Origin of the sequence: Nocardioides sp. NBC_00163, from assembly GCF_045206295.1 — a bacterium.
Taxonomy (GTDB): Bacteria; Actinomycetota; Actinomycetes; order Propionibacteriales; family Nocardioidaceae; genus Nocardioides.
Genome location: NZ_CP108155.1, coordinates 4,472,541 through 4,695,197, shown reverse-complemented (window position 1 = coordinate 4,695,197; position 222,657 = coordinate 4,472,541). Strand labels below are relative to the sequence as shown.

The 222,657-nt window shown below is 69.4% G+C and carries 232 protein-coding genes and 2 riboswitches (2 of these 234 running past the window's edge); of the genes, 112 read left to right on the top strand and 120 right to left on the bottom strand.

Annotation, left to right across the window (positions count from 1 at the left end):
- From prfB to OG801_RS22485, 5 genes are all read right to left on the bottom strand, one after another.
- Positions 1–647, bottom strand: the 5' portion of a protein-coding gene (gene prfB / locus OG801_RS22505) for a peptide chain release factor 2 (RefSeq protein WP_355018644.1). Its footprint begins 472 nt before the window's first position; only the first 647 of its 1,119 coding nucleotides appear in the window; it begins with the start codon at positions 645–647; the stop codon falls past the left edge of the window.
- Positions 648–781: 134 nt separating this feature from the next.
- Entirely contained in the window at positions 782–1,621 is an 840-nt protein-coding gene (locus OG801_RS22500; protein ID WP_355018643.1) for a C40 family peptidase, read from the bottom strand.
- A gap of 5 nt (positions 1,622–1,626) precedes the next feature.
- A riboswitch (cyclic di-AMP (ydaO/yuaA leader) is annotated at positions 1,627–1,798 on the bottom strand.
- A 213-nt stretch (positions 1,799–2,011) separates the two neighbouring features.
- Positions 2,012–2,692, bottom strand: coding sequence for a response regulator transcription factor (locus OG801_RS22495; RefSeq protein WP_355018642.1), 681 nt, complete (start codon positions 2,690–2,692; stop codon positions 2,012–2,014).
- A gap of 14 nt (positions 2,693–2,706) precedes the next feature.
- On the bottom strand, positions 2,707–3,624 hold the full coding sequence (gene ligD, locus OG801_RS22490; protein WP_355018641.1) for a non-homologous end-joining DNA ligase: 918 nt from the start codon (positions 3,622–3,624) through the stop codon (positions 2,707–2,709).
- Complete coding sequence (locus tag OG801_RS22485; RefSeq protein WP_406031485.1) at positions 3,624–4,592, bottom strand: DNA ligase; 969 nt, start codon at positions 4,590–4,592, stop codon at positions 3,624–3,626. Before OG801_RS22485 ends, ligD begins: the two co-directional genes overlap by 1 nt.
- A 244-nt stretch (positions 4,593–4,836) precedes the next feature.
- Between OG801_RS22485 and OG801_RS22480 the strand changes: the two genes are divergently transcribed.
- From OG801_RS22480 to kynA, 8 genes are all read left to right on the top strand, one after another.
- A complete protein-coding gene (locus tag OG801_RS22480; protein ID WP_406031484.1) occupies positions 4,837–5,085 on the top strand; it encodes a hypothetical protein in 249 nt (82 codons plus the stop codon).
- A gap of 142 nt (positions 5,086–5,227) precedes the next feature.
- Complete coding sequence (locus OG801_RS22475; protein ID WP_355018638.1) at positions 5,228–6,061, top strand: Ku protein; 834 nt, start codon at positions 5,228–5,230, stop codon at positions 6,059–6,061.
- A gap of 120 nt (positions 6,062–6,181) precedes the next feature.
- On the top strand, positions 6,182–6,541 hold the full coding sequence (locus tag OG801_RS22470; RefSeq protein ID WP_355018637.1) for a YciI family protein: 360 nt from the start codon (positions 6,182–6,184) through the stop codon (positions 6,539–6,541).
- The gene (locus OG801_RS22465; protein ID WP_406031483.1) at positions 6,538–7,812 is read left to right on the top strand and encodes an RNA polymerase sigma factor; all 1,275 of its coding nucleotides are present in this window, start codon (positions 6,538–6,540) and stop codon (positions 7,810–7,812) included. The genes OG801_RS22470 and OG801_RS22465 overlap by 4 nt, the downstream gene beginning before the upstream one ends.
- A gap of 41 nt (positions 7,813–7,853) precedes the next feature.
- Entirely contained in the window at positions 7,854–8,669 is an 816-nt protein-coding gene (locus OG801_RS22460; protein ID WP_355018635.1) for an alpha/beta hydrolase, read from the top strand.
- A 34-nt stretch (positions 8,670–8,703) separates the two neighbouring features.
- Entirely contained in the window at positions 8,704–9,336 is a 633-nt protein-coding gene (gene kynB / locus OG801_RS22455) for an arylformamidase (RefSeq protein WP_406031482.1), read from the top strand.
- Positions 9,333–10,586 (top strand): kynureninase, encoded by a 1,254-nt coding sequence (gene kynU / locus OG801_RS22450; protein WP_406031481.1) that lies wholly within the window; start codon positions 9,333–9,335, stop codon positions 10,584–10,586. The genes kynB and kynU overlap by 4 nt, the downstream gene beginning before the upstream one ends.
- Positions 10,583–11,383: a tryptophan 2,3-dioxygenase gene (gene kynA, locus OG801_RS22445; protein ID WP_406031480.1), complete on the top strand. Its 801-nt coding sequence runs from the start codon at positions 10,583–10,585 to the stop codon at positions 11,381–11,383. Before kynU ends, kynA begins: the two co-directional genes overlap by 4 nt.
- A gap of 1 nt (position 11,384) precedes the next feature.
- Here the strand turns inward: kynA and OG801_RS22440 are convergent, their stop codons facing one another.
- The 3 genes from OG801_RS22440 to OG801_RS22430 form a co-directional block, all read right to left on the bottom strand.
- A complete protein-coding gene (locus OG801_RS22440) occupies positions 11,385–12,305 on the bottom strand; it encodes a methylenetetrahydrofolate reductase (protein WP_355018631.1) in 921 nt (306 codons plus the stop codon).
- A 71-nt stretch (positions 12,306–12,376) separates the two neighbouring features.
- Positions 12,377–13,285, bottom strand: coding sequence for a CoA ester lyase (locus OG801_RS22435; RefSeq protein ID WP_355018630.1), 909 nt, complete (start codon positions 13,283–13,285; stop codon positions 12,377–12,379).
- A 112-nt stretch (positions 13,286–13,397) separates the two neighbouring features.
- Positions 13,398–13,988 (bottom strand): ArsR/SmtB family transcription factor, encoded by a 591-nt coding sequence (locus OG801_RS22430; RefSeq protein ID WP_406031479.1) that lies wholly within the window; start codon positions 13,986–13,988, stop codon positions 13,398–13,400.
- Positions 13,989–14,055: 67 nt separating this feature from the next.
- Here OG801_RS22430 and OG801_RS22425 point away from each other — a divergent pair, with 67 nt between their 5' ends.
- Both OG801_RS22425 and OG801_RS22420 read left to right on the top strand, forming a co-directional pair.
- Positions 14,056–15,357, top strand: coding sequence for an MFS transporter (locus tag OG801_RS22425; protein ID WP_406031478.1), 1,302 nt, complete (start codon positions 14,056–14,058; stop codon positions 15,355–15,357).
- Between the two features lie 57 nt (positions 15,358–15,414).
- Positions 15,415–17,472, top strand: a complete 2,058-nt coding sequence (locus tag OG801_RS22420; RefSeq protein WP_406031477.1) for a collagen binding domain-containing protein — start codon at positions 15,415–15,417, stop codon at positions 17,470–17,472.
- Here the strand turns inward: OG801_RS22420 and OG801_RS22415 are convergent.
- On the bottom strand, positions 17,432–21,382 hold the full coding sequence (locus OG801_RS22415; RefSeq protein ID WP_406031476.1) for an NAD-glutamate dehydrogenase: 3,951 nt from the start codon (positions 21,380–21,382) through the stop codon (positions 17,432–17,434). The two genes, OG801_RS22420 and OG801_RS22415, sit on opposite strands and share 41 nt — an antisense overlap.
- A 184-nt stretch (positions 21,383–21,566) precedes the next feature.
- Between OG801_RS22415 and OG801_RS22410 the strand changes: the two genes are divergently transcribed.
- The 4 genes from OG801_RS22410 (at position 21,567) to OG801_RS22395 (ending at position 25,315) form a co-directional block, all read left to right on the top strand.
- Positions 21,567–22,040 (top strand): DUF2505 domain-containing protein, encoded by a 474-nt coding sequence (locus tag OG801_RS22410; RefSeq protein WP_355018625.1) that lies wholly within the window; start codon positions 21,567–21,569, stop codon positions 22,038–22,040.
- A 48-nt stretch (positions 22,041–22,088) separates the two neighbouring features.
- A complete protein-coding gene (locus tag OG801_RS22405; RefSeq protein ID WP_355018624.1) occupies positions 22,089–22,565 on the top strand; it encodes a DUF2505 domain-containing protein in 477 nt (158 codons plus the stop codon).
- A 122-nt stretch (positions 22,566–22,687) separates the two neighbouring features.
- Positions 22,688–24,283, top strand: coding sequence for a lysyl oxidase family protein (locus tag OG801_RS22400; protein ID WP_406031475.1), 1,596 nt, complete (start codon positions 22,688–22,690; stop codon positions 24,281–24,283).
- Positions 24,284–24,502: 219 nt separating this feature from the next.
- A complete protein-coding gene (locus tag OG801_RS22395) occupies positions 24,503–25,315 on the top strand; it encodes a DUF4440 domain-containing protein (protein WP_406031474.1) in 813 nt (270 codons plus the stop codon).
- Positions 25,316–25,611: 296 nt separating this feature from the next.
- On the opposite strand, the gene OG801_RS22390 is transcribed toward OG801_RS22395, so the two are convergent.
- Together OG801_RS22390 and OG801_RS22385 are read right to left on the bottom strand one after the other, a co-directional pair.
- Entirely contained in the window at positions 25,612–25,956 is a 345-nt protein-coding gene (locus OG801_RS22390) for a DUF6912 family protein (RefSeq protein WP_355018621.1), read from the bottom strand.
- Positions 25,957–25,971: 15 nt separating this feature from the next.
- Entirely contained in the window at positions 25,972–27,426 is a 1,455-nt protein-coding gene (locus tag OG801_RS22385) for a wax ester/triacylglycerol synthase family O-acyltransferase (protein WP_406031473.1), read from the bottom strand.
- Positions 27,427–27,535: 109 nt separating this feature from the next.
- Between OG801_RS22385 and OG801_RS22380 the strand changes: the two genes are divergently transcribed.
- The 3 genes from OG801_RS22380 (at position 27,536) to OG801_RS22370 (ending at position 29,589) form a co-directional block, all read left to right on the top strand.
- Positions 27,536–27,880, top strand: a complete 345-nt coding sequence (locus OG801_RS22380) for a hypothetical protein (RefSeq protein WP_406031472.1) — start codon at positions 27,536–27,538, stop codon at positions 27,878–27,880.
- Positions 27,877–29,205, top strand: a complete 1,329-nt coding sequence (locus tag OG801_RS22375) for a hypothetical protein (RefSeq protein ID WP_406031471.1) — start codon at positions 27,877–27,879, stop codon at positions 29,203–29,205. The genes OG801_RS22380 and OG801_RS22375 overlap by 4 nt, the downstream gene beginning before the upstream one ends.
- 123 nt (positions 29,206–29,328) lie before the next feature.
- Positions 29,329–29,589 carry a helix-turn-helix domain-containing protein gene (locus OG801_RS22370; protein ID WP_355018617.1) on the top strand — a complete coding sequence of 87 codons (261 nt, stop codon included), beginning with the start codon at positions 29,329–29,331 and terminating at the stop codon, positions 29,587–29,589.
- Positions 29,590–29,683: 94 nt separating this feature from the next.
- On the opposite strand, the gene OG801_RS22365 is transcribed toward OG801_RS22370, so the two are convergent.
- From OG801_RS22365 to sigE, 3 genes are all read right to left on the bottom strand, one after another.
- Complete coding sequence (locus OG801_RS22365; RefSeq protein ID WP_406031470.1) at positions 29,684–31,078, bottom strand: S1C family serine protease; 1,395 nt, start codon at positions 31,076–31,078, stop codon at positions 29,684–29,686.
- Positions 31,079–31,148: 70 nt separating this feature from the next.
- Positions 31,149–31,616 carry a hypothetical protein gene (locus OG801_RS22360; protein ID WP_355018615.1) on the bottom strand — a complete coding sequence of 156 codons (468 nt, stop codon included), beginning with the start codon at positions 31,614–31,616 and terminating at the stop codon, positions 31,149–31,151.
- On the bottom strand, positions 31,613–32,209 hold the full coding sequence (gene sigE, locus OG801_RS22355; RefSeq protein WP_406031469.1) for an RNA polymerase sigma factor SigE: 597 nt from the start codon (positions 32,207–32,209) through the stop codon (positions 31,613–31,615). Before sigE ends, OG801_RS22360 begins: the two co-directional genes overlap by 4 nt.
- A gap of 178 nt (positions 32,210–32,387) precedes the next feature.
- Here sigE and OG801_RS22350 point away from each other — a divergent pair, with 178 nt between their 5' ends.
- Complete coding sequence (locus OG801_RS22350) at positions 32,388–33,023, top strand: O-methyltransferase (RefSeq protein ID WP_406031468.1); 636 nt, start codon at positions 32,388–32,390, stop codon at positions 33,021–33,023.
- 90 nt (positions 33,024–33,113) lie between these two features.
- Here the strand turns inward: OG801_RS22350 and OG801_RS22345 are convergent, their stop codons facing one another.
- The 7 genes from OG801_RS22345 to OG801_RS22315 form a co-directional block, all read right to left on the bottom strand.
- Entirely contained in the window at positions 33,114–34,652 is a 1,539-nt protein-coding gene (locus OG801_RS22345; protein WP_406031467.1) for a leucyl aminopeptidase family protein, read from the bottom strand.
- Positions 34,653–34,826, bottom strand: a complete 174-nt coding sequence (locus OG801_RS22340; RefSeq protein WP_008358749.1) for a DUF3117 domain-containing protein — start codon at positions 34,824–34,826, stop codon at positions 34,653–34,655.
- Positions 34,827–34,972: 146 nt separating this feature from the next.
- Positions 34,973–36,727 (bottom strand): hypothetical protein, encoded by a 1,755-nt coding sequence (locus tag OG801_RS22335; protein WP_406031466.1) that lies wholly within the window; start codon positions 36,725–36,727, stop codon positions 34,973–34,975.
- 15 nt (positions 36,728–36,742) lie between these two features.
- On the bottom strand, positions 36,743–37,081 hold the full coding sequence (locus OG801_RS22330; RefSeq protein ID WP_355018611.1) for a DivIVA domain-containing protein: 339 nt from the start codon (positions 37,079–37,081) through the stop codon (positions 36,743–36,745).
- Positions 37,082–37,084: 3 nt separating this feature from the next.
- Complete coding sequence (locus OG801_RS22325) at positions 37,085–37,804, bottom strand: TIGR00730 family Rossman fold protein (protein WP_355018610.1); 720 nt, start codon at positions 37,802–37,804, stop codon at positions 37,085–37,087.
- Positions 37,801–38,886 carry a succinyl-diaminopimelate desuccinylase gene (dapE, locus tag OG801_RS22320; RefSeq protein WP_406031465.1) on the bottom strand — a complete coding sequence of 362 codons (1,086 nt, stop codon included), beginning with the start codon at positions 38,884–38,886 and terminating at the stop codon, positions 37,801–37,803. The genes OG801_RS22325 and dapE overlap by 4 nt, the downstream gene beginning before the upstream one ends.
- Before the next feature lie 21 nt (positions 38,887–38,907).
- Positions 38,908–39,708, bottom strand: a complete 801-nt coding sequence (locus OG801_RS22315) for a TetR/AcrR family transcriptional regulator (protein WP_406031464.1) — start codon at positions 39,706–39,708, stop codon at positions 38,908–38,910.
- Positions 39,709–39,807: 99 nt separating this feature from the next.
- On the opposite strand from OG801_RS22315, the gene OG801_RS22310 reads away from it, so the two are divergent.
- Genes OG801_RS22310 through OG801_RS22300 form a run of 3 tightly spaced genes read left to right on the top strand, consistent with a single transcriptional unit; the run spans position 39,808 to position 42,019 of the window.
- On the top strand, positions 39,808–40,263 hold the full coding sequence (locus tag OG801_RS22310; protein ID WP_406031463.1) for a nitroreductase/quinone reductase family protein: 456 nt from the start codon (positions 39,808–39,810) through the stop codon (positions 40,261–40,263).
- Positions 40,260–41,222 carry an ATP-binding cassette domain-containing protein gene (locus tag OG801_RS22305; protein WP_406031462.1) on the top strand — a complete coding sequence of 321 codons (963 nt, stop codon included), beginning with the start codon at positions 40,260–40,262 and terminating at the stop codon, positions 41,220–41,222. Before OG801_RS22310 ends, OG801_RS22305 begins: the two co-directional genes overlap by 4 nt.
- Positions 41,219–42,019, top strand: a complete 801-nt coding sequence (locus OG801_RS22300) for an ABC transporter permease (RefSeq protein WP_406031461.1) — start codon at positions 41,219–41,221, stop codon at positions 42,017–42,019. Before OG801_RS22305 ends, OG801_RS22300 begins: the two co-directional genes overlap by 4 nt.
- 62 nt (positions 42,020–42,081) lie before the next feature.
- Here the strand turns inward: OG801_RS22300 and OG801_RS22295 are convergent, their stop codons facing one another.
- Entirely contained in the window at positions 42,082–42,558 is a 477-nt protein-coding gene (locus OG801_RS22295; RefSeq protein WP_355018604.1) for an aromatic ring-opening dioxygenase LigA, read from the bottom strand.
- A 174-nt stretch (positions 42,559–42,732) separates the two neighbouring features.
- Here OG801_RS22295 and OG801_RS22290 point away from each other — a divergent pair, with 174 nt between their 5' ends.
- Entirely contained in the window at positions 42,733–43,203 is a 471-nt protein-coding gene (locus tag OG801_RS22290) for a DUF6069 family protein (RefSeq protein ID WP_406031460.1), read from the top strand.
- 14 nt (positions 43,204–43,217) lie between these two features.
- Here the strand turns inward: OG801_RS22290 and OG801_RS22285 are convergent, their stop codons facing one another.
- The 4 genes from OG801_RS22285 to OG801_RS22270 all read right to left on the bottom strand — a co-directional run bounded on the left by OG801_RS22285 (position 43,218) and on the right by OG801_RS22270 (position 49,036).
- A complete protein-coding gene (locus OG801_RS22285; protein WP_406031459.1) occupies positions 43,218–43,898 on the bottom strand; it encodes a class I SAM-dependent methyltransferase in 681 nt (226 codons plus the stop codon).
- An 88-nt stretch (positions 43,899–43,986) separates the two neighbouring features.
- Entirely contained in the window at positions 43,987–45,003 is a 1,017-nt protein-coding gene (locus OG801_RS22280) for a hypothetical protein (protein WP_406031458.1), read from the bottom strand.
- Positions 45,004–45,090: 87 nt separating this feature from the next.
- Positions 45,091–48,321, bottom strand: coding sequence for an isoleucine--tRNA ligase (gene ileS, locus OG801_RS22275; protein ID WP_406031457.1), 3,231 nt, complete (start codon positions 48,319–48,321; stop codon positions 45,091–45,093).
- A gap of 268 nt (positions 48,322–48,589) precedes the next feature.
- Positions 48,590–49,036: a GNAT family N-acetyltransferase gene (locus OG801_RS22270; protein ID WP_406031456.1), complete on the bottom strand. Its 447-nt coding sequence runs from the start codon at positions 49,034–49,036 to the stop codon at positions 48,590–48,592.
- 56 nt (positions 49,037–49,092) lie between these two features.
- On the opposite strand from OG801_RS22270, the gene OG801_RS22265 reads away from it, so the two are divergent.
- The 4 genes from OG801_RS22265 to OG801_RS22250 all read left to right on the top strand — a co-directional run bounded on the left by OG801_RS22265 (position 49,093) and on the right by OG801_RS22250 (position 52,963).
- Entirely contained in the window at positions 49,093–49,863 is a 771-nt protein-coding gene (locus OG801_RS22265; protein WP_406031455.1) for an enoyl-CoA hydratase/isomerase family protein, read from the top strand.
- A gap of 58 nt (positions 49,864–49,921) precedes the next feature.
- Positions 49,922–50,491 (top strand): DinB family protein, encoded by a 570-nt coding sequence (locus tag OG801_RS22260; protein WP_355018597.1) that lies wholly within the window; start codon positions 49,922–49,924, stop codon positions 50,489–50,491.
- A 142-nt stretch (positions 50,492–50,633) separates the two neighbouring features.
- Positions 50,634–52,769 carry a carbon starvation CstA family protein gene (locus OG801_RS22255; RefSeq protein WP_406031454.1) on the top strand — a complete coding sequence of 712 codons (2,136 nt, stop codon included), beginning with the start codon at positions 50,634–50,636 and terminating at the stop codon, positions 52,767–52,769.
- The gene (locus tag OG801_RS22250; RefSeq protein ID WP_355018595.1) at positions 52,766–52,963 is read left to right on the top strand and encodes a YbdD/YjiX family protein; all 198 of its coding nucleotides are present in this window, start codon (positions 52,766–52,768) and stop codon (positions 52,961–52,963) included. Before OG801_RS22255 ends, OG801_RS22250 begins: the two co-directional genes overlap by 4 nt.
- Before the next feature lie 4 nt (positions 52,964–52,967).
- Here the strand turns inward: OG801_RS22250 and OG801_RS22245 are convergent, their stop codons facing one another.
- Positions 52,968–53,258 (bottom strand): hypothetical protein, encoded by a 291-nt coding sequence (locus OG801_RS22245; RefSeq protein WP_406031453.1) that lies wholly within the window; start codon positions 53,256–53,258, stop codon positions 52,968–52,970.
- Positions 53,259–53,326: 68 nt separating this feature from the next.
- On the opposite strand from OG801_RS22245, the gene dapD reads away from it, so the two are divergent.
- Both dapD and OG801_RS22235 read left to right on the top strand, forming a co-directional pair.
- Entirely contained in the window at positions 53,327–54,256 is a 930-nt protein-coding gene (gene dapD, locus OG801_RS22240) for a 2,3,4,5-tetrahydropyridine-2,6-dicarboxylate N-succinyltransferase (RefSeq protein ID WP_406031452.1), read from the top strand.
- 35 nt (positions 54,257–54,291) lie between these two features.
- Positions 54,292–55,140 (top strand): hypothetical protein, encoded by an 849-nt coding sequence (locus OG801_RS22235; RefSeq protein ID WP_406031451.1) that lies wholly within the window; start codon positions 54,292–54,294, stop codon positions 55,138–55,140.
- A gap of 123 nt (positions 55,141–55,263) precedes the next feature.
- Here the strand turns inward: OG801_RS22235 and OG801_RS22230 are convergent, their stop codons facing one another.
- Genes OG801_RS22230 through fdxA form a run of 3 tightly spaced genes read right to left on the bottom strand, consistent with a single transcriptional unit; the run spans position 55,264 to position 57,776 of the window.
- Complete coding sequence (locus OG801_RS22230) at positions 55,264–56,295, bottom strand: hypothetical protein (RefSeq protein WP_406031450.1); 1,032 nt, start codon at positions 56,293–56,295, stop codon at positions 55,264–55,266.
- 36 nt (positions 56,296–56,331) lie between these two features.
- Positions 56,332–57,453, bottom strand: coding sequence for a succinyldiaminopimelate transaminase (gene dapC, locus OG801_RS22225; RefSeq protein ID WP_406031449.1), 1,122 nt, complete (start codon positions 57,451–57,453; stop codon positions 56,332–56,334).
- Positions 57,453–57,776 carry a ferredoxin gene (gene fdxA, locus OG801_RS22220; RefSeq protein ID WP_355018589.1) on the bottom strand — a complete coding sequence of 108 codons (324 nt, stop codon included), beginning with the start codon at positions 57,774–57,776 and terminating at the stop codon, positions 57,453–57,455. Before fdxA ends, dapC begins: the two co-directional genes overlap by 1 nt.
- Before the next feature lie 79 nt (positions 57,777–57,855).
- On the opposite strand from fdxA, the gene OG801_RS22215 reads away from it, so the two are divergent.
- Positions 57,856–58,743, top strand: coding sequence for a GNAT family N-acetyltransferase (locus OG801_RS22215; RefSeq protein ID WP_406031448.1), 888 nt, complete (start codon positions 57,856–57,858; stop codon positions 58,741–58,743).
- A 57-nt stretch (positions 58,744–58,800) separates the two neighbouring features.
- Entirely contained in the window at positions 58,801–58,959 is a 159-nt protein-coding gene (locus OG801_RS22210) for a hypothetical protein (RefSeq protein ID WP_406031447.1), read from the top strand.
- 115 nt (positions 58,960–59,074) lie between these two features.
- On the opposite strand, the gene OG801_RS22205 is transcribed toward OG801_RS22210, so the two are convergent.
- From OG801_RS22205 to OG801_RS22180, 6 genes are all read right to left on the bottom strand, one after another.
- On the bottom strand, positions 59,075–59,464 hold the full coding sequence (locus tag OG801_RS22205) for a VOC family protein (protein WP_406031445.1): 390 nt from the start codon (positions 59,462–59,464) through the stop codon (positions 59,075–59,077).
- 19 nt (positions 59,465–59,483) lie between these two features.
- Entirely contained in the window at positions 59,484–60,314 is an 831-nt protein-coding gene (locus OG801_RS22200; protein WP_406031443.1) for an esterase/lipase family protein, read from the bottom strand.
- A 109-nt stretch (positions 60,315–60,423) separates the two neighbouring features.
- The gene (locus tag OG801_RS22195; protein ID WP_406031441.1) at positions 60,424–62,799 is read right to left on the bottom strand and encodes a VanW family protein; all 2,376 of its coding nucleotides are present in this window, start codon (positions 62,797–62,799) and stop codon (positions 60,424–60,426) included.
- 62 nt (positions 62,800–62,861) lie between these two features.
- The gene (locus tag OG801_RS22190) at positions 62,862–63,218 is read right to left on the bottom strand and encodes a hypothetical protein (protein ID WP_406031439.1); all 357 of its coding nucleotides are present in this window, start codon (positions 63,216–63,218) and stop codon (positions 62,862–62,864) included.
- Positions 63,215–64,150, bottom strand: coding sequence for an N-acetyl-1-D-myo-inositol-2-amino-2-deoxy-alpha-D-glucopyranoside deacetylase (gene mshB / locus OG801_RS22185; RefSeq protein ID WP_406031437.1), 936 nt, complete (start codon positions 64,148–64,150; stop codon positions 63,215–63,217). Before mshB ends, OG801_RS22190 begins: the two co-directional genes overlap by 4 nt.
- A 10-nt stretch (positions 64,151–64,160) precedes the next feature.
- Positions 64,161–64,871: a (deoxy)nucleoside triphosphate pyrophosphohydrolase gene (locus tag OG801_RS22180; protein ID WP_406031435.1), complete on the bottom strand. Its 711-nt coding sequence runs from the start codon at positions 64,869–64,871 to the stop codon at positions 64,161–64,163.
- A gap of 112 nt (positions 64,872–64,983) precedes the next feature.
- On the opposite strand from OG801_RS22180, the gene OG801_RS22175 reads away from it, so the two are divergent.
- Positions 64,984–66,564, top strand: a complete 1,581-nt coding sequence (locus tag OG801_RS22175; protein WP_406031433.1) for a D-alanyl-D-alanine carboxypeptidase family protein — start codon at positions 64,984–64,986, stop codon at positions 66,562–66,564.
- 18 nt (positions 66,565–66,582) lie between these two features.
- Here the strand turns inward: OG801_RS22175 and OG801_RS22170 are convergent, their stop codons facing one another.
- On the bottom strand, positions 66,583–67,410 hold the full coding sequence (locus OG801_RS22170) for a thioesterase family protein (RefSeq protein WP_406031431.1): 828 nt from the start codon (positions 67,408–67,410) through the stop codon (positions 66,583–66,585).
- A 45-nt stretch (positions 67,411–67,455) separates the two neighbouring features.
- Between OG801_RS22170 and OG801_RS22165 the strand changes: the two genes are divergently transcribed.
- The 8 genes from OG801_RS22165 (at position 67,456) to OG801_RS22130 (ending at position 73,630) form a co-directional block, all read left to right on the top strand.
- Positions 67,456–67,833, top strand: a complete 378-nt coding sequence (locus tag OG801_RS22165) for a YidH family protein (RefSeq protein ID WP_406031429.1) — start codon at positions 67,456–67,458, stop codon at positions 67,831–67,833.
- 58 nt (positions 67,834–67,891) lie between these two features.
- Positions 67,892–68,947 carry an acetamidase/formamidase family protein gene (locus OG801_RS22160; RefSeq protein WP_355018578.1) on the top strand — a complete coding sequence of 352 codons (1,056 nt, stop codon included), beginning with the start codon at positions 67,892–67,894 and terminating at the stop codon, positions 68,945–68,947.
- Positions 68,944–70,494: an AtzH-like domain-containing protein gene (locus tag OG801_RS22155; protein WP_406031427.1), complete on the top strand. Its 1,551-nt coding sequence runs from the start codon at positions 68,944–68,946 to the stop codon at positions 70,492–70,494. The genes OG801_RS22160 and OG801_RS22155 overlap by 4 nt, the downstream gene beginning before the upstream one ends.
- A 75-nt stretch (positions 70,495–70,569) precedes the next feature.
- Positions 70,570–71,064 (top strand): 2-oxo-4-hydroxy-4-carboxy-5-ureidoimidazoline decarboxylase, encoded by a 495-nt coding sequence (uraD, locus tag OG801_RS22150; RefSeq protein WP_406036293.1) that lies wholly within the window; start codon positions 70,570–70,572, stop codon positions 71,062–71,064.
- An 11-nt stretch (positions 71,065–71,075) separates the two neighbouring features.
- Complete coding sequence (gene uraH, locus OG801_RS22145; protein ID WP_355018576.1) at positions 71,076–71,390, top strand: hydroxyisourate hydrolase; 315 nt, start codon at positions 71,076–71,078, stop codon at positions 71,388–71,390.
- A complete protein-coding gene (gene pucL, locus OG801_RS22140) occupies positions 71,390–72,265 on the top strand; it encodes a factor-independent urate hydroxylase (protein ID WP_406031425.1) in 876 nt (291 codons plus the stop codon). Before uraH ends, pucL begins: the two co-directional genes overlap by 1 nt.
- A gap of 5 nt (positions 72,266–72,270) precedes the next feature.
- Positions 72,271–73,104 carry a MurR/RpiR family transcriptional regulator gene (locus OG801_RS22135; protein WP_406031423.1) on the top strand — a complete coding sequence of 278 codons (834 nt, stop codon included), beginning with the start codon at positions 72,271–72,273 and terminating at the stop codon, positions 73,102–73,104.
- 46 nt (positions 73,105–73,150) lie between these two features.
- Positions 73,151–73,630 (top strand): nucleoside deaminase, encoded by a 480-nt coding sequence (locus OG801_RS22130; protein WP_406031421.1) that lies wholly within the window; start codon positions 73,151–73,153, stop codon positions 73,628–73,630.
- A 118-nt stretch (positions 73,631–73,748) separates the two neighbouring features.
- On the opposite strand, the gene OG801_RS22125 is transcribed toward OG801_RS22130, so the two are convergent.
- The 7 genes from OG801_RS22125 to OG801_RS22095 form a co-directional block, all read right to left on the bottom strand.
- Positions 73,749–74,567, bottom strand: a complete 819-nt coding sequence (locus OG801_RS22125) for an ABC transporter permease subunit (protein WP_355018572.1) — start codon at positions 74,565–74,567, stop codon at positions 73,749–73,751.
- Positions 74,564–75,367: an ABC transporter permease gene (locus OG801_RS22120; protein ID WP_406031418.1), complete on the bottom strand. Its 804-nt coding sequence runs from the start codon at positions 75,365–75,367 to the stop codon at positions 74,564–74,566. Before OG801_RS22120 ends, OG801_RS22125 begins: the two co-directional genes overlap by 4 nt.
- A 5-nt stretch (positions 75,368–75,372) precedes the next feature.
- Positions 75,373–76,206 (bottom strand): ABC transporter ATP-binding protein, encoded by an 834-nt coding sequence (locus tag OG801_RS22115; RefSeq protein ID WP_406031417.1) that lies wholly within the window; start codon positions 76,204–76,206, stop codon positions 75,373–75,375.
- Between the two features lie 2 nt (positions 76,207–76,208).
- On the bottom strand, positions 76,209–77,324 hold the full coding sequence (locus tag OG801_RS22110) for an ABC transporter substrate-binding protein (protein ID WP_355018569.1): 1,116 nt from the start codon (positions 77,322–77,324) through the stop codon (positions 76,209–76,211).
- Positions 77,325–77,607: 283 nt separating this feature from the next.
- Positions 77,608–78,294, bottom strand: coding sequence for an NUDIX domain-containing protein (locus OG801_RS22105; protein ID WP_355018568.1), 687 nt, complete (start codon positions 78,292–78,294; stop codon positions 77,608–77,610).
- A gap of 10 nt (positions 78,295–78,304) precedes the next feature.
- Positions 78,305–79,012 carry a YoaK family protein gene (locus tag OG801_RS22100; protein ID WP_406031414.1) on the bottom strand — a complete coding sequence of 236 codons (708 nt, stop codon included), beginning with the start codon at positions 79,010–79,012 and terminating at the stop codon, positions 78,305–78,307.
- A 24-nt stretch (positions 79,013–79,036) separates the two neighbouring features.
- Positions 79,037–79,588, bottom strand: coding sequence for a TetR/AcrR family transcriptional regulator (locus tag OG801_RS22095; protein ID WP_406031413.1), 552 nt, complete (start codon positions 79,586–79,588; stop codon positions 79,037–79,039).
- 84 nt (positions 79,589–79,672) lie between these two features.
- Here OG801_RS22095 and OG801_RS22090 point away from each other — a divergent pair, with 84 nt between their 5' ends.
- Positions 79,673–79,996: a DMT family transporter gene (locus OG801_RS22090; RefSeq protein WP_406031411.1), complete on the top strand. Its 324-nt coding sequence runs from the start codon at positions 79,673–79,675 to the stop codon at positions 79,994–79,996.
- 10 nt (positions 79,997–80,006) lie between these two features.
- Here OG801_RS22090 and OG801_RS22085 read toward each other — a convergent pair whose 3' ends face one another.
- Complete coding sequence (locus tag OG801_RS22085) at positions 80,007–81,668, bottom strand: FAD-binding dehydrogenase (RefSeq protein WP_406031409.1); 1,662 nt, start codon at positions 81,666–81,668, stop codon at positions 80,007–80,009.
- 137 nt (positions 81,669–81,805) lie between these two features.
- Between OG801_RS22085 and OG801_RS22080 the strand changes: the two genes are divergently transcribed.
- A complete protein-coding gene (locus OG801_RS22080) occupies positions 81,806–82,717 on the top strand; it encodes a hypothetical protein (protein WP_355018563.1) in 912 nt (303 codons plus the stop codon).
- Here the strand turns inward: OG801_RS22080 and OG801_RS22075 are convergent, their stop codons facing one another.
- Genes OG801_RS22075 through OG801_RS22065 form a run of 3 tightly spaced genes read right to left on the bottom strand, consistent with a single transcriptional unit; the run spans position 82,718 to position 84,140 of the window.
- Positions 82,718–83,014: a GNAT family N-acetyltransferase gene (locus OG801_RS22075; protein WP_355018562.1), complete on the bottom strand. Its 297-nt coding sequence runs from the start codon at positions 83,012–83,014 to the stop codon at positions 82,718–82,720.
- A 10-nt stretch (positions 83,015–83,024) separates the two neighbouring features.
- A complete protein-coding gene (locus tag OG801_RS22070; protein WP_406031407.1) occupies positions 83,025–83,501 on the bottom strand; it encodes a methyltransferase family protein in 477 nt (158 codons plus the stop codon).
- 60 nt (positions 83,502–83,561) lie between these two features.
- A complete protein-coding gene (locus OG801_RS22065; protein ID WP_406031405.1) occupies positions 83,562–84,140 on the bottom strand; it encodes a TetR/AcrR family transcriptional regulator in 579 nt (192 codons plus the stop codon).
- 137 nt (positions 84,141–84,277) lie between these two features.
- Here OG801_RS22065 and OG801_RS22060 point away from each other — a divergent pair, with 137 nt between their 5' ends.
- The 3 genes from OG801_RS22060 to OG801_RS22050 all read left to right on the top strand — a co-directional run bounded on the left by OG801_RS22060 (position 84,278) and on the right by OG801_RS22050 (position 89,287).
- On the top strand, positions 84,278–86,758 hold the full coding sequence (locus OG801_RS22060; protein WP_406031403.1) for an MMPL family transporter: 2,481 nt from the start codon (positions 84,278–84,280) through the stop codon (positions 86,756–86,758).
- Between the two features lie 86 nt (positions 86,759–86,844).
- Positions 86,845–88,662: a DNA helicase RecQ gene (recQ, locus tag OG801_RS22055; RefSeq protein WP_406031401.1), complete on the top strand. Its 1,818-nt coding sequence runs from the start codon at positions 86,845–86,847 to the stop codon at positions 88,660–88,662.
- Between the two features lie 43 nt (positions 88,663–88,705).
- Positions 88,706–89,287, top strand: coding sequence for a histone deacetylase (locus OG801_RS22050; RefSeq protein WP_355018557.1), 582 nt, complete (start codon positions 88,706–88,708; stop codon positions 89,285–89,287).
- Here OG801_RS22050 and OG801_RS22045 read toward each other — a convergent pair.
- A complete protein-coding gene (locus OG801_RS22045; RefSeq protein ID WP_406031399.1) occupies positions 89,271–89,465 on the bottom strand; it encodes a helix-hairpin-helix domain-containing protein in 195 nt (64 codons plus the stop codon). The two genes, OG801_RS22050 and OG801_RS22045, sit on opposite strands and share 17 nt — an antisense overlap.
- Positions 89,466–89,524: 59 nt before the next feature.
- Here OG801_RS22045 and OG801_RS22040 point away from each other — a divergent pair, with 59 nt between their 5' ends.
- A complete protein-coding gene (locus tag OG801_RS22040; RefSeq protein WP_406031397.1) occupies positions 89,525–89,995 on the top strand; it encodes a DinB family protein in 471 nt (156 codons plus the stop codon).
- Positions 89,996–90,022: 27 nt separating this feature from the next.
- Here OG801_RS22040 and OG801_RS22035 read toward each other — a convergent pair whose 3' ends face one another.
- From OG801_RS22035 to OG801_RS22025, 3 genes are read right to left on the bottom strand one after another with little or no spacing between them, the layout of a single operon-like run.
- Positions 90,023–91,135, bottom strand: a complete 1,113-nt coding sequence (locus OG801_RS22035; RefSeq protein WP_406031395.1) for a 2Fe-2S iron-sulfur cluster-binding protein — start codon at positions 91,133–91,135, stop codon at positions 90,023–90,025.
- On the bottom strand, positions 91,128–92,420 hold the full coding sequence (locus OG801_RS22030) for an aromatic ring-hydroxylating dioxygenase subunit alpha (RefSeq protein ID WP_406031393.1): 1,293 nt from the start codon (positions 92,418–92,420) through the stop codon (positions 91,128–91,130). Before OG801_RS22030 ends, OG801_RS22035 begins: the two co-directional genes overlap by 8 nt.
- A gap of 39 nt (positions 92,421–92,459) precedes the next feature.
- The gene (locus OG801_RS22025) at positions 92,460–94,517 is read right to left on the bottom strand and encodes an FAD-dependent oxidoreductase (RefSeq protein WP_406031391.1); all 2,058 of its coding nucleotides are present in this window, start codon (positions 94,515–94,517) and stop codon (positions 92,460–92,462) included.
- Positions 94,518–94,601: 84 nt separating this feature from the next.
- Between OG801_RS22025 and OG801_RS22020 the strand changes: the two genes are divergently transcribed.
- From OG801_RS22020 to OG801_RS22000, 5 genes are all read left to right on the top strand, one after another.
- Positions 94,602–95,522: a LysR family transcriptional regulator gene (locus tag OG801_RS22020; protein ID WP_406031389.1), complete on the top strand. Its 921-nt coding sequence runs from the start codon at positions 94,602–94,604 to the stop codon at positions 95,520–95,522.
- Between the two features lie 72 nt (positions 95,523–95,594).
- Positions 95,595–96,233, top strand: coding sequence for a LysE family translocator (locus OG801_RS22015; protein WP_355225799.1), 639 nt, complete (start codon positions 95,595–95,597; stop codon positions 96,231–96,233).
- A gap of 84 nt (positions 96,234–96,317) precedes the next feature.
- A complete protein-coding gene (locus OG801_RS22010; protein ID WP_406031387.1) occupies positions 96,318–97,310 on the top strand; it encodes a DUF5829 family protein in 993 nt (330 codons plus the stop codon).
- A gap of 52 nt (positions 97,311–97,362) precedes the next feature.
- Positions 97,363–98,073, top strand: coding sequence for an IclR family transcriptional regulator (locus OG801_RS22005; protein WP_355018548.1), 711 nt, complete (start codon positions 97,363–97,365; stop codon positions 98,071–98,073).
- A 91-nt stretch (positions 98,074–98,164) separates the two neighbouring features.
- Positions 98,165–99,394 (top strand): MFS transporter, encoded by a 1,230-nt coding sequence (locus tag OG801_RS22000; RefSeq protein WP_406031384.1) that lies wholly within the window; start codon positions 98,165–98,167, stop codon positions 99,392–99,394.
- 25 nt (positions 99,395–99,419) lie between these two features.
- Here the strand turns inward: OG801_RS22000 and OG801_RS21995 are convergent, their stop codons facing one another.
- On the bottom strand, positions 99,420–100,370 hold the full coding sequence (locus OG801_RS21995) for an SDR family NAD(P)-dependent oxidoreductase (protein WP_406031382.1): 951 nt from the start codon (positions 100,368–100,370) through the stop codon (positions 99,420–99,422).
- 83 nt (positions 100,371–100,453) lie between these two features.
- Here OG801_RS21995 and OG801_RS21990 point away from each other — a divergent pair, with 83 nt between their 5' ends.
- Positions 100,454–100,993, top strand: coding sequence for a TetR/AcrR family transcriptional regulator (locus OG801_RS21990; RefSeq protein ID WP_406031380.1), 540 nt, complete (start codon positions 100,454–100,456; stop codon positions 100,991–100,993).
- 15 nt (positions 100,994–101,008) lie between these two features.
- On the opposite strand, the gene OG801_RS21985 is transcribed toward OG801_RS21990, so the two are convergent.
- From OG801_RS21985 to OG801_RS21955, 7 genes are all read right to left on the bottom strand, one after another.
- Positions 101,009–101,863 (bottom strand): carbohydrate kinase family protein, encoded by an 855-nt coding sequence (locus tag OG801_RS21985; RefSeq protein WP_406031378.1) that lies wholly within the window; start codon positions 101,861–101,863, stop codon positions 101,009–101,011.
- Between the two features lie 47 nt (positions 101,864–101,910).
- A complete protein-coding gene (locus tag OG801_RS21980; RefSeq protein WP_406031376.1) occupies positions 101,911–103,098 on the bottom strand; it encodes a winged helix DNA-binding domain-containing protein in 1,188 nt (395 codons plus the stop codon).
- Positions 103,099–103,120: 22 nt separating this feature from the next.
- Positions 103,121–104,332, bottom strand: a complete 1,212-nt coding sequence (locus OG801_RS21975; protein WP_406031374.1) for a M20 family metallopeptidase — start codon at positions 104,330–104,332, stop codon at positions 103,121–103,123.
- 3 nt (positions 104,333–104,335) lie between these two features.
- Positions 104,336–105,802: an MFS transporter gene (locus OG801_RS21970; protein WP_406031372.1), complete on the bottom strand. Its 1,467-nt coding sequence runs from the start codon at positions 105,800–105,802 to the stop codon at positions 104,336–104,338.
- Positions 105,799–106,401, bottom strand: coding sequence for a TetR/AcrR family transcriptional regulator (locus OG801_RS21965; RefSeq protein WP_355018540.1), 603 nt, complete (start codon positions 106,399–106,401; stop codon positions 105,799–105,801). Before OG801_RS21965 ends, OG801_RS21970 begins: the two co-directional genes overlap by 4 nt.
- A 98-nt stretch (positions 106,402–106,499) precedes the next feature.
- The gene (locus OG801_RS21960; protein WP_406031370.1) at positions 106,500–106,916 is read right to left on the bottom strand and encodes a YkvA family protein; all 417 of its coding nucleotides are present in this window, start codon (positions 106,914–106,916) and stop codon (positions 106,500–106,502) included.
- An 81-nt stretch (positions 106,917–106,997) separates the two neighbouring features.
- On the bottom strand, positions 106,998–107,762 hold the full coding sequence (locus tag OG801_RS21955) for an SDR family NAD(P)-dependent oxidoreductase (RefSeq protein ID WP_406031368.1): 765 nt from the start codon (positions 107,760–107,762) through the stop codon (positions 106,998–107,000).
- Between the two features lie 187 nt (positions 107,763–107,949).
- On the opposite strand from OG801_RS21955, the gene OG801_RS21950 reads away from it, so the two are divergent.
- Entirely contained in the window at positions 107,950–108,588 is a 639-nt protein-coding gene (locus OG801_RS21950) for a dihydrofolate reductase family protein (protein WP_406031366.1), read from the top strand.
- Here OG801_RS21950 and OG801_RS21945 read toward each other — a convergent pair.
- The gene (locus tag OG801_RS21945) at positions 108,563–109,264 is read right to left on the bottom strand and encodes an NUDIX domain-containing protein (RefSeq protein ID WP_406031364.1); all 702 of its coding nucleotides are present in this window, start codon (positions 109,262–109,264) and stop codon (positions 108,563–108,565) included. The genes OG801_RS21950 and OG801_RS21945 overlap by 26 nt on opposite strands.
- 47 nt (positions 109,265–109,311) lie before the next feature.
- On the opposite strand from OG801_RS21945, the gene OG801_RS21940 reads away from it, so the two are divergent.
- Positions 109,312–110,079: a DeoR/GlpR family DNA-binding transcription regulator gene (locus tag OG801_RS21940; protein ID WP_406031362.1), complete on the top strand. Its 768-nt coding sequence runs from the start codon at positions 109,312–109,314 to the stop codon at positions 110,077–110,079.
- A gap of 142 nt (positions 110,080–110,221) precedes the next feature.
- Here the strand turns inward: OG801_RS21940 and OG801_RS21935 are convergent, their stop codons facing one another.
- Together OG801_RS21935 and OG801_RS21930 are read right to left on the bottom strand one after the other, a co-directional pair.
- Complete coding sequence (locus tag OG801_RS21935) at positions 110,222–110,677, bottom strand: GNAT family N-acetyltransferase (RefSeq protein ID WP_406031360.1); 456 nt, start codon at positions 110,675–110,677, stop codon at positions 110,222–110,224.
- Between the two features lie 30 nt (positions 110,678–110,707).
- Positions 110,708–111,853, bottom strand: a complete 1,146-nt coding sequence (locus tag OG801_RS21930) for a DUF222 domain-containing protein (RefSeq protein WP_406031358.1) — start codon at positions 111,851–111,853, stop codon at positions 110,708–110,710.
- A 516-nt stretch (positions 111,854–112,369) separates the two neighbouring features.
- Here OG801_RS21930 and arr point away from each other — a divergent pair.
- A complete protein-coding gene (gene arr / locus OG801_RS21925) occupies positions 112,370–112,780 on the top strand; it encodes an NAD(+)--rifampin ADP-ribosyltransferase (protein WP_406031357.1) in 411 nt (136 codons plus the stop codon).
- Positions 112,781–112,784: 4 nt separating this feature from the next.
- Here the strand turns inward: arr and OG801_RS21920 are convergent, their stop codons facing one another.
- The 5 genes from OG801_RS21920 to OG801_RS21900 are packed head-to-tail and all read right to left on the bottom strand — an operon-like array spanning position 112,785 to position 115,213.
- Positions 112,785–113,363, bottom strand: a complete 579-nt coding sequence (locus OG801_RS21920; RefSeq protein WP_406031355.1) for a DUF1349 domain-containing protein — start codon at positions 113,361–113,363, stop codon at positions 112,785–112,787.
- Positions 113,364–113,369: 6 nt separating this feature from the next.
- Positions 113,370–113,699 carry a nuclear transport factor 2 family protein gene (locus tag OG801_RS21915; RefSeq protein WP_406031353.1) on the bottom strand — a complete coding sequence of 110 codons (330 nt, stop codon included), beginning with the start codon at positions 113,697–113,699 and terminating at the stop codon, positions 113,370–113,372.
- 35 nt (positions 113,700–113,734) lie between these two features.
- The gene (locus OG801_RS21910) at positions 113,735–114,133 is read right to left on the bottom strand and encodes a low affinity iron permease family protein (protein ID WP_355018529.1); all 399 of its coding nucleotides are present in this window, start codon (positions 114,131–114,133) and stop codon (positions 113,735–113,737) included.
- 29 nt (positions 114,134–114,162) lie between these two features.
- Positions 114,163–114,492 carry an AzlD domain-containing protein gene (locus OG801_RS21905; protein WP_355018528.1) on the bottom strand — a complete coding sequence of 110 codons (330 nt, stop codon included), beginning with the start codon at positions 114,490–114,492 and terminating at the stop codon, positions 114,163–114,165.
- Positions 114,485–115,213, bottom strand: a complete 729-nt coding sequence (locus OG801_RS21900; protein WP_406031350.1) for an AzlC family ABC transporter permease — start codon at positions 115,211–115,213, stop codon at positions 114,485–114,487. Before OG801_RS21900 ends, OG801_RS21905 begins: the two co-directional genes overlap by 8 nt.
- Before the next feature lie 63 nt (positions 115,214–115,276).
- Between OG801_RS21900 and OG801_RS21895 the strand changes: the two genes are divergently transcribed.
- The gene (locus OG801_RS21895; RefSeq protein ID WP_350838185.1) at positions 115,277–115,729 is read left to right on the top strand and encodes an Lrp/AsnC family transcriptional regulator; all 453 of its coding nucleotides are present in this window, start codon (positions 115,277–115,279) and stop codon (positions 115,727–115,729) included.
- On the opposite strand, the gene OG801_RS21890 is transcribed toward OG801_RS21895, so the two are convergent.
- Positions 115,719–116,525, bottom strand: a complete 807-nt coding sequence (locus tag OG801_RS21890; RefSeq protein WP_406031348.1) for a helix-turn-helix domain-containing protein — start codon at positions 116,523–116,525, stop codon at positions 115,719–115,721. The two genes, OG801_RS21895 and OG801_RS21890, sit on opposite strands and share 11 nt — an antisense overlap.
- A 117-nt stretch (positions 116,526–116,642) precedes the next feature.
- Between OG801_RS21890 and OG801_RS21885 the strand changes: the two genes are divergently transcribed.
- The gene (locus OG801_RS21885) at positions 116,643–116,996 is read left to right on the top strand and encodes a nuclear transport factor 2 family protein (protein ID WP_406031346.1); all 354 of its coding nucleotides are present in this window, start codon (positions 116,643–116,645) and stop codon (positions 116,994–116,996) included.
- Between the two features lie 2 nt (positions 116,997–116,998).
- Here the strand turns inward: OG801_RS21885 and OG801_RS21880 are convergent, their stop codons facing one another.
- Positions 116,999–117,664 carry a TetR/AcrR family transcriptional regulator gene (locus OG801_RS21880; protein WP_406031344.1) on the bottom strand — a complete coding sequence of 222 codons (666 nt, stop codon included), beginning with the start codon at positions 117,662–117,664 and terminating at the stop codon, positions 116,999–117,001.
- A 99-nt stretch (positions 117,665–117,763) separates the two neighbouring features.
- On the opposite strand from OG801_RS21880, the gene OG801_RS21875 reads away from it, so the two are divergent.
- Entirely contained in the window at positions 117,764–118,669 is a 906-nt protein-coding gene (locus OG801_RS21875; RefSeq protein ID WP_406031342.1) for an SDR family NAD(P)-dependent oxidoreductase, read from the top strand.
- A gap of 8 nt (positions 118,670–118,677) precedes the next feature.
- Here OG801_RS21875 and OG801_RS21870 read toward each other — a convergent pair whose 3' ends face one another.
- Positions 118,678–119,130: an Lrp/AsnC family transcriptional regulator gene (locus OG801_RS21870; protein ID WP_406031340.1), complete on the bottom strand. Its 453-nt coding sequence runs from the start codon at positions 119,128–119,130 to the stop codon at positions 118,678–118,680.
- A gap of 104 nt (positions 119,131–119,234) precedes the next feature.
- Between OG801_RS21870 and OG801_RS21865 the strand changes: the two genes are divergently transcribed.
- On the top strand, positions 119,235–120,179 hold the full coding sequence (locus tag OG801_RS21865; protein WP_406031338.1) for an SMP-30/gluconolactonase/LRE family protein: 945 nt from the start codon (positions 119,235–119,237) through the stop codon (positions 120,177–120,179).
- 19 nt (positions 120,180–120,198) lie between these two features.
- Here the strand turns inward: OG801_RS21865 and OG801_RS21860 are convergent, their stop codons facing one another.
- On the bottom strand, positions 120,199–120,915 hold the full coding sequence (locus tag OG801_RS21860; RefSeq protein ID WP_406031337.1) for an NADPH-dependent F420 reductase: 717 nt from the start codon (positions 120,913–120,915) through the stop codon (positions 120,199–120,201).
- Between the two features lie 98 nt (positions 120,916–121,013).
- Here OG801_RS21860 and OG801_RS21855 point away from each other — a divergent pair, with 98 nt between their 5' ends.
- A complete protein-coding gene (locus tag OG801_RS21855; protein WP_406023450.1) occupies positions 121,014–121,334 on the top strand; it encodes an ArsR/SmtB family transcription factor in 321 nt (106 codons plus the stop codon).
- 111 nt (positions 121,335–121,445) lie between these two features.
- The gene (locus OG801_RS21850) at positions 121,446–123,770 is read left to right on the top strand and encodes an arylsulfatase (protein ID WP_406031335.1); all 2,325 of its coding nucleotides are present in this window, start codon (positions 121,446–121,448) and stop codon (positions 123,768–123,770) included.
- A gap of 89 nt (positions 123,771–123,859) precedes the next feature.
- Here the strand turns inward: OG801_RS21850 and OG801_RS21845 are convergent, their stop codons facing one another.
- The 5 genes from OG801_RS21845 to OG801_RS21825 form a co-directional block, all read right to left on the bottom strand.
- Positions 123,860–124,192 carry an ArsR/SmtB family transcription factor gene (locus tag OG801_RS21845; RefSeq protein ID WP_406031333.1) on the bottom strand — a complete coding sequence of 111 codons (333 nt, stop codon included), beginning with the start codon at positions 124,190–124,192 and terminating at the stop codon, positions 123,860–123,862.
- Complete coding sequence (locus tag OG801_RS21840) at positions 124,189–124,662, bottom strand: SRPBCC domain-containing protein (protein ID WP_406031331.1); 474 nt, start codon at positions 124,660–124,662, stop codon at positions 124,189–124,191. Before OG801_RS21840 ends, OG801_RS21845 begins: the two co-directional genes overlap by 4 nt.
- A gap of 26 nt (positions 124,663–124,688) precedes the next feature.
- On the bottom strand, positions 124,689–125,240 hold the full coding sequence (locus tag OG801_RS21835) for a hypothetical protein (protein ID WP_355018515.1): 552 nt from the start codon (positions 125,238–125,240) through the stop codon (positions 124,689–124,691).
- A 389-nt stretch (positions 125,241–125,629) separates the two neighbouring features.
- Positions 125,630–126,229 (bottom strand): hypothetical protein, encoded by a 600-nt coding sequence (locus OG801_RS21830; RefSeq protein ID WP_406031329.1) that lies wholly within the window; start codon positions 126,227–126,229, stop codon positions 125,630–125,632.
- 20 nt (positions 126,230–126,249) lie between these two features.
- Positions 126,250–126,939 (bottom strand): alpha/beta hydrolase, encoded by a 690-nt coding sequence (locus OG801_RS21825; RefSeq protein ID WP_406031327.1) that lies wholly within the window; start codon positions 126,937–126,939, stop codon positions 126,250–126,252.
- Positions 126,940–126,995: 56 nt separating this feature from the next.
- Here OG801_RS21825 and OG801_RS21820 point away from each other — a divergent pair, with 56 nt between their 5' ends.
- From OG801_RS21820 to OG801_RS21810, 3 genes are all read left to right on the top strand, one after another.
- Positions 126,996–127,373, top strand: coding sequence for an HTH domain-containing protein (locus OG801_RS21820; RefSeq protein WP_355018512.1), 378 nt, complete (start codon positions 126,996–126,998; stop codon positions 127,371–127,373).
- A gap of 102 nt (positions 127,374–127,475) precedes the next feature.
- A complete protein-coding gene (locus OG801_RS21815) occupies positions 127,476–128,684 on the top strand; it encodes a N(5)-(carboxyethyl)ornithine synthase (RefSeq protein ID WP_406031324.1) in 1,209 nt (402 codons plus the stop codon).
- Between the two features lie 71 nt (positions 128,685–128,755).
- Entirely contained in the window at positions 128,756–129,100 is a 345-nt protein-coding gene (locus OG801_RS21810) for a VOC family protein (RefSeq protein ID WP_350662469.1), read from the top strand.
- 125 nt (positions 129,101–129,225) lie between these two features.
- Here the strand turns inward: OG801_RS21810 and OG801_RS21805 are convergent, their stop codons facing one another.
- The 4 genes from OG801_RS21805 to ychF form a co-directional block, all read right to left on the bottom strand.
- Positions 129,226–129,891, bottom strand: a complete 666-nt coding sequence (locus OG801_RS21805) for a hypothetical protein (RefSeq protein WP_406031322.1) — start codon at positions 129,889–129,891, stop codon at positions 129,226–129,228.
- 31 nt (positions 129,892–129,922) lie between these two features.
- Positions 129,923–130,411: a hypothetical protein gene (locus OG801_RS21800; protein WP_406031321.1), complete on the bottom strand. Its 489-nt coding sequence runs from the start codon at positions 130,409–130,411 to the stop codon at positions 129,923–129,925.
- A 187-nt stretch (positions 130,412–130,598) separates the two neighbouring features.
- Complete coding sequence (locus OG801_RS21795) at positions 130,599–130,892, bottom strand: DUF1330 domain-containing protein (RefSeq protein ID WP_406031319.1); 294 nt, start codon at positions 130,890–130,892, stop codon at positions 130,599–130,601.
- Between the two features lie 80 nt (positions 130,893–130,972).
- Entirely contained in the window at positions 130,973–132,046 is a 1,074-nt protein-coding gene (gene ychF, locus OG801_RS21790; RefSeq protein ID WP_355018506.1) for a redox-regulated ATPase YchF, read from the bottom strand.
- Positions 132,047–132,179: 133 nt separating this feature from the next.
- Between ychF and OG801_RS21785 the strand changes: the two genes are divergently transcribed.
- The 3 genes from OG801_RS21785 to OG801_RS21775 are packed head-to-tail and all read left to right on the top strand — an operon-like array spanning position 132,180 to position 134,768.
- Entirely contained in the window at positions 132,180–132,698 is a 519-nt protein-coding gene (locus OG801_RS21785; RefSeq protein ID WP_406031317.1) for a PH domain-containing protein, read from the top strand.
- Positions 132,695–134,320 (top strand): PH domain-containing protein, encoded by a 1,626-nt coding sequence (locus tag OG801_RS21780; protein ID WP_406031315.1) that lies wholly within the window; start codon positions 132,695–132,697, stop codon positions 134,318–134,320. Before OG801_RS21785 ends, OG801_RS21780 begins: the two co-directional genes overlap by 4 nt.
- 40 nt (positions 134,321–134,360) lie before the next feature.
- Positions 134,361–134,768, top strand: coding sequence for a VOC family protein (locus tag OG801_RS21775; protein ID WP_355018503.1), 408 nt, complete (start codon positions 134,361–134,363; stop codon positions 134,766–134,768).
- Positions 134,769–134,770: 2 nt separating this feature from the next.
- On the opposite strand, the gene OG801_RS21770 is transcribed toward OG801_RS21775, so the two are convergent.
- Complete coding sequence (locus OG801_RS21770) at positions 134,771–135,832, bottom strand: WD40/YVTN/BNR-like repeat-containing protein (RefSeq protein ID WP_406031313.1); 1,062 nt, start codon at positions 135,830–135,832, stop codon at positions 134,771–134,773.
- Between the two features lie 243 nt (positions 135,833–136,075).
- Between OG801_RS21770 and OG801_RS21765 the strand changes: the two genes are divergently transcribed.
- Positions 136,076–137,923, top strand: coding sequence for a glycoside hydrolase family 3 protein (locus OG801_RS21765; RefSeq protein WP_406031311.1), 1,848 nt, complete (start codon positions 136,076–136,078; stop codon positions 137,921–137,923).
- A 61-nt stretch (positions 137,924–137,984) separates the two neighbouring features.
- Here OG801_RS21765 and OG801_RS21760 read toward each other — a convergent pair whose 3' ends face one another.
- The 4 genes from OG801_RS21760 to OG801_RS21745 all read right to left on the bottom strand — a co-directional run bounded on the left by OG801_RS21760 (position 137,985) and on the right by OG801_RS21745 (position 141,715).
- Complete coding sequence (locus OG801_RS21760) at positions 137,985–138,788, bottom strand: M57 family metalloprotease (protein WP_355018500.1); 804 nt, start codon at positions 138,786–138,788, stop codon at positions 137,985–137,987.
- Positions 138,789–138,950: 162 nt separating this feature from the next.
- On the bottom strand, positions 138,951–140,039 hold the full coding sequence (locus tag OG801_RS21755) for an ABC transporter substrate-binding protein (protein ID WP_406031308.1): 1,089 nt from the start codon (positions 140,037–140,039) through the stop codon (positions 138,951–138,953).
- Positions 140,040–140,060: 21 nt separating this feature from the next.
- Entirely contained in the window at positions 140,061–140,912 is an 852-nt protein-coding gene (locus tag OG801_RS21750) for an ABC transporter permease (protein ID WP_406031307.1), read from the bottom strand.
- On the bottom strand, positions 140,909–141,715 hold the full coding sequence (locus tag OG801_RS21745) for an ABC transporter ATP-binding protein (protein ID WP_406031305.1): 807 nt from the start codon (positions 141,713–141,715) through the stop codon (positions 140,909–140,911). The genes OG801_RS21750 and OG801_RS21745 overlap by 4 nt, the downstream gene beginning before the upstream one ends.
- 45 nt (positions 141,716–141,760) lie before the next feature.
- Here OG801_RS21745 and OG801_RS21740 point away from each other — a divergent pair, with 45 nt between their 5' ends.
- Entirely contained in the window at positions 141,761–142,543 is a 783-nt protein-coding gene (locus OG801_RS21740) for an exodeoxyribonuclease III (protein ID WP_355018496.1), read from the top strand.
- A gap of 10 nt (positions 142,544–142,553) precedes the next feature.
- Complete coding sequence (locus OG801_RS21735; RefSeq protein ID WP_355018495.1) at positions 142,554–143,501, top strand: endonuclease/exonuclease/phosphatase family protein; 948 nt, start codon at positions 142,554–142,556, stop codon at positions 143,499–143,501.
- Here OG801_RS21735 and OG801_RS21730 read toward each other — a convergent pair.
- Complete coding sequence (locus OG801_RS21730) at positions 143,484–143,801, bottom strand: TfoX/Sxy family protein (RefSeq protein WP_406031302.1); 318 nt, start codon at positions 143,799–143,801, stop codon at positions 143,484–143,486. The genes OG801_RS21735 and OG801_RS21730 overlap by 18 nt on opposite strands.
- A gap of 75 nt (positions 143,802–143,876) precedes the next feature.
- Between OG801_RS21730 and OG801_RS21725 the strand changes: the two genes are divergently transcribed.
- Both OG801_RS21725 and OG801_RS21720 read left to right on the top strand, forming a co-directional pair.
- Positions 143,877–144,968 carry a DNA recombination protein RmuC gene (locus OG801_RS21725; protein ID WP_406031300.1) on the top strand — a complete coding sequence of 364 codons (1,092 nt, stop codon included), beginning with the start codon at positions 143,877–143,879 and terminating at the stop codon, positions 144,966–144,968.
- Positions 144,969–145,052: 84 nt separating this feature from the next.
- Entirely contained in the window at positions 145,053–145,496 is a 444-nt protein-coding gene (locus tag OG801_RS21720) for a DUF6542 domain-containing protein (RefSeq protein ID WP_350720373.1), read from the top strand.
- Here the strand turns inward: OG801_RS21720 and OG801_RS21715 are convergent, their stop codons facing one another.
- Positions 145,497–146,126: an L-threonylcarbamoyladenylate synthase gene (locus tag OG801_RS21715; RefSeq protein ID WP_406031298.1), complete on the bottom strand. Its 630-nt coding sequence runs from the start codon at positions 146,124–146,126 to the stop codon at positions 145,497–145,499.
- Between the two features lie 33 nt (positions 146,127–146,159).
- Positions 146,160–147,158 (bottom strand): 4-hydroxy-3-methylbut-2-enyl diphosphate reductase, encoded by a 999-nt coding sequence (locus OG801_RS21710; protein WP_355018490.1) that lies wholly within the window; start codon positions 147,156–147,158, stop codon positions 146,160–146,162.
- 65 nt (positions 147,159–147,223) lie between these two features.
- Here OG801_RS21710 and xseA point away from each other — a divergent pair, with 65 nt between their 5' ends.
- Positions 147,224–148,471: an exodeoxyribonuclease VII large subunit gene (gene xseA, locus OG801_RS21705; protein ID WP_355018489.1), complete on the top strand. Its 1,248-nt coding sequence runs from the start codon at positions 147,224–147,226 to the stop codon at positions 148,469–148,471.
- On the top strand, positions 148,464–148,661 hold the full coding sequence (locus tag OG801_RS21700) for an exodeoxyribonuclease VII small subunit (RefSeq protein ID WP_406031295.1): 198 nt from the start codon (positions 148,464–148,466) through the stop codon (positions 148,659–148,661). Before xseA ends, OG801_RS21700 begins: the two co-directional genes overlap by 8 nt.
- Before the next feature lie 40 nt (positions 148,662–148,701).
- On the opposite strand, the gene OG801_RS21695 is transcribed toward OG801_RS21700, so the two are convergent.
- Positions 148,702–149,325 (bottom strand): DUF4245 family protein, encoded by a 624-nt coding sequence (locus tag OG801_RS21695; protein ID WP_406031293.1) that lies wholly within the window; start codon positions 149,323–149,325, stop codon positions 148,702–148,704.
- Positions 149,326–149,455: 130 nt separating this feature from the next.
- Between OG801_RS21695 and OG801_RS21690 the strand changes: the two genes are divergently transcribed.
- The 12 genes from OG801_RS21690 (at position 149,456) to OG801_RS21635 (ending at position 159,036) form a co-directional block, all read left to right on the top strand.
- A complete protein-coding gene (locus OG801_RS21690) occupies positions 149,456–149,845 on the top strand; it encodes a TOBE domain-containing protein (protein WP_355018486.1) in 390 nt (129 codons plus the stop codon).
- Positions 149,842–150,597 (top strand): molybdate ABC transporter substrate-binding protein, encoded by a 756-nt coding sequence (gene modA / locus OG801_RS21685; RefSeq protein WP_406031290.1) that lies wholly within the window; start codon positions 149,842–149,844, stop codon positions 150,595–150,597. Before OG801_RS21690 ends, modA begins: the two co-directional genes overlap by 4 nt.
- 58 nt (positions 150,598–150,655) lie before the next feature.
- Positions 150,656–151,417 (top strand): ABC transporter permease, encoded by a 762-nt coding sequence (locus OG801_RS21680; protein WP_355018484.1) that lies wholly within the window; start codon positions 150,656–150,658, stop codon positions 151,415–151,417.
- On the top strand, positions 151,414–152,112 hold the full coding sequence (locus OG801_RS21675; RefSeq protein ID WP_406031288.1) for an ATP-binding cassette domain-containing protein: 699 nt from the start codon (positions 151,414–151,416) through the stop codon (positions 152,110–152,112). Before OG801_RS21680 ends, OG801_RS21675 begins: the two co-directional genes overlap by 4 nt.
- 42 nt (positions 152,113–152,154) lie before the next feature.
- The gene (gene glpX / locus OG801_RS21670; RefSeq protein WP_355018482.1) at positions 152,155–153,174 is read left to right on the top strand and encodes a class II fructose-bisphosphatase; all 1,020 of its coding nucleotides are present in this window, start codon (positions 152,155–152,157) and stop codon (positions 153,172–153,174) included.
- A 181-nt stretch (positions 153,175–153,355) separates the two neighbouring features.
- Positions 153,356–153,823, top strand: a complete 468-nt coding sequence (locus OG801_RS21665; protein WP_355021918.1) for a hypothetical protein — start codon at positions 153,356–153,358, stop codon at positions 153,821–153,823.
- A complete protein-coding gene (locus OG801_RS21660; protein WP_406031286.1) occupies positions 153,820–154,125 on the top strand; it encodes a hypothetical protein in 306 nt (101 codons plus the stop codon). Before OG801_RS21665 ends, OG801_RS21660 begins: the two co-directional genes overlap by 4 nt.
- Positions 154,122–155,912, top strand: coding sequence for an alpha/beta hydrolase (locus tag OG801_RS21655; protein WP_406031284.1), 1,791 nt, complete (start codon positions 154,122–154,124; stop codon positions 155,910–155,912). Before OG801_RS21660 ends, OG801_RS21655 begins: the two co-directional genes overlap by 4 nt.
- Before the next feature lie 23 nt (positions 155,913–155,935).
- Positions 155,936–156,412: a hypothetical protein gene (locus OG801_RS21650; RefSeq protein ID WP_406031282.1), complete on the top strand. Its 477-nt coding sequence runs from the start codon at positions 155,936–155,938 to the stop codon at positions 156,410–156,412.
- 20 nt (positions 156,413–156,432) lie between these two features.
- Positions 156,433–157,356, top strand: coding sequence for an alpha/beta fold hydrolase (locus OG801_RS21645; RefSeq protein WP_406031280.1), 924 nt, complete (start codon positions 156,433–156,435; stop codon positions 157,354–157,356).
- 3 nt (positions 157,357–157,359) lie between these two features.
- Positions 157,360–158,025: a TetR/AcrR family transcriptional regulator gene (locus OG801_RS21640; protein WP_406031278.1), complete on the top strand. Its 666-nt coding sequence runs from the start codon at positions 157,360–157,362 to the stop codon at positions 158,023–158,025.
- A gap of 33 nt (positions 158,026–158,058) precedes the next feature.
- Positions 158,059–159,036, top strand: coding sequence for a cytochrome c oxidase assembly protein (locus OG801_RS21635; protein ID WP_355021912.1), 978 nt, complete (start codon positions 158,059–158,061; stop codon positions 159,034–159,036).
- Between the two features lies 1 nt (position 159,037).
- Here OG801_RS21635 and OG801_RS21630 read toward each other — a convergent pair whose 3' ends face one another.
- The 4 genes from OG801_RS21630 to OG801_RS21615 form a co-directional block, all read right to left on the bottom strand.
- Positions 159,038–160,111, bottom strand: coding sequence for a sn-glycerol-3-phosphate ABC transporter ATP-binding protein UgpC (locus tag OG801_RS21630; protein WP_355021911.1), 1,074 nt, complete (start codon positions 160,109–160,111; stop codon positions 159,038–159,040).
- A gap of 103 nt (positions 160,112–160,214) precedes the next feature.
- The gene (locus OG801_RS21625; protein ID WP_406031275.1) at positions 160,215–161,936 is read right to left on the bottom strand and encodes a sulfatase-like hydrolase/transferase; all 1,722 of its coding nucleotides are present in this window, start codon (positions 161,934–161,936) and stop codon (positions 160,215–160,217) included.
- A 135-nt stretch (positions 161,937–162,071) separates the two neighbouring features.
- Positions 162,072–162,752 carry a DUF1707 domain-containing protein gene (locus tag OG801_RS21620; protein WP_406031273.1) on the bottom strand — a complete coding sequence of 227 codons (681 nt, stop codon included), beginning with the start codon at positions 162,750–162,752 and terminating at the stop codon, positions 162,072–162,074.
- 56 nt (positions 162,753–162,808) lie between these two features.
- A complete protein-coding gene (locus OG801_RS21615; RefSeq protein ID WP_406031271.1) occupies positions 162,809–163,477 on the bottom strand; it encodes a DUF1707 domain-containing protein in 669 nt (222 codons plus the stop codon).
- Positions 163,478–163,643: 166 nt separating this feature from the next.
- Here OG801_RS21615 and OG801_RS21610 point away from each other — a divergent pair, with 166 nt between their 5' ends.
- On the top strand, positions 163,644–164,504 hold the full coding sequence (locus OG801_RS21610) for an NAD(P)-dependent oxidoreductase (RefSeq protein WP_406031270.1): 861 nt from the start codon (positions 163,644–163,646) through the stop codon (positions 164,502–164,504).
- 54 nt (positions 164,505–164,558) lie between these two features.
- Here the strand turns inward: OG801_RS21610 and thiC are convergent, their stop codons facing one another.
- Genes thiC through OG801_RS21575 form a run of 7 tightly spaced genes read right to left on the bottom strand, consistent with a single transcriptional unit; the run spans position 164,559 to position 170,172 of the window.
- Positions 164,559–166,247 (bottom strand): phosphomethylpyrimidine synthase ThiC, encoded by a 1,689-nt coding sequence (thiC, locus tag OG801_RS21605; protein ID WP_355021906.1) that lies wholly within the window; start codon positions 166,245–166,247, stop codon positions 164,559–164,561.
- A gap of 9 nt (positions 166,248–166,256) precedes the next feature.
- Entirely contained in the window at positions 166,257–167,030 is a 774-nt protein-coding gene (gene thiD / locus OG801_RS21600; RefSeq protein ID WP_406031267.1) for a bifunctional hydroxymethylpyrimidine kinase/phosphomethylpyrimidine kinase, read from the bottom strand.
- Positions 167,027–167,617 carry a thiamine phosphate synthase gene (locus tag OG801_RS21595; protein ID WP_406031265.1) on the bottom strand — a complete coding sequence of 197 codons (591 nt, stop codon included), beginning with the start codon at positions 167,615–167,617 and terminating at the stop codon, positions 167,027–167,029. The genes thiD and OG801_RS21595 overlap by 4 nt, the downstream gene beginning before the upstream one ends.
- Positions 167,614–168,381 (bottom strand): thiazole synthase, encoded by a 768-nt coding sequence (locus OG801_RS21590; protein WP_406031263.1) that lies wholly within the window; start codon positions 168,379–168,381, stop codon positions 167,614–167,616. The genes OG801_RS21595 and OG801_RS21590 overlap by 4 nt, the downstream gene beginning before the upstream one ends.
- The gene (thiS, locus tag OG801_RS21585; protein ID WP_355021902.1) at positions 168,378–168,578 is read right to left on the bottom strand and encodes a sulfur carrier protein ThiS; all 201 of its coding nucleotides are present in this window, start codon (positions 168,576–168,578) and stop codon (positions 168,378–168,380) included. Before thiS ends, OG801_RS21590 begins: the two co-directional genes overlap by 4 nt.
- Positions 168,575–169,600: a glycine oxidase ThiO gene (gene thiO / locus OG801_RS21580; RefSeq protein ID WP_406031261.1), complete on the bottom strand. Its 1,026-nt coding sequence runs from the start codon at positions 169,598–169,600 to the stop codon at positions 168,575–168,577. The genes thiS and thiO overlap by 4 nt, the downstream gene beginning before the upstream one ends.
- Positions 169,600–170,172, bottom strand: coding sequence for a thiamine phosphate synthase (locus tag OG801_RS21575; RefSeq protein WP_406031259.1), 573 nt, complete (start codon positions 170,170–170,172; stop codon positions 169,600–169,602). Before OG801_RS21575 ends, thiO begins: the two co-directional genes overlap by 1 nt.
- 26 nt (positions 170,173–170,198) lie before the next feature.
- Positions 170,199–170,308: riboswitch (TPP riboswitch) on the bottom strand.
- Between the two features lie 280 nt (positions 170,309–170,588).
- Here OG801_RS21575 and OG801_RS21570 point away from each other — a divergent pair.
- From OG801_RS21570 to OG801_RS21535, 8 genes are all read left to right on the top strand, one after another.
- A complete protein-coding gene (locus tag OG801_RS21570) occupies positions 170,589–172,022 on the top strand; it encodes a Gfo/Idh/MocA family oxidoreductase (protein ID WP_355021899.1) in 1,434 nt (477 codons plus the stop codon).
- A 35-nt stretch (positions 172,023–172,057) separates the two neighbouring features.
- A complete protein-coding gene (locus OG801_RS21565) occupies positions 172,058–173,059 on the top strand; it encodes an NEW3 domain-containing protein (protein WP_406031257.1) in 1,002 nt (333 codons plus the stop codon).
- 93 nt (positions 173,060–173,152) lie between these two features.
- Entirely contained in the window at positions 173,153–174,052 is a 900-nt protein-coding gene (locus OG801_RS21560) for a Gfo/Idh/MocA family oxidoreductase (protein ID WP_355021897.1), read from the top strand.
- Positions 174,053–174,207: 155 nt separating this feature from the next.
- The gene (locus OG801_RS21555) at positions 174,208–175,896 is read left to right on the top strand and encodes a fumarate hydratase (protein ID WP_406031255.1); all 1,689 of its coding nucleotides are present in this window, start codon (positions 174,208–174,210) and stop codon (positions 175,894–175,896) included.
- A gap of 59 nt (positions 175,897–175,955) precedes the next feature.
- Positions 175,956–176,900 carry an ABC transporter ATP-binding protein gene (locus OG801_RS21550; protein ID WP_406031253.1) on the top strand — a complete coding sequence of 315 codons (945 nt, stop codon included), beginning with the start codon at positions 175,956–175,958 and terminating at the stop codon, positions 176,898–176,900.
- Complete coding sequence (locus OG801_RS21545; RefSeq protein ID WP_355231951.1) at positions 176,897–177,763, top strand: ABC transporter permease; 867 nt, start codon at positions 176,897–176,899, stop codon at positions 177,761–177,763. The genes OG801_RS21550 and OG801_RS21545 overlap by 4 nt, the downstream gene beginning before the upstream one ends.
- A 3-nt stretch (positions 177,764–177,766) precedes the next feature.
- On the top strand, positions 177,767–178,000 hold the full coding sequence (locus OG801_RS21540; protein ID WP_292648302.1) for a helix-turn-helix transcriptional regulator: 234 nt from the start codon (positions 177,767–177,769) through the stop codon (positions 177,998–178,000).
- Between the two features lie 114 nt (positions 178,001–178,114).
- On the top strand, positions 178,115–178,426 hold the full coding sequence (locus tag OG801_RS21535) for a zf-TFIIB domain-containing protein (protein WP_406031251.1): 312 nt from the start codon (positions 178,115–178,117) through the stop codon (positions 178,424–178,426).
- An 81-nt stretch (positions 178,427–178,507) separates the two neighbouring features.
- On the opposite strand, the gene OG801_RS21530 is transcribed toward OG801_RS21535, so the two are convergent.
- The 5 genes from OG801_RS21530 to OG801_RS21510 form a co-directional block, all read right to left on the bottom strand.
- Positions 178,508–179,050, bottom strand: a complete 543-nt coding sequence (locus tag OG801_RS21530; RefSeq protein ID WP_406031249.1) for a GNAT family N-acetyltransferase — start codon at positions 179,048–179,050, stop codon at positions 178,508–178,510.
- A 60-nt stretch (positions 179,051–179,110) separates the two neighbouring features.
- Positions 179,111–180,139: an SPFH domain-containing protein gene (locus OG801_RS21525; RefSeq protein ID WP_406031247.1), complete on the bottom strand. Its 1,029-nt coding sequence runs from the start codon at positions 180,137–180,139 to the stop codon at positions 179,111–179,113.
- 15 nt (positions 180,140–180,154) lie between these two features.
- Positions 180,155–180,601 carry an NfeD family protein gene (locus tag OG801_RS21520; RefSeq protein ID WP_406031245.1) on the bottom strand — a complete coding sequence of 149 codons (447 nt, stop codon included), beginning with the start codon at positions 180,599–180,601 and terminating at the stop codon, positions 180,155–180,157.
- A gap of 61 nt (positions 180,602–180,662) precedes the next feature.
- A complete protein-coding gene (locus OG801_RS21515) occupies positions 180,663–181,163 on the bottom strand; it encodes a DUF6328 family protein (protein ID WP_406031243.1) in 501 nt (166 codons plus the stop codon).
- Positions 181,163–182,029 (bottom strand): glucose 1-dehydrogenase, encoded by an 867-nt coding sequence (locus tag OG801_RS21510; RefSeq protein WP_406031241.1) that lies wholly within the window; start codon positions 182,027–182,029, stop codon positions 181,163–181,165. The genes OG801_RS21515 and OG801_RS21510 overlap by 1 nt, the downstream gene beginning before the upstream one ends.
- Before the next feature lie 36 nt (positions 182,030–182,065).
- Between OG801_RS21510 and OG801_RS21505 the strand changes: the two genes are divergently transcribed.
- Together OG801_RS21505 and OG801_RS21500 are read left to right on the top strand one after the other, a co-directional pair.
- Complete coding sequence (locus tag OG801_RS21505) at positions 182,066–182,752, top strand: spermidine synthase (RefSeq protein ID WP_406031239.1); 687 nt, start codon at positions 182,066–182,068, stop codon at positions 182,750–182,752.
- A gap of 18 nt (positions 182,753–182,770) precedes the next feature.
- Positions 182,771–184,159, top strand: coding sequence for a class II fumarate hydratase (locus tag OG801_RS21500; protein ID WP_406031237.1), 1,389 nt, complete (start codon positions 182,771–182,773; stop codon positions 184,157–184,159).
- A gap of 105 nt (positions 184,160–184,264) precedes the next feature.
- Here the strand turns inward: OG801_RS21500 and OG801_RS21495 are convergent, their stop codons facing one another.
- The 3 genes from OG801_RS21495 to OG801_RS21485 all read right to left on the bottom strand — a co-directional run bounded on the left by OG801_RS21495 (position 184,265) and on the right by OG801_RS21485 (position 187,647).
- Positions 184,265–184,975 (bottom strand): lytic transglycosylase domain-containing protein, encoded by a 711-nt coding sequence (locus OG801_RS21495; protein ID WP_406031235.1) that lies wholly within the window; start codon positions 184,973–184,975, stop codon positions 184,265–184,267.
- A 188-nt stretch (positions 184,976–185,163) separates the two neighbouring features.
- Positions 185,164–186,558, bottom strand: coding sequence for a PhoH family protein (locus OG801_RS21490; protein ID WP_355018187.1), 1,395 nt, complete (start codon positions 186,556–186,558; stop codon positions 185,164–185,166).
- A gap of 312 nt (positions 186,559–186,870) precedes the next feature.
- Entirely contained in the window at positions 186,871–187,647 is a 777-nt protein-coding gene (locus OG801_RS21485) for an isoprenyl transferase (RefSeq protein WP_355018188.1), read from the bottom strand.
- An 88-nt stretch (positions 187,648–187,735) separates the two neighbouring features.
- Here OG801_RS21485 and OG801_RS21480 point away from each other — a divergent pair, with 88 nt between their 5' ends.
- On the top strand, positions 187,736–188,476 hold the full coding sequence (locus OG801_RS21480; RefSeq protein ID WP_355018189.1) for a hemolysin III family protein: 741 nt from the start codon (positions 187,736–187,738) through the stop codon (positions 188,474–188,476).
- Here OG801_RS21480 and OG801_RS21475 read toward each other — a convergent pair.
- Positions 188,437–189,702 carry an MFS transporter gene (locus OG801_RS21475; RefSeq protein ID WP_406031232.1) on the bottom strand — a complete coding sequence of 422 codons (1,266 nt, stop codon included), beginning with the start codon at positions 189,700–189,702 and terminating at the stop codon, positions 188,437–188,439. The two genes, OG801_RS21480 and OG801_RS21475, sit on opposite strands and share 40 nt — an antisense overlap.
- A gap of 56 nt (positions 189,703–189,758) precedes the next feature.
- Between OG801_RS21475 and OG801_RS21470 the strand changes: the two genes are divergently transcribed.
- Positions 189,759–190,721, top strand: a complete 963-nt coding sequence (locus tag OG801_RS21470) for a DUF5937 family protein (RefSeq protein ID WP_355018191.1) — start codon at positions 189,759–189,761, stop codon at positions 190,719–190,721.
- Positions 190,722–190,783: 62 nt separating this feature from the next.
- Here OG801_RS21470 and OG801_RS21465 read toward each other — a convergent pair whose 3' ends face one another.
- Together OG801_RS21465 and OG801_RS21460 are read right to left on the bottom strand one after the other, a co-directional pair.
- Positions 190,784–192,283: an amino acid permease gene (locus OG801_RS21465; protein WP_406031230.1), complete on the bottom strand. Its 1,500-nt coding sequence runs from the start codon at positions 192,281–192,283 to the stop codon at positions 190,784–190,786.
- Between the two features lie 54 nt (positions 192,284–192,337).
- Complete coding sequence (locus tag OG801_RS21460; protein ID WP_406031228.1) at positions 192,338–194,005, bottom strand: tannase/feruloyl esterase family alpha/beta hydrolase; 1,668 nt, start codon at positions 194,003–194,005, stop codon at positions 192,338–192,340.
- A 189-nt stretch (positions 194,006–194,194) separates the two neighbouring features.
- On the opposite strand from OG801_RS21460, the gene OG801_RS21455 reads away from it, so the two are divergent.
- Genes OG801_RS21455 through OG801_RS21435 form a run of 5 tightly spaced genes read left to right on the top strand, consistent with a single transcriptional unit; the run spans position 194,195 to position 198,842 of the window.
- Positions 194,195–194,968, top strand: a complete 774-nt coding sequence (locus OG801_RS21455) for an ABC transporter ATP-binding protein (protein WP_406031226.1) — start codon at positions 194,195–194,197, stop codon at positions 194,966–194,968.
- On the top strand, positions 194,961–195,653 hold the full coding sequence (locus tag OG801_RS21450) for an ABC transporter ATP-binding protein (protein ID WP_406031224.1): 693 nt from the start codon (positions 194,961–194,963) through the stop codon (positions 195,651–195,653). The genes OG801_RS21455 and OG801_RS21450 overlap by 8 nt, the downstream gene beginning before the upstream one ends.
- Positions 195,654–195,703: 50 nt before the next feature.
- Positions 195,704–196,951 (top strand): ABC transporter substrate-binding protein, encoded by a 1,248-nt coding sequence (locus OG801_RS21445; RefSeq protein ID WP_406031222.1) that lies wholly within the window; start codon positions 195,704–195,706, stop codon positions 196,949–196,951.
- Between the two features lie 23 nt (positions 196,952–196,974).
- Positions 196,975–197,847: a branched-chain amino acid ABC transporter permease gene (locus tag OG801_RS21440; RefSeq protein ID WP_355018197.1), complete on the top strand. Its 873-nt coding sequence runs from the start codon at positions 196,975–196,977 to the stop codon at positions 197,845–197,847.
- Entirely contained in the window at positions 197,844–198,842 is a 999-nt protein-coding gene (locus OG801_RS21435; protein WP_406031220.1) for a branched-chain amino acid ABC transporter permease, read from the top strand. Before OG801_RS21440 ends, OG801_RS21435 begins: the two co-directional genes overlap by 4 nt.
- A 6-nt stretch (positions 198,843–198,848) precedes the next feature.
- On the opposite strand, the gene OG801_RS21430 is transcribed toward OG801_RS21435, so the two are convergent.
- Both OG801_RS21430 and OG801_RS21425 read right to left on the bottom strand, forming a co-directional pair.
- On the bottom strand, positions 198,849–200,744 hold the full coding sequence (locus OG801_RS21430) for a helix-turn-helix domain-containing protein (RefSeq protein WP_406031218.1): 1,896 nt from the start codon (positions 200,742–200,744) through the stop codon (positions 198,849–198,851).
- A gap of 63 nt (positions 200,745–200,807) precedes the next feature.
- On the bottom strand, positions 200,808–202,877 hold the full coding sequence (locus tag OG801_RS21425) for a thioredoxin domain-containing protein (RefSeq protein WP_406031216.1): 2,070 nt from the start codon (positions 202,875–202,877) through the stop codon (positions 200,808–200,810).
- 401 nt (positions 202,878–203,278) lie between these two features.
- On the opposite strand from OG801_RS21425, the gene OG801_RS21420 reads away from it, so the two are divergent.
- Positions 203,279–203,878: a hypothetical protein gene (locus OG801_RS21420; RefSeq protein ID WP_406031214.1), complete on the top strand. Its 600-nt coding sequence runs from the start codon at positions 203,279–203,281 to the stop codon at positions 203,876–203,878.
- Positions 203,879–204,255: 377 nt separating this feature from the next.
- Here the strand turns inward: OG801_RS21420 and OG801_RS21415 are convergent, their stop codons facing one another.
- The 4 genes from OG801_RS21415 to OG801_RS21400 all read right to left on the bottom strand — a co-directional run bounded on the left by OG801_RS21415 (position 204,256) and on the right by OG801_RS21400 (position 209,247).
- Entirely contained in the window at positions 204,256–206,010 is a 1,755-nt protein-coding gene (locus tag OG801_RS21415; RefSeq protein WP_406031212.1) for a glycoside hydrolase family 35 protein, read from the bottom strand.
- A gap of 73 nt (positions 206,011–206,083) precedes the next feature.
- Complete coding sequence (locus OG801_RS21410) at positions 206,084–207,427, bottom strand: ABC transporter substrate-binding protein (protein ID WP_406031210.1); 1,344 nt, start codon at positions 207,425–207,427, stop codon at positions 206,084–206,086.
- Between the two features lie 15 nt (positions 207,428–207,442).
- Positions 207,443–208,315, bottom strand: coding sequence for a carbohydrate ABC transporter permease (locus OG801_RS21405; protein ID WP_355018204.1), 873 nt, complete (start codon positions 208,313–208,315; stop codon positions 207,443–207,445).
- On the bottom strand, positions 208,312–209,247 hold the full coding sequence (locus OG801_RS21400; protein ID WP_406031208.1) for a carbohydrate ABC transporter permease: 936 nt from the start codon (positions 209,245–209,247) through the stop codon (positions 208,312–208,314). The genes OG801_RS21405 and OG801_RS21400 overlap by 4 nt, the downstream gene beginning before the upstream one ends.
- Before the next feature lie 110 nt (positions 209,248–209,357).
- Here OG801_RS21400 and OG801_RS21395 point away from each other — a divergent pair, with 110 nt between their 5' ends.
- The 5 genes from OG801_RS21395 (at position 209,358) to OG801_RS21375 (ending at position 216,866) form a co-directional block, all read left to right on the top strand.
- The gene (locus OG801_RS21395; RefSeq protein WP_406031206.1) at positions 209,358–210,398 is read left to right on the top strand and encodes a LacI family DNA-binding transcriptional regulator; all 1,041 of its coding nucleotides are present in this window, start codon (positions 209,358–209,360) and stop codon (positions 210,396–210,398) included.
- Complete coding sequence (locus OG801_RS21390; protein ID WP_406031204.1) at positions 210,395–212,455, top strand: beta-galactosidase; 2,061 nt, start codon at positions 210,395–210,397, stop codon at positions 212,453–212,455. Before OG801_RS21395 ends, OG801_RS21390 begins: the two co-directional genes overlap by 4 nt.
- On the top strand, positions 212,452–214,605 hold the full coding sequence (locus OG801_RS21385; RefSeq protein WP_406031202.1) for an alpha-galactosidase: 2,154 nt from the start codon (positions 212,452–212,454) through the stop codon (positions 214,603–214,605). The genes OG801_RS21390 and OG801_RS21385 overlap by 4 nt, the downstream gene beginning before the upstream one ends.
- Before the next feature lie 159 nt (positions 214,606–214,764).
- A complete protein-coding gene (locus OG801_RS21380; RefSeq protein ID WP_406031200.1) occupies positions 214,765–215,583 on the top strand; it encodes a substrate-binding periplasmic protein in 819 nt (272 codons plus the stop codon).
- An 86-nt stretch (positions 215,584–215,669) separates the two neighbouring features.
- On the top strand, positions 215,670–216,866 hold the full coding sequence (locus OG801_RS21375; RefSeq protein WP_406031198.1) for a cation:proton antiporter: 1,197 nt from the start codon (positions 215,670–215,672) through the stop codon (positions 216,864–216,866).
- On the opposite strand, the gene OG801_RS21370 is transcribed toward OG801_RS21375, so the two are convergent.
- Positions 216,863–219,103, bottom strand: a complete 2,241-nt coding sequence (locus OG801_RS21370; RefSeq protein WP_406031196.1) for a LuxR C-terminal-related transcriptional regulator — start codon at positions 219,101–219,103, stop codon at positions 216,863–216,865. The two genes, OG801_RS21375 and OG801_RS21370, sit on opposite strands and share 4 nt — an antisense overlap.
- 227 nt (positions 219,104–219,330) lie before the next feature.
- On the opposite strand from OG801_RS21370, the gene OG801_RS21365 reads away from it, so the two are divergent.
- From OG801_RS21365 to OG801_RS21355, 3 genes are all read left to right on the top strand, one after another.
- Complete coding sequence (locus OG801_RS21365) at positions 219,331–219,768, top strand: hypothetical protein (protein ID WP_355018212.1); 438 nt, start codon at positions 219,331–219,333, stop codon at positions 219,766–219,768.
- 113 nt (positions 219,769–219,881) lie between these two features.
- Positions 219,882–220,211 carry a carboxymuconolactone decarboxylase family protein gene (locus tag OG801_RS21360; RefSeq protein WP_355018213.1) on the top strand — a complete coding sequence of 110 codons (330 nt, stop codon included), beginning with the start codon at positions 219,882–219,884 and terminating at the stop codon, positions 220,209–220,211.
- 6 nt (positions 220,212–220,217) lie between these two features.
- Positions 220,218–221,507 carry a hypothetical protein gene (locus OG801_RS21355; protein WP_406031194.1) on the top strand — a complete coding sequence of 430 codons (1,290 nt, stop codon included), beginning with the start codon at positions 220,218–220,220 and terminating at the stop codon, positions 221,505–221,507.
- A 22-nt stretch (positions 221,508–221,529) separates the two neighbouring features.
- On the opposite strand, the gene OG801_RS21350 is transcribed toward OG801_RS21355, so the two are convergent.
- Positions 221,530–222,657 carry the 3' end of a carboxyl transferase domain-containing protein gene (locus OG801_RS21350; protein WP_406031192.1) on the bottom strand. It continues 4,344 nt past the right edge of the window, so only the last 1,128 of its 5,472 coding nucleotides appear in the window; its start codon lies beyond the right edge, outside the window; its stop codon occupies positions 221,530–221,532.

The window sequence follows — 222,657 nt, the reverse complement described above, 5'->3', positions numbered from 1 at the left end:
AAGGAGGTCTGGCGGCGGCCCTGGTTGTCGAAGGGGCTGATCCGCACCAGACGGTGGGTGCCGGCCTCGACGGAGAGGGTGCCGTAGGCGTAGGGGGCGTGGATCGCGAAGGTGGCGGACTTGAGCCCGGCCTCCTCGGCGTAGGAGGTGTCGAAGACCTCCACCGGGTACTTGTTGCGCTCGGCCCAGCGGACGTACATCCGCATCAGCATCTCGGCGAAGTCGGCGGCGTCGACGCCACCGGCGCCGGAGCGGATCGTCACCAGGGCCTCGCGGGCGTCGTACTCCCCCGAGAGCAGGGTGCGGATCTCGAGGCTCTCGACGGCCTTCTTGACCCGGCCCAGCTCGGCCTCGGACTCGGCGAGCGAGTCTGCGTCGCCCTCCTCCTGGGCCATCTCGACCATCAGGCCGAGGTCCTCGATGCGGGTGCGGAGCTCGGTGAACTTGTTGAGCTCGTTCTGCAGCAGGGAGAGGCGGCCGGTGACGCGGGTGGCGTTGTCCTGATCGTCCCAGAGGTCGGGCGCGGCGACCTGCTCGCCGAGGTCGGCGATCTCCTTGCGCATCGCGTCCAGGTCCAGCACCTGGCCGATGGTCTGCATCGTTGCCTGGAGCTGCTTGATCTCGGTGTCGAATTCGGGGCCTGCCACGTCTTACAGGTTACTTGACGCGTGGTGCCGCACCCGATTCGCCGACCTTCAAATATGCGCTCGCCCTCCGGTACGGGGAACCGGAGGGCGAGCGCCAGGGGGATATGGGCCCCGAGACTGGGCTCAAAGGGAGGTCAGGCCTGGTGGGTCGAGCCGGCGAACCAGCCGTCCCAGGCAGCCTCTTCACGAACCGACGCGCCCGGCTTGGGGGCGTGCAGCATGATCGCCTGACCGTTCTCCCAGCGCAGGAAGATGCCCACGTGGTAGACCGGGCTGCCCCAGAACATCAGGTCGCCGCGCTGAATCTGGTCGTTCGGGACCGTCGGCAGCGCAGCGGCCTGGTCCCGCGAGACCCGGGGAAGCTCGATGCCGGCGGCACTGAAGGCGTACTGCGTCAGGCCGGAGCAGTCGAACGAGCTCGGGCCGGTGGCACCCCAGACGTACGGGTCGCCGATCTGCTCCGAGGCGACGCTGATCGCCCGCTCGATCTTGCCTTCCTGGCTCGCAGCGAAGGCCTTCGCCTCAGCCTCGGCCTTCTTCTTCGCCTCCGCGGCCTTCTTGGCGGCGATCGCTGCCTTGCGCTTCGCCTCGGCGGCCTTGCGGGCTGCCTCGGCCTTGCGCTCCTGCACCTCGACAGCCCTCTCGAGCTGCTTGATGTCGGTGAGCATCGCGGTGGGGGTGGCCGAGGCCTCCAGGGTCGGAGCCTCCACCACCTTGGCCGCCTCGACGGTCGACTCGACCGTCGTGGTCTCGTGGGAGGCCGGGGCGGCGTTGGCGGCGGGCACCGCCACCAGGGCACCGGCGGCGATGCCGCTGGCGAGGGTGATGCGGCCGATGAGCTTGCCGTGGCCGCTGAGCGTCGTCCTGAGCTTGTCGAAGGGAGATCCTGCGATCGACCGGGCGATCGAGACGTTCGGCGACCGGAACGGGCGGGGCGCGCCTCGATGGGCAGGGTTGGATACGGACTTGGACATGCGTGAGTTCCTTCCCACGCCTGCGAGGTGAGCTGTCGGGTTCGGGCTAGAAGGTTGCCCGGCCATCTGCGATGGCTTCACCCCAAGCGACCGTCCGAGTTAGTCGCGTGGAACTTGGGTCCCCCGCTCCTGTCCCATACGTACTGCTGAGTGTGAGGGTAAAGGGGGTTCAGTAGTTGGGGCCGGCGTCCGGAGGGACAGGATTCGGCGTGTACCGGGGCCGGTCGTGCGTTCTGCACGGCTCAACCAAGGTGACATGCGATCTGGAACGGATCCAATCCCGAATGGCCGAACCTGGAGCACAATCCGCGTGTTCACGCGTGACTTTGCCGTCGTTTGTGAAACATCTCACGGACTGAACACGCGTATGACACCGTGTCGAACTTGCGTTTACTCCGCAGCTTCGAGACGGAAACCGACGCCGCGGACGGCGACGACCTTCTCCTGCACACCGGCCGCCTCGAGCTTCTGGCGCAGGCGTCCGACGGTGACGTCGAGCGTCTTGGTCGAGCCGTACCAGTTCTCGTCCCAGACCTCGGCCATCAGCCGGTCACGGGAGACGACCTTGTCGCGGGAGGCGGCCAGGACGGCCAGCAGCGCGAACTCCTTGCCGGTCAGGGTCACCTCGCGCTCGCCGGCGTAGACCCGGTGGGCAGCCACGTCGATGCGCAGGGCGTCGTCGTCGGCGCCGAGCTCGACCGGACCCGAGCGGCGCAGCAGCGCGCGGACCCGCGCCTGGAGGACGGCCAGCGCGAACGGCTTGGCCAGGTAGTCGTCGGCACCGGCGTCGAGCCCGACGACCAGGTCGATCTCGGCATCACGTGCGGTGAGGATCATGATCCCGCCCTCGTAGCCGTTGTCGCGAGCGGCCTTGCAGACCTCGAGCCCGTCCATGTCCGGAAGGCCCAGGTCGAGCAGCACCAGCTCGGCGTCGTACGGAGGTGCCAGCAGCTCCAGCGCCTTCTTGCCAGAGTCGACCCAGGTGACGTCATAGCCCTCACGCTGGAGCGTGCGCACCAGGGGAGCAGCGATGTCCTCTTGGTCTTCTACGACAAGCACGGAGTTCGACATGAAGAGAACAATAGTTACAGCCCCGTAGGGCTTGTGAAGAGATCCCCCCTTTCAGATAAGCGCGTGATCACATCGTTAGGTCCGAGCTGGTCGATACCGAGGGGATCCTCGGCCCCTTCGGAGACCTCATCCCAGGTCACCGGAGCAGCGACGGTGGGGATCCCTTTGCCTCGCAGCGAGTAGGGACAGATCGTCGTCTTCGATCCCGAGTTCTGCGACCAGTCCAGGAAAACCTTGCCTGACCTGCGACTCTTGGTCATGGTCGCAGTGACCTTGCGCGGGTGGGCCTTCTGGAGGTCCTCGGCGATCTCCTTGGCCAGCGCCGTGGCGACGTCCGGCTCGACGGGCTCCGGCAGGGCGGCGTACAGGTGCACGCCCTTGCTCCCGCTGAGCACCGGAGTCGCGGAGAGGTCACGGGCGCCCAGCGCCTCCCGCACGAGCAGCGCCACCTCGCAGCACTCCTGCAGGCCGGCCGGCTCGCCGGGGTCGAGGTCGATCACGATCCGGTTCGCCCCGGCCGGGGCGCCGTCGCCACCGACCGTCCACTGATGGACGTGCAGCTCCAGCGCGGAGAGGTTCGCGGCCCAGGTGAGGGCGGCGAGGCTGTCGAGGATCGGAAAGGTGAGTGTTCCCTCCCTGTGGTCGGCGGTTCGGGATCCCGTTGTCGGAACGACGACCGTACGGACCCAGCTGGGTGTGCCGGCCGGTGCGTTCTTCTCGAAGAACGACATGTCGCCGACGCCGTGCGGCCAGCGGATCCTCGTCACGGCGCGGTCCTGGAGCTGCGGCAGGAGCGCCGGCGCGACCTGGGCGTAGTAGTTGAGCACCTCGCCCTTCGTCATGCCCGTACGTGGATAGAGCACCTTGCTGAGGCTGGTCAGGGTCAGGACCCGGCCGTCGACCTCGACGCGTACCTCTTCTCGTTCGACCATCACAGATCCTCCGGTGAGACGTCGTCCCTGATCCCGATGAAGCTCGGCTGCCGCAGCCGGCCCTTGTAGCTCGCCGCCGCGACGGCGGTGCCGTGGGTCTCCACCTCGACGACGAGGAGCGGCTCGACCCAGTGGGTGCCCCGAGCGTCCAGCGACGGCACTCCCCCGTCGGGGTCGACGTCGGGTCCGGCGAAGGGGCTCCGGCTGGTCACGCGGAGCAGCTCCCCGAGTCTCTGGGCCCGCTTGCCGGTGATGCCGCTGCCGACCCGCCCGCGGTAGATCAGACCCTGGGGCGTCGGCTGCCCGACGAGCAGGGCGCCGAGTCGTTCGGTGCCGCCCTCGGTGCCCACCTCGGGTCGCCAACCGCCGACCACCAGGGAGGCCCGGTAGCGGTGGGCCAGCTTGATCCAGTCCTTGCTCCGCTCCCCCGGCCGGTAGCGGCTGCCGCGCCGCTTGGAAACGATGCCCTCCAGCCCCTGCGCCCGCGTCACCTCGTGGAGCATCCGGCCGTCGTCGTAGGTCGCCGGCACCTGCCACGAGCCCAGGTCGCCGTCGGCATGGACGGCCTCGAGGATCTTGCGGCGCTCGGCCCAGGGCTCCTCGATGAGCAGCCGCCCGTCGAGACGGAGAAGATCGAAGACCATGTACGTCGCCGGGATCTTCTCCGCGAACCGCGCGGCGCGGCGTGCGTCGCGGTTGTGCATCCGATCCATGAGCACCCGGAAGTCGGGCAGCCCGGCGTCGTTGAGCGCAATCACCTCCCCGTCGACGACGATGTCGCGTTCCGGCCCCCTCGCGATCTCGGGCCAGGCGGGGGTCGCGTCGTTGTCGTTGCGTGTGGTCAGCCGGGTCTGCGTACGTCCTTCCGGGCTGTCGCCGAGGAGGCGGATGCCGTCCCACTTGACCTCATGGACCCACTCCTCCCCCGGAGGAACGTGGGCGCCAGGGGTGGCGAGCATGGGACGCATGCGTCCATCTTGCCTCTACGAAGTCGTTGCACCGGGCAGATCTGGTCCAATCCTCACGCCCAGTCGACGCCGACGCCGGCGCTACTCCAGATCGGGTACCTCGGCCGGTGGTCGGCTGCCGCGCTCGACCAGGCAGGCCTAGCGTCTGGGTCACGGGTCAGCGACCCGTGGGCCCTCTCCGTTGGGTTGGCGGAGGGGGCCCGTTTCGGCTTCGCACCCAACCGGGGAGAGAGGGCCCAGACCCATGACCATCCAGCTACGTGTGCTGTTCGTCTTTGCCGCGCTGATCGCGGCCCCCGTCGCTGCCTACATCGGGCTCATGCCCCTCGACGCACCATCGTGCGGGACCGGGCTGCGCCCCGAGGACATGTGCTTCTGGACCACTCCCGAGGAGCGCCGCCCGGAGGCGCTCGTGTGGCTCGCAGGCTCGGTCGGCCTGGTCGTGGCGGCGTTTCTCAGCGGCCGCTATCACTGGACCGGTCGCGACCTGTGACCATTGGCGCCGCCGTCGCGTGAGCCGACCCTGGCGAGTGCATTCCTCTCACCCGCCGTGTGACAGGTGCGGTTAAGGGGTACCGAGAAACTGGATTCCGGCAGATACTGGGGAAGTCGTTGCCGTTGCGGAGGGAGTCACCATGCGTGCGATCTGGAAGGGCGCGGTGTCGTTCGGGCTGGTCAGCGTGCCCGTGAAGCTCTATTCGGCGACGGAGTCCCACGACGTCTCGTTCCGTCAGGTGCACCAGTCCGACGGCGGCCGGATCCGCTATCAGCGGATCTGTTCGATCGACGGCGAGGAGGTGCCCTACTCCGAGATCGCGAAGGGCTATGAGACCGAGGACGGCGAGATGGTCGTGCTCACCGACGACGACTTCGCCAACCTGCCGACGACCTCATCGCGCGAGATCGCGGTGGAGAAGTTCGTGCCGAGCGACCAGATCGACCCGATGCTCTTCGAGAAGAGCTACTACCTGGAGCCGGAGAACACCGGGGTCAAGCCCTATGCGCTGCTGCGCCAGGCTCTGCTCGAGGCCGACCGTGTCGCCTTGGTGACCGTCGCGCTGCGGCAGCGCACCACGGTCGCGGCGCTGCGGGTGCGGCCGACCGACAACGGCGACGTGATCGTGCTGCAGACGATGATGTGGCCCGACGAGATCCGGGTGCCCGACTTCAAGGTCGAGGCCGGCGAGATCAAGGACTCCGAGATCAAGATGGCCAACATGCTCGTCGAGACCCTCGCGGGCGACTTCCATCCCGAGGAGTTCTCCGACGACTACGCCAGCGCCGTCGAGGAGATGGTGAAGGCCAAGATCGAGGGCGGCGAGGTCGAGCGGACCCCCACCTCCACCAAGACCTCCGGCGAGGTCGTCGACCTGCTCGCGGCGCTGCAGCGCTCGGTCGCCGCGGCCAAGAAGTCGCGCGGCGAAGAGGTCCCCGAAGAGGCCGAGGACAAGAAGTCGGAGGCGTCCTGAGGCGTCCTGACCGACACGTACCGAATTCTCTGGTGCTGACGTGTCGAAAGCGGCAGGCTCTTCTCGACGCGTAGGCGACGACGCGCAACGGACGCGACGCCGACACGCAAGGAGAAGCCGATGCGCTACATGATGTTCGTGAAGATGGACCCCGAGGCCGGGCCGCCGCCGGTCGCGCTGATCGAGGCGGTGGAGGCCGAGATCAAGCAGCAGTACGCCGACGGCATCCTGCTCGACGCCGACGGGCTCGGTCCCGCGGTGGAGATCCGGCTGACCGCGGGCGAGGTGACCCACATCGACGGGCCGTTCGCCGAGGCCAAGGAGGTCGCCGGCGGGTTCTCGCTCTTCGAGGTCCGCTCGCCCGACGAGGCCATCGAGCTCGGGCGCCGGATGATCCAGCTCCACGAGGAGCTGTGGCCGGGACAGGACGTGGCCGTGGAGATGCGGCCGCTGTTCGGTCCGCCGACCCCGGCTGAATGAGCTCGCCCACCGAGCACGCGATCGTCGCGGTCTGGCGCAACGAGTCCGTACGCCTCCTCGCCGGTCTGGCGCGGATGACGCACGACCTCGACCTGGCCGAGGACCTCGCCCAGGATGCTCTCGTCGCGGCGCTGGAGCAGTGGCCGCACGAGGGCATCCCTCGCAACCCCGGAGCGTGGTTGATGTCGATCGCGAAGCGGCGCGCGATCGACGGGTTCCGCCGTGACGAGGTGCTGCGCCGCAAGGTCGCCCTGCTGGGCCACGAACTGGAGGAGGGTGAGATGCCTGACCTGGCTGCCGCCGTCGATCACATCGAGGACGATGTGCTGCGGCTGATGTTCCTCTCCTGCCATCCGGTGCTGGCTCCCGACTCCCGCACCGTGCTGACCCTGCGGCTCGTGGGCGGGCTGACGACCGCCGAGATCGCCCGGGCCTACTTCGCCAAGGAGTCGGCCGTCGGCCAGCGGATCTCGCGGGCGAAGCGCACCCTGGCGGAGGTCGGGGCCTCGTTCGAGCTGCCCACCGGCGAGGAGCGGACGGCACGGCTGCGCGACGTGATGCAGACGATCTACCTGGTCTTCAACGAGGGCTACGCGGCCACGTCGGGGCCGTCGTGGACCCGGCCTGAGCTGTGCCTGGAAGGGATGCGGCTGGCCCGCATGCTGGCCGCGCACGCCCCGGGCGATCCCGACGCACAGGCGCTGCAGGGGCTGCTGGAGATCCAGGGGTCACGGCTCGCGGCCCGGGCGGATGCAGAGGGTCACCCGGTGCTGCTCGAGGACCAGGACCGGACCCGCTGGGACCAGTTGCTGCTGCGGCGCGGCCTGGCCGCGGTAGACCGGGCGACGGCGCTGGCCTCCTCCGGCACCCCCGGCGGAAGCTATCTGGTGCAGGCGATGATCGCCGCGTGCCACGGCCGCGCCCGACGGGCCGAGGAGACCGACTGGGCCGAGATCGCACGCCTCTACGACATGCTCGCGACCGGCGTCCCCGGCGCCGTCATCGAGGTCAACCGGGCGGTGGCACACGGGCGCGCTTTCGGTCCCGATGCCGGGCTGGCCATCCTGGCAGCACTCCCCGAGGGAGCGCTTCCTGGGTCGCATCTGCCCGCCGGCGTACGTGGTGACCTGCTGCACCGCGCCGGGCGGCACCTCGAGGCCGCGGTGGCGTTCGACGAGGCGGCATCGTTGACCACCAACGCCGGAGAACAGGAACTTCTCCAGAAACGTGCGGCCGCGTGTCGAAGCGACGAGGTCTCGTCCGACGCGTAAGTATCAACCGGCTCGACCACCGCGACAGAAGTGAGCAGACGATGACCACAACCACCACCTCCGCCGACGGCACCACGATCGCCTACGACGTCACCGGCACCGGCCCGGCGCTGGTCCTGGTCGACGGGGCCCTGTGCTACCGCGGCTTCGGGCCGTCGAAGGAGCTGGCCGACGCGTTCTCGGACCGGTTCACCGTCTACCGCTACGACCGCCGCGGCCGCGGCGACAGCAACATCGCCAAGCCGGCTGCCGCCGGCACGATGGAGGCGGTCGAGCAGGAGGTCGCCGACCTGGGGGCGGTGATCGAGGCGGCCGGCGGGCACGCCCACCTGCTGGGCCTGAGCTCGGGCGCGTTCCTCGCCCTGGAGGCCGCACGGGCCGGGCTGCCGATCGACAAGATCGTCGCCTACGAGGCGCCGCTCATCCTCGACGACACCCACCGCCCCAACGACGCCGACCTGGCGCAGCAGGTCGAGGCCCTGGTGGAGAAGGGCAAGCGGGCCGCCGCGGTCGAACTCTTCATGCGCATGGTCGGCATGCCGCTGATCGCGGTCAAGATGATGCGGCTCACCCCGGCCTTCAAGAAGCTCATCCCGGTCGCCCACACGCTGGTCTACGACCTGGGCATGTGCGTGCCGTTCCAGCAGGGTCTGCCCCTGCCGGGCGGCTACTTCAAGAACGTGTCGGTGCCCGTGCTGTCGGTGGCGGGCAGCAAGAGCCCGACCTACATGACCAACGCCCAGCAGGCCATCTCCAAGGCCGTTCCAGAAGGCCGCTACGTCGTCCTGGACGGGCAGGACCACATGGTCAAGGCCGACGCCCTGGCTCCGGTGGCCACCGAGTTCCTCACCGCCTGAACGACCCCGCCGGAGGGCGGCCTATCCTGGCGCCATGGCGCAGCTCTGGGACATCTCCCCACCGGTCCATGCATCCTCGCCGGTCTTCCCCGGTGACCATGCCACCGAGGTCGGCTGGACGTTCCGGATCGGCCCCGGGTGTCCGGTCAATGTCGCCGAGCTGACTCTGTCGGCCCACGTCGGCGCGCACGCGGACGCTCCGCTGCACTTCACCGACGGCGGCACGCCGGCCGGCGAGATGCCGCTGGAGCCGTTCCTCGGTCCGTGCCGCGTGGTCGACGTGTCGGGGGTACGGCCGCTGGTCACCGTCGACGACATCGACCTCACCGATCTTCCGCCGCGCGTGCTGTTCCGGACGTACGCCACCCAGCCGACGACCTGGGACGACGACTTCTGCGCGCTCGACCCTGCGCTGATCGACCTCCTGGCCGCCCACGGGGTGCAGCTGGTCGGCACCGACGCGGCCAGCCTGGACCCGTCCTCCTCCAAGGATCTTCCGGCCCACTTCGCGACCCATCGTCATGACGTACGCATCCTGGAGAACCTGCTGCTCGATGAGGTACCCGCGGGCGACTACGAGCTGATCGCGCTCCCCCTCAAGCTCACCACCGCCGACGCCGCGCCCGTGCGCGCCGTGCTCAGGCCGATCAAGGAGACTGCCGAATGAACCGCGACGATGCGGTCGCTCTCGACCAGGCCGACCCACTGGCCCCGCTGCGGGACCTCTTCGACCTGCCCGAGAAGACGATCTATCTCGACGGCAACTCGCTGGGCGCTCTCCCCCGCGCCACCGCCGGCCGGGTGGCCGAGGTGGTCACGCAGGAGTGGGGCCAGGGACTGATCGAGTCCTGGAACACCGCTTCCTGGATCACCCTCCCCCAGCGCGTCGGCGACAAGATCGCCCGGCTCGTCGGCGCAGGTCAGGGCGAGGTCGTGGTCGCCGACTCGACCTCGCTCAACGTCTACAAGGTGCTCGCCTCGGCGCTCTCGATCGCTTCCGCCGACTCACCTGAGCGGCGCATCGTGGTCAGCGAGCGCAGCAACTTCCCGACCGACCTCTACATCGCCTCCTCGCTGTGCCGTGACCGCGGCTACGAGCTGGTTCTGGTCGACTCCCCCGACGAGATCGAGGGGCTGCTGGACCGGACCGCGGTGCTGATGCTGACCGAGGTCAACTACCGCACCGGCTACCTGCACGACATGGCCGCGGTGACCGCGCTCGCGCACGAGCACGGCGTGCTTGCCGTCTGGGACCTGTGCCACTCGGCCGGTGCGGTGCCGGTCGACCTTCGGGGCGCCGACGCCGACTTCGCGATCGGCTGCGGCTACAAGTTCCTCAACGGCGGCCCCGGCTCGCCTGCGTTCCTGTGGGTCAACCCTCGCCACGTCGACCGTTTCGAGCAGCCGCTGTCGGGCTGGATGGGTCACGCGGCGCCGTTCGAGATGTCGCCGGGCTACCGGCCCGCGGAGGGGGTCTCGCGCTACCTGTCCGGAACCCCCGCCGTCATCGGCATCTCCGCCCTGGAATGCGGCGTCGACACGCTGCTGGCGGCCGAGACGTACGGCGGTCTCGAGGCGATCCGGGAGAAGTCGCTCGCGCTGACCCGGCTCTTCGCCGACCTGGTCACCTCCCGGCTTCCCGGGTTCACGATCGAGTCCCCGCTCGACGACGCGCAGCGGGGCAGCCAGCTCTCGCTGAGCATCGGCGAGGGTGCGTACGCGATCGTGCAGGCGCTCATCGAACGCGGTGTCGTCGGCGATTTCCGCGCAGGCTCACCGGACATCCTCCGTTTCGGCGTCACCCCGCTCTATACGCGCTACGTCGACGTGTGGGACGCCGTCGACCACCTGGTCTCGGTGATGGACAACGACGAATGGCGCGACGAGCGCTTCTGGACCCGAGGAGCAGTCACATGAGCAGCACGCAGGACCTTCCGATGGACTACTCCGACTATCTCCACCTGCCGGAGGTGCTCGGCGCGCAGCACCCGCTCTCGGGCGACCACAACGAGATGCTCTTCATCGTGCAGCACCAGGCGATGGAGCTGTGGATGAAGCTCGCGCTGCACGAGCTGACCGAGGCGCAGCGGCTCCTCGCCGAGGATGCCGTGCGTCCGGCGTTCAAGGGGCTGGCCCGGGTCTCCCGGATCATGGAGCAGCTCGTGCATGCCTGGGACGTCCTCTCGACCCTGACCCCGACCGAGTACGACAAGTTCCGCCCCTACCTGGCCACCGGCTCGGGCTTCCAGTCGTGGCAGTACCGCTGCATCGAGTTCGCGCTCGGCAACAAGGCCGCCTACACGCTCCGCGTGCACGAGGGACGCCCGCACGAGCAGGATGTGCTGGCCGCGTACGGACGTCCGTCTCTCTACGACGAGTCGCTGCGCCTGCTGGCCCGGCGCGGCTTCGACATCCCGTCCGATCATCTCGACCGGGACTGGAAGCAGGAGTACGCCGCCTCCGACGCCGTCGAGGCCGCCTGGGGCGAGGTCTACCGCGACCCGGACAAGCATTGGGACCTCTACGAGCTCGGTGAGGAGCTCACCGACCTCGAGACCGCCTTCCGGGTCTGGCGGTTCCGGCACGTGACCACCGTCGAGCGGATCATCGGGTTCAAGGTCGGCACCGGCGGGACCAGCGGTGTCTCCTACCTGCGCAAGCAGCTCGACATCATCCTGTTCCCCGAGCTGTGGGCGATGCGCACGGGGCTGTGAGTCAGCGCGCGAGCTTCCCGCGGAGCCGCTCGGCGAGACGTACGGAGGCCTCGATCTCGACCTTGCGGATCGAGACGGACTCGATGTTGATACCGAACGGCACGCCGAGCTGGCGGCAGAAGGACATCAGCTCGATCGCCGTCGCCTCGGCCTGCTCGAGCGAGGCGTCGAGAGTGTCGGTGGCGTGGCGCAGCTCGTTCTCGATCCAGCGTGGGACGTCGACGCCGAGCCAGCGGAGGAACTCGAGGGTCTTCATGGAGCCGCAGACGGAGAAGGTGAACACGATCGGCACCGGCTGCAGGCCACGGGTCTCGCACTCGTAGCGGTAGTCGGAGACGAGGTTCTTGGCGGCGTTGACGTCGTAGACGACCTGGGTGACGAAGTAGGAGCAGCCCGCCTCCTGCTTGGCGATCAGCCGAAGGTGCTCGTCGCCCTTGGCCGTGTGTCGCTCGGGAATGGCGACGGCGCCCAGGAGCAGGTCGGGGTTGGCCTCGTTCCGGATCTGCTGGGCACGGCGCAGGCTGGTGGCGACCCGCTTCTCACCCGAGGAGGCGCCGACGAAGACCGACAGCGCCTTGGCCGGGTCCTGGGTCTTGACCCAGTCGCGCAGTGTCGGCTCGTCGTACTTGCCCGTGGCCCGGTAGACGACGGCCGGCACGTCGAGACCGGCGAGGTTGCGCTCGAGGAACTCGGCGGGGTCGAGGGTGCGTGCGAACGGGAACGGCCGCTCTTCCGGGTTGCGGTCGGACTCGTCGTCGATGTCGTAGAGGATCAGCCCGTCGACATCGAGGGGCCGGATCCGCTCGAGCGTGACCTCCGCGATCTGCTGCACCCTCTCGGGTGCCGTCGTCACCCTCGGCGGGGTGACGGCGAACAGAAGAATCTCACCGGCACGGTCATTGATGCGCTGCTGCAGATCCACGACATCAACGCTAGCCGAGCCGTGCCGACCCGGCGCGTCTGTCCCACCCCAGAGCGCCGAGTCGGCGTCGATCAGTAGACGCTCGGCCCCGAGGTGGGGGCGTCGTAAGCCTCGGTGTCCGGCTTGATCTTGAACAGCTCGGCACGGCGCTTGATCGTCTCGGCGCGAGCCAGACGCGGCTTGTCGCTGCCGTCGCGGATCACGCGGCCGCCCTCCTCGAACTTGTGGAGGAACTCGTGGGCCCAGGTCACGTCGGACGGTGTCGGGCTGAACGACTCGTTGATCACCGAGGGCTGCTCGATGTCGAGGCAGAGCTTGCCGGTCATACCCATCGCGACGCCGTCGGCCGACTGCTCACGCAGCAGCGGGTGGCTGCTGCCCACCGTCGGGCCGTCGATCGGGCCGGACAGGTTTCCGATCCGCGAGGCCAAGACCAGCTTGGTCCGCGGGTAGGCCATCGCGAGCGGGTCGTTCTCCGCACCCGTGTCGCGGCGGTAGTCACCGGAGCCGAAGGCGAGCCGGTAGGCGCCGCGGGCGCGCGCAATCGTCGCGGCGTCCTCGATCCCCAGCGCCGACTCGAGCAGCGGGATCACCGGGGTCTTGCCACCCAGCCGCTGGAACGTGTCGGTCACCTGGTCGGGCGACTCGGTCTTCGCGAGCATCACACCGGCGAGCGTCTCGATCCCGGCGAGCGCCGCGATGTCCTCGCTCCAGTCCTCGGTGGTCCAGTCGTTGATGCGTACCCAGGCACGGCCGCCACCCTTGAGCCAGCTGGTCACGTTCTCGCGCGCCTGCGACTTGAGCGAGGTGTCGATCGCGTCCTCCATGTCGAGGATGATCTGGTCGGCTCGGCTCAGCTGGGCGTCGTCGAAAATCTCCGTACGCATCGCGGAGACCAGGAGCCAGGACCGGGCGTTGTGGCCCTCGACTCGGTTGGCTTCGCGGACCTCGCGCTTCTCGGCGATCTGGCTCGTGCTCATCGTTCGTCTATCTCCCTACTGGCGTCCTGGATGGGCGCGACTTCGGACGGTAAACCAACTTCTCGGTGACTCGCGAGTAGGAGGCGGCCTGGGGCAGGCGTTGAGACATGACTCACGTCGCCGCCCCCGGATCGGCCTCACCGGCCAGGTCCGGCATCGGCTGAACGAGCTGGTAGACCGAGTAGAGGTCCCGCTCCTCACCGGATGGCTGGCGGCCGGTCTCGCGGTAGCGCGCGACGACCTGGTTCAGCTCCTGCTGCAACTCGAGGGCCTCGTCCTTGGTCAGTCGCAGCGACGACTCCGACACGAGCCGCCTGGCCTGATCGTCCTCGAGATCCGAGGAGACCTTGAAGGCCTCGTCGACCAGATGGTGCCCCCAGGCGACGGAGCTGCGCTGGAACACCGTGTACGCCGCCTCGCCTCCCGGCTGCTGGACCATCTCTCTCGGGCTGATGGTGATGTCGTCGTCGGTGAGCCGCCAGACACGGTCGCGCTTGTCCCGCCCGGCGTCGGGGTCGATCTCCACCAGGCCGTACTTCGCCAGCTGCCGGAGATGGAAGCTGGCCTGGTTGGCCGGGATGCCGGTGCGCTGGGCGACATCCGCGGCCCGGAGGGAACCCGCCGCGGACAGCTCATGCAGCACCCGGTTGCGAGTCGGGTGGGCGATCGCGCGCAGGATCCGCGGGTCGTCGTACGTAGCCATGGCCGCAGTCTACAGAATTCCGCAATACATATTGCGCAACATACCTTGCGCACCTTATGGTGCGGGTATGCCCTCCTACCGCGAGCTCGCCCGCAACCACGACTTCACCGCCCTCTGGATCGGCGCCACCGTCGCCGAGCTCGGGACCCGGGTGAGCCTCTTCGCGATGCCCCTGGTCGCCTACGCGATGACCGGATCCGCCTTCTGGGCCGCGTCCGCGGAGGCGATCCACCTCATCGGGATGGTGGGGATGCTGCTGCCGGCCGGGGTGATCGCCGACCGCCGCCATCGGCTGCGGATCATGCGGTTCGCCCACGGCTCGGGCACCGTCCTGTACGCCTCGCTGGCGATCGCCGGGATCCTCGGCTCGCTCACCCTCCCCCACCTGCTCCTCGTCGCCCTCCTCACCGGAGCACTCAACGGGCTCTTCCTCCCGGCCGAGAACTCAGCGATCAGATCGGTCGTCGCGGCAGACGACCTCCCGACGGCCCTCTCCCAGCAGCAGGCACGCCAGCACATCGCCGGACTGCTCGGCGGGCCGCTCGGCGGCGTGCTGCTCGGCTTCACCCGCTGGGCGCCGTTCGCCGGAAACGCCATCGCGTACGCCGCCGGCTGGCTGCTCCTCGGACGCGTCCGAGCCGACCTCTCGGCACCGCCGGCCCTCACCCGCGCGCCTCGCGAGAAAGCCTCGACCGACCTGGTCGCGGGACTGCGCTACAGCTGGCAGCAGCCGTTCCTGCGTACGCTGCTCTTCTTCGGGCCCGCCGCCAACCTGGCCGTCAACGCGCTCTTCTTCATGGCCCTGCTGCGACTGATCGAGGCCGGGTTCCCGGCCTGGCAGATCGGGTTGGCCGAGGCGGCGATCGGAGCATGCGGGGTCCTCGGCGCGCTGGTCGCTCCGTGGCTCATCGACAAGACCCCGACGGGCAGGCTCACCGCCCTGGTCGCGTGGAGCTTCGTGCCGCTCTCGATCCCCCTCGCGTTCTGGACCCACCCCGCCGTGATGGCTCTGGCGGTCTCCGTCGGCCTCTTCCTCAACCCTGCAGGCAACGCCGGCGTCGCGGCGTACCGGATGGCGATCACCCCACCGAAGCTGGTCGGACGCGTTCAGTCAGCGGCCCAGTTCGTCTCCATGCTCTCGATCCCGCTGGCGCCCGCCCTGGCCGGGGCACTGCTCGCCGTCACCGACGGCACCACCGCGGTCCTCGCGGTCACGGCGCTGGTCGCTCTCGCCGCCCTCATCCCCACGCTCGCTCGCTCCGTACGGTCGATCCCGCGCCCCGCGGACTGGCAGACGCTGCGCTCGAACGATGACAACCTCGGCCACACACGCGCTTCAGAGCGTAAAAATGCGGTTCCGCAGGGATAACCTTCGTCAAGTCCCCCAACGCAACGTTTGCTCCTCGGAAGCAAAGGATCCCCTCGCATGTTCAACCGGGCCTGTCTGGCGTTGGCACTTCTGGCCGGCGTGTTCGTCACGGTGCTGTCTCCGGGACCGGCTCATGCCGCGACCGACTCGTGGGCCGAGTGGGCGCCCGTCTCCGGGACGTCCAACGACTACTCCACGACGATGACCCAGCGGTCCGCGGGCTTCCCCGCGGCCCAGATGGCCAGCGACTCCCGGGCCAACGTCGCCCTTCCCAGCGGCGCGAGCACGTTCCTCGACGCCAGCACACCCCCTGGAGCGAAGTACGGATCGAGCCGCGGCTCGGCCTACATCAACCTGCGCCCGAAGGCCGACACCCCGACCGGCGCTTCGACCACGGCGTACGCCTTCGAGAACCCCACGCCCGACACCGGCTGGGCGTTCGTGCTTGGTGACATCGACTCCGACCAGGTCCAGGTCCAGGCGACCGACGAGAACGGCGAGGAGGTTCCGGCCGCGGCGATCTCCTCGTGGTTCCAGGGTTCGTTCAACTACGCCGGCGGCACCGACCAGCCGACCTGGAACCCGGCCACCTCGACGCTGACCGGCAACCCCACCGCCACCGACACGAACGGCGCCAGTGGCTGGTACGAGCCCGACATCCGGCTCACCAGCCTGACCTTCGTCTTCACCCGCCGGGCCGGCTTCCCGGTCTACCAGACCTGGTTCGTGAGCCGGGCGCGGCCGATCGGCGGCATGGTCTCCGATGTATCGACCTCCGGGTCGTGCCCGGTCGAGAGCTCGGTGCTCACCCTCGTCTCGCCCTACGGGGAGACCCTGGCCACCACGAGCCCCGCCGCCGATGGCACCTACTCCTTCGGCGAGTTCGCCACCCAGGACGGCTACACCGTTCGGCTGAGCCAGCCCGACGGATGTGCGACGGTCGGGCAGACCGAGGCGACCGCCAGCAACCGCGGCGAGGACAGCGACCCCGCCTCCCGGGCCGACTTCGAGGTGCGGCAGGTGATCCCGCAGGCGATCAGCGGCACCGTACGCGACGACGCCGGCGCTCCGGTCCCGGGCGCGACCGTGACCCTCACCCGGCCCGACGGGACCACCGCGACCACGACCACCGGCACCGACGGCAGCTATCTCTTCGACGACAACGCGGTCGGCACCGGCTACTCGCTGACCCTGACGGTGCCCGACGGCTACACCGCGGGCCCCGATGGTACGACCCGCTCCGACATCACCGTCGACGACAGCCCGATCACCGACCAGGACTTCGTGGTCAACCAGCTGGCCAGCGTCTCCGGCACCGTGACCGGCGGCGGCAGCGGGCTCGGCGGCGTCCAGGTGCGCCTGGTCCCCGCCGGCGGCGGCGACCCGATCACCACCGTCACCGACGGCGACGGCAACTACGCGCTCGACGGGGTGCCGCCCGGCGACTACACCGCCGAGATCGAGGCACCCGAGGGCTACACGGGCGCCACCACGCGACCGGTCACCGTGGCGACGAGCGACGTGACCGGGGTCGACTTCGACCTCACCCGCCCCGGCACGATCGCTGGGCGGGTCACCGACGCCTCCACCGGAGACCCGGTCGCCGGCGTCACCGTCACCGTCGACGGGCCCGACGGCCCGATCACCGCCACCACCGACGACGCGGGCGGCTACATCGTCGAGGATCTGCCGCCGGGCGACTACACCATCACCGTCACCGCACCCGATGGGATGCGGGTCGTGGGTGAGGCCTCGCGTACGGTCACGATCACCTCGGCCGGCGAGATCCGGGGAGGACAGGACTTCAGGGTCGACGAGGTCCCATCGCCGAGCCCCACACCGGACCCGACCCCGACGCCGGACCCGACCCCGGATCCCACGCCGACCCCGGATCCGACGCCCACGCCGGATCCGACCGACGTCCCGACTCCCGGCGGAAATGAGAATCCGCCGACGGCCCCGAACCCGGGACCGCCGACGGAAACCTCACCTCAGAGCTCGCTCCCCGAGACCGGCGGCCCGTCGTGGGTGTTCGCCGCCCTCGGCATCTCGCTCCTGCTCGCCGGCACGGTGCTCACCGTGACGGCGCGTCGAGCGTCCCGAATGCAAGGTTGACCTCCTCGTTGAGCACCGAGGTCGCCCAGATCTCCCACCGCAGCGGGTGATCCACGATGGCCTCGGGGAACCGCTCGCGGATCGCGGTCGGGAAGTAGGCCACCAGACGCTCCGTCATCACCGGATCCGCGGCCGGGTCGGGAAGACCCGCGGCGACCAGCTCGCGTCGGCGCTCGATCTTGGTCCAGGCGAGCATCACGGCCAGCTCGGGGGCGGTGAGCCCCTCACCCGCCTCCAGACGGCGGGCGACCTCGGTCGAGGAGGGCAGGCCCTCCACCTCGCGGCCGAGCAGTCCGGCCGTGACCCACTCCGCGATCTGGCGCTCGTGAGCCTCCAGGAGCTGCGGGGCCGAGGCGACCGCACGGGTGAGGGTCACGTTGTGGGCCTCGTTGTGAGCGAGCACCAGCGCGGCGACCTCGTCGGTCATCTCCTCGAGGAGCTCGTCACGCGCGGCCAGCGTCAGCGAGCCCGCGCGTACCTCTCGGTCCAGCAGGATCTTGAGGTTGACCTCGTGGTCGGAGGTGCCGACACCGGCGGAGTTGTCGATCGCGTCGGTGTTGATCAGCCCACCCTTGCGGGCGAACTCGACGCGGCCGGCCTGGGTGATGCCCAGGTTGCCACCCTCACCGACGACCCGCACCCGCAGCTCGGCGGCGTCGACCCGGACCCCGTCGTTGGCGTGGTCACCGGCGTCGTCGTCGGTCTCGCTGGACGCCTTGACGTACGTCCCGATCCCGCCGTTCCACAGCAGGTCGACCGGAGCGCGCAGGATCGCGCTGATCAGCTCCTGCGGGGTGAGCCGCTTGACGTCGGTCGCCAGACCGAGCGCCTGCCGCACCTCAGAGCTGATCGGCACCCACTTCAGCTGCCGCGACCACACGCCGCCGCCCGCCGAGATCAGTGAGGTGTCGTAGGACTCCCAGGTCGACCGGGGCATCTCGAAGAGCCGCTTCCGCTCCTGGAATCCCACCGCCGCGTCGGGCGTGGGGTCGATGAAGATGTGCCGGTGGTCGAAGGCGGCCACGAGCCGGATGCGATCCGAGCGCAGCATGCCGTTGCCGAAGACATCACCGGACATGTCCCCGACGCCGACCGCAGTGATCTCGTCGGTCTGCGGGTCGATGCCGAGCCGCTTGAAGTGGTGCTGCACCGAGACCCAGGCACCACGCGAGGTGATGCCCATGGCCTTGTGGTCATAGCCCGCCGAGCCGCCGGAGGCGAACGCGTCGCCGAGCCAGAAGTCGTACTCCGCCGCGACCGAGTTGGCCAGGTCGGAGAACGTCGCGGTGCCCTTGTCGGCGGCGACGACCAGGTAGGAGTCGTCGCTGTCGTGGCGCACCACGTCGGCCGGCGGCACGATCTCACCGTCCACCCGGTTGTCGGTGACGTCGAGCAGGCCACGCAGGAACGTGACGTACGCGTCCGGACCGGCGACGCCCTTGGGGACGAAGCCACCCTTCGCGCCGCCCGGCACGATCACGGTGTTCTTGACCTGCTGCGCCTTCGCCAGCCCGAGCACCTCGGTGCGGAAGTCGTCGCGCCGGTCGCTCCACCGCAGGCCGCCACGGGCCACGGGGTCGAAGCGCAGGTGCACACCCTCGACGTCGGGCGAGTAGACGAAGATCTCGTACGCCGGCCGCGGCAGCGGCAGGTCGGGCACCTGCTGCGGGTCGAACTTGAACGCGAGGTAGCTCCGACCGCGGTAATAGTTCGTCCGCGTCGTCGCCAGGATCGTGGAGACGTAGCTGCGCAGGATCCGGTCCTGGTCCAGGCTCGCGACGTCATCGAGAGCCTCGATGATCGCCTCGGCCCGCTTCGTCTCGTCACGCGTGGTGAGCGAGGGATCGAACCGGGTCTCGAACAGCTCCACGATCTGCCGGGCGATGCCCGGGTTGGCGCACAGCGCGCCCGCGATCGTCTGGAACGAGTTGGGCGTACCGGCCTGGCGCAGGTAGCGACCGTAGGCACGCAGCAGCGTCACCTGACCGTGGTCGAGACCGGCCAGGACGAGCGCGTTCAGCCCGTCGACCTCGCTGCGGCCGGACCAGGCCTGGTGCAGCGCGGCGACCAGCTGGGTCGGGGTGCCGGCCGGGGTGCCGGAGTAGGCGAGCCCGAAGTCGTAGATGAACCACTCCTCCGACCCGGACGTGCCGACGCCCTCGAGGTCGTAGGGCCGCTCGTCGGTGACCTCGAAGCCGAACGAGGACAGGATCGGGAGCATCAGGGACAGCGAGAGCGGACCACCGGTGCGGTAGATCTTGATCCGGAAACCGCCGGGGCTCTCCGGGTCCTTGTAGAAGGAGAAGTCGACCGCCTCGCCCTGGTGCGAGAGCATCTCGAGCCGGGTCAGGTCTGCGGCGCCGGTGTCGGCGTCGAAGTCCTCCTTGTAGGCCTCCGGGAACGCGTCGAGCACGTGCGAGAGCCGGGCCGCGCCGTCCTCGCCGGCATGGGCGATGACCGCGCTGACCAGGTCGTCGCGCCAGCTCCGCGCGGCCTTGCGCAGCCGCGACTCGAGGCTGTCGACCAGCCCCGGGGTGTCCAGGGCCTTCCCCAGCGACTCGGTGGTGCCGTGGACCACGAAGTGCACCCGGGCGGTGGTCGACTCGCTGATGCGTACGGTGAACTCCAGGTCGGTGCCGCCGAGCGCGTCGAGAAGCACCTTCGAGAACCGCTCGCGGACCGTCGTGTTGTAGCGGTCACGCGGCAGCGAGACGAGCACCGAGACATACCGACCGTACGTGTCGGGCCGGACGGCCACCCGCAGGATGCGACGCTCGATCGCTCCCAGCGCGGCCTCGGCCAGGTCCAACAGCTCCTCGGTGGAGGCGTGGAACAGCTCCTCGCGAGGGTAGGACTCCATCGCGTCGAGCATGGCCTTGCCGGTGTGGCTGCGGGCGTCGTAGCCGGTGTGGTCGAGGACCGCGGCGACCTTGCCGCGTACGACCGGAATCCGGGTCACCGACTGGCGAGCCGCCTTGGTGGTGAAGAGGCCGAGGAAACGGTGCTCGCCGATCACCTCACCGGCGGCGTTGAAGATCTTGATGCCGACGTGGTCGAGGTAGGCGGGCTCCCCGACGGTCGAGCGGGAGTTGGCCTTGGCCAGGACGAGCATGACCTTGTCGCGGGCGTGGGCGGCGACCTTGGGCGGCATCTTGCCGTGGTCGGGGGCCTGCGGCGGGTCGGCGCGCAGGATGCCCAGGCCGGTGCCGGAGCGACCGCGCAGGTACTCGCCGTCGAGGCGGTACTCGCGGTAGCCGGTCAGCAGGAAGTGGTCCTCGGCCAGCCAGGCCAGCAGCTCGGCGGCCTCGGAGGCCTCCTCACGCGGCACGCTGTTGGGCGGGGTGTAGCGCAGACCGGCCGCGATCTCCGCCAGCCGGCGGTGCAGCCTCGGCTCGTCCTCGACGACCTCGCGTACGTCCTCGAGGACTCCCTCGAGGCCCGAGACGATCTCCTTGGCGGCGTCGGGGGCCAGACGGTCGATCTCGATGTGCATCCAGGACTCGCTGATGTCGCCTTCGTTCACCCCCTCGAGCGCACCGGTCACGTCACGGGCGACGTCGATGACGGGGTGGACGACAAGATGCACGTCGAGGCCACGACGGTAGAGCTCGGTCTTGACCGAGTCCACGAGGTAGGGCATGTCGTCGACGACGATCTCGACGACGCTGCGGCCTCCGGCGGACCAACCGTCTGCGGCGGTGGTCGGGGTGAGGATGCGCACGGCGGCGGTGCCCTGCGGGCGGTTCGCTGCCAGCGCCAGATGCGATCCCACCGCGCCGGCGAGATCAGTCTCGCTGCGGCCGGTGAGCTCCTCGGGGGCTACGTGGCGGAAGTAGGTGGTGCTCGGCAGTCGGAACTGCTGGACGTTCTGCTGAGCTTGGACAGGTTTGATATGCGTCTCCGTTGACACACCTGTCACGGTATCCCGGGCGAGCACCGAGTAGGCGGCTGGATCCGAAGGAATCGCCGATGTGAGTCATAGGCTCACGACCTCCCGCCGGCCTGGGGATAAAGAGCATACTCCTGGAATGTGTCGGTTCTCTCGGCCGCTTCGCTGATGACTCTGGCCGGACTAGGCGTCATGATGTGTGCTTATGAGTAAAAAGCTGTCGATCGACCTGGCCTACGACGCGCCGATCGCGGCCGTCTCCGGGATGCTCGCCGATGCGGCGTTCCGCGAGCAGGTCTGCGACGCCCAGCACGCGCTGTCCAAGAGCGTGGCGATCACCGGGTCGACGGTGAGCATCCGCTACGAGCAGAAGGTGAGCGGCGTGCCCGGGTTCGCGAAGAAGTTCGTCGGCGACACCATCGAGGTGCACCAGGACGAGATCTGGTCGGCCGACTTCACCTCCGGCGACCTCAAGGTCACCCTGCCTGGCAAGCCGGGCTCGCTCTCCGGCGTCGCGCGGGTGGCCGAGAACGGCACGAAGACCATCGAGACGGTCACCCTGACCGCTACGGTGAATGTTCCCCTGGTCAGCGGAAAGCTGGAGGATCTCATCCTCTCGATCTTCAAGAAGGCGCTCGAGAAGGAGCATGAGGTGGGCACCCGCTGGCTCGCCGCCTGATCCCCTCAGCCCCAGCCCCAACCCGCAGAAGCCCCAAAGGATTCGGCAATGACGACGACCCTTCAGCACGAGCTCGTGTACGACGCCCGCATGGGCGAGGTCTCCGCGATGCTCGCTGATCCGGGCTTCCGCGAGCGGGTCGCCGACGCTCAGGGAGCGCTCCGTCGCCGGGTGACCGTCGGCGGTGCGCCGCGGGAGGTCCGGATCGACCGGGTGCAGTCGACCGTCGGCGTACCCTCCTTCGCGAAGCGCATCGTCTCCGGCGATCTCACCGTCCATCAGAGCGAGGTCTGGTCCTCCGACACCGTCGCCGTCGTCGACATCACCGTCCCCGGCGGCCTGGCCACCTTGCGCGGCAACATCTCGCTGTCCGAGTCCGACGGACGCACCACCGAGAGCGTGCGGCTGAACATCAAGGTGCCCGTGCCGCTGGTCGGGGCCAAGCTCGAGGAGTACGTCGAGGAGCTGATGCTCAAGGCCTTCGACCTCGAGCAGGCGGTCGGCGCGGCGTACCTTTCTCGCTGATCTCACCGATCTGGTGCAACCAGACCGGGAAACCAACCGTCCCCATATGCGGCGGGCACTAGATTGCCGGCCACTCGGCGCCTCGGATCGGGAGGATCCAAGGCCGTTATAAGGGGATCTCGATGGTCAAACCTCGCACTCGCGTCCGGCAGCTGGTCTCGGCCGGCATCGGGCTGGTCGCAGCCGCACTCGTCGTCACCACGACGGTGACGGCGAACTACGGGGCCGCGAGCGGCACCACCGGCAAGGGAACGTTGAAGCTCGTCGCCGCTGCCGACACCGTCGAGGTGGCGTCCTACGACGGAGTGGCGTACATGGAGCCGTCGGTCTGGCTGGCCGCCTATGACGCGGCATTCGAGTTCCGCGCCAGCCACACGGCGTACGACAAGCCGGTCAAACTGACCAAGACCATCATCCGGGGCAAGAAGCGCACCACCACGACCGCGCCCGCAGCGATCGTCGACGGGATGAAGGGCTTCAAGGACGGCCTGCGGGTCACGCTCAAGAACAAGGCCGGCAAGGTGATCCTCGACGAGAGCCGACCGCTGTGCCCCGGCGGCTACGACCGGCAGCGGGTGCAGACCGACGGTGCCACCGGCCCCGTCTACCCGGAGTTCTGCGGCGGCAACTGGTTCACGAAGGGCGTCCTGTACGGGATCGAGCGGGGCATGGCGGTCCCGACCGTCTCCGACCTCGAGTTCGAGACCAAGGGCGAGACCAAGCTGACCATGACGATGAGCGTCAGCAAGCCCGTCGCCGACTTCCTCGGTCTGCCGAAGGCCAGTCGCAGCGCCAAGCAGAACCTCGTCATCGTCGACGGCTGCCCCGAGGGCGGCTGCGAGGGTGAGGGCGAGATGGGCGCTCGCTCAGCCCATGGAGCCGATGGAGCCCACGGAGCCCATGACGACCAGGGCGCTCGCACTGTGGTCCCGCGAGAGTCGCTGGAAGGCGCCGAGGACGGTCGTGGACGACTCCCGCTCGGCGGCGGCGCCGGCGGTACGTCGCACGGCAAGCCCAAGAAGAGCAGCCTGCCCGACCTCGTCTCCGTGCCCGCCTGGCAGATCTCGACCGCGATCGACGAGGAGGGCACCGACCGCCTCAACTTCGCCGCCAACGAGTGGAACGCCGGACCGGCTCCGATGATCGTCGAGGGCTTCCGGCGCGGCACCGCTCCGGTGATGGACGCCTACCAGATGTTCTACAGAGACGGTGAGCAGGTCGGGATGAAGCGCACCGGCACCATGGAGTTCCACGAGGCGCCGGAGCACAACCACTGGCACTTCCTCGACTTCGCGAAGTACGAGCTGGTCGATGCCAAGGACAAGGTCGTCTCGACCAGCGGCAAGCAGTCGTGGTGCCTGGTGCCCACCGACCCGGTGGACCTGACCGTGCCCGGTGCGACGCTGCGGCCGGGGCAGACCGGCCTGGAGTCGGCGTGCGGCTCCAAGTCCGCGCTGTGGCTGCGGGAGAGCCTGCCGTCCGGCTGGGGCGACACCTACGACCAGTCCCAGACCCAGGCCTTCGACCTCACCAAGGTCAAGAACGGCACCTACCGGATCAAGGTCACCGTCAACCCGGACGGCAACCTCTACGAGACCACCCGGTCCAACAACGTCAGCCACCGCACCGTGATCATCGGCGGCAAGGCCGGCGCCCGCACCGTCACCGTCCCGCCCTACCAGGGCGTCGACACCGAGACCTGGTGGAACGAGGACTGAGGAGTACGCCGACCGCCTGCTCGAGGGCGACCTCGAGCAGGCGGTGCGTGCCGGGTGCGGTTCACGATCGCCCAGGTCGCAGCATCGTGTGGGCACTCGACCAGGCCCATCTCCCTCGGGACTTCGCGGACCTGGCTGGCTGCTCGCCGCCGCAACTGTTCGCCGATGACGTCCCAAACGTCCAAGACTCGCTGGGGGACGGAGTGTGACGCTGTGTCCATGACCTACACCAACACCAGCGGAACCGATGGCCCGACCCGCGTCTGGCCGGTCCTCACCTACCGTGACGCCCCCGCGGCGACGAAGTTCCTCAGCGAGGCGTTCGGGTTTGAGCTGCGGGTGGCGTACGCCCGCGACGACGACCCCACAGTCATCGAGCACGCCGAGATGCGGTGGGCCGGCGGTGGTGGCCTCATGCTCGGCACCGCCGGAAAGGATGACTCGGCGTTCGGGCTGCGCAACTCGGGCAACGACTGCGTGTACGTCGACTGTGACGCGCCCGATGCGCTGTTTGAACAGGCCGTGGCAGCCGGAGCCGAGGTCGTCCGAGCCCTGAACGATGCGGAATCCGGCTCACGCGGCTTCACAGTCCGCGACCCGGAGGGCAACCTCTGGAGCTTCGGCACCTACGACGGCGAAGCCAAGCCGGACTCCGGAGAAGCATCGAGCGCGATCGACACCTTCGCCAAGCTGCTGGACGATTGGGCGGAGGCTTTGGTTGCCAACGATGCCGATGCCATCGGCGCCTTCGCCGAGCCGGACTGGATGTTCGTCGGCGAGAACGGGATCGTGCCGGGCTCGTCCTTCCTCGAGAGCGTGACCAGCGGCCTGGTGACCCACAGCTCGATGGCATTCGAGGTTGCGGAGGCCCGGATACTCGGTGACACCGCGTTCGTCGTCGCCCGCTGCGACAACCACGGCACGTGGCAGGGCGAGCCGTTCCACCTCGACGAGTGGACCTCCGACGTGTTCGTCCGCCGAGGCGCCCGCTGGCTGTGCAGCCTGACTCATCTGACGCCGGTCAAACCATGACACTGGAGTCCGACAGCGAGGTGGGCGTAGCGGTTGAGTTTGGCGGAATGTCCGCCCTCGATTGAGTAGAACTCACAGCGAGGTCACGCATGGCCATCATCGGAAGGGCCACGCCACCCCACCCGAAGACACCTGAGCCGCCGCCGGGTCCTCGAAGCTCTGACGATTGGTGGAGTAGAGCGACGGCGCGCCGACGAGCGGCTGCATCACGAAGGTGGGGCTGTCGAGTCCGCGATCGCGAGGCAAGTAGGACTGCACGGTGGCTCGGCGGCTGCACATGGGTGTGCGTACTACCCCTACCCGATGAGCTGCGGGATCTCCTGGGTCGCGAACCAGCCCAGATCCTCGTCGGGGTCGGCGTCGGCGGGCCGGTCGGCCAGGTCGGCGTGGACGGCGGCGACGAGCTTGAGCGGCACGACCTGGTCGCCTAGCGCGGCCGGAGCGTCGACGACGACCACGACCCGGCGCCCGGGGCCCGCCAGGAGTGCCGCCGAGTCGTCGGCGGCGCTCATCAGGGCTGCGTACTCGGCCTCTTCGCTGTCGTCGGGAGCCGCGTAACCGTCGGCGGTGCCGGGCAGCTCCCCCTTGGCGTACCAGTCAGCGAGGAGCTCGAGCGTGGCGGGTACGTAGATGCGGGTCACGGGTCGGATTCTGCCTCACTCGCCGGAGTTCTTGACCACGCGCAGGCCCCGGGGCGCCCGGAACCGGCGTCCGGAGACGGTGTCGAGCAGCTCGTCGAGGGCGTCGCTGATGCACTGTCCGACCAGTGACGCATCGGGCACCAGGTCGCGGTCGGCGGTGATCGCGAAGAAGACCTGGCCGTCGTAGGAGGTCACCCCGATCGCGAGGGTGTGCCCCTTGGCCAGCGGGTGGATGGGATAGGAGGCGACCAGCCGGGAGCCGGCGGCATAGCGCGGCTCCTGCGGGCCGGGCACGTTGCACACCGAGAGCAGGTAGTCGTGCTCGCTCTCGGCGGCCACCCGGGAGCCGACCACGTGGAAGGTCGCCGGGGCGAAGCCGCTGATCCCGGCCAGCCGCTGCGCACTGACCGTGCGGGCGTTGGCCTGGTGCTGCTCGAAGGAGTAGGACACCTGGTGGAGACGGACCACCGGCGACGGCTCTGCCACCGGGAGCACCACGAAGTGGGGCGCCACCGCGGAACCGAGCTGGGTCGGGTCGAGCTCCTCGTCGATCACCGAGACCGGCACCAGGGCCGGCACCTGGCGTACGCCGGCCAGGGACTGCTGCCGGGTCATCAGCCAGTCGCGCAGGCCGCCCGTGACGGCAGCGAGAATGACGTCGTTGACGGTGCCGCCGTGGGTGTCCCGGATGCGGCGGAAGTCGGCCAGGTCGGCTTGGAGGGTCACCACGAGACGCTGCTGGGAGAGCGTCCCGTTGAGCGGCGTCGGCCGCTCCGGAGCCCGGCGGGTGAGCGCCCGGGCGATGCCGGTGCCCGCGTTCTGGACGTCCTTGGCGACACCGGTGACCCGCCCCAGGGCGAAGCCGCCGAGGCTGCGCGCCGTGTCGGTCAGGCCGCTGACCGAGGTGACCGCCTCGAAGACCGCGCCCGCGACCAGGCGCGCGCTCGACTGCGGCTCGGGCGGCTCCCACAGGTCCGGCACGACCGGCCCGACCTCGGGCTTGTCGTCGAGGAGCAGCTGGACCAGGTCGACGGTCTCGGCGCCGTCCACCAGCGCCTGGTGGGTCTTGGTGATCAGCGCGACCCGGTCACCGGCCAGCCCCTCGATGACGTACAGCTCCCACAGCGGCCGGGAGCGGTCCAGGGGCCGGGAGACGATCCGTCCGGCGAGGTCGAGGAGCTGATCCATCGAGCCCGGACGCGGCAGCGCGGAGCGGCGTACGTGGTAGGTGAGGTCGAAACGGTCGTCGTCCGCCCAGACCGGGTAGGCGATGCGGCCGGGCACGACACGGACCCGTTGGCGGTAGCGGGGCACGAAGGACAGCCGGTCCTCGACGTGCTCGAGGAACGCGCCGTAGTCGAAGCCCTCGGCCTTCGGCTCGATCAGTTCGATGCTCGCCACCTGGTGCGGAACGGACAGCGTCTCCCCGTCCAGAAAGGCCACGTCCCGTGCCTTCAGCCGATCACTCATGCCCTCTCAGCCCCCTCTTTGGTTCATGTGCGATTGTGGCAGACGCCAGCTTGAACTTAGCCCACGAAACGGGGAAGCAATGCGCCTCACGGCCCGGATAATCGCGGTCGTGGCAGCAATCTGCGGGATCGCGTCCGTCGCGACAGCCTGCGGAAACGACGTCGCCACCGAGCCCAGCAAAGACAGCGACCCGGTGGTCGTCGGTATCAACTTCTCCGGTGACTCGGTCGACCCGCACGGGACCCAGATCGACGTCCCCGTCGGCCACGGAGTCGAGCTCGACGTGACCGCCGACGCCGCCGGCGAGATCCACGTGCACTCCGACCCGGAGCAGTCTGCCGCCTACGGCGTGGGCACCACGCGGATCAGCCTGGGCGCGTTCGATATCCCTGGTCAGTACGAGGTGGAGTCACACACCCTCGGCAAGACCATCGTCACCCTCGAGGTCAAGTGATCCTCACCCACGGCGTGGGTGGTCGCCAGGACCTCCCACTGCCGCTCGAGTACGTCATCGCGGGCGCAGTCCTCGCCCTCCTCGTCTCCTTCGGGCTGCTGGTGCTGACCACCAAGCGCGCCGCCGAGGGCCAAGTGGTCGGCGTACGCAACCCACGCGGCTGGCCGGTCCCCCGTCTCGGGCGTGTCGTCGACTCCCCCGCCTGGATCGCGCTGTGGCGCGTCGTCGGACTGCTGATCTTCGCCTACTTCGTGCTGGTCGCCTTCGCCGGCTCCGACAACGCCAACAACCCCATCTTCGGGATGACGTACGTCTGGCTGTGGGTCGGCCTCGTCCCGTTCTCCCTCATCTTCGGACGGGTCTTCCGGGCGATCAGCCCGGCCCGCACGATCGTGGCCGGACTGACATGGCTGCGCGGCGCCGGCGATCCGCCGCTGCGCCTGCCCGAGCGTCTCGGCTACTGGCCGGCGGCGTTCACGCTGCTCGCCTTCGCCTGGCTCGAGCTGGTCTACCCGGAGAACAACTACCTCGGCCCCGTACGCCTCTGGCTGGCCGTCTACCTGGCCGTGATGATCCTCGGCGGCGTGCTCTTCGGCGAGAAGTTCCTGGAGCGCTGCGACCCCTTCGAGGTCTACTCGTCGCTGACCGCGCGACTGTCGGTGTGGGGACGTACGCAGGCCGGCAACCTGGTCCTGCGGACGCCGCTCGGCAACCTGGACACCCTGCGTCCGACCCCGGGGCTGGTCGCGGTCGTCTCGGTGCTCTTCGGCACCATCGTCTACGACTCCTACCGGGAGTCGCCGACATGGCTCCAGTTCGTGCAGAACCCCGAGATGTCGGCCAACACCGCCTACCTGATCAGCAACGTCGCCCTGATCGCGTTCCCGCTGCTCGTGGCCGGGTTCTACTGCCTCGGGACGATGCTGACCGGCGTCGGTGACGTGCCGCGCCGGGCGCTGCCCGGCGAGCTGGCGCCTTCGCTGGTGCCGATCATCGTCGGCTACGTCGTGGCCCACTACCTCAGCTACTTCTGGGAGAGCGGGTTGGCGACGCTGCGCAACGCCTCGGATCCGTTCGGAAACGGAAGCGACTGGTTCGGAACCGCGGACATGCCGGTCTCCTACTTCTTCGCCTTCCACGCCACGCTGCTGGCCGTCATCAAGGTGGCAGCGGTGATCACCGGACACGTGCTGGGAGTCTGGTCGGCCCACATCCGAGCGCTCCAGGTGCTTCCGCCGCAGCACCTGGTGACCGGGCAGATCCCGCTTCTGCTCACGATGGTCGGCTTCACTGTTGGTGGGTTGTATCTGCTGTTCGCCGCATAGCGCGTCGCTGCTTCACGGTTCACCCACCACGCATCCACAAAGCAGCGCAACAGTACCTAATGCGGACTAACAGGTTGGCGCGATGGTTTACGGCCGCTTGCAGAGTCTGGGAGACTGATCCTTATGTCTGGTACCCCCCGCTTCCTGACTCTTGCCGACGTCGCCGAGGTGCTCAACACCTCGAGCGCACAGGTCTATGCCCTTGTCCGCCGTGGCGAGCTTCCCGCCATCAAGATCGGCGGGCGCGGCCAGTGGCGCGTTGAGTCCAGCGTCCTCGAGAAGTTCATCGATGACATGTACTCGCAGACCAAGGCCTTTGTGGCCGACCACCCGTTCGTCGAGGCCGAGCCTGCTGCGCCCGCCGCCACGCCGGACGCTTCTTGAGTCAAAGCAACCTCAACCCCCACAACTAAACCTTCCCCACAACAACGCGAAGAGCTGCCAGGCATCCTGCCGAGCAGCTCTTCGCGTCTTTGGGTCAGGCGAGGTTCTCGGTCTGCGCCTCGAGCTTGATCTTGAGCTCGTGGCGGGCGCCGTTGCGCATCACCGTGAACTCGACCGTCTCGCCCGGCTGGTGAGCCCGGATGGCGACGATCATGCCGATGCCGTCGGTGACGGTGACGTCTCCCACCTTGGTGACCCGGTCGCCGTCCTTGAGCCCACCGGCGGCGGCCGGCGAGCCGGCATCGACCACCGAGATCAGAGCTCCGTTGTGGTCGGCGGCCTGCACGTCGACGGAGGCCCCCACGATCGGGTAGGTCGCCTTGCCGGTCTTCAGGATCTGCGCGGCGGTCACCTTGACCTGGTCGATCGGGATCGCGAAGCCGACGCCGATGCTGCCGGCCTCTCCGCCCTCTCCCCCGCCCGCGGTCGCGATGGCCGAGTTGACCCCGATCACCTGGCCGACGAGGTTGACCAGCGGACCACCGGAGTTGCCGGGGTTGATCGCCGCGTCGGTCTGGACGGCGTTGATGTAGGAGGTGTCGTCCTCGGTCTGCCCGGTGCTCACCGGGCGCTGGAGCGCACTGACGATGCCCGAGGTCACCGTGGAGCTGAGACCCAACGGCGACCCGATGGCGACGACGCCCTCACCGATCCTCAGCCGTGACGTACTGCCGAGCGAGGCCGGCTCGAGCTCCTTGACCTCGGGCACGTCGAGGACCGCGAGGTCGTAGACCGCGCTGCGGCCGACCACGTCCGCCTTGTAGCGGCGGCCCTTGTGGTCGACCACCTCGATGCTGCCCTTGGCCTTGGCGGCGTCGGCGACCACGTGGTTGTTGGTCACCACGTGGCCGTTCCGGTCGAAGATGAAACCGGAGCCGGTCGCGGCATCCTCAACGCCCTGGTACTCGGCGAAGATCTGGACCGTTGAGGGCAGCAGCGTCGCGGCCACCTTCACGATGCTGGCGTCGTCGCCCTCCAGGGGCGCGTCGGTCTCGATCGAGCCCGGGTCGAGACCACCGCCGGCCAGGCTCGACATGTCGTCCTGGTCCTCGAGTACGCCGCCGGCATAGCCGCCCAGTACGCCGAGCAGGAACGCGACGGCAGCCGCGAGCGCCCAGATCGGGCCGGGGATCCGGCGGCGCTGCGAGGAGTCGGTCCGGGGTGAGGACGGTGGTGGCGCAGGCGGGGTGTCGAACCCGGGCAGGGAACCGCCAGGCGGTGGCGGCACCATGGGCGGCAGCGGAGCGGTGTCGGCGGCCGGAACCGGCGCGACGGCGGGTCTCGGCATGCCTGGCAACGGCACCTCGGCCGTGTCCCGCTCGTCGTCGACAAAGTCGTCAGGGGACGACTGCCCGGCCGGGGGCACGTCGGAGGGTGGTGCCCAACGGGAGATCGGCCGCGACTGGTCGTCTTGTGGTTCCTGCGTCACGACACCCATTCTTCCCACTCGCCCCAACAATGGGCAGCCCGGGTCTCGTGTCGCGTCGCCGGGCCGATGCTCAGCGGCGTACGTGAGCGACGACGGGAGCGCCCGGAGCGCCCGGGACCTGGGTGACCGCGGTGACCGGGAGATTCCTGGGGACCGGCGCGTCGGCGGGCGCGGCGGCGAAGGCGAACATGCCGAATACGGCGGCTCCGACAGCACCGCCACCGGCGGCGACCATCACCAACGTACGCCGCATCGACCGGGGGTCGGAGTAGGTCTCGTCGAGGTCGTCGGCTGGCCACACAGAGGCGGCCAGGGCGCCGCCGCGGAGCGAGCCCTTGAGGTCGGCCGGTGCGGTGACGCCGGGGTCGACGCTGAGGCCGGCCAGGCGTCGCTTGAGCCAGCCCTCACGCTCCACGGCGCGGCGGCAGGCGCAGCACTGGTGCACGTGCGCCCAGGCGCGCTCCTCCTCCGCTGCGGGGAGCTGTCCGTCGAGAAGAGCGCTGGTGCGTGCGCCGAGGTGGTTGCCGAGAAGACTCATGAAGCCCCGCCCCACAACACCTTGGGCCCGGAGTGACGCAGTCGTCCGCCGCGCGGAGCGCGGTGGGCGAGGTTGTCACGGAGCATCGCCCGGCCGCGGTGGATACGCGAGCGGACGGTGCCGAGCTTGGCACCGAGGATCTCGGAGATCTCCTCGTAGGAGAGCCCCTCCACGTCACAGAGCACGACCGCGGCCCGGAAGTCGGGCGGCAGCGTCGCCAGCGCGCGCTCGATGTCGTCATCGAAGCGCTGGTCGGTATAGGCCACGTCGGGCGTCGGGCCGCTGCTCGTCAGGCGCGAGGCGCGCTCGTCGGAGAGGGCGTCGAAGCGGATCCGCTGCTTACGACGGGCCTGGTCGAGGAAGAGGTTGGTGGTGATCCGGTGCAGCCAGCCCTCGAAGGTGCCGGGGCTGTAGGTGTCGAGAGAGCGGAATACGCGCACGAAGACCTCTTGGGTGAGGTCCTCCGCGTCGTGGCGGTTGCCGGTGAGACGGTAAGCGAGCCGGTAGACCCGGTCGGAGTGCTTCTCCACGATCTCGTCCCACGTCGGAACACCCGGCTCTACGGTCGGGGCCTGCGTGGGTTCGGCGGTCATGGTGCTCCTGTCGTCTGTCTCGCTGATCGCTGACATCTCCTACGGTAGATCCCCTGGGACCGGAAGGGCTGAGAGTTGCCTGTGAGGCTCCTATTTTTCCTCTTCCTGTGCTCTTCCAACGCACAAGTTGGATCAGGCGTTCCCGCACCGTTGCGCGAAACAGGTTAGGTTTTGCGGTGTGACCAGCCCTGTCTCGACCGCAAGTTGGACCTACGCCGACGAGTTCGTCGGTGAGGACGACCTCCTCGCAGCCGCCCGATCCCGGGCCGAGGAGGTCGGTGTCGCCCCGATCGGGCCTGGTGGCGGAGCGGCGCTGCGCTTCCTCGCCTCCGTCCTCGACGCCAAGAACGTCGTCGAGGTCGGCACCGGCACCGGCGTCTCCGGGCTGTGGCTGCTGCGTGGCATGCGTCCCGAGGGGGTCCTGACCACCGTCGACATCGAGACCGAGCACCAGCGACTGGCCCGCCAGAGCTTCACCGAAGCCGGCTTCGGCCAGCGGCAGGCGCGGTGCATCGCCGGCGCCGCCCTCGACGTACTCCCCCGGCTCACGGACAACCACTACGACCTGGTGTTCGTCGACGGCGACAAGACCGAATACTCCGCCTACCTCAAGGAAGCGCTGCGTCTGCTCCGTCCCGGCGGCGTCGTCGCCTTCGACAACGCCCTGTGGCACGACCGTGTGGCGGACCCGTCCGTACGCGACGAGGAGACCGCCACCATCCGCGAGCTCAACCAGCAGGTCGCCGACAACGACGGCCTCATCCCGCTGCTGCTCCCGGTGGGCGACGGCCTCCTGCTCGCCCGGAAGATCTAGCCGAGACGTCACCCCCGTCGGCCGAGGCGGCACCTGAGTGCCATCTCGGACGACGTACGTGACCTCTCGGCCGACGCGGGTGACGTCTCGTCAGGAACCGACTCGGGAGAGCGGGTCCGCGCTCGCCAGCCAGCTGAGGAGGACCCGGGCACCGAAGCCGGTGGGGCCGGGAGTGAGCTCGTGGACGTCGGCGTACGCATCACCGCAGGCGACGTCGATGTGGGCCCACGGGATGCCACCGGTGAAGTGGTGCAGGAAGAGCGCGGCGGTGATGGCGCCGGGCCCACCGGGGGCGTTGTCGGCGTCGGCGACCTTCGAGGAGAGCTTGTCCTCGTAGTCGGCGACCAACGGCATCCGCCACAGCACCTCGCCGGAGACCTCCGACGCCTCGGCCAGCAGCGTGGCCAGCGCGTCGTCGTCGGCGAAGTAGCCGGCCATCGTCTGCCCGAGCGCCACCCGCATCGCACCGGTGAGGGTGGCGATGTCGACGAGGGCAGCCGGCTTGAGCTTGTCCACGGCGTACGCCATCGCGTCGGCCAGCACGAGGCGGCCCTCCGCGTCGGTGTTGGTGACCTCGGAGGTGCGGCCGCCGTAGTGGGTGACCACGTCGCCGGGGCGCAGCGCCGAGCCGGAGATGGCGTTCTCGGCGGCGGCGATGAGGCCGACCACCTTGACCGGGCAGCCGATCTCGGCCAGCGCCGACATCACCGCGAGCACCACCGCGCCGCCGGTCATGTCGCGCTTCATGTTGAGCATGCCGTCACCGGGCTTGATGTTGAGCCCGCCGGTGTCGAAGGTGATGCCCTTGCCGACCAGCACCACCGTCGGGGCCGTCTTCAAGGAGTTCAGCCGACCCGACTTGCGGGGCGTGTAGTCGAGCCGGATCAGCCTCGGCGGGGTCGCCGAGCCTTGGCCGACCGCGACGATGCCTCCGAAGCCATCGGCCGCGAGCTGGTCCTCGTCCCAGACGGCGACCTTCAGGCCGCTCTCGCCTGCCAGTGTCGTCGCCTGCTCTGCGAGCCAGCCCGGATTCTTCAAGTTGCTCGGGACCGAGGAGAAGAACCGCGCGCGCCAGCTGGCGCGCGCGATCGCCTGGGCCCGGTCCAACGCTGCCGCCTGGTCGTCGCCGAGGTCGGCCAGAGTGATCGTCTCCACCGGCTTCCACGGCGCACCCTCGGAGCGCCAGTGGAAGAGGAATGACCCCAGCGTCGCGCCGGCCACGAACGGCTCCAGCCCGACCTCCGGATCGGCCGCCGGAATGGTCGTGACCACCTCGGACCGATCCCGCACGGCACGAGCCAGCGCGGCCCCCGCCCGCCGGAAGTCGTCGCGACGTTGCGCGCCGACGCCGATCAGGAGGACCTGCCGCAGGGTGCCGGAGCCGGTGACGGCGTACGTCGTCACCTCACCGGCGCTGCCGGTGGCACCTTCGAACTCGAGATGACCCAGGAGGTCGTGTTGGTCGCCGAGGTCGGCGGCCCCAGGACCGATGACCAGCTCGTCCTCGCCCGGGATGACCGGGAGCGCGATGATCTCGGCATCGAGACTCTCCGGGCCGAGCGGATTGAGCGTGAAGGTGGGCGGCGTGACCTGGGTCGGCAGAGCCGGTGACGGCAGCGTTGTGGTCATCTACGCGTTCAGCCCAAGACCTTTGATCTCTTCGCCGAGCGCGGCGGCCTCTTCGGCGTTCAGTTCGACGACCAACCGGCCACCACCCTCGAGCGGGACGCGCATCACGATGCCCCGACCTTCCTTGGTGACCTCCAGCGGACCGTCTCCCGTCCGCGGCTTCATCGCCGCCATGCGGCACCTTCTTCCGTGTCTCGCGTGTCGGCGCTCACCTGCCGGATGGCCTCGGAGCGCGCATTGCACGTCCATTATCCCTCATCAGGTCAGCAGACCTGACGGCAAGGTGGGAGTTTCGGCGGGTTGACCTGCCTTCGAACCTGTCAGATGACCGAGGTTCCGTAGGCCCAGGTCAGCCAGATCGCGAGGATCACCAGCGTGAGGTGCACCGCGATGGCCACTCCGGAGGACTCGTGGAACGCTCCGCCGCGGTCCCGACGGTCGCCTCCGACGGGCCGGTCGTAGGCATCGTCGTAGCGCTCGTCATAGCGGTCGTCATAGCCGCGGTCGTAGGCCTCGTCGTAGTCGTAGCCCTGCGCGTACGCCTGGTCGTAGCCCTGCTCGTAGCCCGCGTAGGCCGGCTCGTCGTAGCCCTGGTCCCGCCGCCGTCGACGGGGCTGCGCCTCGGCCGCGGGCGGGGTCGGGGCGGGGGGCTCGGTCCGGTCACGGCCCCGGTCCCGGTCGCTCGGACCGTAGGACTCGAAGGAGTAGGGATCGTACGTCTCGGGCTGCTGCTGCCCCGCCTGGCGGCCGGACGGCCGGCTCGGCGCGGGCGGCGGCGCAGGCGCAGGTGCGGGTTGGGGTGCCGACTGCGGGGCGGGCCGGGGTGCGGGGCGCGGCGCGCGCGGCGGGCTCGGCTGCTGTTGACCCGGGTAGTCGGAGTAGCTGCTGTCGCGCCGGTAGCGGCGGTCGGCGAACTCGTCATGGCTGTCGTTGCGGCGGTCGTCGTAGCGATCGTCGTAGCCGCGCGAGCGGCGCTGCGGCGGCTCCTGACGGCGACCCCATGGGTCCTGGCCGCTCCGGCCCGGCTCGCCCTGACTCGGCTGGGGCTGCTCGGGCGCCGGGCGCTGAGGAGCCGGACGCTGAGGGTCGGGACGCTGAGGGTCGGGACGCTGCGGGGCGGGACGCTGGGGGGCCGGACGCTCACGCATCGGCTGCTCCGGGGCTCGCCGCTCCTGTGCGGGTCGCGCGGGAGCAGGGCGGTCCTGCCGCGGCCGGGCGGGAGCCTCCGGGACCGGCGGCTGGGGCGCGGGCTGGTGACGTACGGGCTGCTGGGGTGCCGGCGGCTGGGGGGCGGCTGCCCGCCGCGGAGGCCTCTGCGGGGCGGGCTGGGGCTGCGGTGCGGGCTGCGGCGCGGGCTGCGGTGCGGGCGGGGGCGGTGTCTGCCGCCCGGCCACGCGGCGACCGATCTGCCCGTCCCGCGTCGGAGCAGGAGCCGGAGCAGGGACAGGAGCCGGAGCGGGGGCCGGCGCAGGGGCCGGGGGCGCAGGCGAGGAGTCACGCTCGATCGGCGCCATCACGGCGGTCTCCTCGACACCCGAGGCTGCTCGCCGGGGCTCGGGCCGGCGTTCGGCCGGACGTCCCTGCTGTGCGACAGGCTGAGGAACAGGCTGCTGAACCGGTCGGCGCGGGTCCGCGTAGCCCGCCCGGCCGTCGGGCTCGGCGTAATCGTCGTAACCGGCCTCTGCATAGCCGTTCTCGCCGTAGGCGTAGCCGTCCTCGGCGTACTCCTCGGCGTAGTCGTCATAGCCGTCGTCATAGGCGTAGTCGTCGTGGCCGGAGGCTGCGGCGCGCTGCTCCTTGAGCCGGCGGGCGAGCAGGTAGAGGCCCGCGATCGCGGCGAGCCAGATCCCGAAGAGCCCGATCACGCCCGGGAGGTCGCCGCCGAGGAAGAACGACGACGGCGAGGCGAGGAAGAGGACCCAGACCAGGAGGCCGGCTGCGCCGGCGTACAGGTGGATCTTGGGCGGCAGCCCCGCCTCCTGCGGCTGCAGGAGATGTGGCTTCAGATAGGTGAGCGCGACGATCACCGCGACCAGGGCGGTCACGGCGTAGACGAGTACGGCAGCGAAGCTCACGGCAGCGATTCTGTCCTAGACGTCGGGCGAGCCCGAATCGGGCTCGGGCGATTGTGATGTGAGTCCCCCGACTCCGACCTCGGCACCGGCATCCCCGGCCGCGGTCGACTCACGCCATTCTGCCTCCTCGGCAAGGCGGGCGATCAGAGCGTCCACCTCGTCCATCCGGTAGCCGCGGAAGGCCACCGAGAAACGTACGTGACGCAGGTCCGCCGCTTCCAGGACGCGGTCGCGGGGCACCAGAGCGTCGGGCTGGTCGCCGTACTCCTCCCCCATCGGCGCGCCTGTCCCGGCGGCTACGAGGGCGACTCCTCCGAGAGCCAGCACGATGAGTGCCGCGAAGATCCAGCCCATCCGTCAGTCACGCGCCTTCAACATCAGCTCGACCGCCTCGTCCACGTCGTCGGTGAGGGTGATCATGTCCAGGTCGCTCTGCTTGATCCGGCCGTCGGCCAGCATGGTCTCGCGCATCCAGTCGAGCAGTCCCTGCCAGTGCTCCACGCCCATCAGCACGATCGGGAACTGGGTGATCTTCTTGGTCTGGGAGAGCGTCATCGCCTCGAAGAGCTCGTCCATGGTGCCGAGCCCGCCGGGCATGACGATGTAGCCCTGGGAGTACTTCACGAACATCATCTTCCGCACGAAGAAGTAGCGGAAGTTGAGCCCGAAGCTGACGTAGTCGTTGAGCCTGGCCTCGAAGGGCAGCTCGATGCCGAGGCCGATCGACTCGCCACCGGCCTCGAGAGCGCCCTTGTTGGCCGCCTCCATCGTGCCCGGGCCACCGCCGGTGATCACCACGAAGCCGGCCTCGGCCAGGCCGCGGCCGACCGCCTCGGCCTGGGCGTAGGTCGGGTGGTCCTGGGGCGTGCGCGCCGACCCGAAGACGCTGATCGCCGGGCCGATCTCGGAGAGGTCGTTGAACCCCTCGACGAACTCGGCCTGGATCTTCATGACCCGCCACGGATCGGTGTGGACCCAGTCGCCGTGGCCGGAGCTGTCCAGCAGTCGCTGGTCGGTGGTGCTGCCGGCGGGGCGTCCCTTGGTGGGGCGTGGGCCGGAGCCGCTGCGTCGGGTCATGCGGTCAACCAATCACGAAGGGCCTGCTCGCAGGTGGTGATCTCGGAGATCCGCACGTGCTCGTCGGCCTTGTGGGCGAACATCGGGTCACCTGGACCATAGTTGACCGCCGGTATGCCGAGAACCGTGAACCGCGCCACATCGGTCCAGCCGAACTTGGGTCCGACCTCGCCGCCGACCGACTCGATGAAGGCCTTGGCCGCGGGACGGTCCAGGCCCGGCAGCGCGCCCGGGGCCGAGTCGGTCAGGGTGACGTCGTAGCCCTCGAAGAAGTCGGTCACGAACACCAGCGCCTCCTCCTCGCTGCGGTCCGGCGCGAAGCGGAAGTTGACCGTCACCACGCACTCGTCGGGGATCACGTTGCCCGCCACTCCCCCGGCGACGAAGACCGCGTTGAGGCCCTCGTGAAACTCCAGCCCGTCGATGACCGGCTTGCGCGGGACGTACGACTCCAGGCGGCGCAGCACCTCGCCGGCCTTGTGGATCGCGTTGACGCCGCGCCAGGAGCGGGCGCTGTGGGAGCGCTCGCCGGTGGTGCGTACCTCGACCCGCAGGGTGCCCTGGCAGCCGGCCTCGACTCCGGCGTTCGAGGGCTCCATCAGGATCGCGAAGTCTCCGGCGAGCAGGTCGGGCTCGCTGGCAGCTAGCTTGCCGAGACCGTTGTGGACGGCCTCGATCTCCTCCGCGTCGTAGAAGACGTACGTCACGTCGCGGTTGGGCGTCCGGAGGGTCGCGGCGAGCTTGAGGATGACCGCGTCGCCGGACTTCATGTCACACGCGCCAAGGCCGTGCAGGATGCCGGTGGCCTCGTCGAGGCGGCTCGGGAAGTTGCCGTTGACCGGCACCGTGTCGAGATGGCCGGCGATGACGACGCGCTCGGGGAGGCCGAGGTCGGTGCGCGCCACGATCGAGTTGCCCCGCCGCTCGACGACGAGGTGGTCGTACGCAGCCAGCGCCCGCTCCACGGCGTCGGCCAGCTCGAGCTCGTTGAGGCTCACCGAGTTGATGTCCATCAGCTGCCGGGTCAGCGTCACCACGTCGGTCGTCAGGTCGATCTCAGGAGTGTCAGGACTGGTTGTCACAGGCGCTAGTCAACCAGCCCTTCATGAGAGTTCGTCGGCCGCACCGGTTGACCGGCGGCCCACGTGCGCGAGCACGCCGTCGATGATCCGGGCCAGCCCGTAGTCGAGCTCGCGCGCGGGGTCGGTGGCGGCCTGATAGGCCTCGCCGGCAGCGGTGCCGACCCGGTTGGCCAGCGGATAGTGGCTGCCCGCCATGACCTCGCTCAGCGTGTCGTAGTTGGCCTCCCACCACTCTGACTCGGTCATCCCGGTGACCTGCTCGGCGCGGCGCTTCATGAGCTCGCTGCGGGCGATGTTGCCCGCGAAGCCAACCAGCACGGCGACCGTCTGGTCCATCTCCAGGTCGGAGAGCCCGAGGCCTTCGACGGCCTGCAGCTGCCACTCGTAGCGGTCGCTCATGTTCGGACCCAGCCAGGGGCGTACGTCCTGCACCTCGAGCAGCCACGGATGGGCCCGGAGCTCGTCGTGCGTGAGGTTTGCGACCAGCTCGAGGCGCCTGCGCGGATCCTCGGGCAGCTCCGGAAGCTCGGCGCGGCCGGTCACCTGGTCGGCCATGAGCACCAGCAGCGCGTCCCGGTTGGGCACGTAGGAGTAGAGCGTCATCGCCCCCAGGCCGAAGCGCTGCGCGATCGCGCGCATCGTGACGGCGGCCAGGCCCTCGGCGTCGGCCAGGTCGATCGCGGCGTCGACGATCTCGTCGACGCTCACCTTCTGCTTCGGGCCGCGCTTGGTCTTCGGCTCCTCACGCGCACCCGCCCGATGGCGCCACAGCAGGCGCAGGGAGGGGTCCGACTGGTCTGGCTGGTCCGGCACGTCGCTCATCGTAACCTCATCCGAAATAATTTCGTACGTTGTACGGAACAAATGCTACAGTCACTCCGTTGACATCTTCGTACAGCGTACGAAATTGGAGGAACGTGTATGCCGAACGACGCGAAGCCGGTCCCGCCGCGCTGGCTCAAGCCGATGAACAAGGTCTTCATGACCCTGTCGAAGACCGGGATCGGGATGAAGGACCTGCCGGTGCTCACCGTGCCGGGCCGCGCGAGCGGCAAACCCCGCAGCACCCCGCTCTCGGTCCTGGACCTGAACGGACGCCGCTACCTGCTCGAGGGCTTTCCGGGAGCCGACTGGGCCCGCAACGTACGTGCCGCCGCCGGTCGCGCCACTCTCCGGATCGGCAAGAACACCGAGGAGGTGCGTCTCGTGGAGGTGGAGGGCGAGGAGGCGTTGGCCGTGCTCCGGGCCTGGCCGGAGCGGATGACGGACGGCGCGAAGATCATGCTCGACGCCGGCGTGGTCACGGCGGTGACGCCGGAGGCGTTCGAGGCGGTCGCCGGCCGCTGCGGCGTGTTCCGGATCGAGGTGGGCCGATGACCTCGACTCCCCTGTCCGCGCGCGGCGTGCGCAAGCGCTACCGCGACACCCATGCCCTCGACGGCCTCGACCTCGACGTCGCCGCCGGCACCGTGCACGCCCTGCTCGGGCCCAACGGCGCCGGCAAGTCGACCGCGGTGAACGTCTTCGCGACCCTGACCCGGCCTGATGCCGGTGAAGTGCGTGTGGGCGGCCATGATGCCGTACGCCATCCCGCCCGGGTCCGCTCCACGATCGGCCTGGTCGGCCAGAGCGCCGCGCTCGACGAGGCCCTCCACGGCCGGGAGAACCTGGTGATGTTCGGCCGTCTGCACGGCCTCTCGAAACCCGATGCCGTACGCCGCGCCGGCGAGCTCCTCGACGCCTTCGGCCTCACCGAGGCCGCCGACCGGAAGGTCTCGGGCTACTCCGGCGGGATGCGGCGGCGCCTCGACATCGCCGCCGGCCTGGTCACCCGTCCGCGGATCCTCTTCCTCGACGAGCCGACCACCGGGCTGGACCCGCGCGGCCGTCACGAGGTCTGGGAGATGGTGCGGCAGGTGGTCGCCGACGGGACGACGGTGCTGCTGACCACCCAGTACCTGGACGAGGCCGACCAGCTCGCCGGCATGGTCACCGTGCTCGGCGCGGGCCGGGTGATCGCCGAGGGCACCCCGTCGGTCCTCAAGAGCGATCTCGGCGGCGACCGGGTGATCATCACCGCGACCGGGCCCGACGACCTCGCCCGGATGGCCGGCGTCCTCGGCTCCGCCGCCGTCGTCGACCCCGACCGGCACGAGGTCACCGTCGAGGCCGGCGCGGCTGGCGGCGGTGCCGCGGTCGTGGAGGTCGTACGCACCCTCGACTCCGCCGGCATCACGGTCGACGACGTGCTGCTGCGCAGACCGACCTTGGACGAGGTGTTCCTCCACTTGACCGCCCCCGAACCCGCACACGATCGCGAAGGAGCCGCCCGATGACCGCCATCGCCTCGACCCTGCGACAGACCGTGACCCAGACCTGGGTGATCACGCTCCGCGACCTCAAGCACTGGCAGCGCGAGCCGTGGGGACCGATCTTCGGGATCCTGTTCGCGATCATGATGCTGCTGATCTTCGGCTACCTGTTCGGCGGCGCGATCGAGATGCCGGGCGGCGGGTCGTACCTGCCCTATCTGCTGCCCGGAGTGCTCGCGCTGACGATGATGTTCGGCATCGACGGCACCATGGCCGTGGTCACCGAGGACACCAAGCGCGGCGTCACCAACCGGTTCCGGTCGCTGCCGATGAGCGGTCTCGCGGTGCCGCTGGGGCGAGCGATCGCCGACCTGGGCAACTCGGCGGTCCAGCTGGGTGTCCTGATGCTCGGCGGGCTGTTGATCGGGTGGCGGATCGAGGGCTCGTTCCTCGAGGCGGTCGCCGCGGTCGGGCTCCTGCTCTGGCTGCGGCTGGCGATGCTGTGGCTGGGCATCTTCCTCGGGCTGACCCTGCGGATGGAGGGTGCGCTGACGATGGTGCAGGTGCTGGTGTGGCCGCTGGGGTTCTGCTCGAGCCTGTTCGTCTCGCCCGAGACGATGCCCGGCTGGCTCGGCTTCCTGGCCTCCTGGAACCCGGTCTCGGCGACCGCCACCGCCTGCCGCGACCTCTTCGGCAACCCGACCGGGATCACCTCCGGGGTGCTCGCCGACCACGCGACCCTTTTGGCGCTGGCCTGGCCCGCGGTTCTGCTGGCGGTCTTCGTCCCGCTCTCCGTCCGCGCGTTCCGGCGCCTGGGCTGAGAACGGAAGAACGGGCCCGGGAAGGCGATGCCTTCCCGGGCCCGTTGGCGAATGGGCGGGGGTCAGGCGGTGGCCGGCTCGAGGCCGTCGGGCTCCTCCGCCGACTTCTTCTTCACAGGTGCGACGGCTCGGGTCAGTGAACCGAGCGCGAACGCGACGAAGAGCAGCACGACGCCCAGGCCCGCGACCAGCGCCGAGAGGCCGAACGCGGTGACCGCGGTCAACAGAGAGGCGCGTACGAACGACGACTCCGCCGCGACCGCGCGGATCGGGTCCTCCTGTGCGAGCTCGGCGTACGTCTTGCCCTTGGTGATCCCCAGGGCGTGCTTCTCGACGGTGGCCGCCTGGGCGTAGGCGGAGAACGGGCCGTCGACGTTGTCACCGGCGAGGAAGGAGGCGTCGTCGGCGACGGTGATCTCCTGCGCCTTCAGCTGGGTGTGGGCCAGGTAGTAGGTGGCGGCGCCACTGGCGATGAACAGGAGGCCGAACAGCCCGATCAGGGGGCTCAGCAGCTTCGCGATCCGAGGTTTGCGGGTCATGCCGGTTAAGGCTCACCTAACTTACCTTGGGATGTAAGCCCTGGAGGGTGTGATCTTCGTCGTGCAGAACTTTTTTCCGGGAACCTGTCGGATCGGTGTCGAGCCGTTCGTGGAGTGAGTGAGAAGCGGCCAGACGGACCGCGACAAAACCACCACCAGATGAGAGGCACCATCATGAGCACCAGCACCTACACCCAGGCCACGACCACCTCCCGCGGTCAGTTCGCAGCGCGGATGCCGGTCTGGCTCGTCAGTGTCACCGCCGTCCTTGTCGGCGCCCTGGTCACCGGCGTCTACGAGTTCTTCGCCCGCGCGGTCGGGGTGCCGTTCAACGTCGCCCTCCCCGGCACCGGCGTCGAGCCCGCCGCGATCCCCGCGACCGGGCTCGCCTGGGCCGTCGCCGAGCTCGGTCTGATCGGCATCATCATCGCCGTGTGCCTGGACCGCTTCGCCAAGCGCCCCCGCTCCACCTGGAAGCGCACCGCCTGGACCCTGACGGCGCTCTCGATGGTGCCCAGCCTGATCGCCGTCACCGACTCCTACGCCACCAACATCATGCTGGTGATCTCCCACCTCGTCGCCGCGGCCGTGATCGTCCCCGTGATCGCCGCCCGGCTGGCGGAGCGCAACCCGCGCCGCGCCTGAGGTGTCTGCGGACGTCAGCCCGGTGGTCGGCGAGCGATGATCAGCTCGCCGACACCGGGCATCGGCGTCGTCTCGACCGTGAACCCGGCGTTGGCAAGGTCGGCGAAGAGCGCCGGCCTGGGATGGGTGCGGTAGTACATGACGAACTTCGGCCGCCACACCGCGTTGCGCACCCGCATCACCAGGTCGAAGCCGGAGAGCAGCCAGTAGGCCGGGTGGGTCGGCCCCGGCGCCCTGCTGACCGGCAGCGCGAACACCCCGCCCGGCCGCAGCGCCCGATGGATGCCGTCGAAGAGCTCCGGCCGCTCCTCCGGCAGGAAGTGCCCCAGCGCCCCGAAGCTCACCACCAGGTCGTACGCAGCCTCGAACGGCAGCGCGCGAGCATCCGCCCGAACCAGGTCGGCGTCGGGGTGCGCGGCCCTGGCCTGCTCGAGCATCCCGACGCTGAAGTCGACCCCCGTCGGCCGCTCCCCGGTCGCCTCCGCGAGCAGCTCCAGCCCCGCCCCCGTACCGGTGCACACATCGAGGCCACGCTCGAACGGCCCGTACTCCCGCAGCGCCGTGATGGTCGCGGCGAGCATCCAGTCCGGGGTACGGAACGGGGTCGCGTCGAACTTCGGCGCCAGCAGGTCGTAGCCATGCTCCACCGACGACAGCGCTTGGACGGCGAGCTCCTTGAGCGTGGGCCTCTCCACGGTTCAACGATAGGTGCGAACAGGTGATCAGCGCCGTCGTTCTCGATGACCCTAGGAGACTCGATCACGTCTGCCGTGATCAAGTCTCCTAGGGTTGCCGCGCTATCAGGCAGGCGTCGTCACATGCCCTCGGAGAGTCCGCCCAGCCACGAGATGCCAGGACTCTCGCGATGCCCTGTGCGGTTCGGCATGGTGTCTCGAAGACCTGGTGCCAGCGCAGTCGCGCGGTCACGGTGCGGGTGGCTGCGAGGTCGTCGAGCACCCGGTCGGCATCGCGGGCCTGGTCGCGCCAGGTGTCATGACCCAACGCTCCGTCGAGCTCGACGACCAGCCCGTACGCCACGTACTCCACGTCCCGGAACTGACTGCCCTTCGGCGTCGCCCGGACCGTCTGTCGCTCGGACCGTGGCAGCCCGTGGACGCGCTCGACCTTGGTGAGATAGCCGTGCTCGAGAACGGAGTTCGTGCCGGACTCCAGATCGTCGATGATCTTGGCGATCCAGGCACGGCGGCGCAGGGACGGAAAACGACTCAGCGCCCCACGGAGCGAGCCGGCGGTGACATGAGTCCGCCCAGCGACGCCGGCGAGACTAGCGATCGCGTCGATCTCCGAGCGGGCGTCGTGCGCCATCGCCAGCGCGTTGTCCTCCAGCTTCAGGCGAGGCGGGACGCCACCGTGGGCATGGGTCTCGAGGTTGGTGAGCCGGTGGATCACGATGCCGGGCTGAGGCGCGACCCGCCGAGTCTGGTCGATGGCGACGTGGATCGGGTCGGGGACCATCCCGGGCACCATCGGCCGCTCCGCGCGGGGCGCCTCGACGCTCGGGCCGCACACATAGGCGGGTGCGGCATAGAGGACAGCTGCCCAGGCGCGCTGGTGCCAGGTGAGCGGACCCGTGTGATCGACGTACACCCGCCGATGCACCCGCACGATCTCCTTGCGCCGCTGCATCCTGATCATGTCAGCGCGCGTCAGCCCACCGGCCGTGAGCTGCGCATGGCTGAGCACACCATCCTGCTGACGTCGCTGCGCCTCCATCAGCCTGGCGGCATGCTCCCGCTCCCAGACATCCTCGTGACCGCTGGTGACCCCCGAGTCCTCCACACTCCCAGTTATCCCACGTAAAGCCCCGGAACCCTAGGAGGGTGAGTCACGCCTGGCGTGACTCACCCTCCTAGGGTTCAACAGAGATCAGGCCTTGGCGACCGCGATCTGGGCCTTTTCGCCGTCGCCCAGGTCGACCGGGTTGCACTCGAGCGACTCGACCACGTCGTACGTCGTGGCGAGGGTCTCGCGGGCGATGAGGTCGGCGTGGGTGGTGGCTGCCTGGCGTACGGTCTCGGAGCCGGCCACCGAGAGGGTGATGCGGTCCTCGACGTTGAGGCCGGAGTCCTTGCGGGCCTGCTGGACCGCGCGGATCAGGTCTCGGGCGAGGCCCTCGGCGGCGAGCTCGGGGGTGACGACCGTGTCCAGGACGATGAACCCGCTTGGCAGCATCGAGACGGCGATGTCGTCGGAGGCGGCGCCGGCGACGGTCTCGAGGGTGTATTCACCCTCCTCCAGCGCCAAGCCTCCGGCGACGACCTCGCCGGAATCGGAGACCGACCAGTCACCGGACTTGGAGCCCTTGATGGCCTTCTGTACGTCCTTGCCCAGCCGCGGGCCGGCGGCGCGGGCGTTGACGGCGAGCCGCTGCTCGATGCCGTAGGTGCCGGCCTCCTCCGAGTCGGCCGCGAGCAGCCGGACGGACTTGACGTTGACCTCGTCGGCGACGATCTCCTCGAAGCCGGCGATGTCGGCACCGACGACCGTCAGGCCGCCGAGCGGCAGGCGGTTGCGGAGCTTGCGGGCCTTGCGCAGGGCGGAGGTCGAGGAGCAGACCGTGCGGACCGCGTCCATCCGGGCGACCAGGTCGGCGTCGGCCGGCAGGTCCTCGACGACCGGGTAGTCGGCCAGGTGCACCGAGCGGCCACCGGTCAGACCGCGCCAGATCTCCTCGGTGGTCAGCGGCAGCAGCGGCGCGACCAGACGGGTCACCGTCTCCAGCACCGTGTAGAGGGTGTCGAAGGCGGCCTTGTCCTCGTTCCAGAACCGCTCGCGGCTCCGCCGGATGTACCAGTTCGTGAGCACGTCGATGAACCGCTGGGTCGCCTCGCAGGCCTCGGCGACGTAGTAGTCGTCCATCGCCGAGGTCATCTCGGCGACGTAGTCGCGCAGCTTGGCCAGGACGTAGCGGTCCAGCGGGTCCTCGGACGCCGTCGAGCCGGTGGTCTCCAGGTCGGCCGCGTTGGCGTAGAGCTGGAAGAAGTACCAGCTGTTCCACAGCGGGATCATCACCTGGCGTACGGAGTCCCGGATGCCCTGCTCGGTGACGACCAGGTTGCCGCCGCGAAGGATGGGCGAGGACATCAGGAACCAACGCATCGCGTCGGCGCCGTCGCGGTCGAAGACCTCGTTGACGTCGGGGTAGTTGCGCAGGCTCTTGGACATCTTCTGCCCGTCCGAGCCCAGCACGATGCCGTGGCTGATGCAGCTCGAGAACGCCGGGCGGTCGAAGAGCGCGGTCGCCAGGATGTGCAGGGTGTAGAACCAGCCGCGGGTCTGGCCGATGTACTCCACGATGAAGTCGCCCGGGAAGTGGTGCTGGAACCACTCCTCGTTCTCGAACGGGACATGGTTCTGGGCGAACGACATCGACCCGGAGTCGAACCAGACGTCGAGGACGTCGGAGACGCGGCGCATCATCGACTTGCCGGTCGGGTCGTCCGGGTTGGGACGGACCAGGTCGTCGACGTACGGACGGTGCAGGTCGGGGTTGCCCTCGGCGTCCTTGGGCAGGGTGCCGAAGTCGCGCTCCAGCTCCTCGAAAGAGCCGTAGACGTCCAGGCGCGGGTAGGCCGGGTCGTCGGACTTCCACACCGGCACCGGCGAGCCCCAGAAACGGTTGCGGGTGATCGACCAGTCGCGGGCGTTCTCCAGCCACTTGCCGAACTGGCCGTCCTGGATGTGCTCGGGCACCCAGCGGATCTGCTGGTTGAGCTCGAGCATCCGGTCCTTGATCTTGGTGACCTCGACGAACCAGCTCGAGACACCCTTGTAGATCAGCGGCTGACGGCAGCGCCAGCAGTGCGGGTAGGAGTGGTTGTAGGACTCGCGGCGGAGCAGGATCGTGCCCGCGGTCACCGATCCCCCGGCCTCGCCGCGGGTGACCGACTTGAGGTGGTCGATGATCTGCAGGTTGGCGTCGAAGACCTGGACACCGGCGTAGTCGACCACCGGCGCGGTGAAGCGCCCGTCCTTGCCGACCGGCATGACCGCCTCGATGTTCTCGCGGTCGGTCACCTCCTTGTCGACCTCACCGAACGCACCGGCAGTGTGGACGACCCCGGTGCCGTCCGTGGTGGTGACGGCGTCGTCGGCGGCCACGATCCGGAAGGCGTTCTGGTGACCGGCGTAGTAGGAGAACGGCGGCTGGTAGGTGCGGCCGAGCAGCTCGGCTCCCTTGTAGCGGCCCAGGACCGTCGCCTCGTCGGCGTCAGGGAAGAGCTCCTTCTGGTACGCCGCGAGGCGAGCCTCCGCGAGGACGTACTTGGCCGTCTTGTCGGTGCCCGGGACCGGGCCCTCGACCACGACGTAGTCGATCTCGGAGCCGACCATGACCGCGAGGTTGGACGGCAGGGTCCACGGCGTGGTGGTCCAGATCAGGATGTGGGCGTTGTCGAGGACCTCGTCCTCACCGGTGGCGTCGATCGCATAGCCGACGGTGACCGCCGGGTCCTGGCGGTCCTTGTAGACGTCGTCATCCATCCGCAGCTCATGGTTGGACAGCGGGGTCTCGTCCTGCCAGCAGTAGGGCAGGACACGGAAACCCTCATAGACCAGGCCCTTGTCGTAGAGCGTCTTGAACGCCCAGATCACCGACTCCATGTAGTCGGGGTTGAGGGTCTTGTAGTCGTTGTCGAAGTCCACCCAGCGCGCCTGACGGGTGACGTAGTCGCGCCACTCGCCGGTGTACTTCAGCACCGAGGCGCGGCTGGCCGCGTTGAACTTGTCGATGCCCATCTCGACGATCTCGTCGGTCGTCTTCAGGCCGAGCTGGCGCATCGCCTCGAGCTCGGCGGGCAGGCCGTGGGTGTCCCACCCGAAGCGCCGCTCGACGCGCTTGCCGCGCATCGTCTGGTAGCGCGGGACGATGTCCTTCACATAACCGGTCAGCAGGTGGCCGTAGTGCGGCAGGCCGTTGGCGAACGGCGGCCCGTCGTAGAAGACGAACTCGTTCTCGCCGTTCTCCCCGGCGTCACGGTTGTCGATGCTCGCCTGGAAGGTCCCGTCCTTCTTCCAGTAATCGAGAATCTGCGTCTCGATCTCCGGGAAGCGTGGGCTGGCCGGGACTTTGGCTGAGTTGACCTTCGGATAGGCCATCGACGCATCTCCTGCTGGGTGGTAGTGGGTTGTCTTCACCACAGGGACGATCTTTCGACCGCGGTACCACCCTGCTTGTCCTGGTCGGCCACGCTCCACCGGTGGTTGAGCTTGTCGAAACCAGGGCCACTCATTCTCGGCTGTGACGGGCCACTCCCGCCGGGTTCTACTTGCCCGAAGGCTTTCTTCCCGGGGCTCGCCGCTGATGACGGCTCGAACGCCTGTAAGGAAGAGAGTACGCCGCCCGGCGCCCGCCACGCGAACCCGATTACACCGCGCGCCACATCCGCACGTGCGGACCGATCTCGGGGTCGTCCCACGGCTCACCGATCTCGACGAACCCGGCCCTCGCGTAGAAGGCTGCCGCCGGCGTACGCGCGTTGCACCAGACCAGCCCGCCGCCCCTGGCCGCGACATGGTCCAGCGCCGCCTGCAGCACCTCGGCTCCGACACCCTGGCCGCGCCACCCGTCCGCCGTCGCCATCCCCCGGATCCGCCACCCCTTCCCGGGGTGTTCGGCCAGGTCAGGAAATGCTTCCGGGAAGAGTCCGACGCACCCGACGATGTTCCCGCCTGCATCCGTCGCCGCGTACGTAGCGACCTCGGGACCGTCGTCCCCCGGCACTCTCGCAGCCTCCGGCGGCCCACCGTTGCGCAACACCTTCGCCCGCAACGGATACGTCTCCTCAACCGCCACCCGGCGCACCGTGATCACGACGCGACCATATCGGGGTGCCGACGCCTCGTCGGGGCACCTGGCAGGATGCGCGCATGAGCCTGATTCGCTACGAGTACGCCGACGGTTGCGCCCGCATCACGATGACCAACCCGGACAAGGGCAACGTCTTCAAGCCCGAGGCGGGCGCGGAGATGCTGGCGGCGATCCTGCGGGCTAAGGCGGACTCGGCGCGGGTGATCGTGCTGGCGGCGGAGGGGAAGTACTTCTCCGTCGGCGGTGACCTGGCCGGGTTCGCGGCGGCCGACGACCTGGGGCCGTTCATCCTCGAGCTCGCCGAGGGCGCCAACCGGATCATCACCGAGCTCGTCCGCTGCGACGCGATCGTGGTCAGCGCCGTCCAGGGCACCGCGGCGGGGGTCGGGTTCCCGCTGGCCGCGGCCGCCGACATCGTGATCGCGGCCGACAAGGCGAAGTTCAGCCTGGCCTACGCGAAGGTCGGGCTGTCGGTCGACGGCGGCGGGTCGCTCCTCGTGCACACCCTGGGCCTGCACCGGGTGCTGCGGCTGACCCTGCTGGGCGACATGCTCGCCGCGACCGAGGCGCTCGAGGCCGGGCTGGTCGCTCGTGTCGTACCGGCCGATGACCTCGCCGCCACCGTGGACGAGGTCGTCGCGACCCTCCTCGCCGGCTCGCCAGAGGCGCTGGCGAGCACGAAGCACCTGATCCGCGACGTCGCCGACCCCAACCCCGAGTCGGCGCTGCGCCGCGAGGCGCAGTCGATCTCCGCGCTCGGAGGCTCGGCCTCCGGCCGCGAAGGCATCAACGCGTTCCTGGAGAAGCGGCCGCCCAGCTTCACCGGCTGAAATCGCTGGCCGCTGAATTCATTTGGCGCGGGGGCGCTCGTTCCGCGAGGGTGAGCCCATGAGCAGTGATCAGCGACAGGTGGGCTTCGGCGGAATCTGGCTTCCCGAGGGCGAGGATCCACGCCACCAGGACCAGCAGGCCGTCGGCGAGCTCGCGACGTACCGGGACTACCTGCGCCACTACCGGCTCACTCTCGAGCTCAAGTGCGAGGACCTCGGTCCGGAGGATCTGGCCAAGCAGAGCGTGCCGCCGAGCGACCTGAGCCTGCTCGGGCTGATCCGCCACATGGCGCGGGTCGAGCACAGCTGGTTCCAGCGGGTGCTGAAGGAGAACCTCGAGCTGCCGCGGTTCGACGCCGACGACCCCACCGGCGGCTTCCACAGGGTGGCGCCGACCAAGGAGTCGGTCGACGAGGCGTTCGCGAGCTGGCGCGAGCAGGTCGCGGCGGCCGACGAGTGGCTCGACTCGATCGACGACACGATGCTCGGCGAGACCCGTGACGTCGGCCGCGGCGACGAGCCGACCAGCATCCGCGACATCCTGGTCCACATGATCGAGGAGTACGCCCGCCACGCGGGCCACGCCGACCTGCTGCGCGAGGTCATCGACGGGCGTACCGGGCAGTAGCCCCTCCCCCGCCCACCAGGCGGTTTCCTGAGACTAGGCTGAGACAGCGGTCACAACGACCGTTACCGCGCTGAATCAGAGGGAGACCATGTCGACGTCGACCGCCAACCCCACCAGCTCGGGCCCAGGGTCCGGGCCCAACATGCCCCGTAATTGGAGGGCAATCGCCATCTGGACCGCCGTCGCTGTCGTCGGCGCCGTCTGCTGGGCCATGCTCGCCCTGTCCCGAGGCGAGAAGGTCTCGGCGCTGTGGATCCTGTTCGCCGCGCTGGCCTCGTACGCGATCGCCTACCGGTTCTACTCGAAGTTCATCGCCAACAAGGTGCTGAAGGTCGACGACACCCGGGCCACCCCGGCCGAGCGGCTGGAGAACGGGCAGGACTTCGACGTCACCGACCGGCGAGTGCTCTTCGGGCACCACTTCGCCGCGATCGCCGGCGCCGGCCCGCTGGTCGGCCCGGTGCTGGCCGCCCAGATGGGTTACCTGCCGGGCACGATCTGGATCATCGTCGGCGTCATCTTCGCCGGTGCCGTGCAGGACATGGTCGTGATGTTCTTCTCGATGCGCCGCGACGGCAAGAGCCTCGGTCAGATGGTGCGTGAGGAGATCGGCACCGTCGCCGGCGTGGCCGCGCTGATCGCCGTCTTCGCGATCATGATCATCATCCTGGCGGTGCTCGCGCTGGTCGTCGTCAATGCCCTCGCGGAGTCGCCGTGGGGTGTCTTCTCGATCGGTCTCACCATCCCGATCGCGCTCTTCATGGGCTTCTACCTGCGCTACCTGCGCCCCGGCCGCGTCAGCGAGGTGACCGTCATCGGCGTCGCGCTGCTGCTGCTGGCCATCATCGGTGGTGGGTACGTCGAGGAGATGGGCCTGGCCGGCGCCCTCACCCTCTCCCACGAGACGCTGGTGATCTGCCTGGTCGTCTACGGCTTCGTCGCCTCCATCCTCCCGGTGTGGATGCTGCTCACGCCGCGTGACTACCTCTCCACCTTCATGAAGGTGGGCGTCATCGTGCTGCTCGCCGTGGGCCTGGTCCTCGCGGCCCCCGTGCTGCAGAACGAGGCCGTCACCGACTTCGCCACCAACGGCGAGGGTCCGGTCTTCGCCGGCACGCTGTTCCCGTTCGTCTTCATCACCATCGCCTGCGGCGCCCTCTCCGGCTTCCACGCCCTGATCGCCTCGGGGACGACGCCGAAGATGGTCGCCAAGGAGTCGCAGGTCCGCATGATCGGCTACGGCGGCATGCTGATGGAGTCGTTCGTCGCGATCTCCGCCCTCATCGCAGCCTCCGTGATCGACCAGGGCATCTACTTCTCGATGAACGCCTCCGCCGGTGCAACCGGCGGCACCCCGGAGACCGCGGCCGCCTTCGTCAACGGGCTCGGCTTCTCGATCACCCCGGCCGACCTCGAGGCAGCCGCGGCCAGCGTGGAGGAGTCGATCATCTCCCGCACCGGTGGCGCCCCGACCCTGGCGTTCGGGATGTCGCTGATCTTCACCGAGGCGTTCGGTGGCGGCCTGGCCGCCTTCTGGTACCACTTCGCGATCATGTTCGAGGCGCTCTTCATCCTGACCGCCGTCGACGCCGGCACTCGCGTGGGCCGGTTCATGCTCCAGGACACGATCGGCAACGTCTGGAAGCGCTACGCCGACACCTCCTGGCGGCCGGCGGCCTGGTCGGCCTCCGCGCTGGTCGTACTGGCCTGGGGCTACATGCTCTGGATCGGCGTCGGTGACCCGCTCGGCGGCATCAACCAGCTCTTCCCGCTCTTCGGCATCGCCAACCAGCTGCTCGCCGCGATCGCGCTGACGCTGGCCACGACGCTGCTGATCAAGCACGGCAAGCTCAAGTGGGCGTGGGTGCCGGGCATCCCGCTGGTCTGGGACCTCATCGTCACCATGACGGCGAGCTGGCAGAAGGTGTTCAGCGACAACCCCGCGATCGGCTACTTCGCCCAGGCCTCTGCCGCGCGCGAGGCACGCGACGCCGGTGAGCTCTACGGGGTTGCGAAGACCCCCGCGGACGTCGACCAGATCATCTACAACTCGACCCAGTCCGGCATCCTGCAGGCCGCATTCGCGGTGCTGGTGATCGTGATCGTCGCCGGTGCCGCGGTGACTGTGGTCAAGGCGATCCGCGCCGGCGGGTTGCCGACCACCGAGGTACCGAAGGTCGAGTCGAAGATCGTCGCGCCCTCAGACTTCTTCGCCACCAAGGAGGAGAAGGAAGCCGTACGCGAGTGGGAGGCCTCCCAGAAGGCGCCGGTCTCATGAGTCTGCTCGCCGAGCGTGTCTCGGATCGCTTCTCCGGCGCCTGGCGGCTGCTCCGCCAGGCGACCGGGGAGGCGAAGTGGGACGAGTACGTCGCCCGGTGCGAGCGCGAGGGCGTCGAGCCGATGAGCCGGCGCGCGTTCGAACGTCACCGGGCCGACGAGAAGGAGCACAACCCGCAGGCCCGCTGCTGCTAGCGGTCTAGCGGGGGCTGTCGTCGGCGAAGGCGGCGTCGAGCCAGGCGTACACCTGCGAGTCACCTCGGGTGACGAGCAGGACCACCTGCTTCTCGGCGTCGCTCACCGGCTTGCCGTTGATCCAGCTGCGGACGATGTTGGAGGCCGCGCGGCGGACGACCTCGACGCCCTTGGCCATCGCCCACTCCGGCGCCGGATGACCCTTGCTGGTCGCCACTCCGGGGATCTCCAGGGTCCAGGTGCCGTCCTCGGCCTGGAGGAGCTGGGGCATCGGGGGCGCACTCTTCTTACTCACCTCCACATGTTCGCACGTCGAGACCGTCGATAAGGGACCACTCAGGCTCGGCCACTAGACTGCGCCCCGTGACGAATGCAGCTTGGGGCTTCGGCCTCGTGACGTACGCCGCCGACAACTCTGTGCTCGACGTGTGGTTCCCCGCGCCGCAGCTGGGCGAGAAGCCCGCCGACGCGACGGCGCCGGCCGAGCTGACCGCGCTCGAGGGCGCCGACGAGGTGCGTCAAGTCACCCAGCGGGTCGCCCTGGTCGAGGTCAACGACCTCGAGACCGCGCCCGAGACCACCGAGGACGTCTGGCTGCGGCTCCACCTTCTCTCCCACCGCCTCGTGCAGCCGCACGGGCAGAACCTCGACGGCATCTTCGGCCTGCTCACCAACGTGGTGTGGACCAGCGCCGGCCCGTGCGCCGTCGAGGGCTTCGAGCTCACCCGCGCCCGGCTGCGCGCCGCCGGCCAGCACGTGACCGTCTTCGGCGTGGACAAGTTCCCGCGGATGGTCGACTACGTCGTCCCGAGCGGCATCCGGATCGGCGACGCCGACCGCGTCCGCCTCGGCGCCCACCTGGCCTCCGGCACCACCGTGATGCACGAGGGCTTCGTCAACTTCAACGCCGGCACGCTCGGCGCCTCGATGGTCGAAGGCCGGATCTCCGGCGGTGTCGTCGTCGGCGACGGCTCCGACGTCGGTGGCGGCGCCTCGATCATGGGCACCCTCTCCGGTGGCGGCAAGGCCGTCATCTCCATCGGCCAGCGCTGCCTGCTCGGTGCCAACTCCGGTATCGGCATCTCGCTGGGCGACGACGCCGTCGTCGAGGCCGGGTGCTACGTGACGTACGGGACCAAGGTGACGCTCCCCGACGGCACCGTGACGAAGGCCGGCGAGCTCTCCGGCGCCTCCAACATCCTCTTCCGCCGCAACTCGGTCAGCGGCGCCATCGAGGCAGTTCCGTGGAAGGGCGAGGGCATCGAGCTCAACGCCGCCCTCCACGCCAACTGACTCTCGCCGAAGAGCCCGAAGAGCAGAGTGCCGAGTTGAAGAAGCTTCTCACCGCCCTGGTGGTGCTCAGCGTGATCGCCGGCGGCATCTACTGGGTCGTTCAGGCCGCGACGGACAAGCTGGACTCGATCCTGCCCGACCTGCAGCAGTGCACTGCGGTCGCAGGTGAGTACGAGGCGCGCTTCGACCCCGAGCAGATGGGCAACGCCGCCGTGATCACGGCGCTCGGGCTCAAGCGCGGCCTGCCGGCGCGGGCGGCCACGATCGCGATCGCGACCGCGATCCAGGAGTCGAAGCTCTACAACATCAGCCACGGTGACCGGGACTCGCTCGGCCTCTTCCAGCAGCGCCCGTCGATGGGCTGGGGCACCGAGGAGCAGGTCCAGGACCCCGTCTACGCCACCAACAAGTTCTACGACGCGCTGGTGAAGATCGAGGGCTACGAGGACATGGTGGTCACCGAGGCGGCGCAGGAGGTACAGCGCTCGGCCTACCCCGAGGCGTACGCCGACCACGAGGGCGAGGGCCGCGCGATCGCCTCCGCGATCAGCGGCTACTCCCCCGCCGCGCTGACCTGCCGGATCGACGAGCCCGAGGCCGGCTCCGGCAAGCCCCAGGCGACCAAGACCGAGGTCAACCAGCTGCTCGGCCAGATGGTCGGCCGCGCCCGGGTCGACGGCACCACCGTGGTCATCCCCGTCGACGCCGGCGAGACCGGCCAGCGCAACGGCTGGGCCGTCGCGCACTACGTACTCGCCCGGGCCAGCGAGTTCGGCGCCACCTCCATCGCCTACGACGGCCGCACCTGGTCCGCCGGCAAGGACGAGGAGTGGGCCGACACCCCCCAGGCCACCGGCGACCAGATCGTCGTCACCCTCGCCTGACCCCACCAGTCGAGGCGTCAGCCCGGTCGGCCGAGACGTCACCCCGGGCGGGCGACATGGCAGTCGGGTGCCAACTCGGCCAACGCGAGCGACCTCTCGGCCGACGTACGTGACGCCTCGGCGTCAGTCGGCTACGTCGACGTGCACGTGGTCGCGGTGCTCGAGGATGGCTTGGTCGCCGCCGCGGGGCGGGACCTCGTAGTCGCGCCAGCCGGCGCCGGAGCGGAACTTGGTCCAGATGCGGTCGTCGTAGATGACGGTCTCGATGTCGAGGCGGTCGGCGTTGGCGACGAGGTACTGCGCCAGCGACCAGCCTCTGATGTTGTTGCGGGCGTTGATGGGCCGGAAGAAGTAGTCGACCGCGCGGCCCTCGTAGTGGGCCGAGCCGACCATGTGTCCGGTGGTGACGCCGCCGGGCTGGAAGCCGCCTTCGGGGACGCCCCCGTAGACATTGCGTACGTCCTCGCGCAGCGCCTCCGCACGCGAGGTGAGCCCGGCGCCGCTGAGCCTGTCCGGGACCTCCTCGGCGCTGCCCTTGACGACGCACGAGAACGCCTCAGGGGTGTTGCCGGTCAGCGCCGAAGCAAGGGCCCGCGCCTCGGGCTCGGCGTCGCGATAGCTGTCGCGCGAGCCGTCGCCGATCTGCTGGGCGACGCCCGGGACGGACTGCTGGCGGTAGTCGGCGACCCCGGAGAGCCGGTCGTAGAGGCCGGCCGCCTTCGCCGGATCCCGTTCGAGCGAGTGGTCGGCGAGCTCGACCGCCAGCACGACAGAGGCCGCGCGGGCAGGGAGGCCGCGGCGTACGGCTTGGGCGGCGATCGCCGAGGCACGCTCGGCCTGCTCGGAGGAGAGGTCGTAGGTCTCGCCCTCGGAGGTCACGGTGCAGGCCTCGCGGGCGAGGACCGGGATGCCGCCGACCCCGACGCCGAGGAGCCGCAGGCCGGCGAAGACCAGGGCGACCGCGATCACGACGCCCAGGACGATGAGGTGCTTGCGCACCGGCCGCAGCTGCTTGCGGGCTTCCCGCGCCGACTTGCGCAGCGCCTTGCGCGCCGGCTCGGGGAGCCTCGGCCCGTGAGGGCCCGGCGCAGGAGGCCGCGGACCCGGGGGCGGGATGGTCGGCGGGCCCGTCGGGGTCCCCGGCTGTGCGCTCACTCCACCAATCTTCACGTATGGGGCAAACCCGCCCGGCTATGCCGTGAGACGGGCGACGGCCGCGTCGACGCGCTCGTCGGTGGCGGTGAAGGCGATGCGTACGTGCTGGCTGCCGGCGCGGCCGTAGAAGGTGCCAGGTGCGGCGAGGATGCCGCGTTCGGCGAGCCACTCGACGGTGGCCCAGCAGTCCTCGTCGCCCCCGGAGATCGGGCGCCGTGACCACAGGTAGAGGGATGCCTCGGAGTGATCGATGCGGAAGCCGGCCGACTCCAGCGCCGTCTTGAGCTTGGCGCGCCGGGCGGCGTAGCGGGCGTGCTGCTCCTTGGCGTGCTGGTCATCGCCCAGCGCGGTCACCATGGCGACCTGCTGCGGGCCTGGCATCTGCAGGCCGAGGTTCTTGCGGACCGCGAGGACCTCACCGAGGACGGAGGCGTCACCGGCGACGAAGGCGCAGCGGTAGCCCGCGAGGTTGGAGCGTTTGGAGAGCGAGTGGACGGCGAGGATGCCCTCGTAGGAGCCGCCACAGACGTCCGGGTGGAGCACGGAGATCGGCTCAGCGTCCCAGGCGCACTCGATGTAGCACTCGTCGGAGATCAGCAGCGTGCCGCGCTCGCGCGCCCACTCGACCGTCTTGCGCAGGTGCTCGACCGGGAGCACCCGGCCGCTCGGGTTGGAGGGCGAGTTGATCCACAGGATCTTCGGCGCCTTCGGGCCCAACGCGACCAGCGAGTCGGTGGCGACGGTGTCGGCGCCGACGAGAGCCGCGGAGACCTCGTACGTCGGGTAGGCGAGCTCCGGGTAGGCGACCAGGTCACCCTGGCCGACGCCGAGGTGCAACGGCAGCGAGCCGATCAGCTCCTTGGAGCCGATCACCGGCAGCACGTTGTCTAGCCCGAGGCCGTCGACCCCGTGGTTGCGCGCGAGCCAGTCGATCGCGGCCTGACGTACCGCGGGTGTGCCGATCGTGGTCGGGTAGCCCGGGGAGTCGGCGGCAGCACGGAGCGCGTTCTGCACCACCGCGGGGGTCGAGTCGACCGGAGTCCCGACCGAGAGGTCGACCAGCCCGTCAGGGTGCGCGGACGCCTTCTCCTTGAAGGGAGCGAGCTTGTCCCAGGGGAAGTCGGGCAGCCGCTGCGAGACTGGGATCGAGGCCGGCATCATTCCTGGTTCTGCGGGGGCAGCGCGGCGACGAACGGGTGGTCCTTGTCGATCTCACCCATGCGGGCGGCACCACCGGGCGAACCGAGGTCGTCGAAGAACTTGACGTTGGCGTCGTAGTACTCCTTCCACTCCTCCGGGGTGTCGTCCTCGTAGAAGATCGCCTCGGGCGGGCACACCGGCTCGCAGGCGCCGCAGTCGACACACTCGTCGGGGTGGATGTAGAGCATCCGCTTGCCTTCGTAGATGCAGTCCACCGGACATTCGTCGACGCAAGCCTTGTCCTTCACGTCAACACAGGGCTGGGCGATGACGTACGTCATTCGGGGCTCCTCCAAGCGGGGTATCACGAAAGTCAGAGGGGCACGACTGGCCCTTCAGGGAACAGCCTAGTATCCCCACGTGCCTGCTCATCTCCTGGGACCACATGTCGTCGGCAAGCGGATCGTCATCCGCCGCCTCGTGCCCGGCGAGACCGGCCCCACCGGCGGCCCCGCCTTCACCGACATCCTCGGAGTCTGTACGTCCTGGGCCGACGGCGTCGCGGTCATCGAGCGTGAGTCCGGGGAGCAGGTGAGCGTGCCCGTCGCCGAGATCGTCTCCGGCAAACCGGTGCCGCCACGGCCGAACGTACGCCTCCGGATCGGGGTGCGCGAGGCCGAGCTGCTCAGCGCCGCGATCTTCCCCGGCACCACCTCCGAGCCGTTGGGCGAGTGGGTGCTCTTCGACCACGAGGTCTCGGTCCGCCGGCGCCCCAACTCGGCGCTGGCGATCGGCGACTCCGGCATCGGGCTGGATGCGGCCATCGACCGGGTCGAGAGCTACTACCGGAGCCGCCACAAGCGCCCGCGCGTGAAGATCGAGGTCGGCTCCGCGGTCGAGGAGGCTGTGGTCGCGCGCGGCTGGGTCGAGGACGTGACCGTCGGGTTCCAGCTCGCCGGGCTCGCCGCCACCCGCCGCATCCTGCCTCCGCCCGTCGAGGACGCCCGCGTCGAGGTCCAGGCGAACGACGCACAGGTGCTGATCACCCTCGGCGACACCGCCCGGATCATGGGCACGATGGAACGCGACTGGTTGGCCATCCACGACCTCGAGGTCGCCGAGCCACACCGCCGCCAGGGCCTCGCCTCGAAGGCTCTCGCCACCCTGCTCGAGTGGGGCGCCGAACGCGGTGCCCGCGCCGCCTGGCTGCACGTCGAGACCACCAACGCCCCCGGCCTCGCCCTCTACGAGGGCCTCGGCTTCACCGAGCACCACCGCTGCCGCTACTACGCCTCGCCCACCCCCTGACCCGCCTAGAGAACCAACTCGGTCGCTCAACAGCTCCAGCCGATCTAGAGTGGCGGCGTGGAGAGCGCAAGGGCCGAGGCCATGAGCGAGGAACAGCCGAATCAGCGTACTCTCGGCGGACTGCGCGTAAGCGTTCCTGATGACGCATTCGACCCACTTCCCGAGAGTGAGATCACTTTCTGGGAGGGCTCGCTCGACGAAGACACGACGCGCTGACACAACTGGTGCGGCGATCGTTCGTCCCTGGTCCTAGGCACTTCCTGGGCGAACGAATTTTCGTTCGCCCCCGCTAGCGCCCACGCAGTCGGCATCTTGGTGGCGGCGATGACCGCTAGTCGGAGAGCAGGTCCCACAGGTTGCCGAACGGGTCCCGGAAGACCTGGAGGGTGCCGTAGGGCTCCTCGCGCACCGGCCCGACGAGCTCGATGCCGGCGGCGACCAGCTTCTCGTACGCCACGCCGAAGTCGTCCACACGCAGGAAGAACGTGACCCGGCCGCCGGCCTGGTCACCGACCCTCGCGGCCTGCGCGGGGCCGTCGGCCCGGGCGAGCAGGAAGCCGGTGCCGCCGCCCGGCGGACGTACGACCACCCATCGCTTCGGGCGCCCGTCGTTCGTGGTCGACGGGGCGTCCTCGGTGACTTCGAAGCCGAGGACGCCGCGGAAGAACTCCACCGCCTCGTCGTAGTCGGGAACGACGAACGTGACCAGGTCCAGGTGCATGGGTGAACGGTAGGCGAGGTCAGCAGGTCTTCAGGTCCGGGGAGGCGGGGCCTTCGTGGGTGAGCGCGTCGAGGGTGAGGGCGATGGCGGAGGCGCTCATCGGGATGAGCAGGTGGTCGGAGAGGTCGAGGGCGCAGGCGTCCTGGATGCGTACGTTGGTGGTGTTCGGGCCCTCCGCGAGGAAGCCGGAGGTGTGGGGCACGACCACCTCGTCGGTGGCGGTGACGATCTGGGTGTAGGAGATGTCGCCCGGGGTCTCGTCGCCGGCGTTCAGGTCGGCGAGGAACTGCGAGCCGGCGGCCTGCTGGGCACACGACTGGCACAGACCGGTGGCTCCGAACGCGGTCCCGTCCAAGACGATGGTCGTGCCGTGGTTGGAGGGAGCGAGGCCGACGAGGTCCTCGACGTAAGCGGCTCCACCGAGGTTCTTGATGTAGTAGCGCGGCATCATGCCGCCCTGGGAGTGACCGACGAGGGACACCTTGTCGGCGTCGGTGACCTCGCGTACCCGCTCGATGAACTCACCCAGGTGAGCCGCCGAGTCCCGGATGTCGCCGGTCGCGCGGTTGCCGTAATCGAGCGAGTAGACGCAGAACCCTGCCCGCTTCATGGCCAGCGAGATCGGATCCAGCAGCGAGCGGCGGTCGCCGAAGGTGCCGTGCACGAGGATCACCGGCGTCGGGCGGGCTGCCGACGGCGCGCACGCCCAGTCGTTGGACCCGGCTGGATCGCCGTAGGGCGAGCCCGGAAGCGGGATCCCGGTCCGGCTCGGCCCCGCCGCGGCGGGTGACGAGATCGGGGCCAGGACGAGTGCGACAGCAGCGAGAAGACTCAGCAGAAACGGGCGCATGACCGCTTCAACGAGCAGCTGTGATCCGCGTCACGGTCAACAACGCCGAGTCGGCGCGTCATGACGCGCCGACTCGGCGTTGGTTGCGGTCAGAACCGGCCGACTCGGGTCAGTTGGGGTCGGCGGGAGGCGGCGGCTTCTCCGACTCGTCGGTGCACACGACCTCGTCCTGCGGGATGTAGGTCGTCTTGAAGGTCTCGGTGTCGACCTTCGAGCCCGATCCGGCGTTGTAGAAGTCGCGCCAGACGTTGATCGAGAAGCCCTGGGCGCCGACGGTGTTCTCGCAGTTGCCGTCGGTGATCTTCTGCTTGCCCGGCGACTTGAAGTCGTAGCGCTCGCCGGTGCGGGTCTTGATGTCCCAGATCTTGGTGGACCACATCTCCACGGTCACCGCGCCCTGGCTGCTGCCGCTGGCGGGGTTGACCCAGGAGCGGATCAGGACGCCGTACTTGGTGTTGTTCTTGAACTTGAGGTCCAGCGACGGCCAGGCGACGGTCGCCTCACGGCCGATCGGGTAGCGGTCGATGTAGAGCGAGTGGGCCTTGTGCTCGACGTCCTGGAGACCGGCGAAGAACATCGCGTTGAACGTGGTCGTCGCCATCTGCGAGACACCGCCGCCGTAGTCCTCGCGGAAGACACCGTTCTGGATCATCCAGCCCTTGGTGAACCCGTTGGCGGCCGTACGCTCCCCGACGATGCCATTCATCGAGAAGGTGTCCCCCGGCGCGAGCACGGTGCCGTTGACCAGCTCGGCGGCGCGGCCGATGTTGACGTTGCGGTATTCGGCGTAGGGGAAGTTGGTGGTGAAGGTCGAGACCTTCTCCTTCACGCCCCAGGCCTTGGCTTCCTCGGTGGTGACCTTCGGCTTGGCGACCTTCGACTTCACCTCGACGGTGCGCTCGCCCTTCGGCGCCGTGACGACGTCGAGGAAGACCGCCTCCAGGTCCTTCTGGTTGAAGGTGACACCCGGCTTGGCGGGGATGACCTTCGGAGCGCCGTTGACCATCTTGATGGTCGCGTCTACCGGCTTCGCGGCGTCGTCGGCGAGGGCCTTCTTGAGCACCTTCTTGAGCTTGCTGGGCGCGACCGAGGCCTGCAGCTCGCCGTCCTTCGGGTCGAACCGGATCGCGTCGCCGAACTCCTTCGGGGACAACTCCACCGGGGTCTTCTCGAACTTCAGCGTGATCGGCCCGGAGACCGCCGGCGTGGCGACCTTGTCGACCGCCTCCTGGACGTCGGCCTCGTCGACGTCGGGGGTGAGCTCCGCGAGAGGTACGTCGGCCTTGCGGTCGCCCTCGACGAGCAGCTGACCGGCGAGCGCGGTCCGGAGCGCGTCGTCGCTGACGCCCTCGCCCGCGACCGGCTGGGTGGTCTTGATCTTGCCCTTCTTGATGACGACGTCGCCGTCCTTGAAGGGGGTGCCGGCGCGCTTGTTCACCTTGGCGGCGACCTTGGCGATCAGCTTGTCGTCGGCCTTGATGACGGGCTCGATCTCGGCACCGCCGGTGAAGTGCTTCCACAGCTTGACCGGGCTCCAGCTGCGTACGGCGTTGGCCTTCTCGATCGTCGCCTCGGCGTCGAAGCTCAGGCCCGCGTCGGCCGGGTTGACCTCGGTCGTGCTGTCGCCGGCGGTCACGTTGATCGGCTGACTGTGGGCGGGAGCGAACTTCTGGTCCAGCAGCGGCGTCGCCGCGGCGGCCGTCATGCCGCCGATGTCCACGCCCGCGACCGTGGTGCCTTCGGGGATCTTCTCCCCCGCCACGGCGTACGCAGCAGCCCAGCCGACGAAGGCCAGGACGGCGATGCCGCCCGCGATCGCGGCGACGACCTTGGTGCCGGTGCCGAGCGGCTTGCTCTCGGCCGCGACCGGCTGGGCGTAGTCGGGCTGTTCGAAGGCGGAGTGGTCGTAACCGGAGTGGTCGTAACCGGAGTGGTCGAAGCCGGACTGGTCGAAGCCGGGCTTGTCCGCGGGGACCGGCTCGTGCACAACGAACGGCCCGACGCCCATGACGGTCGCCTCGAGCGGCTCGTCATCGAAGTCGGGAGCGTTCTGGGCCTGGTTGTCGAGCGCGATCTCGGTGGCCGCGTCGCTGGCCAGCTCGGGGGCGGCGTCGACCGCGTCCGGCTCCGGGGCGAACTTCCGGTTCTTCGAGACGAACAGGAAGTTGTCCTCCTCCGGCAGCTCGGCGCGCTTCGGCAGCTCCGAGCGCAGCATCGTGCTGCGCAGCAGGGTCTCCTCGGCCGCATCCTCGTCGAAGTCGCCGGCGGGGACCACTCGGGTCGCGCCCTCGGGCTCGTCATCGGCGTCGTTCGGAACCGGCTTGGCACCCGTGGACTCGGCAACACGGGCGTCGATCTCGATCTGAGGGATCATGATCGTCTCGATGGCAGCATCGTCCGCGCCAGCTTGGCTGGCGTTGGACCCGGCCGCGTCAGTTTGCTTCGCGGGCTCGGGGGCCTTGGAGGCCTCGGGCTCATTGGACATGCGGGAGAGCCTAGGACCTATACCCCCCTAGGCCGAACCCGTAGCCCATCTTGGGACGTTCGTCACTTCCCGGGGAGGTCCTGATCCGCCCGGGAAGCGACCCTCGACACGGTCGCGGTGGCCACCACGATCATCAGCACGGCCCAGAAGATCATCAGGTACCCCGCCACGTCGCCCGCGACGGCATACCCGCCCGTCGGCCTCGGCGTCGCGGCCAGTGCGACCACGATCGCCCAGGCCGCGGCGTACGCGATCCTCGAGACTCCGCGCGGCAGCACGAACAGCATCGCCGAGGACGCGGCCAACGCGAGCGACAGACCCCACCACCAGGGATGAACTGCGACCGCCGCGACCCCGACGACGAGACCGAGGAGAAGACCGGCCCCACAACGAGCCAGGCCGCCGCCGAGCAGCCTCACAACCCGGCGAAGAGGTCAGTCAGGCTGGTCCCGTCGACAGTCCCTTCGACAGTCCCTTCGACGGCTCCCTTGGCGATCCGGAAGTGCTCCTGGGACCACGCGGTCGTACCGAGGCTGTTGGTCATCGCGAACATGCCCTGCTCCATGTCCATCTGGGTGGGGTAGGCGCGCATCGCGGCGACCTTCTGACCGGCGTAGGCGGTGCCGTCGATCGCGGCGGCGATGTCGACGTCGGGAGTGGCCATCGGCAGCGGACCCTCCGGGTCCATCCCGCCGAGCGCGTCCTCGTCGCCGGCCGCGCGGGCCGCCCGCAGCCCCTCGCGGATCCAGCTCTCCGCGATCGCGGTCCAGAAGATCCGGTCGATCTCGTGGGCCTCGCCGAGCTCCTTCTTGTAGGTCGGCACGGCGGCGAGATGGGCGGCGTACGTCGCGACCCGGTGAGCCTGGATGTGGTCGGGGTGGCCGTAGTTGCCGAACTCGTCGTAAGTGACCAGAACCTGCGGGCGCACCTCGCGGATGATCGTGACGAGGTGGTCGGCGGCCTCGTTGAGGTCGGCGTACCAGAAGGCGTTCTCACGGGCGTCGGGGTCGGGGAGCGCGTGGGTGCGGTCCTCGCTCCAGGTCATCCCGGAGTCGCGGTAGTTGCCGAATCCGCCCAGCCAGCGGTGGTCGACCTGGCTGCCGTCGGGCGCCTTCAGGGCCGCCATCGCGTCCTCGATCTCGCCCCGGCGGTGCTCGCCCAGGGCGTCGTCCTGGTCAGCGGCGAGATGGGCGAGGCCGGGGACCAGGATCTCGCCCATCTCCCCGGCCGTGCAGGTCACCAGGGTGACGCGGGCGCCCTCGGCGAGATATCTCGCCATCGTCGCCCCCGTCGCGATCGTCTCGTCGTCGGGGTGGGCGTGGACGAGCAGCAGGCTCTTCTGTGAAGTCACGTCATCGATCCTAGGAGTCGCCCAAGTCGGGGCGCTTGATCCGCTTCGGGTTGTCGGGGAGCTCGACGGGTTCGGGGGCGATCGAGTCGTCCGGTGCGTCCTCGGGGATGTCGAGCCAGCCGTCGTACTCGTCGACCAGCAGCTCCAGGACCATCTCCGGGGCGTCCGTCTCGACCGACCACGGGTGGTCCTCGTCGTCGTCCTCGCCCTGGTAGCGCTCCCTGCTGACCCGGGCCGTCCAGCCCTCGCGCTCCAGCGTCGAGGCGGCCGAGCGGGCGTACTCCTCCTCGAAGAAGATGCCGCGCAGAGTGGGCCCTTCGGGCACGCCGAGTACGTGGCGGAGCGCATCGAGGAACGGACGGTCGGGCTCGAGCCAGTCGATCGAGTCGAGGTCCTCGGCCGCCAGCCAGAGGACCTGGTCGTGCTCGCGCGGTCTCGGCTCTCCCGCGACCACCCGGGCGGTCGCGGCGATCAGCCTGCCGGCGGTCCCGCCGATGGCCGACTCGCCCTCCATCCAGTCGAGCACCTCGATCAGGCAGCCGAGCTCCTCGCCGATCTCGCGGACGAGGGCCGCCTCGGGCGTCTCCCCCTCCTCGACCTTGCCGCCGGGGAGCTCCCAGCGTCCGGCGGCCTCGGGCGGGGAGGTACGCCTCGCGGCCAGCACCTGCTTGCCGTCGGCGCTGAGGATCGCCGCGGCCACTACGGTCTTGGGGCTGTTCACGTGTGAGATTGTTCCCTAGACACCCGGAAAGTGGTGTCTCTTGGGTACGCTCCAACGCCGTGCCCCGCTGTCTTCTGCTCATCGCCTGCCTGCCCCCGTCCGGGGCCCGATCATGAGCGATCAGCAGTGGCCCCCGCGGCGCCCCGGCGAGCCTCGCCCGCCCTACCGGGGACAGGAGCCCTTCCCCGGCCCGCGGCAGCCCCAACGGCCACCGGCCCAGCCGGGCCGACCTCAGCAGCCGCAGCACCCGGGGCAGCAGCCCCACCCCAGCCAGCAGCGGCCCCATCCGGGGCAGCACCAGCCCTACCCCGGCGGGCAGCGCTACTCAGACCAGCGGCCGTACCCGCCTCAGCAGCAGCCCTATCCGCCGGCACAGCAGCCTTATCCGCCTGAGCAGGATCCCTACGGCCAGCAGCCCTATCCGGATCAGCCCTACCCCGAGCAGCCCTACGGGCAGCAGCCGCCCCCGGGGTACCCGCAGGGTTTCGGTCCCGGCCGGTTCGGGCCCGAGCCGCCGAAGAAGCGGCGGTGGCCGAAGGTGGTCGTGGGCCTGCTGGTGCTCGCGCTGGTCGGGGTCGGCGGCTACGGGGCGTACGACTTCTACGACCAGATGCAGAAGTGGGAGCAGACCACGACCGACGACCTGAACGGCGTCGGCAGCGACCTGTCGGTGGCCGTGGCGTCGCTGCGCAGCGTCGGCTGGGAGGTCACCGCCGCGGACATCGGAACCTGGCTGGAGCAGCCGGGCGCCTACGGCGACGGCCTGAGGCTTCGTACGCTGCAGGCCGATCCTGCCGGCACAGACGGCAACAGCTTCTCGGTGGCCGGCTACCGGACCTGGCAGGACACCTACGCAAAGCGCGACCACACCACAGTCGTGTGCGCGAACATCACCCTCGCTACCGGGACCCAGAAGCCGTTGAGCGAGTCGATCACGACCTGCCCCGAGGACGTCCCGAAGACGGCCCCGGACGCGGCCCAGCCCGACGCCGACGCGAACGCGGGCGGGGTCACCGGCCACCTCGCCGAGCTGGCCGTGGAGGCCTCCGAGCAGCGCGCCGCCGGCGCAGCCGAGGGCAAGCTCCTCGAGGTCGCGGCACCGACGAGGCCGGTCGGCAACGTACGCGCCGACTCGACCGCGCTCGTCTGCTCACCGGGGACGAAGGACCTCGGCGAGGGCGAAGGGTATGACAAGGGCAAGCTGATCCCGGTGCGGCTCTGCGCGGTCGAAGGACTGCCCAACACGGGCACCGAGAGCACCAAGGGCGACCCCTACTACATCGACGGCGCCGAAGGCCTGACCGTCGTCAACGCACGCATCTCCGGGGCCGCGGCGGCGCTGGTCAAGAAGGCCTCGAAGCAGGGGGTCGACCTGGTCGCGGGCAGCTCGTTCCGGACGATGAAGAAGCAGAAGACGCTGTGCCAGACCGACGTCACCGGCGGCTGCCCGGCCGGCGACTACACGCTCACCGCCCAGCCCGGCTACTCCTCCCACCAGCTCGGCATCGCCATCGACTTCGAACAGCCCAGCGCGACCGGCGGCAAGACCTGCGCGACGCGGGCCTCGGAGCCGGCCAGCGCGGTGTGGAGGTTCCTGAACAAGACGGCGCTGAGCGTCGGGCTGAAGCAGTACTCGGCCGAGGCCTGGCACTGGGACGCGTACGGCGGGAAGGACCGCTGCGCTCCGATGTGACCGCCTCGGTCTGACGCGTCAGGCGCGCGGCAGTCGAGCCAGCTGACGCGCCTGCGCGACCAGCTTGCCCTCGGAGTCCCAGACCTCGCAGTCCTCCTCGAACATGCCGCCCGAGAGGTTGCGGGAGAAGTGGGTGACCTTGAGCCAGCCCGGCGACGGCTTGTGGCGGATGTGGCAGGTGAGCTCGAGAGTCGGCGCCCAGCCTGGCAGCTCGAGCCCGAAGGTGACCGGCGGGAGCGCGTCGAGCACCTGCAGCAGCGAGATCGGGTCGGGCTCGCGCTCGTGGTGACGGAACCAGCCGGTGAAGACGGCCTCGCCGGTCGGCGCGGCGCCGCCCCAGACGAACTGCTCCTTCGGCACGCAGAGCTCGTAGCGGTCCAGCATCGGCACGAACTTCTTCATCTCCTCGGGCGCCGTGGTCGAGGAGAGGCACTCATCGAGCGGCGGCAGCTCCGGCTCGGTCGCGGTGACCCGCTCGAAGCCGCTGCTCTTGGCGTGGAGACCGTCGAGGTCCGCGTACGTCGCGGTGGTGGTGATCCGCAGCTCCTCGCCCTGCCACAGCTCGGCGGTCGCGATGGCCAGCGAGCCCTTGTCGCGCTTGGTCTCGATGCGGACCTCCGCCGGGCCCGGGGTGCTCGCGCCGGCGTAGAACGCGCTCAGCACGATCGGGTCCGGGTGGTTCGGCAGGTGAGCCCGCAGGGCGTTGGCGATGACCGCGAGCAGGTAGCCGCCGTTGACCCCGCCGCCGACCACCCAGCCGGGGGCGAGGTCGGCTGCGTACGTCTTCTGGTCGGTCCTACGGACCGCGATGTCACGGTCGAACTCGGCCGGTTCCCTATTACCCATGGGTAATAATCTAGATCGGGACGCGATGTGGTGGACGATGGGGGCATGACCGAGACGCCATCGAAGGAGGACCCGCGGCACCCGCACTGGGTCTACCACCACGGCTCCGAGCCGGACCCGCGGTTCACGCTGGCCAACGAGCGCACCTTCCTGGCCTGGGCGCGCACGGTGCTCGGCCTGCTCGCCGGGGCGGTCGCGCTGCACTCGTTCCAGGTGCCCACCGCGGAGGGCGTACGCATCGGGGTGGTCGCCATGCTGGTGCTCACCGCGATCCTGTGCACTGTCCTCGCGATGGTCCGTTGGGCACGGGTCGAGCGCGCCATGCGGGAGCGGCGCCCGCTGCCGGCCTTCTCCACCGGGTTCATCCTCGCTGGGGCGCTGCTGCTCATCGCGGTGCTCCTCGGCGTCGCGCTCGTCTTCTGAACCATCGGCTGATCCGCGCGTCACGAGCGTGAAACATCCGTTCCATACGGTTTCGGCCATGACTGCCCCCACCGTGACGGCACTGCAGCCGGGAACCGGACCGATCAGCTCCTCGACCTACCTCCCTGCCGAGGTCGACAACGTGCTGTGGGGGCGGCTGCCGTGCGCGACGGACTCCCCCGTGCTGAGCATCGCGCCGGGGACCTCGGTGACCGTGGACACGATCTCCCACGAGGGCATCCTCGAGGACCAGGGGCGGGACCCGGAGAGGTTCTTCTCGGCCCACGGCGTCTCGGAAGTCCTCTCCGACGCCGTCGCTCTCGCGGCGTCGGGCTATGAGCGGACCTTCGGCGTCGACGGTCCGCACGTGGTCTCGCGGCCGATCGAGGTCGAAGGTGCCGAGGTGGGAGACCTGCTCGCGATCACGGTGCTGGAGACGCTGCCGCGGGTGCCCTACGGCGTGGTGTCGAACCGGCACGGGCGCGGCGCGCTGCCGGACGAGTTCCCGCGTGGCGACTCGCCGGTGCACAGCGTCTTCACCCCCGTCGTCGACGGACGTGGGGTGATCGGGCCGGCGTCGTTCGCCCTCGACCCGTTCCTCGGGATCATGGGGGTCGCCGTGCCGGGGTCTGAGCGGCCACACTCGGTCCCGCCCGGGTCGCACGGCGGCAACATCGACATCCGGCTGCTCACGGCCGGGGCGACCCTCTACCTGCCCGTCCAGGTCGCCGGGGCGCTGGCCTACGTCGGCGACCCGCACTTCGCGCAGGGTGACGGCGAGGTCTCGCTGACCGCCTTGGAGGCCTCGCTCCGGGCGACGCTCCGTTTCGACGTGGTCGCTCGCGAGGAGGCCGCCACGCGATTCGGCGAGCTCGCCGGGCCGTTGGCGGAGACCTCGGAATTTCTGATCCCCACCGGGCTCGACGAGTCCCTCGACGTGGCCACGCAGAACTGCGTCCGGGCCGCGATCGCCCTGCTCAGCGCGCGCTTCGGGATGGAGCCGGAGGCTGCGTACGCCTATCTCTCGGCGGCCACCGACTTCCGGATCTCTCAGGTCGTCGACGTCGTCAAAGGCGTACACGCCACGATCCGCAAGGCAGACTTCGCCCTATGACCCCTCGACATGCCGGCGCCCAGCTCAAACCGGTCCCGCACGGGCTGCTGCAGGCCTTCCGGGCGTACGAGAGCGCGCTGATGTCCGAGGACGTCGCCGCTCTGGACGCGCTCTTCGCCGACTCACCGACCACCCTGCGCGGCGACGCCGCCGGGCTGCTCGTCGGGCACGAGCAGATCTCCGCCTTCCGCGGGTCGCGCGGCGGCGCGCCGAAGCGGCGCATCGTGCAGACCCATGTGCAGGTGATCGACGACGACCATGCGCTGATCGTGGCCGTCACGGAGCTCGACCGCGGTGGGCGCGGGCTGCAGACGCAGCTGTGGGCGCGGGACCCGGTGCGGATCGAGTACGGCGGCTGGCAGGTCACCGCGGCCCATGTCTCGGCGCCCGCGCCGGCCTTCGACGCCCGGATCTGGCGGGTCGTCGGGGACCCGCTGGTCTCCTCGCACACCGCCGACGGCGCCCTCTCGGGAGAGACCGTCGCGGTCAAGGACCTCTTCGCGGTCGCGGGTTTCGCGGTCGGCGCCGGGAGCCCGGCCTGGCTGGAGCAGGCACCGACGGAACCGTCGCATGCCGCCGCCGTCGCCGCGCTGCTCGACGCCGGAGCGTCGGTACGCGGGATCGCGCGCACCGAGGAGTTCGCCTACTCGCTGTCGGGGCTCAACGCCCACTACGGGGCGCCGCCGAACCCGAAGGCTCCCGGCCGGATCCCCGGCGGCTCGTCATCGGGGTCGGCGACCTCGGTCGCCCTCGGCCAGGCCTCGATCGGCCTCGGCACCGACACCGGCGGCTCGATCCGGGTCCCGGCCGCCTACCAGGGCCTCTACGGGATCCGTACGTCGCACGGGGCCGTCTCGCGCGAGGGCCTGCTCCCGCTCGCCAAGGCCTTCGACACCGTCGGGTGGATGACGCGTTCGGCGTTCCTGCTGCAGGCGGTGGGTGACGTACTGCTGCCGGACGCTCCGGCGTCATCATCCCCCAACGTGCGCACAGCGCTGGACGAGGTCCACCTGGTGCCGTCGCTGGTCGGGCTCGCCGCGGAGGACATCGCCACCGCGGTGAACGAGGCGCTGCCCGAAGCCAAGCCGCTGGCCTGGGAGGCGGCGCGGCTGGACGAGTGGCGCCAGGCCTTCGTCATCGGACAGGCCTACCAGGCGTGGCAGGCCCACGGGGCCTGGCTCGAGACCCGGCTCGACACGCTCGGCGAGGCGGTGCGCGGGCGGTTCGAGATGGCCCGGTCGGTGACCCGGGAGCAGGCCGCCGAGGCGCGTGAAGTGCTCGCGCAGGCGCGTACGGAGATCCTCGACGTCGTCGGCGACCGCATCCTCGCCTACCCCAGCGCCTCGTCGGTCGCACCGACGGCGGCCGACGCTGCCGGGGTGCGCGACGACACCATGCGCCTCACCTGCATCGCCGGTATCGCCGGCCTCCCCGCCGTCTCGATCCCGGTCCGCACCCCTGGCAATCTCCCGGCAGGGCTCTGTCTGGTCGCCGCACCCGGCCGCGACCGCGACCTTCTCGCCCTGGCCCAGAGCTTCGCGGGGTAGCTGCCCGGGCGTTACACAAAGGCAACCTGCGTTGCGGACGCCGAAACGCTCGTTTCATAGGCTGCCCTGGTGACCATGACGCTCGCCGAGTTCGATGCCCTGCCCGCCGACGCGGCGGAGAGCGTCGTCGCACCCTGTGTCGCGATCCCCTCGTGGGCGGCCGGGCTGGTCGCGGGGCGGCCCTATACGGACCTACCGGACCTGCTCGCCGCCGCCAGGCAGCTGGCCGCGGCCTGGACGGACGAGGAGGTCGAGGCAGCCCTGGCCGACCACCCGCGGATCGGGGAACGGCACGCCGGGGACGGCGAGAGCGCGGCACTCTCCGCCCGTGAGCAGGCCGGGGTCGACCCTGCCGACGCCGAGGTGCAGGCGCGGCTGAGGGCGGGGAACGCGGCCTACGAGGAGCGGTTCGGGCGGATCTACCTGGTGCGGGCGGCGGGACGCAGCGCCGAGGAGATGCTCGCGCTCCTCGAGGACCGGCTGGAGAACGACCCGGCTACCGAAATCACGGTGACCAAGGGCCAGCTCGCCGAGATCGCGTTGCTCCGGCTGCGAGGCTTGCTGGCATGACAGGTTTTGGTATGACCACCGTCTCCACGCACGTCCTCGACGCCGCCCTGGGCCGGCCCGCCGCCGGGCTCGCGCTCTACCTCACCCTTCCCGACGACAGCGCGCGCACCGCGACCACCGACGCCGACGGGCGGGTGCGGTTCGACGGCGAGGTGCCGCCCGGGCCGCACTTGCTGACCTTCGCGACCGGCCCCTGGTTCGCCGAGCAGGATCGCGAGACCTTCTTCCCCGAGGTGACCATCGGGTTCACCGTCACCGCCGGCGAGCACCACCACGTCGCCCTCCTGCTCAGCCCGTTCTCCTACACGACCTATCGAGGAAGCTGATGTCGATCACTCTTGGCCCCAACCAGCACGGCAAGGCGGAGGTACGCCTGGTCAAGGTCGACAGGGAAGGCGCACGGCACACGATCCACGACCTGAACGTGTCCACCCAGCTCAGGGGCGACTTCGCAACGGCCTTCACCGAGGGTGACAACGTGCACGTGCACGCCACCGACACCCAGAAGAACGTGGTCTACGCGAAGGCCAATGAGCTCGGCATCACCTCGCCGGAGGCGTTCCTGCTCGACCTCACCGCCTACTGGGCCGAGCAGCCGTGGGTGACCGGGTCGGTGATGAAGGCGGAGTCCTACTCCTGGGACCGGATCCCGGCGAACGAATTTTCGTTCGCCCGGCGCGGTCAGGAGACGCGTACTGCTGTGGTCAACAGCTATGGCGAGCGAAGGTTCGTTCTGTCGGGCCTGACCGACCTGGTGGTGCTCAAGTCGACCGGGTCGGAGTTCCACGGCTTCCCGCGCGACCGCTACACCACCCTCGCCGAGACGACCGACCGGATCCTGGCGACCGAGGTCACCGCGTGGTGGCGGTGGGAGAGCCACCCGGAGGACTGGAACGAGGCCTACGACCGGATCCGCGCGCTCATGCTCGACACCTTCGCGGAGGTGCACTCGCTCGCGCTGCAGCAGACCATCTACGAGATGGGCAGGGCCGTGATGGAGGCCTTCGAGGGGATCGCGGAGTTCAAGATCTCCTGCCCCAACAAGCACCACTTCCTCGTCGACCTCTCCCCGTTCGACCTCGAGAATCAGAACGAGGTCTTCTTCGCCGCCGACCGCCCCTACGGGCTCATCGAGGCGACCCTGCAGCGCGACGGATCGACCGAGCCGGACGCCTGGGCCTCAGTACCTGGGTTCGCGTGACCCGCATGACGGTGAGCACGACTCGGGTGGACCAGCGGATCGACCGGCGGATCGCCGCGAACTACCAGACGCTCTCGCCCCAGGAGCGCAAGGCGGCCGACACGCTGCTCGAGCATCTCGACGACCTGGCGACCTACCGCGCGGCCGAGCTGGCCTCGCTCGCGGAGGTGTCCAAGGCGACGATGAGCCGGCTCTTCCGCTCGCTGGGATTCGACGGCTTCGACGAGGTACGCGATCACCTGCGTGGGCTGCGTACGGCCGGCGAGCCGCGACGGGTCGAGGGCGCTCCGGACCTGAGCGCCCACGCAGAGGGCGAGGCGGCCGCGATCGCGCGGGTCGTGGAGCAGGCCGGCATCGCCGAGGCGATCGAGGCCATCGCCGGCGCGAGCGACGTGATGGTCGCGGGCTGGCGCAACTCCTACCCGGTCGCGCTTCATCTGCGCCAGCAGCTCACCCAGACCCGCGAGCGGGTCACGCTCGCGCCCGCTCCAGGCCAGGTCATCGGCGAGGAGCTGGCCGAGCTCGGTGAGGGCTCGGTGGTGGTCGCGGTCGGGCTGCGGCGCCGGCCGCCGGGCTTCGGCGAGTTCGTCGACGCCGCCGCGTCCTCCGGGAGCACCGTGATCGTGATCGCCGACCCGACCGGAACGGTCCACCTCGGCCGTGCCGACATCGCGCTGGAATGCCCGGTCCAGGGCGCTCTCGCCTTCGACTCCCTGGCCGCGCCGATGTCGCTGGCGAGCGTGCTCGCCGACGGCGTACTCCACGAGCGGGGACGGGCCGGACGCGACCGCGTATCGACCATCAGCGCCACCTACGACCGGCTCCACGAGGTCGAGTGATGCCTGGGAGCAGAATGGCAGTAGGACATCGATCCGGGGGGATCTTATGAGCGACACCATGTGGTTGGAGCAGGCGATCGCACTCGCCGTGCGCAACGTCAACAACGGCGGTGGCCCGTTCGGGGCCATCATCCTTCGCGAGGGCATCCTGCTCGGCACCGGCCAGAACCGGGTCACGCGCGACCTGGATCCGAGCGCCCACGCCGAGGTCGTCGCGATCCGTGCCGCCTGCAAGGAGGCCGACAGCTTCTCGCTGGCCGGCTGCACCCTCTACACCTCGTGCGAACCCTGCCCGATGTGCCTGGCGACCGGGCTGTGGGCGCGTCTGGACCGCGTCGTCTACGCGGCTGACCGGGACGACGCGGCCAAGGGCGGGTTCGACGACCGCGCCTTCTACGACCTGTTCGGGACCGGCCGCGCCAACGAGCACCACGACTGGCCGACCCGCGTCGACGAGCTGCGGATCCCGCAGGCGTACGACCCGTTCGACGCGTGGCTCGCGAAGCAGGACCGCACGGACTACTGACCTGCCGAGGCGTCACCCCCGTCGGCCGAGGCGTCACGTACGTCGGCCGAGTTGGCATCAGATTGCCCACTCAGCCGACGGGAGTGACGCTTCGCGCGACGTACGTGGCGCCTCGGCGCTACCGGGTCGTCATCCCCATCCGCTCCAGCGCGACCGACTCGAGGAGCTGGACGAGGTTGTAGAGCACCAGGGTGACCACGGTGATGATCGCGACGGCTGCCCACAGGTCGTCGAAGCGGGCGGCGGCGGGGAACTTCTGGATGTTGCCGCCGATGCCCTTGCCGGTCGAGAGCCACTCGGCCAGCAGCGCGCCGGTCACGGCGCCGGGCACCGAGACGCGGGCGGCGGCAAAGATCGACGGGAGCGCGCCTGGCAGCGACACCTTCCGGATCGCGGTGAGTCGCGAGCCGCCGTAGACGGCGACCAGGTCCAGCGACTGCGGCGAGGCCTGCGAGAGGCCGAACAGGACCGCGGCCAGCGCCGGGAACAGCACCACGATGATCCCGAGCACCACGACCGATGCTGTCGAGGCGCGGCCTGTGATCAGCATGACCACCGGAGCGATCGCGACCAGGGGGATCGAGCGCAGCAGCAGCGCCAGCGGCATCACGCCGGCCTCGACCGTACGCGACAGGTTGAACAGCACCGCCGCCACCACCGCGAGCGCCATCCCGGCGAGGAAGCCGAGCGCGGCGTCCTTCAGGGTCACCCAGGTCAGCGGGAACAGCTCCGCCCGGTGGGCGGCCGCGTCCGGCCCCGTGAAGAGGTGGTCGAGGACGTCCAGCGGCCCCTTGGCGACGAACTCCGAGACGCTGGAGAACGACACGAACGCCTGCCAGAGCACGACCACGATCGCCAGCGCGGCGACGGTGTGCAACACCGGCCCCAGGACCGCCCGCGACAGACCCCGCGACAGACCCTTGGCACCCGACCTCATCCGGACCTCCCAGCGACCCACGGCGTCACCAGACGCGAAACCAGCCCCAGCAGCAGGTAGCCGGCCAGAGCGACCAGGGCGCAGACCAGGAAGACGGCCCAGAGCCGCTCCGGGTCGGGCTTGCCCTGCAGGACGATCAGCGTGCGCCCGACGCCACGGTCGGTGGAGCCGAGGTACTCGCCGAGCACGGCACCGAGGATCGCGGTCGGCACCGCGATCTGCAGCGCGTTGAGGATCGCCGGCACGGCCGCGACGAGGCGTACCTTCACCAGCTGGGTCCACACCGACCCGCCGTAGACCCGCACCACGTCGAGCGAGGCGCGATCGGCCGACTTGAACCCGAGCACGGCCCCGACGACGGTCGTGAAGAAGACCATCAGCGCGGCCAGGAAGATCGACGTCTTCGACGGGTCACCGGGCTGCTCGGCGCCGCCGAGGACCACGATCGAGATGCCGCCCACGGCGACCACGGGCAGGCAGTACGTCGTCACCGCGATCTGCATGATCATCGGCTCCAGCCACGGCACCAGCAGCACCAGCGAGGCCAGCAGCAGGGCGATCAGGTTGCCCCAGAGGAACCCGATCGATGCCTCCATCAGCGTCTCCCGGAGCACGCCGTCCCAGAACGCCGACGGGCCCGCGGCGGCCATCTCGGAGAGGACCGTCCACGGCGGCGGCACCGGCGTGAACCCGGTGCCGGGGTCGGGCGGGAACCCGGCCACGGCCACGACCGCCCACAGCACGAAGAGGGTCACCACGCCGATCAGACCGGCCACCCAGCCACCCAGCTGTTGACTCACCCGCATCAAGACTCCGCCTCGGCGCGCCCGTCGTCACCGAAGAGCAGCTCGGAGGCCCGGTCGGCCAGCGCGTGGAACTCCGGCGTACGCATCATCTCGGGCGTACGCGGCCGGGGAAGGTCGACCTCGATGATCTCCTTGATCCGGCCCGGTCGCGGTGACATCACCGCGACCCGGTCGGAGAGGAAGATCGCCTCGTTCACACCGTGGGTGACCAGCAGCGTGGTCGCCGGCTTCTCGGTCCAGATCCGCAGCAGCTCCAGGTTGAGGTTCTGCCGGGTCATGTCGTCCAGCGCGCCGAACGGTTCGTCGAGCAGGAGCACCGACGGCTTCAGCGCGAGCGCCCGGGCGATCGAGACCCGCTGCCGCATCCCGCCGGAGAGCTGCGCGGGGCGGGCCTTCTCGAAGCCCTCCAGCCCTACGAGCTTGATCAGCTCGCGGATGTAGGACATGTCGGGACGCCGCCCGGCGACCTCGAAGACGAGCTTGATGTTGCCGACCACCGAGCGCCACGGCAGCAGCGCGTGGTCCTGGAACGCGATTCCCAGCTCGGAGTCACGCCGCAGCTCGGCGGGAGCCTTGCCGTCGACGTACGCCTCTCCGCTCGTCGGCGTCTCCAGGCCCGCGAGGATCCGCAGGATCGTCGACTTGCCGCAGCCGGAGGGTCCCAGCAGGGCCAGGAACGAGCCCTGGTCGGTGTGGAGCTCGGTGTCCTTGAGCGCGGTGACGGCCTTCGATCCGGAGCCGAAGACCTTGCTGATTCCGGAGATGTGGATGCCGGTGCCGCCACCGGTCTCCGCCGTGGGAGCACCGGCATCCATGAGCTTGTCCTGAGTCATGACTACTTCAGGTAGTCCTTGAGCTCGGGGTTCTCCTCGTAGATCTCGTCGATGATCGAGGTGTCGAAGAGGTCCTCGACCGAAATCTCCCAGCCGGCGGCGGCGAGCGAGTCGACGGTCTGCTGCTGGAGCTCCTCGGAGATGGTGAAGAGGCCGTTCTCCTCGGTCTCTGGCGTCGAGATCAGCTTCTGCGACTCCTCGAGACCACGCTTGGTCTTGACCGGGTCGAGCTCACCGAAGCTGGCCTCGAGACCGTCGGAGTCGCTGGCCGCCTGGTTGTAGTGGGTGGTGACGACCTTGACCACCTCGTCGCTGGGGTTCTTGAAGGTCTCGGTCCAGCCCTTGATCTCGGCGGTCAGGAGCGCCTTGAGAAGGTCGCGGTTCTCGGCGAGGTACTGGTCGGTGACGGTGTAGGTCTCGGCGACGTACGGCACGCCGTTCTCGGCGTAGGGCAGGTTGGTGACCTCGTGGCCGGCGAGCTCGACGGTGATGGACTCGTTGGTCAGGTAGGCCATGAAGCCGTCGACCTGGCCCTTCATCAGCGGCGTCGGGTCGAACTCGACCGGGACGACGGTGATGTCGTCCTTCTTCTCCTCCAGGCCGTTGGCCGCGAGGATCGCCTTGAAGACGTTGACGTTGGAGTCCTGGACGCCGATCTTCTTGCCCTTGAGGTCGGCCGGCGTCGCGATGTTGCCGCCGTCCTTGAGCGAGAGGATGGTGAACGGATTCTTCTGGAAGGTGGCGCCGATGATCTTCAGCGGCGCCTCCTGCTCGGCGATCGCGGAGCCGACCGAAGCGGCGTCGTTGATGGCGACCTGGACCTTGCCGGAGAGCAGCTTGGCGACGCCGGTGTCGGGGCCGGAGATGCCGTTGACAGCGTCGAAGCCGGCTTCCTCGTAGTAGCCCTTGTCCTCGGCGTAGAACTCGCCGGCGAACTCTTCGTTCTTGATCCAGGAGTACTGCATCGAGATGGTGCCGAAGCCCTCCTCGCTGCTGCCTTCTTCGGAGTCGGAGCCGCAGGCGGCCAGGGTGGTGGCGGCGACCAGGGTCAGGAGGGCCGCGGCGGCCCGGCGTTGAACTGACTTACGTCGCGAGGTCCGAGAGGCGGGGGTAGACATCGAAACGAGTTCCCTTCGAGGAGTGTCACGCATAGGTTTCGGGGACCGTAGCGAGCGGAGGTTTCAGGGGCTGGCACTGGCGTTTCGGCGTTGTAACGACCCTTTCAAGACGAAACTCTCGAACAGGGCGTACGGTCCCGAGACACGGCGTCCGCTGGACAAGAATGCCGTGGCTGTTGTCTAGTTACCCGACGCGCTCGGACGCGTCGCGTGTGCCGTCTGCCACACCGGATCCGCCGTTATCGGTTCGTGATCGGCCCGAGACCGTTCGGTGACCAAACCGTCAGGTCGTACGGCGCAGCAGCGGCGGGTGCAGGTGCTCGGCGGAGCCCCGGCGGAAGAGCTGAGCCGGCCGGCCACCGTCGCGGGTCGTCGTGGTGCCCGTGGGCTCGAGGAAGGCCTCGGTCTTGGTGACCTTGCGATGGAAGTTGCGGGGGTCGAGGCGCTCGCCCCAGACGATCTCGTAGACCCGGCGCAGCTCGGCGACGGTGAACTCCTCGGCACAGAACGCCGCGCCCAGCGGTGAGTACTCCAGCTTGGAGCGGGCGCGCTCGACGCCGTCACGCAGGATCGCGGCGTGGTCGAAGGCGAGGCCGCCGCCGGCCAGGAGCGAGTCGACCGGCCACCACTGCGCGTCCGCGGCGTCCGAACCCGCCGCGGGCACCGGCAGGTCGGGCGCCAACGCGAGATAGGCGACGGTCACGACCCGCGTCCGCGGGTCCCGCCCCGGAGAGCCGTACGTCGCCAGCTGCTCGACATGGACGCTGCCCGGCCGGATGCCGGTCTCCTCCGCGAGCTCGCGCGCCGCCGCCTCCTCGAGGCCCTCGTCGTCGAGGACGAACCCGCCCGGAAGCGCCCAGGCGCCGACGAACGGCTCGATGCCGCGGCGTACGACCAGGGCGCAGAGCGCGTCGTCACGAACGGTGAGCACGACGAGATCGACGCTCACGGCGAACTTGGGGCACTCCACGTGGCAGACCCTAGATGATCGAGCGGTGCACCCGGGCGTGCCAGGCGCCGAGGATGGTGGCGAGCCCGATCAGGATGCCGGCGAGCAGCAGGCCGCCGCCGGTGTGCCACAGCAGCATGCCGGCGCCTGCGAAGGCACCGAGCAGGATCAGCAGGACGGTGATCACGCGCCGCGCGGTGCCGCCGCCACGGAAGGACGCCTTGCCGGAGCCGATCGGCGAGTCGGCCGCGAGGCCCGTGATCGTGCTGGTGACGACGACGGTGGTCACGTCCTTGACCGCGATGTGCCGAGCGGCCGCCGCCTGGGTCCCCATGGCGAGCGCGGCGAGCGTGGTGGTCGTGATCATCACCGCGCTCGAGGGCTCGTCCCCGGTCACGAAGAGCAGCCCGGCCAGCGCCAGCATCACCGCGGCGACCAGGGAGAACAGCGCGGTCGTACGCCCTCCCCAGGCCTGCTTGTCGGCCTTCAGCACCCGCCCGCCGAGCGCGGCACCGGCCATGAACCCGACCAGCGCGAGCGCCGGCCCGAGGACCGGCAGGCCGGTGTCGCCGACCAGCGCCATGCCGAGGATGACCACGTTGCCGGTCATGTTGCCGGTGAACACCTTGTCCAGACCGAGGTAGCCGACGGCGTCGTTGATGCCCGTGGTGAAGGTGAGCACGAGCATCAGCCACAGATGCATGCGGTCGGCGGGGATGGTCTTCAGCAGCGAGTTCACCCGCGCATTGTGCCGGACCCCCGATCAGCCCTCGGCGATCGCACCCGCAGCCGCGGCGAGATCGGCCACCCCGGCGGCGAGCTCGTCCGGCCGGTCGGTGGCCAGGTCCAGGTGGAAGCCGAACAGCGACGAGTCGACGAGCGTGACGATCCGGCCCGCACGCTCGGGCGGCGCACCACAGGCGGTGATGTAGTCGCGCAGCGCGGCATACCACAGCTCGTTGGTCTCCCGGACGACCGAGCGATAGGGCTCCATCCCGATCAGCCCGGTCGCGGCCGCCTGCAGGTAGATCTGCAGACAGCTGTGCAGCGGCTCGGTGCGGTAGGCCCGCCACAGGGCATCCACCCCGGCACGTACGTCATCGGCCGGCGCCAGGGCCGCGACTGCTGCGACGGAGAGCTCGTTGGTGCGTGCCACCACCGCGGCGACGAGCTCGTCGCGACCGCCGAAGTGGTAGATCAGCATCCGGTCGCTGGTGCCGATCGCCGCCGCCAGCGGACGCAGGGTCAGCCCGATCAGCCCGCGCTCGAGCACGTGGTCGACCACCTGCCCGAGGAGCTCCTCCTTGCGGTCCATGAAAAGCATTATGCCCAACATGTAGCGACTGCTACATTTGGCATGATGTAGCAGTCGCTACATGCGCCTCAGGAGGACCCGAAGATGTACGCCGCCATTCTGCTCGTCGCCGCCATCGCGATCGAGGTCGTCAGCACCGCGCTGCTCCCGCGCACCGAGGGCTTCCGCAACCTCGGCTGGTCGGTCGCCGTCCTGGCCGGCTACGGCGCCTCGATCTGGCTGCTCTCGGTGGTCGTGGAGCGGATGCCGGTCTCGGTGGCGTACGCCATCTGGTCAGGCCTCGGCACCGCGCTGGTCGCCGGCATCGGCGTGATGTTCCTCGGTGAGCACCTCACCGCCGCCAAGGCCGGCTTCCTGGCGATGATCGTCGTCGGCGTGGTCGGGCTGAACCTCTCCAGCGCCCACTGAGCCGATCGGGTCAGACCGCGGCAGCCGCGGCCCTGCCCGCCGTACGTCCTGAGAACAGGCAACCGCCGAGGAACGTGCCCTCGAGCGCGTTGTAGCCCATCATCCCGCCGCCGCCGAAGCCCGCGACCTCGCCGGCCGCGTAGAGCCCGGGAAGCGGGGTGCCGGCGGCGGTCAGGCAGCGGCCGGACAGGTCCGTCTCGAGCCCGCCGAGGGTCTTGCGGGAGAGGATGTGCAGCTTGACCGCGATCAGCGGGCCGGCCTCGGGGTCGAGGATCCGGTGCGGCTTGGCGGTGCGCTGCAGCTTGTCGCCGCGGTAGTGGCGGGCCGCGTACAGCGCGGTGATCTGGGCGTCCTTGGTGAAGTTGTTGGCGATCTCGCGGTCGCGGGCCTCGAGGATCCTGCGCAGTTCGCTCTCCTTGATCTGCGGGCCGGTCGGGTCCTTGTCGGCGAGGCCGTTCATGCCGTGGACCAGCGCGGTGAGGTTCTCGGCGACCACAAAGTCCTCGCCGTGCTCCATGAAGCTCTTCACCGGGCCGGGGCCCTTGCGCGCCCGCTCGGCGAGCAGCTTGAGGTCCTTGCCGGTCAGGTCGGGGTTCTGCTCCGAGCCGGAGAGCGCGAACTCCTTCTTGATGATCTTCTCGGTCAGCACGAACCAGGAGTAGTCGTAGCCGGTCTGACGCAGGTGCTTGAGCGTGCCGAGGGTGTCGAAGCCGGGGAAGAACGGCGCCGGGAGACGCTTGCCGGTCGCGTCCAGCCACAGCGACGAGGGGCCGGGCAGGATCCGGATGCCGTGGTTGGCCCAGATCGAGTCCCAGTTGCGGATGCCCTCGACGTAGTGCCACATCCGGTCGTCGTTGATGATCTTGGCGCCGGTCGCTCCGGTGATGGCGAGCATCCGGCCGTCCACGTGCGCCGGGACGCCGGAGACCATCGACTTCGGCGGGGTGCCGAGGCGGGCCGGCCAGTGCTTGCGGACGAGGTCGTGGTCACCGCCGATGCCGCCGGAGGTGACGATCACCGCCTGGCCGCTGAGCTCGAAGTCCTCGACCTCCGTGCGAGAGGAGGCGTGCCCGCGCTCGATGTCGCTGGGCTCGAGCACCTTGCCGCGTACGCCGACGACGGCCCCGTCCTCGACCACGAGATGGTCGACGCGGTGCCGGAAGGCGAAGGTGATCCGGCCGGTGTCGGCGTGGGCGCGCACCCGCCGCTCGAACGGCTCGACCACGCCCGGCCCGGTCCCCCAGGTGATGTGGAAGCGCGGCACGGAGTTGCCGTGGCCATCGGCGCGGCCGTCGCCACGCTCGGCCCAGCCGACGACCGGGAAGATCCGGTGGCCCATCTGGCGCAGCCAGGACCGCTTCTCGCCCGCCGCGAAGTCGAGGTACGCCTCGGCCCAGCGTCGCGGCCACAGGTCCTCGTCACGGTCGAACTGGGCGGATCCCATCCAGTCCTGGAGCGCCAGCTCGGGTGAGTCCTTGATCCCCATCCGGCGCTGCTCGGGGCTGTCGACGAGGAAGAGCCCGCCGAGGCTCCAGAAGGCCTGGCCGCCCAGCGACTGCTCCGGCTCCTGGTCGACCAGAAGAACACTCTTTCCCGCGTCCGCGACCTCGGCCGCTGCTGCCAGGCCGGCAAGGCCGGCTCCCACCACGATCACGTCGGCGTGCTTCGTCATGTCGGCAGATCCTGCCACCATAACTACCCGCGAGTACATGGAACCTGTCGCCCGACCGTTCCGTCAGGTGGACAGTTGTCGGACTCGCGCCCCGAAGCGACCGCCGATCGGTGTCCGAGCGGATAGATTTTTTGATCGTGATCGACCCCAAGGTGATGGCCAAGAGGCAGCAGAAGTGGGTCCAACGCGGCATCGACCGCACCGAGACCTGGCTGGGCCGTAGTGGCAGCAGACTCGGTCCGCTGATCCCGCACATCGCCACCGCCGGGGTGCTCACCGGGGACGAGGACCACGGTTGGGTCCCTCAGGGCTTGGCGTACTCCCCCGAGGCCGAACTGCTCCTGCAGGGCTACCACGGCGACAAGCTCGGCTCCGCGCTGGCTCTGGTCGACCGGCCGTCGGGCGAGCTCATCAACGCCGTCTATCTCGGCGGGCCGAAGGGCAGCGTCAGCGGCCCGGTCAACGCCGGCGGCGTCGCGGTCATCGGCGACGAGGTCTACGTGTGCCGCGAGGGCAACCCGCCCCGCCTCTACCGCTACTCACTGACCCAGATCGTCCACGCCGAGCCGCTCTCGACCGTCTCGACCGTCTCCCCGCTGGTCGCGCTCGCCGCCGGCTCCTACCTCGCCGCCGCGAAGGACCTGCTCTACGTCGGGTCGCACGCGAACAACCGCCTCTACAAGTACATCCGCAAGGACGACACCTGGCAGATCAAGACCCCGATCGGCGTACGCACCCCCGTCGGCACCCAGGGCGTCGTGGTCCGGGAGGAGGAGTACGTCTTCAGCGTCAACCGCGGCCCGGCCCGACGCAGTCAGCTGGTCGTGCAGGACCGAGTCACGATCCGGCCCCGTGCCGTGCAGTCGCTCCCCAACCTGGCCGAGGGCGTCGCCGAGGTCGGGGACGAGTTCTTCGTGACCTACCAGTCGGGCGCCAGGCTCTACTCCCGCGGCTCCTCCCGAGGCCAGACCTGGCCCTCGGCCCACATGACCTGCACTCCCCTGGCCAAGCTCGGCCTGGAGCCGCGGAAGTCGGCAGACTCCCTCTGATCAGGCCGGCCAGTCGGTGATGTCGGCGTACTCGTCGCCGTGCCGCTTCAGCCACCCCGCGACGTACGGGCAATGCGGAATGATCCGCTTGCCCTTCGCCTTCACATCGGCCAGCGCGAACGCCACCAGCTTCGAGGCGAGCCCCTGCCCGTTGTAGGCCTCCTTGACCTCGGTGTGCAGGAAGTCCACATGCTCGTCGTCGGGCAGCCGATAGGCCGCCAGCCCCGCAACGGTCTCGCCGTCACGGATCTCGTAGCGATGCCTGGCCGGGTTCTCTACGTACTCGATCTCGCTCACGCCCCTATTCTCACCCACCCGCCGAGGACGTACGCGGGCCGCGGCGCGGGCCGAGCCAGCGGGGCGCGGCGCTCCGGTAGGAGTCGTACGCGTCGCCGAAGCTCCACGACAGGGCGCGCTCCTCGGCGGGGATCTGGGTGCGGTCGATGACGGCGACGAAGGCCGCGACGGGGACGAGCGGAAGCCAGCCACCGCGGAGAACGGCGTGGGCGGTGAGGAGACCGGCCATGCCGACGTACATCGGGTTGCGGGTGTAGCGGAACGGCCCCTCGGTGACGACCGCGGTCGCACCCTCGGGCTCGAGCGGGTTGAACGTGGTGTCCTTGTGCTTGAACGCCCGCGCGGCTCCGCCCGCGACACAGACCGAGCCGGCCGCGAGGAGACCGGCCGCGACGGACCGCACGACGGTCGGTCGGCGGCCCCGAGCGAGCAGATGCTGGGCGGCCAGGCCCACGGCGACGTAGACGGGCGGCGGCACCTTCGGCATGCCCCACACCGTAGCCCGGCAGCGGAGGTCCGTACCCCTCTTTCTTGGGTAAAGAGAAGTTCAGTGCAAGAGCGCACGAACCAGGCGCTCGGCGACGTCCGGAGCGGGCTCGGTGCGCTCGAGGGAGTGGAGTACGAAGCCACCGACCAGGGCGCTTACGAACTCCTTGACCGGCAGGTCGGCGGGCAGCTGGCCGGCCTCGACGGCCGCCTCGATCCGGGTGGAGACGGTGGCGGTGATGCCGAGCGCGTCGTTGAGGCGGGTGCCGATGTCGGGGTTCTCGCAGGCGGCCGCGACGAGCGAGCGGACGAGGCCGTCGTTGCCGGGCTGGGCGACGAGGTCGATGAGGCTCTGCATCCAGGCGATCAGGTCGGCACGGATGTCCCCGGTGTCCGGTACGACCGGGTGGTCCGGCAGCAGCAGGTCCTCGATCAGGGCATCGGCGACGACCGCGCTCTTCGAGGGCCACCAGCGGTAGATCGTCTGCTTGGAGACACCGGCCTCGGCCGCGATTCCCTCGATGGTGAGGTGGTCGTAGCCCTGGGTGGCGAAGAGCCGCCCGGTCGCGTCGAGGACCGCCATGCGAGCCTCCTCGCTGCGTACGGCACCCCTTCGGCGCACTCCTGCTGACGCTGGCATGAACGGCATCCTAAGAGCCCGTGGCATCTCCTGGCCACGGCACAGGTGTGACACATCACTCGCTCAGCAGCCCTTGTCCATCGGCGTACAGGTGATTAACTGGACGCACCGTTGCGTATTACCGGAGGGATGCCGTCATGGCGGAGCTGTTGTACCGATTGGGCAAGTCGGCCGCGCGCCGCGCCTGGCTTGTGATCCTTGCCTGGGTGCTGGCGCTGTCCGGCGCCGCCGGGGCGTACGTCGCCTGGTCCGGCGAGCTCACCACCAGCTTCGACATCCCGGGGCTGCCCTCGTCCGAGGTGGTCGACGAGCTCCAGGAGGGGCTGCCTGACCTGGCCGGCGGCTCCGGCACGATCGCCTTCCAGACCGAGGACAGCACCCCGCTCAGCGCGACTCAGAAGCAGGAGATCCGGGCGCTGATCACCAGCGCCGAGGACCTCCCCGACGTCGCCGCGGTCACGGACCCGTTCCAGACCGAGGCCCAGCGCAAGGCGCAGGCCGAGAAGGTCACCGAGGGCCAGGCCCGGCTCGAGGCCGGTCGGACCCAGCTCGACAGCGCCCAGGCCAGGCTCGACAAGGCACAGGCCGACATCGACAAGGCCCGCGCCCAGCTGCAGGCCGGCGGGATGCCGACCACGCAGATCGACGCCCAGCAGGCCGCTCTCGACAAGCAGCAGTCCAAGCTCGACGACAGTGCCGCCGACCTCGAGGCCAACACCGCCAAGGCCGAGAACGGCGCCGATCTGCTCGAGCTCTCCGAGGAGATCCGGATGGTCTCCGCGGACGGTTCGGCCGCCCTGGTCAACGTCGCCTACTCCGTCGGCCGTCTGGAGATGTCCGAGGAGACCAAGAAGGCCACGGTCGACCACTTCACCGACAACCCGATCGACGGCGTCGAGATCGGCGTCTCCTCCGACATCTCCCAGGAGGCGCCCAACCCGATGGGTCCCGGTGAGATCGTCGGCGTCGGCGTCGCCGCGATCGTCCTCCTCGTCATGCTCGGCACGATCATCGGCGCCGGCGTCCCGCTGGTCACCGCGTTGACCGGAGTCGGCATCGGCGCGCTCGGCGCGCTCTCCCTCTCCGGCGTCGTGCAGATGGCCTCGATGACCCCGATCCTGGGCCTGATGCTCGGCCTGGCGGTCGGCATCGACTACTCGCTCTTCATCCTCAACCGGCACCGCAAGCAGCTGCTCCACGGCTCCGATGTGAAGGAGTCGATCGCGCTCGCCAACGGCACCGCCGGCACGGCTGTCGTCTTCGCCGGCTCCACCGTGATCGTCGCGCTGGTCGCCCTCAACATGACCGGGATCCCGTTCCTCGGTCTGATGGGCTCGGTCGGCGCGGCCTGCGTCGCCATCGCCGTCCTGGTCGCGATCACCCTGACCCCGGCCATCCTCGGCCTCGTCGGTGGCCGCATCGTCTCCAAGCGCGCCCGGAAGAAGGTCGCCAAGCAGGACGCGGCCGAGGCCCACGCCAAGCCGATGCCCACCTGGCGCGCGCTGGTCACGGTCGTCGCCTCCGTGGTCGCCCTGCTCGCCCTCGCGGTCCCCGCCCTCGACATGCGCCTGGGCCTGCCCGACGGTGGCTCGGAGCCCGAGGGCTCGCTGGCCAAGACCGCCTACACGATCACCGAGGACAGCTTCGGCGCCGGCGCCAACGGCCCGCTGCTGGTCGCCGCCGAGCTGCCCGACGGCCTCAACGAGGCCGGCATCCAGCGATCCCAGCTGACGGTCGCCAAGGCGCTGGCGGACCTCGATGACGTACGCGCCGTGGCTCCTGTCGCGGTGTCCGAGGACGGGCGCACGGCGGCCTTCCAGGTCGTCCCCGAGGAGGGCCCCAACAGCGTCTCGACCAACGAGCTGGTCAACGCGATCCGGGAGATGCCGGCGGTCAACGGTGACATCACGCTCGGCGTCGCCGGCGCCACCGCGGTCGCGATCGACGTGTCGCAGGGCCTCAACGACGTGCTCCTCCCCTACCTCGCCGTCGTGGTCGGCCTCTCGCTGCTGATCCTGATCCTGGTCTTCCGCTCGATCCTGGTCCCGCTCATCGCGACCGGTGGCTTCGTGCTCTCGCTGCTGGCGACGTACGGCGTCGTGGTCGCGGTCTTCCAGAAGGGCATCGGCGCGGAGTGGATCGGCCTGGACAGCACCGGCCCCATCCTGAGCTTCCTGCCGATCCTGCTGGTCGGGATCCTCTTCGGCCTGGCGATGGACTACCAGCTGTTCCTGGCCTCCGGGATGCGGGAGGCGTACGTCCACGGGGCTCCCGCCCGCATCGCCGTCGCCCAGGGCTTCCGGGCCGGGCGTTCGGTCGTGATCGCGGCCGGCCTGATCATGGTCTCCGTCTTCGGCGGCTTCATCTTCGCCGAGTCGGTGATGATCCGCTCGATGGGCTTCGGGCTCGCCCTTGGCGTGCTGCTCGATGCCTTCATCGTCCGGATGCTGCTGATGCCGGCGCTGATGCACCTGCTCGGCCGCTCCGCGTGGTGGCTGCCGAAGTGGCTCGACCGCATCCTGCCGAACGTGGACGTCGAGGGCGCCGGGCTGGAGCGCGCCCACGGCCCCGCCGCTGCGTCGGAGGACACCGTGCGACGCGAGCGGATCGGCGTCTGAGGAGGTTGTGAAGCTGAGGGTGACCTATAGACCACTCTCGGCTTCACAACTCCGGACCGTCGGTGGCGGCCGATAGGGTCACACCTGTGAGTGAGCTGACCCCGGAGCTGGATGTACTGCGCCGCGTCTTCGGCTACGACGAGTTCCGCGGCGAGCAGGCGGAGATCATCGCGCACGTCGCCGGTGGCGGCGATGCGCTGGTCCTGATGCCGACCGGTGGCGGGAAGTCGCTGTGCTACCAGATCCCATCCCTGGTGAGGGCCGGGACCGGGGTGGTCATCTCGCCGCTGATCGCGCTGATGCAGGACCAGGTCGACGCGCTCTCCGCGCTCGGCGTGCGCGCCGGCTTCCTCAACTCCACCCAGATGCCCCACGAGCGGCAGCAGGTGGAGAAGGCGCTGCTCGCCGGTGAGCTCGACATGCTCTACCTGGCCCCGGAGCGGCTGCGGGTGCCCGAGACCGGCCGGCTGCTCGACCTGGCGAAGATCTCGCTCTTCGCGATCGACGAGGCCCACTGCGTCTCCCAGTGGGGTCACGACTTCCGGCCCGACTACCTCCAGCTCTCCCACCTGCACGAGCGCTGGCCGGAGGTGCCGCGGATCGCGCTGACCGCGACCGCCACCGCCGAGACGCGGCGCGAGATCGCCTCGCGGCTCGACCTCGAGGACGCCCGCCACTTCGTGGCCTCCTTCGACCGGCCCAACATCCAGTACCGGATCGCCCCGAAGGACAAGCCGGCCAAGCAGCTCCTCGACCTGATCACCACCGAGCACCCGGGCGAGGCCGGCATCGTCTACTGCCTCTCGCGCAACTCGGTCGAGCGCACTGCCGCGACCCTGGTCGGCGCCGGCATCCCCGCGCTCCCCTACCACGCGGGTCTCGACGCCAGGACCCGCGCGCAGAACCAGTCCCGCTTCCTGCGCGAGGACGGCATCGTCATGGTCGCCACGATCGCCTTCGGGATGGGGATCGACAAGCCGGACGTACGCTTCGTGGCCCATCTCGACCTGCCCAAGTCGGTGGAGGGCTACTACCAGGAGACCGGCCGCGCCGGACGTGACGGGCAGCCGTCGACCGCGTGGCTGGCCTACGGGCTGGCCGATGTCGTCCAGCAGCGGCAGATGATCGAGACCTCCGAGGGCGACCGGACCCACAAGCACCGGCTCGGTCAGCATCTCAACGCGATGCTGGCGCTGTGCGAGACCGTCGACTGCCGGCGGGTGCAGCTGCTGCGCTACTTCGGCCAGGCCGCCGAGCCGTGCGGCAACTGCGACACCTGCCTGGCCACACCGGAGTCCTGGGACGGCACCGTGCCGGCCCAGAAGGTGCTCTCCACCGTCATCCGGCTCGACCGCGAGCGCAACGGGCAGCGCTTCGGGGCTGGGCAGATCGTCGACATCCTGCGGGGCAAGGAGACCGAGAAGGTCCGCCAGTTCCGCCACCACGAGCTCTCGGTCTTCGGGATCGGCACCGACATCGCCGAGAGCGACTGGCACTCCGTCATCCGGCAGCTCCTGGCTCGCGAGATGCTCGCCGTCGACCCCCGCTACGGGGTCTTCTCGGTGGCCGAGGCCGCCGGCCCGGTGCTGCGCTCGGAGCAGCAGCTGATGCTCCGCAAGGAGCCGCCGCGACAGGCCCGTCGCAGCGGCTCCGGGGAGCGGAAGCCGAAGGTGGCCGCCGCCGACCTCTCGCCCGAGGCCGCCGAGGTCTTCGAGCGGCTGCGGGCCTGGCGCGGCGAGGTCGCCAAGGAACAGGGCGTGCCGGCGTACGTCGTCTTCCACGACGCCACGCTCCGCGAGATCGCCACCCGCCTGCCGGCCAGCCGCGACGAGCTCGGCACGATCAGCGGGATCGGCGAGGCGAAACTTGAGAAGTACGCCGACGGCGTGCTCGCCGTCCTCTAGGCAGCGAGCTTCTCGGTCCGCACCCTCGGTAGGCTGCGCCGCGATGAGTTCTGAGGTCTGGTACGTCAGCTATGGGTCCAACATGTGCCGCGACCGTCTCGGCGCCTATCTCCTCGGTGGCCAACCGGAGGGTGCGCGGCGGTCGTACGTGGGGGCCCGTACGCCAGCCATGCCGGTCGACGACGTCGCAGTCGACCTCCCGGGACGGCTCTACTTCGCGGGTGAGTCGAGGACGTGGACCGGTGGAGTGGCGTTCTACGACCACGATGCGGCCGGGTCGTGGACTGCTGCCCGGGCCTTCCGGATGACCGCCGAGCAGTTCGCCGACATCGCCGCCCAGGAGATGGACCGGCTGCCCACCCCCGGCGACCCGATCGAGAAGGTCGTCATCGACGGGCTCGAGAAGGGCCGCCACGAGGCGGGGCCGGGGCACTACGAGACCCTGATCGAGGTCGGTCGCCGCGACGGCCTCCCGATGCTCACCTTCACCGCGCCGCACGGCTTCGACGCCGTCCCGCACACCCAGCCGTCGGCTGCGTACGTCTCGATGCTCGTTCGCGGGCTCGAGGAGTCACGCGGCTGGGATCGCCGGCAGGCCGAGGCTTACGTCAGGGAGCGCTGCTGAGCGCCTCGCGCAGCAGGCGCACCGCCTTGGGCCCGACGCCGTGGAGCGTCAGCAGAGCGTCCAGGTCGGCCGGCAGGTCTGACAGCGTCAGGTAGCCCGCAGCGAGCAGCGCGACAGTCGCGGGCCGCCCGATCCTCACGCCATCGAAGACCGGCCCCGCGTCGTTCGTCGTCGACATGGCGGACAGGCTACGGCCCAGGGGCCATGCAGCGGCGGACGCCCGGCTAGCCTGCCCGCATGAAGATCGGACAGGCGGACGAGCGCGCGCTTCTCGAAGGAATGGTCGACATCCAGCGGGACGAGATCAATGCCATCCTCGAGGACCTCGACGACGAGGAGGCGCGGCGGAAGCTGGTGCCGTCGCTGACCACACCGTTGGCCCTGGTCAAGCATGCGATCTTCGTGGAGAAGGTGTGGTTCCACGCCAGGGTGGCGGGCGTGCCGCGCAAGGAGATCAGGCTGCCCGACACCGTCGACGAGAGCTTCATGCTGGACCCCGAGGACACGGTCGAGTCCGTCCGGGCGGCCCACCGCGCGGCCTGCGAGCGTTCCCGCGAGGTCGCCGCCGGACACGAGCTGGACGATGCGTTCGACTGGCACGGTAACCCGGTGTCACTTCGGTTCATCTACGCGCACATGATCCAGGAGCTCGCCCGCCACGCCGGGCACGGCGACATCCTCGTCGAGCAGATCCGGGCAGGGCGCTGACCGAGCACTGCCCGCACCGGCGTCTCCTCAGATGTCGATGACGAGGTCGCCGAGCGGTTTCGAGCAGCAGGGCAGGAACTTTCCGGCGGCCACCTCGCGCGGCCGGATCCCACCGGCATGGTTCATCTCCACCTCGCCGGAGACGAGGGTCGACTTGCACGTGCCACACATGCCCTGCACACACGATGAGGGCAGGCGTACGCCGGCGGCCTTCACGGCGTCCAGGACAGTCTCGTCCGGGGCACACTCGAGGTCGCGGCCGCTGCGCTGCAGCCGGATCCGGTACGCAGCCCCGGCCCCAGCGGCGGGCGCCTCGGCGTCAGGAGCGTCAGTGAGGACGAAGCTCTCCTCGTGCCACCGCGCGGACTCGCCACCGAGCGCCTCGAAGGCGGTCCGCGCCGCGCCCATGTAGCCGGACGGACCGCAGCAGAAGACCTCGCGTCCGCCCAGGTCAGGAACCAGTTCGGCGAGCTGCCCGGCGCTCATCAGCCCGGTCGGCCCGGACCAGGAGGCATCGGGCTGGTCGACGACCCACACGACGCGTACGCCGTCATGGGCAGCCGCCAGCGCCTCGAGCTCGGGCCGCTCGATCAGGTCGGCCGGCGTACGCGCGTGATGGACGACGACCACGTCGGTGGTCTCGGCGAGGTCGGCGAGCGTGCGCAGCGTCGAGAGGGTCGGGGTCATCCCGCTGCCGCCGGAGAGGAGCAGGTAGGACGAGGAGGGGTGCTCCCGCACCGAGAACCCGCCCATCGGCCCGCTCGCCCACAGCCGGTCACCGACGGCGAGCCGATCGTGGAGCCAGCGGGACATCGGCCCGTCGGGCACCCGCTTGACGGTGATGGTGAGCAGGTGCGGGCGGGTCGGCGGCGAGGAGATCGTGTAGCACCGCTCGACGGGCTCGCCGTCGATCGACGCCCGAAGGGTCAGGTACTGCCCAGGCGCGTAGGCGAACCTCTCCCCTCCGGTCGGCTCGAGGGTCACCTCGACCACATCGTGGGTCACCCGGCGCACCCGCCGGCACCGCAGCTCACCCTCGAACGGCCTCTCCTCGGGCAGGATCCCGGCCCCCAGCGGCGACGGGACCGCGTAGAGGATTGCCGGCGGCGGAGCCACCTCGACGGGCCATGGCTCAGTCATCGGCTCCACCTCTCTGCGCTTCTGATCGGATCTGGGCGTCGTACCAGCGCACGAAGTCGTCGACCTGTCGCTCCGCCTCGTTGTAGGGCCCGGGGACGTAGGCCGGGTCGGAGACCCCGAGCTGGGTGTTGCGTACGAACTCGGCGTCCTGCTCGTTGGTCGCCCGCCATACCGCGGTCAGGGCCTCGACGTCGTAGTCGACCCCCTCCACCGCGTCCTCGTGGACGAGCCAGGTGGAGCGGACCAGCGTGCGGTCGGGCGAGAGCGGCGTGACCGAGAAGGTCACCACGTGGTCGGCGAGCAGGTGGATCCAGGCGTTGGGCTGGGTGTGGAGGGTGCAGCGGCCGAGCTGCGGATCGTCGAGGTCGCCCAGCAGCCGGCCCACCAGCCGGGACCCGTCGATGCTGAAGGACTCCCCCGCCCCGTCGAGCGGCTCGCGCTGGATCCGGAAGCCGAACGGGCGGTCGGCGAGCTCTTCGATCAGCGCGTACGGCATCCCGAGCGCGTCGCAGCGTCGCGCCAGATCGGCCTCGGCGAACAGATAGCGGTCATGGTCCGCCCGGAGCCGGTCGGGGATCTGGTCCTCGCGGAGCCCCCAGGTCGGGAAGAAGGTGCAGATCAGCTCGGGGTGGCCACCTTCGCAGTGGTAGCACTCCCGGTTGTTCTCCATGACCAGCTTCCAGTTGCCCTCCTCCACCAGATCGACCTGGGCGGCAACCTTGGCTCGATCGAGACGGTGCGGAGTGATGTAGTCACGGACCTGCTCGGCGACCACGTCCAGGTCGCCGTCGGGCTCGGCGGCGAGCGAGCAGTAGAGCAGCCCGCCGACCTCGCGCAGCGCGACCGGGCGCAGGCCGAGGCAGGCGGTGTCGATGGCCGGCGAGAGCTGGGGCGCGTAGCGGAGCGAGCCGTCGGTGGCGTACGTCCAGCTGTGGTAGCCGCACACCAGGTTGCCGACGCTGCCGTGTCCCGGCGCGACCAGCCGGGAGCCGCGGTGGCGGCAGACGTTGTGGAAGGCACGCACCTGCTCGTCGTCGTCGCGGATCACCAGGACCGAGGAGCCGGCGACGTCGAAGGAGAAGTAGTCACCGGGCTCCGGCACCTCGGCGACGGTGCCGACGAAGAGCCAGCGGCGTCGCCAGAGCAGGTCGACCTCGCTCGCGAAGACGTCGGGGTCGGTGTAGAGAGCACCCGGCAGCGAGTGGCCGGGGGTCCTGCGGTCGAGATGGTCGAGGATTCTGGTACGTCGGCCGGCGAACGGTTCGCCGACGAGTTGGTCTGTCATCCATCGCTCCCAGGAAGATTCAGAAACGTTCGGGGGGGGTCAGATCGTCAGGCACAGCCGCAGCGCGTCGTAGACCGCGGCATGGACGTTCCGGCTGGCGACCGCGTCGCCGATCCGGAACAGCTGGTAGCTGCCCGCCGCATTGCGGGACACCGTCTGCGACACGCCGGTCAGCAGCGCCGCCTGGTCGACCTCACCGAGGTTGATCGAGCCGGGGACGAGGTCGTGGTACAGCTCGTCGTTGGGGGTGGTCCCGTGCTCGACCACGACGTGGTCGACGTGTCTCTCGACCTCGGCACCTGCTGCGTATTCGCTGGTCAAAGTGGCAATGAGCCGGTGTTCCGAGCCCGCCGGGGCCCGACGCACCGCGACCAGCTTCCGGGCCACGGTCAGGGTCACGTCATGCGCAGCGAAGACCCCCAGATAGGCCGGGCTGTTCATCGAGCCGACGGAGATGCCGACCGTACGCTCCGGCGTGACCAGCTCGACCTGAGCGCCCAGCGTCGCCAGGTGCTCGGCGGCGTCGAGCGCTGGCTCGGCGCCGTTGTCGTCGTAGACGAGGACGGTGCCGTTGCCGGGGGTCAGGGTCCCGTCGAGCACGTCCCAGGTGTCGTTGACCAGCTCGGCGCCCACCGGGACGCAGGAGCGGTCGGGCACCCCGCCGGTGGCCACGACCACGACATCCGGGTCGAGGCTCCGGACGACGTCGGCGTCGGCGTAGGTGCCGAGCCGGAAGTCGGCGCCGCTGTGCTTCGCCTCGGCGACGCGCCAGTCGACGATGCCGATCAGGTCGCGGCGGTGGCTGGTCGAAGAGGCCAGCACGAGCTGACCACCGGGCCGGTCGGCGGCCTCCAGGACGGTCACGGCGTGACCGCGCTCGCCCAGGACGCGAGCGGCCTCGAGACCGGCGGGGCCGGCGCCGACGACCACGGCCCGGCGGGTTCGAGGGGCCGGGGGCGTGAGGTGGGGCAGCGACTGCTCACGCCCGGTCGCCGGGTTGTGGATGCACTTGGCATCCCCGGACTCATAGATCGCGTCCAGGCAGTAGCTCGCGCCCACGCACGGCCGGATCCGGTCCTCCTCGCCGCGCGCTACCTTGGCGACCAGGTGCGGGTCGGCGAGCTGGGGACGGGTCATCCCGACGAGGTCGAGCAGCCCTTCGCGGAGCGCGTAGCGCGCGGTCGCGACGTCGCTGATCCGAGCAGCGTGCATGACCGGGACATCCACCCGGCGGCGTACCTCTCCGACGAAGTCGAGGAACGGGGCCGAGGGCGTGCCCATCGACGGGATCACCGCGGCGAGGCGGGCGTCGGTGTCGAGACCTCCCTTGATGACGGAGAGGAAGTCGACGCCGGCGCCGACGTAGCGGCGCATCACCTGCTCGGTGTCGTCCAGGCCCAGGCCGGAAGGCAGGTCCTCGTCCATCGCCATCCTGACCCCGACGATGAAGTCGGGTCCGACGGCGGCCCGGATCGCGTCGAGCACCCGCAGAGGAAAGGCGAGCCGGGCCTGCGGGTCGCCCCCGAACTCGTCGTCGCGGAGGTTGGTGGCGGGCGAGACCCAGGCGTCGAAGAGATGGCCGTAGGACTCGATCTCGATCCCGTCGAGGCCCGCCGCCTGGCAGCGCGAAGCCGCCTCGGCGTAGTGCCGCACGATCCGGTCGACGTCCCAGGCCTCGGCGACCTTCGGGAACGACCGGTGCTGCGGCTCGCGCAGCCGGGAGGGGTAGACGAGCGGCAGCCAGTCACCGGCGAAGTTGCTGGTGCGACGGCCGAGGTGGGTGATCTGGCACATCACCGCGGCGCCTTCTTCGTGGACGTCGTCGGCGAGCCGGCGCAGCCAGGGCACGACCTCGTCGCGGTAGAGCAGCATGTTGCCGAAGGCCGGTGGGCTGTCGGGCGAGACCACCGCGGACCCGCCGATCATGGTGAGCCCGACCCCGCCGCGCGCCTTCTCCAGGTGGTAGAGGCGGTAGCGGTCCTTCGGCATCCCGTCCTCGGTGTAGGCGGGCTCGTGGGAGGTGCTCACCACGCGGTTGCGCAGGGTGAGGCTCCGGAGCTGGAAGCTCGCCAGAAGGGGATCGGCGCTGGGAGACACAGGACCAGCGTGGCGCCTCGGCACTGTTCAAGAAAAGCGCACGTTTCCGCTATTTACCGTGCGATTCCATTGCACAATCGAAGCATGATCGACCAGCGGCTGCACGTGCTGCGGGTGCTCGCCGAGCGCGGCACCGTCTCGGCCGCCGCAGCCGACCTCGGCTATACCCCCTCGGCCGTCTCCCACCAGCTCCGCACACTGGCCCGCGACGTGGGTGCGGAGCTGCTGGTGCCGGAGGGCCGCGGCGTACGCCTCACCGGTGCTGCGCTCACCCTGCTCGAGCGCAGCCACGACCTGTTCACGCAGTGGGAGGAGATCCGCGCCGACGTACAGCAGGCCTCGGGCACCTCCCGTGGCTACCTGCGGATGGCCGGCTTCTCCACCGCCGCCTCGGCGCTCCTGCCGCCGGCCGCGGTGGCGGTCGCGCGGGAGTTCCCGCAGTCCACGATCAAGATCATCGAGGCCGATCCCGAGGTCTGCTTCGACATGCTGCTGGCCGACCAGGTCGACGTCGCCGTGGTGGTCAACATGTCGGAGCTGCCGCCGACCGCCGACCCGCGGTTCGAGCAGGAGCGGCTGATGGAGGACACGCTCGACCTGCTGGTCAATGCCGACAGCCCGCTCGCCTCCCGGTCCCGGGTCCGGCTCGCCGACGCCGCCGAGGAGCACTGGATCATGGAGCATCCCGGCCGTCCCTACCACCAGCTGGTGACCTCCGCCTGCGCCGCGGCCGGATTCACCCCCGAGCACGCCCACGAGGTCGTCGAGTGGGACACCGGCGCCGCCCTGGTCAGCGCCGGCTTCGGTGTCGCCCTGGTCCCTCGCCTCGCCCGGATCCCGAACGCCGCCGGCCTCGTCCGGATCCCGCTGCGCGGCGAGGCGAGCCCGGTGCGGCACGTCCGGACCAGCGTACGCAGCGGCACCTCGCGCCAGCCCGAGATCGCCTGTGCCCTCGCCGAGCTCAGAAAGGTCGCGACCTCCCTGGCCGAGATCGATGCCGGCTAGGGCCGACCCGTCGCATCTCGCCCACCAGAAATCATTCGTACGCCACCACGACCCTGCCGCAGAATGAACGACGTGCCCACCCTGAGCCAGTTCGCCGCCTTCGCGCTCGCCTCCGTCATCTTCATCCTGATCCCCGGACCGAGCGTGCTCTTCGCCCTCGGCCGGGCCCTGACCGCGGGCCGCCGCGAGGCGGTGCTCGCCGTCGGCGGCAACGCTCTTGGCCAGTTCGGTCAGGTCCTGGCGGTCGCCGTCGGGCTCGGCGCGCTGGTGGCTGCCTCCGCGACGGCGTTCACGGTCGTGAAGCTGGTCGGCGCTGCGTACGTCATCTATCTCGGCATCCAGGCGATCCGCCACCGTGCCGACGCCCGGGCCGCCCTCCACGGCGAGGATGTCGCCCGGACGACCGCGTGGGGCGCGATCCGCACCGGGATGATCGTCGGGGCGACCAACCCGAAGACGATCGTCTTCCACCTGGCCTTCCTGCCCCAGTTCATCAACACCTCCGCCCCGGCGGTGCCCCAGATCCTCCTGCTGGGCGCGATCTTCTCGGCGATGGCGTTCACCTGCGACTCCGGGTGGGTCCTCGCGGCCAGCCGGGCCAAGGCCTGGTTCGCCCGCAAACCCAAGCGTCTCGACAGTCTCGGCGCCGGTGGCGGCGTCGTCATGATCGGCCTCGGCGCCACCATGGCGACCGCGTCCCACGGCGCCTGACCGGCGCGACGCGAACGCCGGCAACCGGCCGTCAGCCGCCGAATTCCGAAGACAGGAGCGCCCTGGTCACCGAGACTGGGACGCATGCGGACTCCACTCTCGGGCCTCATCGCGGCCGCGCTCGCCTCACTCGCCATCACGTCGGGGGCCCTCGCGACTCCCGCCCACGCCACGGAGGCTGCCCACGCCGAGGAGGGGCGTACCGACCCGCTCCTTGCCTTCAACCACGCCTGGGCGATGGTCGACCGGGAGACGGCCGACGCGATCGAGCACTCCGACTACCTGGGCGAGTTCGCCGACCGCCGGATCAACACCGGCAACGACGGGACCTCGACCTGGACGGGTCGCTACCTGCTCGGCAAGGAGACCTACCTGGAGTTCTTCGGTCCGGGCGACGCTCCCGACGCAGTCGCCGGTGACACCGGGCTCGCCGTCTCGGCGGACAACGACGGCGACCTGGCCATCGCGGCCGCAAACCTGCGCGACCTCGGCGTCGACCCGGTCGAGTTCACGCAGGTGACCGATCTCGGCGACGGCAACCTGATCCCGTGGTTCGACGCCGCCTACACGACCTCGACCTACGACACCTTCTTCTCCTGGGCGATGGAGTACCGCGACGAGTTCCTCGACGACCCCCGGCTCTCCTTCCCGCCCGCCGCCTACGAGGGCGACGTCAGCCGCGACCGCTACAACCGGGATCGCTATCTCGACCACCAGCTGCGCGACGTCATCGGCATCCAGATCGCCACCACCGCCGCCGACATCGAGAAGATGGTGCCGCTGTGGCGCGCCGCCGGGATCACCATCCGGGTCCTCAAGGACGGCGGCGTACTCGCCTTCGACGGCATGACCACGATCCGCCTGCTCCCGGTCCCGGCCGACGAGGCAGGCGTACGCCACATCATCCTCGCCCTCAACGAGGCGGCCGAGGAGCCGCACACCGAGACGATCGGCAACTCGACGCTGCACGTCGGCCCGGGGGCGTACGCGCTGTGGACCTTCGACCCGATCGAGGCCTCCGCGTCCACCCGTTCCAAGGGGTCCGGCAAGCCGCTCCACCCCGCGTTCGGCGGCTGAGGTAGTAATCTCCGCAGCAATGGCCGGGAACACCCGACAGACTGGCACGAGCGTGACCAGCCGGGCACTTGCGATCCTGAGCGCGTTCGACGAGCAGCACCGGTCGATGTCGCTCAGCGACATCGCTGCCCGCGCGGACCTTCCGCTCGCCACGACCCATCGGCTCCTCGGCGAGCTCTTTCGGTGGGGTGCACTGGAGCGGCTGCCTTCCGGCGACTACGTCATCGGCCGGAGGATCTGGGACATCGGCCATCTGGCCCCTGCCGAGACCGGGTTGCGCCAGGTCGCCGAACCCTTCCTCCACGACCTCTACGGCGCAACCCTGGCCACCGTGCATCTCGCCGTACGTGAGGGGCTCGAGGTCGTCTACCTCGACCGGCTGCGCGGCAACCAGTCCGTCCCGGTGGTGAGCAAGGTCGGCGGGCGCCTGCCCCTGCACACCACCGGGGTCGGCAAGGTCCTCCTCGCCCACGCTCCGGACGAGGTCCAGGAGACGGTGCTGGGCGCTCTCACCCGGGTCACCCCCTACACGATCACCCAACCGGGTGTCCTCCGCAGACAGCTGCGGCAGGTGCTCGACAAGGGCTACGCCACCACCCGCGAGGAGATGAGCCTCGGCGCCTGCTCGATCGCCGTCCCGATCCACCGCCGCGACGAGGTGATCGCCTCCCTGGGCCTGGTGGTGCCTACGCTCAAGGGCAGCGAACAGAGGTTGTACGGCGCACTCCGCGTCGCCGCGCAGTCGATCGGACGGCGGCTCTGAAGAACTTCGGCTCTGAAGAATTTTGGCGGGCTTTCCACTGAACGGAAGCTGTGTCGATGTTCACAGGGGTGACCGCTCTTAGGTTCGTCCCATGAATGTGTCCGCAACCACATCGTCCACCGTCAGTGGCGATACCCGGAGCCTCTGGCCGGTCGTCCTCTGCTGGCTCGCTGTCGCCCTCGATGGCTATGACCTCGTCGTCCTAGGAGCGGTCATCCCCACCTTGGCGGGGACCGGCGCGCTCGGCTTCACCGAGGCGTCGCTGACCACGGCCGCCACGGTCGGCCTGATCGGGGTCGGCATCGGTGCCGTCGCCATCGGCCCGCTCGCCGACCGGTTCGGCCGTCGCCGGACGCTGATCAGCAGCATCGCACTGTTCTCGCTGCTCACCCTGGCCGTCGCCTTCGCGCCGAACGCCACGGTGTTCATCGTGCTGCGCTTCCTGGCAGGCCTGGGCCTGGGCGCCTGCCTGCCGACGGCCCTGGCTTTCATGAGCGAGCACGCTCGCCAGGGACGTTCGGGCACGGCCATGACGCGGATGATGACCGGCTACCACGTGGGCGCCGTACTCACCGCTCTGCTGGCTCTGTGGGTGATCCCGAACCTGGGCTGGGAGGCGATGTTCGTGATCGGCGGCGTCGCGGGCCTGCTGACGGTCCCGGTGATGTGGGCGAAACTCCCGGAGTCGCAGGCCTACCTGGAGACCGTCGAGGCCGAGAAGGTACGTCCCTCCGAGGTCGTTCGCGGTCGCCTGCTGTGGGTCAGCCTGGGCCTGTGGGCGGCGTCGTTCTGTGGACTCCTGCTGGTCTACGGCCTCAACACCTGGCTGCCGACGATCATGGGCGAGGCGGGCTACTCCCTCGACGCCGGGCTCGGCCTGCTCCTCACCCTGAACGTCGGCGCGGTGATCGGACTCGTCCTGGCGGGCCTGATCTCCGACGCCAAGGGCAACAAGCCGACGGTGGTGACCTGGTTCGGCGTTGCTGCGCTGATGCTGGCCCTGCTGTCGATCAAGATGGAGAGCAGCCTCTTGGTGTACGCGGCGGTGCTGGCCGCCGGCATCTTCGTCTTCAGCGCGCAGGTACTGGTCTACGCGTTCGTCAGCCACCTCTACCCCGCCCGGATCCGCGGCACGGCGCTCGGCATGTCCGCCGGCATCGGCCGGGTCGGCGCCATCGTCGGACCGTTCCTCGGCGGCGCACTCCTCACCGCCGGCATCGCCTATCCGTGGGGCTTCTACGCCTTCGCCGGCGCGGCCGTGATCGCCATGCTGGCTCTGCTGACCGTGCCGGCGCATCCCGAGGAGGGGGCGGCCGCGTAGTGGATAGAGCTGCCGCGTCCGACGGTCAGTCGCGACCAGCTCCCTCCGGGGCGAAGGCGAGGGACTCGCCGGACAGCTCCTCGAGCGCCTCCCAGACCCGGGCCGCGACCTCTCGGCCCGGGTCGATCGTGTGCGGCAGCGGAGCCAGGCGTACGGGGCGGCCGGCTGCCTTCTCGGGACCGTAGTAGTCGCCGCCGACCGCGTCGCGGTCGACCAGGGCGCGCACACCGGACCAGGCCGCCGCGTCCTTGCCCTGCGCCCACGGGGTGAACGGGTTACACCGGTAGCCGATCCTGCCCTCGCGGATCCCTGCGCGCTGCGGCGTCTTCGCATCGACGCCGACGCCGGGGTGAGTGAGGATCGAGGCGACAGGCAGCCCCGCGGCTCGCAGCCGGCGGTCGAGCTCGTAGCCGAAGATCTCGGTGAGCGTCTTGGCCTTGACGTACGCGGCGATGCCGGTGCGAGGTGTCGCCCTCGGATCGGACACGTCCATGCGGAAGCGCCGCACGAACCCGGTCGAGGCGTGCACGATGCGAAGCGGATCGTCGACGGCGGAAGGCCCGGCGGCCCGCACGGAGAGCAGTCGGGCGACGAGGCCGAAGTTGGCGACGGCATGCGCGCCGGTGATGAGCGGAAGGCCGTCCTTCGTCGTGGACGCGCCGGAGAGCTGCATGGGGGCACCGTTGAGGAAGATCCCGTCGAGCCGCGGCAGCGCGGCGAGCTGCTCGGCTCCCTCCGCGACCGACGCGAGAGAAGTGAGGTCGAAAGCCACCGACGTGGTGGCCGCCCCAGGGACCTGGCCGCGGATCGCGGCAGCGGCGACGCCGATCTTCTCGGGCGAGCGCGAGGCGAGCACCACCTCGGCGCCGGCCGAGGCGAGCTGCTCGGCAGCGAAGTAGCCGATTCCTCCGGTGGCGCCGGTGACGGCGTAGACGCGACCACGTAGATCGGGCAGGTGAATGGGGTCCCAGGTCATGAATGCTCCTCTAATCGGATAGATGATCCGTTTCAGGATATACCCAAAGCGGATAATTAATCCGAATCGAGTAGAGTGTGCCCATGTCCCTGCTACGTTCGGACGCAGCCCGCTCCCGCGCGAAGATCCTCGACACCGCCCGCGCGCGGCCGGTCACCGAGCTGCGCCTCAACGAGCTCGCGCGTGCAGCCGGCGTCGGCGTCGCGACGGTCTACCGCCACTTCCCCACGGTCGACGCCCTCGTGGAGGCACTCAACCTCGATGCGCTCGAGCAGCTGGTCGCCCGGGCGCGCACGGCGGCCGAGATCCCCGATCCCGGCGAGGCGTTCACCACCTTCGTACGCAGCGCCGCCCGATTCCAGGTCGAGCACGAGGGTCTCCAGGCGATCCTGCTGTCCGAGGAGGTCTCACCGGCCGCACGCGCGCTCCGCGACGAGCTCTTCGGCCTCGCCGAGACCACCCTCGAGGAGGCCATCCGCAATGGCTCCGTACGTCCCGACATCACCACCAGCCACCTGCAGCGGCTCGTCTGCGGCGTCGAGCATGCCGTCCGGCTCGGCGACGGAACCGACCGCGACCTGCTCCTCGATGTGATGCTGTCCGGCCTCGCCCCGACCGCCTGACCGCTGCTCGACGACCTACTGATCGAGCGCTGGATGGAGGTGCTCGGTCTCGATGGCGACACGGGCCTGCTCGGCGGCGGCGCGGAGCGCACCTTCGACCGATTCCGTACGCAGCCGCGCGGCCAGGAAGCCGGCCATGAACGCGTCCCCGGCGCCGTTCGTGTCGACGACGGTGGCCGGCACCGCGACGACCTCGTGGCGTGTCCCGTCGGCCTCGAGCGCGATCGCGCCCTTGGCGCCGAGGGTGCACACCGCTAGGCGGGGACCGCGGTCGAGACACGAGGCCATCAGCTTCCAGGGGTCATCGGTGCCGTCGTCGTTCATGAACACGCCTTCGGCGGCGCGCAGGAAGGGCTCGTGGAACGCCGAGGCGCCGTCGTAGTCGTGCAGGTCCATCCACAGCGGCGCCCGCCGGGCGGGCATCGCCTCGAGCACCAGCCGGCCGAGCTCGCTCAGGTCGATCACCGCGAGATCCGCCGCGGCGACCGCGCTCACCGCCGCCTCGACCGCGTCGGTGGGCGGAATAGAGGGGGTCGAGACGTACAAAGAGACCCGGCCGCCACCCTCGGCCATCAGGTTGACGTGCCGCTCGGTCTGCTCGCTGGCGATCGCCTCCACGACGACGCCCGCCTCGGCGAGCCGCTCCCGCAGCAGCGCGCCGTCCTCGTCATCCCCGACAGCAGCCCATAGACGTACGTCGATGCCGAGACCGGCGAGATGGAGCGCCTTGCCCGCGGAGGTGCCGCCGACCGTGTGCCACGCCCGCCGCGCGAACTGCATGTGCGGCACCGGCTCGGGCAGCCGGTCGAGCTCGATCAGGTGGTTCCAGGACGCGGGGCCGCAGACGACGACACGAGGAGCAGACGACATCGCCCTATTCCAGCACTCTCTTCCAGCACCCTTCGCGGTCAGTAGGTTCAGTATGTGGTGACGTCGACCGACACCGACGACGTATCCCGCAGCGGCGCGATGCTCTCCGCCTCTGCAACGAGGGCCTCCTGATGACGTCTGCTCAGAGCCTCGAACGCCTGGAGCTCGACGCGCAGCTTCCGGCCGCTCTTGCGTGCTCGCCAGCTGCCGACGATCTCGCCGTCGGCGAGCATCGTCCCGGGGTCGCCGGCGGTCCTCCAGATGTCCCGGTGATGGGCCTTGTCCACGATGGTGTCTCGATCGCGCAGCTGGGTGTAGGCATCCCGGGGCGGAAGCAGCCGCACGCCGGTGGGCATCGTTGCCGTTCGAAGTGCGTCGAGATCGCCGGCGAGAGCCCATGTCCGACCACCGAAATCCACCTCGACCAGCTCATGCTCGAGATGGCTCCACCACGGATCGACATCCCCCGCCCGTACACCCAGCCACGTCGCGAAGTCGCTTCGGGTCGACGGGCCGTAGCAGCGCAGGTAGCGTCGGAGCAGCTCGCGGCGACAGGCCACGGGATCCGCCTCCGCGACGGGACGCCCGAGCCATTCCTCGGTCAGGACGAACGGGGCCCTGTTCCCGGTGCGCGGCGCGAAGCAGACGGTACGCTGCAGCGCGAGCAGGCGGACGCAGAAGTGCACCACCGCCTCGCCGATGGGCTGGCCTACGGCGTACGGCCCCTCTTCGTTCCAGACCCCGCGCTGCTGAGCCGTCAGCTCGGGAGCGATCCGGGCGGCCACCTCGGCTCCGAGCTCGTCGATTGCCAACTGTCGTCCCGACAGGACCTCGTGCGTGGCCGTCGTGACGATGTCGACCGTCTCTGTGAGACTCAACCCGAGCCGGTCGACGGCCTGCTCGACACCCAGCACGAAGTGCCGTCGCGCCTCCTCGGTCACAGGCAGCACCCCGGTCGTGTAGACCTCGGCCTCAGCGGTGGGGACGTAGTACGGGGCACCCCGCAAGCTCCACGTCAGCAGCATGGTCCTGTCCTCCACCGCCCCGGCGACCACGTCGGCCGAGACGCCCTCGACCCGAGCATGGAACGCCAGCAGCGCCGACCCTGGTGGAGTGTTCTGGATGCCGCACCGCCCGGCGGCCGTCAGCAGGTCCCGCTCGCCGAGCCGGACGTCGAGATGGTGCGACGCCAGCCGGAACGCGACCACGTTCTCCCGCTCGATACGCTCGGCCACCGGACCAGGGTACTGCCCGGGCTCACCCCGCGACCGAGGCTCTTGGTGACGTACGGGCGAAGGCGATCGCAGCGAGGGCCGCTGCCTGATCTCCGAGCAGCGCGTCATCGAAGACCACCCGCGGGGAGTGGTTCCACTCCACGCTGGCGAGATCGGTGTCCGCGGGCGAGGTGAGCATGCCGATGAAGGTGCCGGGGACCTCGTCGAGGACGAAGGAGAAGTCCTCCGAGCCCATCATCGGCGTCGGCATGATCATCACGCGCTCCTCGCCGAAGACGCCGCGGAGCACGTCGACCGTGTCGGCTGTCTCGGCGTCCGCGTTGACGGTGACGGGATACATCACGTCGAACTGCATCTCGGCCGTCAGCCCGTGAGCAGAAGCGACCCCCTCGATCACCCGCGGCAGACCCTCCTGAAGGATCGCGAGCGAGGCGGGTGACATGTTGCGTACGGTCGCGGCGAGCTCAACCGTCTCGGGGATGACGTTGATCGCGCCGTCGCCGGTGGACAGGCGCGTCACCGAGAGCACGACCGGGTCGAACGCGTCGAACCGCCTGGTCACGAAGCTCTGCAGGGCGAGCACCATCTCGGCGGCGGCGGGCACCGGATCGAGGGTCTGGTGCGGCTGGGAGCCGTGGCCGCCGCGGCCCTTGACCGTGACGGAGAGGTGGTTCGAGCCGGCCGCCATCGCGCCGGGCCGGGTGGCGAAGAGACCGCGCGGACCGGGGCCGACGTGGATCGCGTACGCAGCGACCGGCCGCTCCCCCGCGACATCGAGCAGCCCCTCCTCGAGCATGACCTTGGCCCCGCCGTGGCCCTCCTCACCGGGCTGGAACATGAAGATCACCGAGCCGTGCAGCTCGTCTCGGCGGGCCGAGAGGAGCTTGGCCGCGCCGACGAGTCCGGCGGTGTGCAGATCGTGGCCGCACGCGTGCATGTTGCCGTTGGTCGAGGCGAAGTCGAGCCCGGTCGCCTCCTCGATGGGCAGCGCGTCCATGTCACCGCGCAGCAGCACCGTGGGTCCGGGAAGCGCCCCGCGCAGCACCGCCACGACCGAGGTCGTCGCAGTGCCCGTGGTGATCTCGAGCGGCAGGCCCGCCAGGGCGGCGAGGACCCGCTGCTGCGTACGCGGCACGTCGAGGCCCAGTTCCGGGTCGGCGTGGATCGCCCGGCGCAGGGCGACGAGGTCGGGCAGGAGGGCTTCGGCGTCGGCGGCGAAGTCGGGGATGGTCATGGATCAGCCTTCCGGAGTGACGGCGGTGGGGGCAGGGGTGACGACGGGATCGGCAGCGGCGGCGCTCTCGCGCGGCATCCGCATGAAGGCGAGCGCGAGGGCGGAGAGGACGAACGCGGCGGCGCAGACGCTCCAGACCGTGACGTACCCACCGATCGAGGAGCTCAGCGAGCCCGATGCGGTGAACGCGGCGAGCACGACGGCGAACACGGCCCCGGCGGCCGATCCGCCGAGTGTGCGCAGCGAGTTGTAGACGCCGGCCGCGATGCCGGTCTGGTCGCTGGGCGCGAGCTCGGCGACCAGGGCGGGAAGGGCTCCGAGGAGCAGCCCCATCCCGATGCCGTTGACCGCGGAGACGAGGAAGATCTGCCACAGCTCGGAGTGGAACGCGATCTGGACGAGGAACCCGCAGGCCGGCAGCACGGCCCCGGTGACCAGGACCGCGCGGATGCCGACCCGGCGGGCGATCGACGCGAAGACGGCGGCGCCGACCGTGGCCAGGATCGTCACCACGGCGGTGACCGCGGATGCCGTGCCCGCCGTGGCGGCGAACCCGTAGCCGGTCTCGGCCGGGTCAGCGGTCAGGAACGTCGTCGACGGCGACTGCGCACCGAACATGACCATGCCGAAGAGGAACGCGGTGAGGTACACCGGCCCCATCCGCCCGGAGACGATGAGGCGTACGTCGATCGCCGGCGCCTCCGCGCGCAGCTCCCACCCGACCCAGAGCGCGAAGATCACCAGGGCCACGGCGAGGGTGCCGATGGTCGTGACGGAGGCGAACCCCTCGCTGGAGGCCAGTCGCAGCCCGAAGAGCAGCACGACCATGGCGAGGCCGATGCCGACGAAACCGAGCACGTCGATCCTGGTCCGGGTGCGGGTCGTGGACTCCGGCACCTTGACGAAGACCGCGTACACGCTGACCAGCACGAACAGCACCGGCATCAGCAGCGTCAGGGTGAGGCTCGGCAGCAGCGCGGAGAAGACTCCGGCTGAGATCGTGCCGAGGATCGCGCCGCCGGTGAGGCAAGAGACGAGCAGGCCGATCGAGGTGCGCGCGGTGTCGCCCTTGATCCGGTTGTGCACCAGCGCGATCTCCAGCGGCAGCCACACAGCGAGCGGCCCGACGAGGATGCGCGCGGCGAGCACGAGCGGATAGCTGGGCAGGAACGCCGTGACGACCGTGCCGATGAGCACGGAGACGACGCCGATGCGCAGCATCCGACGATGCCCGAAGATGTCACCGAGCTTGGAGAGCAGCGGAACGCAGACGGCGGCGGCGAGCGTCTGCACGGTGAGGAACCAGGTGATGTCCGAGTCGGAGACCCGGAGGTGGTCGGCGATCTCGCCGAGCAGCGGGGCGTAGAAGCCCTGGACGAAGCCGCTCGCGAGCTCGCAGAAGACGAGGAAGCCGACGATCGCGCGAGCGTTGATCTTCGGCGGGGACTGGGTGGGGGTGTCAGTGGTCATGGTTGGCCTGTTTCGTCAGCGCCGTCGAGGCGGCGCGGCGGTCGGGTGACGAGGGCGTCGATGATGTCGACGTAGTGGCGCTCGTCGATGTGGATGCGCTTGACCGACTGCCGATAGAGGGTGAGCCCGGCGATCGTGTCGAGAATGATGTCGTGGTGGACATCGGCAGGGAGCTCACCTCGGGCGATGGCCCGGTCGATGATCTCGATCCCCTGCTCGCGGCGGTGCTTGAAGAACCCCTCCCACAGGGCGGGGAAGACATCGGGCTCGAACATCGCCCGCATGCCATGCACCCGTTCGGGAGAGAGCTCCTGGTTTCGCTGGTTCTGACGAGCGTGCTCGAGAAGGTCGGCGCGTACGTCGCCACTGTCGGGTGTCGCCCCGAGCTCCACCTGTGACCGAACCACAGCAGCGACCAACGCACCCTTGTCGGCATAGCGCCGGTAGATCGCGGTCTTGCCGCAACCGACGGCCTTGGCGACCTTCTCCACACTCAGCCCGGCGTAGCCATACTCGCCGAGCAGACGTCCCGCCGTCTCCAGGATGCGACGCGTGAGGTCCTCATCCGTGGGCCGGCCGAGCTTCTCGTCAGATGCCATGCCCAAAACAATACGATACGACCTGTTTCGTATGTGTAAAAAGCGTGTCGCTCCCAAACCCTGTTCTTGGAACAGAGTCAAGGACGACGCCGTTCGCGCTACTTCCGATCGAGTCCGGCGATCAGCACGAGAGCGGCGAAGCCGTCGTCGCTGCCCGGCCACTGGGCTCGAACCGCGTCGATCCCTGCGCGACGTACGACACCACGCAGGACGGCGGCGACGATGATCGCGTCGTCGGCGTAGCCCAGCACCGGGATGAAGTCGGGCACCAGATCGATCGGCAGCGCGAGGTAGATCATCAGCAGCCCGAGCCTGATCCGTACGCCGCGAGGCATCGACCTGTCAGCCGCGAGCCGGCGCAGCAGCCGGACCACATCGGGCAGGATCCGCAGTGCCTCGCGCAACAGGTCGCCGCGCGGGCGGACGACGAGCAGCGCGACGACGAGGCAGAGCCAGGTGAGCAACAGCGCCGCGGCGACGCCGATCGCCAGGTCCCACCAGAACGATCCGGTCATCCTCACCCTCCGAGCCACGCCGCGCTCTGTGGTGGCGCCGCGCCCCTGAAGTCCATCACGGCGCCACACCGGACCGGACGGTCAGGCCGCGACGACCGCCACGCCCGTCCGTCCGCCGTCGACGTCCAGCACGGCGCCGTGGACGAACTCGGCCTCATCGGAGGCGAGGTACGCAACCGCCGCGGCGATCGCGTCCGGACCGCCCGAGCCACCCGCCGGGGTGCCGGCCATGAGTCCGTCGGCAGCCCAGGGGCCATCCAGAGCGGGGTCGCGAATGACCCCGGGCGAGACCGCGTTGACCCTGATCCCGCTGTCGGCGAACTCGGCGGACCAGGCGCGGGTGAGGGTCTCCATGGCCGCCTTCGTCGAGGCGTACAGGGCTCCCAGGGGGAGGCTCAGCCGCGCGACCCAGCTGCCGAGGTTGATGATGACGCCTCCACCAGCCGCCTGCATCTGCGGCGCGAGCGCCTGGGTCAGGAAGAACGGCGCCTTCACGTTGACGCCGTACACCTGGTCGAACATGGTGGCGTCGGCCGTGAGGGTGTTGGCCGCCGGGAAGATCCCGGCGTTGTTGACGAGGATGTCGAGCCGCCCACCGAGCGCGGCGAGGGCCTGCTCGGCGAGGGCAAGGCTCGCTTCGGGACTGCCGTCGAGATCCGCGGCGACGAAGTCGGCGCGGCCACCGTTCGTACGGATCGCCTCGACGACCGCCGCCCCGCGCTGTTCGTTGCGGCCGGACACGATCACGTGCGCGCCCTCGGCGGCGAGACGCTGAGCGATCGAGCGTCCGATGTTGCTGGTCGAGCCGGTGACGAGAGCCGTCTTCCCAGAGAATCTGTGTGTCATGTCTGCGACGGTAGAGAGCGTAAATTGGACTTACAAGTCCAGTATTTCGAGGAGCGGCATGGGCCCGACGCTGTTCCTCGAGGCGTCCGTGGAGGTCCTGTTCGATCACCTCCGCGGCTGATCCCCCGAGCAGTACGCTCGACCAGACGGCGAGCTGAACTCGACGTCATGGCTCACGGAGGAACCCATGCCACTCACCAGAGTCCACAATCTTTCGATCTCGCTCGACGGCTTCGCGACCGGGGAGCCGCAGTCGGCCGAGGCTCCGTTCGGGCATGCCGGCGAGCGCCTTCACGAATGGATGTTCGCCACCCGCTACTGGGATTCGTCCGGCGGCGCGGGCGCGGACGACGCGTTCGCGCAGCGGCACAGCCAGGGCATCGGCGCCGAGATCATGGGTGCGAACAAGTTCGGTCCGCCGGGATGGCAGGACGACCCGGACTGGAAGGGCTGGTGGGGTTCCAACCCGCCGTTCCACTCGCCGACCTTCGTCCTCACCCACCGGCCGCGTCCGCCCGTGGAGATGGAGGGCGGCACCACCTTCTACTTCCTGGACGCGTCCCCGGCCGAGGCCCTGGAGGCCGCGTTCGAGGCCGCCGATGGTCAGGACGTACGTCTTGGGGGCGGGGCGACGGTGGTGCGCGACTTCGTCGCCGCCGGGCTCGTCGATCTGATGCACCTGGTCCAGGTCCCGATCGTCCTCGGTCGTGGCGTACGCGTCTGGGACGGGCTGGAGGGCACGGAGAAGGACTACGACATCGAGGCGGTCTCGACACCCAGCGGCGTCACCCACCTGACCTTCACCCGCAAGCCTGCTGCCTCCTGACGCGGGCGAACGGTCCGTCGAGGGCCGCCCACTGCAGGAGCATGACCGTCTTGCCGTCGATGATCCGGCCGTCCCGGGTCATCGCGAGCGCCTCGGCGAAGTCGAGCTCGAGCACCTCGATGTCCTCGCCCTCCTCGGCGACCCCTCCCCCGTCACCGGTGCGGCTCGCCGGCGAGTAGGCGGCCGCGAAGAAGTGGAGCCGCTCGGTCACCGACCCGGGGCTCATGTAGGCGTCGAAGACGTGGTCGACGTCGGCCAGGCTGATGCCGAGCTCCTCGGCGCTCTCCCGCCGGATGGCGGTGACCGGGTCATCGGCATCCAGCAGCCCCGCGGCCGCCTCGATGAGGAGCCCGTCGGGATGGTCGTTGACGTAGACCGGATATCTGAACTGCCGCGTCAGCAGGACCGTGCCGCGCTCGACGTCGTACGGAAGGAGCACGGCGCCGTTCCCACGGTCGTACGTCTCGCGCTGCTGCGTCTCCCAGCGCCCGTCTCGTCGGCGGTAGTCGAACGTGGTGCGCCTGAGTACGTGCCACCCCTGCGAGGTCAGCTCGACGTCTCGGACCACGACGTCGGGGTTGCGGGTCAGCTCCCGCCCGGCGCGGTCGAGACCGGTGCGGCCTCGATGGTCGGGGACCTCGATGCCAGGGCGTGCGCGGGCTTCGGCTGTCGTCATGACGGCAGATTACATGCAATACTGTGCAAGAACAGAAAGGAACGTGCATGCTCGTTGGACAGCGCCGCGCCCATCTTCTGCGCATTCTGGACGAAACAGGCAAGATCGTGGCCAAAGACGTCGCTACAGACCTGGGCGTGTCCGAGGACAGCATCCGCCGCGATCTGCGCGACCTGGCCGCGGAAGGTCTGTGCCAGCGGGTCTACGGTGGCGCGCTCCCCGTCTCACCGGCGGTGGTCGACTACACCACCCGTCACAGCGTCGAGCCCGGCGGAAAGCGCGCGGTAGCGGCCACGGCCGCCGGCCTCGTACGCCCCGAAAGCACGCTCATCCTGGACGGAGGCACCACCGCCCTCGCCGTCGCGGAGGCACTTCCCCGGGACTTGGAGTGCACCGTCATCACCAACAGCCCGACCGTCGCCTCGGCCCTCCTGCAGCACCCGAGCGCCGACCTGTTCCTCCTCGGCGGCAGGGTCTTCAAGCACTCCGCGGTCGCCTGCGGCGCGGCAGCCGTCGAAGCAGCCCAGAACGTCTCCGCCGACCTCTGCCTCATCGGCGTCACCGGCGTTCACCCCGAGGCCGGCCTCACCACCGGCGACGCCGAGGATGCCGCGATGAAGCGCGCCCTGGCCGCGCGTGCGGCCGAGACGTACGTCCTCGCCTCCTCGGAGAAGATCGGCACCGCCTCCCCCTACCGGGTGCTCCCCTGGGATCAGGTCACCGGCATCATCACCGACGCCGACCAGACCGACGACGTGATCAAGCAGCTGTCAGCACTCGACGTCGAGATCCTGCACGCCGGCGGCGCGTTCTAGGAACGAGTCCCATGCCCAGCGGATCACCGAGTCACTGGGGCACCAGAGACGAAGGCCGCCCCAACCCTCGCGGTTGCCGTTCCAGAGCTCCTGGCGACCGTCGATTTGCCCGAACCCGAGGATCCGACCACCGACACCCGCATCAGAGTGTCTTCTTCATGAGCACACGACGGTATCCACTCTCGACCAAGTACCCGGTCTCCTCATACCCCAGCCGCGCGTAGAGTCGGCGATTCTCGGTCATCGCCTCATGCGTGAAGAGCTCGACGTACGCCGCGCCGCTGGCCGTCGCGCGAGTCTCGACCTGGGCGATCAGCGCTCGTCCGATTCCCCGGCCCTGATGACCCGGTGCCACCGCGAGGTTCTCCAACAGCACACCGTCGCCCCCCGCGCGCCTCATGACCGCGTATCCGGCGACGTCGTCATCAGCCATCGCCACCCAGACCTCGCCGGACTCGATCGCCTCCTCGTAATCTGCCCCCATCGGCCCCGGCTCGAGCCCGATCCGATCCACATACTTCGCGTACGCCGCCAACGCGATCTCCCTCAGCCTCGGCGCGTCCGCCGGCTCCGCCGGCCTGATCGGGATGGCGCTCATGGTGGCAACCGTACGACGCACGGCCGAGGTCTATGTGCGTCTGGTGAAGCGGATATCGCCGCTGGGTAGGCGTTCGTGGAGGTATGCGGCGTCGTGGGCGCGGTGGTGGTGATGACTGCAGAGCAGGGCAGCGTTGTCGAGATCGGTGGCGCCGCCTCGGGCCCATTCGATCCAGTGGTGGGCCTCTGCCCAGGTGCCGGGGATGTCGCAACCCTCGGCCTCACAAGTCGCCGACCTCAGCAGGAGGGCTCGACGTTGGGCCGCGGTGAAGAAACGTTCCTTGCAGCCGAAGTCGAGGACCTCCGAGGCACCACCGAGAACCGCCGGGATGATGTTCGCGGTGCACGCCAGCCGCCGGGCCTCAGCCGCCGTGATCGGACTGCCACCGACGATCTGGGCGATACCGGCGTCCTTGCGGAGCTGGTCGATGTCGATCGTGACGATCACCGTCGTCGCATCCCCGCCGTGGATCGGCAGCCGGGTCGGGTCGAGGGTCTCGAGCATTTGGCAGAAAGCACGGCCCAGGCGCCGGTCGTAGGGCAGGTACTCGCCTGTGTCGGTGCGGGTGCCGTCGTCGCGGCGGGGTGAGGCGAAGGCCTCGAGGTTGGTGGCCAGCCGGTCCGCGGCCGCGTCCGGGATGACCGCCGTGATCCGGGTGGTGCCGTCCCCGAGCCGCCGCATGGCCAGTCGGGTCTTCTTGCGGGCGTGGGCTTCCTCAGCAGCGAGCCGTCGCGCTTCTTCGGACTCGGCGATCTCGGGCGCGATGACATCGAGGATCCGGCGGCCCAGGCGACGCAGCTGGGTGGGATCGAACTGGGTCGCGTAGGCGACCAGCGTCTCCTCGGCCTTCGTCTTGATCTCGGGATCGAGGTCAGCAGGGAGGTCGTCGAGGGCATTGATGATCACCTGGGCCTGGGCCGAGTTGCAGGCACCGGCGCGCATCGCGGCCGCGACCTGGTGGTAGGTCCGGTCCAGGGCCTGAGCCAGTCGCAGGTCGGCGCGCAGGGTCTCGGGGCGCTGGTGGGTGTGGTGATGCAACCACGCCGCGACATCCCGAGCCGCGGACACAGCAGCGACGTCATCAGCGGTAGCGAGTACACGCAGCTCGAGTTCAGCCAGCTGCGCCTTCGCGCGGGCGATCTCGATCAGGGTGGTGGCCTTCTGGTCGGTGGCCATAAACGACGGATTCGCCTCAGAGACTCGGCCAAGCGCGGCGGTGACAGCGACCACGGCCCCGAGCACGGGGTGTTGTGGCTGTTGCAGCGTGGTCATCACGGTCACCTCCCGACGTACGAACTCAAGGGTTTCTGCCTGTGCAGAATCCCGGTTGGTTCGCTGGTCTCGGAGGCCCGGCAGTACGGGCTATTACTTACCCTCGCAGCTCAGCGTTCACGCCCCTGGTTCCCCTGGATTACCCCACCCCCGTTGTGTCTCGGGCAGATAGGGCACGCCTCTTTCGAGGTGGTCGGCCTTCACGTTTACGCCTGCGCCGAGCCTACCACACAAAGCAAAACCAATGAACCCAATCAGGGACAGATATCCCCACGAAAACCCAGACCGCTGCTGGAAGCCCGCAAGACACCCGAATGGCACCCAACCCAGACACCCTGCTTATAAATCTCCCAACCCAAACAACGTATTGGCCCCACCCACGCTGGAACTCAGGCACAAATCCCCGAGTAACCTGCAGCCATGAGTAAGCCGCTGGACGACGGGCCGTTCTACCACGGCACAAAGGCCGATCTTCGCGAAGGAGATCTACTCACCGCCGGGTTCCGCTCCAATTACAAGCCCGACGTCGTGATGAACCACATCTACTTCACCGCGCTCCCCGACGGCGCAGGCCTGGCCGCCGAGATCGCCCCCGGCGACGGAGATCCACGGGTCTACCTCGTCGAGCCGACCGGCGAGTTCGAGAACGACCCCAATGTCACGGACAAGAAGTTCCCCGGCAACCCGACCCGTTCCTACCGCAGCACGGCACCGCTGAAGATCGTCTCCGAGGTCCACGACTGGACCCGACTGACCCCGGAGGCCTTGCAGATGTGGCGAGACCGCCTCACTGCCATCCGCACGGATGATCGGGCCGAGATCATCAACTAACCGATCAGTGCAGGGCGGCGTCGGCCGAAGTCGTACGCCAGGCATGGAAGGCGATCGTGAGCCCCGCCCGCGTGGGAGCGCAGGTGAACGGCCCAGCCTCGGCGACGAGGTCTGGGGCGAACGGAACGAGTCGGACGAGCTGAAGAGGCCCACCGTCGACCGCGGCCCGGATGGTGAGCGCGTCACCGGATCGACTGACCCGCATGAGGACCTTCCGATCGCGCCAGTCGGGCACCGCCGCCAGCGACCAGTCCGATCTGCCGTCGGTGACGACAGCGCCGAGCTGCGGCCGGCCGTCGGCGTACTCGACGCCGGCCTTGACCCAGTGCGTCTCGCTGACGCGTACGAAGATCCCGGCCTGGTCGAACTGCTCCGAGAACGCGGCCGTGAACTCGACCTCGACCGCGGTGTCCTGGTCGAAGGGAGCCAGCAGGGCGTGCTCGCTGTCGTGGACGAACCCGTAGGAGGTCGTACGCCACGCGTCGCTCCCCTCGGCGGCGGTGACGAGCAGGTCAGAGCCGCGCGCGACAGCGGCGACGGGCGGATGGGTCCAGCGCCCACTCCCCCAGCGGATCGAGGTCAAGGCCCGTCAGCCCTCGCGAATGGTCATTTTGGTGAGCCGGTCGCCGTCGATGTCGAAGACGAACTTCGAGCGGCCGTTGGCGTGGGTGGAGCGCCAGTCGCCGATCACGGTCACGCTGGTGCCCGCGGCCTCGACCTCCTCGACGGCGAGGGTTCCCTGCGCGCCGATGAACTCGTTGTCGCTCCACCCCTTGATCTGCTCCCGTCCCGTGAAGACACGGCCCCAGTCGTCGACCGCTCCCCCCTCGGTGAAGGCGTCGAGGAACGCGGACTCGTCGTGCCGGTTGACGGCCTCGATGAAGGCCGCGACCGGTTCAGGGATCGTCTGCTCTGTCATGTGCACTCCTTCTCAGCGGGTGGTGTCGCGAGTATTCAGTGTCGCTCCTCGAGCCCCACGGCCTCGCGCAGGATGCGTACCGAGTCGGCGAGTTCCTCGTCGTCACGGGCCCGGGACTCCATGAGATCGGAGAGGGCCGAGGCGATGACGTTGAGCTTCTCGTGGGACGCCTCCTCCGAGCGCCGCCCGGCGTTCTGGAGCAGCACCAGCAACAGCAGCGAGAGGACCGAGGAGCCGGTGTGCACGGCCAGCTCCCACTTGGTGCTCGAGGACCAGAGCGGGAAGCTGACCGCCCACACCAGCAGAACGCCGACGATCACATAGAAGAACGGAGCATGGCTTACCACGGAGGTGACCACCTCCACGAAGCGTTCGAACCCGTTCCGTCCGTCGCCTCGCTGACGAGACTTCCTGGCCTTGTTCTCTACGGTCATGCGCACACCGTAGTCCCGATCGCCGCCGCTCAGGCCGCGATGACGGAGGTGACCAGGACGTACGCCGCCGTGCCGGCGAAGATGCTCAGCGTCATGCTGCCTCGCCACAGGTGCAACCCGATCGTGATCGCGAGGGCCAGTGCGGCCGGCCCGGCAGAGGTCAGGACGACAGGGTCCGTGTCGCGGAGGGTGTAGGCGGCGAGGATGACCATCACGCCGACGGGCATCCGGTCGCCGATGTAGGCCAGCAGCGCGCTGTGGCGCAGCGGAGCAAGCATCGCGAAGGGAGCCGCGCGAAGGGTCCAGGTGACGGCCGCGGAGACGAGGACGGCGGACAGGACGTACCAGGGATCAGTCACGCCTGCTCCTACGGGAGGCCAGGACGTACGAGCAGACCAGCGCGACACAGAACATGCCCATCGCGATCAGCAGCATGTTGTCCCGCGAGATCAGCGCCGCGACGATCGCGCAGCCCAGGGCGAGAGCCGAGATCGGCAGAGACCGACGGACCTTGTACGCCTCGATCCCCAGCACCGCGAACAATGCGGTGACCGCGAAGTCGAGGCCGACCACCTGCGGCGGGATCAGGGAGCCCAGCCCGGCGCCGGCGGCCACGCAGAGCACCCACGCCAGATGGAAGAAGGCCTGGATGCTGACGATCCTGGTCCGCGACCACCCGGCCGCCTCCGGCGTCGCGGTGAGCGCGTACGCCTCGTCGGTCAGGGCGAAGGTGCTGTAGGCCTTCCATCCGCGGCCGTGCACCCGGTGCATCGGGAACGAGATGGCGTAGAAGACATGCCGGAAGTTCACCAGCAGCGTGCTGACCGCGATCTGCGCCAGCGGAGCAGCGGCGGCCAGGAGGCCGACCAGCAGGAACTCCATGGAGCCGGCGAACACGACCGCGCCGAGCACCGGCGCCCACCACCAGGCGAGCCCGGACTGGACCACCAGTACGCCGAGCGCGAGCCCCAGCGGCACGACCGCGACACAGGCGGGAAGCACGGTGCGCCACCCGGCGGCGACCTCCTCGCGGGTCCCCGCGGGCTCCCGGTGCGCCGTCTCCATCTCCATCACCTGCATGTCGCAAGCCTAGGAAAGTTCTGACGTCCTTGGGTTGCCCATTGACGATGCTAAAGTGCCGCTATGCGCAATGATCATGCGATCGACGACCTGGATCGAGCAATCATTGCCGAGCTCGAGGATGACGCCCGGCTGAGCAACGCCGAGCTGGCCCGACGGGTCGGGCTCACCCCGGCGCCATGCCTGCGCCGCGTGCAGCGCCTGGAGCGCGACGGCGTGATCAAGGGCTACCACGCCAGCATCGACCCGAAGAGCGGTGGACGCGGTTTCGAGGTCATCGTGGCCATCGACATCGCCGTCAACGACGGCAAGACCATCGAGGACTTCGAGACCGCCGCCGTCGCCGTCCCCGAGGTCACCGAGATGCGCCGCATGCTCGGCCAGCCCGACTACTACCTGCGCGTCCAGGTCGCCGACCCCGATGCGTACGAGGCCCTCATCGTCGGGACGATCTCCCGACTGCCCGCGGTGAACAGGCTGCTCTCGCACCAGACCATGCGGCTGATCAAGGGCTGAGCACCTCTCGCGTCCGGTCGTCGGCGGGGACGAAGGTCTCCAGATGGAGGCCGTTGAGCGTGACGTCGGCGGCGCTCTCGATCTGGCTGGCGACGCTGAAGAAGCGGAGCACGTGGCCGCCCACGTCGATCTCCAGCGGGACGACCGGGTCGGCCAGCGGCCGGGCGGACGGCACGTCGGCGGAGGGGTACCCGGTGACCTCGTCCCGGAGCGCGACCAGGGCCGGGTCGCCTCCAGTGTGCGTGATGCGCCGGCCGAGCTGGTGGAGCAGGTGGGCGCGCCAGACGGGCAGGTTGCGGATGCGCGGGGCGAGTCCTCGCGGATGCAGGCAGAGCCGGATCACGTTCAGCGGAGGCTCGAGCAGGCTGGGGTCACAGCCGTCGAGCAGCCCGTCGACGGGCTCGTTGGCATCGACGATGTCCCAGTGGTCGTCGAGGAGCAGGGCCGGGTACGGCGCGTGGGCGTCCAACAGGCTGCGCAGGCCGGCCATCACCGGCGCGAGCGCGTCGTCGTCGGTCGCGCGGTGTGGATAACGAGGGGCGAACCCTCCGGCGAGCAGGAGCCGGTTCTGCTCGGCCATCGGCACCCGCATCACCTCGGCCAGTCGGACGATCATCTCCGGTGTCGGCCGGGAGCGCCCGTTCTCGACGTAGCTCACGTGCCGGGTGCTCACCTCGGCCTGAGTGGCGAGCGCGAGCTGGCTCAAGGACCGCAGCTCGCGCCAGCGGCGAAGCTCGGTGCCGACGGACGATGCCGATGATGGCGGCGCTGACGGTGACGTCGCGGTTGAGATCACGGCCCGAGGCTAGCCAACCCGGCATCGCAACGGCCATGACCTCAGAGGTTATCGACCAGCGCACCGACCAGCGGCGAACCTTCTCGTGGCAACCCGATCCGAGAGAAGGAAGACACCATGAACGACATCGTGACGCGCTACCTCGACACCTGGAACGCCACCGACGAGTCGGTGCTCACCGAGCTGCTGGCCAAGCACTGGTCCGACGACTGCGTCTACGTGGACCCGCTCGCCGACGTCCAGGGCCGCGAGGCCGTCGGGGCGACCATCCAGGCCGTACGTGCGCAGTTCCCGGACTTCGTGTTCACGCCCGTGGGCGCCGTCGACTTCCACCACCAGCAGGCCCGCTTCCAGTGGGGTCTGGGACCGGCCGGCGAGGAGCCTGTCGTCATCGGCTTCGACGTGGTCGTGGTCGACGCGGACCAGCGGATCCGTGACGTACGCGGCTTCCTCGACAAGGTTCCCGCCTGAGATCAGGCGCGCGGCAGCACGCCCACGAGCGCAGCGCTGAAGGACGTCCGCAGGGCGTCGCGCAGATCCAGACGGAGTACGCCGAGGTCGGGCTCGTCCGCGTAGGCGGCGAGCAGGCTGGGCGGTGGCGGGTCGTACGCCGCGAGGGCGCCCGCCGAGATCAGGCTCATCAGGCAGAACGTCTGGGCGCCGTCACCGAGCTCGGGCAGGTGACGGCGCACGAGCTCGGCCATGGTCGCGAGCTTCGCATGGGAGGAGCGCTTGTGACGCTTGACGACCTCGACCGAGACGTTGTGCTCGAGGACGCCACCCTGCGCGCCGACGAGGTCGCAGAGCACCATCCGCTCGGCCAGCGACCGACTGAGGATCTCGGCCAGCTGGTCCGCCCGAACCTCCGGTGACGCATCGGCCTCGATCCCCGCAGCCAGCTCCTCGGCCAGCTCCTTGAGCCACCTTCCCAAGAAGTCGTCCAGCAGCTCGAGCAGCACCGCCTCGCGCGACTCGAAGTAGCGCAGGACGTTCGACTTGGCCAGCCCCACCCGCCGGCTGAGCTCGTTGAGACTCACCTCGGCCACCGGCATCTCGTCGAGCATCCCCGCCGCCGTGTCCAGGATGGCCCGCCGGCGGATCTCCCGTTGCTCGTCGCTTCGCGCCCGTTGGAATGTCACAGCCCCAGACTAACTTAAAGACCGCCGGTCCCTTGACATTAGACCACCGGTCTCTTAAGTTGATCACAACAGACCGATGGTTCTTTAAGGAGCAGGCAAATGAGCGAAACCTGGACCGAACAGCACATCCCCGATCAGCACGGCAGAGTCGCGATCGTGACCGGCGCCAACACCGGGCTGGGCTACGAGACCGCCCGGATGCTCGCCGAGCACGGAGCCCACGTGGTCCTGGCCGTCCGCGACGTCGAGAAGGGGAAGCAGGCGGCCGCGCGCATCGGCGGCGACGTCTCCGTCCAGGTCCTGGACCTGACCTCCCTGGACTCGGTCCGGTCGGCGGCGGCCGACCTCCGCGCCGCCCATCCGCGGATCGACCTGCTGATCAACAACGCCGGCGTGATGTACACACCGAAGCAGACCACCGAGGACGGGTTCGAGCTGCAGTTCGGCACCAACCACCTGGGCCACTTCGCCTTCACCGGGCTGCTGCTGGACCACCTCCTCCCCGTCCCCGGCTCCCGGGTGGTCACCGTCAGCAGCATCGGCCACCGCATCCGCGCCGACATCCACTTCGACGACCTGCAGTGGGAGCGCTCCTACAGCCGCGTCGCCGCGTACGGCCAGGCCAAGCTCGCCAACCTGATGTTCACCTACGAGCTCCAGCGCCGGCTCGCACCGCACGGCACCACGGTCGCGGTGGCCGCTCATCCCGGCGGGTCCAACACCGAGCTCGCCCGCAACACACCCGCCGCGCTTCGGGTGCCGCTCACCTGGCTCGCGCCGCTGATCACCCAGCCGGCCGAGATGGGCGCCCTGCCGACCCTGCGCGCCGCGACCGACCCGTCCGTCATCGGCGGCCAGTACTACGGACCCGGCGGCCGGGGCGAGGTCCGCGGACATCCGAAGCTGGTGACCTCCAGCCCCGCCTCCTACGACCTGCAGACGCAGCAGCGACTGTGGACCGTCTCGGAGGAGCTCACCGGCGTACGCATCCCGCTCGACAGCTGAGCCGTGGATCAGGCCTGGTCCACGACCAGAGGCGAGAGCGGCCGCTCGAAGAAGGTCTCCAGGACCACCGTCGCCTGCGTTCCGCTGACGCCCTCGATGGCGTAGATCCGGCGCAGCACGTCCTGCAGCTGCTCGGTGGTCGCGGTCCTGACCTTCACCAGCACCGAGGCGCTGCCCGCGATGATGTGCGCCTCCACGATCTCCGGAAGCTCGGCGAACGCCTGCGCCGAGTCCCCCATCCATGACGTCGAGTCGACCATGACGTACGCCAGGACGCCGCTGCCCACGGCGGCCGGGTCCACGTCGGCGGTGGTGCGCCGGATGACGCCACTCTCACGCAGCTTGCGTACGCGCTCGTGAGCCGCGCCCGCGGAGAGGCCGACGGCCTGGCCGAGCGTGGCGTAGGACTGGGTGGCGTCGCGCTGGAGCTCGGCCAGCAGCTCGCGATCGATCTGGTCCACAGGTACTCCATTCAGAAATATCTTGCGTGAACCGTATCTCATCTTGCAGTCTTCGCCTCAGGCCGATTCAGGTTCGGCATCCTGGATACTGAGGAGTGGACTCCATGAGCAGCGATCGCCCTGGGCTGTACGAGATGCTTGACGACCGATTCCGCACCGGGCGGTGCATGAACGGTGACGAGGCGCTGGAAGTGCTCTTCACCGGGTGCCGTTGGGCCGAGGGGCCGATCTACGTGCCCGCCTGGCGTCAGGTGGTCTGGAGCGACATCCCCAACGACCGAATGCTGCGCTGGGACGAGGAGACCGGGAACGTGGGCGTCTTCCGCCGCTCTGCCGGGCACACCAACGGCAACACCCTCGACCGCGAGGGCCGGCTGATCACCTGCGAGCAGGGCAACCGCCGGGTCACCAGGACCGAGCACGACGGCACGATCACCGTGCTGGCCGAGCGCTGGCAGGGCAAGCGCCTGAACAGCCCCAACGACGCGACCGTGAAGTCCGACGGCTCGATCTGGTTCTCCGATCCCGACTTCGGCATCACCAGCGACTACGAGGGTTACCGCGCGGAGAGCGAGATCGGTTCCAACAACGTCTACCGGATCGACCCCGCCACCGGCGAGGTCCGCCTGGTCGCGGACTGCTTCGGCGCGCCGAACGGACTGGTCTTCTCCCCCGACGAACGCCAGCTCTTCGTCTCCGACACCCGCGCCGGCAAGATCTGGGTCTTCGACGTACGCGAGGACGGCACCCTGTCCGACGGATCGGTCTTCGCCGAAGCCGGAGCCCGCGATGGCGCCCGCTTCGACAACCTCCGCTTCGACGACGGCGGCCGGCTCTGGGTCGCCGCGATGTTCGACGGCGTGCACTGCTACGACCCCGACGGCACCCTCATCGGCCGGCTGAACGTCCCCGAAGTCGTCTCCAACATCTCCTGGGGCGGCGCCAAGCGCAACCGCCTCTTCATCACCGCCGAGACCAGCCTGTACTCCGTCGTCATGGGCGTCACCGGCACCCACCCGACCGGACCCGGGCGGCAGCCCTGGCGGTAGCCGGCGGCGATCCGGGACTTCAGAAGGCCCGGTCCGCGACCCGTACGCGCTCAGCGTTCTTGAGCACAGACGCAAGACGCGCGATGTCGACCGGAGCGGCGGGTGCGGTCATCATGTCCTCGACAGGGGTCGACTGGTCGGCGAGGTAGACGCGGGTGTAGCCGGCAGCCTCCGGCTCGAAGCGCCAACTCTCGGCAAGGGATCCCGCATCGTGTACGTCGTAGCCCAAGCGGTCGATCATGGCGGCCGCGACGGACTTCGCCCGCTGATCATCGCCGGCGATCGGCAGGGCCGTGCGGTCGGCGGCGCCTGAAGGCCTGGCGAGCAGCGGGATGTGGTGCGCCAGGATGTTGTTGAACGCCTTGACCAGATGCCCGCCCGCGAAGTGTCGCTGCACGAGCTCGCTCGTGGTGACCTGCTCGTCGTCCAGCTCGCGGATGCGGCCGTCCCGGTAGGGGTAGTAGTTGCCGGTGTCCAGCACCACCTTGCCGGCGAGCAGCGACGGCGGGATGCTCGTGTGGGCCGGCAGCGGCACCGACAACACGACGACCTCGCCCGCGGCTGCCGCCTGCTCGACTGTCCCCGCCACGGCCAGCGGACCCAGCTCCTCGACCAGGTCGGCCAGGCTCTCCGGTCCCCGCGAGTTGGCGATGACGACGGGTACGCCGCCCGCAACCGCCAGCCGGGCAATGGCCGCCCCGATGTTCCCGCTGCCGATGATTCCGAGCCTGGACATGATCCTCGATCCGACGAAGGTGGTGGACTGTACGTGCTGAGACGTCCCGTCGCTATGTTCACCTTCATTTAAACATAGGACTGCGAGATACTGAGAACATGGCCAGCCGCACCTCGACTCCCCTCACGCACCCCGAGCGGGAGGAGCTCGACCTGTTCCAGGTCATGTCGGCGCTGGTGGACCCGATCCGACGGGGCATCGTGGTCCAGCTCGCCGCCTCGGCGGACCCCACGCCCTGCACCGAGTTCCCGCTGCCCGTCAGCAAGGCCGCAGGGACCCGGCACTTCCGGACCCTGCGCGAGGCCGGGATCATCCACCAGCACGATGTGGGCGTACGCCGCATGAACCGCCTGCGGCGCGAGGACCTCGAAGCGCGCTTCCCCGGACTGCTCGAGCTCGTACTGCGCGAGGCATCCTGACGGAGCGCCCGCGCCCGTGATCGGCAGAAGCGCACTCACCTGAACCGGGGGATGCGACAGGACCCGCCGAGAGATCAGTGTCTGGAGCAAACGACGAGGGGCGGAGACGAGATGGCCAAGCAGTTCAATGGAATCGTCAATCTCGACGTGCGGGACTCGGTCCCGGACTGGACGCCCTTCCGCGAGCCGCCGGCTCCGGAGGGCGCTCCCAACGTACTGCTGGTTCTCTACGACGACACCGGCATGGCCGCGTGGTCGCCGTACGGCGGCCGCATCAACATGCCGACCATGCAACGGCTCGCCGACAACGGCTTGACCTACACCCAGTGGCACACCACGGCGCTCTGCTCGCCGACCCGATCGTGCCTGCTCACGGGGCGCAACCACCACGAGAACGGCTTCGCCCAGATCGCTGAGGGTGCCCAGGGGTTCCCCGGCCACACCGGCCACATCCCGATGGAGAACGCCACCATCGGCGAGGTGCTGCGCGAGAACGGCTACAACACCTTCTGGGTCGGCAAGAACCACAACGTCCCGCTCGACGAGTGGGCGGTCGGGGCGAGCAAGCGAAACTGGCCGCTGGCGCGCGGGTTCGACCGCTTCTACGGGTTCATCGGCGGCGAAACCAACAACTGGTTCCCGACCTTGGCCGAGGACAACCACTACGTCGACCAGCCCTACCTCCCCGAGGACGGCTACCACCTCTCCAAGGACCTTGCCGACAAGGCGATCTCGTTCATCGCCGACAGCAAGACCTCGGCACCGAAGAAGCCGTGGTACCTCTGGTTCTGCCCCGGCGCCAACCACGCCCCGCACCACGCGCCGGAGGAGTACATCGCGAAGTACGCCGGCCAGTTCGACGACGGCTACGAGGCCTACCGCGAGTGGGTGCTGCCACGGATGGTCGAGCGCGGCATCCTTCCGGAGGGCACGGAGCTCACCGACATCAACCCGCTGCCCGGCGAGGCCGCGCAGCCCATGGACCACGTACGGCCCTGGGAGTCCCTCAATGACGAGGAGAAGCGGCTCTTCGCGCGGTTCGCCGAGGTCTACGCAGGGTTCTCGGAGTACACCGACGCCCAGGTCGGCCGGATCATCGACTACCTCGAGGAGACGGGCCAGCTCGACAACACGATCGTCATGTACGCCGCCGACAACGGCGCCTCCGGGGAAGGGGGTCCGGACGGCACGGTGAACGAGAACAAGTTCTTCAACGCCTATCCCGAGAACCTTCAGCAGAACCTCTCGATGCTGGATCAGCTGGGCTCGCCCGAGACCTACAACCACTACCCGACCGGGTGGGCGACGGCCTTCTCGACGCCGTTCAAGATGTTCAAGCGCTACACCTACCAGGGCGGTGTCGCGGATCCGCTGGTGATCTCCTGGCCACGGGGGATCGCCGCTCGGGGCGAGGTACGCAATCAGTACCACCACGCCATCGACATCGTGCCGACCATCCTCGAGTGCGTCGGTCTGGAGATGCCGGAGTCGGTGCAGGGGTACGCACAGAGCGAGCTGCCCGGCGTCTCGATGAGGTACAGCTTCGAGGCAGACGGTCCATCGCAGAAGGTCGTCCAGTACTACGAGATGATGGGCACGCGCGCTCTGTGGAGCCAGGGCTGGCACGTCGTCGCGCAGCGGGCACCGCAGCAGGGCGGCACCGCTTCCGACCTCCTCAACGACACCTGGGAGCTCTACCACTCCGACGAAGACCGCGCCGAACACCACGACCTCGCCGCCGAGCATCCCGACAAGGTCAAGGAGCTGGTCAACCTCTGGTACGTCGAGGCCGGCAAGTACGACGTACTGCCGCTCGACAACCGGTCGCTCGCCGACCTGGTCAGGGAGATGCCGGTGGCGGAGATTCCCGAGGGCGGCGTCTACCGCTACTACTCGGACACCTCTCCCGTGCCCGAGTTCGCCGCAGCCGAGATCCGCGGCCGGTCGTTCAAGATCCTGGCCCAGGTGGAGCTCGACGACGACGCGGAAGGCGTGATCATCGCGAACGGGGCCCGCTTCGGCGGGCACACGCTCTTCATCAAGGACCGGAAGCTCTGGTACGCGTACAACTTCCTCGGGATCCCACCCGAGCAACAGCTGGTCTCAGCGGACGACCTGACACCCGGAAAGCATGTGCTCGGCGTGGAGTTCTCCAAGGAGGGCCACGGCGAACACCAGGAGGCGATCGGAACGGCGACGCTCTACGTCGACGACCAGGCGGTCGCCAAGGGCGAGTGGAAGACGCAGCCCGGCCACTTCGCACTGTGTGGCGAGGGGCTCACCGTGGGCAAGGACGGCGCCGACCCGGTCTCGCGGGAGTACTCGTCACCCTTCGCTCTCACCGGGGCCAAGATCAGGGTGGTCGAGATCAACATCGGCGACGACGTCTACCTCGACCTGGAGCGCGACTTCCACGCCGCGATGTCTCGAGACTGATGAGGATCCTCCCGTCCAGCGGGACGTGACTCCCCTTCGACCGTGTGATCGAGCAGACCGATCCCACGGTCGAAGGCCGTCAGGCGTCGTCAGAGCCTCTCGGCGATCTGCTTGATGGCAGCAAGGCGACGGTCCCACTCGATGCCGATGGCATCGAGGCGACGGGCGACGGTGCTGAGCTCGGAGCCGACTACCCGATACTGGACCTCGCGCCCGGCCTGGACGGTCTCCACGAGACCGACCTCGTGCACGACGGCGAGGTGTTTGGCGATGGCCTGCCGGGTGATGGGCAGGCGCCGGGCGAGGGCGGACGCCGAGGCGTCGCCCTCGCCCAGGGCGGCAAGGATGCTCCATCGGCTCTCGTCGCCGAGCGCGCTGCACATCTCGACCACGGCCTGGTCGATGGGGGTGTCGATGCTCATGAGCCCTGGTCGAGGAGGGCGACCAGCTTGTCGAGTTCCTCGTCCCAGCCGCCACGATGGTCTGCCATGAGCCCCGTCGGGTCGCCGGTGTACTCGAAGCCCGTCTCGACGACGGTGAGCTGAGTGCCGCCGGGAGTCGCCTCTAGGGTGAAACGGAAGACAGTCGAACGCTGTTCGTCGACCGTCTCCGGCAGCGGTCCTTCCTCGTTGCACCAGCGGTAGGACACCTCCGACGGAGGGTCGAAAGTGTCGACCCGGATCGGCACTCTGCGTTCACCTGGCCAACCGATCGTACCGAGGGCGCCGACACCGGTACCGGTGAGAGTTATCTGGCCGAACCACTGCGAGATCAGCTCGGGCTCGGTGACGGTTCGCCAGACCTTTTCACGGGGCGCGTTGACATGGATGGTGCGGCGTACGCTGAAGGTGTCGGCCTCGATCTCGGCCAGCGGGTTCTGTGTGTTCTTCATGAGTTTCCTTTCTCTCGGTGTCGGCATCAGCTGATGGCGACGGGTTCTGGTTCCGGTGTCCGATCTGGTTCGGTCGAGGTTGAGGATGCGGGACGCAGCGAGCGGCTGGCGATCGCGGCGGCGACGGCGATGGCGGCGAGGATCGCACCGGGACCGGCGAGGCGTTCGACGCGGTGCTGCCACGGGGCGGTGATGCCTGCGCTGCACATGCCGAGGCAGAGGACCGCGAGAACCGCGACGACGGCGCTCGTCCCCCACTGGACCATTGCGATGAGTGACGCCGCGGAGCCGACGGCGCCGACTGTCAGGGCGCGTGCGGCACCGATGTCGGCGAACCTTCCACCAGCCAACGACCCGACTGCGGCGGCGATGCCGTAGCCCATCAGGCAGACTCCGATCCAAGGCCCCGAGACCTCGGCCACACCGCCCAGGAACGATGCCCGCCAGCCGACGGCTTCGCCGAGGAGGCGGCCCAACGGCACTCCCACCGCGCCGGAGACGGCGAACCCGGAGATCACCACCGCCATCGCTCGGCCAGCCCGTTCCGGGGGGTGTGCCGAGATGCTCGTGGTGGGCATGCTCGACCTCATGGCTGAGGACCTGGCCCCCATCACCAGCGTCCCCGTGAACAATGCGCCCAGCGCGATCGCCGCTCGTGAACCGCCCGTTACCGAACGCCCCCGTCGATGAGACATCTCTCCCCCAAGGAATCTGCAACCCAATGGTTGCATGCCACTCTGGCACGCCTCGCACTGAATAGCAACCCCAAGGTTGCACTACTGCCTTGGGTGACTTCGGGACTCCCCCTGGTGGTGTACCGGGTCAGCACGAGGGCGTTCAGCAACCGCCCGACCGAGCGGGCAGGCGACTCGAACTCCACGACATCTGTCATCAACGTGCCGTCGGCGACCGATTCGAATCGGGGCTGGTGCCGCCACCGCCGAAACGGCCCGTTCCCCGGCGAGCCTCAGACCTCGGAGCGGGGCTCCGGCACTCCGATGTCTGTCTCTGGCCAGAGCGATCCCGCAGCATGCCCCATGAGCAGCTTGGGGTAGTAGGACCAGGCGAACCATGGCGCGACGGTCGAGCTTCCCAGTGCACGGTCGAGAACTAGACCACCAACTGTCAGAGCCAGCCCCAGGCTGCGCCGATTGGTCGGGGAACGTCGGATGATGGCGGTGGACAGCATCATGTAGCCGTACTGGGCCGCAGCCCAGGCGACGACGTTGTCGCGGGCACCCACGCGATGATCCACCCAGGCGACCACGGCAGGATGTCCGTGCAGCGCTGCGAACCTGAGGTGATCGGCATCGTCCTGGCCGGCACGCTCGTACCATCGGACAGACGCGCGAGTGTTGTTCACATACGCGCCACCGATCAGGTCGGCAGCCAGTACGGCCATGGTCGTTGTCGACCCGCCGCCCGCTCCACTGCGCTTCGCCCACATCGCTGCCCCGACCAGTCCGACGACTGCGGACCCGAGGGCGATCGTGGTGTTCGCACGAGTGGCTTCGGGGCCCACCAGGTTCGCCCAGCCACGCTTGACGGACTCTGTCCATACGCTCATCGGTTGCCTCCAGAGGCGGTTCAAACGGTTGGGTGGCTCTCGGCGAGGTCCTGCGCGGCGGCGATCACCTCGGCAGAGTTGGTGATCATGGGGAGGTGCGCGCTGGCGATCTCGGTCACGCCGCTTGCACCGAGCTGCCCTGCGTAGCCTCGCTGCATACCGACGGTCAGCTCGGCATCATCGGTGGTGACGACGTACTTCCTGAGCGGCACCGCGCGCATCGCTTCGTGCCCCGTGGTGCGGGTGGTGAAGTACTTCACCGGCTCGGGTTCGAGGTCGGCGATCAACCGCTGCACGGTCTCCTCGTCGAGCCCCGCGGCGAGGCCCTTGCGGATCACTGACTCGGGCGGCTTGGTTCCCGCGACGCGGAGGATCAGAGGAAGCAGGATCTTGTTGGGGAACGGTAGCGACGAGGCGAAGGATGCACCGGACGCGGGGATCACGGCGGCGATTCCGAGCACTGCGTCCACTCGACCCGCGGCGAGACGTGCCAGCTCCGTGGCGACCACGCCTCCAGCAGAGTGCGCGACGACACCAAATGATCCCTCGGGAGCGGCGTCGAGAGCCGCTCGAGCGTACTCAGTTACGGTCCCTGAACCTGTCGCGGGGCGAGGGCCGACCACCGACGGGGTGGTGATCCCGGAACGAACCTCGTCCCAGATCCAAGCGGGTAGCCCGGCACCGGACAGGAAGAGAAGAGGAAGTGTCATACGCTTCAAACTACGGTCAGAGGCCGACAGGCAGGTGTCGGCATTAGGGTCGTGTTGTGGCGTTCTCCAGGTCGGCCGATCCGCATCTGACTCTCCGTCGGATCGAGCGACAGCACGCTCTCATCGAGCAACTGCGATGGCAGCGCGGCGTACCGAAGTCGGCACTCGCCTTGGCCCATGCTCTCGACGTGACCGCACGGACCGTCGAGCGCGATATCGCCCGGATGCGTGAGAGCGGCATCCCCATCCGCGTCCAGCGAGGCCCGGGAGGTGGCTATCTCTTGGATGTGCGGTCGAAGCTGGACCCCATCTCGCTCGAACCGGACGAGGTGGCGGCGCTGATCGTTGCCCTGGTTGCCCTCGGTCCCACAGCGACCGACTCGGCGAGGACAAGCATGCACAAGCTCACCCGGGCGCTGCTGCCCTCGGGGTAGCTGCGGCTCCGTCGCGCGTGTTCGACGATCGCGTCGGCATAACAGGGGGCACGTAGGATCGAGTCAGGAGCTGACCCTGGTTCCCCAATGATGGGAGACCGGATGTCCGGCGCTGTTTCATCCCTTTCCACCGCCACCAGCTCGTCGACCAGCACGCTGCTCACCCTCGGACTGCTCGCGGCATCCTCGATGGAGAACGAGCACCGGCTGCCGATCCACCCTCATCACCTCGATCTGATCGACCCGGATCTCCGTGCGCGGATGATCGTCGAGCGTGGCTACGGCGCTGACTTCCAGCTGGAGCCCGGCTACGTCGAGTCGCGGGTCGGCAAGGTCGCGGATCGCTCCGCGGTGATCGAGGCAGCTGACGTGCTGCTGCTTCCGAAACCGCAGGCGGCCGACGTGGCAGCGATCCCCGAGGGCGGTGTGCTGTGGGGATGGCCGCACTGCGTTCAGGACCCCGGGCTGACGCAGACGGCGATCGACCGCCGGCTCACGCTCATCGCATTCGAGGCGATGAACCACTGGAGCCGCCGCGGTGACTTCAGCCTGCATGTGTTCCACAAGAACAACGAGCTCGCCGGCTACTGCTCGGTGCTCCATGCCCTGAGCCTCATCGGATCCACGGGCATGTACGGGCCTCGTCGCAGCGCAGTCGTCATCGGCTTCGGTGCGACGGCACGGGGTGCGGTGACTGCGCTCACCGCGCAGGGGATCCATGACATCCAGGTCCTCACCCAGCGCGGCGTCGCGGCGGTCGGCTCCCCGATCCACGGCGCGCACATCGCCCAGCTCAACACCGGCGACGGCGAGACCCACCTCAGCGAGGTGCTCACGAAGGACGGCAACGTCCTGCTCCCCGAGTTCCTGGCCTCGCACGACATCGTCGTCAACTGCACGCTCCAGGACGTCGCAGAACCGTTGACCTATCTGCGTGCCGAGGATCTGGCGGGGTTCGCCCCGGGCAGCCTGATCGTCGACGTCTCGTGCGACGAGGGGATGGGGTTCGAGTGGGCGAAGCCCACCACATTCGACGAACCGATGTTCACGGTCGGCAACGGCGTCAACTACTACGCGGTCGACCACACCCCGTCATACCTGTGGAACACGGCCACCTGGGAGATCAGCGAGGCGCTGCTGCCGTTCCTGCGCACGGTCATGGAGGGACCGGCCGCGTGGGCGACTGACCTGACCGTCTCCCGGGCGATCGAGATCGACCACGGCGTGATCAGCAACCCGAGCATCCTGAGCTTCCAGGGACGCGACCCGGCCTATCCGCACATTCGCGCTGCCGAGGCGCTCAGTCGTTGAAGCGGAACTCCACCGTTCTGTCGCTGACCAACGTTTCGAACCGAGGCCGCTGAATATGATCGGATTGTTGTATGGAGATCGAGCGCATCGCCCCGATCCTGACCGTCGATGATCTCGCGACCGCCATCACCGAGCACACCGGCGTGCTCGGCATGCGGGTGGTCATGAACATGGGGTGGATTGCCTTCCTTGCCGACGACGCCGGCCACCAGATCGGATTGATGACCACTGACGCAACGGCCTCGGTCAACCCGGACGTCTCGATCTTCGTCGACGATGTCGAAGCTGCCCACGCCGCGGCAGTGACTGCGGGCGTTGAGATCGTGCACCCCCTGTCCACGGAAGAGTGGGGCGTGCGCCGATTCTTCTACCGCGACTCGTCCGGGCGGGTGATCAACGTCGGCACCCACACCTGACCGGGGAGGACTGCGAAGATGCTGCCCCTACGACTCATCCGAGCCGAAGCCCGGTCCTACGTCCGGTCCAAGCTTTGGGGTACGACAGGTGGCGGGTGCCGTCGCGGCGACTTCATGGCTCCGGGTCACTCGGGCCCGAGGGAGTCGGACGCCTCGATCCGGTGTGCGTGCCGCACCGACACCGAACCGGCGTACCCCTCGACGAAGCCGACCACCACGTCGTACTCATCCCCCGCGGTGGAGCGCAAGGGGAGCGTCCAGGAGTTGTCCGCCGCGTGGTGCTCCTCCGCGCGGAGTGACAGGGCGTCCGGGTCCACGGCGTACGCCGTCGCGGCCGCGCGCCGGGTGCGCTGGACCGCCGACTCCCGCGAAATCGGCGTCCGCTCCGGCTGGCCGACCACCTCCATCACGTCACGAAAGGCGCGGGACACACCGGCGTACGACGCCTCCGAGACGGCCGTTGTCCGGGGCCCGGTGTTCACCAGCAGCCCGATCTCGAGGGCACCCGGACTGGCGCCCCAACTGGTGTGCCATCGGTGCTGGTGCAGCGAGTAGTGCCGCCGCGCGTCGGCCCCGGCGTACAAGACTGGCTCCAGTGCGGCGAGGATCCCCCGCTCGTCGAGGACATCCTCGCCTCCCCCGCCGTCCGGCTCTGGGACCGACAGGTCGAGCAAGTACTGCCGATCCACCTGCTCGTCCGGGCTGGCCCGATAGCCGACCTGGACCCGCACCGAGTCCACCCGGCCGAGAGTCAGCAGCGAACGCGAGTCATCGATCGCACCGTTAGTCATCTCTCCAGACTTCTCCTGGTCCCCACCAGGGTCAAGCGCCAGACCGTGCGCCGAGTGCTTCGCGAAGCTGTCTCGAGGCGGATCGCGGGGTAGCGCCCGCCCGCCAGATGGCGAGCAGCAGATCCGCCCGCGGCCGGCCAGGCTCGGTCCAACTCGGCCCGAGTCCTGCCTGGCGGAGCACGTCGATCAGGTCGTCGTCGGCTGCCGTACGCGCTTCGGCCCAGGCCAGCGCGTACGCCTCATCGACCCGGTTCAAGGCCGTCTCGGTCTCTACGATCGCAGGCGACACCGCGACCACGGCTCGGGACTCCTGTCGGTGACGCAGGAACGCGATGAGGAAGTAGACCAAGGCACCTGCCCAGCTGAAGACCAGCACCATCACGATGTCGAGGACGTCCAGCCCACTCATGCGTCCCCGGGCAGAGATACTGCGGACGATCAGGACCAGCGCGACGATCGTCGGCACCCACCACAGCGCCACAAGCGCGACGATCCACATCACCTCAACCTGGCCAACCATCGCAACTCCACTCCGTCAGCCGAGACTAGCGGTGGCCAGCAGGCGGCTGCAGACGTTGACGCGGAACTCCACGACATGGACGAGTACGCCTCTGAGCTGGCCATCGACGGCCAGATCTTCCCCGGGGTCCAAGCAGAAGCAGAAGGTGCCGCGACCTTGACTGGCAAGCAACGTGGGAGCCCTGAGGTCAGTCCATGCCTTCGATGATGCGGAAGTCGCGCTCGACGCCGTCGGAGAGGGCGGCCAGCGCCTCCTGGTAGGCCGCACTCTCGTGCGCCGCGACGGCCTGCTCGAAGCTGTCGAACTCGATCAGGACGGTGCGCTCGGCGATTCCGGCGTCATGCGCCACGACCCGACTGCCACGGCTGAGGACCCGACCGCCCCCGGCCTTGACGGCCTGCGGGGCCAGCTTGTTGTAAGCGGCCAGCTTCTCAGGGTCGGAAATGGTGCGGTACGCGCTGACCCAGTAGCCCTTGGGCATGGAACCTCCAGTGTTGGGTTGAGTGCATCTGACGTACGGGTAGCGCAGCACGCCACCCGGCGGCCGATCCGGTCCGTCGCTCAGACGTTGAAGCGGAACTCCACGACGTCGCCGTCGGCCATGACGTAGTCCTTGCCCTCCATGCGTACCTTGCCGAGGTCGCGGGCCTTGGCTACGGAGCCGGCGGAGATGAGGTCGTCGTAGGAGACGATCTCGGCCTTGATGAAGCCCTTCTGGAAGTCGGTGTGGATGACACCGGCGGCCTCGGGGGCGGTGGCGCCCTTGGGGATCTCCCAGGCGCGTACTTCCTTGGGGCCGGCGGTGAGGTAGGTCTGCAGGCCGAGGGTGTCGAAGCCGACGCGGGCCAGGATGTCCAGGCCGGGCTCCTCGACGCCGGCGTCGGCCAGGAACTCGCGGGCCTCGTCCTCGTCGAGCTCGACCAGCTCGGACTCGAACTTCGCGTCCAGGAAGATCGCCTCGGCGGGGGCGACCAGCTCGCGCATCGAGTCCTTCAGGGCCTCGTCGGCGAGCTCGTCGGAGTCGCAGTTGAAGACGAAGATGTAGGGCTTGGCGGTGAGCAGCATCAGGTCGCGGATCAGCGCGCGGTCGATCTTCGTGGCGATGATCGGGGTGCCGGCCTCGAGGGCCTCCTTGGCCTCGACCGCGGCGGCGAGGTTGGCCTTGAGGTCGGGAGCCTTGCGCGACTCCTTCTCCAGCCGCGGGATCGCCTTCTCGACCGTCTCCAGGTCGGCGAGGATCAGCTCGGTCTGGATGGTGGAGATGTCGTTGGCGGGCTCGACCTTGCCGTCGACGTGGGTGACGTCGTCGTCACGGAAGACCCTGGTGACCTGGCAGATCGCGTCGGACTCACGGATGTGGGAGAGGAACTTGTTGCCCAGGCCCTCACCCTGCGAGGCGCCGCGCACGATGCCGGCGATGTCGACGAACTGCACCGTGGCCGGCAGCAGCTTCTGGGACCCGTAGATCTTCGCCAGCTCGGGCAGCCGCTCGTCGGGCACCCCGACGACACCGACGTTGGGCTCGATGGTGGCGAACGGGTAGTTCGCCGCGAGTACGTCGTTCTTGGTCAGAGCGTTGAAGAGGGTCGACTTGCCCGCGTTGGGAAGTCCCACGATGCCGATGGTGAGTGCCACGATCGACAATCCTATGGTCGTACGCCGACCACGGCCGAAACGCGGCCGCGCGACTCGGTCACGTGGTACGCCTCCGTAATCGCCGATCCCGAATTCCGACGGTAAAGGGACCTCACCCAATAGGCTCGCGCCCGTGAACGCCCCCGATGCACCACAGCGACTGCGCGAGCCCGCACATCAGGTCTCAGAGCGCGCACCGGCGTACTGGCGTACGGCGGAGGCGATCGGCGCCGTGATCTGGCTGGCCCTCGCGGTGGGTGCGATCGTGGCGGCGGTCCTCGTCCCGGAGGGCTTCTGGACGTGGATCCTCTGGCTCGTCGCCGTGGTCTTCGTCCTGGCACCGGTGCCGGGGCTGACCTTCGTGCCCTCGATCCGGTTCCGGATCCACCGGTGGGAGGTGACCGACATCGCCGTCCATGTACGCCACGGGTGGATCACGGTCGTCGACGAGATCGTGCCGCTCTCCCGAGTACAGACGGTCGACTCGACCCAAGGGCCGCTGATGCGGCGGTTCGGGCTGCGTACGGTCAAGGTCTCCACCGCCTCCTCCGCAGGCATCGTCCAGATCGCCTGCCTCGACGACGCGCTGGCGCTCGAGGTCGTCGCGAAGCTGGTGGCGATCACCGCGGCGACGCCTGAGGACGCGACGTGAGCACGCCCGAGGTCCCTGACGTTCCTGAGATTCGCGAGGTCTCTGAGATCCCTGAGGTACCTGACGCTCCTGTCGTTCCGGACGCGGAGTGGCAGCGGCTGGCCGGCTGGACCGCGGTCGTCAGCCCGCTGTCGACGCTGCGCCAGGCGATCATCCCGGCCGCGATCGGTGCCTTCGGTGCCGGGCAGGCGAACGTGTTCATCGGTCTGCTGGTCGCGGCCGGCATCGCGGTGGTCGCTGCCCTGGCCGGCATGGTCCCGTGGCTGACCACGAGCTATCGGGTGACGCCGACCCACCTGGAGGTACGCAAGGGTCTGCTCAACCGCACCACCCTGACCGCGCGGCTCGACCGCGTGCGTAGCGTCGACCTGAGCTCGACGCTCATCCACCGCGCGCTCGGGGTCACCAAGGTCAATGTCGGCACCGGGGTCGACGAGGGCCAGATCACCCTCGACTCGCTGACCAAGGACGCCGCCGCCCGGCTGCGACGCGAGCTCCTGCACGCGGCCCCAGCGACATCGACATCCGCGCCATCCGCGTCCGCCGTGCCCTCAGCTGAAGGTTCATCGCCAGAGACCGAGCCCGCCGAGGCCCCGTCCGAAGGCGAGGTCATCGCCAGACTCGACTGGTCCTGGATCAGGTACGCCCCGCTCAACCTCAAGAACCTTGCGATCGCGGTCGGCGGTCTGGGTGCGGTCTTCGGTGCCTTCTCCGACCTGATCCCGTGGGGGTCCTTCGGAGTCCGGGTCACCAACGGCGAGGTCAACGGCGTCCCGGTCGACGAGGTCGTACGCATGCTGTTCATCGCCATCCCGATCGCGATCGTCGGGGCGGCCGCGGTGTGGGCGATCGGGTCGTGCGTCGGCTACGCGGTGCGTTGGTGGGACCTCCAGGTCGTGCGCGAGCAGGGCCGGGAGGGCACCACGCTGCGGCGCAGCTTCGGCCTGACCAGCACCCGCGCGACGACGGTCGAAGAAGCGAAGGTACGCGGCGCCACCTCCACCGTCGGCCCGCTGATCGGCCTGGCCGGCGGCGCCGACCTCAACCTGCTGACGACCGGGCTCGACGACAACTCCCCCGCGGTGTTGCCGACCGCCCCGGAGCAGGTCGTCTCCGAGGTCGGCACCGACATCCTCGGCGAGGATGCGTTCTCGGCGGCGCTCACCGGCCATGGGCCACGGCCACGCCGGCGCTACTGGTTCCGGGCGGTCGTCGCCACCGTCGTGTGGACGCTCGTCGCGCTGGTCCCGACCGTGCTGATCGGCGTCTTCGGCGACGTCTGGCTCTGGTGGATCCCGGTCGCCATGCTGGTGCTGGCCCTCGTTCTCGGGCTGCTCGGTGCCGAGCTGCGTCACCGCCACCTCGGCCACGCGCTCACCGACCGCTACCTGGTGGTCCGCTCCGGCTCCTACACCGCCGTACGCACCGCCCTGCAGACCGACGGAATCATCGGCTGGCGGGTCAGGCAGACCTTCTTCGACCGCCGCATCGGCCTGGCCCAGGTCACCGCGATGACCGCGGCCGGACAGGAGCACGTCGACATCCCGGACGTGCCGCTCGAGACGGCCGTCGCCCTCACGGCGGCGGCCACGCCGCGTACGGTCTCGGAGTTCGTCGAATAACCCGTTCCGCTACGGACAGGCTTCGGTGGATGATCCGGCCATGACTATCCAGATCCGCCACCTCACCTTCGACTGCGCCGACCCCCGCAAGCTCGGGGAGTTCTGGTCGGCCGTCACCGGCTGGCACCTCTTCTACGACGAGGACCCCGAGGTGATCGTCGCCCGCAGCTTCCCGTCGAAGGAGCTGATGTTCCTCTTCGTCCCGGTGCCCGAGGCGAAGTCCGCGAAGAACCGGGTCCACATCGACATCAAGCCGGAGGACACCACCCGTGACGAGCTCGTCGAGCGCGCGCTCTCACTCGGCGCGACCATCTTCGGTGACCACCGCAAGGAGGACGGAACCGGCTTCGTCGCGCTCCGCGACCCCGAGGGCAACGAGTTCTGCATCGAGCGCGGCGAGCACGAGATGACCTCGAGCGGTCCGATGACGATCGGCCTCAAGATCTGACCTCAGCGGGCGAGCACCCCGACCCGTCCGCCCGCACCGGCGGCCCAGCAGACACCTCGGGCGCAGTCGACGGTGTGGAAGCGGGTCTGGGTGGCGCCGAACGGCTTCCAGGAACGGCCGTTGTCGTGGCTGATGTCGCTGCCGTTGGGGCCGACGGCGATCGCGGTGCGGCCGCCGATCCAGGCGACTGCTTCGCGGTATCCGCCCAGGTCGGAGTCGGAGTTGGTCCAGGTGCGACCACCGTCGGTCGAGTACGCGGCGCGGTCGACGCCGTCATCCTCGAGGCCGAAGTCGCCACCGACCGCGATCCCCTGGCGAGGGTTGCGGAAGCCGAGCCCGAAGACGCCGGCGGCCTCGCCGGTCGCGATCGTGGAGTCGGCGGCGGACCAGGAACGACCACCGTCGTGGGTGGCGTAGATCTTCGCGGCGGCGCCGCCCCCGCCGATCCAGGCGTCGCGCGCCCCCGCGGTGACCAGGCAGGTCCCGCTGGCCGAGTAGCCGAACTCGCCCGGCGCGACCAGGCCGCGCGTGTCGGCGATCGTCCAGGTGTCGCCGCCGTCGGAGGTCGTGATGATGCGCCACTCGCCGTCGACCGGGTCGCTCATCGCGATCCCGCGCTTGCCGCCGGGCCAGAAGTCGACGCAGTTGTAGAACGCGGCCGGCTCCGCGGACCGGAACGTCTCGGTCCAGGTGGCTCCGCCGTCGACGGTCTTGTAGATCCGGCTCGCCTCGCCCTCGCCGATGGAGAGCACCACGGCCTCCCTCGCAGAGCTTGCTTCGACGTCTCGGAAGAGGAGCCCGTCTGATCCTGGCGGCGAGACCTCGTCCCAGGTCCGGCCGCCATCGGTCGTACGGAACACTCCCCCGCCATCCCCGCCGACCCACGCGGTCTTCGCGTCGACGGCGTCCAGCGCCCGGAACCCCTGTGTCGTATCCACGTTCACAGACGTCCAGTCGTACGCACCCCCTGACTGCACTGACTGCACAGCCTGCGCCGCCGGCGCGAACGTGAGGGTGGTGAGAGCGAGAGTGGCCGCCGCTGCGGCTCCGACAACGATGCGCACGAAGGTTCACCTTGGCCCTGCGAGGCCGTTCTGTCCACCGATCCGGCAAAACTCGTCCGCCGAATCGGCGGCAACGGCAGGCGAATCTGCAGTTGTGGACGACGAAAGTCGAGTTTCGTCCTCCACAAGTGCAGATTCGGCGGGCCAGATGTGCGGACTCGGGAATTTTCTTCCGTGACCGGTTGGTAGCCCCTAGAGTGAATCGCCGTGCCGCGTACCAGCGGTGCAGATGGGGAGGTTGTCATGAGCAGAACGACACTGACCAGACGCGGAAGGTTGGCGGCTGCGGGACTCGCGGCCGCGGTGGCGGTGGCGATGCCGTACGCAGCAACGCACGCCGCCGAGCCGGATCCGCCCGCGACGACCGCCACCAAGAAGCCGACGCAGCACGGCCAGATCGTCTCGCTGATGCGCCACATGTCGCTGCAGCAGAAGGTCGGCCAGCTCTTCGTGATCGAGGTCTACGGACGCGACGCCAACACCGTCAGCGACACGGCGAAGGCCGGCAACCAGAGGCTCTACGGGGTGGACACCCCGGCGCAGGCGATCGCCAAGTACCAGCCCGGCGGGGTCATCTACTTCACGACCCGCGGCCCCGACAACATCGGTGACGCGGCCCAGGTGGCGACGCTCTCCAACGGTCTCCAGCGCGCCGCGCTGCAGCAGCGGCCCAAGATCCCGCTCAACATCGCTGTCGACCAGGAGGGCGGCGCGCTCGTGGCCCGCTTCGGTCCGGCCAGCGGCGCCACCCAGATGCCCGGCCAGATGGCGCTGGGCGCCGGCGGCTCGACCGAGGACGCAGCCCGATCGGCCGAGGTGATCGGCACCGAGCTGGCCGCCGTCGGGGTCACCCAGGACTACGCGCCCGTCGCCGACGTCAACCTCAACCCCAACAACCCGGTGATCGGGATCCGCTCGCCCGGAGCCGACTCCGCCGCGGTCTCCGACATCGTCTCCGCCGAGGTCGGCGGCTTCGACGACGGTGACCTCTCCTCGATCGCCAAGCACTTCCCGGGCCACGGCGACACCGGCACCGACAGCCACTACGGCCTGCCCGAGGTGACCCACAGCCGCGAGGAGCTCGAGGCGATCGACCTGCCGCCCTTCGAGGCCGCCATCGACGCCGGGATCGACGCGATCATGACGGCTCACGTGACCGTGCCCGCGATCGACCCGAGCGGCGAGCCGGCCACCATGTCCGAGCCGATCCTCACCGGTCTGCTCCGTGAGGAGATGGGCTTCGACGGCCTGATCGTGACCGACGCCCTCGACATGCAGGGCGCGAGCGCGACGTACCCGCCCGACGTCGCTCCGGTCGAGGCGTTCCTCGCCGGCGCCGACCAGCTGCTCATCCCGCCGCAGATGGGCACGGCGTACGCCGCGGTCCTCGACGCCGTCAAGAACGGCACCATCTCGCGCAAGCGGCTCGACGAGTCGGTCTACCGGATCCTGAAGCACAAGCTCGACAACGAGATCTTCAAGAGTCCGTACGTCGACCCGGCTGCCGCTCCGGCGGTCTTCAGCAACCCGGCGCACAAGGCCGACGCCCAGGCGATCTCCGACCGCACCACCACGTTGGTGAAGAACGACGACGGCCTGCTGCCGCTGGCGCCCGGGGCGAAGAACGTCCTGGTCGCGGGCTGGGGCGTGGACACGACGGCGGGCATCGCGGCCGGGCTCCAGAAGCGCGGCGCGACGACCCAGGTGCTGCAGTCAGGCACCACTCCGACCGACGCGCAGATCGATGCCGCGGTCGCGGCTGCCGCGGGCAAGGATCTGGTGGTGATTCCGACCAACAACGCCTGGCAGATCAACCCGGCGACCGGCCAGCCGACACCGGCGGCCGTGGCCCAGACCAAGCTGGTCAAGGCGCTGCTCGCCACCGAGGTCCCGGTGATCGTGACCGCGATGCGCAACCCCTACGACGTCACGTCCTTCCCCGAGGCGGCAACGGTTCTCGACACCTACGGCTACACCTCCCACCAGCTCGAGTCGCTGGTGCGGGTGCTCTACGGCGAGGTGAACCCGAGCGGCAAGCTCCCGGTGGAGATCCCGGATCTCTTCCCGCTCGGCCACGGGCTGTCCTACTAGGAACCCCATGAGAGCGGCCCTCCCGGGAAACCGGGAGGGCCGCTCTCATGCTGCTGGTGGATCAGGAGCCGTACAGCGCCCGGATCCCGGCCGCGTCGGAGGCCTGGAACTCCAGGTCCTCCGAGCCACCGTTGCACTGCGGGTAGTGCATGATCGAGGACGAGTCGTACGGCGTCAGCGCACGCCAGTTGTTGTCCTCGAAGCAGGTCGCCGACTCCGGCCGGGTGTGCTCGTGGCGGAACCCGAGGGTGTGACCGAGCTCGTGGCCGAGGATGTCACCCGCCTCCCAGTTGCCCGACGAGAAGATCGAGTCGTCGATGAGCACGTTGCGCGAGCGCTTCGAGGTCGACGGGAAGAACGCCCGCGCGATGTACTGCGAGGTGCTCACCGGCTCGACCGAGAAGAGCACGTTGGAGTTGCGGGTGTTGCAGGACGCGTCCTGGGCGGGGACGTAGATGAACTCGACCGCCGAGCTGGCCGCCTCCCACATACCCTCGCCCTGCGCCATCGCCGTCACGATGGCGGCCTTGTCGGTGCCGAACTTGTTCGAGACACAGTAGGTGAGGTTGAGCGCCTGGGAGGCCGACCACTTGTCGTCCTTCCCGCTGACGGTGTTGACGATGAGGCCGTCCTCGGGGACGTGCTTCGGCGCCGAGACCATCGACTCGTAGAACTTGTGCAGGTCACCCTGGTTGGAGACGACCTCGTCGCCGTTGACGACGTACTGACCGTCGAAGTCGACGTACGTGGACGCCTCGAACTCCTTGTAGCTCGGTGCCTCTTGGGCGAATGCGGGAACCATCGACGCAGTCAGCGCCGCGGCACCCGCAGCCGCGGCGATCATCATGGGAATACGAACTCGCATAGCTCTTCCTCCTGGATTTGTGAACGGCCGCCGGCGATTGACGCCGGCAGCCACAGGAGATTCAAGCGTTGCGACTAGGGATGGGCTATAGAAACTTCGGTGAAATTGCCGTTGAACAGGCAAAACTTTCGAGTCGAATTCCTACGTTTGCCATCAGGAGCGTCACGGAGCGGGCCAGATCACCTTGTCGTTGTCGTCGACGACCGCCTCCGCGAAGGACGTGTCGAACCAGGAGGCGGCCTGCTCGGGCGTGACCTTCTGACCTGCGTACGCCGTCACGACCCCGGCCAGCGCCGCGACGTTGTCGGGGTCGATCGATCCGAACTTGCCGGGGAGCGGGTTGTCGGCCGCGACCGCGACCTCGGTGCGCCAGATGGCCGTCTCGTGCGTCTCGTCGGACTCGGCGCCGGCCAGATCGTGCTGGTAGCCGATGCACTCCTCGACGTGGTCGTCGGCGGCGCAGTAGGTGTAGGCCTTGAAGACGGCCCGGAGGAAGTCCTCGACGGCGGTGGGGTGCTTCTCGGCCCAGGCCGGGTTGACGGAGTAGGCGCCGAGGGAACCGGGCACCTCGAAGTCGGTCGGCTCCCAGACCGTGACCTCCTCGCCGGCCTCCTTCAGCTGGTTGGGCTCGTTGGAGACGAACCCGACCAGCGCATCGACCTGGCCGCGCGGCAGCACGCCGGGGTCGTAGCCGACCTTGACCTGCTTCACCTTCGCCATGTCGACGCCGGCCTCGGCGAGCATCGCCTGCACGCCGACCGGGACCCAGCCCTTGTGGCCGAGGGTCTTGCCCTCGAGCTGCTTCAGGTCGGTGATCTCGGTGCCGGTCATCAGCACGTCGAGACCGGCGTTGGAGTAGGACGAGACGCCGAGCACCTTCAGCCCACTCGCGTTGGAGGTCATGATGTCCTGCTCGGAGAGCGGCCCGACCTGCACCTTCCCGGCGGCGATCAGCTTGGCGTTCTGGGAGACGTCGCCCGAGCCCGGCTGGAGCTCGACGTCGAGGCAGAGATCTTTGAAATAGCCCAGCTGATCTGCGGCGATGGCCTCCATGATCGAGGCCGACGCCTGCCAGTAGTAGCCCGACATGTAGGTGATCCTGCCGGCCTTCTCGTTCTGCTCGCAGCGCTCGGCCGAGACCGCGCTCCCCTGCTCACCCGCGGAGTCCTGCGAGGACCCGCAGGCGGTCAGCGCACCGAGCAGGACGACCGCCGACGTGAGGGCAGCGGCGAACGGACGTACGCGAGACATGAAGGGCTCCTTCAACTCAGGTCAGGACTCGTGCCAGTGGAGCACTCGACGCTCGGCGAGCGTCACGAGCCAGAACAGCAACGACCCGAGCGTCGCGAGGACGAAGATCGCTGCCCACACCGTAGCCAGTCTGTTCTGCGAGCTGGCCACCTGTATCACGCTGCCGAGGCCGTCGGCCGACCCCGCGGCGGAGAGCTCGGCCACGACGGCGCCGATCATCGACAGCGGGAAGACGATCCGGAGCGACGCGAAGACGTAGGGCAGCGAGGCGGGCACCCGCAGGTGGCGCAGCACCTCCAGCCGGCTCGCGGCCACGGTGCGGTAGACCTGCAGCACCGGCGAGGGCACCGCCCGCAGCCCGGTCGCCACGTTGATCAGGATCGGGAAGAAGCAGACCAGCGCGGTCAGGACCACCTTCGGCCCCATCCCGAAACCGAGCGCGACCACGAGCAGCGGCGCGATCGCCACCAGCGGCGTCACCGAGAGCACGACGGCCACCGGCATCACCGCCCGCCGCACCACCGCGATCTCGCTCACTACTACGGCGAGGGCGAAGGCGGCGACGAAGCCGATCCCGAGCCCCACCAGTGCCTCGCTGAGGGTGACCAGAGTGTTGCTCAGGAAGTAGCCGGGGTCCTCGGCCAGCACGCTCGCGATGTCGCCGAGCGGCGCGAACAGGTAGGGCATCCGCCGCGCGCCCAGCTCCCAGGCAAGCCCGAGCACCACGACGAGAAGGACGAACGGGAGCCAGTAGCGCGGGCGGAGCAGCCGGGTGCGGCGGCGCAGGCGGCGCGCGGCGAGCTGCTCGGAGGTGGGGACGACCAGATGTGGCCGCTGCCGAGGGGCCGGCTGCGTACCTGAGTCCAGGGTCACGAGACGACCTCTCCGTGGCTGAAGGCGTCCCTCAGGCTGCCCCGGAGGGCGAGCTCGTAGGCGTGGAACTCCGGCGAGGTGAGGAGCTCCTGGTGGCGGGGGCGGGGCAGGTCGATGTCGATGACGTCGGTGATCCGGCCAGGTCGCGGGGCCATCACCACGACCTTGTCGGACAGCCTGACCGCCTCGGAGATCGAGTGGGTGACGAAGACGACCGTCGCGCGGGTCTGCTCCCACAGCTCCAGCAGCTGCTCCTGGAGCGCCTCGCGGGTGAACTCGTCGAGCGCACCAAAGGGCTCGTCGAGAAGGAGTACGTCGGGGCGCAGCCCGAAGGCGCGTACGATCGCGGTCCGCTGCTTCATGCCGCCCGACAGCTCGGCGGGGAGCTTGTGGAGCGACTCCCCCAGGCCGACCTCGCGCAGCATCTCCTCGAGGTCGGGACGGCCGCGGTCGCTGCGGCGGTTGGCCCCGCGCCGATTGACCTTGTGCGGCAGGGTCACGTTGCCGAGCACGCTCAGCCAAGGCAGCAGCGCCGGAGACTGCGGCACGAACCCGAAGGCCTTCGCCTCGGCCGCCTCCTTCGGGGTCAGACCGCACACGGTGATCTTCCCGGCGTCGGCCGACTCCTGCCCGCTGATCAGCCGCAACAGCGTCGACTTGCCGCAACCCGAGGGCCCGATGATGCTCACGAACGTGCCGGGATCGATGGTCAGATCGATGTCGTCGAGGGCGATCAGCTCGGCGAGATCTGCCTGCTCGTAGAGACGACGGACCCCATGCATCTCGATCGTCGCGCTGCCCACGCCTCAAACGGTAGTCCAATACGTCTTCTGGATAGTCTGACGGGCGTGCGTATCGCCACCTGGAACATCAACTCCATCCGCTCCCGCATCGACCGCGTCGAGGCCTTCGTCGAGCGACACTCGATCGACGTGCTCGCCCTGCAGGAGACGAAGGCCAAGCCCGACCAGATCCCGACGATGGGCCTGGAGGCCCGCGGCTACGAGGTCGCCTCGGTCGGCTACGACCAGTGGAACGGCGTCGCGCTGATCTCCCGGGTCGGGCTGACCGACATCCAGGTCGGGTTCGAGGGGATGCCGTCGTTCAAGGACGTCGCCGAGGCCCGCGCGCTCACGGCGACCTGCGGTGACGTACGGGTGACCTCGGTCTACGTCCCCAACGGCCGCAAGCCGGACGATCCCCACTATGCCTACAAGCTGGAGTGGCTCGCGGCCCTGCAGAAGGCCTCGCAGGCCTGGCACGACGGACCCTCGGCCATGGTCGGCGACTGGAACGTCTGCCCCTTCGACGAGGACTGCTTCGACCCCAAGCAGTTCGTCGGCAAGACCCACCTCACCCCCGCCGAGCGCGACGCCTTCTTCGCCATCGAGAAGGACTTCAAGGACGTCGTACGCCCCTTCGTGCCCGGCCCGGAGGCCTACACCTACTTCGACTACTACCGGCAGCGTTTCGAGCGCAACCGCGGCCTGCGCATCGACTTCGTCCTCGGCTCCCCTTCGTTCGCCTCACGGGTGACGGGCGCGTCCGTCGATCTCGACGAGCGCAACCCCGCGATCGGCACCGGCTCCCCCTCCGACCACGCCCCGGTGATCGTCGATCTCGCCGACTGACGACGATGCCGTGAAACGGGAGCGCCGGGGAACGGTCTGGTCCCGCGGCACGGTCTGCGCGGTCCTCCTTCTCGTCATCGCCGGCGCGATCCTCTTCCGCGCCCATCTCCCATCGGCGTTCGGTATCGGCAGCCTCGTGGAGACGTTCCTGCCGTGGCTCGGCGCCGTGGCGGTGCTGGTCCTGCTCGTCGGGCTGGCGCGACGGTCGGCCGCCGCGGTCATCGCGTTCATCGTGCCCGCCGTGGCCTGGGGCTGGACGTTTCATCCCAAGCTCTCCGACGTTCCCGCCTCGAACCCCGACCTGGTCGTCGTCCAGCACAACGTGAGCGACACCAACACGGATATCAGCGGGACCGTCCGCGAGATCCTCGCTGCCTCGCCCGACATCGTGACGCTGAACGAGGTGGTTCCCGAGCTGGTCGGCGACTACAGCCGGGCGTTCGGAGCTGCCCTCCCGCACCACGAGACGTACGGCACCGTCGGGGTGTGGTCGGCACGACCTCTCGAGAACGCGACACCTCTCGATCTGCGCCCGGCGGGCGTGGACGCGTCGTGGAGACGTGGGCTGCGGGTGGAGACGAGGCCTGCCGACGACGCCCCGGTCGTCGCGGTGTATGCGGTGCACCTGCCCTCGATCCGGCTGGGCGTCCGCGGCCTGGACGTCACGGCGCGCAACGGGAGCATCAAGCTTCTCGCCGAGGCCTTGCGGGCGGACGACGCCGAGGTCGTGATCGTCTCCGGCGACTTCAACGCAGACGCGGGTGACCGCGCGCTACGTCCGGTCATCTCCCAGGTCAGCGAGCCGCAGGACCGCTTTGGGTTCACCTTCCCGGCAGCCCTCCCTGCCATCCGCATCGACCACGTCTTCGCCCGTGGCGCCGAGGTCGAGGACGTACGACCGTTGGACCGGACCGGGAGCGATCACCTTCCCGTGGTCGCGCTACTTCGGTGGCAGTGACTCGGCGGTGGCGACGCCGCGCTCGACCCAGCCGGCGAGGGCATCGCCGTTGAGCAGGTCGGCGGCGACGTTGACGTAGCCGGACATCGTCCGGGCACCCATGATCATCGGCTCGGCGCCTGCCGCGAGGGCGGCCTCGTAGGCCGACTTGCCGGTGCGTACGAGCAGGTCGTCGGCACCGACCGCGCACGCCATGTTGCCGTTCACCATGAACGCCAGCCCACCGAACATCTTCACCTCGGTGGCGCCGGCGGGCATCAGGTCCCGGACGCGTTCGGCCAGCTCGACGTTGTGGGCCATGCCTCCATGGAACCACGAACCGCCGACCGTGCCCATCCGAACAAATTGTCGGTGGTCCCTGCGAGTATCGATGTCATGGAGATCTGGATCCTCGTGCTCGGACTGGTGATCGGTCTTGCCCTGGGCGTCGTGCTCGGGGTGCTGTGGGCGCGGGCCCGGAGCGTGGGGACGGTCGCGGCCGGGATGGTGGACCAGGCCGAGGTGATGCAGGGGCTCGACCGGCTCAGCGACCAGATGCAGCATCTCGACCGGGAGCGGGCCCGCTGGCAGGGACAGTTCGAGACGGAGGTCGGGCGGCTCCAGACCGAGACCCGGTCGCTGTCGACGGCGCTGCGGAAACCTCAGGTCAGGGGCCGCTGGGGCGAGATGCACCTGCGCCGCGCGGTGGAGCTCGCCGGCCTGGTCGACAAGTGCGACTTCTCCGAGCAGGTCCATCTCGAGGACGGGCGACTGCGACCCGACCTGGTGGTGCACCTGTCCGGCAACAAGGAGCTGGTCGTCGACTCCAAGGTCCCCCTCGACGCCTACCTCGACGCCGCGTCCGCGGACAACGAGGACGACTACCGCGCTCACCTGCGCAGACACACCGCCCAGCTGCGTACGCATGTGGACCAGCTGGCCTCGAAGTCCTACTGGCGCTTCCTGGAGGAGTCGCCCGAGTTCGTCGTGCTCTTCGTGCCGGCGGAGTCGTTCCTCTCGGCGGCGCTGGAGACCGAGCCCGGCCTGATCGAGTACGCCGCGGAGCGCCGGGTCGTGCTGGCCTCACCGACGACACTGATCGCGCTGCTGCGCACGGTGGCGCACGGATGGTCCCACGAGGCGCTCGCCGAGCAGGCCCGGGAGATCCACCGGCTCGGCCGTGACCTGCACCAGCGCCTGTCCACCATGTCCGGCCACCTGGACGGGATCGGACGCTCCCTCAACACCGCGGTGACCCGCTACAACCAGGCGATCGGATCCCTCGACAACCGGGTCCTGGTGGCCGCCCGTCGTTTCAATGAATTATCGGTAACCGACGATGAACTCGAGACGCCGCGTCCGGTGGAGATACGCGCTGTGGAAAGGCTGAGCAGCGTAAGGGAGGATGATCGGCGCGCCGCCGAAAATGACGGTGTGCCGGGCCCTACCGTGGGTTCTGATACACAGGCTGCATTCGAGAGATCGTGACCCCATGAGCGAGCGCCAGCGAGCGACCATAAGCCTCAGGCCGTCGCGTCCGTACCATGGCGCTTGCGCAACGGAGGCGGCGGCATGAGTCAGCGCACCATCTGGGAGGAAGGACGCGAGTCCGGCCGCCATGTTGTCGCGCTCGGATCCGCCACCTCGCTGACGGTCACCTTCGTCGATCTGCTCATCGACGACCAGATCGGCCTGCTCTTCGACTTCACCTTCGTGGCGATCGCGCTGACGCTCGCGCTGATCGTCAGACCCAGCGACTTCTTCGTGGTCGGCGTGCTCCCGCCGCTGATCATGCTCGGCATCTTCATCCTGCTGGCCGCGACCCAGCCCGGGTCGATCGCCGACGCCGGGGACGGCTTCGTCCAAGCCGTGGTCAGCGGCCTCGGGCACCACGCGATCAGCCTGTTCATCGGCTACGCCCTGTGCCTGGGCTGCCTGGTGATGCGCCGCCGGGTTCTGAAACAGCGCACCGAGACCCGCGACGAGGTCGAGCGCGAACGCGCCCTGGCCTCCTGATCAGTCCAGCGCCAGGAACCCGGAGACGTCGCCGGCACCCTCACGGATGACCTCGGGCTCGCCGTCGGACCAGTCGATGACCGTGGTCGGCTCGGCCGGGGTCTCACCGGCCTCGATGACGATGTCGACCTGGTGGTCGAGCGCCTCCTTGACGTTCCACCCGAAGACCTCCGGCTCGGTCTCGCCGGGCAGGATCAGCGTCGAGGACAGCAGCGGCTCACCGAGCTCCTCGAGCAGCGCCTGCACGACGGCGTGCTCGGGGATGCGTACGCCCACGGTCTTCTTCTTCGGGTGCATCAGCCGTCGCGGCACCTCAGGGGTCGCCGGCAGGATGAACGTGTAGGGCCCCGGGGTCGCGCTCTTGATCGCCCGGAAGGCGCTGTTGTCGACGTGGACCATCGTGCCGAGCTGCGCGAAGTCCTTGCAGATCAACGTGAAGTGGTGGCGGTCGTCGAGGCCACGGATCTTGAGGATCCGGTCGCGACCGTCCTTGTTGCCGATCCGCGAGCCGAGCGCGTAGCCGGAGTCGGTCGGGTACGCGATCAGCTGGTCGTCGCGCAAAGCATCGACGACCTGGCTGATCAGACGGGACTGCGGGTTGTCAGGGTGTACGTCGAGAAATCGGGCCACCCCTCGACCCTAACGCCCATCACGGGTCGGGGATCAACCCCTCGCGGCAGCGGCTTTCAGGTCCTTGCGGAGTTCCGTGGGCAGCGCGAAGATCAACGACTCCTCGGCGCTCTTGTGTGCCAGGGCGTCGGGGAAGCCGCGCTCCTTGAGGAACTCGACGACACCCTCGACCAGCTTCTCGGGCACGCTGGCACCAGAGGTGACCGAGACGCTGCGTACGCCATCGAGCCAGGACTCGTCGATCTCACTGGCGTCGTCGACGCGGTAGGCCGCCTTGGCGCCGGCCTCGAGCGCGACCTCGACCAGGCGGACCGAGTTGGAGGAGTTGCCGGAGCCGACGACGATGACCAGGTCGCTGGCCCCGCCGATCTCCTTGACGGCCTGCTGGCGGTTCTGGGTGGCGTAGCAGATGTCGTCGCTGGGCGGGTCGAGCAGCTCGGGGAACTTCACCCGGAGCGCGGCGACCGTCTCCATGGTCTCGTCGACCGAGAGGGTGGTCTGGGAAAGCCAGACGACCTTGGAGGGGTCGGCGACCTCGAGTCCGGGTACGTCACCGGGACCCTCGACGAGCGTGGTCGCCTCCGGCGCCTCACCCATGGTGCCCTCGACCTCCTCGTGACCGGCGTGGCCGATCAGCAGGATGCTGTAGCCCTCGCGCGCGAACCGCTTGGCCTCCAGGTGGACCTTGGTGACCAGCGGGCAGGTCGCGTCGATCGTCTTCAGCTCACGCACTGCGGCGTCGGCGTGGACCGCTGGGGAGACACCGTGGGCGGAGAAGACGACGGTCGCACCCGAGGGCACCTCGTCGAGCTCGTTGACGAAGATCGCGCCGCGGTTGCGCAGATCGTCGACGACGTGCTTGTTGTGCACGATCTCCTTGCGCACGTAGACGGGCGCGCCATAGAGGTCCAGCGCCTCCTCGACGGTGATCACGGCCCGGTCCACCCCGGCGCAATAGCCGCGCGGCTCCGCGAGGAGGACAGCCTTCTCGTCGTCGGAGATCAGGCGTGGGGTGCCGAGGTCGATGCTCATGGGACCAGTCTAGAGACCGTGGCGTGACACCTCTAATGTCGGTGGCCCGCTCTAGGGTTGGCGGCATGGCCCTGGACACCTCCCCCGAGTCGCCCGCTCCGGTGCGGCAGATCGCGAACGCGATCGGCGGCTGGATCGACAAGCTCGGGGCGGTCTGGGTGGAGGGGCAGGTGGCCCAGATGAGCCGGCGGCCGGGGATGCAGACCGTCTTCCTGACCCTGCGCGACTCGGTGGCCGACATCTCGGTGCCGGTGACGTGCACGCGGTTCCTGCTCGACAGCCTGAATCCGCCGCTGGTCGAGGGCGCCTCGGTGATCATCCACGCGAAGCCGTCCTACTACGCCAACCGCGGCACCTTGTCGCTGCAGGCCCGCGACATCCGTCCGGTCGGGCTCGGTGAGCTGCTCGCCCGGCTCGAGCAGCGCCGGCAGCTGCTGGCCGCCGAGGGGCTCTTCGCTGCCGAGCTGAAGCGCCCGCTCCCCTTCCTGCCGACCAAGGTCGGGCTGCTCACCGCCGCGAACTCAGCGGCCGAGCGGGACGTGCTCGAGAACGCGAAGCGGCGGTGGCCGCAGGTGCGGTTCGAGGTGGCGTACGCCGCGATGCAGGGGGCGCGCAGCGCTGCCGACGTCGTCGAGAAGCTGCAGCGGCTCGACCGCGACCCCGAGGTCGACGTGATCGTCATCGCCCGCGGCGGCGGTTCGGTCGAGGACCTGCTGCCGTTCTCCGACGAGCACCTGATCCGTGCGGTGCACGCCGCGCGCACCCCGGTCGTCTCCGCGATCGGCCACGAGCCCGACTCGCCGCTGCTGGACCTGGCCGCCGACGTACGTGCCTCGACGCCGACCGATGCCGCCAAGCTCGTCGTACCCGACGTGGTCGAGGAGCAGCGGATCGTCGCGACCGGACGCGACCGGCTCCGCGGCGGGATCGCCGCACTGATCCACCGCGAGCAGACGCTCCTGGACGCGTTGCGCTCGCGGCCGGTGCTGGCCGACCCGCGCTCCCTGATCGACGCCCGCCGCGACGAGGTGACCTCGCTGCGCGACCGTGCCCGCCGGACCGTCGGGCACGCCCTCGACCGGGCCGCCGACGACATCGGCCACCATCGCGCTCGCGCTCGCGCGCTCTCACCCCTGGAGACGCTGAGACGGGGGTACGCCGTCGCCCAGGATGCGGACGGACACGTCCTCACCAGCGTCGCCGACGCCGCCGAGGGCGAGGCGGTCAGCATCCGCCTCGCCGACGGCCGCCTGACAACGACCATCACCTCGATCGAGAAGACTGAGCCCACTAAGGACGTAGCCGATGACTGACGACGACAAGAACCTGTCCTACGAACAGGCCCGCGAGGAGCTGGTCGAGGTCGTCCGCAAGCTCGAAGCCGGCGGCATCACCCTCGAGGAGTCCCTGGCCCTGTGGGAGCGCGGCGAGAAGCTGGCCACGCTGTGCCAGGAGTGGCTCGACGGCGCCCGGAAGAAGATCGACGCCGCCATCCACGACTGACGAGACGTCGCTCCCGCCGCCCGAGGCGGGTGACGTCTCGCTACTTCAGGGGCTCGGTGGTGACGAGGGCGAGGTAGTCGCGTACGTCGCCGTCCTTGGGACCCCAGAGCATCAGCGTCTGGCCGTCGACCTCGGCGGAGTAGCCGGTGTCGCCGCCAGAGTCGGACCATTCGGTCCAGGTGTCGGCGACGTCGGTGTCGATGCTGACCTCGTCGCCCTCCTTGGCCTGTGTGTCGATGTTCTTCTGAGCCAGCGCCTGCGCCGAGCGGGAGGAGAGCTCCAGGCCGACGTAGGAGGTCTCGCCCTTGACGAACGACATGGTCCACGACGGCTCGTCGCCGCCCTGGTAGGACGGGTCGGTGTTGGCGTACCAGCCTGAGGGCAGCTCGCGCGGGTAGACGACGTCGAGGTCGGCGACCTGGGCGCTGCGTACGGCCTCGGCCCAGTCCGCCTTGTAGGTCTCGTTGGCTCCGCTGACCTCGCGCTCGAGGTTGCCGCGCCACTGCACGATCAGCACGATCGGGACGACGAGGACGAGCAAGAAGATCATCGACCCGATCAGGGCACCGAACGTGCGTGGGTAGCTGCGCGCCGGGGTCTCCGGCTGCTCGCCCGCCGGCTGATTCGACGGCTGGGCGGGCTGCTGCTGATCGGTGTCGCTCACGCCCTCCATGGTCCCACTCGGTCGATGTTCCCTCGAATCGTGGTCCCGACAAGCTCGACCACCGAATCGGAGCGTTCCGCAGATGAGGACACTTCGCGCGTGATTTCGCCGCAGATGCGATACTCCTCCCGTGACCACCTACCGTATCGCCGAAGCCGCTGGCCTCCTCGGCGTCAGCGACGACACCGTGCGCCGCTGGATCGACGCGGGACGGATCGAGGCGAGCACGGAAAACGGCCGGGCGGTCATCGACGGCATCGTTCTGGCCGAGCTGGCCTCGGAGCTGGCCGATGCCCCCGATCCGGTCCGGGCGAAGGCGGTCAGCGCCCGCAACCGGATGCTCGGGATCGTCACCAAGACCACCCTGGACACCGTGATGGCCCAGGTGGAGATGGTCTGCGGGCCCTACCGGATCGTCTCCCTGATGAGCGCCGAGGCCGCCATCGAGCTGGGCCTCGAGCCCGGTGTCAGCGCGGTCGCATCCATCAAGTCAACCAACGTCGTCGTGGAGCGCCCATGATCAAGAACCCACGAATCGGTGCCACCGTCGCGGTGGCGGCCGCCCTCGCGCTCGCCGGCTGCGCGAGCTCGAGCGAGGGGTCGGAGGACCGGGAGCTGACCGTCTTCGCGGCGGCCTCGCTAACCGACACGTTCACCGAGCTGGCCGAGCAGTTCGAGAAGGACCACCCCGGCGTGAGGGTGACCACCAGCTTCGGCGGCTCCTCCGACCTGGTGGCCCAGATCGAGGACGGCGCCCCGGCGGACGTCTTCGCCTCGGCCGACACCAAGAACATGGACAAGCTCGGCGACCTGGCCGCCGACCCGCAGGACTTCGCCGCCAACACGCTGGAGATCGCCACGCCTCCGGGCAACCCGGCCGAGATCACCGGCTTCCAGGACCTCGCCAAGGCCGGGAACAAGGTCGTCGTCTGCGCGGCCGAGGTCCCCTGCGGCAACGCGACCGCTCAGATGGAGGAGGAGACCGGCGTCGACATCGAGCCGGTCAGCGAGGAGCAGTCGGTCAGCGATGTACTCGCCAAGGTCACCTCCGGTGACGCCGATGCCGGGGTCGTGTACGTCACCGACGTGACCGCCGCCGGCGACACCGTGACGGGCGTCGAGTTCGACGAGGCCGACCAAGTCGTGAACACCTACCCGATCAGCACCATCGACGGCTCCGATGAGGCCGACCTCGCGCAGGAGTTCGTCGACCTGGTGCTGAGCGGGACCGGGCAGAAGGTACTGACCGATGCCGGCTTCAGCCAGCCCTGATCTTCTCGGGACCGCCAGGCGGACGGACCGGCAGAGGGGGGTCGGTCCGTCCGTCGGTATGCCACGCTGGCTGTGGTTCCCGGCGGCCCTCGCGGCGGCGTTCATCATCCTTCCGCTCGCCGCGATCATCCTCCGCGTCGACCTGGCGAGCTTCCCGGCGCTGATCACCTCGCCATCCGCGCTGGAGGCGCTCTGGCTCAGCCTGCGCACCTCGGTGGCGAGCACCGCGCTGTGCATCCTCCTCGGCGTACCTCTCTCCACCGTCCTCGCCCGCACCAGCTTCCGGGGTCAGGGACTGGTGCGCTCGCTGGTGCTCCTTCCGCTCGTGCTGCCCCCGGTCGTCAGTGGCCTGGCGCTGCTCTACACCTTCGGCCGGCGGGGCCTACTGGGACAGTCGCTGGACCTGGTCGGCATCCAGATCCCGTTCACCACCCTCGCCGTGGTGATGGCGCAGACGTTCGTCGCGCTGCCGTTCCTGGTGATCAGCCTCGAGGGCGCGCTGCGCACCAGCGGCACCCGCTACGAGGCGGTCGCGGCCACCCTCGGCGCTCGCCCGACCACCGTCTTCCGGCGCGTCACACTTCCGCTGGTCGGCCCCGGCCTGCTCTCCGGGTCGGTCCTGGCCTTCGCTCGCTGCCTGGGCGAGTTCGGCGCCACCATCACCTTCGCCGGCAACCTGCCCGGGATCACCAGCACGATGCCGCTGCAGGTCTACCTGCTCCGCGTCGACGACCCGGACGCGGCGGTCGCGCTATCACTGGTGCTGGTCGTCGTCGCGGTCGCCGTGATCGGCTTCGCCCGCCACGGGAGAGCCCTATGAGCAAACTTCATCTGCGTGCGGTGATCCCCCAGCGCGGCATCGACGTCACCCTCGACGTGGCCGCCGGCGAGACGGTCGCGCTCACCGGCCCCAACGGCGCCGGGAAGTCGAGCATCCTCGGCGTGATCGCCGGGCTCCTGCGTCCCGACGAAGGCGAGGTACGCCTCGGCGACCGCATCCTCGACCGCACTCCCCCGCACGCCCGCGGGATCGCGCTCCTCGCCCAGGACCCGCTGCTCTTCCCGCACCTGTCGGTGCTGGCCAACGTCGCCTTCGCGCCCCGGGCCCGTGGCGTACACCGCCGCCAGGCCAACGAGCTCGCCACCCGCCACCTCACCGAGGTCGGCGCCGAGATGCTCGCTGGGCGCAGACCCACGCAGATCTCCGGCGGTCAGGCCCAGCGGGTGGCGGTCGCCCGGGCGCTCGCGGCCGACCCCGAGCTGCTCCTGCTCGACGAGCCGATGGCCTCGCTCGACGTCGACGTACGTCCCGCGCTGCGGCAGACCCTGCGTACCGCCCTCGAGGACCGGACCGCCATCATCGTCACCCACGACGCTGCTGACGCCCGCGCGCTCGCCGACCGGGTGGTGGTGATCGAGCACGGTCATATCGTCGAGGACGGCCCCACCGAGCAGGTTCTGAACGACCCGCAGTCGGGTTTCGCTGTGAGGCTTGTCTCTGGATCGATCAAGTGACACCGTGGCCGCTCCGCCGCGCCCGGCGGATAGATTGACCCTATGAACGACACCCAGCCGCTCGGCGTCGCCCCCACCGCTCCTGACCGCAACCTGGCCCTGGAGCTCGTGCGCGTGACGGAGGCCGCGGCGATGGCCGCCGGCCGCTGGGTGGGTCGCGGCGACAAGAACGGCGCCGACGGCGTCGCGGTCAACGCGATGCGCACGATGATCTCCACCGTCGCCATGAACGGCACCGTCGTGATCGGCGAGGGCGAGAAGGACAACGCCCCGATGCTCTACAACGGCGAGGACGTCGGCGACGGCACCGGCCCCGACTGCGACGTCGCCGTCGACCCGATCGACGGCACCACCCTGTGCGCCAAGGGCATGAGCAACGCCGTCGCGGTGATGGCGGTCGCCCCGCGCGGCAGCATGTACGACCCCAGCGCCGTCTTCTACATGGAGAAGCTGGTCACCGGGCCCGAGGCCGCCGACGTCGTCGACATCCGCCTCCCCGTCGCCGAGAACATCGCCGCGGTGGCCAAGGCGAAGGACACCAAGGCCTCCGACATCACCGTGATCGTGCTCGACCGGCCGCGCCACGACAAGATGGTCGAGGAGATCCGCGAGACCGGCGCCCGGATCAAGTTCATCGTCGACGGCGACGTCGCCGGCGCGATCTCGGCGGCCCGTGCCGGCTCCGGCGCCGACCTGCTGATGGGCATCGGCGGCACTCCCGAGGGCATCGTCGCCGCGTGCGCGATGAAGGCACTCGGCGGCACCATCCAGGGCCGGCTGTGGCCCAAGGACGACGAAGAGCGCCAGCGCGCCCTCGACGCCGGCCACAACCTCGACCCCGACTTCGTGCTCCACACCGACGACCTGGTCACCGGCGACGACTGCTTCTTCGTCGCCACCGGCATCACCGACGGCGACCTGATGCGTGGCGTGCAGTACCTCCCCCACGGCGCCATCGTCACCGACTCCCTGGTGATGCGCAGCCGCTCTGGCACGATCCGCAAGGTCACCTCGGAGCACCAGCTCGCCAAGCTCCAGGCGTACAGCGCGATCGACTTCTGATCCTCGCCCGGCGCTTGCGCCGGCCGGATGCGCGGCAAGGACCTCTTGGTCCTTGCCGCGCTTCTCGTTGTCCTTCTTGTCCCCGAAGTGACCGCCCGTGGCGCCACTTTGTTGCTATCTTGTGGTTCGACACGAGCATTGATGAGCGTCTCAGGTGTATGTCACTCGGGGAGGCATCGTTGTGACGGACCCATTCTTCGCCGCGCTGCGCACGCGTCGTCCAGACGTCGACATCGTCATCCTGCCTCCGGCAGACCCTCCCGAGCCCTCACCCGAGGCAACGACCGATGAGCTGAGCCGGTCGGCGCAGGTGGTGGACGCGACCGTCGCAGCAATCGCCGCACGCATGCCGGAGCCGACCTCGGACGGACCGAGGTGGGAGCCCTACAACAGCGAGAACGTACGTCGCCGGGCCCAGCTCGAAACTCGAACGGCCGACGGCGGCGCGATCCTGGCCGGCCTCGATCAGGCGTTCCGAGACGCGAGGTGGCACTCCAGCGTCGAGGTGAAGGCCTTTCATCGATGGACCGCTTCCCGAGCGGACGTCCAGGTCGTCGGCACCTGGTCCGAGCGTCATCACCGGCTCGTGGTGACCGTGACCGGCCGGGTCCTCCGCCCCACGCCGACCGTGCGGGCGGCGCTGGCATGACGCTCCACGTCGAACCCACCAAGGTCCAGTCCACGGCTGCCGCGTGGGATACCGAGAATCTCCATCTCACTGCTGCGGCGAAGCAGATCAACGATGCCGGCGCAGGTGGCTTCACGCCGACCGTGGCGAGTCTGGTCGGACAGTTCATCGAGGCGTGGCAGGCGATCGCGACGAAGTCCGCGCGCTCAGCCGAGTCCCAGGCCGACGGGCTGAGGAGCACCGCGATCGGCATCCTCGAGACCGACGCGAAGACCGACATCGATGCCTCGTTCGCACTGAGCAGCATCAGGGAGATCCGGTGAGCATCACCGTCTCCCTCCCCCCGAGGCCGAGCGAGACGCCCGAGTTCACCGCGGACGGTCAGAAGGTGCAGGAGATCGGGTCCACCCTGCGCACCTCGTCGTCGATCTTCGACGACCACGGCTCGTTCCTCGGTGGAAAGGCGAAGGACTCCGGCCTCCTCGACGGCCAGGCGGCCGCCGCGTACGCCCAGGCACTCAGCCCCATCGGCAAGCATGCCGATGCCTGCTCGCTGGCGTTGCGCGCCGCGGCCAACGCCGTCCTGGGCCATGGCGATGAGCTGGTCGACCTCGAGAGGCGTCATCAGGATCTGAAGGGAGAACGGGAGCGCCTGACCCGCCAGGTCGACGCGCTCGCCGCCCGAGCGAACCCGCTGCCCACCGACGAGGCCGAGCTCCGGAATCTCCAGGCGGACTGCGACCGCTGCACCGACCAGATCGAGACGTACGAATCCGATCTGGTGAAGTGGGCCGAGGATCTCAGGGCCAGCGAGGAGAAGGTCGCGGCTGCGCTCCGCGATGTGATGACCGAGCGGCAGATCGACCAGAAGTACGCCGGAGTCGCCGACCCCGCTGACACCGCCAGGGACTCGATGCCGTCGAGCAAGGACCCCACGGCGGTCAAGGCGTGGTGGGACGGCCTCACCGAAGAGCAACGAGCGGGCATGACCGCCGCCTACCCCGAGATCGTCGGAAACACCGACGGCATCCCGGCGACCGACCGCAGTGACGCGAACACGATCTCCCTGGACCGCGACCTCGCCGAGCTCGGCGCCATCCCCGAGGACCAGCGCACCGAGGACGAGCAGACCCGCTACGACAACGCAAAGGCCGCAGATGTCGCGCGTGACAAGATCGAGAGGTCCAGGGACCCGATGACGAACGAGAACTACGACGCCCAGGTCTACATCTATGACCCGATGGCGTTTGGCGGCGACGGGCGTGTCGCGATGGCGGTCGGCGACCTCGACACGGCGCGCAATGTATCGGTCAGTGTGCCGGGCTTGACCACCGACATGGAGTCGTCCCAGTCGAATGCCGAGGATGTGATCAACCTCCATCAGGCAGCTTCGTTCGAAGGCGGCACCAGCACAGCCACCATGTTCTGGATCGGCTATGACGCGCCCAGCGGAGCCGACTCGGCCGGTGTTGCGGCCGAGGGCATGGCCACCGCCGGCGGGGAGCGGCTCGCCGACACCCTCGACGGCCTCAACGCCATGCGTACCGACGACTTTCACCTCACCGCCATCGGCCACAGCTACGGCTCGACGACCGTCGCGCACGCGATGACCGACGGCCGCCCTGACGTGGACGACGTCGTCCTGCTGGGCAGCCCCGGAGCCGGCGACGATGCCGACTCCGCCGACGACCTGGGCGTCGGCTCGGGACATGTCTTCGTCGGCACGAACAGCGAGGACCTCGTCGGCCGGCTGGGGCAGACAGGATGGATCAGCCCGGCAGCCGTCGGCGCGGGTGTGCTCACCGGTCCCCTCGGTGGCGCCGTCGCCCAGCTGGCCGGTGCCGGCCTCGGCCACAACCCGGCCGAGGACGACTTCGGTGCCGTACGCTTTCAGGCCGAGAGCACCAGCAGGGGGTCGGTCCCCAACATCGACGACCACGTCAAGTACTACGACCACGACTCGGAGTCACTCGCCAACATGGCCCACATCGTCAACGGGCAGTACGACGACGTGGTGCGCGCCGGGCAGGTGCACGACCCGTGGTACCGCGACCCGGTCGACCCCGAGAGCGACCGCACCCCGACCAGCCCGGACACGGACGGCCAATGACGGCTCGGGCCCTGGCCGCCGTGATGGCGACACTGACGATCCTGCTTACCGGAGGGTGTGGCGGAGTGAGCGACAAGACCTACGCCGAGCTCGAGCAACAGCGAGACGACGTACTCACGTGGGCACGCGAGCTGTCGGCCGCTGCCTCAACGACACTTGCCACGTCCCCCGAGGACGCAACGGAGGCGTACGACGGCGTGGATCAGAAGGGGCTTTCGGACAAGTACAAGTCGTACAAGTACGACGTCCAAGCCGACTTCGTCACGGAGCAACAGGACCCGCTCAACGCGCTGCGCGATGAGCTCGAGGAGTTCAGCCCAACGTTCAGTGGGAACTCGCTGCGGCTTTCGCACGGTGACCTGACCGCCCACTTCCAGACCTACCCGAATGCCCCCGGGGCGGTCGGCCTCGTCGTTCAGGGGCCACCGATCGAGATCGATCAGGAAGACATGAGCGACTGGGACGGCTTCGTCGTCGCTGAACCGGTCGACCTGCAATGACGACCCGGTAAAGTTTGCGCATGACCACCGCCGCCGAGCCGACCGAGTCCACCGCCTTCCTCCCCGGAGGGGTCGAGCTGGCGTACGACACGTTCGGCAGTCCCAGCGCTGATCCGCTGCTGCTGATCATGGGTCTCGGCGGCCCGATGACCTGGTGGAACACCGAGCTGTGCGAGCAGCTGGCCCAGGCCGGGTTCTACGTGGTGCGCTACGACAACCGCGACATCGGCCACTCCTCGCCCCACCCCTCCGACGAGCGGATCACGCTCGCGAGGCTGGCCCGGGCGTTCGCGGGGCTGCCGACCCCGTCGCCGTACGCGATGGACGACCTCGCGGACGACGCCGCCGCGCTGCTGACCCATCTCGGCATCGACTCCGCGCACGTGTGGGGCGTGTCGATGGGCGGGATGATCGCCCAGACCCTCGCCATCCGCCACCCCGACCGAGTGCGCTCGGTCTGCTCGACGATGTCCACCACCGGCCGTCGCGGGGTCGGCTTCCAGCACCCGACCCTGCTGCCCGCGCTGGTCATCAAGAAGCCCGGTCTGGAGGGCTACATCGAGCGCCAGATCAAGGGCGGTGTCCAGATCGGCTCCCCCGGCTTCCCCGAGCCCGAGGACGAGGTACGCCGGCGGGCGATCGACACCTGGAACCGCGGCGTCAGCGGACCGGCCGTCGCGCGGCAGATGCTCGCCGTGCTCACCCAGCCCGACCGCACCGAGGAACTCGGGCGCATCAAGGTCCCGTTCAGCGTGATCCACGGGCTGACCGACAAGATGGTCCATGTCTCCGGCGGCCGAGCGACCGCCGCGGCCGTCCCAGGCTCGGAGATCACCCTGTTCAAGGGCATGGGCCACGACATGCCCCGTGCGCTGTGGCCGGCCTTCATCAAGGTCGTACGCCGCACCGCTGACCGAGCCGCCGACCGCACCGTCTCCGCGTAGCGGATGCGCACCACGGTCCCCGAGGGCGAGTCGGGCTCGATGCTCGCGAGGGCGCTCGCGGACGTCGCCGAGCCCATCGAGGACGAGGCGGTGACCGCGAAGCTCCTCGACGCCGCCGCGGAGCAGTTCCGCCAGATCGGGATCAGGCGGACCACCATGGAGGAGGTCGCGAACCGCGCCGGGGTCGCCCGGATCACGGTCTACCGGCGCTTCGCCAACAAGGACGCCCTGGTCGAGCAGGTCGTACGCCGCGAGTTCCGGCGCTACTTCGACCAGTTCGTGCTCGACATCGCCGATGCGGCCGACGCGGCCGAGCGCGTGGAGATCGGCTTCGCCAGCGCGATGCGGGCGATCCGCGGAAACCCGCTCATCGGGGGCCTGCTCACCGTCGAGACCGACTCGCTGGTGCACTCCATCGTCGGCGACGGCGGCCGCACCGTGGCCACGATCGCGCGCTTCGTCGCGGGCCAGCTGCGTCGCGAGCAGCGGGCCGGGAACGTACCTGCCGAGATCGATGTCGACCTCGTCGCCGAGCTGATGGTCCGCACCTCGACCTCGTTCCTGGTCACCCCGAGCGAGGTCGTCGACATCGACGACGAGACGCAGCTGCGCGCGCTCGCCCGGCTGTTCCTGGTGCCGCTGATCGACCCCGGCAGCCGCCCGAACTAACCTTCGTCCGGGCCCCGGAGATACCGTGAGAGCATGCACGACCACGGCTCCCTGCCCCCGCTCGGTTGGTCCGAGTTCTTCACCACCTGGAGTCTCCAGCCCGGCTGGCTGCTCGCCGCGGTCATCCTCGCCGCGGGCTATCTCACGCTCCGCAACGCCGCCGGCCCTGCCTCGACTGTCAAGGGCTGGCGGGTGGCGTCGTTCCTGACCGGGCTCGGCCTGATGTACGTCGTGGTCGCATCGGCCATCAACGGCTACGCGATGGCGCTGGCCTGGATGCACATGGTGCTCCACCTGACGCTGATCATGGTCGTACCCACGCTCCTGGTGCTCGGACACCCGCTCACCGTCATCGCCGAGACCGGCCCGCGGGCCGAGCGCGCGATGCGCTCGCTCCCGGTCACCATCCTGATCCACCCGGTCACCGGCACCCTGCTCTACTCGGTGGTCATCATCGGCACCCACCTGTCCGGGTTCATGGACTCGATGGCACAGAGCACCTCACTGATGGTCGGCGAGCAGGTGCTCTACGTCGTCGCCGGCTTCCTCTTCCTCACCGGCGCGATCGGCGAGGAGAAGGTACGCACCGACCTGCCCTACCTGGGCAGGATCGCGCTCCTCGTCGTCGGGATGGTGCCCGACACGATCGTGGGAATCGTGATGCTGCAGACCGAGCGCGACCTCTACCCGGTCTACTCCGCCGCCCGTCCCGAGTGGGCGCTGGACGCGGTGAAGGACATCCAGACCGCCGGCGGCCTGATGTGGGCCGGCGGCGACGGCGGCATGATGCTGCTCGCCATCGGCCTGGTCATCGCCGTCGTCTCCTCACCCGAGCGCCGGGCCAAGATGACCGGCCGCTTCCTCGACGGCGTACGCAGCAGCCGGCTCGCCGAGGAGAGCGCCCGGGGAACGACTGAGGGCCCCGCCGAGCCGGGATCCGTGGATCCCGACAGCGACGAGGCCCTCGATGCCTACAACGCGATGCTGGCCAGAATGAACCAGCACCACTGAGTCAGTTGACGCGCAGGCCCGACTCGGTGTCGAAGACGTGGACGTCCTCGGGGTCGGTGGTGACGTAGATCGTGTCGCCCTTGCTGACGTGGTCCTTGGACGAGACCCGGACGATCAGGGTCGACGGGACACCCTCGACGTCGCTGGTGCCGTAGACGTAGGAGTCGGAGCCGAGCTCCTCGACCACGGTCACCTGGACCGGCAGCCCGCCCTGGCCCTCGCCGATGACCCGGAAGCTCTCCGGGCGCACGCCGACGGTGATCTGCGTGGGCATGTCGGTGGTGCCGACCGGAACGACGTACTCCCCGATCTTGGCGCCGCCGCCATCGGCGGCGGTGGCCTTGATGAGGTTCATCTGCGGCGAGCCGATGAAGCCGGCGACGAAGAGGTTGACCGGCTTGCGGTAGAGGTTGAGCGGGGTGTCGACCTGCTGCAGCTCACCGTTGTTCATCACCGCGACGCGGTCGCCCATCGTCATCGCCTCGACCTGGTCGTGGGTGACGTAGACGGTGGTGATGCCGAGGTCGGCCTGGAGCTTGGCGATGTCGGTGCGGGTCTGCACGCGCATCTTGGCGTCGAGGTTGGAGAGCGGCTCGTCCATGCAGAAGACCTGCGGCTGGCGGACGATCGCGCGACCCATGGCAACACGCTGGCGCTGACCACCGGAGAGCGCCTTCGGCTTGCGGTCGAGGTAGTCGGTCAGGCCCAGGGTCTTGGCGGCGTCGGCGACGAGCTTGTCACGCTCGGCCTTCGGGACCTTGGCCATCTTCAGCGAGAACGCCATGTTCTCGGCGACGCTCATGTGCGGGTAGAGCGCGTAGTTCTGGAAGACCATCGCGATGTCGCGGTCCTTCGGGGCCACGTTGGTGACCTCGCGGTCGCCGATCCTGATGGCACCGGAGTTGACCTCCTCCAGCCCGGCGAGCATGCGCAGGGTGGTGGTCTTACCGCATCCGGACGGGCCGACGAGCACCATGAACTCGCCGTCCATGATCTCGAGGTCGATGCCCTTGACCGCGGGCTCGTTGGCGCCGGCATACCACCGCTGCGCCTTCTCGAACGTAACTGTTGCCATGATTCCGTTGTCTCCTTCACCGGCAGGTACGTGCCGGACGATCCGTTGTGAAGTGACCGAGGACACATTTCCTCGGCGGAGACACCATAGCCCAGATCAGTTATCAGCGCGTCAAAGCCCGGCACACAGCTGGTGCGCAACCCTCGTAGGCGTTCAACCGGCGCATCAGGTCACGGGCGTACGGCTTCGCGTGGTCCTCTGCGAAGACGTTGCGGTCCTCCCACGGCCGGTCATAGCGGTAGAGCTCGTAGGCGTAGTCGGTGCCCTTCCAGGACTTGTCCAGGTCGAACCGGACCAGCAGCCCCTGCGAGCCGCGCACCGCGATGTAGGACGGGATGATGTCGATGGTGCCGCCCGAGCCCTTGTCGAGATCGACCTCGCCGGGGTGCGACTTGGCGTAGGTGTGCTCGAAGAAGGCGTACCGCCCACCCGGCAGCCGCGGCCGGCCCAAGGTCTCCGCGAACGAGCTGCCGGAGACGTAGGACGGGGTCGGGGCGCCGGCGATGTCGAGGAAGGTCGGCGCGAGATCGATGTTGTTGACGAACTGGCTGCGCTTGCCCGGCACCACGTCGGGGCCGACCACGACCATGGGCACGCGGGTGTCGGAGTCGTACGGCGCGCCCTTGCCGCCGTTGAGCTGGTGCTGGCCGAGGTGGAAGCCGTTGTCGGAGGTCAGCACGATGTAGGTGTCATCGCCGGCGGCCTCGCGCACCTGGGTGATCATCCTGTCGATCGACTGCACCATCCGGGCGCGGTCGCGGTACTGGCTCAGCGCGGTCTCGTCGGTCAGCGAGACCTTGTTGGTGCGCCAGGCAGGAGCCTGCGACGTACGTCCCCCGCGGCCGAGGTAGGTGGGCGCGTTGTCCCAGCGGTCGTCGCCGTAGCCGACCAGGTCCTTCAGCGTCAGGCCGGCGCACGCGACCCGGCCGCAGTTGCCGCCCGCCGGGTCGCCGGCGGGCGCCTGGTCGGCGAACGCGGGCGGGAACCAGGTGTCCAGGCCCGGGTAGTGGTGGCCGAGGCGCGAGTGGGGCCCGTACGCGGCGATCTCGAGGAAATAGGGCTCCTCGTCGTCGCGGTGCTCCTGGATGAAGGCGAGGGCGTAGTCACGGGTGACGTTGGTGGCGTACCCGGCGTCCTTGACGGCCGGGCCGGCGGAGGTCGGCGGCCGCGGGTGGTTGCGCAGCTGCACCGCGTCGTTGTCGTCGAGGAAGGTGCTCTGGTAGCCCCAGCCGCCGTAGGCGCCGCCGAGGAGGGCGTTCCAGGAGTCCCAGCCGGGCACCTTGGGCGGCGGGACGCGCTTGCCGTCGGCGCCGATGGTGGCCTCGTAGGCGTTGATGTACTTCCCCACGAACCCGGTCGTGTAGCCGGCCTCCTGGAGCCCGACGCTGAACTGCTTCTCGAGGTTGCCGTAGCGCTGGAACGCCGACCAGCCGCCGACCGGGTGCTCCGGGTCGTTCTGGGTGTTGGTGAGGACCTTGGTGTGGTGCGGGGTCTGCCCGGTCAGCAGCGCCGCGCGCGAGGGGCAGCAGAGCGAGTCGATGACGAAGGAGTTCTGGTACGTCGCACCCTCGGCCGCCATCCTGGTCGCCTCCGGCATCGTGCGGAGCAGCTCCAGGGAGAAGTCGTCCATCAGGATCAGGACCATGTTGGGGCGCTCGTCGGTCGTGGCGGCCAGCTCCGCCGCCTCCTCGACCGGCGCGGCCGACGGTTCGGCGGCAGCAGAGCCGGCAGCCACCGTCTTCGGGCCGAGGACCAGGAGTCCGGCGATCAGGGCCACGACCGCCAGGAGTGCGGCGCCCAGCAGTGCGCTCCACTTCGGCTTCATCCCGAGACTCCTTTGTCTAGTATTCAACTGCACTATATCTGGTTCAAGCGAGGTTAGTGCCTCATTTCCAGGCACGACAAAATGGGTCCGCGGAGCGGACCCCAAGGGGCGTGCACAGCCCCGAGTTGGTGTTGCTCAGTGCAGCTCGTGCGGCGGCGGCATCTTCAAATGCCTGGAGCCCTTCGCTTCCTTCAGCGGCTTGCGGATGACGGTGACGCCACCCATCAGCGCCAGGCCCTTCACCCGCAGCACCGGACCGCCGGTCGGCTCGATGCCGCGCGGACCGACGTAGCCGCCCATGATCCCGACTCCCTGCATCACGACCTGGACATCGGGGCCGACGGTGATGTTGACCCCGCCCATGATCGCGTTGGCGTAGATCACGGTCTCCTGCGCGGAGAACTGCGCCTGGCGCATGTCGAGCTCGGCGCCGCCCATCAGGGCGATCACGTTGCCGGTCGCCGGCACCGTCCAGACCCCGCGCCGGTCGACGCCGCTCATGATCGCGACGTAGAGCTGGCTCTCGATCGGGTTGGCGGCGAAGACCGCGGGGCTGTTCGCGGCTGCGGGCTTGGACACCGGTACCGGCGGCGCCGGGGTGCCCACGGCCGGCAGGTCGACGGTGATCGGGATCAGGTCGGCGTACGTCTTGGCCTTGAAGGTCGCCTCGAGGCGGTCGTCGAGCTCGTCGATCTCCAGGCGGCCCTCGCCTGCGGCCTCGCGCAGGATGTCGGCCACCTTGTGGCGGTCGGCATCGCTGATCCGGAGGTTCGGATCAGGATTCTGGCCGCGAAATGGCTCGGGGGTCGTTCCCATGGGGCGAATGCTAGTGGGGGGCTCGGAGAAACGCCTCAACAATCCCCCGATGGCATTCACTCCAGGCCGAGGTGCTGCCTCAGCGTGCGCTTCGGGCCGCGCGGAGCCCGGCGCTTGACGGTCACGTCACCCAGCACCGCGATGCCGCGCACCCGCACCACCGGCGAGTCCGCCGCGAGCACCTCGGGCACCTTCTCCGACGGCTCCTTGAAGTCGCCGAGGACGCCGTTGCCCTCCACGATCACGTGCACGTTCGGCGGGACGGTGACCTTCACGCTGCCCAGGACGGAGGTGGCGTTGATGACCACCTCACGCGCTGAGTAGTGCGCCTCGCGCAGGTCGATGTTGGCGTCGCCCAGCACCGCGTGGACAGAGAACTGCTGCGGAACCACCCACACGCCCTTGCGCTCGACGTTGCTCAGGAACGCGCTGGCGCTGTCGCTCGCATCGCCCTCGCCGTAGACGACGGGGACCGCGCCGGCGGCGGGCGCCGCGGGCATCACCGGCGCATGCCCAGCGACCGGCAGATCCTGCGTGATCGGCTCCAGGTCGGCGTACGTCTTGGCCTTGTAGGTCTCCTCGAGCCGCTCCTCGAGCTCGTCGATGTCCAGGCGGCCCTCGCCGGCAGCCTCGCGCAGGATGTCGGCCACCGCGTGGCGGTCCGCATCGCTGACGCGCAGGTCGGGTCGGCGGGGCTGGCCAGGTTGCGGTTCAGGGAGTCCCATGGTCCTGAATGCTATCGGCGTAGGTGTCGCCCGTCTCTCAGGTTCTACCCTGAGGCTGGGCACTGACCATTTGGTGCGTACCCCAGTAAATAGTGGGTACTCCCGCAGCCGGGCGACGTCCGCCAGCATGGATGATGTGTCAGAAACCGATAGAAACCCGACCCCCTTGACCGACGTCACCGTGCTCGGCCTCGGCGCGATGGGCAGCGCGCTGGCGACCGCGTTGCTCGACGGCGGCCGCTCCATGACCGTCTGGAACCGCACGCCTGGCCGCGCCAAGGACCTGGTGACCCGCGGCGCCGGTGCCGCGGACTCGGTCGCCGCGGCGGTGCTGGCCAGCCCCGTGGTCATCGCCTGCCTGCTCGATCACTCCTCCGTCGAGGAGACCCTCGGACTGGCGGTTGACGAGCTGCGCGGCCGAACCCTGGTCAACGTCACCACCACCACACCCAACGAGGCCCGCGCACTCGCCTCCTGGACGGCCGAGCACGGCATCGACTACCTCGACGGCGCCATCATGGCCGTGCCCGCCATGATCGGGTCCCGCGCGGGCCAGATCTTCTACAGCGGCTCACGGGCGGCGTACGACGCCCTCCTGCCGACGCTCGACGTCTGGACCACGAGCGAGTACCACGGCGAGGACGCCGGCCAGGCGTCGCTGGTGGATCTGGCGATGCTGTCGGGGATGTACCAGATGTTCACGGGCTTCTTCCACGGTGCCGCGATGGCCGCCACCATGGGGATGAGCGCGTCGGACTTCGCCGCCCGGCAGGCTCCCTTCCTCGCCGCCATGACCGAGGAGCTCGCCGGCTACGCGAAGGTCATCGACGGCGGCGACTACACCGTCGCGGGCCAGCAGAGCCTGGAGTTCTCCGACCTCTCGCACATCGTGCGTGCCAGCGAGGAGCAAGGGATCGATCCCGCCCCGATCGCCGCCGTCCAGGCGCTGATCAGCAGAGAGATAGACGCGGGGTACGGCTCGGAGGGGCTCCCCAGGGTCGTCGAGAGCCTGCGCGCCGACGGGTGACGCTGGGGCGACGGTGCCCTGGCCGCCGGCCGGCCAGGGCACTGTCGCGTCGGGTCAGTCGGCGAGCGGGAGATACACGCGGCTCCCCGCTGCCGCGAACTCCTTCGACTTCTCCAGCATCCCGGCCTCGATCTCCTCGGGGGATGCGCCGTTGTCGCCGCCGAAGCGGTCGCGTACGTCCTGGCTGATCTTCATCGAGCAGAACTTCGGGCCGCACATGGAGCAGAAGTGGGCGGTCTTGGCGTTCTCCGCCGGCAGGGTCTCGTCGTGGAAGCTCTCCGCGGTGACCGGGTCCAGCGAGAGGGCGAACTGGTCACGCCAGCGGAACTCGAAGCGGGCCTTGGAGAGCGCGTCGTCGTGGTCGCGGGCGCCGGGGTGGCCCTTGGCGATGTCGGCGGCGTGGGCGGCGAGCTTGTAGGTGATCACGCCCGTCTTCACGTCGTCCCTGTCCGGCAGGCCGAGGTGCTCCTTGGGGGTGACGTAGCAGAGCATCGCGGTGCCGTGCATCGCGATCGTGGCCGCGCCGATGGCGCTGGTGATGTGGTCGTAGCCGGGCGCGATGTCGGTGGCGAGCGGGCCGAGCGTGTAGAACGGCGCACCGTGGCACCACTCCTGCTGGAGGCGTACGTTCTCCTCCACGAGGTTGAGCGGGACGTGCCCGGGGCCCTCGACCATGACCTGTACGTCGTGCTCCCAGGCCCTCTCGGTGAGCTCGGCCAGCGTGCGCAGCTCGCTGAGCTGGGCCTCGTCGTTGGCGTCGGCGGTGGAGCCCGGGCGGAGCCCATCGCCGAGGGAGAAGGCGACGTCGTACTGCTTGAAGATCTCGCAGAGCTCGTCGAAGTGGGTGTAGAGGAAGCTCTCCTGGTGGTGCGCGAGACACCAGCCGGCCATGATCGAGCCGCCTCGGGACACGATGCCGGTGACGCGGTTCGCGGTGAGCGGGACGTATCTCAGCAGGACTCCCGCATGGATCGTCATGTAGTCGACGCCCTGCTCGGCCTGCTCGATGACGGTGTCCCGGAACACCTCCCAGGTCAGCTTGTCGGCCTCGCCGTTGACCTTCTCCAGGGCCTGATAGATCGGGACGGTGCCGATCGGGACGGGTGAGTTGCGCAGGATCCACTCGCGGGTGGTGTGGATGTCGTCGCCGGTGCTCAGGTCCATCACCGTGTCCGCGCCCCAGGTGATCGCGTGGGTGAGCTTGTCGACCTCCTCCGCGATGCTGCTGGTGACCGCGGAGTTGCCGATGTTCGCGTTGATCTTCACCAGGAAGCGCTTGCCGATGATCATCGGCTCGGACTCGGGGTGGTTGACGTTGTTCGGGATGATCGCCCGGCCCGCCGCCACCTCCTCGCGGACCAGCTCGGGGTCGCAGCTCTCGCGCACCGCGACGTAGGCCATCTCCTTGGTGATGATGCCCTGGCGCGCGTAGTGCATCTGGGAGATGTTGGCGCCCTTTCGCGGCTTCCGGCGCTCGCCCTGCCATTCCTCGGTGGCTGCTCCGCGGCGTACGGCGGTCTTGCCGTTGTCCCGGAGGTCTGCCGGGCGTCCGTCGTACTGCTCGGTGTCGCCGCGTTCCTCGATCCATTCGAGGCGGCGGGGCGGAAGGCCCTGCTCCGGCTGCGAGCCGGGGCCCTCGGTGCAGTAGCGGTCGAAGGTCTCGCCGTTGGTGAGCGCGACCCGGGTCACCGGGACCTTCAGGTCGCCGATCTCGAGGCGGGTGTGGGCGGGGTGCACGGTCATGCGGTCTCCTCAGGTGTTCAGGTGGGCGATCGGTCCTCGGCCGCGGCCGAGAGTCCAGTGCCGGCTTGCGGCGAGCTGTCGGGTGACGTACGCGGCCGCCTGCTCCGCCGCTTCGCGCAGCGGGGCGCCGTGGGCGAGGTGGGCGGCCAGGGCCGAGCTGTAGGTGCAGCCGGTGCCGTGGTCGTTCTTCGTCGGGACGGCGGGATGCGTGAGCGGGATCGGCGCCTTCCCCGGCTCGGCGAGCCAGTCCGTGCACGTCCCGGTTGCCTCCGGGTCGCCGCCGGTGACGATCACGGCCGGCTTCACACCGGCCAGCTCCCTGGCCAGTTCCTCGGGCGACCCGTCGTGCCCGGCCAGGGCACCGGCCTCGTCGAGGTTGGGGGTGACGACGGTGGCGACGGGGAGCAGGTGGTCGAGATAGGCGTGGCGTACGTCCTCCCCGCCGAGCACCGCGCCGGAGGTGGCGACCAGGACGGGGTCGACGACGAGCGGCCGGCCGGTGCAGAGGCGCGCGACGAGCTCGACCACCTCGGCGCTGCCGAGCATGCCGGTCTTGACCGCCGCGACGGGAAGGTCGTCGAAGACGGCGTGGAGCTGGGCCTCGACGGTGGCGAGCGGGACGGCGTGGATGTCGCTGACCCCGGTCGTGTCCTGGGCGGTGACGGCGGTGATCACGCAGGCTCCGTGGACCCCGAGCGCGGCGAAGGTGGCCAGATCAGCCGCCGTGCCCGCCGCTCCCCCGGAGTCGGTGCCCGCGACGGTGAGCGCGACCGGCGGGTTCACGACGTCACCGCCGTCGTGCCGAGGGCGGCCAGCAGGTCGCGGACGACCGCGGCCGGCTCCTCCGCGCGCATCACCGCCCCCATCACGGCCACCCCGTGGGCCCCGGCCGCCACCGCCGCCGCGGCGTTGTCCGGGGTGATCCCGCCCAAGGCGTAAGTCGGGAGCGGCAGGTCACCGAACGCCTCCGGACCGAGCGGCGGCCCGTAGCCCGGCTTGGACTCGGTCAGCGCGTACGGGCTCAGCATCGCGTAGTCGAACCCCTCCTCGGCCGCGCGGGCGACCTCGGTGGCGCTGTGGCAGCTGCGGCCGCGGGGTGGCCCTACGAACGACGTGTTACTGCTCGCGGAGGCGGGCAGGTGCAGGCCGACTGCGGCAGGGAGAGGGGTGTGGGCGGCGATGACGTTCAGGCCGAGTCCGGCGAGCAGCTCGGCCAGCTTTGCTCGATGCTCCAGGGGCTCATCGAGCTCACGGAGTACGACGTGGGTCAGGCCGGCCTCGGCGCACGCTGCAATCGTCGCGACCAGGCTGCGGCCGAGCGGCAGCTGGGAGCGGTCGGTGAGGACGAGCAGTCGCGGTAGCGCGGTCATGCGATCCGGCCTTCCATCGGCGAGGACGCCCGGGCGACCGCTTGGCGTGGGATCCGGCCGGCGCGGCGGGCGGTGTGCCCGGCCTCGACGGCCAGGCGCAGCGCGCGAGCCATCCCGACCGGGTCGTCCGCACGGGTCACCGCGGTGGCGGCGAGGACCGCGGAGCAGCCGAGCTCCATCGCCAGGGCCGCGTCCGAGGCCGTCCCGACGCCGGCGTCGAGCACGACCGGCACGGACACGGCAGCGACGACCGCCTCGATCGCGTACGGGTTCAGCAGCCCCAGCCCGGACCCGATCGGCGAGCCGAGCGGCATCACCGCCGCGCAGCCGGCGTCCTCGAGCCGGCGGGCGAGGACGGGGTCGTCGGTGGCGTACGGAAGGACCGTGAAGCCCTTGCGCACCAGCTGCTCGGCGGCCTCGACGAGCTCGACGGCGTCGGGCATCAGCGAGGTCTCGTCACCGATCACCTCCAGCTTGACCCAGTCCGTCTCCAGCGCCTCGCGGGCGAGCTCGGCGGTCAGCACCGCCTCGCGTGCCGAGAAGCAGCCCGCGGTGTTGGGCAGGATCGGCACCTTCGCCGCGCGAAGCGTCTCGAGCAACCCGCCGGAGGCCGTCGAGGACGTACGCCGCATCGAGACCGTCACCAGACCGGGCTCGGCCGCGTCGATGACGTCGGGGAGCAGAGCCAGGTTGGGCAGACCGCCGGTGCCGAGGAAGAGGCGTGAGGACAGCTCGTGGCCAGCGATCTTCAAGATGTCGCTCATCCGCCCTGCACCGCCGTCACGATCTCGACGACATGACCGTCCCGGAGCTGCCAGCGCGCCCAGTCGTCGCGCGGCACGATCTCCTCGTCCACGGCGACGGCGATGCCGCTCGGCCGCCGGTCGCCGGTACGTGCCTCGAGCAGGTCGGCAACGGTGCCGCTGACCTCCGTCGGCTCGCTGTTCACGGTGATCTTCATCCGTCCTCCTTCATCCGGAACCGGCGCGGATCGACCGCGGGTTCCACTGAACCGGTCTCGATGTGGTCGGCCACCAGCTGCGCGATGAGCGGCGCGAGCAGGACCCCGTTGCGGTAGGCACCCGCGGCAAGCACGACGCCCGGCTCGTGGGTCGAGCCGACGAGAGGAAGGTTGTCGGCGGTCCCCGGGCGGTCGCGCGAGGTCACCTCCACCACGCTGGCGCGGTCGAGCGCCGGCACGACCCGGCGGGCGGAGTCGAGCAGCCGCCACACGCCCTCGACGGTCGGCCGCAGCGGACCGTCGCGCTCCTCGGTGGTGGCCCCGATGACCACCTCGTCGCTGTCGATCCGCGGCACCACGTAGATCTGCTCGCCGTGCGCCCAGGCCCGCACCGTCCGTTCCACCCGCTCCTGCGTCCGTACGCGCACCACGTCTCCGCGCACCGGACGTATGAGGGAGGAGTACGGATCGGGCAGGTTCGCCCCCGTCGCGATGACGGTGACTGTGTTGGTCTCGACACCGGCTCGCTGGCGCTCGCCGGGCTCGACCAGCGTGGACAACCGATCGAGCAGGGCCGCGACGACGGCACGCGGGTCGACCGAGTGGTCCTCGGCGAGGAAAGCCCCGCCGGCGACGCGGCCGAGCCCGGGTTCGCGGGCGAGCAGCTCGCGGCGTACGAGTCTCTCGTAGGAGACCCCGGCGAGGTCGAGCACCGAGAGCTGCCGCTCGACCTGCTGGACGTCTCCGGCGTCGACGCCGACCAGCAGGGTCCCGCGGGTGTGCACGGGCACCCCGAGCCGGGCGGCGAAGTCGGGCCAGAGCGCGAGGGAGGACAGGCAGAGCCGGGTCAGGTCCTCCTCGCCGTACCAGGCCTCACCGGCCGGGCTGAGCATGCCGGCCGCGGCGTACGAGGCCCCCGAGCCCGGCGCCGGATCGACCACCGTGACCTCATGCCCGCGACGGATCAGCTCGTCGGCCACGGACAGCCCGACGATCCCGGCACCGAGGATCCGCACGCGCATCAGCCGACGGCTTCCACGAGCTCCTTCGCGGCCTGGAGTGGGTCGGGATGTCGCCAGAGCCCGCCGATCACGGCGACCCCATGGGCGCCGGCGGCGCGTACGGCCCCGGCGGAAGCGGTCGAGATCCCGCCGATCGCGATCAGCGGGAGGACACCGACCGCGTCGGAGACCGCGGAGACCCCCAGCGGGTCGGGAAGCCCGGCCTTGGACGTGGTGGCGAAGACCGGTCCGAAGCCGGCGTAGTCAGCGCCCGCGGCGGCGGCCGCCTCGACCGCGGCACGGTCACGGCAGGTCGCGCCGACGACAAGACCCGGAGCGGCCGCGTCGGCGATCCGCCGGGCCTCGGCCAGCGGAAGGTCGGAGGCGCCGAGGTGGACGCCGTGCGCACCGGACGCGAGCGCCACGTCGAGCCGGTCGTCGACGACCACACAGGCGTCGTACGTCCCGACCCGCTCGATCACGGCCGCGGTCAGAGCGAGCAGCTCGCGGGTCGTCGCTGCCTTGTCGCGCACCTGGAAGCCGGCGACGCCGAGCTCCGCGAAGGCAGGCAGCAGCGCGAGATCTTCGCTCAAGGAGACCAGGCAGAAAATACGTGGAAGAGGCACAACCAATCACTTCCTTCGCCGGCATGATCCGGATCAGGTGTAACGGTCGGAGCGGCCTTAGCTCCCTCTCAGCCCGCTGCCGCGGACTCCCGTGTGGACGTCTCAGACCATAGCGCGCACCACCGAGAACCCCCAGCCCTAGGCCCATCCAGCGGGATACCTCTGGTAGGTCGAGATCCGCGGCGCCGTCGCCCCGTCGCCCCTGACCCCCGCGACGAGCCGATCGTGTCGATCGACGATCGCGGCGCGCGAAGGTCTGGCGCCGCGATGTGACGTGCCCTACAGTCTTCCCTGAGCGATTGATTCTGCCGATACAAGCGTTGATTCGATCATAAACGATCACTCAGGCCGTGTCGGCCCGACCTCGACTTCGGAGCGAAGACATGCAGACGACGTCCATCACCACGCCCGACACCAAGCTCGCTACCGGGTTCTCCCGGCGCAGCGTCCTGGGCTCCGCCGCCGCAGTGGGCGGGGCCGCCCTGGGCATCGGCGCCCTCACCGCCGGCGCCACCCCGGCGCGGGCCGCCGGCCAGCGCACCATGGTCAACCAGCCCTTCGAGGCGCACGAGATCGTCCGCATCGGGCTGATCGGCCTCGGCAACCGCGGCTTCGGGATGGCCCGTGGCTGGGCCGACATCCCCGGCGCGCAGGTGGTCGCGGTGTGCGACATCCGCGCCGACCGCGCCACGCGGGTGGCCGACGACCTCGTCGCGCGCGGCAAGACCCGCCCCAAGGAGTACGGCGGCAAGCGTGGCTCCTTCAAGCAGATGCTCGACCGCGAGGAGCTCGACCTCATCTACATCGCCACCCCCTGGGAGTTCCACTACGACCAGGCGCGGACCTCGATGCTGGCCGGCGCGCACGTCGCCGTCGAGCTGCCGATCGCCACGCAGCTCAACGAGCTGTGGGACCTCGTCAACACCTCCGAGATGACCCGGAAGCACCTGCTGCTCGCCGAGAACTGCAGCTACGGCCGCAACGAGCTGGCGATGCTCAAGATGGCGCACGAGGGGGTCTTCGGCGACATCACCCACGGCGCCGGCGGCTACCTGCACGATCTGCGAGCCCTGCTGTTCAACGACGGCTACTACACCGACGACTGGCGGCGCCTGTGGCACACCCGCAGCACCGCCAGCTTCTACCCGATGCACGGCCTGGCGCCGATCGCTGCCGCGATGGACGTCAACCGCGGCGACCGAGCCGTCACGCTGGCCGCCACCGCGACCGCGCCGCGGGGCCTGGCCGACTACCGCGAGCGCTTCGTCCCCCGCGACCACCGGTCGTGGAAGGAGGAGTACATCAACGGCGACCGCATCAGCTGCGAGATCACCACTTCCGGGGGTCGCACCATCAGCGCCGAGCACAACGTGAGCCAGCCCCGGCCCTACAGCCGCATCAACAGCATCGAGGGCAGCCGCGGCCTGTTCGAGGACTACGTCGGCGGCGACTCGACCGGCGCCCGCGTCTACGCCGAGCCGCTGCACAGCGGCGACACCTGGCGCGGCTTCAAGGCGCTGCGCCAAGAGTTCGACCACTGGCTCTGGAAGGAGCTCGAGGACGACGCCTCCGGGAGCGGTCACGGCGGCATGGACTACATCCTGCAGTGGCGTCTCATCCAGACGATGCGCGCCGGGCTGGTCCCCGACATCGACGTCTACGACTCGGCCATGTGGTGCTCACCGGTCCCGCTGAGCGTCGAGTCGCTGGCCAAGAACGGCAAGCCGGTGGAGATCCCCGACTTCACCCGGGGCAATTGGCGCAAGCCGAGGGTCGGCCTCGACTCGCGCCAGACCGAGATGCCCCCCGTCCCCTGATCCCTACCGACATCACCTTCCGAAAGGCACCTACCATGGTCGCTCCGTCGTTCATCGCCCGCGCGGCTCTCGCGCTCACGATCGCCCTCGGCGGTCTTCTGGTGGCCCCCGCCGCCACCACAGCGGCACCGGCAGCGGCTGCGGCGACCACGCAGACGGTCGGCGTCACCATCGGAGCGGTCGACCTCGACGGGCCGGCCATCGTCGAGGTGCCGGTCACCGTCCGCAACCAATCGACGGCGGCGCTGCGCAAGCTCACGGTCTCGCTCCGGGGACCGGTGGGCTGGCAGGTCGCCCCGGCTTCGCGGTCGGTCCCGGGAGCCGTGAAGCCGGGCGCCAGCGCCACCGTCACCTTCTCGGTGCGGGTGCCCGAGCGGCGTCCGGGCTTCCATCTGCGCACCTTCACCGCCACGGCCGCCTACCGCGGCGGTGACGGCGCGGGTGCCGCGGTCGGCACGCGGGTGGAGCGCTCCGGCGAGCCGATGGCCAATCTGGCGGCGGCCTTCAACAACACCGGGGTCACCGACGAGAGCGCCACCACCGCCGGGAACTTCGACGGTGCCGGCAACAGCTTCTCGGCCCAGAAGCTGGCCGACGTGGGCCTGGGCCGGGGGGCCGAGGTCGAGGCGCTGGGCGCCACCCTGACGATGCCCGACGTCGCGCCCGGCACGGCCGACAACGTCGCCAGCGGCGGCCAAGCCGTGAAGGTGAGCGGCAGCGGCGACGCGCTGGTCCTGCTCGGCTCGGGCAGCAGCTACGGTGCCACGGGCACGGTCACCGTCTTCTACACCGACGGCACGTCGTCGACGGACGAGACCGGTCTGCCCAACTGGTCGTTCCAGGAGGCCGACGCGCACGGCGCGACGTTGGTCGCCTCGAGCGTCGGTCGCAACCGACCCGACGGGTACGGCGACGCGGCCTACCAGTACCGGGTCTTCGCCAACTCGGTGCCGCTGACCGCCGGCAAGACCGTCGACTTCGTGGTCCTGCCCGCCAACAGTGCCCTGCATGTGTTCGCGATGGGCCTCGCCGGCTGACCCGCTCGGGTAGGTTGCCGAAGTCAGGAGAGCACCCGAGCGAGTTCGAGGATCACATGTCCAGGCACACCCGGCTCGTGGCGGTGCTCACCGATGCCTGAGCGCGTCCTGCGCGTGGGGCTGGTGGGCTCCGGGCCCTGGGCCCGGCTGACCGTGGCGCCGGCGCTCGCCGCCGCACCCGAGGTGCGGCTGACCCACGGCTGGTCGCGCAACGACGCCGACCTCGCCGACCTGGCCCGCCGACACGGCTTCGAGCCGGCGAGCACCTACGTCGACCTGCTGGACCGGGTCGACGTCGTTGCGTTCTGCGTGCCGCCCGACGTCCAGGCCGGGCTGACGCCGGCGGCGTTGGACGCCGGCAAGGCGCTGCTGCTCGAGAAGCCGGTGGCCCGTCGGGTCGAGCAGGCCGAGCGGCTGCACGGACATCCCGAGCCGGTGCTCGTCCACTACTCCCGGCTGCTCGACAGCACCGTCGCCCCGTGGTTGGACGCCGCGGCCGAACGCACGTGGTCATCGGCGAGAGCGGTGCTCACGAACACGGCCACGGTCGGCGACGACCCCTTCGGCCGATCTGCGTGGCGGCGCGAGACCGACGGCGCCCTGTGGGATCTCGGACCCCACGTGCTCGCCGCCCTGCAGGTCGCGCTCGGTGACGTGACGACCGTCTCGGCCCGCCGTACCGACGAGGGCATCGTGCTCGAGACCACCCATGCGCGAGGGGCGAGCGCGCGGTCGCTGGTGTCGGTCTCGGCGTCCACGAAGCAGGACGTCCTCGAACTGGTCGGCGCCGACGACTGCGTGCACCGCCTGCCCCGGGACCCACGGCAGGGCGGGGTCCAGACCTACCGCGCGCTCGTCTCCGGCCTGGTGCCGCCGTCCGGCCCGTCCCGCGGCCCGTGCGCCGCGGCGGTGATGGATCCCGCCTTCAGTACCTCCGTGGTGGCGACGCTGGTCGCGGCATCGGCGGCCCTGCGAGCCGGGCCCGCCGCCTGACGGCCGGCTCCCAGCCCCCGCCCCGCGCGTAACAGCCACGACTCCACGCCACTCTCGAGAAGGCCGGCGCCATCCTCTGCCCTCGGTGTCGGCCCCGGAGCCGACGCCGGGACCGAGGCCGGGACCGAGGCCGGGGCGGCGTACGATTCCCTTTCGTGGCTGACGTTGAGTTCCGGTACTCCGACCTCCTCCCGACCGGCAAGGACGACACTCCTTACCGCTTGATCACGAGCGAGGGGGTGGAAGAGATCGAGGTCGACGGGCGCAAGTTCCTCAAGGTCGACCCCGAGGCGATCCGGCGGCTGACCGCCGAGGCGATGAAGGACATCAACCAGTACCTCCGCCCGGCCCACCTCCAGCAGCTCCGCAAGATCATCGACGACCCCGAGGCCTCGGGCAACGACCGCTTCGTCGCGCTCGACCTGCTCAAGAACGTCAACATCTCCGCCGGCGGGATCCTGCCGATGTGCCAGGACACCGGCACCGCGATCGTGATGGGCAAGAAGTCCGAGGGCGTGCTGACCGGCGCCGACGACGCCGAGACCGTCAGCCGCGGTGTCTTCGACGCCTACACCAAGCTCAACCTGCGCTACTCCCAGCTGGCGCCGCTGACCACGTACGAGGAGAAGAACACCGGCTCCAACCTGCCCGCGCAGGTCGAGATCTACTCGACCAGCGAGGGGGAGAACGGCCCGGAGTACAAGTTCCTCTTCATGGCGAAGGGCGGCGGCTCGGCCAACAAGTCGTTCCTGTTCCAGGAGACCAAGGCGATCCTCAATCCCGACCGGATCCTGACCTTCCTCGACGAAAAGATCCGCTCGCTCGGCACCGCCGCCTGCCCGCCGTACCACCTCGCCGTCGTCATCGGCGGGACCTCCGCGGAGTTCGCGCTGAAGACGGCCAAGTACGCCTCGGCCCACTACCTCGACAACCTCCCGACCGAGGGCTCGATGAGCGCCCACGGCTTCCGCGACACCGACCTCGAGGAGAAGGTCTTCGAACTGACCCAGTCCTTCGGGATCGGAGCCCAATTCGGTGGCAAGTACTTCTGCCATGACGTACGCGTCGTCCGGCTCCCCCGCCACGGCGCGAGCTGTCCGGTGGCGATCGCGGTCTCCTGCTCCGCCGACCGCCAGGCGCTGGGCAAGATCACCCGCGACGGCGTCTTCCTCGAGCAGCTCGAGACCGACCCGGCGCAGTACATGCCCGACGCCGGCATGGCCGAGGAGATCGCGGCCGGCGAGGTCGTGGACATCGACCTGAACCAGCCGATGTCGGAGATCCTGGCGACGCTGTCGCAGCACCCGGTCAAGACCCGTCTCTCCCTGTCCGGCCCGATGGTCGTGGCTCGCGACATCGCGCACGCCAAGATCAAGGAGCGCCTCGACGCCGGCGAGGAGATGCCGGACTACCTGAAGAACCACCCGGTCTACTACGCCGGTCCCGCCAAGACGCCCGAGGGGATGGCCTCAGGCTCCTTCGGCCCGACCACCGCCGGCCGGATGGACTCCTACGTCGAGCAGTTCCAGGCCGCGGGCGGATCGATGGTCATGCTCGCCAAGGGCAACCGCTCCAAGGTCGTGGCCGAGGCCTGCGGGACCTACGGCGGCTTCTACCTCGGCTCCATCGGCGGCCCCGCCGCTCGGCTGGCGCAGGACTGCATCAAGTCGGTCGAGGTGCTCGAGTACCCCGAGCTCGGCATGGAGGCGGTCTGGAAGATCGAGGTCGAGAACTTCCCGGCCTTCATCGTCGTCGACGGCGAGGGCAACGACTTCTTCACCGACCCGAGCGGAACGACCACCGTCCCCCTGACCGGGATCCGGGTGCGCTCCAAGGAGCGCTGAGCGGGGGGGCACACCCAATTCGCTGTCGCACTTCGTCTATCGGTCGTAGTATTCCTGCTATGCCCGATAGCGAGAGCACAACAGCGCTCACCGACCTAGCGCTCGACGTACGCGACCTGCGGGTGCGCTACGGCAGCAACGAGGTGCTCAAGGGCGTGACCTTCTCCGCCCGTCGCGGCGAGGTCGTCGCCCTGCTCGGCCCCAACGGCGCCGGCAAGACCACGACCATCGAGGTCCTCGAAGGATTCCGGATGCCGACCTCAGGCGACGTCTCGGTGCTGGGCTCCGACCCGGCACGGGGCGACGAGCGGTGGCGTGCGCGGGTCGGCGTGGTGCTCCAGTCATGGCGGGACCACAGCCGCTGGCGGGTGCGCGACCTGCTCGACTACCACGCGCGGTTCTACGCGCCGTACGCCACCGCTGAGGTCCCTCGCCCCTGGGACGTCGACGAGCTCCTTGCCGTCGTCGGCCTCACCGCCCACGCAGACCAGAGGGTGATGCGGCTCTCCGGCGGCCAGCGCCGCCGGGTCGACGTCGCGATCGGCATCGTCGGCCGTCCTGAACTGGTGTTCCTCGACGAGCCGACGGCCGGCTTCGACCCGCACGCGCGACGAGAGTTCCACGAACTCGTGCACCGGCTCTCCGACTTCGAGAACACGACCGTGCTGCTGACCACCCACGACCTGGCCGAGGCGGAGAAGCTCGCCGACCGGATCCTCGTGCTCGACCGCGGCACGATTATCGCCGACGGCAGTCCCGACAAGCTGGCCCTCGACCTCGCGACCAAGGCGGAGGTCCGCTGGACCGCCGGAGGCGAGCGGCACGTGCACGCGGTCGAGGACCGCGACCCGACCGAGTTCGTACGCCGCCTGCTCGCGACCGACCCCGACGTGACTGAGCTCGAGGTGAAACGGGCCAACCTCGAGGACACCTACCTGACGCTCGTCCAGCGGGTCGAGAGCGGCCAGGCCGAGGAGCACGAGAAACTGGAGGCGCTGTCATGATCACCACCGGGACGAAAGGTACGCGCGGCGTCGCCGTACGCGCCGGGCTGCACCGCGGGTGGCTGGAGACCAAGTATTCGCTGACCGACGTCGGCGACATCTTCTGGATGCTCCTGTTCCCGGTCAGCTTCACGGTGACGCTGCTGTTCATGCGCGGCAACACCGTGCCCGGCACCGACCTCGCACTGGGTGCGATGGTGCTGCCGAGCCTGATCGGGATGTCGATCGCCTTCGGCGGCCTCGCGGGCCCGGCGATGCAGATCGCCACCGACCGTGAGGACGGCACGCTGCTGCGGGCCAAAGCCACGCCCGACGGGATGCTCGGCTACCTGATCGGCAAGATCTGGTTCTTCGGGCTGACCACGCTGGCCAGCCTGGTGCTGCTCGCGATTCCCGCGCTGACGGTGATCGGCGACCTCCGGATCGACGGCCGCACGGCGCTGCTGCTCCCAGTCATCTTCGTCGTCGGCATGGTCGCGACCGTTCCGATCGGGTCGGCGCTCGGCTCGATCTTCAAGTCGAGCGCCCAGTCGATGCTGATCATGCTGGCCTCGATGCTGTTGATCGCCATCTCCGGCATCTTCTACCCGATCACCGCGATGCCCACCTGGCTGCAGTGGGTCGGGCAGATCTTCCCCTTCTACTGGCTCGGGCTCGGCACGCGGTCCGCGATGATGCCTGCGGGGGCGGAGGCCGCGGAGATCGGAGACTCCTGGCGCACGGTCGAGATGTTCGGCGTCCTCGGCGTCTGGGCCGTGGTCGGCCTCGTGCTGGCACCGATCGTGCTCCGCCGGATGGCTCGCCGCCAGACCGGCTCCGCGATCGCTGCCGCGCGCGACAAGGTCATGACCAGGGGCTACTGACCTGTGGCCAACGAATCGGACACCGTCTACAACCGGATCGCGATGCTACGCGCCGAGCGCGGTATCTCCCGTCGGGAGCTCGCCGACGCCCTCGGCGTCCACTACCAGACCGTGGGCTACCTGGAGCGGGGCGAGTACAGCCCCTCGTTGCATCTTGCTCTGCGGATCGCCGCCTACTTCGACGTCGCCGTCGACGTCGTCTTCGCCATCGAGCCGTTCAAGCGTCTCGGCGACTGATCCCATTCCTTCCGGAGCAGCCGAAGACCGGAGGTCCGCCGACGCTGAGCCTCGGCGATGCGGGGCGACCGGATAGGTTGATGGGCGCCGATCCCCGACGACGAGGAGACCCCCATGCAGTGCCCCATCGACGGTGCCACCCTGGTGATGAGCGAGCGCCAAGGCATCGAGATCGACTACTGCCCGCAGTGCCGTGGCGTGTGGCTGGACCGCGGCGAGATCGACAAGATCGTCGAACGGTCCGTCGGCGCCCCGCAGCCCGGCGGCTACCAGCAGCCCCGCCAGGAGCAGCGCGACGAGCGACGCTATGAGAAGCGGGACTACGAGAAGAAAGAGTACGAGCGGCGCGACTACGACGACGACCGGCGCCACGACAAGCGCCACAGCCACCACCGTGAGTCCTGGTTGGGTGACCTCTTCGGCTGATCCGGCTGGAGGCCACGGACGCGCTTGACGGTCCCTGCGACACACCGACATGCGGTGTGTCGCAGGGGTTTCCCGCAGGCCCTATGGCCGCCACTCACGTCGGAGCAGCCCGAAGACCCACGAGTCCGAGACATCGCCGTTCACCACGCAGTCCTCGCGCAGCGTCCCCTCCAGCGTGAAGCCGAGCTTCTCCAGCACCCGGGCAGAGGCGGCGTTGCGGGTGTCGGCCTCCGCCTGGACCCGGTTCAGGTCCAGCGTGTCGAACGCCCATCCCAGGAGCGCACCCGCGGCCTCGGTCGCGATGCCCTGACCCCATCCGGCCCTGGCGAGGCAGTAGCCCAGCGAGGCGCTGCGAAATTCGGGGTTCCAGGAGTTCAGGGTGCACCAACCGACGAAGGTGGAGTCTCGCTCGATGACCATCCGCGCCCCGCTCCCCTCCTCGGCCATCGCACGGCTTCGGGCGATGAACTGCTCGGCACGCGCCCGCTCGGTCCAGGGCGGCGAGTCCCAGTAGCGCAGCACGTACGCGTCGCTCTGGAGGGCGAACAGCGGCTCGGCGTCGGCGTCGGCGAACGGCCGCAGCCGCAACCACTCGGTCGTCAGCGTCGGGGTGGGCAGCGGCACCCCGCCATCCTGTCAGCGACCGGGTGCCTCAGGAAACGGGTTTCTGCGACCTCCGCGGCGTCACCCGATGATGCGATCCGCCCTGGCCGACTCCTCGTGTGCCGCCTCGACCGCCTTGGCCGCCTCGTGCTCCGCCTGCTCGATCGCCTCGCGAGGCGAGGGAACCGGCGGCGTACGTCCTGCGTCGTGGCCGTTGTCCGACCCCTTCGCCGACTGCATAGAGGAGGCGCTGTCGGCGAAGGCGCCGGTGACTGTGCGCATCGCCTCGGTGAGCTCACCGGGGATGACCCAGAACGAGTTGCCGTGCGAGGCGAGCGAGGGCAGCATCTCGAGGTACTTGTAGGCCAGGACCTTGGGGTCGGCGTCGTTGGCGTGGACCGCCTGGAAGACCCGCTCCAGCGCCGTGGCCTCACCCTCGGCCTCGAGGATCCGGGCCTGCTGGTTGCCCTCCGCCTCCAGGATGGACTTCTGCCGGGTGCCCTCGGCCTCGAGGATCAGCGAGGCCCGCTTGCCCTCCGCGTGCAGGATGGCGGCGCGCTTGTCACGCTCGGCGCGCATCTGCTTCTCCATCGCCTCTTTGATCGAGGCCGGCGGGTCGATCGCCTTGATCTCGACCCGGTTGACCCGGATCCCCCACTTCCCGGTGGCGTCGTCGAGCACCTCGCGCAGCCGCGCGTTGATCGTCTCGCGCGAGGTCAGGGTGCTCTCCAGGTCCATCGAGCCGATCAGGTTTCGCAGGGTCGTGACGGTGAGCTGGTCGATCGCCTGCAGGTAGTTGGCGACCTCGTAGGCGGCCGACCGCGGGTCGGTGATCTGGTAGTAGAGCACCGTGTCAATGTTGACCACCAGGTTGTCCTCGGTGATCACCGGCCGCGGGTTGGAGGAGTAGACCGTCTCGCGTACGTCCAGCTTGGTGTTGACCCGGTCCACCAGCGGGATCACGAAATTGAGCCCTGGCTGCAGGGTGATCCGGTAGCGCCCGAAGCGCTCGATGTTGTAGCGCCTGGCCTGCGGCACGATCCGCACCGTCGAGGCGACGGCCCCGACCACCAGCCCGACCAGAACCAGAACGATCAGCAGAAGTTCCATGTCGTACGTCTCCTCCTAGGGCGACAGCGACAGCGGGTCCCGCGGATGCACGAGCGCCGTCGCGCCTTCGATCTCGAGCACGTCGACCCGGCATCCGACAGGGATGACCAGGTCCTCGTCATAGGGGCGGGCGGTCCATTCCTCGCCCGCGAGCCGGACCAGCCCGTGCGCGTAGCTCACCTCCGCGAGGACGACCGCCTGACGGCCGACCAGCGCGTCGGTGCCATCACGCACCGGCGGCGGCAGGGCCATGTGACGGCGTGCGATCGGCCGCACCAGCAGCACGCTGCCGCCACCGGCGAGCGCGAAGATCAGCATCTGCAGGAGCACGGGCGCGCCGAGGGCGGCGCTGCCCGCGGCAAGCAACGCCCCGCCGGCGACGAAAGCGAACGCCAGCGTCATCGTGAACGCCTCGGCAACTCCGAGCAGTACCGCGACGATGATCCAGAAGTACGACCACATAAGCCCACCAGACTTCGGTTCCTCACCAGGGTACTCCCGGTGTGGTGGACATCACATGGGATCAGTGCGAGTTGTTTCGCCCGTTCATCAGTGGCAGTCCCACCCACAGCGAGACGAACAGGACCAGGACGCCGAGGGATGCGACGACCCCGGCTCCGAAGGAGAGAACGACGTCGAAGACGAGCAGCACGACCAGCGCCGAGGTGATCGCGATACCCGCCAGGCCGGCCCGCGCACAGGCGTGCGAGGCCTTGACCAGCCACGGCCGCTGGCGGCGCCGGAACAGGATCCGGTGGAAGGAGACGGGGGCGATGATCAGGGACGTGGTGACGACCGAGCCGACCAGCACCACGAGGTAGATCATCTGCTGATGGTCGGCCAGGTCCGGGAAGCGGGGCGAGAACGGGACCGTCAGCAGGAAACCGGTCAGGATCTGCACGCCGGTCTGCAGCACCCGAAGCTCCTGGAGGAGCTCGTTCCAGTTACGGGTGATCCGCTCCGCCGGGCCCTCGTCCGGACCACCACCTTCGATCGCATCGTGGTGAAAGCTGCTCGCGGCCATCAGAACACCGGCCGTCCCCCAGTCACCCCGAGGACGGTGCCGGAGACGTAGGACGCCTCGGCCGGAGAGGCCAGGAACACGAACGCCGGCGCGACCTCGGCCGGCTGACCGGCGCGCCCCAGCGGTGTGTTGGCCCCGAACTTCTGCACCTTCTCCGGCGCCTGCGTCGCCGGCTGCAGCGGGGTCCAGATCGGTCCCGGCGCCACCGCGTTCACCCGGACCCCATCGGGCCCGAGCTCGGCGGCGAGGTTGACGGTGAAGTTGTTGATGGCCGCCTTGGTCGCGGCGTAGTCGAGCAGGCTGGTCGAGGGTTCGTACGCCTGGATCGAGGCGTTGTTGATGACGCAGCCGTTGCTCTTCTGCAGGTGCGGGACGGCTGCCCGGGTCAGCCAGAGCAGGGCGTAGAGATTGGTCTTGAACGTCCGGTCGATCCGCTCGTCGTCCATGTCCGTCAGACCCTTGTCGCGGGCGAACTGGTAGCCGGCGTTGTTGACCAGGATGTCGAGGCCGCCGAGCTCCTGCACGGTGCGTTCGACGACCTCGTCGCACGCCTCGCGCTCGCGCAGGTCGATCGGGATGGCCAGCGGCGTACGTCCGGCCTCCTCGACCAGCTTCGAGGTCGTCTGCGCGTCCGGCTCCTCCTCCGGGAGGTAGGTGAAGGCCACGTCGGCCCCCTCGCGGGCGTACGCGATGGCGACCGCGCGGCCGATGCCGGAGTCGGCACCGGTGATGAGCGCGACCTTGCCATCGAGGCGGCCGTGGCCCTGGTAGCTGGACTCGCCGTGGTCGGGCAGCGGGTCCATCTCGCCGGTGAGCCCGGGAGGCTCCTGCTGCTGGGCTGGGAACTGGGTGGTGTCATCGCTCATGACCTGCCCGGTACCCACATCCGACACAATGGAACCGTGAGCGGGAGTGAATCGGTGATCGTCGACGGTGGCCTGGCCCTACGGCATCGAGCGGACGGCCACCTGGAGCTGCGGGCCAACGGGATCTTCGTGATGGACACCCGAGAGACCTCGACCGAGAAGGCGCTGGCCACGCACGCCCTCGAGCTGCACCCGGCGCCGAAGCACGTGCTCATCGGTGGCCTCGGGCTCGGGTTCACCCTCGAGGCCGTGCTGACCGACCCACGGGTCGAGGCGGTCACGGTCGTCGAGATCGAGCCGCGCCTGGTCGAGTGGATGCGGACCGGCCGGATCCCCCACGGCCCCGACCTGCTGACGGACGAGCGCGTCCACATCGAGGTGGCCGACGTGGCCGTGGTCCTGCGCGAGAGCCGGGCCGAGGCGTACGACGTCGTGCTGCTGGACGTCGACAACGGCCCCGGCTACCTGGTCCACGACGCCAACGGGGCGCTGTACGAGGCGCCCGCGCTGGCGGATGCGCGGCGAGCGACGGCCCCGGGTGGCACCGTGGTGGTGTGGTCGGCGGCGAAGGCTCCGGCGCTGCTGGAGGTGATGGCGCAGGTCTTCGACGACGCCGAGGCGCTCTCCTACCCGGTCGACCTGCAGGGGCACTCCGAGACGTACTGGCTCTATGTGGGCCGGCTCTCTGCCGGCGGGGTCTCGCGAGGGAATGGCACCAACTAGTCAAAGGTTGAATCAGACATGGACGACATGAGCTTTCGCATCGAGCACGACTCCATGGGAGAGGTCCGGGTCCCGAAGGACGCGTTGTGGCGCGCCCAGACCCAGCGGGCCGTGGAGAACTTCCCCATCTCGGGCACGCCCATCGAGCCGGCGCTGATCCGTGCGATCGGTCATGTGAAGGCGGCTGCTGCCAAGGCCAACTTCGACCTCGGCGTCCTGCCCGGCGACAAGGCCGAGGCGATCATCGCCGCCGCGGGCGAGGTCTCCGAGGGCCGCCACGACGACGCGTTCCCGATCGACGTCTTCCAGACCGGTTCCGGCACCTCCTCCAACATGAACGCCAACGAGGTGATCGCCTCCTTGGTGGCGCGGGCGGGCGGCGACGTACATCCCAACGACCATGTCAACGCCTCCCAGTCCTCCAACGACACCTTCCCGACCGCGATCCACGTCGCGGCCGCCGTCGCCGTCACCGAGCAACTGCTGCCCGCGATCGACGTGCTGGCCGGCTCGCTCGAGGCGAAGGCCGAGGAGTTCTCCGGGCTGGTGAAGTCGGGGCGTACGCACCTGATGGACGCGACGCCGGTCACCCTGGGCCAGGAGTTCGGCGGGTACGCAGCCACCGTCCGCTACGCGGCCGAGCGGCTCGAGTCGGTGCTCCCGAGGGTGCGCGAGCTGGCGCTGGGCGGCACCGCGGTCGGCACCGGCATCAACACGCCCGCCGGGTTCCCGCAGGCGGTGATCGCCGACCTCTCCAACCGCACCGGGCAGCCGTTCACCGAGGCCCGCAACCACTTCGAGGCCCAGGGCACCCGCGACTCGCTGGTCGAGCTCTCCGGCGTCCTGAAGACGCTCGCGGTCGGCCTGATCAAGATCAACAACGACCTGCGCTGGATGTCGTCCGGCCCCACCACCGGCCTGGCCGAGATCCACCTGCCCGACCTCCAGCCGGGCTCCTCGATCATGCCCGGCAAGGTCAACCCGGTCGTGCCGGAGGCGACCTTGATGGTCGCGTTCCAGGTGATCGGCAACGACGCCGCGGTGACCGCCGCCGGCGCCTCGGGCGCCTTCGAGCTCAACGTCGCGATGCCGGTGATGGCCCGCAACATCCTGGAGTCGATCCGCCTGCTCTCCACCTCGATGACCGTCCTGGCCGAGCGCACCGTCGACGGGATCGTCCCCGTCCCCGAGCGACTCCGCGCCTACGCCGAGTCCTCCCCCTCGATCGTCACCCCGCTCAACAAGTACATCGGCTACGAGGCCGCCGCCAAGGTCGCCAAGCAGGCCCTCGCCGAGGGCGCCACGATCAAGGACACCGTCATCAAACTCGGCTACGTCGCCGACGGCACCCTCACCGAGGCTCAGCTGGACGAAGCCCTGGACGCAGAGTCGATGACCCACCCCTGAAACGCCGAGTCGGCTCATCCTGACCAAGAAACACGTCGAGTCGGCGCGTCATGACGCGCCGACTCGACGTGATTTGGTGCCAGGTTGAGTCGACTCGGCCTCTGCTCAGTACCAGCCGACGGACTGGGAGTGGCTCCAGGCGCCGCAGGGGGAACCGTAGCGGTCGTTGATGTAGCCGAGGCCCCACTCGATCTGGGTGGCGGGGTTGGTCTCCCAGTCGTCGCCGGCGGAGGCCATCTTGGAGCCAGGGAGGGCCTGCGGGATGCCGTACGCGCTGGAGGAGGGGTTGGCGGCGGTGTGGTTCCAGCCCGACTCCTTCTCCCAGAGCGGCTCGAGGCAGGAGAACTGGTCCATCCCCCAGCCGAAGTCGCCGAGCATCGACTTGGCGATGTCCTTGGGGTTGCGCAGATCGATCTCGATCTCTTCGACGCCGGCGATGGCCCGTACGTCGTTGCCGGCCGACAGCGCGGCCTGCTTGCCGGGGTCGGCGACCTCTCGGCGGTCACCGGCCGAACGCGACAGGGAGGTCTCTCCGCCGCGCGCGGCGGACTCGGCCTCGATGGCGGCGCGCTGGGCGTCGGTGAGCTCGGGGATGTCGGCAGCGGCCGACTCACCCGCGCTGAGCGTCGGGTCGTCGGTGGCTGGCCCGGAGTAGGCCACCCCGCCTGCGACTGCGGCGCCGGTCCCGCCGAGGGCGAGGACGGAGAGGAGGAGGGTTGTCTTGGCGGTCGTACGCGCAGCCTTGTGCGGAACGTCGACAAGCGGATTCGCTGGCGCACCGCGATGTCGCGGGGCACGATGAACTGGCTTGGTCACGGGCTCTCATTCGGGGGCTGAGGCATTGCAGACCCGCAAACAATGCATGAGCACCAACCTCGTATCAAACCGGACGCACCGTTTGTAGGTCAGAAATGACCGTCCTGAGCATCACTTCCGTAACATGAGTCACAGAAATCACAACGGCCCCAGACCTTTCAGGTCCGGGGCCGTTGACGTGACAAGGATTACGGCACCACGTTCTCCAACATCTCGGTAACCAGCGCGGCGATCGGCGAGCGCTCGGAGCGGGTCAGGGTGACGTGGGAGAAGAGCGGGTGGCCCTTCAGCTTCTCGATCACCGCGACCACGCCGTCATGGCGTCCGACCCGGAGGTTGTCGCGCTGGGCGACGTCGTGGGTGAGCACGACCTTCGAGTTGGCGCCGATGCGGGAGAGCACCGTCAGAAGCACGTTGCGCTCCAGCGACTGCGCCTCGTCGACGATCACGAACGAGTCGTGCAGCGACCGGCCGCGGATGTGGGTCAGCGGCAGCACCTCCAGCATGCCCCGGTCGATGATCTCGTCGATCACGTCCTGCGTGGTGATCGCGGAGAGCGTGTCGAAGACCGCCTGGCCCCACGGCGACATCTTCTCGCCCTCGGTCCCAGGGAGGTAGCCGAGCTCCTGGCCACCGACGGCGAAGAGCGGGCGGAAGATCAGCACCTTCTTGTGCTGGTTGCGCTCCATGACCGCCTCCAGGCCCGCGCACAGCGCCAGCGCCGACTTCCCGGTGCCGGCCCGGCCACCGAGGGAGACGATGCCGACCTCGGGGTCGAGCAGCATCTCGAGCGCGATCCGCTGCTCCGCGGAGCGGCCGTGGATCCCGAAGACCTCCCGGTCGCCGCGGACGAGGTGGACCTGCTTGTCGGGGCCGACCCGGCCCAGCGCGGTGCCGCGGTCCGACATCAGCACCAGACCGGTGTGGCAGGGCAGGTCGCGGGCCGTGTCGAGCTCGAGGACGCCGTCGTCGTAGAGCTCGTCGAGGGCCGCGGCGGCGACGTCCAACTCGGCCATCCCGGAGTAACCCGGGTCGGAGTCGTTGATCCGCTCACCGCGGTAGTCCTCGGCCTTGAGCCCGACCGCGGACGCCTTGATCCGCATCGGCAGGTCCTTGGAGACCAGGGTGACGTCGAGCCCGTCACCCTTCAGGTTGCGCGCGACCGCGAGGATCCGGGTGTCGTTGTCCCCGAGCCGGAATCCGCTCGGCAGCGAGGACGGGTCGGTGTGGTTGAGCTCGACACGGATGGTGCCGCCCTCCTCGCCGACCGGGACCGCGGTGTCCAGGCGGCCGTGAGTGATCCGCAGCCCGTCGAGCTGCCGGAGTGCGGAGCGGGCGAAGTAGCCCAGCTCCGGATGGTGCCGCTTGCCCTCCAGCTCGGTGATCACCACCACCGGGAGCACGACCTGGTGCTCGGCGAAGCGCGTCATGGCCTTCGGATCCGAGAGCAGGACGCTGGTGTCGAGAACGAACGTACGCGCTGAAGGCGCCTCGCTCTCGGAGGGCGAAGACTCCGACGCCGGTGTCGGAGCGGCCGACGTATCGACCTCGGTGACATGCTCGTTCGTGGTTGGGTTGGCCACGCGGATCACCTCTCGCGACCGGCTCATACACCCATGAGTCCGGTCATTTCATCACTAATCAGATGGACCGGACGGTGGACCGTCAGTCGGGGTGCCGACCGCCTCACACCCGTCGGGATCGATGAGATCCTGACGCAGGTTCGGTTCGTGACTACTCACGTAACGGGCCTCCAGGTGCGACGGGAATTTGTTCCCCGCCGTTGGTACAACGCTACGACGCCGAACCAACGGTCCGTGGCAACACGAACGATTTTTCTTTGTGAACTCCTGGTGACACCACCGAATTGTTCCGGCCAGTGGTCAGGACAGTGGTCACCTTCCGAGGCGACGCTCGCGGTGGGCGTAGGCGCGCAGGGCCCGCAGGAAGTCCGTGCGGCGGAAGTCGGGCCAGTAGGCCTCGCAGAAGTAGAACTCCGACTTCGCGCTCTGCCAGAGCAGGAATCCGCCCAGGCGCTGCTCCCCCGACGTACGGATCACCAGGTCGGGGTCGGGCTGGCCCTTGGTGTAGAGGTGGTCGGCGATGTGCTCGACGTCGATGATCTGGGCGAGCTCCTCCAGCGAGGTGCCGCGGGTGGCGTGCTCGTTGAGCAGGGCGCGTACGGCATCGGCGATCTCGCGGCGGCCGCCGTAGCCGACCGCGACGTTGACCAGCATCCCGTCGACGTCCCGGGTCGCCTCCTCGGCGGCCTTGAGACGCTGGGACAGCCAGTCGGGCAGGAGGTCGAGCGCCCCGACCGGGTGCAGCCGCCAGCGGCGTACGTCCGCGAGCGAGTCCACCGCGTCGGCGATGATCTCGAGGAGCGGTGCCAGCTCGTCGGCGGGGCGGTTGAGGTTGTCGGTGGAGAGCAGCCACAGGGTGACCACCTCGATGCCGATCTCGTCGCACCAGGTGAGCAGCGGCTCGATGTTGGCCGCGCCGGCCCGGTGGCCGTGGGCGGTCGACTGGCCGACCTCCTTGGCCCAGCGACGGTTGCCGTCGAGCATCACCCCGACGTGCTTGGGCAGCTTGGAGGAATCGATCTTGCGGAGCATCCGCGCCTCGTAGGCCGGGTAGAGAACCCGACGTACGCCTTCCTTCCAGTCTGCCACGTGCAGAAGGGTATCGGCGCCGTGCCCACATCTCCCAGCGGGACGGGGTTCACCCGGTCTTCAGGTCGAGCCGATAGTCTTGGCCGCTATGAGTGAGATGACAGACGCGATGCGCCTCAAGGTCGGCACGATCACCGACTCGGTCTCCTCGAGCGTTCACGAGGCCCTCCCGAAGCTGCGCGGCTGGATCCATCTGGCCACCGCACCACTCACGCTCGCGGCCGGCATCGTCCTCATCGTGCTGGCGCCCGCGGGAGCGCCGCGGGTCGGCGCGGCAGTGTTCACCATGGCCGCCCTGCTGCTCTTCACCGTCTCCGCCGTCTACCACCGGGTCAACGCCCTCGGCCGCTGGAACGAGCGCTGGTTCACGATCATGAAGCGCTGGGACCACGCGAACATCATGCTGATGATCGCCGGCTCCTACACGCCGTTCTCGCTGCTCCTCCTCGACGGCGCCACGCAGGTCGTGCTGCTCTCGGTCGTATGGACCGGCGCGATCCTCGGTGTGCTGTTCCGGGTCTTCTGGAACGACGCCCCGCGTTGGCTGTACGTCCCCAACTACATCGCGCTCGGCTGGGCGGCGATCTTCTTCATCCCGTCGTTCTTCACCGGAGCCGTGGCGCTCGGCCTCGGCATCGGGATCGCGACCTTCACGCTGATCTGTGTCGGCGGCGCCCTCTACACCGCCGGCGGCGTCATCTACGGCTTCAAGCGCCCCAACCCCTGGCCGCGCTGGTTCGGCTTCCACGAGGTCTTCCACACCTTCACGATCCTGGCATTCGTCGCGCACTACACCGGCGTCTCGCTGGCGACGTACTCGCTGCGCTGAGGCTGATCCCCGGCGCGTGCCGCGGCCGCGTGCCGGGCGAGCACCGCGGTGAGGATGCCGGTGACGGCGAAGAGCGCGCCCAGCACCATCCAGCCACCGGTGCCGTGGTCGATCGCGGTGGCGGTCACCACCAGGGGCGCGAGCATGTGCGCCAGCGCGTAGCCCATCTGGCTCACGCCCTGGTAGGCGCCGGCCCGCTCCTGGTCGGCGAGCTCGAAGGCCAGCCCCCAGCTGCCCGCCTCGCCGCGGGTCTCGGCGGCCGAAGCCGCCAACGCGGCGAGCAGCAACAGGCACGTGGCGAACACCGGGCCCGTATAGGCCGCTCCCGCGAAGAGGATGCAGGCGGCGAGCAGCAGGAACCCGGCACCTCTCACGGCTCGACCCGCCGTGGCGATGTCGTGGGTGCCGCGCGAGGCCCGTACCTGGAAGAGCGCGACGTAGACGGTGTTCACCACCAGGAGCAGCGAGACCAGGACCGTCGGCGCGTCGGTGTGGTCGGCCACCCACAGCGGCACCCCGATCGAGGTCACCCCGAAGTGGATCGCCATCACCCCGCTGAGCACGGTCGCGGTCACATAGGTGCGGTCGCGCAGCGGTGAGGGTCCCGCGGCCACCGTCGGCCCGGAGCCGGCGTCCATGCACGCGGCCAGGGCGGCGACCCGGCGCCTGAGCCCGATGAGCGGCACCGCCGCGAGCGTGGTGAGCACCCCGACGAGCACCATCGTGGCGCGATAGGCGGCGCCGGTGTCGACCGCCAGCGCCAGTGCGGCGAGCAGGGTGCCCACGCCGATCATCACGTTCATGACCACGCGCAGCCGGGCACGTACGGCGACCCGGTCGGGGCCGTCGAACCAGCGCGCGACCAGCGTCGACTGGGCGCTCGACTGGAAACCTCGCGAGGCCGAGACCCACGTCGCGACCAGCACGAACGCGGCGACATCACGCGCCAGGGCGTAGGCGAGCAGGGCGATGCCATAGCTCGCCATCGCCCACAGCTGCACCCGGTCGGCGCCCCACCGGTCGCTGAGCCGCCCGCCTGCGTACGTCGCCACGACACCGACGGCGCCGGCGACGGTCAGGCCGATGCCGACGGTCACCGCCGAGAGGCCGATCGTGCGGGTGAAGTAGAGCGCGCTGACCGCGAAGAACATGCCACGTGCGAGGGAGAGGGCGGCGACGGCACCGACGAGCGGACGCTCGACCGGGTCGCTGGGAGGTCGGATCACGGGTCCAGTTGTCGCACCCCGCGCCCGCGCGCGCTAACGATGTAGCGTATTGCTTCATGATCAGGTACGAGCTGGCCGGTCCCGATCTGAGCGAGGTCCGGTTCGCCATCTCGCCGCTCAACGAGCTCACCCTCTCGTTGCGAGCGCTGCGCGACCCCGGCCGCTTCCCGCTCCACCTGCCTTGGCTGCGCACGGTCGCCACCGCGGACCTGGATCGGGAGACCCTGCTGGCGCTGACCAACGAGCGCCTCTGGACACCCGACTTCCTCAACCCGCGACCGCGCAACCCGCTCGCCCGGCTCGAGGACGAGGTCGAGGTGATCGCGGCGACCCCTCCGGACCGCGTACGCACCGACCTCGCCGCGGTCCACTTCGACGGCAGCCAGCCTGCGGTCCTCAGCGGACGCCCGCAGGTGGTGCTGCGCCGCGTCCTCACCGCCCTCCGAGGCTACTGGGACGCCTGCTTCGAACCGCACTGGCAGCGGATGCGAGCGGTGCTGGAGGCCGACATCGTCCATCGCGGCCGGACGATCGTGCACTCCGGCATGGCGTCGATGTTCGCCGACATCTCGCCCCGGGTGACCCTGGCCGACGATCTCCTCACGATCCGGCTCATCACGTCGAAGGTCGACTACCGGCGTACGACCGCGGGCGACGGGCTCACCCTGGTGCCCACCCTGTTCACCCGCAACCCGTCGACGCCGATCTCGCCCGAGGAGCCGCCGGTCATGTTCTACCCGGCACGCGGCCTCGGCACGCTGTGGACCAGCGACCGGCCGCAGGCGCCGCGCGCGCTGCGCGACCTCATCGGCGAGACCCGCTCCGGACTCCTCACCCTGCTGGCGGCTCCGGCCTCGTCGACCGAGCTGGCCGTACGCCTCGGGGTGACCCCTACGGCCGTCAACCAGCATCTGCGAGCGATGCGCGCAGCCGGACTGCTGACCTCGGCCCGCCACGGCCGATCGGTGCTCTACCTCCGTTCCGACCTGGGCGATCGTCTGGTCGACGCCGTCGGGTGACATCGAGACGACGAAAGGGGCGCGCGGCCACCGGCCGCGCGCCCTTCTCGTCTAGGAGAGCCTCACATGTGCAGCGGCTCGACGACATTGTCGTCGCCGCCCTTGCCGACCCGCGAGTTGCGGTAGCCGTAGAGGAAGTAGATCGCGAAGCCGATCGCCATCCAGACCAGGAACCGCAGCCAGGTCTCGACACTCAGGTTGAGGGTCAGGTAGATGCAGATCAGCGCGGCCACGATCGGCAGCACCGGGCTGAACGGCACCTTGAAGGAGCGCGGCAGGTCCGGGCGGCGCTTGCGCAGGATCGGTACGGCGATCGAGACCAGCGCGAACGCGGTCAGGGTGCCGATGTTGACCATCTCCTCGAGCTTGCCGATCGGGGTGAAGGTGGCCACGATCGCGACGAAGGCACCGATGGTGAGGGTGATCCGGACCGGGGTGCCGGTCTTCGGGTTGACGTGGGCGAACCTCACCGGGAACAGACCGTCGCGGCTCATCGCGAAGACGACCCGGATGGCGCCGATCATCAGGGTCATCACGACGGTGGTCAGACCGGCTACGGCGCCCGCCGAGATCAGGGTCGCGAAACCGCCGCGGCCGACGTCGCGGAACGCGGTGGCGAGCGCGGCCTCGGTATCGATCTGGTCGTACTTCACCATGCCGGTGATGACCAGGGCGACGGCGACGTAGAGGATCGTGCAGATCACCAGCGAGCCGATGATGCCGCGGGGCAGGTCGCGCTGGGGGTTCTTGGCCTCCTCCGCGGTCGTGGCGACCACGTCGAAGCCGATGTAGGCGAAGAAGACGACGGACGCGGCGGAGATGATGCCGAGGACGCCGAAGGTCTGCGGCTCGAGGCCGAAGGCCCACTGGATCAACGGCTGATGGATGCCCTCACCGCTGACGGAACCGGCGCGCTCGGGGATGAACGGGTCGTAGTTGGAGCCGGAGACGTAGAACATGCCGGCGACGATGACGAACAGGACGATGAACAGCTTGACAGCGACCAGCGCGAGGTTGACCCGCAGCGACTCCTTGATGCCGATCGTGATCAGGCCCACCAGGACGATCACGAGCAGCAGCGCAGCCAGGTTGGGCTGACCCCAGTCGGCGCTGGCATCCGGCCCGTAGCCCTTGGGCCAGCCGAGGCCGATCTCCTCGAGGAACGTCACCAGATAGCTGCTCCAGCCCTGCGCGACCACGGACGCACCGAGCACCATCTCCAGGATCAGGTCCCAGCCGATGATCCAGGCGAGCATCTCGCCGAGGGTGGCGTAGGAGAAGGTGTACGCCGACCCCGACACCGGCACGGTCGAGGCGAACTCGGCGTAGCACAGCGCCGCCAGGCCACAGCAGATCGCGGCGATGATGAAGGAGAAGACCACACCCGGTCCGGCGTACTCGGCCGCGGCTCTACCGGTCAGGGTGAAGATCCCCGCTCCGATGATGACGCCGATCCCGAAGACGGTCAGGTCAACCGAAGTGAGCCGCCTTTTGAGCTTGAACTCCGGGGTCTCGGCATCGGCAAGGGACTGCTCGATGGATTTGGTGCGCCAAACAGACATGAGGGATAGCAAACCATCTCGATCGGTGGACTCGATAGGTCGGGGGGCAAACCTTTATCCGTCGCACCGGAGGCTGCTCGCCTCCGAGGCGGGGCCACCGACGTACGCGGGCCAGGCCGGCCATTCGCACAACGGGCGGGTTCGGCCGGCTCCGGCGTTGCCGTCGGCGACCACCTGGTTCTCGCCCGGCGCGACGCCCCGCTCGGCCCACTTCTCCAGGGCCGTGAGCGAGTCGTACGAGGCGGAGAAGGCGACCGGGGCGAAGTTGGCGTGGTTGGCTCCGGGCACCAGATAGAACCGGGAGAACCCCTCGGTCGCCCGCTTGCCCATCACCCGCTGGACGCGCTGGTAGTAGTCGATCGTGGAGCGGTGGCTGACCAGCTCGTCGGCGGCCCCGTGGACCATGATCAACCTGCCGCCGGAGCGGGCGAACGGGCGCAGGTCGGCGTCGTTGACGTCCTGGAGCGCAGTCAGCTCGCTGATCCGGCGCTGCCACTTCCCCGGCGCGGCCGGGTCGATCGCGAAGGGGCTGATCTGCGGGTCGCGGGCGACGAAGTACTTGGCCCACTGGTTCCAGAACTGCATACCGTAGCCGGCGGTCACCGACATCGGGTCGGCCGGCGCGGTGGTGCCGAAGCCGAGGACCGGCGTCGACATCCGTGCCCCGGACAGCACCGGGAACCCGGGGTAGCCCCACTCCCCGCTCGCCACCCGGTAGGGCAGCCGCCAGCTGCTGTCGGCGGCCACCACCGCGTCCACCTGCTCGCGGGAGAGGCAGGTGTCTCCGGGCGTCTCGCCCTCGCCGCACAGCAGCGTCTCCGGATCGAAGTCGCAGCCGGCCTCGTCGGAGATCACTCCGTCCGCGAGCCCGTCGCCGCCGTCGCAGGCGGCCAGCACCCGCTGCGCGACGAGGTCCTGCTGCGTCTTCGACGGGAACGCACCGGGCTTGCCGAACTCGTGGGTGATCCGGCCGAAGAAGAGGTCGAGGGTGGCGGCGTTCCAGGCGGGGTACGCGGAGATCACCCCGTCGAAGTCGCGCGGCCAGCGCTGCGCGACCGCCAGGGCCTCCCGGCCACCGGTCGAGCCGCCGGCGAAGTAGGTCGTGCCCGGCGCACGGCCGAAGGACTTCTTGATCACGTACGTGGCGGTGTCGTGCACCTTCTTGAGCGCGTCACCGGAGAAGTTGCGCACCGCCTCGTCGTTCTGGCCGAACCAGCCGTCCAGGCTGGCGATCGGGTGGCGGGTGGTGTCTGCCTGATGGCCGGAGTCGCTGGCGTAGGTGGCGTAGCCGCGGCCGAGCGGGGTGCGTTGGTCGACCGGCCCGAAGGGCACGTTCTGGGCGAGGTTGGGGACGGTGCCGTTGTAGCCGCCACCACCGAACATCATCGACTTCCCGTTCCACCCCTGCGGCAGGGCCAGACCCATCCGGATGTCCGGGGCGGCCGGGACGACCGGGTGGATCGCGATGTCGGCGCGGCAATAGGCCGGCAACGCGGTCGGGCCGGTCCCGGAGGCCGGCATCGACGTCGTCGCGGTGACCTCTGCGCCGGTGGTCGGCAGGCCGATGCGGTGGGCGGGGATCCTCAGCCCGACCAACGACTCGCAGTCGACGGCCGTGGACGGGGCGGCAGACGCGGGCGTCTGACCGGCGACCAGGGCCGCGGCGGCGAGGGCGAGCGCGGAGCCGACGGTCAGGAAGCTGCGTACGAGGGTGGGGGCCATTGCTCCAGGATCGCGACGCGGTGTGACCTGCGCCATGTGGCCGCCGCACACAACTCCGGTGCGCGAGATGTGGCCAGCCGAGAGTGGAGCGCCGAAAGGCTGGCATGGGGACGAGCCACACAACGGATGGGTCCAGTGTGTCCCGAACCCCTATGGCGTACGTCTCACCACTTCCCTAGCGTCGCCCCTGTGACGAGCACCACACCGGCGCCGAGGTGCGCACTACGGACCGAGGGTCTCACCAAGGACTTCCGCGGCTTCCGCGCGGTCAGCTCCGTCGACCTGGAGGTCGCCGAGGGCACCGTTCACGCGCTCGTCGGCCCCAACGGCGCCGGCAAGACGACCCTGTTCAACCTGCTGACCGGGTTCCTCAAGCCCACCGGCGGACGGATCACGGTCTTCGGTGACGACGTCACCGGGATGGCACCGGAGCGGATCACTCGTCACGGGGTGGCCCGCTCCTTCCAGATCACCAGCCTCTTCGAGAACCTCACCCCACGCGAGCACGTCGAGATCGCGCTCCAGGGATTGACCAACCAGGGGCTGAAGTTCTGGCGCTCGGAGAAGCTGCTCGGGCGTCGCCGCGAGGAGGTCGACCGGTTGCTGGCCGAGGTCGGCCTGACCGAGCTGGCCGACAAGCCGACCGGGCTGATGGCGTACGGACAGAAGCGGGCGCTCGAGCTCGCCCTCGTCCTCGCCGTCGAGCCCCGGCTGCTGCTCCTCGACGAGCCGACGGCCGGGATGGGCATCGAGGACGTGGACCGCACCATCGAGCTCGTCCGGCGCATCGCCGAGGGCCGCACGGTCGTCTTCGTCGACCACAACATGCACGTCGTCGCTCACCTCGCCGACCGGGTCACCGTCCTGCAGCAGGGCGCGGTGCTCGCCGAGGGGCCCTACGACGAGGTGCGCGCCGACCCGCGCGTCATCACCGCCTACCTCGGAGAGGCCCACAGTGCTTGAGATAGAGAAACTGAGCGCGTGGTACGGCGAGGCGCAGGCTCTGCGCGAGGCCACCCTGAGCGTCGGCGAGGGAGAGGTCGTCACCCTCGTCGGCCGCAACGGCGCCGGCAAGACCACGCTCGTACGCTGCCTGATGGGCCTCCACAAGCACCTGACCGGATCGATCCGGCTCGACGGCCGCGAGATCACCTCGCTGCCCGCGCACAAGCGGGCGCGCGCGGGGCTCGGCTGGGTGCAGGACGACCGCGGCATCTTCGCCAACCTGAGCGTGGAGGAGAACCTCCTGCTGCCGCCGAAGGTCTCGGACTCGGCGTGGACGCTGGAGCAGGTCTACGACGCCTTCCCGGCTCTCGGCAACCGCCGGCGCGCAGGCGGGACGACGCTCTCGGGCGGCGAGCAGCAGATGCTCGCCGTCGCCCGCGTGCTCCGCACCGGCGCCCGCCTGCTCCTGCTCGACGAGCCCTCCGAAGGGCTCGCCCCCGTCATCGTCGCCCAGATCGGCGACATCGTGCGGACCGCGAAGCAGTCCGGGATCGGCGTGCTCCTGATCGAGCAGAACGTACGTTTCGCCGCCACCGTCGCCGACCGCCACTACCTGCTCGCCCAGGGCCGCCTGGTCGAGAGCCTCGACAACGACGAGTTCGTCGAACGTCAGGACGAGCTACTCGAACACCTCGGGATCTGACGTACGTCCCCAGAGATCGAGCACAGCCCTACCCCACGAGGAGAGACACGATGAACAAGCGACGCACAGCTGCCGGCGCCTCGATACTGATGGCAGGCGTCCTGGTCACCGCAGGCTGCGGTGCCGGCGGACCGAGCGCGAGCGGAGGCGACTTCACCGACGACAAGGTGGTCCTCGCCCTGCTCAACGACGCCTCCGGTGTCTACAAGGACGTCTCCGGCCCCAACTCGAAGATCGCGATCCAGATGGCGATCGACGACTACCAGGAGAAGTACGGCGACGAGGCCGTCGTCGACGACATCGAGGTGACCTCGGCCGATCATCAGAACGAGCCGGACATCGCCAACACCAAGGCCCAGGAGCTCTACGACCGCGAGGGCGCCGACGTGATCCTGGACGTGCCTACCTCGTCGGCGGCGCTGGCCGTCGCGACGCAGGCGAAGAACAAGAAGAAGCTCTACATGAACGTCGGCGCAGCCACGACCGAGCTGACCGGCGCACAGTGCAACAAGTACACCTTCCACTACGCCTACGACACCTGGATGCTGGCCAACGGCACCGGCACCGTCGTGACCGAGGACGGGGGCAAGAACTGGCAGCTGATCTACCCCGACTACGCCTTCGGCCAAGACATGGTGAAGTCGTTCACCGGCGCCATCGAGGCCGGCGGCGGCGAGGTCGCCGGCACGATCGCGACGCCGTTCCCGAACGACAACTTCGCGACGTACATCACCAAGGCGGGAGCCGCGAAGCCGCAGGTCATCGGCACCATGCACGCCGGTGGCGACCTGATCAACCTGGTCAAGCAGTACAACGAGTCCGGGCTCAAGGACCAGGGCATCGACCTGGCCGTCGGGCTGATGTTCATCTCCGACATCCACTCGCTCGGCGTCGAGGCGTTCGAGGGCACGATCTTCACCGACGCCTGGTACTGGAACCTCGACGAGAAGTCCCGCGAGTGGGCCGACCGCTTCATGGAGGAGACCGGCGACCGGCCGACGTACGCCCACGCGGGCAACTACTCGGCGGCGACGCAGTATCTCGAGGCGGTCCAGGCGGCCGGCACCGACGACGCCGACAAGATCGTCGAGGAGCTCGAGGGCAAGAAGGTCGAGGACATGTTCCTGCGCAACGGCGAGATCCGCGCCGAGGACCACCGGGTCATCCACGACGTCTACCTGGCCCGGGTCAAGGGACCGGACGACGTCAAGGAGGACTGGGACTACGAGGAGATCATCAGGACCATCCCGGCCGAGGAGGCGTTCCGCCCGGCAGCTGAGTCCGGCTGCTCGATGTAGGCGCGAGGTCTAGAGGGATTGGTATGAACGCGGTTCTGCAGTACACCGTCCAAGGGCTCGCGGCCGGCAGCTTCTACGCGCTGGCCGCGCTCGGCCTGGCCGTCATCTTCGGGGTGCTGGGCGTGGTCAACTTCGCCCACGGCGCCTTCTACATGCTGGGAGCGGTCGCCGCCGCGGTGCTCCTGGACACCGTCGGGATGAGCCTGTGGCTGGCGCTGATCGTGGTGCCGCTGCTGATGCTGGTCTTCGGGATGCTGGTCGAGCGGCTGCTGGTGCAGTGGCTGCTGCCGCTCGACCCGCTCTACAACCTGCTGCTCACCTTCGGGTTGACCCTCCTGCTGGTCGACCTCGTCAAGCGCCGCTACGGCGTGAGCGGTCTGCCCTACGAGCGCCCCGCCGCGCTCGACGGACGGGTCGAGCTGGCCGGGGTCGGGCTGCCGATCTACCAGCTCTTCGTGATCGGTGTCGCGCTGCTCGTCTGCCTCGGCGTCTGGCTGCTGATGACGCGTACGCGGGTGGGCATGATCGTCCGCGCCGCGACCGAGCGGCCCGAGCTGGCCGGTGCTCTCGGGATCAACGTCGGGCGCTGGGTGACGCCGGTGTTCGGCTTCGGGGTCGCGCTCGCCGGTCTGGCCGGGGTGCTGGCGGCACCGTTCCGGGCGATCACCGCCGAGATGGGCAGCGACTTCATCATCATCCTGTTCGCGGTCGTGGTGATCGGCGGGCTCGGCTCGATCGTGGGCGCCGTCGTCGGCGGGTTCCTGGTCGGGCTCGTGGAGGCCTTCGGGCAGGCGTACGCACCGACGTTCTCGCAGGTGCTCATCTTCGTGCTGATGGCCGTGGTCGTCCTGGCCCGGCCGGCCGGGCTCTTCGGCCGAGAGGAGGCGACGGCATGACGTCGATCGCGACGGCTGGCGCGAGCGTCACCGAGCAGCATGCGGCGATCGCGGGAGCGCGCCCGTGGCAGCGACTGGTCCTGCTCGCGGTGGGGCTGGTGGCCGCGTTGGCGCTGCCGTGGTTCGTATACCCGCCGGTGGCGATGGACATCGCCGCGTGGGCGCTCTTCGCGGTGGCCCTCGACCTGCTGCTGGGCTACTGCGGGCTGCTCTCGTTCGGCCACGCCGCGTTCTGGGGCGGGTCCGCCTATGCCACCGGACTGATCGCGATCCACCTCGGTGTGCCGTTCCCCGTGGCGGTCCTCGGCGGGGCGCTCTTCGCGATGCTCCTGGCGGTGCCGATCGGCTACCTGTCGGTGAAGCGGTCGGGGATCTACTTCGCGATGGTCACCCTCGCCTTCGCGCAGATGCTCTTCTTCGTCGCCAACCAGGCCTCCTCGCTCACCGGAGGTGAGAACGGGCTCCAGGGCGTACCGCGCTCCTTCTTCGGGATCGAGGCCGTCGAGACCGACTCGTTCTTCTTCTACTACGCCGCGCTGCCGATCATCCTGCTCGGGATGTGGGCGGCCTGGCGGATCGTCCACTCCCCCTTCGGGCGGGTCCTGGTCGCGATCCGCGACAACGCACCGCGTGCCCGGGCGCTGGGCTACGACGTCGAGCGCTACAAGCTGATCGTCTTCGTGCTCTCGGCCGGGCTCTCCGGGCTCGCCGGCGGCGTCTTCGCCGTCTCGCACGGCTTCGTGGCGCTGCCCGAGCTGCACTGGGCCACGTCCGGCGAGGTCGTCCTGATGACCGTGCTCGGCGGCATCGGCACCCTATGGGGCGGCGTCATCGGCGCCGGGCTGATCGTGATGCTCGCCGACTACCTGGCCTCGTCCGGGTTCGACGGGATCGGGATCGTCACCGGCGCGGTGTTCGTGACCGTGGTGCTGCTCTTCCGTCGCGGCATCTGGGGCACCGCGCGCCATCTCTGGCTGAGCAGACGCCGTTCCTAGGCCGTTCTAGGCGACCAGCTGATGGAGCCGGAGCGCCAACTGCACCTCGAGCTGGCGCTCCGGCTCCTGCCAGCCCTTGCCCAGCAGCCGGGTGACCCGCTCCAGGCGCTGGGTGACGGTGTTGACGTGCACGTGCAGGGCGCCGGCGGTGCGGGTGAGGTTGCGGTCGGCGGCGAAGTAGGCCCGCAGCGTCTCCACCAGCTTCGATCCCTTCGCGGTGTCGTAGTCGATCACCGGACCCAGCCGTGAGGTGACGTACGCCGCCGGGTGGCCGTCGGAGCCGAGCAGCAGCCCGACGAAGCCGAGGTCCTCGGCGGTGACCACCTGACCCTCGCGCCCCAGGGTCATCGCGGCGGCCAGACAGCGGCGGGCCTCGTCGTAGCCCTTCACCACGGCGTCGGGACTGCTCAGCGGTCCTGGCACCGGGCCGGCGGCGCCGACCGTCACCGGCGCGCCCGCGGACAGCCGCAGCCCCTCGACGACCAGCTCGCCGGCGGCGCGGGCGTCGCAGTCGGGGAAGATCAGCACGACCTGTCCCTGCCGCACGGCCGCGAACCCGTCGTGGGTGGCGGCGACGAACGTGGCCGCCTGACCGACCCGGGCTCGGTCCCCGGGGACGTTCGCCACCACCACGGCATAGGGCCGGGACAGATCCGCCTGCAGCAGCCGGCCACGCTCGCGGAGCGTCTCCGGGTCAGGAGTGGTGCCGGAGAGGAGCTCGTCGAGGAGCTCGCCGCGTACGCGTCCCTCGGCCTCGGCGACGCTGCGGCGGAAGAGCAGTAGCAGCGCCGTCACCAGCGCCGCCCGCTCCAGGATCCGCTGGTCGCCGTCGTCCAGATCCCCGTCGTCGCGGTCGACCTCGCGGGGGCCGAGGAGCATCGAGCCGAGCTGCTCGGCGCCGGCGAGGACCGGGGTGGCGTAGATGTCGCCGCTGCCTGCGGTGCGGCTCAGGTCGAGGCTGCGCCTGGTCACGGCGGCCTCGTAGTCGGAGACGGGCTCGCCCGGGGCGCTGCTCGCGATCGTCTCGCCGTCGAGGTCGAGCACGACAACCCGGGCGCCGAGGACCTCGGCGACGCTGCGTACGACATCGTCGACTCCACCGCCCTCGACAACGATCCGAGTGAGCCGGTCGTGGGCGTCGGCGGCGCGCTCGACCGTCTCGTTGCGCGTCTGCAGCTTGCGGGTGGTCACCTCGAGCTCGGCGACCGCGGCGCGGGTCTCCTCCAGCAGCCGGGCCTTGTCCACGGCGATCGCCGCGTGGGCCGCCAGGGAGACGAGCAGCGCGCTCGCCTCGGCACCGAAGGGACGTACGGTGCGGTTGGCGGCGAAGAGGACGCCGATGACCTGGGTGCCGAGCAGGAGGGGTACGCCGATGATCGCGCGGATGCCCTCGCCGCTGACCGCGCCGTCGATGTCGGGGGCGTGCCGGAAGCGCTCGTCGGGGATGTAGTCGGCGGTCGAGTAGGGCTTCATGGTCTGGGCGACGAGACCACCGAGCCCGATGCCGTAGGGAATGCGGGTCGAGCGGAAGGCCGCGGTCAGGATGCCCTCGGTCACGCGCATGTACTCACCACGACGCTCGTCGTTGAGGGTCAGGTAGGCGACGTCGCTGTTGAGCAGCTGCCTCGCCCGGGTCACGATCGCCTGCAGCACCGCCTCCAGGTTGGTCAGCATCGCCAGGTCGTTGGCCGACTCGAACAGCGCTCCCAGCTCGCCCTCGCGCCGGCGGCGCGCGTCCAGGGTCGCCCTGACCTGCAGCGCGAGCCTCTTGGCGTAGTCGATCCGCTCCTGCTCCCCGGCGGTCGCCCCCGCCGCTCGCGCGGCCCGCGACGGCCCTTCGAAGTCGGCCTCCGCGGCATCCCCGGCCAGCAGCTCCAGGAACGCGACCACATCGACCGTCATGTGACCGAAGTTACACTTCTACGCGCGCACCGACATAGGGGATCACCACATAGTTGCCCGGGATCAGGTATGGGTCTTCGCCAGGTCCCCCACGGAGGTGACGGGACGCTCGCAGACGAACCCTCGACAGACGTACGCCGCCGCCTTCCCGTCCACTGGAGTGCGACTGCTCAGCAGAGGGATGTCGTCGCGCGCCTCGTCGGCGACGACCACCACCGCACCCGGCTTGCGCCGGGCCACGGCCTCGAGAGCGTCGCGGTCTGGTCCCGGCGGCCCGACGACCGCGATCTCGAGCGGACCGTCGGCCATCGTCGCCGCAGCCGCCAGCGACCAGCCGGCGAACCGGGGCGCCTTCGTCATCAGGTTGCTCGTGGCCGCGAGCGCCTCCTCGGCGGCCGTGCGGTAGCGGCCCTCGCCGGTGAGCGCATGGGCGGTGACGAGCGCATGGACCATCGCGCTGATGCCGCTCGGGCTGGCGTTGTCGGAGGGGTCGCGGGGCCGGGTGACCAGCGCCTCCGCGTCGTCGGCGGTGTCGTAGAAGCCGCCGTCCTCGGCGCGGAAGTGGGTCAGTGCGGTGTCGAGCAGTGCCGTCGCCCGGTCGAGCCAGGTGCTGTCGCCGGTCGCCTGGGTCAGCGCCAGGAATCCCGCCGCGACGCAGCCATAGTCCTCCAGCACCCCCGCGTGCGCGCCGGCCACGCCGTCGCGGCTGACGCGGAGGAGGCGCGCGGGGTGTTCCTCCGTCAAGGTATGCAGGTCAGTGCTCACATCCCCCGCGGAGTTCCGCACGGGATCTGTTCCTTCGTCTGCATACCTTGACGAAGGAACGTGCACCCGCCACAGCAACTCGGCCGCTGCGACCGCCTCGTCCACGTAGCGCCGCTCCCCCAGCAGCAACCCGGCATCGACCAGACCGCTGATCGCCAGGCCGTTCCAGGCCGCGACGACCTTGTCGTCGCGCGCCGGGCGTACCCGCTCCGCACGCGCCGCCAGCAGACGCGCCTTGACCGACTCGAGCCGCTCGGTGTCCTCGGGCCGATGCCGCAACTGGAGGGTCGAAGCACCTTCCTCGAAGGTGCCGGCCTCGGTCACCTCGAAGACCTCCGCGGCCCAGGCGCCGTCCTCGGCACCGAGCACGGCGACGAGCTCGCCCGGGCTCCAGACGTAGAACTTCCCCTCGACCCCCTCGCTGTCGGCGTCGAGCGCGGAGGCGAACCCACCCTCGGCGGTGCCGAGCTCGCGGATCATCCAGTCGGCGCTCTCCCGGGCGACCCGGTCGCCGAGCTCGGTGCCCAGACGGGCGTAGAGGCCGATCAGCTGCGCGTTGTCGTAGAGCATCTTCTCGAAGTGCGGAACGACCCAGCCGCGGTCGACGGCATAGCGTGCGAACCCGCCCCCGACCTGGTCGTAGATCCCGCCGCCGGCCATCGCTGCGACAGTGCGCGAGAGCATGTGCGAGACCCGCGAGTCCGCCCCGAGCGCCCCGGCTGCTCGCCGCAGGAACTCCAGCACCATCGACGGCGGGAACTTCGGCGCACCCCCGAACCCGCCCGCCATCGGGTCGAACTCCCCCGCCAGCGTCTCGACCACGGCATCGACGTCGACCTGCCAGTCGCCCGCAGACCCGGCCGCCCCAGACACGGCGGCCAGATGCTGACGTACGTTCTCCGCCACCGCCCCGATCTCCGACCGCCGCCGCGTCCACGCCTCCGAGAGTGCCTGCAGCACCTGCGTGAACGCCGGCTGCCCGTGGCGCGGCATGTCCGGGAAGTAGGTGCCGGCGAAGAACGGGTTGCCGTCGTGGTCGAGCACCACCGTCATCGGCCACCCGCCCGACCCGGTCATCGCCGTCGTCGCCGCCATGTAGACCGCGTCCACATCCGGCCGCTCCTCCCGATCGACCTTGATGTTGACGAAGTGCTCGTTCATGTACGCCGCCGTCGTCTCGTCCTCGAACGACTCGTGCGCCATCACGTGGCACCAGTGGCACGCGGCGTACCCGACCGACAGCAGGACAGGTAAGTCCCGCCGCCGCGCCTCCTCAAACGCCTCGGGCGACCACTCCCACCAGTCCACCGGATTCTGAGCGTGCTGGAGCAGGTAGGGCGAGGTCGCGGAGGCGAGTCGGTTGGCCACTCCTCCAGCCTTGCACGCACATGAGCAAGTGATGCAAACGTGTCAGATGACAGGGATTCTTGACACGTATTCCGCTCCAACATTCAGTGGCCAACGGCAGACACCACGCTTACGGTGGCGTCGCCGGGCTTGGCGAAGCGCCCCTGTGCTGCCGTGACCAACTCGATCGCTACTACGACTTCTAGGCATAGAGCGCTGACTGACGTGAGCCCCTCCCCCGTTTCATCGGGAGAGGGGCTCAGTCGCGTTGTTCGTCGAACTTCTCCCCGCCGGGTACGCGCCGCAGCGGGAGCGCGGCGGGAAGTACGCATCGGCTATCTGGAACCTGGGCGAGCCGGTGCAACACATGTTCTCGTTGGCGCGTCATGAAGACACACATCGCCCGGACTCGGAGGGTTCACATGAAGAAGCTCGTCGTCTTCCTTCTCATCGGCGCGCTCGCACCCGTGGTGGGGCCGGTCCTCAGCGCCCAGGCGCTGCCGCCCGACCTCGTCTGCGACGGCAGCTACCACCACCGGACGTTCCGCAACGTAGTCATCCCGGACGACGCCCGCTGCGTGATCACCATTTCCAGGATCACCGGCAATGTCCGCACCACCGGTGCACCGAGGGTGGTCAGCATCACCGACACGAGCCTCGGCCGGAACATCCACGTCCGCAACGTCGTCGAGCGCGTGACCATCGGGGCCGCGGGGTGCCGCGTGGACCCGGTCGCCGGACGAAATCTCATGGTCCGCAACTCCCGCAACGTCGCGATCTGCGAGATGTCGATCGCCAACAATCTCGTGGTACGCGACAATCGGGGGACCTTGATGGTCCGGGACAACAAGGCGTGCAACAACCTCCGCGTCGTCGGCAATCACGTGCGTTCCCTGCGTGTGCTCAGGAACTCCTACGCCGGCAACTTCTCGGTGGCTCGCAACAGCTGGGTGGACCGCAGGATCGTGAGGGACAACGTGGAGCTACGTCAGAACCCCGCGGCGTGCCGTCGTGCTGGATGAGTGATTCCACGCCACCGTCACGACCTCCACGAACGCGATCCCGGGGGCCCGAGTGTCCTCGAGCATCGGATGAAATCGGCAAGAACCGCTGCCGGCACCCGCTCGACGGCAGCGACATGGCGACCGGTCGCCACCACGACGGTCACCGCTCTCCGAGCGCGCTACAAACGACGACATCGAGCGCCAACAACGGCTTCGGGCTCGGCGCCACTACGATGCCAGCCACGGCCCTGTGTACGGCAACACCTACGCCAACGTCCAGATCATTTCGGGTAGCGCCGAACAACTCTTCGATCGTCTCCTCGCCGCCGCCTACACCGTGGAAGACAACCACAGGTCCGTGATCCCGCACCCGATCGGGACTCTCAGGGCCGGCCTCAGTCCTCGAGCGGCCCCAGGGACGGCCCGGCGACGAACCGGGCCGTCGGATCGGCGAGCACGTCCAGCTCCAGTACGACCAGCTCGTTGCCTTCGGGACGCAGCACCGGGCCCGGCACGAACAGGGTGCGCTGCGGACCGCGCCGCCAATAGCGGCCCAGGCAGAAGCCGTTGACCCAGGCGATGCCCTTGCCCCAGACGGTGGTGTCGAGGAAGAGGTCGACGTGGGGCTCGGCCGAGAAGAGGACGCGCCACGCGGTGGGCCCGACCCCGGAGCCATGGCCGTCTGGTGGGCCGGCCTCCCACAGGCGCGGCACCTGGTCGAGGTCGATGGCCAGGACCTCCCAGCCCGTGAGTGGCACCTCGTCGAGGAGAGCCGGCCCGACCAGGCCCTTGTACTCACCGATGCGGGCGCCGTAGTTGACCCGGCCCTGGTCCTCGACAACCATCTCCAGCCGACCGCGACCGTGCGGCAGCGCGATCGCCCGTTCGTGGTGCTCGCGCTCGAGGATGCCGACCGGGGCGCCGTCGAGGAAGACGGCGGCCCGGTCGCGGACCTCGCCGAGGGCGAGGACGCCCGGGCGGTCGCCCGGCAGCTCGGTCCGGTAGACGGCCAGACGAGTGTCTGTCTCCAGCTCGTCCAGCACCGGCAGCGACTCCCAGCTGCTCCAGGAGCCCCAGGCCGCCGGGTCGTCGAGCAGCCGGACCGGCTCGCCCAGCGCCACCGTCTGCTCGGGGGCCAGACCGGCGGTGACGGGGGTCTCGGTCGGCACCGGCGCGTAGCGGGCGATGACGTCGCGGAACGCGAAGTACTTCGCGGTCGGGTTCCCGGCCTCGTCCAGGGGAGCGTCGTAGTCGTACGAGGTCACCGTCGGCCGGTAGATCCCCTTGTCGTTGGCCCCGCTGGTCAGGCCGAAGTTCGTGCCGCCGTGGAACATGTACACGTTGACCGAGGCTCCTGCGGCGAGGAGGGCATCGAGCTCCTCGGCGGCCTGCTCGACGGGGGTGGTGTGGTGCCGACCTCCCCAGTGGTCGAACCAGCCGTCCCAGAACTCCATGCACATCAGCGGCCCGGTCGGCTGGTGGTCGCGGAGCGTGCGCAAGCGGTTCGCGCTGTCCGAACCGAAGGAGCTGGTACGCAGCACCCCGTCGATTCCGCCGGCGGCGAGCATGGCATCGACGGGCTGGTCCACGGTGACCAGCGGTACGCCGATGCCGGCTCCACGGGTCATCTCCACGAGTGCCTGCAGGTAGCTCCGGTCATCACCGTAGGCGCCGTACTCGTTCTCCACCTGGACCAGCAGCACCGGTCCGCCCTCGTCGACCTGGTGCGGGCGCACGAGCGCCAGGACCTGGTGGAGGTACTTCTCGACCTCGTCGAGGAAGCGCGGCTCATGGCGGCGGATCCCGACGCCCGGCTCCCGGAACAGCCAGGCCGGCAGCCCGCCGTTGTCCCACTCCGCACAGATGAACGGCCCCGGACGCACGATCGCGTACATGCCGGCCTCCCCCACCAGGCGCAGGAACCGCGGAAGGTCGAGGATGCCGTCGGTGTCGAAGACGCCCTGGCGGGGGCTGTGGGCGTTCCACGGCACGTACGTCTCGATGGTGTTGAGGCCCATCAGCCTGGCCTTCTCGATCCGGTCCGCCCAGTGGTCGGGGTGGACCCGGAAGTAGTGCAGCGCGCCGGAGAGGATCCGGAACGGCTCACCGTCGAGAAGGAAGTCGGACTCGCCGATCGTGAACTCGGGCATGCCTACCTCTCGCAAGGGACCGACAGCCGCCGCTCCGCGAGGTGCGGCGGCTGTCGGTCCGGTCAGTCGTGGGTCAGTTGACGCTGAAGCCCTGCTCGTCGCCGTACTTCACGAGCGCTTCCTGCCAGGCCCCCAGGCCGTCCTCGAGGGCGGTGTGGGTCTGGTAGGACTTGCCGACGGTGTCGCCGTAGATCGTGTCGGCGTACAGCTGGTAGGGCAGGTACTGCCAGCCCTCGACCACCTGCGTGGCTGCTTCGGTGAGCACCTGGTTGACCTGCTGGCCGCCGAAGTAGTCGAGCTCCTTGTCGACGAACGCCGGGTCCTGCAGGTCCGCGACCGTGGCCGGGAAGCCACCGCTCTCCAGGAACGGCTCGACGCCCTCCTCGTGGTTGAGCCAGCGCACGAACGCCGCGGCCAGCGCGGGGTTCTTGCTCTGCTCCAGCACCGACTGGGTGCTGCCGCCGTTCTCGGCGGTCGCCGGCTGCCCGTCGTACGTAGGCATCGGTGCGGCCCGCCACTTGCCCGCGCCGTCGGGCACGGACTGCTCGAACACGCCGGGTGCCCAGGCACCGAGACCGATGGACGCGATGGTCCCGTCACCCAGCGCCTTGTACCACTCCTCGGTCCAGCCGGGGATCGTGCAGACCAGCTCGTCCTCGATGAGCTGGTTCCACACGCCCGTCCACTTCTGCGTGCCCTCGTCCTGCAGATCGATCGTGACGCTCTCGCCGTCGGACTGGAACGGTGTGCCACCGGCCTGCCAGATCATGCTGGTGGTGAAGCCGGCGTCACCGCTGTCGTTGGTGATGCACTGCGACGGGTCCTCCTTCTTGATGGTCCGAGCGGCCTCGACGTACTCGTCCCAGGTGGTCGGCACCTCGAGCTTGTGCTCGTCGAAGACCTGCTGGTTGTAGAAGAGCGCCATCGGGCCGGAGTCCTGCGGCAGCCCGTAGAGGCCCTCGCCAGCCTGCACCGAGGCCCAGGTCGACGGCGTGTAATCCGACTCGAACTCGTCGAAGCCGTACTGGCCCAGGTCGACCAGGTCGCCGGGCAGCGCGAACTGCGGCAGCGCCTTGTACTCGACCTGCGCCACGTCGGGGCCGCCGGAGCCGGCCTTGATCGCATTCTGCAGCTTCGTGTAGTGGTCGTTGCCGGTGCCGGCGTTGACCAGCTTCACGTCGACATTCGGGTACTGGTCCTCGAACGCCGCCACCTGAGCCTCGGCGGACGGGGTCCACGTCCAGTAGGTGATGGTGCCCCCTTCCTCGAGGGCAGCGTCGAGGTCTGCTGCCGTACCTCCGCCTCCGCCTCCGCCGCCCCCGTCGTCCGAGCCGCAGCCGGCGAGCACAGAGGCGGCGGTGAGGGCTGCCGCGACGAGGGCGATCCGGCGGGATCTGCGCCCATTGATGATCAACATGGCGTTCCTTTCATTTCACTGTTTGACGCTTCCCGCGCTCAAGCCGGACTGCCAGAACCGCTGGAGAAGGAGGAAGGCGATGACGAGCGGGGCGATGGTCAGCAGAGAGCCTGTGACCACCAGGTTGTAGACGGGCTGCGCGTTCGCGCCCGTCGCCTGAGCGCTCCACTGGGTGAGGCCCACGGTGAGCGGATAGAGCTTCGGCTCGCTCAGCATGATCAGTGGCAGGAAGTAGTTGTTCCACGTCGAGACGACGGCGAACAGCAGCACCGTGACGATGCCGGGAGCGAGCAGGCGCAGAGCGACCGTGAAGAAGATCCGAATCTCGCCGGCGCCGTCGATGCGCGCCGCCTCGAGCAGCTCATCCGGTACGGCGTCCGCGGCGTAGACCCACATCAGGTACAGGCCGAACGGGCTGATCAGCGAGGGGATGATGATCGCCCACACCGTGTTGGTGAGCCCCATGTTCGAGAACATCAGGAACGTCGGCACGGCCAGCGCGGTGCCGGGCACGGCCACCGCGCCGATGATGACGGCGAAGACCGCCCGCCGTCCGGGGAAGCGGTACTTGGCCAGGCCGTAGCCGGCCGCGGTGGCCAGCAGGGTCGCGCCGCCGGCACCCACCACGACATAGAGAAGGGTGTTCGCCAGCCAGCGCAGGAAGATGCCGTCGCGGTAGGTCAGCGTGTCGCGGACGTTGCTGAAGAACGCGAACTCGTCGCCGACCCACAGCCCCGGGCTCGAGAACAGATCCGCCTGGGTCTTGGTGGCACTCAGGATCAGCCACGCCAGCGGCACCAGCGTATAGACGAGGAACAGCGCCATCAGCACGGTCAGCAACGGCGACCGTCGCGGCGCCAGCGGCGACGTGCTCACCCGGCTCGTCATTTCATCGCCTCTCGTGAGCCGCGGAGCTGGACGGCGTACGCGATCACCGCGGTGAGCAGGCCCATCACGATCGCGACCGTCGCCGAGTAGTTGTACTGCTGCCCACCGAAGGACAGGTTGTAGGCGTAGAGGTTCGGTGTGTAGTAGGTCGTGATGATGTTGGGTTCCAGAGTGCGCAGGATGTTCGGCTCGTTGAAGAGCTGGAAGGTCCCGATGATGGAGAAGATGGTGGCGATCAGGATGGCCCCGCGCAGGGCCGGGATCTTGATCGAGAGCACGGTCCGCAGCGGCCCGGCGCCGTCGAGCGCGGCGGCCTCGTAGATCTCGCCCGGCACGGTGCGCAACGCGGAGTAGAAGATCAGCATGTTGTAGCCCACGAACTCCCAGGTCACGATGTTGGCGATCGAGGCGAGCATCCAGCTGCTGCTGAGCGGCGCGATCGAGGTGCCGAACAGCTCGTTGAAGTCGGCGGCCAGCCCGAAGTTGGTGCCGTACATGAAGCCCCACATCAGGACGGCCACGACACCGGGAACGGCGTAGGGCAGGAAGATGAAGAGCCGGAAGAAGCTCGTGCCGTAGAGCCGGGCGCTGTCGATGGCCAGCGCGGCCACCAGGGCGAGGCCGAGCATGATCGGCACCTGTACGACGAGGAACAGCAGGACCCGCAACGAGCCGTCCCAGAACTTGTCGTCGGTGAACACGTCGACGTAGTTGTCCAGACCGACGAACTCCGTGGTGCCGAAGAACGCCTGCGCACGGAAGAGGCTGAGGTAGGCGGCGTAGGCGATCGGCGACAGGAAGGTCAGCGCGAAGACCGCCAGGAACGGGCCGACGAAGATCCACCCCTTCCTGTCGCTGCGCGACCACCGGCGACCGGGCACGGGCGGTCGCCCAGCACCGCGGGTCTCCCGGCTTCTCTCCAGCTGGGTCACGGTCCCACCTCCCTTCACCGCCATTCCGTGGCGGCCTGTTAACGTCAACAGGTACAGTGACGTACGACACATGTTGACGTCAACAGGTTGGCGGAAGGATTATTCGGTCCATGGCGACAGACAGCACGGCCGGGGCACCAGTTCCACGGCGGGGAGCCTCACAGGCCGACGTTGCCCGGATCGCCGGGGTCTCGGGACAGACGGTCTCGCGGGTCGCGAACGGCGCCCGCTACGTCGACGCGGCCACCCGGGAGCGGGTGCTGTCCGCGATGCGCGAGGTCGGCTACCGGCCCAACCGGGCGGCCCGGGCGCTGCGCAGCGGACGGTTCCAGAGCATCGGCGTGATCGCGTTCGAGCTATCCAGCGTCGGCACCACCCACACCCTCGACGCGATCGCGGCCGCCGCCACCCAGACCGGGTACGCCATCAACCTGCTGCCGGTGCTGGACGCCACCCAGGACGCCGTTCGAGCGGCGTTCGACCAGCTCGGCGAGCAGGCGGTGGACGGCATCATCATCCTGGTCGAGACGCACCGGCTCGACGGCGTCGCCGTGCCGGAGGGACTGCCGGTGGTCGTGGTCGACTCCAGCGCGGAGTACGACTACCCGATCGTCGACAACGACCAGGCCCTCGGAGCGCGGTTGGCCACCGAGCACCTGCTCGACCTCGGTCACGAGACCGTCTGGCACGTCGCCGGGCCCGAGCTGTCCTACTCCGCGCGGCGCCGCTGGACGTCGTGGCAGCAGACGCTCGAGGCCCACGGCCGACCGGTGCCGCCAGTGCTGCCGGGCGACTGGTCGACCGGAGCCGGCTACGAGGCCGGCCTCCGGCTGGCCGACAACGAGGAGGTGACCGCGGTGTTCACCGCGAACGACCAGATGGCCCTGGGACTCCTGAGAGCCCTGCACGAGCGCGGTCGCCGGGTCCCCGACGACGTCAGTGTCGTCGGCTTCGACGATATGGAGGAGGCGGCGTACTTCTGGCCGCCACTGACCACCGTCCACCAGTCGTTCGACGAGGTCGGCCGGGGCGCAGTCGATGCCCTGATCCGGGAGATCCAGTCCGGCGAGCACGAGCACCAGGAGGCTCTGGTGCGGCCCCGGCTGGTGGTCCGGGCCAGCACCTCACCGCCCCGCGGGACGACCGCATGAGCCGGCGACCGCACCGCTGGGTGCGATGGCCCGAGTCGCTCGCGATCGAGAACGCTCGCGGACCGCTCGGCTTCGGGGCCGACTACAACCCCGACCAGTGGGGCCGGGAGGTGTGGGACGAGGACGTCCGGCTGATGCGTCAGGCCGGGGTGAACGTCGTCTCCCTCGGGATCTTCTCCTGGGCCCGCCTGCAGCCGGCCGCGGACACCTGGGACTTCGCGTGGCTCGACGAGGTGATGGACCTGCTGCACACCCACGGCATCGCCGTCGACCTCGCCACCGCGACCGCCTCGCCGCCGCCCTGGTTGAGCGCCGGGCACCCGGAGATCCTTCCTGTCACGCGCACCGGCGAGACCATGTGGCCGGGCTCCCGGCAGCACTGGCGGCCGACGTCACCGGTGTTCCGACAGCACGCCCTGGCGGTCGTCGAGATGATGGCGAGCCGGTACGCCCACCACCCGGCGCTCGCCGCCTGGCACGTCTCCAACGAGCTCGGTTGCCACAACCTCTACGACTACTCCGACGACGCCGCGACGGCGTTCCGCACCTGGCTGTCGCAGAGGTACGGCGACCTCGACGGCCTCAACCACGCCTGGGGCACCGCGTTCTGGTCGCAGCGCTACAGCGACTGGAGCGAGGTGCTGCCGCCACGGCTGACGCCCACCATTCCCAACCCGACACACCAGCTCGACTTCAAGAGATTCTCCTCCGACGCCCTCAAGGACTACCTGCGCGCCGAGCGGGAGATCCTCGACCGGCTGACCCCCGACGTACCGGTGACCACGAACTTCATGGTGATGGACCACTTCGACGGCATCGACTACGCCGACTGGGCGGCCGAGGTCGACTTCGTCTCCAACGACCACTACACGCTCGTCGACGACAGCGCCCGCGACGAGCTGTCGTTCTCGGCCAACCTGACCGGTGGCATCGCCGGCGGTGAGCCGTGGTTCCTGATGGAGCACTCGACCAGCGCGGTCAACTGGCGCGCGATCAACCCGCCCAAGGCGGACGGCGCGCTGGTGCGGGACTCGCTCACCCACGTGGCGCACGGTGCGGACGCCGTCTGCTTCTTCCAGTGGCGGCAGTCCGTGTCCGGCGCGGAGAAGTACCACTCGGCGATGGTGCCCCATGCCGGCGAGGACAGCGAGGTCTATCGGACGGTGGTCCGACTGGGTGGGCACCTCGAGCGGCTCGCCTCCGTAGTCGGGTCGCGGCGCCAGCAGGCCCGGGCCGCGATCCTCTTCGACATCGATTCGTCGTGGACCCTCGACCTGGAGGCCAACCCGAGCTCCTCGGTGAGCCATCGGGCGGAGGCGCTCGACTGGTACGTCGCGTTCCTCGCGCTCGGTGTCCGGGCTGACGTCCTGCCCGTCGGCGCGCCGCTCGACGGGTACGACGTGGTGGTGGCGCCGGTGCTGCACGTGATGCCCGCCGCGACGGCCGACCTGCTGACGGAGTTCGTCGCCCGCGGTGGCCACCTGGTCACGACGTACTTCTCCGGCGTCGTGGACGAGAACAACCACGTGTGGCCGGGTGGCTACCCGGGTGCGCTGCGCGACCTGCTCGGCATCCGCATCGAGGAGTTCGGGCCGCTCCTGGACGGGTGCGAGGTCGTTCTCGACGACGGCAGCACCGGGACGCGGTGGACCGACCGGATCACCGCGACGACTCCCGGCGCGCAGGTCCTCGCGTCGTACAAGACCGGTCTGCAGGAGGGCCGCCCGGCGGTGACCCGACGGGCCCTGGCTCACGGCTCGGCCACCTACGTCTCCACCCGGTTGGGTGCGGATGGTCTCGAGCCGCTGCTGGCCCGACTGCTCGAGGCCGCCGGGGTGGACAGCGAGCTGCCCGCGGGGCTTCGCGGCCGGGTGGAGCTCGCCATCCGCGCAGACGGCGAGAAGGAGTACTGGTTCCTGGTCAACCGGACCGACGACGTCGTCGACCTCGGCGAGCTGGGCGACCTCGGCGAGCCGATGTTCTCCTCGGGTGCCGATCGCGGCGTCGCCGAGCTGGCGGGCTCCGGGGTGGCCGTGTTCACCCGCACCGCCCGATGACCAGCGAGACCCGCCCCGCCCGCGGCGCTCACCTCCGACGCGGCGACACCAGCCTGGTCGTTCGGCTCGACTCCACCGAGCTCCCGTGCATCCTCCACTGGGGACCGGATCTCGGCGAGACCGCGGCCGAGCACCTTCCCGACCTTCTCCGCTCGCTGGAGATGCCGAGCCTGGACGGGGCGATCTACCAGCACTCGTGGGCATCCGTGCTGCCGCAGCAGACCAGTGGCTGGGTGGGTCGTCCGGGTCTGCTGGGCAGCCGCGCCGGCCAGGCCTGGGCGCTCACCTTCGACGTGGTGGACCACACGGTCACCGAGTCGACCGACTGCACCCGGCTCACCAGCGTCGCGCTGGATGGGCCGGCCGGCGTGGAGGTGACCACCGAGATCGAGCTGTTCGGGAACGGTCTGTTGCGCCTGCGCGCCTGCGTGCGGAACCTGGAGGCGACGCCGTACGAGGTGACACTGCTCGAGCCGGCTCTGCCGGTGCCGGCCGAGGCCGACGAGCTCTTGGACATGGCAGGGCGGCACGCCCATGAGCGCACCCCGCAGCGCCACGCGTTCACCCAGGGACAGCACGTCCGCGAGGCCTGGGGCGGCCGTCCCGGGCACGACTCGGCCACCGTGCTGTGTGCCGGCCGGTCCGGGTTCGGCTTCCGTGCCGGTCGGGTCTGGGGTGTTCACCTCGGCTGGAGCGGCAACCAGGTGCTCTGCGCCGAGAACTCCTTCACCGGCTGGAAGCTGCTGCGCGGAGGCGAGCTGCTCATGCCCGGCGAGATGGTGCTGGGCCACGACGAGACCTATGCCTCGCCCTGGCTCTACGCCTCCTGGGGCGAGGGGCTCGATGCCTTCTCCGGCCGCTTCCACGAGCACCTGAGGGCGCGGGAGGTGCACCCACGGCGCGCGCGACCCGTGCTCCTCAACACCTGGGAGGCGGTCTACTTCGACATGGACATGCAGAAGCTCATCGAGCTCGCCGAGCGTGCAGCCGAGCTGGGTGTCGAGCGGTATGTCCTCGATGACGGCTGGTTCAAGGGGCGGCGCGACGCCACGAGCTCCCTGGGTGACTGGGTTGTGGACGAGGACGTGTTCCCGGACGGCCTCACTCCGCTGGTGAAGACCGTGCAGGGCCTGGGCATGGAGTTCGGGCTGTGGTTCGAGCCCGAGATGGTCAGCCTCGACTCCGACGTGGCCCGGGAGCATCCCGAATGGATCCTCGGCACCCACGCCGGTCCCGGCATCAGTTCGCGCAACCAGCACGTCCTCGACCTCTCCAACCCGGACGCCTGGGACCACGTGTTCGGTCAGATCTCGGCGCTGGTGGACCGCTACGACGTCGCCTACATCAAGTGGGACCACAACCGTGCGCTGACCGGCGCGGGCCGCGGCCGAGACCACAGACCCGCGGTCCACCTGCAGACACTCGCGGCCTATCGCCTGATGGACGCACTCCGTGCCCAGCATCCCGCGCTCGAGATCGAGTCCTGCTGCGGCGGTGGCGGGCGCCTCGACCTGGGAGTCCTCGAGCGGGCCGACCGGGCCTGGGTATCCGACTGCATCGACGCGCACGAAGGGCACCGTCTGGTCCGGTGGACCGGACTGACCCTGCCGCCCGAACTGATGGGCACCCATGTGGGATCGAGCACCGACCACACCACCGGACGCCGGCACACCCTAAGCTTCCGCGCCGGCACCGCCATGTGGGGACACCTCGGCATCGAGTGGGACCTCACCACCATGACGGACGAGGAGCGCGAGGAGCTCCGGGCCTGGATCGCGCTGCACAAGCGGTTCCGTGGCCTGCTCCACTCCGGCCGCGTCGTGCGGGCAGACACCTTGCACGACGGCCTGCAGCTGGACGGCGTGGTCGCCCCTGACGGGCGCGAGGCGCTGTTCCGTCTCTCGGCGCTCGACCTCACCCTGGGCCAGCCGGCCGGCCGCATCCGGTTCCCCGGCCTGACCCCGGAGACGGCGTACCGGGTGACGCCGGTGCCGCTTGCGGTGTCGCCCAAGGACCGCCCGCGACCCGCGTGGTACGACGGCGGCGCCGTGATGAGCGGCCGACTGCTCGACGAGGTCGGCATGGTCGCGCCCCTGCTGGAGGCCGACGACCTGGTCATCGTGCATCTGGTCGCGGAGGTGGCGTCGTGACCGTCACCGTCGGTGCCGGCCGCGATACCCAGGATTCGTCGCTCGTTCGCGCCTTGTTGGTCTGGCCAGGTTCCACCTGACTTACGGGTCCGGTTGTCTGACTCACGCCTTGCCGCTCGGGCTCGCATGCCAGCCATCGCCAGCAACAGGACCCCCCACATGAACCAGATCAAGTTGGTCGTCGCCGGCGCAGTGGCCCTCCTGGGCGCGATCGCCTTCAGCGGACACTTCTCGGACCCCGCACCATCCGCCAGCGGAAAGGCGAGCGCCGCGGCCGGCAGCAGCAACACCCTTCGGATCGGTGTCGACAGCACCGAACCCGTCTACTACGAGAGCGGCGGCGCGACCAAGGGCTTCGACTACGAGATGGCGCACAGCGTCGCCGAAGGCATGGGCGTCGAGCCTGAGTTCGTGGCGATGGAATTCAACGAGCTCTTCCCGGCCCTGCGAGCGGGAGAGATCGACATGATCGGGGCCCAGGTCACGAGCACCTCAGAGCTCGAGCGGGAGTTCGACTTCAGCGCGCCGTACTTCTCGACGTACGTCGCCTTCCTCACCCCCAAGGGATCGACCATTCACACGCGCCGTGACGTCAACGGGAAGAAGATCGCGGTCGTCGACGGCGCCGTCCAGGGGTCCTACCTCGAAGAGAAGTACCAGGACGTCCAGATCGTCAGGGCCCCTACCGTGGGCGCTGCCATCGAGTCGATCAGGCGAGGCGAAGCGGACGCGTTGTTCCATGGAGCTCCGTACGCTCAGTCGATCATCAAAGGCGCACCCATAGCCCTGGAGGAGCCGATCGTCTACCCGGTCAAGGACGCACCGATCGGATTCGTGATCCGCTCCGGCGACCAGCGAAAAGAACAGATCGACGAGGTCCTGGGGGACATGGTCCTCGACGGCGAGTGGCTGAGGATCAAGACCGCCTACTTCGAGGCAGACCCGCTCTCCGATGTGTTCCGCGACAAGGGATCCTGAACCGTTTCCGCCACATATCCCCACCGGTCCGTGATACACGGGAGTGACACCCGAAGAACATCCTGGTAGGCCGGGAGGTCCGTCACATGGAAACCTCGGCGCTGGTAGCGGTCCTCGCGACGATCGTCGCGTGGTGCGTCCTCGCAGGTCGCCTCCAACAGCTGGGGCTCACCGCCCCCATCGTGTTCGTGGCGAGCGGCTGGGTGTTCGCGGACGTACTCGGCCTTCTCGAGCTCGAGGCCGAACCCGAGCTGGTCAAGATCGTCGCCGAAGTCACCCTCGTCTGGGTCCTCTTCGCGGATGCATCGCGGGTCCGGCTCGAGCAGTTCCGACGCGATCTGAGCACCTATGTTCGGCTGCTCGGGGTCGGTCTGCCGCTGACGATCGCCATGGGCACCGGAACCGCGATGATCGTGCTCGGCTTCGACCCGTGGGCAGCGCTCCTGGTCGGCGCCGCGCTCGCGCCGACGGATGCTGCGCTCGGTGCACCCGTCATGTCGAACCCTCACGTGCCCGCGAAGGTGCGGGGCGTACTGAACGTGGAGAGCGGGCTCAACGACGGCATCGCCACCCCGATCGTGCTGGTGGCCATCGCCGGCGTCGCGGTCGATGAGGGGGTACTCGGTGTCGAGAGCCCCGGCGGCGCGATCGTCTCCCTGCTGGTCGGCCTCCTCGTGGGCGTCATCGTCGGCAGCGTGGGCGGCGTGGTCACCAGGCGGGCCCGCGAGCGCGGCTGGCTGTCCGAGGAGCTCGGCGGCCCGGCCGTCCTCGCACTCGCACTGTTGGCGTACACCGCGGCACTCGCCACGGACGGGAACGGTTTCGTCGCCGCCTTCGTGGGCGGTCTGGTCTTCGGGAACGTTGCCGGACGAAGCGGCGAGAAGGAGGTCTACTTCGTCGACCAGTCCAGCGACATGGCCTCGATGATCAGCTGGCTGATCTTCGGCGCGCTGGCGATTCCGGTCATCCAGGCTTCTTGGAGCTGGACGATGCTGGGCTACGCCGTGCTCAGCCTGACCGTCGTGCGAATGCTGCCGGTCGTCCTGGCGCTGCTCGGTGCGGGGCTCGACCGCTACAGCGTGGTGTTCGTCGGTTGGTTCGGCCCGCGCGGCCTGGCCTCGGTCATCTTCGCGTTGATCGCGCTGGAAGGTCTCCACGGCGCGGGTGAGGACGTGGTCGCGGTCATCTCGCTCACGGTCCTGCTCAGCGTGATGGCACACGGCTTCAGCGCCGTACCCGCGGCGAACCGGTTCGCCGCGAAAGGACCGCCTGCTGATGGCTAGGAGCCGAGGAGCCCGATCGAGATCACCTGCCGGACCGCATCACTCCGCGATGTGACGCCCAGCTTCCGGTAGATCGAGGCGACCTGCGAGCTGACGGTGTTGCGGGAGACGAACAGTCGCTCGCCGATCTCGCCGATGGTGAGGTGGGTCTGGAGGTAGGGCAGCAGGCGCAGCTCGGCCGGGCTCAGGGGCGGCCTTCCAGCGGTGGTGCGTTCTGAGGAGTTGATCCTGGCGCGCAGCCTCGCGACCTGGTCGACCAGCACCCCGAGATCCGGTCGGCGCTGCAGCACGTCGTCGATCTCGCGCAGCAGATGCCGGGCGGACGTCTGGTCACCACGTGCCCAGAACACACTGGCCAGCTGGAGGCGACTGCGCACGGCCAGATACGGCAGCACGTACGTGCAGGACGGACGCGCACGCATAGCCCGGGTCAGCTGCCGGTCCACCTCACCGAGATTCCCGTCGTGCAGCCCGAGCCGGGCAGCGGCCGCGAACGCGAGGACGCTCACCGCGTAGTCGTACATCCGGTGCTCCTCGACGACGGCAAGGGCGAGGGCCACTCGCTCCGCCGCCTCGTCCCAGCTCCCGTGTTCCATCGCCAACAGCGCGAGCTCCGCCTGAGCGTTGACGATGGTGTCGGTGTTGCCGAGCTCGGCTCCGGCGGTGGAGCTCTCGGCGAACAGGGCGGCTGCGCGTTCGACGTCCCCCATCAGCAGATGCGCCTCAGCGGCACCGACCACGGCCGTGTCGCGCCAGGGGCTCCACGGCGGTTCCTGGGCCATCGCGAGGTCGGCATCACGCATCATCGCCGCAGGTCCTGCCGGGCACATGACGGCCCGCAACATGGCGCGCGCTGACTCGAACGAAGCGGTGCCGTCCATCGGCACCCAGTCGTACTCCGCAGCCTCTGCCACGGCAGCCCAGCGCTGCGCCCCGAGGGGGTCGCCACCCAGGACGTCCATCCACGCGGCCAGCACGGCCAACGGAGGGTGTTCCTCGATGGCCGAGTCACCGAGCGCGGACAGCCACCGCCCCACGGTCGACATCTGCCCGGCGCTGTAGGTCGGCAGCACCAGCTGCGTCGCGATCTGGACGCACCGATCACGCTCGGACGTGTTCAGCAGGTGCTCGAGGGCCATCGCCGAGGACTCGTTGGCCTCGAACCAGTCGGCGGCCCGCAGGTGCAGCTTCGCGACGACCTCGGGTTCGACCCGACGCAGCTCTCCGAGCAGGAACTCTCGATACAGCGGGTGATAGCGGTACCACTCCCGCCGCCGGTCGAGCGGCAGCAGGAACGAGTTGGATCCCTCGAGCGCGAGAAGCCGATCCTGACCGTCGGTATCCCCCGAGAGCGCATCGCACAGGGAGCCACAGAGCCGGTCGAGCACAGCGGTACGCCGCAGGAACCGTTGCGTCGCCTCGTCCTGCTGGCTCAGCGACTCGCGGTAGAGGTAGTCGGCCACGTACCGGTCGTCGCCGGAGATGCTCGACACGTCCTGCTTCGTGTCCCGGGCGATCATCGCCGCCAGGTGCAGGCCGGCCGCCCAACCCTCCGTCCGCTCGGTCACCCTCATCGCCTGGTCGCGCGTGAGCGGCACCTGTGCCGCGCTGAAGATCTGCTCGGCACCCGTCACGTCCAGCGCCAGATCGGGTCCCAGCACGTCGAGGACCGTGCCGGAGGCGCGTAGCCGCGCCAGGTGCGGTTGCTCGACCCGGCTCGCCGACACCAGCTGGGAGCCGACCGGGACACCGGAGATGACCACGCTCAGCACATCGTGGCAGGCCGAGGAGTGCAGCTCGTGCAGGTCATCCACCATCAGCACGAAAGGTTCCGGGCTTCGGCTGAGAGCGGCGGCCAGGCGCGGTGCGGCGCGCCCCAACGGCGAGACGCCCAGACCGCTCACGTCGGCGACCACGCCCTGCTGATCCGGCACGGCCCGCGCGTATGCCGAGGCGAGCAGCACGAGGAGGGCGCTGGAGTCGTCGTCCAGGCGGTCGAGTGACACCCAACCGACCGGGCGGTCCTCGGCCTGTGCCCACTGCGCGAGGAGGGTGGACTTGCCGTAGCCGGCGGGCGCGGTGATTCCGACCGACGGCGCGCCGCTGCTCCGGGCCGCCTCGATCAGAGGGGCCCTGCTCACCAGTCTGAGCGGCAGCTCGGGAACCGAAAGCTTGACGTCCAGCAGAACGTCGTCGAGCCCGGCAGCCGTTCGCGCGGCTTCGCCAGCGTCTTCCACCCTCCGCACGCTAGAGATCCGGGCAGCCCGACGTCTCATCCCTGACGGATGACTTGTGGGTGGCCCGGCGGAGTCTCAGCCACCTTCTCAGTCCTGACGCCCTCACGTTTCACACAATGAGGATGATTCGCCAACAGGCCCCGGCGACCAGATTGAGATCGTCCGTTCACTTCACGACCCGACATCGAGTCCGTCGAGGTCGGCGGCAATCCAAGGAGCGTCCCGTCATGACCGAACAGACCCCATTGAACGAAGAGACCACCTGGCAGGCGCAGGAGCCGCCGCCCAGTGGCTGGGCGACCGGCTTCATCATGTTCGCCGGCGTGATGATGATCATGGCCGGCAGCTTCCAGGCCTTCGCCGGCCTGGTCGCCATCTTCGAGAACGAGTTCTACGTCACGACCCCCAACTACCTGCTCCAGCTCGACGCCACCAGCTGGGGCTGGATCCACCTGCTGCTGGGACTGCTCGTGGTGTTCGCGGGCTTCGCTGTGCTCAACGGCATGGTCTGGGGTCGCATCATCGGAGTCGTCCTGGCCGTACTGAGTGCCTTCGCCAACTTCGCGTTCATCCCGTACTCGCCGTTCTGGTCGATGCTGATCATCGCTGTCGACATCTTCGTCATCTGGGCGCTGACGGTGCACGGGCGCGACATCACCCGCTGACCTGGCCGGTTCGTCCACTTCGGGTGATGCCTCGGGCGAACCCTCCAGACAGCCTGGGGAGTGGCCTCGTTCGAGGCCAGTCCCACGACCACCGAAGGGTTGCCATGTCAGACATGACCGCATCCGACACCCCCGTCCTCGACCTGCTGGCCACCATGACGGCCGAATCCGTGCAGGCATCGAGCCTCGACGTACAGTCCATCGCTCTCGTCCGACTCGCTGCCCTCGTCGCGAGCGATGCTCCGGCCGTCTCCTACGCGTTGAACCTCGCGATCGCCGACGAGGTCGGCCTCGACGCCGAGGCCGTCCGCGGTGTGCTCGCGGCGATCGCACCCATCGTCGGGACGTCGCGGGTCGCAGCGGCGACCAGCCGCATCGTCCTGGCGATCGGAGTCGGCATCGAACAGGCATCCGCGCAGATGGCCGACGACGAACTGAGCTGACGCACCATGTCGAGCGACTCGCCCATCACACGCGAACTCCGAGAACCCACCGACGACCCCGTCGTCACCACCGCAGACCGCCCCTCACGAGGCCGCTCGATAGCGGCGGTGATCTGCCTGGTGCTGGCCGGGTTGTTGACCACGCCGGCCGCGGTGGCCTACTGGGGGCAGCGCACATTGAACGACGCCGAGCGGTACGTCGAGACCGTCGGCCCTCTCATCGAGTCCCCCGAGGTGCAGGACGTGATCGCGACCCGGGTCACCGGGGCGATCCAGCAGCAGGTCGACGTCGAGGCGATCCTCAACACCGCGTTCGCCGGCGTGATCGACGACAGACCGCGCCTGGAGCAGCTCGTGGCGCCACTCGCCGCGGCCATCAACGGTCTGGTGGAGCGCGAGGTCCGCGCGTTCATCGCCTCCGACGAGTTCGCCGACATCTGGGTCCTGGCCAACACCAGAGCCCAGCAGACCCTCCAGCGAATCCTGAACGGCGACGACTCCGGTGCCGTGTCGCTCCAGGGCGAAGAGGTCGTGCTCGACGTCGACGAGGTGATCGAACGGGTCAAGGAGCGACTCGTCGCCCGGGGTCTGACCATCGTCGAGAACGTGCCCATCCCCGAGACCGACCGTCAGATCGTGCTGATGGAGGCACCCCAGCTCAGGCAGGTACGCACGATCTACGCGTTCTCGAACCCGGTCGCCCAGTGGCTCCTTCCCGTGGTCGGGGTCCTGTTCCTGGCCGCCTTGGTGCTGGCCCGCCGCCGCCCACGGATGGCGGTGTGGATCGGGGCGGTCGTGGCTGCCAACGCGCTGCTGCTGGCGTGGGTGCTGTCCATCGGGCAGCAGATGTTCATCAACGCGCTCTCCGGCACGGACTTCGGCCCGGCGAGCAGGGTCTTCTTCGACACCCTGCTCGCCTACCTGGAACGCGGCCAGCAGGTGGTCCTGTGGCTCGGTCTGGTGATCGTGCTCGCCGGCTGGTTCGCCGGTTCCAACAGGTACGGCACCACGGCACGTACGACCATCGGCGGGGGTCTCGAGAGCGTCGGCGCTCGCCTGGGGGACGGTCCCGTCGGCGGAGCGGGCCGCTGGGTCGCCGCCAACGTGACCTGGCTGCGAGTCGCCGTGGTGGCGTTGGGCGGCGTGGTCCTGCTCTGGGGCAACAACGTCACGATGGACCGGCTCTGGTGGTCCCTTGCTCTGGTGCTCGGCCTGCTGGTCGTTCTCCAGGTTCTGGTCGGAGCCGGCCGGCCCAGGGAGCCAACCGCCTCCCTGGGCTCCAGCCCGGCGACCTAGAGCACGTGGTGACCTAGCTCGGTCACCCGTCGCCCAACGCCCGTTCGATGACCTCGACCACCTTGGGCCGCAGGTCGCTGGCCGCGATCACCTCATCCACCGAGCCGACCTCCACAGCTCGGTGGATGTCGTGCACGTCGTCGAACTCGGCCGCGACCTCGGCGATCTTGTCCGCCCGCAGCTGGGCGCGGAGCTCGGCCAGCTCGACGACGAGCTCGCCGCGCTCCCCGTCCTCGGCGTGGTCGATGCGCTCCTCGAGCGCGGCCACCCGCGGGTCAGCCGCCGCCCGCTTGGAGACCTCCGCAGCGAACACGACGGCCGCCGCAGGGGCGCCACCGAGGACCGAGGCGTACGAACCCTCGATCGCGAGCACCGTCATCGACGGGTTCAGGTGCTTGGAGAACACCACGAACGCACCCCCGTGGTAGCGGGAGATGACGCAGAAGACGATCGGGCCCTGGAAGTTGACGACCGCTCGGCCGATCTCGGCGCCGTACTCGAGCTGTAGGTTGCGCATCGACTCCGGGGAGCCGTCGAAGCCGGACAGGTTGGCGAGCACCACCAGCGGCCGGTTGCCCGATGCCGCGTTGATCGCGCGCGCGACCTTCTTCGACGACCGCGGGAACAGGGTGCCCGCGGTGTAGGTGTCGGGACCGTCGGTGGGAGGGAAGCCGGCGCGCGGCACCGGCTTGGACTCGATCCCGACCAGGCTGACCGGGTAGCCGCCGATCCGGGTGTCGACGACCACTGCGGTGTCGGCGTCGGCCATGCCGGCCCACCGCTCGAGCATCTCGTGGTCGGCGTCGGCCAGCGCCCGCATCACCGTGCGGATGTCGAAGGGTCGTTTGCGGTCGGGGTTGTGCTCGGCCGAGAAGATCTCGCCGACCGTGGCGAAGTCACCCGCGTGGGGGAACGACGACACGTCGCGGTCGATCGGGTCGGCCGTCGGCGCGCGGCGCGGCCCGGTCTCGCCGGGGACCACGTAGCTGTGCTCGTAGTGCGCCATGAGCACCCGGAAGGCACCGGCCAGGTCGGGCACCCAGTACTGCGCCTGACCGTTCGGGCCCATCACCCGGTCATAGCCGCCGATGCCATGGTTGTCCTCGGCGGAGACCCCGCCGGAGAAGTCGAGCGACTGCTTACCGGTCAG

What these genes read in the sequence shown, in the direction of transcription:
- OG801_RS21435 (WP_406031220.1), top strand. Translation starts at nt 197,844, where the DNA reads ATGACGTCGATCGCGACGGCTGGCGCGAGCGTCACCGAGCAGCATGCG.
- OG801_RS22340 (WP_008358749.1), bottom strand. Translation starts at nt 34,826, where the DNA reads ATGGCGGCGATGAAGCCGCGGACGGGAGACGGTCCGCTGGAGGTCACC.
- OG801_RS21850 (WP_406031335.1), top strand. Translation starts at nt 121,446, where the DNA reads ATGGCCAAGCAGTTCAATGGAATCGTCAATCTCGACGTGCGGGACTCG.
- OG801_RS21915 (WP_406031353.1), bottom strand. Translation starts at nt 113,699, where the DNA reads ATGACAGAGCAGACGATCCCTGAACCGGTCGCGGCCTTCATCGAGGCC.
- OG801_RS22045 (WP_406031399.1), bottom strand. Translation starts at nt 89,465, where the DNA reads ATGTCGACGACGAACGACGCGGGGCCGGTCTTCGATGGCGTGAGGATC.
- OG801_RS21875 (WP_406031342.1), top strand. Translation starts at nt 117,764, where the DNA reads ATGAGCGAAACCTGGACCGAACAGCACATCCCCGATCAGCACGGCAGA.
- OG801_RS21985 (WP_406031378.1), bottom strand. Translation starts at nt 101,863, where the DNA reads ATGTCGTCTGCTCCTCGTGTCGTCGTCTGCGGCCCCGCGTCCTGGAAC.
- OG801_RS22115 (WP_406031417.1), bottom strand. Translation starts at nt 76,206, where the DNA reads ATGACTCAGGACAAGCTCATGGATGCCGGTGCTCCCACGGCGGAGACC.
- OG801_RS21800 (WP_406031321.1), bottom strand. Translation starts at nt 130,411, where the DNA reads ATGGTTGGCCAGGTTGAGGTGATGTGGATCGTCGCGCTTGTGGCGCTG.
- OG801_RS22250 (WP_355018595.1), top strand. Translation starts at nt 52,766, where the DNA reads ATGAGTCTGCTCGCCGAGCGTGTCTCGGATCGCTTCTCCGGCGCCTGG.
- OG801_RS22370 (WP_355018617.1), top strand. Translation starts at nt 29,329, where the DNA reads ATGTCTGGTACCCCCCGCTTCCTGACTCTTGCCGACGTCGCCGAGGTG.
- OG801_RS22330 (WP_355018611.1), bottom strand. Translation starts at nt 37,081, where the DNA reads ATGGGCTGGATCTTCGCGGCACTCATCGTGCTGGCTCTCGGAGGAGTC.
- dapC (WP_406031449.1), bottom strand. Translation starts at nt 57,453, where the DNA reads ATGCCGGCCTCGATCCCAGTCTCGCAGCGGCTGCCCGACTTCCCCTGG.
- OG801_RS21595 (WP_406031265.1), bottom strand. Translation starts at nt 167,617, where the DNA reads ATGACCGCGCTACCGCGACTGCTCGTCCTCACCGACCGCTCCCAGCTG.
- OG801_RS21765 (WP_406031311.1), top strand. Translation starts at nt 136,076, where the DNA reads ATGAGCAGAACGACACTGACCAGACGCGGAAGGTTGGCGGCTGCGGGA.
- OG801_RS22125 (WP_355018572.1), bottom strand. Translation starts at nt 74,567, where the DNA reads ATGAGGTCGGGTGCCAAGGGTCTGTCGCGGGGTCTGTCGCGGGCGGTC.
- OG801_RS22460 (WP_355018635.1), top strand. Translation starts at nt 7,854, where the DNA reads ATGACCACAACCACCACCTCCGCCGACGGCACCACGATCGCCTACGAC.
- OG801_RS21480 (WP_355018189.1), top strand. Translation starts at nt 187,736, where the DNA reads ATGAGTGAGATGACAGACGCGATGCGCCTCAAGGTCGGCACGATCACC.
- OG801_RS21645 (WP_406031280.1), top strand. Translation starts at nt 156,433, where the DNA reads ATGACCACCGCCGCCGAGCCGACCGAGTCCACCGCCTTCCTCCCCGGA.
- OG801_RS21835 (WP_355018515.1), bottom strand. Translation starts at nt 125,240, where the DNA reads ATGCCCACCACGAGCATCTCGGCACACCCCCCGGAACGGGCTGGCCGA.
- OG801_RS21755 (WP_406031308.1), bottom strand. Translation starts at nt 140,039, where the DNA reads ATGTCTCGCGTACGTCCGTTCGCCGCTGCCCTCACGTCGGCGGTCGTC.
- OG801_RS21405 (WP_355018204.1), bottom strand. Translation starts at nt 208,315, where the DNA reads ATGACGAGCCGGGTGAGCACGTCGCCGCTGGCGCCGCGACGGTCGCCG.
- OG801_RS21470 (WP_355018191.1), top strand. Translation starts at nt 189,759, where the DNA reads ATGATCAGGTACGAGCTGGCCGGTCCCGATCTGAGCGAGGTCCGGTTC.
- OG801_RS21805 (WP_406031322.1), bottom strand. Translation starts at nt 129,891, where the DNA reads ATGACTAACGGTGCGATCGATGACTCGCGTTCGCTGCTGACTCTCGGC.
- OG801_RS21855 (WP_406023450.1), top strand. Translation starts at nt 121,014, where the DNA reads ATGGCCAGCCGCACCTCGACTCCCCTCACGCACCCCGAGCGGGAGGAG.
- OG801_RS22160 (WP_355018578.1), top strand. Translation starts at nt 67,892, where the DNA reads ATGACTGCCCCCACCGTGACGGCACTGCAGCCGGGAACCGGACCGATC.
- OG801_RS21590 (WP_406031263.1), bottom strand. Translation starts at nt 168,381, where the DNA reads ATGAGCGACATCTTGAAGATCGCTGGCCACGAGCTGTCCTCACGCCTC.
- OG801_RS22485 (WP_406031485.1), bottom strand. Translation starts at nt 4,592, where the DNA reads ATGCGTCCCATGCTCGCCACCCCTGGCGCCCACGTTCCTCCGGGGGAG.
- OG801_RS21995 (WP_406031382.1), bottom strand. Translation starts at nt 100,370, where the DNA reads ATGACCTGGGACCCCATTCACCTGCCCGATCTACGTGGTCGCGTCTAC.
- OG801_RS21550 (WP_406031253.1), top strand. Translation starts at nt 175,956, where the DNA reads ATGCCCGATAGCGAGAGCACAACAGCGCTCACCGACCTAGCGCTCGAC.
- OG801_RS21515 (WP_406031243.1), bottom strand. Translation starts at nt 181,163, where the DNA reads ATGGCCGCGAGCAGCTTTCACCACGATGCGATCGAAGGTGGTGGTCCG.
- OG801_RS21675 (WP_406031288.1), top strand. Translation starts at nt 151,414, where the DNA reads ATGAGCAAACTTCATCTGCGTGCGGTGATCCCCCAGCGCGGCATCGAC.
- OG801_RS21355 (WP_406031194.1), top strand. Translation starts at nt 220,218, where the DNA reads ATGTCGAGCGACTCGCCCATCACACGCGAACTCCGAGAACCCACCGAC.
- OG801_RS21795 (WP_406031319.1), bottom strand. Translation starts at nt 130,892, where the DNA reads ATGCCCAAGGGCTACTGGGTCAGCGCGTACCGCACCATTTCCGACCCT.
- OG801_RS22085 (WP_406031409.1), bottom strand. Translation starts at nt 81,668, where the DNA reads ATGACGAAGCACGCCGACGTGATCGTGGTGGGAGCCGGCCTTGCCGGC.
- thiO (WP_406031261.1), bottom strand. Translation starts at nt 169,600, where the DNA reads ATGCGCGTGCGGATCCTCGGTGCCGGGATCGTCGGGCTGTCCGTGGCC.
- OG801_RS21560 (WP_355021897.1), top strand. Translation starts at nt 173,153, where the DNA reads ATGCCTGAGCGCGTCCTGCGCGTGGGGCTGGTGGGCTCCGGGCCCTGG.
- OG801_RS21430 (WP_406031218.1), bottom strand. Translation starts at nt 200,744, where the DNA reads ATGACGGTCGATGTGGTCGCGTTCCTGGAGCTGCTGGCCGGGGATGCC.
- OG801_RS22095 (WP_406031413.1), bottom strand. Translation starts at nt 79,588, where the DNA reads ATGGACCGCAAGGAGGAGCTCCTCGGGCAGGTGGTCGACCACGTGCTC.
- OG801_RS21865 (WP_406031338.1), top strand. Translation starts at nt 119,235, where the DNA reads ATGAGCAGCGATCGCCCTGGGCTGTACGAGATGCTTGACGACCGATTC.
- OG801_RS21570 (WP_355021899.1), top strand. Translation starts at nt 170,589, where the DNA reads ATGCAGACGACGTCCATCACCACGCCCGACACCAAGCTCGCTACCGGG.
- OG801_RS21965 (WP_355018540.1), bottom strand. Translation starts at nt 106,401, where the DNA reads ATGGCATCTGACGAGAAGCTCGGCCGGCCCACGGATGAGGACCTCACG.
- ligD (WP_355018641.1), bottom strand. Translation starts at nt 3,624, where the DNA reads ATGGTCGAACGAGAAGAGGTACGCGTCGAGGTCGACGGCCGGGTCCTG.
- thiC (WP_355021906.1), bottom strand. Translation starts at nt 166,247, where the DNA reads ATGACCGTGCACCCCGCCCACACCCGCCTCGAGATCGGCGACCTGAAG.
- OG801_RS21725 (WP_406031300.1), top strand. Translation starts at nt 143,877, where the DNA reads ATGGAGATCTGGATCCTCGTGCTCGGACTGGTGATCGGTCTTGCCCTG.
- OG801_RS21885 (WP_406031346.1), top strand. Translation starts at nt 116,643, where the DNA reads ATGAACGACATCGTGACGCGCTACCTCGACACCTGGAACGCCACCGAC.
- OG801_RS22065 (WP_406031405.1), bottom strand. Translation starts at nt 84,140, where the DNA reads ATGCCAGCGTCAGCAGGAGTGCGCCGAAGGGGTGCCGTACGCAGCGAG.
- OG801_RS21940 (WP_406031362.1), top strand. Translation starts at nt 109,312, where the DNA reads ATGCTCGTTGGACAGCGCCGCGCCCATCTTCTGCGCATTCTGGACGAA.
- OG801_RS22110 (WP_355018569.1), bottom strand. Translation starts at nt 77,324, where the DNA reads ATGTCTACCCCCGCCTCTCGGACCTCGCGACGTAAGTCAGTTCAACGC.
- thiS (WP_355021902.1), bottom strand. Translation starts at nt 168,578, where the DNA reads ATGAAGATCACCGTGAACAGCGAGCCGACGGAGGTCAGCGGCACCGTT.
- OG801_RS22385 (WP_406031473.1), bottom strand. Translation starts at nt 27,426, where the DNA reads ATGAGTGATCGGCTGAAGGCACGGGACGTGGCCTTTCTGGACGGGGAG.
- OG801_RS22495 (WP_355018642.1), bottom strand. Translation starts at nt 2,692, where the DNA reads ATGTCGAACTCCGTGCTTGTCGTAGAAGACCAAGAGGACATCGCTGCT.
- OG801_RS22300 (WP_406031461.1), top strand. Translation starts at nt 41,219, where the DNA reads ATGACCGCCATCGCCTCGACCCTGCGACAGACCGTGACCCAGACCTGG.
- OG801_RS21950 (WP_406031366.1), top strand. Translation starts at nt 107,950, where the DNA reads ATGCCACTCACCAGAGTCCACAATCTTTCGATCTCGCTCGACGGCTTC.
- OG801_RS22000 (WP_406031384.1), top strand. Translation starts at nt 98,165, where the DNA reads ATGAATGTGTCCGCAACCACATCGTCCACCGTCAGTGGCGATACCCGG.
- OG801_RS21760 (WP_355018500.1), bottom strand. Translation starts at nt 138,788, where the DNA reads ATGCGAGTTCGTATTCCCATGATGATCGCCGCGGCTGCGGGTGCCGCG.
- OG801_RS22420 (WP_406031477.1), top strand. Translation starts at nt 15,415, where the DNA reads ATGTTCAACCGGGCCTGTCTGGCGTTGGCACTTCTGGCCGGCGTGTTC.
- ileS (WP_406031457.1), bottom strand. Translation starts at nt 48,321, where the DNA reads ATGGCCTATCCGAAGGTCAACTCAGCCAAAGTCCCGGCCAGCCCACGC.
- OG801_RS22425 (WP_406031478.1), top strand. Translation starts at nt 14,056, where the DNA reads ATGCCCTCCTACCGCGAGCTCGCCCGCAACCACGACTTCACCGCCCTC.
- kynB (WP_406031482.1), top strand. Translation starts at nt 8,704, where the DNA reads ATGGCGCAGCTCTGGGACATCTCCCCACCGGTCCATGCATCCTCGCCG.
- OG801_RS22010 (WP_406031387.1), top strand. Translation starts at nt 96,318, where the DNA reads ATGCGGACTCCACTCTCGGGCCTCATCGCGGCCGCGCTCGCCTCACTC.
- OG801_RS22155 (WP_406031427.1), top strand. Translation starts at nt 68,944, where the DNA reads ATGACCCCTCGACATGCCGGCGCCCAGCTCAAACCGGTCCCGCACGGG.
- OG801_RS21410 (WP_406031210.1), bottom strand. Translation starts at nt 207,427, where the DNA reads ATGTTGATCATCAATGGGCGCAGATCCCGCCGGATCGCCCTCGTCGCG.
- OG801_RS22175 (WP_406031433.1), top strand. Translation starts at nt 64,984, where the DNA reads ATGAGCGATCAGCAGTGGCCCCCGCGGCGCCCCGGCGAGCCTCGCCCG.
- OG801_RS22195 (WP_406031441.1), bottom strand. Translation starts at nt 62,799, where the DNA reads ATGTCCAATGAGCCCGAGGCCTCCAAGGCCCCCGAGCCCGCGAAGCAA.
- OG801_RS22135 (WP_406031423.1), top strand. Translation starts at nt 72,271, where the DNA reads ATGACGGTGAGCACGACTCGGGTGGACCAGCGGATCGACCGGCGGATC.
- arr (WP_406031357.1), top strand. Translation starts at nt 112,370, where the DNA reads ATGAGTAAGCCGCTGGACGACGGGCCGTTCTACCACGGCACAAAGGCC.
- OG801_RS21720 (WP_350720373.1), top strand. Translation starts at nt 145,053, where the DNA reads ATGAGTCAGCGCACCATCTGGGAGGAAGGACGCGAGTCCGGCCGCCAT.
- OG801_RS21990 (WP_406031380.1), top strand. Translation starts at nt 100,454, where the DNA reads ATGTCCCTGCTACGTTCGGACGCAGCCCGCTCCCGCGCGAAGATCCTC.
- kynA (WP_406031480.1), top strand. Translation starts at nt 10,583, where the DNA reads ATGAGCAGCACGCAGGACCTTCCGATGGACTACTCCGACTATCTCCAC.
- OG801_RS22475 (WP_355018638.1), top strand. Translation starts at nt 5,228, where the DNA reads ATGCGTGCGATCTGGAAGGGCGCGGTGTCGTTCGGGCTGGTCAGCGTG.
- OG801_RS22310 (WP_406031463.1), top strand. Translation starts at nt 39,808, where the DNA reads ATGCCGAACGACGCGAAGCCGGTCCCGCCGCGCTGGCTCAAGCCGATG.
- OG801_RS22060 (WP_406031403.1), top strand. Translation starts at nt 84,278, where the DNA reads ATGGCGGAGCTGTTGTACCGATTGGGCAAGTCGGCCGCGCGCCGCGCC.
- OG801_RS21730 (WP_406031302.1), bottom strand. Translation starts at nt 143,801, where the DNA reads ATGGCCCACAACGTCGAGCTGGCCGAACGCGTCCGGGACCTGATGCCC.
- OG801_RS21960 (WP_406031370.1), bottom strand. Translation starts at nt 106,916, where the DNA reads ATGACCGGATCGTTCTGGTGGGACCTGGCGATCGGCGTCGCCGCGGCG.
- OG801_RS22435 (WP_355018630.1), bottom strand. Translation starts at nt 13,285, where the DNA reads ATGAGCACGAGCCAGATCGCCGAGAAGCGCGAGGTCCGCGAAGCCAAC.
- glpX (WP_355018482.1), top strand. Translation starts at nt 152,155, where the DNA reads ATGAACGACACCCAGCCGCTCGGCGTCGCCCCCACCGCTCCTGACCGC.
- OG801_RS21860 (WP_406031337.1), bottom strand. Translation starts at nt 120,915, where the DNA reads ATGTCCAGGCTCGGAATCATCGGCAGCGGGAACATCGGGGCGGCCATT.
- OG801_RS22360 (WP_355018615.1), bottom strand. Translation starts at nt 31,616, where the DNA reads ATGAGTCTTCTCGGCAACCACCTCGGCGCACGCACCAGCGCTCTTCTC.
- OG801_RS21640 (WP_406031278.1), top strand. Translation starts at nt 157,360, where the DNA reads ATGCGCACCACGGTCCCCGAGGGCGAGTCGGGCTCGATGCTCGCGAGG.
- OG801_RS22395 (WP_406031474.1), top strand. Translation starts at nt 24,503, where the DNA reads ATGACCTACACCAACACCAGCGGAACCGATGGCCCGACCCGCGTCTGG.
- OG801_RS22305 (WP_406031462.1), top strand. Translation starts at nt 40,260, where the DNA reads ATGACCTCGACTCCCCTGTCCGCGCGCGGCGTGCGCAAGCGCTACCGC.
- OG801_RS21975 (WP_406031374.1), bottom strand. Translation starts at nt 104,332, where the DNA reads ATGACCATCCCCGACTTCGCCGCCGACGCCGAAGCCCTCCTGCCCGAC.
- OG801_RS22325 (WP_355018610.1), bottom strand. Translation starts at nt 37,804, where the DNA reads ATGACCCGACGCAGCGGCTCCGGCCCACGCCCCACCAAGGGACGCCCC.
- OG801_RS22345 (WP_406031467.1), bottom strand. Translation starts at nt 34,652, where the DNA reads ATGACCACAACGCTGCCGTCACCGGCTCTGCCGACCCAGGTCACGCCG.
- OG801_RS21650 (WP_406031282.1), top strand. Translation starts at nt 155,936, where the DNA reads ATGGCGACACTGACGATCCTGCTTACCGGAGGGTGTGGCGGAGTGAGC.
- OG801_RS21680 (WP_355018484.1), top strand. Translation starts at nt 150,656, where the DNA reads ATGCCACGCTGGCTGTGGTTCCCGGCGGCCCTCGCGGCGGCGTTCATC.
- OG801_RS21375 (WP_406031198.1), top strand. Translation starts at nt 215,670, where the DNA reads ATGGAAACCTCGGCGCTGGTAGCGGTCCTCGCGACGATCGTCGCGTGG.
- OG801_RS22070 (WP_406031407.1), bottom strand. Translation starts at nt 83,501, where the DNA reads ATGCCGAAGGTGCCGCCGCCCGTCTACGTCGCCGTGGGCCTGGCCGCC.
- OG801_RS21900 (WP_406031350.1), bottom strand. Translation starts at nt 115,213, where the DNA reads ATGCAGGTGATGGAGATGGAGACGGCGCACCGGGAGCCCGCGGGGACC.
- OG801_RS21935 (WP_406031360.1), bottom strand. Translation starts at nt 110,677, where the DNA reads ATGAGCGCCATCCCGATCAGGCCGGCGGAGCCGGCGGACGCGCCGAGG.
- OG801_RS21390 (WP_406031204.1), top strand. Translation starts at nt 210,395, where the DNA reads ATGAGCCGGCGACCGCACCGCTGGGTGCGATGGCCCGAGTCGCTCGCG.
- OG801_RS21440 (WP_355018197.1), top strand. Translation starts at nt 196,975, where the DNA reads ATGAACGCGGTTCTGCAGTACACCGTCCAAGGGCTCGCGGCCGGCAGC.
- OG801_RS22430 (WP_406031479.1), bottom strand. Translation starts at nt 13,988, where the DNA reads ATGGCTACGTACGACGACCCGCGGATCCTGCGCGCGATCGCCCACCCG.
- OG801_RS21970 (WP_406031372.1), bottom strand. Translation starts at nt 105,802, where the DNA reads ATGACCACTGACACCCCCACCCAGTCCCCGCCGAAGATCAACGCTCGC.
- OG801_RS22465 (WP_406031483.1), top strand. Translation starts at nt 6,538, where the DNA reads ATGAGCTCGCCCACCGAGCACGCGATCGTCGCGGTCTGGCGCAACGAG.
- uraD (WP_406036293.1), top strand. Translation starts at nt 70,570, where the DNA reads ATGACGCTCGCCGAGTTCGATGCCCTGCCCGCCGACGCGGCGGAGAGC.
- OG801_RS21630 (WP_355021911.1), bottom strand. Translation starts at nt 160,111, where the DNA reads ATGGCAACAGTTACGTTCGAGAAGGCGCAGCGGTGGTATGCCGGCGCC.
- OG801_RS21810 (WP_350662469.1), top strand. Translation starts at nt 128,756, where the DNA reads ATGGAGATCGAGCGCATCGCCCCGATCCTGACCGTCGATGATCTCGCG.
- OG801_RS22410 (WP_355018625.1), top strand. Translation starts at nt 21,567, where the DNA reads ATGAGTAAAAAGCTGTCGATCGACCTGGCCTACGACGCGCCGATCGCG.
- OG801_RS21465 (WP_406031230.1), bottom strand. Translation starts at nt 192,283, where the DNA reads ATGTCTGTTTGGCGCACCAAATCCATCGAGCAGTCCCTTGCCGATGCC.
- OG801_RS21845 (WP_406031333.1), bottom strand. Translation starts at nt 124,192, where the DNA reads ATGAGCATCGACACCCCCATCGACCAGGCCGTGGTCGAGATGTGCAGC.
- OG801_RS22295 (WP_355018604.1), bottom strand. Translation starts at nt 42,558, where the DNA reads ATGACCCGCAAACCTCGGATCGCGAAGCTGCTGAGCCCCCTGATCGGG.
- OG801_RS21520 (WP_406031245.1), bottom strand. Translation starts at nt 180,601, where the DNA reads ATGTGGTCGTACTTCTGGATCATCGTCGCGGTACTGCTCGGAGTTGCC.
- OG801_RS21615 (WP_406031271.1), bottom strand. Translation starts at nt 163,477, where the DNA reads ATGGGACTCCCTGAACCGCAACCTGGCCAGCCCCGCCGACCCGACCTG.
- OG801_RS21380 (WP_406031200.1), top strand. Translation starts at nt 214,765, where the DNA reads ATGAACCAGATCAAGTTGGTCGTCGCCGGCGCAGTGGCCCTCCTGGGC.
- OG801_RS21535 (WP_406031251.1), top strand. Translation starts at nt 178,115, where the DNA reads ATGCAGTGCCCCATCGACGGTGCCACCCTGGTGATGAGCGAGCGCCAA.
- OG801_RS22130 (WP_406031421.1), top strand. Translation starts at nt 73,151, where the DNA reads ATGAGCGACACCATGTGGTTGGAGCAGGCGATCGCACTCGCCGTGCGC.
- OG801_RS21710 (WP_355018490.1), bottom strand. Translation starts at nt 147,158, where the DNA reads ATGAGCATCGACCTCGGCACCCCACGCCTGATCTCCGACGACGAGAAG.
- OG801_RS22315 (WP_406031464.1), bottom strand. Translation starts at nt 39,708, where the DNA reads ATGAGCGACGTGCCGGACCAGCCAGACCAGTCGGACCCCTCCCTGCGC.
- OG801_RS21635 (WP_355021912.1), top strand. Translation starts at nt 158,059, where the DNA reads ATGCACGACCACGGCTCCCTGCCCCCGCTCGGTTGGTCCGAGTTCTTC.
- OG801_RS21545 (WP_355231951.1), top strand. Translation starts at nt 176,897, where the DNA reads ATGATCACCACCGGGACGAAAGGTACGCGCGGCGTCGCCGTACGCGCC.
- OG801_RS22170 (WP_406031431.1), bottom strand. Translation starts at nt 67,410, where the DNA reads ATGGGTAATAGGGAACCGGCCGAGTTCGACCGTGACATCGCGGTCCGT.
- OG801_RS21525 (WP_406031247.1), bottom strand. Translation starts at nt 180,139, where the DNA reads ATGGAACTTCTGCTGATCGTTCTGGTTCTGGTCGGGCTGGTGGTCGGG.
- OG801_RS21775 (WP_355018503.1), top strand. Translation starts at nt 134,361, where the DNA reads ATGACTATCCAGATCCGCCACCTCACCTTCGACTGCGCCGACCCCCGC.
- OG801_RS21910 (WP_355018529.1), bottom strand. Translation starts at nt 114,133, where the DNA reads ATGACCGTAGAGAACAAGGCCAGGAAGTCTCGTCAGCGAGGCGACGGA.
- OG801_RS22400 (WP_406031475.1), top strand. Translation starts at nt 22,688, where the DNA reads ATGGTCAAACCTCGCACTCGCGTCCGGCAGCTGGTCTCGGCCGGCATC.
- OG801_RS21620 (WP_406031273.1), bottom strand. Translation starts at nt 162,752, where the DNA reads ATGGGAACGACCCCCGAGCCATTTCGCGGCCAGAATCCTGATCCGAAC.
- OG801_RS22470 (WP_355018637.1), top strand. Translation starts at nt 6,182, where the DNA reads ATGCGCTACATGATGTTCGTGAAGATGGACCCCGAGGCCGGGCCGCCG.
- OG801_RS22255 (WP_406031454.1), top strand. Translation starts at nt 50,634, where the DNA reads ATGCCCCGTAATTGGAGGGCAATCGCCATCTGGACCGCCGTCGCTGTC.
- OG801_RS21500 (WP_406031237.1), top strand. Translation starts at nt 182,771, where the DNA reads ATGGACGACATGAGCTTTCGCATCGAGCACGACTCCATGGGAGAGGTC.
- OG801_RS21385 (WP_406031202.1), top strand. Translation starts at nt 212,452, where the DNA reads ATGACCAGCGAGACCCGCCCCGCCCGCGGCGCTCACCTCCGACGCGGC.
- xseA (WP_355018489.1), top strand. Translation starts at nt 147,224, where the DNA reads ATGGCCCTGGACACCTCCCCCGAGTCGCCCGCTCCGGTGCGGCAGATC.
- OG801_RS21395 (WP_406031206.1), top strand. Translation starts at nt 209,358, where the DNA reads ATGGCGACAGACAGCACGGCCGGGGCACCAGTTCCACGGCGGGGAGCC.
- OG801_RS22265 (WP_406031455.1), top strand. Translation starts at nt 49,093, where the DNA reads ATGAGCCTGATTCGCTACGAGTACGCCGACGGTTGCGCCCGCATCACG.
- OG801_RS21700 (WP_406031295.1), top strand. Translation starts at nt 148,464, where the DNA reads ATGACTGACGACGACAAGAACCTGTCCTACGAACAGGCCCGCGAGGAG.
- OG801_RS21830 (WP_406031329.1), bottom strand. Translation starts at nt 126,229, where the DNA reads ATGAGCGTATGGACAGAGTCCGTCAAGCGTGGCTGGGCGAACCTGGTG.
- OG801_RS21365 (WP_355018212.1), top strand. Translation starts at nt 219,331, where the DNA reads ATGACCGAACAGACCCCATTGAACGAAGAGACCACCTGGCAGGCGCAG.
- OG801_RS21660 (WP_406031286.1), top strand. Translation starts at nt 153,820, where the DNA reads ATGACGCTCCACGTCGAACCCACCAAGGTCCAGTCCACGGCTGCCGCG.
- OG801_RS22405 (WP_355018624.1), top strand. Translation starts at nt 22,089, where the DNA reads ATGACGACGACCCTTCAGCACGAGCTCGTGTACGACGCCCGCATGGGC.
- OG801_RS21825 (WP_406031327.1), bottom strand. Translation starts at nt 126,939, where the DNA reads ATGACACTTCCTCTTCTCTTCCTGTCCGGTGCCGGGCTACCCGCTTGG.
- sigE (WP_406031469.1), bottom strand. Translation starts at nt 32,209, where the DNA reads ATGACCGCCGAACCCACGCAGGCCCCGACCGTAGAGCCGGGTGTTCCG.
- OG801_RS21895 (WP_350838185.1), top strand. Translation starts at nt 115,277, where the DNA reads ATGCGCAATGATCATGCGATCGACGACCTGGATCGAGCAATCATTGCC.
- OG801_RS22165 (WP_406031429.1), top strand. Translation starts at nt 67,456, where the DNA reads ATGACCGAGACGCCATCGAAGGAGGACCCGCGGCACCCGCACTGGGTC.
- OG801_RS22035 (WP_406031395.1), bottom strand. Translation starts at nt 91,135, where the DNA reads ATGACTGAGCCATGGCCCGTCGAGGTGGCTCCGCCGCCGGCAATCCTC.
- OG801_RS21415 (WP_406031212.1), bottom strand. Translation starts at nt 206,010, where the DNA reads ATGCCCGAGTTCACGATCGGCGAGTCCGACTTCCTTCTCGACGGTGAG.
- OG801_RS22030 (WP_406031393.1), bottom strand. Translation starts at nt 92,420, where the DNA reads ATGACAGACCAACTCGTCGGCGAACCGTTCGCCGGCCGACGTACCAGA.
- OG801_RS21625 (WP_406031275.1), bottom strand. Translation starts at nt 161,936, where the DNA reads ATGAAGCCGAAGTGGAGCGCACTGCTGGGCGCCGCACTCCTGGCGGTC.
- OG801_RS22290 (WP_406031460.1), top strand. Translation starts at nt 42,733, where the DNA reads ATGAGCACCAGCACCTACACCCAGGCCACGACCACCTCCCGCGGTCAG.
- uraH (WP_355018576.1), top strand. Translation starts at nt 71,076, where the DNA reads ATGACCACCGTCTCCACGCACGTCCTCGACGCCGCCCTGGGCCGGCCC.
- modA (WP_406031290.1), top strand. Translation starts at nt 149,842, where the DNA reads ATGATCAAGAACCCACGAATCGGTGCCACCGTCGCGGTGGCGGCCGCC.
- OG801_RS21420 (WP_406031214.1), top strand. Translation starts at nt 203,279, where the DNA reads ATGAAGAAGCTCGTCGTCTTCCTTCTCATCGGCGCGCTCGCACCCGTG.
- OG801_RS22050 (WP_355018557.1), top strand. Translation starts at nt 88,706, where the DNA reads ATGAGTTCTGAGGTCTGGTACGTCAGCTATGGGTCCAACATGTGCCGC.
- OG801_RS21945 (WP_406031364.1), bottom strand. Translation starts at nt 109,264, where the DNA reads ATGACGACAGCCGAAGCCCGCGCACGCCCTGGCATCGAGGTCCCCGAC.
- OG801_RS21815 (WP_406031324.1), top strand. Translation starts at nt 127,476, where the DNA reads ATGTCCGGCGCTGTTTCATCCCTTTCCACCGCCACCAGCTCGTCGACC.
- OG801_RS22040 (WP_406031397.1), top strand. Translation starts at nt 89,525, where the DNA reads ATGAAGATCGGACAGGCGGACGAGCGCGCGCTTCTCGAAGGAATGGTC.
- OG801_RS21955 (WP_406031368.1), bottom strand. Translation starts at nt 107,762, where the DNA reads ATGACACACAGATTCTCTGGGAAGACGGCTCTCGTCACCGGCTCGACC.
- OG801_RS21840 (WP_406031331.1), bottom strand. Translation starts at nt 124,662, where the DNA reads ATGAAGAACACACAGAACCCGCTGGCCGAGATCGAGGCCGACACCTTC.
- OG801_RS21360 (WP_355018213.1), top strand. Translation starts at nt 219,882, where the DNA reads ATGACCGCATCCGACACCCCCGTCCTCGACCTGCTGGCCACCATGACG.
- OG801_RS22260 (WP_355018597.1), top strand. Translation starts at nt 49,922, where the DNA reads ATGAGCAGTGATCAGCGACAGGTGGGCTTCGGCGGAATCTGGCTTCCC.
- OG801_RS21510 (WP_406031241.1), bottom strand. Translation starts at nt 182,029, where the DNA reads ATGAGCGATGACACCACCCAGTTCCCAGCCCAGCAGCAGGAGCCTCCC.
- OG801_RS22090 (WP_406031411.1), top strand. Translation starts at nt 79,673, where the DNA reads ATGTACGCCGCCATTCTGCTCGTCGCCGCCATCGCGATCGAGGTCGTC.
- kynU (WP_406031481.1), top strand. Translation starts at nt 9,333, where the DNA reads ATGAACCGCGACGATGCGGTCGCTCTCGACCAGGCCGACCCACTGGCC.
- OG801_RS22020 (WP_406031389.1), top strand. Translation starts at nt 94,602, where the DNA reads ATGATCGACCAGCGGCTGCACGTGCTGCGGGTGCTCGCCGAGCGCGGC.
- OG801_RS21445 (WP_406031222.1), top strand. Translation starts at nt 195,704, where the DNA reads ATGAACAAGCGACGCACAGCTGCCGGCGCCTCGATACTGATGGCAGGC.
- OG801_RS22205 (WP_406031445.1), bottom strand. Translation starts at nt 59,464, where the DNA reads ATGCACCTGGACCTGGTCACGTTCGTCGTTCCCGACTACGACGAGGCG.
- OG801_RS21460 (WP_406031228.1), bottom strand. Translation starts at nt 194,005, where the DNA reads ATGGCCCCCACCCTCGTACGCAGCTTCCTGACCGTCGGCTCCGCGCTC.
- fdxA (WP_355018589.1), bottom strand. Translation starts at nt 57,776, where the DNA reads ATGACGTACGTCATCGCCCAGCCCTGTGTTGACGTGAAGGACAAGGCT.
- OG801_RS22200 (WP_406031443.1), bottom strand. Translation starts at nt 60,314, where the DNA reads ATGCGCCCGTTTCTGCTGAGTCTTCTCGCTGCTGTCGCACTCGTCCTG.
- OG801_RS22480 (WP_406031484.1), top strand. Translation starts at nt 4,837, where the DNA reads ATGACCATCCAGCTACGTGTGCTGTTCGTCTTTGCCGCGCTGATCGCG.
- OG801_RS21565 (WP_406031257.1), top strand. Translation starts at nt 172,058, where the DNA reads ATGGTCGCTCCGTCGTTCATCGCCCGCGCGGCTCTCGCGCTCACGATC.
- pucL (WP_406031425.1), top strand. Translation starts at nt 71,390, where the DNA reads ATGTCGATCACTCTTGGCCCCAACCAGCACGGCAAGGCGGAGGTACGC.
- OG801_RS22500 (WP_355018643.1), bottom strand. Translation starts at nt 1,621, where the DNA reads ATGTCCAAGTCCGTATCCAACCCTGCCCATCGAGGCGCGCCCCGCCCG.
- OG801_RS21930 (WP_406031358.1), bottom strand. Translation starts at nt 111,853, where the DNA reads ATGGCCACCGACCAGAAGGCCACCACCCTGATCGAGATCGCCCGCGCG.